Below are 230686 nucleotides of genomic sequence, written 5' to 3' on the forward strand. Positions count from 1 at the left end.
TAATAAACGTAATATAATAAGCCCCCTGGTTCAGCAAGCCCAGCGACAGGGATGTTTGTTAAAATAGCACCAAAACCAATCGGTACTAATAGTAATGGCTCAAACCCTTTGGCTATTGCCAAATAGAGTAAACCGCACCCTACGGCCATCATTATCAGTGCTGGAATCGTAAAATTGGCAATGCCTGTGGCTTGCCATAAATTTAATAACCCGTCCATACCAACTCCTAAGCCAACGCTATCATGGCATCGCCAGTCGAGACCGAGTCACCTTCTGATACCAACACTTCAGAGATGGTCCCACTTGAAGTCGCTCTGACTTCCGTTTCCATTTTCATGGCTTCCATAATCAAGACAACATCACCTTGCTCGACTCGCTCCCCTGGACGCACTTTCAATTTGAAAATATTACCAGCCAATGGTGCATTTAACGTCTCTGAAGAGCTCACCGATGCGGACTGTGGGATCAGCTCACTGTCTTTCACCTTAACTTCTTTTAGCTCTCCGCCGGCCGCAACCACAACGTCATATACTTTGCCATCAACTTGCACACTATATCGCTCTGGACTCGCTTTGCTTGGCGTTGGCTTATTCTGTACTTTTGATTGACTTGACTCTACTAAGGTCGGCTTTGGTTCAAACACATCTGGGTTGTGCCTGTTTTTCAAGAACTTTAGGCCAACTTGAGGGAATAGCGCATAGGTTAATACGTCATCAATTTGTTCCGACGCAAGCTCAATCGCCTCATCTTTCGCTTTATCAAGTAATTCAGTATGTAAACTTGCTAGTTCAGGTTTGATAAGATCTGCAGGTCGGCATTGAATTTCTTCAGCACCATCGAGTACTTTCAACTGCAGTGCTTTATCAACTGGTGCAGGTGTTGAGCCATATTCACCTTTTAATACGCCCGCAGTTTCTTTCGTGATGGTTTTATAACGCTCACCCGTCAACACGTTGAGTACCGCTTGCGTCCCCACTATTTGCGACGTTGGTGTTACCAGAGGTAAATAGCCTAAATCTTTCCTAACGTTAGGAATTTCCTTAAGTACATCATCCAACTTATCTGCTGCACCTTGTTCTTTGAGCTGGTTTTCCATGTTAGTTAACATACCACCAGGTACTTGTGCCAATAGGATCCGACCATCAACGCCTTTTAAACTCCCTTCAAATGCAGCATACTTTTTGCGAATTTCACGAAAGTAACTTGCAATTTCTTCAAGTTCAGCCAAGTTTAACCCTGTATCTCGTGCCGTACCTTCCGTAATAGCTGCAATCGTCTCAGTTGCACTGTGTCCATATGTCATACTCATCGAAGAGATCGCGGTATCTAACATATCAATACCCGCATCAATGGCCTTTTGATAAGTTGCAGTGCTTAACCCCGTGGTCGCATGGCACTGCATGGCAATTGGTACTGATACCGTACTTTTCAAACCAAGTATTAATTGTTCTGCATCATATGGCTTAAGTAACCCAGCCATATCTTTAATACATATTGAGTGACATCCCATAGCTTCGAGCTGTTTTGCTTGCTCTAGCCACATGTCTAAGGTGTGTACCGGACTTACCGTATAAGAGATTGTCCCCTGGGCATGTGCACCCACTTTAATTGCGGCTTTAATAGCCGTTTCTAAGTTACGAACATCATTCATTGCATCAAAAATACGAAAAACATCAACGCCATTTTTATGCGCTCGCTCAACAAATTTTTCAACAACATCATCGGCATAATGCCGATAGCCCAGTAAATTTTGACCTCGCAATAACATCTGTTGTTTTGTATTGGGCATCGCTTCTTTTAATGCACGAATACGCTCCCATGGATCTTCTCCCAAATAACGAATACATGAATCAAAAGTGGCTCCTCCCCACGACTCAACCGACCAATAACCTGCTTTATCTAGTTTTTCGGCGATAGGCAGCATATCTTCTAAGCGCATACGTGTTGCCAGCAAAGATTGATGTGCATCTCGTAAAACGAGCTCTGTTAGCTTTAATTGTGACATGAAAGACCCCTATTATTGTTTTGTTCGGTATTGCGAGATTGCGGCACTTATTGCGGCAATATGAGCACTGGGCACCCCGTTTGATAACTGACGGTGTTTAGTCGGAACGATTGGAACTTCTGTGTCAGACTTGGCCAGTTTAGACAAATTCGTCACGGCCAAAATTAGAATAGATAAAAACACAAAGACTCCAATCATGCCTGTTAGCATCAAGCTGGCAGCCTCTATTAACAATGCGCCTATATCCATAACTCTCCCCTTTAGTCTTTCGACAAATACAACCTGCGTTAATAATCGTTTTTTATAAATATTTATTCACCCATCATACCAAAACCTTCTCACAAGTAAATAACATTGTAAATTGGTAATACCAAATTGTGATTACCAATAAATATCAATGAGTTAAAAGAAAAACAAGTAAACTCTTAGCTCTAAAACAGCATAAACATGAAAAATATTCAAAATAAAAGGGGGGAATATCGAAGTTATAACATCTAAATCACCTTACAACTGTCACTATAAGAGCAAAAATAAATTGGTAATACCAAAAACGCAATTTATTAAAGTGCATGAATAGCAGCTCTATTCTTCTAATAGGCGTATCTAGCAAGGTTGGTGCGTGGTTCTTAGCAATACGGTACAATGTGCTAAGCATTAGGAGCGTATATGTACACAGAAAGATTCGTATTAGATAAGCCGTATTTCCAAGAATGTTTTGATGAATCAATTCAGCTTGGCGATCATAATAAGCCCAAGTATTTTTTACTCGGGTTGCTCATCACTTTGGGACTATTTAGTATTTACGGGCTAGAAAAACACTATGTAGGAAATTTTCTCATTTTACTCGCTGTCGTAGAGTGCTTGGCATTTTACTACCGTCGACCGTGGTGGGTCGCACGTCAAATGTTGAGCCGAGCAAGTGGTAGCACAGTTGAACTGAATATTGACGAGACGCAAATTGAGGCCAAAAACCCGTATAAGCATTATCGGTTAACATGGCAAAGCGTTGACTCTATTATTGAAACAAATAAAGGATTGGTGTTAAAAAGCAATCAGCGAATGCAATACCTATCTAATCACTCTATCAGCGAAGATACACGCGCATTTATTTTATCTCAAGCAAAAAAATAGCCACATATAAGTGGCTATTTTCACAAATTCTTATGTGCTGATCAGATATTGCCAGTCGTTGGATTAGACTTTTCAGCCTGAATACGCATGTAGATTTCTTCACGGTGAACTGAAACATCTTTAGGTGCATTTACACCAATACGCACTTGGTTACCCTTCACACCAAGTACAGTTACAGTAACTTCATCACCAATCATCAGCGTTTCACCTACTCGACGAGTTAGTATTAGCATTCTCTTGCTCCTGTTATTCCAAAAATTAAAAGATTCCGCGTCTTTTTCATTTTAATGAAAAGTTACAGTAAAAGTAAGCAAAAATCGTCCTTACTCAGTACTTTCCGAGAAAAATGTAGCGTGTAACGTCCTTACAGCTAATTCTAGATATTTTTCTTCCACTAATACTGAGACTTTAATCTCAGAACTAGAAACTAATAGTGTTTTTATACCTTCTTGAGTTAAAGCACTAAAAAATTGATTGGTCACTTCGCAATTTGATTTTATGCCCACCCCTACCGCAGAAACCTTAGCAACATTCGCGTTACTTTCAACGCTATGTGCTCGTATGCACCTTAAGTTTGACTGCAATATCTCAATCACCTGTAAGTGATCATTACTCTGCACTGTAAAAGCATAGTCTATTTTTCCACTATGTTGATGAGTTTGCGCGATCATATCTATTTCAATCTGCTGTTCAGCACACAATGCTTTGATCTCACCAAGACAGCTAAAACTTTGCTCGCATCCTAGCACCTTTATTTCCACTTCATTACGCGAAGCGGCAATGCCCGCTATACGACTATGCCCTATCGACTCTTCTTCATACGTAATGAGAGTACCAGTGTCAGGAGAAAAGCTAGATAGTACCCTCAGTGGCACTTTATACCTTCCAGCTGCTTCAACCGATCGAAGATGCAGAACCTTTGCACCTAAACTTGCTAAAGCAAGCATTTCAGCACATGTAATATGCGTTAAACGCTTTGCCTTAGACTCAATACGCGGATCAGTTGTATATACGCCATCAACATCCGTAAAGATCTGACACTCATCAGCTTTTAATACCGCAGCGAGTTCAACCGCAGTCGTATCCGTTCCACCACGACCTAAAGTCGTAATATTACCTTCATAATCTCGACCTTGAAAACCCGTAATAATTGCGATGCGGTTATGTTCAAGCTCTTGCTGTAAACGTGCTGTTTGGATATGTTCGATACGAGCTTTACCAAAGTGGTTGGTAGTTCGGATCCCGACTTGATCAGCCAGTAGACTTATTGCAGAGTGGCCCCGTTTAATAATCGCCATAGCAAGCAACGCAACACTGACCTGCTCCCCTGTGGTCATTAGCACATCGAGTTCACGACTATTCGGGCGCGCATCGAGCTGTGTTGCCATCTCAATTAAACGGTTTGTTTCTCCTGACATGGCTGACAAAACAACAACAACTTGATGGCCTTGCTGAGTGGTTTTAACGACTAAATCGGCGACAGCTTCGATACGCTCTAGCGAACCAACCGAAGTGCCACCAAACTTTTGTACAAATAATGCCACCTGTTACTGCGTTTTCTCAGTAACCCAAGCATTAACACTTGCCAACGCAGCCTCAAGATTTTGCGGCTCTGAGCCTCCTGCCTGAGCCATATCTGGACGACCACCACCTTTTCCGCCAACCTGTGCTGCCATATGATTAACGAGCTCACCCGCTTTCACCTGAGCAATAAGGTCTTTGGTTACGCCAGCAATCAGACTCACTTTGTCGCCATTTGCTACACCCAGTGCGATCACACCTGAGCCCATCTTATTCTTTAAATCATCCACCATACCACGCAGTGCTTTTGACTCGGTACCGGCGACATTGGCAACCAATAGTTTAATTCCGTTAACGTCAACTGCAGAATCAAGTAATGATGCTCCCGCAGCACTTGCTAATTTATCATTAAGCTGGGATACCTGTTTTTCTAGACCTTTGGCTTTTTCTAGTAAGGCACTCACTTTCTCAAGCACATTCAGACTATCACCTTTTACTAACGCTGCTATGTCTGCTAACTGCTGTTCTTGTTGTGCAACATAAGCAATAGCATCTTCACCCGTTACGGCTTCAATACGACGAACACCTGCTGCAATACCTCCTTCAGAGACAATCTTAAACAGGCCTATATCACCTGCACGCTGAACATGTGTTCCGCCACACAGTTCAATAGAATATTCCCCAATAGAGACAACGCGCACTTCGTCATCATACTTTTCGCCGAACAAGGCCATAGCCCCTTTTTCTTTAGCCTCGTCGATGTCCATTAGCTGCGTATCAAGCGTAAAGTTACGACGTATTTCAGCATTAACAGCGTCTTCTAGCTCACGCAACTGCGCCTTAGTTACCCCTTCAAAATGGGAGAAATCAAAACGTAATTTATCAGGCATCACGAGTGAGCCTTTTTGAGCAACATGATCGCCCAATAGCTGACGAAGCGCTTCATGTAGAATGTGCGTACCTGTGTGATTTTTCTTAATTCTATCACGGCGCTCGCTGTCAATTTTCGCATCAGCTTTATCATTAATGCCAATACGGCCCTGTACTTTTCCATGATGGGCAAATGCATTACCCAATTTGCGCGTATCAACGACCGAAAACTCACCGCCAGACACAGTCAGGGTGCCTGAATCACCAACCTGACCACCTGATTCAGCATAGAAAGGCGTTCTATCTAATACGACAATCCCCTCTTGTCCATCTTCAAGTACATTAACCGCGTGTCCTTCGAAAAATAGCTCAATAACTGTGCCCGTATAATGCTCTGCGTCGTAACCTTTAAAATCCGTTGATTTCTCTGATTTAAGTTGTTCGTTATAATCAGCGCCAAACTTACCTGCTTGCTGCGCTTTTTTACGTTGCACATCCATGCACTCTTGAAAGCCATGCTCATCAATCGTCATGAAGCGCTCTCGAGCAACATCAGCAGTTAAATCAGCAGGGAAACCATAAGTATCATAAAGTTTAAATACCAATTCACCAGGGATCACATCTCCTTTAATATCGGCCAAGCTTTCTTCCAATATAGCCAAACCTCTGTCGAGCGTTTTACCAAACTGTTCTTCTTCTATTCGTAATACTTTCTCAATAATTGCTTGTTGTTTTGCCAGTTCAGGATATGCTTCACCCATCTGCTCGACCAATGCAGCCACAAGTTTAAAGAAAAAAGCACCCGAAGCGCCTAACTTATTACCATGGCGCACAGCACGACGGATGATACGGCGCAGTACGTAACCTCGGCCTTCATTAGATGGCATAACCCCGTCAGAGACCAAAAATGCGCATGAACGAATATGGTCAGCAACAACGCGTAAAGATTTATCTTCTAAATCCTTCGCATTCGTCACTGATGCGGCAGCTTTTATTAGACCTTGGAATAAATCAATTTCATAGTTTGAGTGTACACCTTGCAAGATAGCTGCAATACGCTCAAGGCCCATCCCCGTATCAACCGATTGCTTTGGTAATGGCTCCATTGTGCCATCAGCATGACGGTTGTATTGCATGAATACAAGATTCCAGATCTCAATAAAACGATCGCCGTCTTCTTCAGGAGATCCTGGAGGGCCTCCCCAAATATGCTCACCATGATCGTAGAATATTTCTGAACATGGTCCACACGGGCCTGTATCACCCATTGACCAAAAATTATCATTCGTATCAATACGAATGATTTTGTCATCACTCAGTCCTATGTCTTTTGACCAAAACTCATACGCTTCTTCATCCGTATGGTAAACCGTGACAAGTAGCTTTTCTTTGGGCAATTTCACAACATCCGTTAAAAACTGCCATGCAAATGTAATCGCTTCTTGCTTAAAGTAATCACCAAAACTGAAATTACCTAGCATTTCAAAGAAAGTATGATGGCGAGCGGTATAGCCTACATTTTCTAAATCATTATGCTTACCACCAGCACGTACGCAACGTTGAGAGCTTGTTGCGCGAGTGTAAGGGCGAGACTCGGCCCCTAAAAATACATCTTTAAACTGCACCATACCTGCATTGTTAAATAACAAAGTCGCATCATTACCTGGAATGAGCGAGCTTGACGGGACAATTTGGTGCTGTTGTGTGGCAAAGTAGTCTAAAAACGCTTGCCTGATCTGTGCGGTAGTCATGTGCTGCATGTGATTATTCACCCATTGTTGCTGCTTGCATTGCAAAATCTATTTCTTCATAGCTAAAGCCGCGATACATCATGTATCTGACTCGCTTTGCTTTGTCTTTATAATCAAGGTTAGGCGCAGTTACTGCGTACTTTTTTACATAAGCATCTTGCGCTAATTGAAACCAATCGACTTCGAGCGTCTCGATTAGTTGCAGTAATTGCGCGCGGTCAACCCCTTTATTCATCGCCTCAGCCAACACTCTTTTTTGGCCAAAACCTTTATTAATCTGTCTTCTTAAAAAGCTATCGCAATAGCGAGCTTCATCGATATAACCGAGCCGCTCGCACCATACTAATAACTCTTCGATGTAGCTCTCTGGCGCCTCTTTGGCTCTGAGCTTTTTTATCAACTCTTTGTGAGAGTACTCTTGCCTAGCCAGTAACCACAATACATAGTTTTTTAGCTTTTGCTTACTAGTATCATCCATTTAAGCGTCAAACCGGCCCGTATCGTTACCATCTTGTTGCACTGTTTCCGTGCTCTCATCATGCTCACTTTGCACCTTAACAACCGGCATAAAAATCGCTTGGAAAGAAACAAAAAAGCTAATATATGAAATAGGAATAATCACCAATAAAGGGATCATGCTTAGTGGCATTGACGCCAATATTAACAAAGCAATCGCTAAGCCATACACCCCCAGCGGGGCCATGTTTTTATGAAATGCCTTGAGCGATTGTTTAATCGCCGTAAAGATACGTGTTTCACCTTTAAAAAACACCAGAGGTAATGCATACGCAAATGCCATTAGATTAAAGCAATGTGCTATCGCAAACACCATAATATCAGACATTGAAATACTCGCGAGTAATGCATTTATTAACTCATCTGGCTGTTGAGTTGATGACGCTTCTTGCATAATCGCAAATGCATCAGCAAATAAGAAATCCGCTAACAAGGTCAATAAAATAATCGCCCCCATTTGGTATAAACCTAGGCGAAACAAGTGTAATCGTCGCCCTTTTGCGGAAAAAGGCGCTAAGATATCAGCAAGGCTAATGGTTTTACCTTGCTGTTTACTCAACACGGCCATATACATACCAGCAGTCAAAAACGGCGATGCAAAAGCCGCTAATAATTGCAGCAAAGGTGCCACGAGGGGCACAAGCGCCACAATAATGATGAAAATATACATGAAAACAAACGTCATGGGCTGAGTCTTAAAAATGCTCCAACCAGCCTTTAGCCACTGAATACCCATGGCTGCTTTAAATACTCTAAATTCTGATGACATAACGGCTCAAAGCTAATAAAAACACGGAGATTATACCCAAGAGGAACAAAATTGCGAGTTTATCAATCGATTCTGCTTCTCTAAAAAGCAAAAATGCGACAGAAGATGTCGCACTCTTAAATAAACTCGGATGTTACACTATTTTGGTTTTGAAATTTTCTTTATATCCAGCATATGTGAACCATGTTTTACCTTAGTCTCTAAATAACTCCGGTTACCGACATTTCCCGATTTAACATGTGCCTGAGTTGCTACAACCTCGTCGACAGTAATACCGGCATCTCTCAGTGCATTGAGCTTATTTGGATTATTTGTCATTAATTTAACATGCGACAGCCCCATCGCTTTCAACATCAAAACCGCATCTGAGAAATCGCGTAAGTCATCATCAAAACCTAAATGATTATTTGCCTCGTAAGTGTTCATCCCTTGTGATTGCAATACATACGCGTCAATTTTATTATACAGGCCAATTCCTCTGCCTTCTTGGCGTAAATATAGCAGGATCCCACCTTCTTTATGCATGGTCTCTATACATTCATTTAACTGCTCGCCACAGTCACACCGAGACGAATGGAATACGTCTCCGGTCAGACACTCAGAATGCATTCGAATAAGGGGTACTGATTGTTGCGATTCCGCTTCATTAAAAATTAAAGCAACGTGCTCTTGGCCATCTTGCAAACCACTAAAGGACACAATTTCCGCGGGAATATGACTATGCTGTCCCACATTCAGCTGAACTCTCGCTCTTACATCTGCCACGACTTCAGGACCTACTCAGTAAATTAAATGTGATACTATCACGATATTTATATGCAATAATATAGATATGGTGTTCAAATCAGAAAAAACAAGCTCGTTATATGCAAGCCCTATCGTACACGTGCAAAATTTTGCAATTAATCTGTCTAGATGATGGTTGACTGTTGAATTACAAGCAACACCAGCTAATCTTAGATTAAGACGAGATACAGAACCACGCGCATCCTCGGAACGAACAATGAGACTACTGGTTGCCTTACTATCAATCCCTCACTTTATGGCTGACGGCTCAACTTTAAAGTTTGATGGTTTTACCAATATAAGTCTCAGTAGTAGTTCCTCTGAAACAGCGAAAGTCAGGCAACTAATTTCCCAACCTCATGGGGTCTCTAACAGTAACATTGCTTTATATAACTCCTCACTTGGCGTGCAATTTGAATGGCAAGCCTCATCTGCTTGGCAAATCGTTAGCCAGTTAGTTATAAAAGATCAAAAGAAATACGATATCAATACGCTGACACAACTGGCCTTCGTTCGCTATATGCCTAATGCCGACTGGACTATACGCTTCGGGCGCACCGGTCTTGATTTATTCATGATGACTGAATATCGAGATATTGGCTATTCGTTTACACAAGAACATTTACCAACTGAGTTTTATGCCATTATTCCCCACCAAAATATCGATGGTTTAGATTTACGCTATAAAACCCCAACTGAGCTTGGACTAACGAGTATACGGGCATTTATTGGCCGTTCTAAAGCACCTATCGTGAGCGATAATAACTTTTATTGGAACGCCGAATTAAAAGATATTGCTGGCCTAACTGTTGAGATAGAAAATAACAACTTGTTACTTAGAGCAAACTACACACAATCTAAATCTGGAAACGAAAATGCACAACAACAGATGTTAAAAGAGGCGATACAACACATTTCTCCACAAGTTTGGCCTAGCCAACCGCAACTATTGACATCATTAGATATCGTTGGGAAACGTTTCGACTACAGTGCCATTGGCTTTCGGTTCGATGATACTAACTGGATTGCTCAATCTGAATTATCTTATATAAATTCTAATTCGGAAGTACTAAACCACTTAAGAAGTTACTATATTAGTGTCGGAAAGCACATAGGCAACCATACTTTAATGGCTTCCTTCTCTCGCGCAAAATCTAATAATGAAACACCAGAAAAACCAATTATATCAACACCTGATCTGGATTTTATATACAATAATATTGTCCGTCACACCGATTTTTACTTAATTGATCAATACACTGTTTCTATGACTTGGAGGGTTGAATTAAGTGATGTATCAGCGTTAAAACTGCAATGGGATCATACAAATGTTGAGCGTCTCCCCTCTGCATTATATTTGCACAACCAAACAACCACTCCCGATAATCAGTTTAATACCTTAGGCATTAGCCTGAACTGGGTATTCTGATGTTAAAAACAATTTCAGCGCTCACCGTTTGTTTCGCATGTTCGTGTTTGGCTCAGCAAGATCTGGTTGTCATTGTACACAAAGATAACCCCGTGAATAGCTTAACCCACAAAGCGGTTGTTGATATGTTCATGGGGAAATACTTAGCTTTTCCGAATGGAGTGATAGCACTGACCTGTGACTATAAAAAAGAGAGCCAAATTCGTTCTTCTTTTTTAAGTGCCATAACTGGACGCCCTATCAGCCAAATAAATGCATATTGGTCGCGCGTACGTTTTAGTGGCAAAGCGTCACCTCCACAGATATTCGACGATGTCGTGAGTATCCTCGATAAAGTCGCAAATACGTCAAATGCCATCGCCTATGTTCCAGCTCACACCGTGACACATAACGTAAAGGTGGTATATAAAATTGCTCAATAAACATAGTTTAATTACCAGACTGTTAATTATCGTTTCAGGTTCCGCTATGGTATTCGCCTTGATCTATGCCAAGCTGCACTACAGCAACGTATTCGATACTGAAATGCAGCGCTCAAACAACACCATATTACAAATTGGTCAAACAGTGTCAGCCACAGCTTCTATCGCCGCGTATTTAGAAGACAAAGATCTCGCAAATGAAGTGCTAAACGGGCTAGTTAGCAACGATGTTATTCTCGCTGCTCAACTCAATGGTCAGCAAAGTGTGCTTGCTAAAAGCATTCTATATAAAACAGAGTTACCAATTACATTTGTGTTAAGTAATCCCTTTATTATTGGTGAGCAAATTGGTGCCATTTACATAGAACCTAATACAATATTTATTGAACAAAGCGCACAAACACTTGCTTTATCAAGTGTACAAACCTTATTGGTTGTCATCTTACCTATGCTCATCATCTTTGCCATACTTGTGTATGCTCTTATCACCCAACCTCTTAATTATTTGAGCTGTCAGCTTGCCAAAATAAGCCCGGGTAAAGGGCAACGAATTGTCATTCCCACCACACACAGACACAGCGAAATAGGGACTATTTCAGGTGATATAAATAAGTTACTGTCTCGAACCGAAACGCTCTTTCTGCAAGAGCGCAGTTTAAGAAAAGACATTGAACGATTTGAAAAACGCTTTCGGCTTATGTTTGAAAAGTCATCGTCCCCGACGCTACTGGTAAAAGACAAAGGCGACATTTTATTAATTAACGAAGCAGCACAAGATTTACTCGCTGGGCTAGGCATAGATTTAGAAGAGCGCTTTCCTCATGCCTTAGGCAAAGCCTGTAAAACACCGGATATTCTATATACCTTTACCAGCAATAGTATTAACCAAAAACAAGTCATGCAGTCAGAATTTGAATTTAACAACCAGCTCACCTTAGAAACAGTGTGGCTCAATATTATTATCATAAATACCGAAAGTGATAATCAATCGTACTTACAAGTATTTATCAACGATATTACGATGAAAAAAGTCATGATCACGCAATTAAAACAAAAAGCGCAGTTTGATACATTAACTGGATTGAGTAACCGATACGGTGCAGAATTAATTTTACTTGAATGGTTAGACCAACAGCGCCCATTTAGCTTAATGCTACTTGATTTAGATGAATTCAAACCCATCAATGATATTCATGGCCATAATGCAGGTGATTCAATGCTGCAACATGTAGCACAACAACTTCAGCTTAATGTGCGTACTGATGACTTGATCTGTCGTTGGGGTGGCGATGAATTCTTGATTGCATTAGCGAATATCACCGAACAAGAAACCAAAGACCTTGCAACCACACTCTCGAAGGTCATTACCACGCCAATGCAATATTATAAATCGGGACAAGAGCACACCCTTATTGTCAGCGCAAGTCTCGGGATTGCCCGTTACCCAGATCATGCAAACACACTTAAAACGCTGGTCGAGTGTGCCGATATCGCCATGTACACAATTAAAAGAACCAGCAAAAACAGTTTTGCTTTTTATCAGATATGACTTTGTAGAACACTCTAAAACTGCTTCAACAACACGGCATTATATTCCTTTATATCCAATGTAACATTGTATTGCTTGAGCAACGTATCTAAATGCGCTTGCCAAGTCGCTAAATCATCCATCGTGATCAAGTTATCATCCAGCTCCCATAATTGCTTAGATGCGGTATAACTAAACTGAATCGCAAGCATGGCATCAACATTGCCTTGCTCTGCAGCAGTCTTGAGCTTGGTCATTTTGCGTGTAACTTTATTCAGGGCTTGTTTTAAATCCCAAACATAAACCACTTCATACATGTACGAGTGACGCCTTACTTTTAATAACACCATTGCAATCATTAAACTGGTCACAATCACCCCCAGTAAATTCCAATGAAAGTGGCTCCCATCAGGGTCAGGGAATAATGCAATAAGGCACTGCGCAATTCCTAAACTTCCGCCTGTTAACGCCACGACACACGCACCAATAACATAGTTAAGGTGTTTACGATATCTTGCTTTATTTATCGCCTCTAACAGCATCTGCTTATCCTAAAAGTACACTGCTGCGAATTGTACTCGTAATTTCTAAACAAAAAAAATAAAAAATCACCCCTTTTTTGATCCAACTTCGTTATACGAAATAACTCACCTATAAAAGGAATATGCGATGTCTGCATTCACACACTTCCCAACCGCTTCAATCACCAAAGTATTGCTTTCGACAGCCGGAGCATTAGTGGTCACATTTGCTGCTTTTGTATTTATGGATAAGTTGATCAGCCAAGAGCAAATAAGAGTATCAACTACGCCTGAAGTGATCGATTTATCCTTTTTTGTAAACAAGCAAGATAGTGCACCGCAACCGATGCAGAAGTTACCTCCACCACCAACACTAAAACCACAACCTCCGAAAGCTATCGAGCGCACATCTGTTGCAGCTATTGATATCGGTTTGATATTTACCCCAACACTCTCGCTTGGACCAATAAATCACGCACCTCCGATATTGAGCCAACAAGATACGGGGGCAACAGCAATTGTTCGCTCAGAGCCAAAATACCCTATAGCCGCAGCCCGAGATGGCATTGAAGGGTGGGTACAGCTCAACTTCACCATTTCATCTCATGGACAAGTAATCAATGCGACAGTAGTCAACGCAGAACCAAAGCGCATTTTTAATAAGGAAGCATTACGTGCCATAACTCGTTGGAAGTACAGACCTAAAATAGTGAACGGACAAGCCATCGCGCAACCAAATCAAAATGTTGTGCTAGAGTTTAAATTAAATCAGTAACTTTATTGGGTAAATATCAAACGGTATTTACCCAATATCTGTGAGGAAAGCCTATGCTAATAGCCTTAAAATCATGGCTAAAATTAAATACCCGTGCTGATGACCCGCTCTATGAATACAAAAAAACGGGCCAAAGCTACTATATTGAGCAAGCCATTGATACCTATAGCCGTGATATATTCCACTTTATTCGCAGTCAAAGTAATCGTGTGTTAGCCGAGGATATCTGCCAAAAAACTTGGCTAACCGTCGTCGAAAAGCGTCACACATATAACCAACAGAATACGCCTAAAGCGTGGTTATTCTCCATTGCGCGCAATGCGTTAATTGATGAACTACGAAAAACAAAAAGAATCGTACAATTAGATGATACAACGCTGATTGCAGCGCAGTCTGATAATTCACATATAGATACGCTATATCAAGCAATGACACAGTTGCCGTTTTTGCAGCGTGAAGCCTTAATGCTCCAGCTGGAAGGATTTTCATTGCAAGAAATCGCGCATATTACACATCAAAATCACGAAACCATCAAAACCCGTTTGCGATATGCCAAGCAACATTTAAAAGCAACCATGGAGCCTAACGATGGATAACCAAGAGCAATTTGAAAAAGCCCTAAAACAGGCATACAAAAAGTGTAAAGAGCCAGTAAATACGAGCCAACTTAACAAATACAAACAGGCCTGTGCAAAAAATGAAAAGTACGTATCATGGCAACGAATACAGTGGCTTTTGGCCTGCTCTGGAGTGGTATTTTTATGTATTCAACTTTTTATAGCGACCCCCAGCAATAAGCATACAACCATCACTATGAAAAGTGCCACGCAGTATGACAATATAGAAATACATCGCGTACAGCAGGGTGAATATCAACGTGAAATTGTCGTCCAAAAACAGCGGTTAGATTTACAGTTGAAACACAGTCAAATGATACGAAAAGCAACCATTTCCCATGGTGAGGTCGTTGAGCAACACGTAGATAGATGGCTCATCGCAGATTGTCAGAAAAGAACTTTGATAAGCCTTGAGCAAAGCTTATTAGCACAATTAGTTCCTAACTGGAAAACACAACCTTCCTTTGTCGGCCGTTATTTGGCTCTCAATCAAAACAGCGCTGGGCACATTATTGGCTTAAGTGGCATCGAAAGTGGGCGGCAAATCTATAGTTGCCCATAATATATCAGTGCTTGATGTGCCATGATAAATAGAGCATAAAATTAGCGGGCTGTTGATCTTTGCGGTTCTATTTTTGTTCTCTTTGAGCGTGCTTTTATCGCGGCGCTTAATATGTGGCCTAGTGATCTAAGCGAATATTAAGCAACAAAGAGAAAGGGGTGCTCAAAAGAACCGGTAGGCAGCGCTTGATTGGCTTTTCTACTATGTTATCGGCTGACTCACATGGAATAACCATGCTACGCAGCCTCTGCCTTGTATAAAAGCCAATCAAACTACTGCAAAAATGAACCTAAAAGATCCACAGCCCCTAAATAAGTAGAATACTTGCAATGAAAAAGCTGATTAACGCCAGCACCCCGCCCACTAAAGCATATGGCAGCTGGGTTTTTACATGCGTTAATAAATCACATCCTGATGCGAGTGCGGACACTGCACTGGTATCTGATATTGGTGAACAATGATCGCCAAAAATACCACCACTTAAAATGGCGCCAATAACCAGCTCAGGCGGGAGTCCAAGCGTTTGGATCAGTGGCACGCCAATCGGGATCAAAATAGCGAATGTTCCCCATGATGTGCCTGTTGTAAATGACATTACTGCCCCAGTTAAAAACAATACTGGTACGATTGCGTAAAGTGGCAAGTAATCACCGACTAATGATGCGACAAATACACCGGTGCCTAACACCTTTAAACTCGCACCTAAAGTGAGTGATAACAGTACGATACTCACTAACGGTAAAAGCTCTCCAATTCCTTTAAAACCTACATCCACAAGTTGATGATGTGTAAAACGCTTATGTGTTAATAATAATAAATAAGCCACGGCCGACGCTAGTATAGTCGCATAAAGCACGGACTTAGAGCCACTGCCTTTTGCCAACTCACCGCCCCCAGTCCAAAACATAAAACCGACCATACTGATGATCAATGTCAGCAGTGGTACCAACATAAACCTTGCCTTCGTTGCGGTTGGCCCTGCATCAACGTCTACATTTCTCTTACTTAACTGTTGTTCTGCGAATTTCATTGGACCATGTACTTTATCAAACACAATGGTGTAAAGCACAATCAACAGAGCAATAATTGCATAATAGTTAAAAGCAACGCTTCCCCATAATATGCTGACAGCTGATTGCTCTAATTCATAGTTACTTAATAGACCTAGAATATATGCCCCCCACCCATTTAATAAAATCAAAATGCAAACAGGAGCACTGGTGCTATCGATTATGTAAGCCAATCGTGCTCGACTCATTTTAAATTTATCGAACAAGCCTCTAGAAACAATACCAGACGTTAAAACACTCATATTCGATTCAATGAATACTGCCGTTCCAGTGAACATAGTAAGTAAACCAACTTGCCGCTTACTCTTTGCTACACCTTTGTTCATCAAAACACTGACGGTTGCCGCTACGCCACCGGATTCTCTGATATAGGCCAGTAATGCCCCAATCACTAAACTAAAAATAAGGATCCGACTATTACCAGCTGACGTCGCCACAGAAATAACACGCTCAATGCTATTAACCAGCGTCATGAATATACTACTTCCCTCTCCTTGTAAGGCCAATAAAAACTCCGAACTAAGCAACGCCAACACAAGCGCTAAAATTACTTCCTTACGCCAAAACACCACTAATATGGCAATTAATGGTGGTAATATAGAGTACCAAGTCATACAGCTTCCTTACAGGTCGCAACAGCAACAATAGAAAATAATGAATTCGACCGAACAGCTTAATGAGTAAAATGCTAAAAACCAAGCTTTTCAGTTAAACCAAAGTCAATAATGCAACATTAGTACCCATACTGGTACAATGTGTGAAAAAATAGCAATAATCATAACTGGAAACACTATCGCAACGTTCCGATTGCACCTATAATAAGTACAATTACAAGTTAGTTACAGGTGAAGTATCCCGCATGTCGACATTCGTAAAAATAAAAGCTTTGCGGCCAAGTCTCTCAAATAGTGAGGCTAAGCTTGCAGATTTCACGTTAAATTCAAGTGCCAAGATTAGAGCGCTCTCATCTGTGGAACTGGCCAGAGCTGCAGGTGTTAGCCAATCAAGCGTAGTCAAGTTCGCGCAAAAGCTTGGCTATAAAGGCTTTCCAGCATTTAAACTGGCTGTTGTAGATGACCTTAATTTGCAAAGCCAGCACCCTCAGCCCGCAACAGGAATCATCAACAGCAATGACCCACTCGAACTCATAGCCGACAAATTACTATCAAATCAGCATGCCATTTTATCAGAAACGCACAAACTCAATACCCCAAATCAATTTGAGAATGCGATTCAAACCATAAAATCAGCAAAGAAAATTATGATATGTGCAGTTGGTGGCAGCTACACAATGGCACAAGACTTTGCACTCAAGCTGCAAAAGCTCGGTTTACCGGCAATTGCCCAAATAGATGAAATGTCTGCTGCTAGTTACGTCGCAACGATGAGCAAAGATGACTTGTTAATCGCCATTAGTGATTCAGGGCAAAGTAAAGGGGTATTAAAAGTTGCCAAGCAAGCAGCTATCAATGAATGTAATATTATTACCATGTCTCGCTATGGTAGTAACCCACTCAGTGATCTAGCGCATACTAAACTATTCACCGTCATTGATCATGAGCCAGTTAAACACGCATCGATTTTAACACGCACATCACAAAGCTACTTAATTGATGTACTTTTCATTGGTCTGACACAATCAAATTTACATTGGCAAAAACGTGCTGAACGTGCCAATGAATATATGAGCGAGTTACGTCACAGTTAACGTGGGTAAAGTAAATAAGGTTGGCGGCGCTGCATATACTGTTGTAATGATGGCTGCCAACTTTGCTTTATTTTGTCAGCCGACTTACCCGCCTCAATCGCGATTCTGAGTTGGTCTGTCCCTGCGAGTTTATCCATAAAGCCCGCATGTTTAAAAAACACAATCCCGTCACTAGATAGCCTTTTGTACGCATTAATAAACCAGCTTAAGTCCAACCCGTCACTTTCATATTGCCTTAAATCAACCCCGAATACGGATCTCCCATTGAACTTTGGATTCGCAGCCACACCTTTAATTGATCGTGGCGTAAACGAAAACTTTCCAAGTTTTATGGGATCATATCCGTAGACTTGAAAAGGAAAATCAGTCCCTCTACCAACAGATACAGGTGTAGCTTCAAAAAAGCACAAAGAGGGGTAAAGCGCAATTGCTTGACTATTAGGAAGGTTAGGACTTGGCTTTATTGGTAACTCATACTTGGTATTCACACTATAGTTTTCAACGGGGATCACTTGTAACTGCAACTTTTTATCCACCGCCAACCAATTTTCACCAACAATCATTTTTGCCAACTCGCCCACTGTGAGACCATGTAAAATCGGAATTGGGTGTATACCTACGAATGATTTAAATTTGGGATCTAAAACTGGACCATCTACAAACGCAATATTTGGATTAGGTCTGTCTAATACAATAAACTCTTTGCCATATTTTGCTGCAGCTTCCATCATATAGTGCATTGTGCTGATGTAAGTATAAAATCGAACCCCCACATCTTGAATATCAAAAATGATCACATCAATATTTTGGAGCTGTTGTTTTGACGGGCGTTTATGCTTGCCATATAACGATACAATCGGCACTCCCGTTTTTATATCAGTGCCTGATAATACATGTGCCCCAGCATCGTGGTCCCCACGAAAACCGTGTTCAGGTGCAAATATCACACGTACATCAACCCCTTTAGACAATAGACTATCTAGTAAATGTCCGTGTTTTGTGCGTGCAGTTTGATTGACGACCAAGGCCACACGCTGCTGCTTTAATAAAGGTAAATAGTGTTCGTAACGTTCAGCCCCTACTTGCAATGCCCAACAGTTAGCGGTGAATATACATAAACAAACAAGAAAGAAGAAACGCATAGTTATCATGAAGAAATAAATTTGGCTCATGATGGCGGAGAAAGTTAGACGATGCAAGAGCAAGGCGATGCCTTACTAATTTAAATGAAGCTGCTGTGGCAACCTTCAAATGGTGTACTCACTCGCCTTGAGCAAACACCTAAGGAACGTAATTTATAAATTTCAGACACAAAAAAACCGATTGACTATACATAATCATATCGGTTGTTTGTTCCACTTCTAAAAAGAAGTGGCGGACGCGGGAGGATTCGAACCTCCGACCGCCTGGTTCGTAGCCAGGTACTCTATCCAGCTGAGCTACGCGTCCGTTATTCAGTTTTATTTTCATCGATACTGCTTCGATGCGAACTTTTCCCGTAACCATCGTTGCTAAATAAACTATCCAGCTGAGCTACATGTTCGTGTTGGTAATTTTATATCTTACTTTGATATCTCTTTGTTTATCCACTGAGAGAAAAGTGGCGGACGCGGGAGGATTCGAACCTCCGACCGCCTGGTTCGTAGCCAGGTACTCTATCCAGCTGAGCTACGCGTCCGTTATTAAGTTTTATTTTCATCGATACTTCTTCGATGCGAACTTTTATTGTAACCATCATTGCCAAATAAACTATTCAGCTTAGCTACGTGTTCGTATTGGTAATTTTATATCTTACTCAGATACCTCTTTGTTTATCCACTGAGAGAAAAGTGGCGGACGCGGGAGGATTCGAACCTCCGACCGCCTGGTTCGTAGCCAGGTACTCTATCCAGCTGAGCTACGCGTCCGTTATTAAGTTTTATTTTCATCGATACGAACTTTTATCGTAACCATCATTGCCAAATAAACTATTCAGCTTAGCTACGTGTTCGTATTGGTAATTTTATATCTTACTCAGATACCTCTTTGTTTATCCACTTAGAGAAAAGTGGCGGACGCGGGAGGATTCGAACCTCCGACCGCCTGGTTCGTAGCCAGGTACTCTATCCAGCTGAGCTACGCGTCCGTTATTAAGTTTTTATTTATATCGAACTTTATCGATAAGACATACCATTTATAAATAAATGGCGGAGAAGGAGGGATTCGAACCCTCGATAGGGCTACAAACCCTATACTCCCTTAGCAGGGGAGCGCCTTCAGCCACTCGGCCACCTCTCCGTGTCGTGGGGCGTATAATATAGGCTAGAAAAAATATGTCAAACACTTTTCTTGTAAAATCAGGCCGTATGGTGATAGATTAACCAGCTTGGTTGAAATCCTCACTTGAATAGGTCCTAGAATTAATCATGGTCTTGAAAACGACTGAGGGTATGCCTATCAATAAGTGCTTTTTTAGAGTCTTTCAATTCAGCTAAATAAGCATCTTGATATCCTAAACGCTGGAATTCGCAAATACACATCCGACAATATTCCATTCTCAACTCATCATTATCATCTTTTGAAGGTTGATATTTTTGTGGTTCTTTCATTTTTATGATTATCCATTAACCGCGCTCCAGCAGTATAGGAAACAATCAAAGACTTGCCAGTTCTAGATTTAATGGCATATGCAGTACGTATTTCATCTGCATAGACTAGCCAGTTGTTTTATTTGAGTAATTCATCTAATTAGCATTAGACTAAAGTCGCATACTGAGATATATCGCACGCAAATAACAGAAAAGCGCCATGAAGGCGCTTTTCTCAATCGTATCACTCTCAGGTGTACTTAGTCCGTTTGCGGTCTCATATGAGGAAACAAGATCACATCTTTAATCGTTGATGAATCAGTAAATAGCATCACTAAACGGTCAATACCAATACCTTCACCTGCCGTAGGCGGTAATCCATACTCTAATGCACGAATGTAATCTTCGTCATAATGCATAGCTTCATCATCACCCGCATCTTTCTCTTCAACCTGACGTGCAAAGCGTGCAGCTTGATCTTCAGCATCATTTAGCTCAGAAAATCCGTTTGCCAATTCACGTCCACCAACGAAGAATTCAAAACGGTCAGTAATGAATGCGTTGTCGTCATTACGACGCGCAAGTGGAGACACTTCCCACGGGTATGCAGTAATGAAAGTCGGTTGAATAAGTTTATGCTCTGCCACTTCTTCAAATATTTCACATAAGAACTTACCAGGTCCCCATACACAGTTTTCAGGGATTTTAACGTGTACCTGTTTAGCAAATACTTTTAGTGCGTCAAAATGATTTTCAGGGTCTTGGAAAATTTCAGCTTGCTTAGCCGCTTCTTCACTGTGCTCAATGATCGCATCGGCCATTGTTAAACGCACAAACGGCTGACCAAAGTCATACTCAACGCTATCAGTAACTTCACCTTCCGCATTCTTAGTGGTATTCACAATCGTCGTCGTGCCCAACACATCTTGTGCCACAGTACGTAGCATATCTTCAGTTAAATTCATCAAGTCATTGTAATCAGCATACGCTTGATAAAATTCAATCATGGTGAATTCAGGGTTATGGCGTGTTGATAAACCTTCGTTACGGAAGTTACGGTTTATTTCAAATACACGGTCAAAGCCACCCACAACTAAACGCTTTAAGTAAAGTTCAGGCGCAATACGCAAGTACATATCAATGTCGAGTGCATTATGGTGTGTCGCAAACGGACGAGCTGTCGCACCACCAGGAATAACCTGTAACATAGGCGTTTCAACTTCCATAAACTCACGTTCAGCAAGGAAACGACGAATACCTTCAATCACTTTTGAACGAATGCGGAATGTTTCACGCGTATCAGTATTGGTGATCAAATCAACATAGCGCTGACGGTATTTGGCTTCTTGATCTGTTAAACCATGAAACTTCTCGGGTAGCGGACGCAATGATTTAGTCAACAGTTCATATTGAACCATATCAACGTATAAATCGCCTTTGCCTGACTTGTGTACAGGTCCCGTTACACCAATAATATCGCCAATATCAAGCTGACCATATTTTGCTTTTAGATCTTTTTGAACATCTTTAGACGCATACGCTTGAATACGGCCTTTCATGTCTTGCAGCACTAAGAAAGGGCCACGCTTTGCTAAGACACGCCCAGCAATTGACGCCTGCTGGTTTAATTCAACAAGCTCTTCTTTCGATTTATCACCAAACTTAGCTTGTAGATCAGCCGTATAATCTTCACGGCGGAAGCTGTTAGGGTGGCCATTGGCACTGCAATTCTCGCGAATCGCATCCAACTTAGTACGACGCTCAGCAATGAGTTTATTTTCGTCTTGGATTTGATCTGTCATTTTATAGCTCTTAGTTTAGCTTGTTGATTAAAGGCCTGATTTCAGGCTAGCTTCGATAAATCTATCTAGGTCACCATCAAGTACGGCTTGCGTATTTCGATTTTCGACACCAGTACGTAAATCCTTAATTCGAGAGTCATCCAATACATAAGAACGTATTTGACTGCCCCAACCTATGTCTGACTTGGCGTCTTCTTGTGACTGCTTTTCTGCGTTCTGAGCTTGCATTTCAAGCTCAAACAACTTGGCTTTTAATTGCTTCATCGCTTGCGCTTTGTTTTTATGCTGCGAACGCTCATTTTGACACTGTACAACGGTATTTGTTGGTAAGTGCGTAATACGTACTGCTGATTCAGTGGTATTTACGTGCTGACCACCCGCTCCTGACGCTCTGTATACATCAATGCGCAATTCAGCAGGGTTAATATCTATTTCAATATTGTCATCAACTTCCGGATAAACAAACGCTGACGCAAATGAAGTATGGCGACGACCACTTGAGTCAAATGGACTTTTACGAACCAAACGATGTACGCCTGTTTCTGTGCGTAACCAGCCATAGGCATATTCACCACTGAAACGTACCGTGGCGCCTTTAATACCGGCAACATCACCATCGGTGGCTTCTACGAGCTCCACTTTAAAACCTTTTGCTTCACCCCAGCGTAAATACATACGCAGTAGCATATTACACCAGTCTTGTGCTTCAGTACCGCCTGAACCGGATTGCAAATCGAGATATGCATCATTGTCATCGTGTGGGCCCGAGAACATTCTACGAAACTCTAGCTTTTCAAGGCTTGCAACCAAACCTGCGAGCTCCTGCTCTGCTTCATCAAAAGTTTCTTGATCTTCCGCTTCAACGGCCAACTCAACTAACCCTTCCACATCATCAGCACCGGCCACCAAAGTGTCAATGGTTTCAACCACAATTTCTAAAGCCGATTTTTCACGGCCTAGCGCCTGTGCTCTTTCTGGTTCATTCCATACTGCCGAGTCTTCAAGTTCAGCGTTAACTTCTTCTAAACGCTCTTGTTTAAGAGCATAGTCAAAGGTACCCCCGAAGCAGCTCAGTACGTTCGCGAATGTCCTTGATTTGGTTAATCACAGGATTCACTTCAAACATGCACATTACTCCAAAAATTTCACTACAATGATTGGTTATTGCACTCACCCAGCGGTAATCTGCAACAGCCTAATTGTTAAACGCGCCATACTAACAAAATTTGTTCCTGCTATAAATGTCTTTATGCCGTTATTACGCTGATTTCTCGCACGATTAACTGTAATGTAAATTTACCGCGAAACTCATTGATATCTAATTGATACGCAACTTGTGCCAATTGCGCTTGATTATTAGGCCAAGCCCTTACATCAACATTAAATGCAATTGCATCGACTAATTTTCCTGATGAATGCTTCAACACCAATTTAAGGTGTTTTTCTCCAACAATACGTTGTTGAATTAATTCAAATTCTCCACAAAAAACAGGCTCTGGGAAATGCTGCCCCCAAGGGCCTGCTTGTTGTAAAAGCTGTGCGAAATCCATGGTAAAACACTCAGCAGGCAAGGCCCCATCGGTCAACAATACGCTCTGTTTATGCTCTTCAGACAACAATTTACTGACTGTGGCTTCAAAGACAAGTTTAAACTGCGCAAAACTGTCTTCATATATCGTCAAACCTGCAGCCATTGCATGACCACCAAACTTTAAAATTAAACCTGGATGTTGGGTGTTAAGCTGTTCCAATAAATCTCGCATATGTAATCCATCGATTGAACGACACGAGCCTTTTATTTCGCCATTATCACCTTGAGCAAAAATCACAGCGGGACGATGATACTGCTCTTTTAATCGACCTGCCAAAATACCTATTACGCCTTGATGCCAATCATCTTGATACAAACAAACTGCATCAGGAACCCCCTGACTACTTAACACTAAGCGTTCTAGCACCGAGTGTGCTTCTTGTTGCATACCTTGCTCTATTTCACGACGCTCATGGTTTAAACCATCAAGTTCACCCGCGATACGACGGGCTTGATTCATATCTTTTGATAACAAACACGCTATACCCAAACTCATATCATCTAATCGACCTGCAGCATTCAGTCTCGGCGCAAGTGAAAAACCAAAATCGCTTGCACTTAAACGCGCGGCATTACGATTGGCAACTTCAATCAATGCTTGAATGCCAGGCCTGGTTTTACCACTTCGGATCCGTGCAAGCCCCTGATATACCAACGTACGATTATTTGCATCAAGTGCGACCACATCCGCAACGGTCCCTAACGCAACAATGTCCAATAATGCGGCCAAATTAGGTTCAGTATTTGTTGCAAAATAACCCTGCTCTCTCAGCTTATTACGCAGCGCAATTAATAAATAGAAGGCAACTCCCACACCGGCGATTGATTTAGATGGAAATCCACAGTCATGTTGATTTGGGTTCACAATGGCATCTGCATTAGGCAAGTGCGCTCCCTGTAAGTGATGATCCGTTACGATCACGGTGATCCCTGCTTGTTTAACAAGATCAATACCTGCAATACACGAAATACCATTATCAACTGTGATCACTAAATTAGGTTTAAGCGCCACGATTTGCTCTGCTAAAGCAGGACTTAATCCGTACCCTAAACTAAATCTATCTGGTACCAAGTAATCGACATGCGTAAAACCAAACTGGGGAAGCCCTTCCATCAATACTGCGGTGCTTGTTGCGCCATCCGCATCAAAATCCCCCACAACCAACACGGTCGCATTTTTAGCCAACATCTCTACAAGGATATTACTGGCCTTATCCATATCTTTAAATAACTTAAAATCAAGTAACGTTTTTGCACTGTTATCTAATTCGCTTGCGTCTAAAACGCCTCTCGTTGCATAAATTTGTTTGATAACAGGATGTAAGTGGGCGGGTAAATGACTATCTTCTACAAATGGGCGAGTACGGATCTCTGTGTTCATTTAACATCTCAAATTTTTTAGGCAACAAAAAAGGCCTTACGGCCTTTTCTAATTATAGAATGAGTATACCAAATTTAAGATTTTTTGCTGTTCTCTTCTAACGCTTTAGACAGTGCTGCTGCAGGCTGATAGCCTGGGATCAATGAGCCATCTTCTAAAATAATCGCAGGCGTACCTGTGATACCAAAGCTCTGGCCTAGTTCATAATGCTCCGAAACTGGCGCACTACAGTTTTCAACTTTAGCAACTGTTTGTCCTGCTTTAGCATCTGTCAGTGCTTGTGCTGCATCTTTTGCACACCAAACATTGCGTAAGTCTTCATAACCTGACCCACGTAAGCCTCCCCGTGGGAACGCCATATATTTAACCGTAATACCTGCGGCCAAATAATCATCTAGCTCACGGTGTAACTTACGACAATAGCCACATGTAATGTCTGTAAATACCGTTATTTGGTGTTTTTCATTTTCAGCTTTATATACAATCATCGAATCTTGATAATCGGCAACACCTTCTTTGCGTAATCCACTCAACGCCCCTTCCGTCAAGTTCTCACGGTTTTCAAGGTCAATCACCGTGCCCTGAATAAGGTACTTACCATCCGCGCTCGCATATAAAACACCTTTATCGGTGATCACTGTTTTAATACTTGGGATTGGGCTATCTGATATACTTTTAACTGTCACACCTAAACCAGAAAACTGCTCAATAATAGGGTCAGCCAACAATGGGGTTGGTGTTTCTGGTATCGTATTCGCTAAAGTTGAAAAGCTACACGCCAATGCGGCAGCTAAAATTAGTTTTTTCATATTCTGCTCATTAATTATTATGCGGTTACCCACTAAGACCGGAAAACCTCTAAAAAATTCCACTATGCTCTGGGATGATGTTGCTGATGTAACGATTTTAACCGTTCACTGGCAACATGGGTATAAATTTGTGTCGTCGATAAATCACTGTGACCTAGCATCATTTGGACGACACGTAAGTCCGCACCATGATTAAGCAAATGTGTTGCAAAAGCATGACGCAACGTGTGTGGTGATAATGGCGACGTTACATTAGCCAAAATAGCATAGTGTTTAATACGATGCCAAAAGGTTTGTCGAGTCATACCAACTCCTCGCTTTGATGGAAAAACGAAGTCAGTCGCATGTTTTATCATTTGCGGTCGACCCAGCTTCAAAAACTGTTCGATCCAATGCAATGCTTCTTCGCCCATAGGTACCAATCGTTCTTTACCGCCTTTTCCTCGAACCAAGACAACGGCTTGTCGCAAATTCACTTGTTCAATACGTAGCCCTACCAATTCAGTTACTCGTAATCCCGTAGCATATAAGAGCTCCAGCATCGCTTTATCCCTGAGACCCAAAGGTTCATCAACCTCAGGAGCATCAAGCAAAGCTTCCACTTCTAGCTCTGTTAATGTTTTAGGTAGCGATTGTATTATTTTTGGTTGCGCAATACTGAGCAATGGCGTCGCTGTTATTTTTTGTTCTTTGACCCAATATAAAAAAAATCGTTTTAGTGCACTAATTGACCGTGCTGTGCTGCGTGACTTCAGCCCTAGGTCAACTCGATACGCTAAATATGCTTCAATATCGCTACTTTGCACCTCCATCAAAGAAATGTCTCGCTGCGACTTTATCAAAAACTCGGTAAACTTGCCTAAGTCAGATCGGTATGCTGCTAAAGTATTGTCACTCAGCCCCTGTTCTAAAAACAAGGTATCTAAGAATGCCTCTATATAGTCATCATTACTCGATATATTGGTATTGTTGTTGGAAAATTCGCTCACAGGCTTCCTGTATCAATTTTTAACATCATAGGGTAGACTTCGCGCCTATCATAACAGTCAATTAGAAAGTGATAAATACAATGCAAATAGCGTTATTTTATGGTTCAACAACCTGCTATACAGAAATGGCAGCTGAAAAGATTCGTGACATTATTGGTGAAGATACAATTTCATTACATAACATCAAAGATGAGCCATTAATAAATGCAGAGCAATATGACTTTTTAATTTTAGGCATTTCTACATGGGATTTCGGAGAGCTTCAAGAAGATTGGGAGTCTAGCTGGGATGACATTGAAAGTGTAAACCTTGCAGGCAAAACCATTGCGTTATTCGGTATGGGTGATCAACAAGGTTATGGTCAATGGTTTCAAGACGCTTTAGGCATGCTACATGATAAAATACAGCCTCAAGGTGTTAATTTTATTGGTTATTGGCCCAATACAGCTGACTATGAATTCGAAGCATCAAAAGCACTCACTGAAGATGCGAGTCACTTTGTGGGATTGGCACTCGATGAAGACAGTCAGTATGAAAAAAGCGACGAACGAATCGCCAGCTGGATAGAACTGATAATGACCCAATACGGCGATTCACTATAGCTCTCTCACTGAACGGCTTTTCATTCTGTCATACATTCGGGCCATTTTATGTAACGTCTCCCAATGCAGTTAAACCGTAGCGGGATCCGCCCATGATACTTCTCGGATCCAAGTCTTGAGTGCCGGAAAGTCTTCAATAGAATCAATCATCCCCCATGCGGCTAACAAAGGTTGGCCGTACAATTCATTCTTTTCAAAAACCATAATCAGATTCTCACTGGACCCTTTGTAACCACCTGAATGTAATACGACACTGGTTGGCAGACCGATATGTTGAATAGCAGCCACGGACCATGCGATTGCCGCAATTTCCTCACCCTTCATCCAGTTTTTATTACTGCGACTTTTGTATACATCACCACTTAACAAGTGACGCTCAGTCGGCTCACATACGGCAATATGGCCAGCCTCATGTAATATATCACCGGCATAACTCAACTTTTCAACATCAATCAGTAATACACCTTGCTGTAACTTCAAACCGGGTAAAAACGTATCACTTGTTAAACGACTCAGCTGAAAGGGTACCTCAATAGTTTCTAAAAATGTCAAAATCTTGCGTATGGTCTGATCCATCAAATATCCCCTTCACGTTATCAATCAAAATTCGCATTCTATGCTATTTTGAAGCACTTCCTCTTATAAATAAAGTCATTGTAAGATGCTGTAATTTTAGATAAAAACAAGTTATCTAAAATTATTTCTTCTATATTTACTCAGTGTTATTGATGATAAATAGAATAGCCTCGTCATTACATCTTCAAGTAAAAATCCCGACATAATCCAATATACTCCGGTGTATAGGTATTATTGCTATTACGCACACATAGCGCACTCATCAGTGTTGTATCACACGACGTTAATGAAAACTCCATAAGGCGACGACTCACTGGTTTATTTGGTGTCATTTTTACATTGCAGACTCTGTGTAAATATAAGCCCATCACACGGCCACATTCAATAAAAACATCAGCTTCAGAACAAGGTAAAATGACCGTCAAAGTACTCTTTGCATGGCTCACTTGAATATAAGCGCTGAGTAATTCACTGAAACTCAAGCCATCAGTATGTCGCGCTTTATTTCTTTGCTTATCAGGGCTTTTTAGACTGTTATTAAAATATGGAGGGTTGCTAATAACGCAATCAAATGTATGATTTGATTCAAATACTTGAATTGCACATTGATGAACCATAATATCAGGCCATGGACTCTGTGAAATATTATGCCGCGCATCATTAACTGCCTCCGCATCAATTTCAACAGCATCAATGATTAAGTCTTGATTACGCTGTTTACACATCAGCGCCAATAACCCAGTGCCTGTTCCTATGTCTAATAAACGCTGTGCACCTACTAAATTAGCCCATGCCCCCAACAAAATACCATCAGTTGATACCTTCATGGCGCTATTGTTCTGTTGAACCTTAAACTGTTTAAATGCAAAGCTAGTCATTATTCACCTTTTCGAAAATCACCATCACGCGTATAATTGAGACCATTGTCCTTTATTTATGATGTGCTATGCAATTTTCTGAATTTGATCTTGATACCAAAGTGTTGAACGCGATTGACAAAATGGGTTATCAATCCGCTACCAGTATACAACAGCTGGCAATTCCTGAAGCGTTAATCGGGCGTGATATATTAGCCTCCGCCCCAACTGGTACAGGGAAAACCGCTGCATTTTTAATCCCTGCAATTCAGCATTTGCTTGACTTTCCTCGTAAAGACCCTGGTTTTGCACGTGTGTTAATAATGACACCAACACGAGAGCTTGCTTATCAAATACATGAACAATGCCAGTTACTCGCTGCAAACACACACTTGAAGATTGGTGTGGTAACGGGAGGCATTAACTATGGTACACATAAAGAGATCTTTGAAAAGAACAATGACATTTTGATCTCAACACCTGGTCGGTTGATGGAATACCTTGAAACAGAAAACTTCCACGCAGAAAATGTTGAACTGTTGATTCTAGACGAAGCTGACCGCATGCTTGACCTTGGTTTCAAAAAAGAAATGCTCCGTATTTGTGAAGAAGCCAAAAACCGTCGTCAGTGCTTTTTATTCTCTGCAACATTAGAAGGCGATAGCGTTGAATTATTTGCTGAACGTATTTTAAATGATCCGGCTTTACTGGAGGCAGAATCATCTCGCAAAGAAAAAGCCAAAATACACCAATGGGTGCACTTAGCGGATAACTATACCCATAAACTAGAATTACTACTGCATTTATTACAAAGTGAAACTGAAGTACAAAAAGCCATCGTATTTGTAAAGACCCGAGAACGCTTAGAACAACTTGTTGGAGAACTCTATACGCATGGCGTAAAAACCACATGGCTACGCGGTGAAATGCCACAAGATAAGCGTATGACCGCCATGGCCAATTTCCAAAGTGGCCGCACGCGTATTTTGATTGCAACCGATGTTGCAGCCCGTGGTATTGATGTTCCTGACATTACGCATGTTATTAACTTTGATTTGCCACGCACAGCAGATGTTTACGTTCACCGCATTGGTCGTACTGCTAGAGCTGGTAAAAAAGGCACAGCCATCTCATTTGTCGAAGCCCATGACGTAGCCATTTTAGCCAAAATTGAGCGCTATATTGACTTAGGCCTTAAACGAAGAGTGATAAAAGGCTTAGAAGCGCAAAATAAAGAAGCGCGCCCACCGAAGAAGAAGAAAGATCCGCTCAAAATGAAAGCGAAAAAGAAAGCAAAAGCCAAGATCAAGAAAAAGAAATAAATTATGAAAGGCCTCTATGAGGCCTTTTTTATTCTGCAGTAAAAAAACGCGTCACACTAAATGGCGTTAAATCTAATGTAGTGTCTTGTCCTGTTACCAGCTCAGTAATCAACTGACCTGTGATAGCTGAAGTCACAATGCCTGTTCGAAAATGCCCACATGCATTAATGTATCCTGCAATGCCAGGGACATGACCTAATATCGGCAACTCATCTGGCGTACCAGGGCGTAACCCAGCCCAACAGCGCTTTATATTACTTTCTTTTAAGATAGGTAAACATTTTAATGCCCCTTGGGACAGTTCGGTAATTTTATCCAAACTATTTGTCGTATCAAAGCCCTTTTCTTCCGTGGAGGAGCCAATTAAAATTTCACCATTATCTTTTTGCGCAATGTAGCAGTCACTGGTACTGATACAACCATTGAGTACTTTCGGTAAACGTTCAGACAGAACAATTTGCCCTTTCACTGGGTATACTGGCATGTGCAATCCAGTTGCCTGATTAAACAACGTATCAGCCCATGCGCCAGCAGCATTAATGAGCGTGTCGCATAGATACGTTTCTTCATTGGTCGTCACACCAGTGACACGATTTCCCTCGCGTAAAATCGATGTCACTTCATTGTTTAAAACCAGTTCAACACCATTTTGTCTTGCCCCTTCGATGTACGCATCCACTAACCGATAAGGATTAACTTGATGATCACAAATAAAATCTATTGCACCAATCGCATCCGGTGTGACATAAGGCTCTTCGGCTTTTAACTGTGCTGCATCTAACCACCGAACTTGATCTGCAAGATGAGGAATACCGCTGGTAATTTGGTCGGCATAAATACGATCATCTTCGTTATACATGATGAACTTTAGCCCCGTGCGTTCAAACTTAAAATCGACACCATGTCGCTCAAGCATTTCTTGATGAAGTGCCGGATACATGGCGTTTGAAGTCAAGGCGAACTCAAAGAAACAATCTGGCAACTGGTGAGGCCGCATAACAGGGATCTCTTTGCCTTTTGCTTCACTTTGCAACTTAGATAAGGTTTTGAAAAAAATAACGCCACAACCTAACCCAACAGATTCACCAATAGCCCATAATCCACCAGCAGAAGCTCGCGACGCGTTCCCCGGTTTTTTTATATCGATGAGTGCAATCTTCAAATCCGTATCTCGACTTAAAAAATAGGCACACGCGGCACCAATCACACCGCCTCCTGCAATAACAATATCGAATTTTTTCATTCGTGCTCTTCCAAAAAAGTAAATGGGATTGGATCTAATGGGAAACGTGGTTTAATAGTCCCAATATCATCTATACACCCTGCTTGATGTAATCTATCTACCGCATAACTTGAACACGTTTTACCTTGGCAATCTCCCATGCCAATGCGCGTACGCATTTTCAAGCTTGTAATATCTTTAACACCTTGAGCGAGTGCAATATCGACTTGTGCACGTGTTGTTTTTTCACATCGACACACAATCGTTTCCGGTTGGGCAAGTGCCATTAAACCTTTTTGCCGCGCTGAGAATCGATCAAAACCATACCGAAATCGCTTAATTCGATCTAACTTCCTCATCACCTTTCCAGCATGCTGTGCCGCCTGTTTCGCATTGAGCACCCCTCTGCGTTCAGCAATTCGTATGGCTGCGATTTGTCCTTCACAAATCGCGGCATCAGCACCCAATAACCCACTGCTATCACCAGCGATATATACATTTTTTACATTACTATGTTGCCAGCGATCTAGAATCGGAATACTGCCACTGACATTACTATATTCATGCTCAACACCCAATAACATCGCCAATTGACTACGCGCCACAAACCCATAGCCAACCCCAACAGCGTCGACTTCTATGGTTTTAGTATTTTGCAAATCGGCTTGCCACTGAGCATTGTAAGGCGCAACAACCACGCTACTAACTGAATGATCTCCTAGTGCTTTAACAACCCCCCAGCCATAGTGAAAAGGAATATCGTGCTTTTTCAAATACCCCATCATGCTTAAACCAGATAAAGTGAGCTTGGGTTTATTGAGTAAAGCAACGGCTTCTTTGGCCAATTTACCAAATTGACTTGCTTCATAGACACCAGCGACTTCAACCCCTGACTTATGTAATTGACACGCAACTAACGGCAATAGAGGCCCCGTTCCCACCAATGCCATTTTACTCCCTGGTTTTACCAACCCACTTTTGAGTTGTAACTGCACTCCTCCCATCAACATCACCCCCGGTAGCTGCCACCCTTGAAACGGAATACTCCTTTCATGACAGCCCGTGGCTACCACAAGCTCTTCGTAGGCTAAATTTTCTAATCTCTCATCTTTGCTTACCAGTAAGTTTTTCTTACCTTCAGGCCCCAAAACTCGTGTATTCGTCAATAAACTAATATGTTTCACATTATTATCATAACGCCTTTGTAAGGCCGCCATGGCGCGTTTTAAATTATCGTCTAGATGCGGCAATGTTAGTGTGCTACGTAATGGCCCTCGATAAATCACCCCGCCAATTTTTGATGCTTCATCCACGACTGTACTCGCAATACCAAACTTTCCTAGGTGGGCAGCTGTCGCGGTACCAGCGGGGCCACCGCCAACAATTACCACAGGGTGATTATGTGTCATTTTATACCCTCTTCGAAAAATCGATTCACCAGTGTCTCGACTGTCATTTGTGGCTGAACAACCGTCTGACAAGCACGCTTTTTAAATCGTTTGTTCACTTTTACATGACAGCAATGGCATACGCCCATGCCACAATACGCCCCTGAAACACTTTGATGGTCATTCACCATCAACTCCTTATGCTCCGTTGCAAGCAAAACCGATAAAATAGTTTCCCCTTCGCTTACCGCAACCTTTTGATGATTTACGGTTATTTCAAATGACGGTGATGTGATGGGCGTAATGTCCTTTGTTCGCCTTAAACATTTCATAACTTGCCTCTGCTAAATAAATTATTTTGAATAAATTTTAATTTACTCTTCGATGCGCAGATTAATAACAATGAAAACAAAAAACAAACACATTAATTACGTAAAATTAACTTTATTGCGATTTGTTGATCTAGATCTTGATTTACTATTATTTATCACTGTTTACGCGGTATATTAACCAGCTGAAATGATGATATAAAATCCTAAGGACAACATAAAATATGGAAATTTCTAGCCACCAATTAAATTTACTGTGTGGTGCGCTTGCACAGTTACGTTTACAGGCTGATTTAATCTTAGCGCCCAAATACCCTACATTTGCAGGCAAACCATACCCACTTGGTCGCTGTAAAGAAATTCGTGATGAAGTGTATTTGTTGTTAAAAGACCAGAGTAGCTACAACAATCATCCCGTTTTAAACCTCCTCAAAACACAGGAGCAAGCGTATCCAAACATAAAAAAAGTGTGGGGTTCACTGCGTGACGAGTATTTTCAAAATGCCATGATAATTGAGCAATGGTATATAGATGTGGCCAATGATACGGTCGATGCAAATAAGCCAAGAGTCGAAATGGTTCTGTCATCTCATGCTGGATTTGGCCCCATCACCAGCTTTACCCAATTTGCCAATATTGCCCGGCCATACTGGCAAGTAGATTTATATCGAAATGACGTTTGCCCTGCATTGGCTCCTTTTCTGCCTATCGTATGTGTCGGAAAGAATAACGTAAGTTGGCTTGCCGCTGCCAATGACGACATGCTCAATTTAGCAATGCAAAGTGAATTTAAAGCATCTGAAGATATTTTAAATAACCTGCCTCAGCTACCTATGAATATTCGTAACAAATGGCAAGCACTATTGACAAAACACGCTGCAACACAACTACTTACATCAGAAGGTCAAGCTGTGACTTTTTGTCAAAAATATAGGGCGCAGTCATTACATTTAGACCTGTCATTTAGAGACAACATTGTTATTGCATATAGCCAATTACCAAAAGGTGTTTAAGCTACCTCAAGCACCTTTTGCTGCACAGTACTAAACCAATATATAATACCAAGCGCTAATATCATGATAGGAATTGTCCACATATTTAGCGTTTGCCATCCCACGACAGCTTCTAGCCATCCCGCACCTAAAGATGATATTGCCACCATACTAAATACCAAAAATTCATTACTTGCTTGTGCCTTTGCTCGCTCACAAGGGTGATATGTCTCACTGACCATCTGTGTGGCAGAAATAAACATAAAGTTCCATCCTATTCCCAGTAAACACAAGGCAAACAGAAAATGTTCATGGCTCACACCTTGTAAATTAACTATACAACACAGCAAAATAATCAATGCACCCACCGCCATTATTTTGGCTTGACCAAATCGCTCAATTAACTTACCAGTGAAAAATGAAGGTACAAACATCCCCAATACGTGCCACTCGATAACCAATGCAGACTCCGCCAAATCAAACCCGTGGCGATGCATTGCCAACGGCGTAGCCGTCATCAATAAATTCATGATGGTATAACTCAACATGGCAATCACGACCGCAGTAATAAATTGCGGTTGAGCCACTATCTCTTTCAATGATCGTGCGCTTGCGTTACTACTTGTTTTTGCCACCTCATTAAATGTCACGACTTGTAATAAACACAGAGCTAATAAATACAAGCCACTCAATGAGATAAAGACATTAGCATAATTTAGGCTCGGGAAGTTATTTGTCACCCATACGGCTAAATTGGGCCCCAGTATTGCGGCAATAACGCCACTGGCCATTATTGTAGATATTGCCGTTGCGGGATTATCGCTCGCTTCAATTGCTGCAAAACGATATAAAGTTGCAAATCCAATACCTACCCCGATTAACAACGTCGCCGCACAAAATAGTAAAAATGCACTTTGGCTCAATGCGACATAACCCAAAAATGTGCCAATAAGCCCAATGAGATTACCAAAGCTAAATCCCCAGCGACGGCCTATTTTCGCCATCAGCAACGATGCTGGAATCGTCGCGATTAATAACCCGAACATTTGTGTAGCAACAGGCAAAGTTGTTAATGCTGCTGACGGACTCAGAGCTTGCCCCACTAAAGCTGCAATGGTGACTAACAAAATATTACCTGTCGTAATTAACCCTTGGCACATAGCCAATAACAACACATTCTTATTCATTGTATTCTTTACCGTTGTTAAGCAAGTATTTTACCACCCCACACTGGGCGTTGGCTGGCTATTTGGATCATTTGGCGATACACGGCAACGATTTAATGCTTCGAAACACTTATCTAGGCAGCTATTCTGCTGCGCACCCGGTATCGATGTATCATCACGGCAGTAATTCGCACAATTTGCATGTGCTTGCTCACAGCTAACCGTACCATTTGTGACCGATGTGCCAAATTGAGCACTACACCCTATTGCCGTTAATACAATAAATATCACTATGACACTTTGTTTTATCATGCTTGCTCCGCTCTTAGAAATACAGGTTCATTGGCTTTCATTGTCGCTTCTTCACTGAAGTAGTACCCTGCTACATTAAACGCTTTTAGTGCTTCTAAGCTCGTAATATTTTGTTCGATTATGTAGCGTGCCATCATGCCTCGTGCTTTCTTTGCATAAAAGCTAATCACTTTAAATTGGCCGTTTTTGCAATCTTTAAAAATAGGCGTAATAATTTCCGCGTTGAGCACTTTTTTATTGACGGCTTTAAAATATTCATTGGATGCTAAATTGACCAACTGAGACGCTTGCTGCGCTGCCAATGTTGCATTTAAATTTTCAGCAATAGTCGTGCCCCAAAACTCATACAGGTTCTTACCTCGGCTATTCTCTAATTTTGTGCCCATTTCTAAACGATACGGCTGCATTAAATCCAGTGGCCGCAATACTCCATATAAGCCAGACAATATACGGAGAGTGTTTTGCGCATAATTAAGCGCGTCATCACTCAAACTCGTCGCATCTAATCCGGTATAAACATCACCGTTAAATGCCAGTACAGCCTGTTTCGCATTATTTGTAGTAAATGGTTGCGACCATTCACTAAATCGCGCGGCATTTAACCCTGATAGCTTGTCGCTAATTTTCATTAAGCTGCCTATCTGCTGCGGTGACAAGGTTCGACATACTGCCATTAATTCTTCGCTATGATCGAGTAATTGCCCTTGTGTATGGCGTGAAATATGCGCAGGAGTATCGAAATCTAAATTTTTTGCAGGAGATATTACCGTGATCATGGCTAGCCTATTGACTTGAAAATTGTTTAGTGTCAATTTCAACACTATCCCCGCAGGACTTCAAGCTTTGAATAACCCTTGAACCTATAAGGGATAGCCCTAAATTCGTGTAATGACCCGCTAGCTCCTTCTGGTTGCGCTTACCTTGGTCTGTATCTGTTTAGATACGGACAATTGACCTATTAAAGCTAATCACAGTATTGCAACATAGCGGAATTACACTTTTATATTTGCTGCAAATAGGAATGAGGACAGCTAATGACATCAGCACTAGATAGGCTTAAACAGCATTCATCCATTGTTGCCGACACCGGCGACATCGAAGCCATACGCAAGCATCAGCCTGAAGATGCAACGACCAACCCATCGCTATTACTCAAAGCAAGTGAAATGCCTGCATACCAAGCTTATTTACAAAAAGCATGGGACTTTGCTAAAACAAACGAATCTGATGCTCGACAACAATTAGAGCTCGCTTGCGATTACTTCGCAGTATTGATTGGTAAAGAAATAGCCGAGATTGTGCCAGGCTATATATCTACCGAAGTGGATGCTCGCTTGTCTTTTGATACACAAGCCATGATCAATAAAGCCAACACCTTGTTAAAACTGTATGAACAAGAGGGTGTGAGCAAAGATAAAATACTGATCAAGATTGCATCAACGTGGGAAGGTATTAAAGCCGCAGAACAACTTGAAAAAGAAGGTATTAAGTGTAATTTAACGTTATTATTTAGCCAAGCCCAAGCCCGTGCCTGTGCCGATGCAAATGTATTTTTGATTTCACCATTCGTTGGCCGAATCTTAGATTGGCATGTGGCGAATGGTCTTGAGAAGCCTACCGATCCACTTAACGATCCTGGTGTACAATCTGTTTGTAGTATTTATGAGTTCTATAAACGCCATGATTATAAAACCGTGGTTATGGGGGCGAGTTTCCGTAATACTGGCGAAATCATTGCACTTACCGGATGCGACAAGCTCACCATCAGCCCTGGACTACTTGAAGAACTTGGCAACCTAACCGATGCACAAGAATACTTGCTAGAAAGCAATTACCCTGTGGAAGCTAAACCTGCGCCGCTAACTGAAGCCCAATTCCGCTGGTTGCATAACCAAGATGCCATGGCGACTGAAAAACTGGCTGAAGGCATTCGTTCATTCGCAGATGCCCAAGAAACACTTGAGACACGCTTTAAAGCGCTATAAACCACCCAGTTTACCTACCTCAAAAAAACGCTGCCTATGCAGCGTTTTTTTATTCTACCATTTTGACCTTCATCAAACTGTCACTTTATTTTAACCTAGATGACACATAGTTGTTTTATTTTTAGCCGTGTTGTGATATACCAAAGTTGCTTGTAGTGCAGGCATGCACACTGAGCTCGCGTTATTGAGGTTAATAATCAATTAGGAGATATTCATGGATAGCCTAGACGATATGATTGAACTACTAGAAGGTCCTGAAACAAAAAAACGTGCCTCTCAAAAAAGTAAAAAACGAAAGTGGCGTGAAATCGAAGCGCTGAAAGACAAACAGCGTCTTCGCAAAGAACTACAGGAATTAGACTACTTTGCAGACAACCTAGACTTAGACGACTTAGATTTGGTCTAAGTCCATAAAAAAGGCTCCTTAGGAGCCTTTTTTAATACTAAAAACCTAAAAAATCAGCCTATCTAGCTTCTTTATATTTGCCAATCAATCGCTTTTTTACCCATTTTTACCAACAACTGATTCGTTTTAGAAAAGTGGCTACACCCGAAAAAGCCTCGATGTGCAGACAAAGGGGATGGATGAGGCGCATGCAGTACATGATGACGGTCAGTATCAATTTTTTTGCCCTTTTTCTGGGCATGTGCACCCCATAATAAGAAAATTGTACCTTGAGTGTGTTCATCAAGGTATGCGATAACTGCATCTGTGAAACGCTCCCACCCTAGCTTTTTGTGAGAATGCGCAGCACCTTGCTCAACGGTTAATACGGTATTGAGTAACAATACCCCCTGCTCTGCCCAAGGTAATAAGTAACCGTGTTGGGGAATCATAAAGCCATTAATATCTTGCGCGAGTTCTTTATACATATTCGCCAATGAAGGTGGCGGCTTTATACCTGGCAGTACTGAGAAGCATAAGCCATGTGCTTGATCCGGTCCATGGTATGGGTCTTGCCCAAGAATAACGACTTTGACTTGCTCTAGTGCGGTAGCATTTAACGCCTCAAAAACATGCTGCTCCTGCGGGTAAACAATCACACCTTCCGCGCGACGCTGAGCCACATAGTCCAACGTCTCTTGCAAATAAGGTTGCGCCTGTTCATGTGCCAGTAACGCTTGCCAGCAATTCATTAATACCCCCTTCTTTTATAAAGTGTACAACCAAAGCTGATCACCTTATTTCACCTGTGCTTGATAAAAAGCCTTTGATGCCAAAATTTTATCACACATATCTGTCACCCCATCAAGCACACGCGTGCTATAACGGTGTAATAAGTCGGCATTCACCGTTATAAATTGGTCATACTTTACTGCGGGGATCTCCGGCCACTTATGCCAATCCACCATTTTAACCTGCTTCTTGGTTTTTTCATCAGGAACAATGATCACTTGAGGGCTTGCTTTTATCACATTCTCGATACTGATTTGTGGGTAATCAGTGGCATTATTTGCAAATGCATTCTCTACACCGCACACCATCAACAATTGGTGGATCCAAGTGTTTTTATTCACCGTCATCATAGGCTCAGGCCAAAGTTGATAAAACACTTTAAGAGAAGGTGTGTCTGCGTAACGCCCTTTTATCGCATTAAATTGCGCTGTAAAAGCACCTGCCGCCCCCTCTGCCTGTTGAACGTTTCCCGTCAACTGACCAAATAAACGTAGTTCGTCTGCGACCTTATTGATGTCTTTGGCTTCGCTATACACCACTTTAATGCCTAACTTTTCTACTTTCTCTAAATCAATTTTTTTACTGCCTGTTTGCCAAGCGATGACTAAGTCAGGTTTAAGCGCTAATAACTTTTCGAGTTGAATACCATTATAACCACCAATTCGAGGGATCTGGTTTGCTTGCGCAGGAAAGTCTGCGTAATCAACAGTCCCCACGATTAAATCACCCGCGCCTACCGTGAATAAGTTTTCAACAATATGAGGCGCTAAAGCGACGATACGCTTTGCCTCAGCGGCTTGGCTATTAAGGCTGATGAGTAATAACATCAAAAGTAACAAGCTGTAACGTTGCATTAAAAATCAAACCCTTTTTGCGCTTTTATCCCTGCTTCAAAGGCATGCTTTACGTTGCGAACTTCACTGACCGTATCAGCAAGATCTGTTAAACGCCGATGTGCCGCTCTTCCTGTGATTATCACTGACTGCATTTTAGGACGATTTTCAATTGCGGTAATGACCTCATCTAAATCAATATATTCGTAGGTCACCATATAAGTCAATTCGTCAAGTAAAACCAGATCTATACTGTCATCTGCTAACCAAGCTTTCGCTTGAATCCAGGTGTCTTGTGCTGCTTTCGTGTCGGTAACACGGTTTTGCGTTTCCCAAGTAAACCCTGTTTTCATCACCGAAAATGGCACCCCCGCTTTTTCCAGTAAGTTGCGCTCTCCACACTCCCACATACCTTTAATAAATTGTGCTACTGCCGCATTCATACCATGGCCAACACAACGGGCTACCGTACCAAACCCAGAAGTCGACTTGCCTTTACCATTGCCAGTAATCACTTGAAATATACCTTGCTCTGTTTGTGCAGCCGCCACTTTTGCATCAACACTTTCTTTTACTTTCTGCTGACGTTTCTGGTGCTTATCATGCCTTTCTTGTTGCGACTGTTGTGTATTCTCTTGCTTATTTGTACTCATAAAGCCCTCTATTGACCATATGTTATGGCGGTGATTTTTGGTATATCTAAATATTGTTCACATACATCAGCAAGGCGCTCTAGTTGTGCCTCGCGATGCGTATTGAGATCAAACATTGTATTTTGTAATTGGCCATTGCTCGCCCAGCCTAATATTGATTGGGCAGCGCAGGCACTATCGAACAAGCCATGTAAGTAAGTACCCGCCATCAGATTATCATCAGAAATAAAACCATCATGCTCGTAACCATTGGGATGATCTGTAAAAGATAAAAAAGGCTGACACATCGCAGGGCCAGTACTGTACCCACAATGGATTTCATAACCCGAAATACTCACCTTTTCGTCATCTAGATGACATTTTCCGCTGACTTGAGTCAACACTTTATCCGCGGTTAATACCGTTTTGAACTGTGCTAATCCTAACCCCTTAATTTCTGTTACGCTTGATTCTATCCCTAACGGATCACTGATGGACTCACCCAACATTTGCAACCCGCCGCACACCCCGAGCACTTTACCACCATAGCGTAAATGGCGCTTAATCTCCTGTGACCAAGTTTCTGACTGTAAAAAAGCCAAATCACTGATCACGTTCTTGCTACCTGGAAGAATGATCAGATCAACATTACCAATCTGTTGAGTATGACGTATATAGCGCAAATCCACATTGGGGTGTAGACGCAGCGCGTCAAAGTCAGTGTGATTACTAATATGAGGGAATAATAATACAGCAATAGTGAGCTGTTTATCTTCGACGACATTATCCATAGCAACCGCATCTTCGGCATCTAAATTTAATGCATGTAAATACGGCAATACCCCTAACACTGGTTTTCCTGTGCGCGCTTCTAACCAATCAAGGCCAGATTGCAACAAGCTGAGATCTCCGCGAAAGCGATTGATCACAAACCCTTTTACGAGGGCTTGCTCTTGCTCACTGAGTAACATTAGCGTGCCTACCAAATGTGCAAATACGCCCCCTTTATCGATATCTGCGATAATAATAACTGGGCAATGAACCTCAGTAGCAAACCCCATATTTGCAATATCATTTTCTCGTAAATTGATTTCTGCGGGGCTCCCTGCGCCTTCCACCATAATCATATCGAATGAGGTCATTAAGCGAGTATGCGATTGTAAAACAGCCTGCATAGCCACTTTTTTGTAATCATGATATTTCGTGGCTTCCATATTACTAATGGCTTTGCCGTGAATAATCACTTGTGCGCCAGTATCGCTGTTGGGCTTCAGTAAGATTGGATTAAAATCCGTATCAAGCGGAACTTTCGCTGCAACAGCTTGTAGAGCTTGTGCTCGACCGATTTCCCCACCGCATGGCGTCACTGCACTATTTAGTGCCATATTCTGCGGCTTAAAAGGTGCGACTTTACGATGTTTCCTAGCAAAAACACGACATAACCCCGCGACAAGGGTACTTTTACCAGCATCGGATGTGGTGCCTTGCACCATCAAAGTTTTCAATCGTTTTATCTCTATTTAATGCGTAAGGCACAGCCGGCCATAATAAATTCAACTCTATCCGCTAACTGTGCAATATCTTGGTGTAACCACCCAGACTGATCGACAAATACACGACTCAGCTCACCTAAGGGAACAATGCCATGTCCTACCTCGTTGCTCACTAAAATAATGCGCGCTTGGCTTTTCTCCAGCGCAGTTAAAAGCGCGGATTTTTGTTGCAAAAAAGCGTCTACCCCCTGTTCGCATAAACCATACGTTAACCAAAGTGTTAAGCAATCTACTAAAATACAGGTGTTCTTATCTGCATCCGTTATAACTTCAGGTAATGACCATGGTTCTTCAACCACTGACCAATCCTCAGACCTTGAAACGCGGTGGTGTTTAACCCGTTGCGCCATTTCTTCATCTTTTACTTGTGCCGTGGCAACATACACTAACTGGGATACCAAATTACTATGCAGCCATTGCTCTGCTTGGCGCTCGGCCAAACGGCTCTTTCCTGAACGAGCTCCGCCTAACATCAATACTATTTTTTCATTCATAACCATACCTGAACGCAAAAACCGTAAATAACCAATTCAGCGATTTGCTGTGCTGCACCGAGACAATCTCCGGTATAGCCTCTTAATTGACTTTTAAACCAGGTAATACACAGAAAACGAGTAAGCCATAACACACAGATCAACAACACGCACTCGATAAAAGAAAACAACTGAGTTAACCACATCAACAATAAAAGGCTACCAGCGCTACAATATAAAACCTTTAGGCTTTGCCGAGATAAAGCTTTTGCAACCGGTTTAACCTTACTTTGTGCATCTTCTTGTACATAAGCTAACCTGCCAATAATACTGGTCGCCATTGCTCTGCTTAACGTATGAGCACAAATCAGTGCTGCGCTAACCCATAGCCAATGATCGGCCAACAACATAAGTAGTTCATATTTAGCTAATAACAGTAACACCAGCGATGTTGCACCGTAGGTACCTAAGCGACTATCTTTCATAATGGTCAGTTTTTGTGAGACAGACCAACCACCACCAAAACCATCCCATACATCCGCAAAGCCATCCTCATGGAACGCCCCTGTTAATATTAACCCGCTCGCAAGCACGATGATAATCGCCATTGAATCAGGAAATAAAAACTGTAACCCACAATACAATAACGCCAATGCCGCACCAATAGCGCCACCCACAATGGCAAAATAGCGACTCGCTTCGTTCAACGCATTATCAGCAATCGGCATCTCAATGCTTACCGGTATTCGCGTTAAAAAACTCACCGCTAATAACAATCCTTGCCTATTCACCTTGTACAACCTGAGTAACTTGCGCGTCTTCAAAACTGGCCATGTCATTATATAAAGCCAGAGCACTTTGCATAATGGGTAAAGTGAGGGCTGCGCCGCTACCTTCACCTAAACGCAGGCCTAAATTGAGTAACGGTTTTACATTTAAATACTCCAGCATTTTTGCATGAGCTTGCTCACCTGAGCAATGTGCAAAAATCATATATTGCTGAGCATTAGGTGATAGCGCAATCACAATCATGGCCGCAGCAGTGGCAATAAACCCATCGACCACAATGACGGCTTGCAACCGTGCTGCCTGCTGCATAGCGCCCACCATTTGACAGATTTCAAAGCCACCTAAACAACGTAAAATGTTACGCGCATTGGTGAGCTTCGATTCATGAAGCACCAGCGCCTGTGCCACTAGCTGTTGCTTTTTAATAACAACTTCGCCGCTCACTCCAGTTCCTTTTCCTACCGTTTCTTCTGGAGACAACCCCGAAAGCGCGGAAAAAATAGCAGCCGCTGAGCTAGTATTGCCAATCCCCATCTCTCCAAATGCATATACATTTGCACCTTTTTGACTTTGTAATGTCAGTATTCGCGCGCCAAGGTTAAGACCTTGCTCAAGCTGTGCTTCACTCATAGCTTCATATTCATGAAATGCTTGAGTTATATTGCCCAATCGTTGAGAAATCACCCCTAAATCAGCTTCTGGTACATTCAAAATACCACAATCTACAACACTCAATTGCCAACCAAACTGGCGGCACAAAACGTTAATCGCCGCGCCACCAGCTGCAAAATTAGCCATCATTTGCCCCGTCACCTCACTCGGTGCTATAGATACGCCTTGTGAGGCAATACCATGATCCCCTGCAAATACGATTAACTGGGGTGCTATAACAACCCATTTTTTTGATAAAAACTCAGTATCTGATGTGTGTTGAGAAAAAATACTCACCAACTGAAAAGCAACACACTCTAACTGCCCTAATGCGCCGAGTGGTTTGGTTTTTAAATCAATCTTTTGTTTTATTTGTGCTGAAAATTTATTATCTAATGGCTTTACCATATGTTTATTCTCATTATGTATTTCACAACCCAACTAGGCTGACCGCTTTCGAAACATCAGCAGACCTAAGAAAAAGACACTGCCAATTGCTGAAGTGATCACGCCAATCGGTAACTCTTGATTTTCTAATGCGACCCGTGCAATAACGTCAACCCAAATCATTAACAACCCACCACTCAACGCTGTTGCGAACAGCCCTAAAGTGGTCGCTTGAGACACAAAAAAACGTACAATATGTGGGATCATCAATCCTACAAACCCGACGCCACCACACATTGCGACTAACACAGCCGTTAACAACGAACTCAACAACAACATACCTAAACGTAGCTTTTCAACGCTCACACCTAGAGTCGTGGCACTTTCATCACCCAGTAAAAGGGCGTTGATTGAACGACGTAACAGCAGCATCACCAACATGCAAGCACAAACCACAAAAGAGGGTAACCATAGCCACTGCCAATCTGCTCTGCTAAAACTGCCTAAGTTCCAAAATAAAATAGCGCTGATCGCCTGAGGATCGCTCCAATACAATAATAAACTTGTAAACGCACTGAACAGGAAGGACAACGCAACCCCAGCCAATAACATCGCCTCTACTTGAGCGGAGCCTCGCCCTTTTGCAATCAACAACAAGAGCGTCATGGCCAACAAGCTACCGGCAAACGCTGCCCCAGAAAGCGCAAGACCAGCTTGAATGCCTGTCAGTGCGAACAGTAATACAACCCCAAAAGATGCGCCAGATGAAATACCAAAAAGATAAGGATCAGCCAAAGGGTTACGAGTCACCGTCTGTAAAATGAGTCCAGCCAACGCTAAGCCACTACCTGCAATAAATGCGAGAATAACGCGTGGCAGACGTAGCTCAAACACAATTTTTTGTGAGAAGTCATTTGCTTGATATTGCCACAGTGCATTAAAGACATGCTCCCCCGTAATATCAATTGCTCCCAACTTCAACGCCATAAAAAAACTGAATACACAACCAAAGAACAGTACACATATTGTAACGATACGCTTCATAATGCATATCCGTAATGATACCGAATATGTGGGACTTGCTCGATGCCTTCATAAGGGCATGACACAGAACTTACCGATGCACATACGCCATAAACATCCGCCAACAATTGTGCATTGAACACGTCGAGTGGTTTTCCATGTGCAACTAAAGCACCTTCCTTTAAAACGAGTATTTCATCGCACAATGCACCAGCAAGATTTAAGTCATGAAAAGAAGCGAGTACTGTGATGTTGAGTGATTTAGCAAGCTCCATTATTTGAATTTGATACTTCACATCAAGGTGGCTCGTTGGCTCATCCATAATCAAAAACACAGGCTGCTGTACTATCGCTCGTGCAATTAATACCCGTTGCTTTTCACCACCGGAAAGATAAGAAAATGGCTGGCGAGTTTTATCACTGAGACCTACTTTATCGATAGCACTGGCTACAGCCAATTTATCTTGTAAACTCACAGCACTAAATAATGACTTGTGAGGTAATACCCCCATTGCCACTACATCAAAAACACTCAAATTAAAATGGTCTGGGATCTCTTGTAACACCACTGCGACTTGCCTTGCATAGTCTTGTCTTGAGTAATGGCATAAAGACTTACCTAAAAAGACAATTTCCCCCATCGTTGGGGTGGTATATCGATATAGGCTTCGTAACAACGAAGATTTTCCAGCTCCATTAGGGCCAATTAAGCCAACAAACTTGCCTGTATCAATCGAGAAGTTAATATCACTGAGTATCTGATGATCATCAATTTTCAGCGCAAGATCACGTACTTCAATAACTTTCGTTTGGGACTTTTTAGCGTCTTCCACAGTGCCCCTTTAGCATCAGTTAAGCTTTAACAAGCGATTGAATAAATCAGCAGTGTACGCATTATATCAAGGTGAGCAATATAAAGGACAACCCATCATATCATTTGAAATATGGGTATTATGAAGCATATTGAACAACTCAGAGTACGCCCGCTCATGAGAAAGTTGTTGGTCTTGGTATCTGACTTTCGTACTCACAGTACTTTACAGTTGCGGGGACAGTTGAACATTTGCAGTTCATTCCCAAGAAATACCAACAAACAACCGTATTATGCTGTCTAGACGTCTAAAATACAACTTTAGGCCAAGCGACACCTTGTTCATCATAGTACACCTGCACTTTTATTACGCTAGCATACCCAACATCAAAAATACTAAGCTGTTTCACGCTATTACTAGGAAACTGCAGAATCATAGCCAACAACTGTTTAATAACACCTGCGTGGGTTATTACCAAGCTACACTCATCGTTTGGGATCGCTAGCTGTGATTGCCACCAAGTTTGAACTCGTAAATGAAAATTCGTCATAGACTCTGCATCTTGTGGCGTATGTGACCAAGGATCAGCCCAAAAATCACCGATGCTCGGTTTATCAGTATTGCACCATAACCACTCAAAAGGCTTGCCATCCCACAGGCCAAAGTCCATTTCTTGCAAATCATCAACTATCTCAACAGATAATTGCCTTTGTTCGCTGATTTTTGTCGCAAACTTACTGCATCTAACTAGTGGGGAACTGAAGATTTGCGTTACTGCGGTAATACCTTTCGTTACATCTTCTAGTTGCTGCCAACCTAGAGGACTGAGATTTATATCAGAACGGCCACATAATATACCTTGCTCGACGATTTCACCATGACGCAAAAAATACCATGTGCTCTGCATAACCCCCCTCCCAAAATTCAGATACAAAAATGCGAGCCTATAGCTCGCATTAAAATTAGCAACAACTTGCTACTAACGTCATTTTATTACCATATTATAAAATTTGGTTTTCTTTCCAAATTTGCTCTTTAGCTAAGCGCTTTTTGCGTCGATCACATGGATCATCGCAGTCACATGCTTTATCAATACCAACAGAACCAAGGCCACCACAACTACTTGCCATAGATTTCTTCTGAACAATCACACCGATTGCCATTGCCGTAACAATTAAAATCAGTAAACCAAATGTAAGTAAAAACAGCGACATTGCACAGGCCTCTTAAAATGCAAAAAAACAACTCAACTATTGAGCTGACGACGGTATAAAACACCCCTCATTATAACGCGGTTATTCCTTACTCACAAATAAGGTTTAAACTGTTCACTGGCATAAGTAACTAATCCTGTATCACTTTTGCTTATCAAATATACAGCCAAGTTATGTTTTTCTGCGTAAGCCTTAGCTCGTTCTGTTCCCATTACAGTGAGTGCGGTTGCCAATCCATCAGCGGTCATTGCTGAAGGATGCAGCACGGTTACAGATACCAATTCATGTTTCACTGGCATCCCTGTCGCTGGATCAATTAAATGTGTAAATGTCTCACCATCCATTTCATAAAAAATCCGATAATCTCCAGAGGTTGCAAGACCATTATTCCCAGGTTCAATAATTTTATGAATTTGTCGCTGTCCCATCGGCGCATCTGGTTGCTCAATGGCAATACGCCAAGGCTGGTTATCCGCTTTAGTGCCTGAAATTCTCAGCTCCCCACCAATTTCCACCATATAATTGCTCAAGCCTTGCTGCTCTAATAACATCGCGACTTTATCAATACCATACCCTTTTGCCGTTGCCGAAAACGACAACTCTAAACCATGTAATGTTTTGGTAAGGCCTTGCTCATTAAGCACGAGTTTTTCAACACCAATACGTGTACGCATCTCATCGAGTTGTTCCTGACTTGGTTTTTTTGTAGGTCGCTTATCAGGACCAAACCCCCATAAGTCAATGAGCGGTCCCATGGTGATATCGAGTGTTTTTGTGGATTGACCTAACCGAATAGATTCAGCTACAACCGCTCTAAAATCATCACTGATCGCCATAAATTTATTGGCTTCCAAGCCATTAAACTGATTAATTTCAGAGTTTTCAACCCAAGGAGACATCGATGCATTTACAGCAATGAGCGTGTCGTCTACTTGCTGCTGTAAAGCCCCTGCTTCAATTTCTTTTCCACTAGTAAACACTTTTATATTATACGTTGTACCCATAGTATTCCCGTGCAACGTAAGCGGTTCGACTGAGCGACTTGCTGAATTATCACAACCAACTAAAAATAATCCCAACGATAATACAAATATCCCACTTATACTTTTCATTAAATTACAGCTCCCTAATAAACAAAAAGCCCTCAAGTGCATGACTTGAGGGCTAACATATATTTCAACATATGCTTATAGAATTAAGTGTGCTAATTAGCCACCGAAGTCATCTAGTAAGATATTTTCTTCTTCTACACCTAAATCTTTCAACAGGTTGATAACTGCTGCGTTCATCATTGGAGGACCACACATATAGTACTCACAATCTTCAGGCGCTTCATGGTCACGTAAATAGTTTTCAAACAATACATTATGAATGAAACCTGTGTAACCTTCCCAGTTATCTTCTGGTTGTGGATCAGATAGTGCGGTGTGCCATACGAAGTTTTCATTATCAGCTGCTAAGCCATCAAAATCTTCTACATAGAACATTTCACGTTTAGAACGTGCACCATACCAGAAAGACATCTTACGCTTAGAGTTAAGACGTTTAAGTTGGTCAAAAATGTGTGAACGCATTGGCGCCATACCAGCACCACCACCAACAAATACCATTTCAGCATCCGTGTCTTTTGCAAAAAACTCACCGAATGGACCTGAAATAGTTACCTTATCGCCCGCTTTTAATGACCAAATGTAAGATGACATCTTACCACAAGGCAGTGTTAGGTTGTTTGGCGGCGGAGAAGCAATACGTACATTGAGCATGATGATACCCTCTTCTTCAGGGTAGTTAGCCATTGAGTATGCACGAATTGTTTCATCATCAACCTTAGACTCAAGGTTAAAGAAGCCAAAACGTTCCCAATCGCCACGATACTCATCAGGTACATCAAAGTCAGCATATTTAACATGGTGAGCTGGGGCTTCAATTTGGATATAACCTCCAGCACGAAACGGTACAGACTCGCCATCAGGGATACCTAATTTAAGCTCCTTGATGAAAGTTGCTTTATTATCATTAGAGATAACTTCACAATCCCATTTCTTAACACCAAAAATGGACTCTTCCAACTCAATATCCATGTCTGTCTTCACATTCACTTGACATGCTAAACGACACCCTTCTCGCGCTTCACCTTTTGAAATATGGTCAAGTTCGGTAGGCAGGATATCGCCACCGCCATTATGAATATGTACGCGACACTGGCCACATGAACCACCGCCACCACATGCAGATGATACGAAAATACCCGCGTCTGAAAGCGCGCCAAGTAGTTTAGTACCAGCTGATGTTTTGATGCCCTTTTCAGGATCACCATTAATATTAATTAATATATCACCGCTCGCTACTAGCTTAGATTTAGCCGCAATTATGACTAAAACAAGTAGTACAACGATAGCAATGAACATTCCTACGCCTAAATATACCTCAAGCATGATTTTTCCTCGCTACCTTACAGTGAAATACCAGAGAATGACATGAAGCCAAGACCCATCAAACCTACAGTAATAAAGGTAATACCTAAACCACGTAGACCATCTGGTACATCTGAATACTTCATTTTCTCACGAATACCAGCAAGCAATACGATTGCTAACGCCCAACCTACACCTGAACCAATACCAAACACCACTGATTCAGTGAAATTTAAGTTACGTTCAACCATAAAGGCTACCGCACCGAAAATTGCACAGTTTACAGTGATCAAAGGTAAGAATATGCCCAGAGCATTGTAAAGCGCAGGGAAAAACTTATCCAAAGCCATTTCTAGGATCTGTACAAGTGCTGCAATTACGCCGATGAACGTCAAAAACTTCAAGAAGCTTAAATCTGCTTCAGGAAAACCAAGCCATTCTAATGCACCTGGTGCTAATACTGCGCTATATACTAATTGGTTTACTGGAACAGCAACACCCAATACAAATACAACAGCAACACCTAAACCAAGTGAAGTGGTTACTTTCTTAGATACTGCTAAGAATGTACACATACCTAAGAAGAAAGATAATGCTAAGTTTTCAATGAAAACCGCTTTAACGAATAAACTAATATAATGTTCCATCTCTCTCCCCTTACGCCTTTGCTTCTACTTGGTCTTTCTTATAAGTACGCAGTACCCAAATGAAGAAACCAATAATGAAGAAAGAACTTGGCGGCAGGATCAGTAGACCCATAGGCTGGTACCAACCACCCTCAGAAACCAAAGGTAAAATCTCAGCACCAAACAATGTACCTGAACCACCTAACTCACGGATAAAGCCAACGGTAAGTAACACGACTGAATACCCTAAACCATTACCAATACCATCCAAAAATGACATAAGTGGTGGAGACTTCATTGCATATGCTTCTGCACGACCCATTACAATACAGTTTGTAATAATTAGGCCAACGAATACAGACAACTCTTTCGCTGTTGCATAAACAAACGCTTGTAATGTTTGATCAACAACGATAACCAAAGAAGCAATGATGGTCATTTGCACAATAATACGTACGCTTGAAGGAATATGGTTACGAATTATTGAGATAAACAGACTTGAGAATGCTGTCACTAGCGTCAAAGCTATTGACATTATTAACGCATTTTTAAGGCTTGAAGTTACAGCTAACGCAGAACAAATACCCAACACTTGCAGTGCAATTGGGTTGTTAGCGAATACTGGTCCCAACAAGACGTCTTTCATTTCTTTTGTATTAGCCATTAGTTCAATGCTCCATTACGTACATTCGCAAGGAATGGGCCAAAACCTTTGTTGCTTGTCCAAAAATCGACTGTGTTACCTACACCTACCGAAGTCAGTGTGGCACCAGATAAACCATCAACTTTATGCTTGTCAGTGCCGGCTGTACCTTTCACTAACGTAATTGGTAAAGACTTACCAACCCAAGTTGCAGTCCATTTTGGATTTTCAATTTCACCACCAAGACCCGGCGTTTCATTGTGCTTATAAAACTTGATAGCTTTAACTGTTTCAGTATCTTTATCTAATGCGATAAAACCATACATAATACCCCACAAGCCATAGCCTTGAATGGGTAAAATAATAGTTGATACTTGGCCACTTGCATCTTTAGATAAGTAAACAGGTGAATGATCAGTCATACGTTGAATGCCGGCTTTATCGTCTGCTTTGTCTAATTTAAAGCTGCGCTTTGCATCAAACTTTGTGCTTTCAAAGTCAAACGTTGTATGGTCTTGCTCAACGAACTCACCCGTTTCCATATTGATAACACGTGCTTCGATGTTTTGACCAAACATTTCTTCAACATTGGTTACATCATTAAAACCAGCAGCGGCAAGAATATTACGCTGTACATCTTGCGCTTTGTTTGCTTTTTGTAATGGACGTAATTGTACTGAAGCTACCGATACAACAACCGCACATACCAAACATAAACCAACAACAACGCCTAACGTTTTACCTATAGATTCATTGTTACTAGACACGTGCTAATCTCCTCTTAACGTTTGACTGCACAACAAAGTGGTCAAATAGTGGCGCAAATAAATTAGCGAAAAGAATTGCTAACATCATGCCTTCTGGGTAAGCAGGGTTAACCACACGGACTAACACAACCATCACACCAATCAATGCACCGTATGCGAATTTACCTTTATTTGTGAAAGACGCAGAAACTGGGTCAGTCGCCATAAAGAACATACCGAATGCAAAACCACCTAATACTAAGTGCCAGTACCAAGGCATAGCAAATGCAGGATTTGTTGTTGAGCCAATTAAGTTAAGTAACAACGACATGATAACCATACCTAGGAAAACACCTAGAACAATACGCCATGACGCAATACGCACATAAATTAAGAATAAACCACCTAGCATCAGAGCCAGTGTCGATGTTTCACCCATAGAACCTTGGATGAAGCCATAAAATGCATCCCACCAAAGAACCATATTGTTGAAATCAACAGCACCTTGTGCTACCTGGCCTAAGTAAGTTGCACCCGAGAATGAATCTACGGCTGTCCATACTGTGTCACCCGAAATATCAGCAGGGTAAGCAAAGAATAAAAATGCACGGCCAGCTAAAGCAGGGTTTAAGAAGTTACGACCTGTACCACCAAACACTTCTTTAGCAACAACAACACCGAAAGTAATACCTAACGCGGCTTGCCATAACGGAATGGTTGAAGGAAGAATAAGTGAAAATAATACTGATGTAACAAAGAAGCCTTCGTTTACTTCATGCTTACGAATAGAAGCAAACAAAACTTCCCAAAAACCACCCACTAAAAAGACGGTTCCGTAGATAGGTAAGTAGAAACATGCTCCGTAGAACATCTTCGCACCCCAACCTGCTTGTGCAGTTAACTCACCGCCTAGCGCTTGGAAAATTGCGACTTGCCATGTGTTGGCTATTTCAAAACCGTTACCAAGCGCTAATGCTGCTTGATGACCGATGTTAAACATACCAAAAAACATAGCTGGGAAAGTAGCCATCCACACTAAAATCATGATGCGTTTTAGGTCGATGTTATCACGCACATGCGTGCCGCCTTTGTTAACATAACCAGGCGTATAGAAAACAGTTGCTATCGCTTCATACAAAGCGTACCACTTTTCGTGTTTACCACCCGCTTCAAAGTGAGGTTCAATGTCTTCTAAAAATTTCTTTAAGGCCATTTTAACCTTCCTTCTCGATAGTATTCAGGCAATCACGAAGGATTGAACCGTACTCATACTTGCCAGGACACACAAAAGTACACAATGCTAAATCTTCTTCATCTAGCTCTAGCGCACCTAAGGTAATCGCACCATCTAAGTCACCTGAAATAAGGTCACGTAGCAAAGGTGTTGGTAAGATATCGAGTGGCATAACACGTTCATAGTTACCGATTGGCACCATGGCACGTTTAGAACCACCCGTAGACGTTGTCATTTTAAATAAACGACTCGGTGCAAAGTGAGAAATAAACATTCGAGTTACAGAAAACTTATTACTACCAGGGGCAATCCAACCAAATAGTTCTTTTTCGCGACCTTCAAGTAAAACAGATACTTGAACATGGTAGCGGCCTAAGAAAGCATGAGGTCCGGCTGCTGTTTTACCAGCTAACACAGAGCCAGAAATGACTCGGTTATCACCGTCTTCAAGCTCACCGGCAACTAGATCAGTTAGCGATGCTCCTAATTGAGTTTTCACTAAACGCGGGTTTTTCACACGAGGGCCAGCAAGGGCAACAACACGATCTGCATTTATCTCGCCAGTTAAAAATAACTGACCAAAGGCAATAACGTCTTGATAGCCTAAATGCCATACCTGCTTGCTTGCAGAAACCGCGTCTAGATGATGAATATGAGTACCAACTAGTCCCGCAGGATGTAAACCACCAAACTCGTGCACTTCTACTTGAGAAAGCGACGAACTAGGTACTTGACTACCAGCTTGCTTACAAACGAATACTTTACCATCTGTTAAGCGAGATACCACCGCAAGACCCGCTTCAAATGCTTCCACATTTTCAGCGATGACCACAGCAGGATCAGCAGCTAACGGATTAGTATCCATTGCAGTTACAAACACAGAGCTAGGGTTAGCCTCTAATGCCGCAACTTTGCTAAAAGGACGAACACGAAGCGCTGGCCATTGACCAGACTCAACAAGCACCTCTTTGACTTTATCACGCTCAAGGTTGCTTAATTCAGCAGCCGAAAACTTGTCAAAAGTGATTTGCTCATTGCCTTGCACTTCAATCACGACGGATTGCAGTACACGCTTAGCACCACGGTTGATTTCTTTAACTACACCAGCAGCTGGTGCAGTAAACTTGACGCCAGGATTCTTTTTATCTACAAAAAGAACTTGGCCTTTTTTGACTTGGTCATCCACACGAACATGCATGGTTGGACGCATACCAATAAACTCTTCACCTAGCACAGCTACTCGTTTGACGGCAGAGCCATCATGAATAACTTGCTGAGGTGCGCCCTCTATGGGTAAGTCCAGACCTTTTTTTATGTTGATCATACGCACTTGCATTACATTAACGGAAAGAAATTGAAAAATCTTTAATTACCACGGCGCTTGTTGCCTCATATTCGTCAGGTATAAAAGAGCCACCTGTCCAAGTACTGAAACAAGCATCGTAGTCGTGTTCTCACATATTGCCGAGATTTTAACATTAATCCTACGGACTATGCGAGGAGAAATATTAAATTAATACGTCTTTACAATGGTTTTTATGTAGTTATGGGTCTTGTGATTATCTCAACATAGACCAAAGTCGAATTGATGAAAAATATAGAAGGGTTTTGTGCAAAAATAAAGCTAGATATTATTAAAAGTGTAGAATAAGTGAACTAGGCCTATAAAAAATAGCGCCTAGCCCTCATTAATCATGCCATTACAATAGGTGATTAATCGCTACGATTGAGTCAACTTCTTGATCATAATCAAGCGTTTCTATGCCAAAACCAAACAAACGCAGAAACTCATTATGATAACCAACATAGTCAGTTAATTCGTCAATTGTCTCTGTGGTAACTGAATCCCAAATGCCTTGGATCCGAGCTTGAACATCATCTTCCAGTTCTTTGTAATTTTGAAATAAGTGACCGCCGTCATCAAAACGTGGAGTTTCACCATACAAACTTTCACGGAATAAACCATTAATTTGCTCAATAGTACCTTCATAAGTACCATCCGCTTTCATCACTTTGAATAATGCAGAAATATAAAGCGGCATAATTGGAATAGCAGAACTGGCTTGTGTCACAACAGCATTTAAAGACGAAACATAAGCTTCACCGTTTATCGAAGCCGTAGACGCTTTTATCGCTGCAGTTGCTCTGTCTAAATCTTCCTTCGCTTTGCCAATCGTTGCATGACCGTATATCGGCCACGTCAGCTCCTTACCAATATATGTATAAGCGGTTGTTTTAAAGTTCTCGGCGAGTACATCTGCCTCTTTAAGCGCATCGACCCATAGTTCCCAATCTTCACCACCCATTACCTTTACGGTATTCGCGATTTCTTCCTCGTTTGCCGCTTCAACAGTAATATCACCAATTGCACGTTGAGAGGTATTGAGGTTCTTCGTCGTAATATCTTTGCCGATTGGCTTTAATGTTGAAGAGAACACCTCCCCAGTTTTTGGATCTGTACGACGTGGTGATGCCAAACTATAAATAACAAGGTCGACTTTACCCATTTCAGCTTTTATTGCTGCAATCGTTTTTTGCTTAATTTCGTCAGAGAACGCGTCGCCATTAATGTTTTTTGACCATAAACCTGCATCATCCGCGGCCTGCTGAAAAGCAGCGGTATTATACCACCCAGCTGAAGCTGTTTTCCTCTCAGTACCTTCTTTCTCAAAGAAAATCCCCAAAGTTTTTGCACCAGCACCAAAAGCTGCTGTAATTCGGGACGCCAACCCATACCCTGTTGAAGCACCAATAACTAATACATTTTTAGGGCCATTTGCAATGGGACCTTGGGCTTTTACATAATCAATTTGCTCTTGAACATGAGCAGCACAACCAGCTGAATGTGCATTGGTACAAATAAAACCACGAATTTTCGGCTTAACGACCATGATAAATCCTATTTATTTTTCAAAAACTGCCATAGTTTAATGGCTGATCAGACAAATACAGGTCTGATCAGCTAGTTATCAAACTTCGAACCACCTAAACAACTTGGTGAATCAGGTGTTTGTCCATTCTTTTCGCTATACTCATCAGGAGTGTAAGCATGAATTGATAACGCATGAATATGATTAGCAAGTTCATCTTTTAGCACTTCATTGATAAGGCGGTGACGAGGCAACAAACGCTTGCCTAAAAACGTCTCACTGACAATCACCACCTTGAAGTGAGATTCCTCACCTCGGCTGTGCATATGACTTTCATTCACGACGTTTAGGTGCTTACAAACAATTGCGTCGGCTAATTTGCTATGGATCTGCTGCTGCATGGACATGCTAAGCCCTTCATTTAAGTTGCGATTAGAGGCTACTATACGCTTTTGCTTGCTATTGACCAACTGTGCGAAAGGTTAAATTTATACGCCCGCTATTCACTTTCATTTGTTTTGGTAGAGCATGTTGGTAATGACTTTGGCTCTGTCCATGCATTAATAAGCAGCTACCATTGTCTAGCATCAGATTTTGTGTTTGTTTAGAATGCGCATTTCGAATTGTAAATTTTCGGGATGCGCCAAGTGAAATAGACACAATAAACGGTTGACACCCGAGTTCTTTTTCATCATCACTGTGCCACCCCATACTGTCATGACCATTTCTATACCAATTAACTAACAAGGCATTAAAGCTATATCCGTAATGCACCTGCAACCGTCGACGCATCGCCTTTAAAGGTTCTGGCCAGTTTTCAACAACTAAAGGCTGATTAGAGTAGCTGTAATTAACCTGCTTATCAGCAATAAAGCACTGCAAACGCGGGATTTTATGATGCTTGCCAAAAATGTTGACTTCAGGTTGTTGCCAATTCAAAATCTCAGTCAAATACGTATAGAGGGACATTGCTTTGGAGTGACTCATTACTTGCTCAATATAGTCAAATCCATTCGGTAACAGCTGTTCAGGGTTTTGCAATGTCATGATACCATCTCTTTATTCTCTTTGACTGCTACTATTTATTGATATGACCACAGAAGCTTTTTTGGGTACTCACCCTCTGACATTACACCGTTTTCCTTTAGATCAAAAAAATCGCAGTCTACAAGCTTGGGATGCCGCTGATGAATACTTAATAGAGTATACCTTCGCCAATTATGAAACACCAAAGCATGCACTTATTTTCAACGATAGTTTCGGCGGATTGGCTGCAGCATTAATAGCACAGCATCCAACCATAAAAGTGACAACGGTGTCAGACTCTTTTGTAAGTCATCAAGCCTGCCAGTATAATTTAGCTGAAAATACGCTATCAAAGACGCACCTCACCCTGCAAAATAGTTTGGCGCCATTACCTTTGGATTGTGACTTAATTCTAATGAAAGTCCCTAAAAATGCGGGCTTTTTGCAACATCAGCTCGCACAGTTAAGTCATTTACCAGCCAATATCCCAGTCATTCTTGCTGGAAAAGTAAAAGAAATACACAGCTCAACATTAAAAAGCGTTGCACACTTTTTATCAGCACCCACAACCAGTTTGGCAGTAAAAAAGTCACGGCTCATCTTTACACACACCACTTGCAAACCGGTCGATGATAAATTTCCTACAGATTGGCCATTAGAAAAAACCGACTTCACAATTTCTAATCACGCCAATGTGTTCTCTCGTGACTCGCTCGATATCGGAGCTCGATTTTTTGCTAACTATTTACCTCAAGGTAAAAAACCAATTAAAGTCATCGACCTTGGCTGTGGAAATGGCGTGATTGGCTTACTTACTCTAGCAAAAATGCCCAATGCCAAACTCATTTTTGTTGATGAATCTGCGATGGCAGTAGCAAGTGCAAAACAAAATATTCAGCACAATTTACCTGAACAGATAGATAATTGTGAATTTCACCAAAATGACTGCCTAACCAACTTCACCCCAGGTTCAGTTGACTTGGTGTTATGTAACCCCCCATTTCATCAAGCTCAGGCGATCACTGATCACATTGCTTGGCAAATGTTTATACAAGCAAAGCATACGCTAAAGCAAGGTGGTGAATTGCGTATTATCGGTAACCGACATTTGGATTATCAAGACAAGCTACATCGTCTATTTGGCAATTGTAAAATTATCGGCAATAACAAAAAATTTACCGTACTGAGTGCCACAAAAAGAGGTTAATTCATGCTAAAAACTTACTTTATATCCATTGGTGTTTTTATACTATCGGGATGTACAGCACAGCCTAAGTCTGTCATTTTGAATCCAACTTACTCAGCTCAGGCAGTCAGCCATTTCAATACGCACATAAACGCACGAGTCTCTGATCATCGAACAACCAATTTTGTTATTAAGGTGCTCAATCAAGAGCCAGCTGTTTATTTACCTGATGCCAGTTTACCAATAAAAATAGAACGTATTTTTTTTGATGCTTTACGCAGTAATGGTGCAACGCTTGACACCACAGAAAACAAAAAAATAACTCTACAAATCAATACCTTTTATAGTAAGGTTACTGAAAGCATTACCCAACATGAAAGTAACGCAACCGCTGATTTTCAGATCTTTGCATCACACAATGAACGTACTTTTGAAAAACGTTACACCGGCACATCACAATTGAAAGGGCCTTTAAAACACGAACAAGCAAAAGTGGAAGGCCAATTGAATAACTTGACGCAGAAAATAATCACTCGCATTGTATCTGATCAAGAACTTATCAATTTTTTACAAGGACAATAATATGAATCGAGTAATCATTGCTTGCGCCATTTTTATTTTTTCAAACCTATCTTTTGCTGCAAATAAGGAAGGCCGCTTTGTACAAAAAGACAACTTATTCCCTCGAGTTGAAATCACAACCAGCTTAGGGGTAATCACTCTTGAGTTAGATAGATCTAGAGCACCGATTACCGTGAATAACTTTCTCACTTACGTTGTTAATGGTGACTATAAAGGTTCTGTATTTCATCGTGTTGAACGTGATGAGGCCAATGAACAAGACTTTGTCATTCAAGGTGGTGGCTATGACAAAGAGTACGATGGCATGTTTGAACGCCCTCCTATATTCAATGAAAGTGGCAACGGCATGAAAAACGACATATATAGTGTCGCTATGGCATATCAAGATAGCAAGCCACATTCTGGAACAAGACAATTCTTTTTTAATATGGATAACAATAAACACTTGAATCCGGGACGTGATTGGGGTTTTGCTGTATTTGGTAATGTGATTGAAGGGTACGAAACACTTGATAAAATAATGCAGGTAGAAACAGGGTTCAATGAGAAACTGGGCTATACATTTATTCCAAAGAAACCAGTTATTATATACGACGTGGCAATCTTAAAAGCGATAGAACTCTAATTTAAAAGAAGCATAAAACATGATCCTCAAAGCGAGTTTAAGTGACTACTTAGGTTATTATAAAGATCGACGTTTGATTACTATTTTCATGCTAGGGATCAGCAGTGGCTTCCCTTGGGTTCTGATCGGTTCAGTCATGTCCGCATGGCTAAAAGACGAAGGTTTAAGCCGAAGTATGATCGGTCTATTTGGGATTGTATTTGGTGCGTATACCATTAACTTTCTATGGTCTCCTTTGCTCGATCGTGTCAAGCTCCCCTTTCTAACGACACAATTAGGTCAACGCCGAAGTTGGATTGCCTTATGCCAAGTTATTACCGCACTGGCCACCATCGCAATGTCGTATATTGTTATAAAAGATAACTTGTTCAGTGCCGCCCTATTGTGTTTTTTAATAGCAGCAGCATCTGCTACACATGACATCGCTATAGACGCATATAGAATTGACATATTACCTGAAAATGAGAGTGAAAAAGCCACCGCAGCTGCTGCAATGGCCACCTCTGGTTGGTGGACAGGATATGCTTTACTGGGCGCTATTCCATTTTTCCTTGCTGACTCTCCCTATTTTGATTGGCCAAAAATTTACTTACTGCTTGGCATTATTATGGGCTCATTAGTGTTGGTTACACTGTTTGCAAAAGAACCTAGCTCACAAAGAGATCATGTTCATAAACAGTTGGAATTGGCATATCAAGCAAGACTTGGCAACTCACAAAGTGTATTTAATCGAGTATTCGCTTGGTTTGCGGTGACATTGGTCGAGCCCTTTAGAAGCTTTTTTACCAAAAATGGCGTTAAAACAGCACTCGCTTTATTGTTATTCATATTCTTATTTAAAATAGGTGAGTCATTCTTAGCGAGAATGTCCATCGTCTTTTATAAAGAGATTGGTTTCAGCAATACCCAAATTGGTCAATACTCAAAACTGGGGACGGGTGTCATTACCATTATTTTTGCATTTTTAGGCAGTATTTTTAATCATAAATACGGTATTGTAAAAGGGTTATTCATCAGTGGGATCGCAATGGCAGCATCCAACTTAATGTTCTCATGGATTGCCATAGCAGGCCCCCAAGAACATCTTTATGCGATGGCAGTTGTCATCGATGGTTTTACACAAGCTTGGTCATTAGTCGCAATGGTTGCATTCATTTCTATGCTATGTGACCGTGCATTTAGCGCAACACATTATGCCTTATTAGCATCGCTTGGGAGTTTAGGACGAACGGTGATGTCGAGTTATAGCGGCGTGGTCATTGATGATTGGTTGCATGGTAATTGGGCTATATTCTTTGCTATTACTGCATTAATGGTATTACCGTCGCTATTATTGCTTTATATAATACGTAATAAATTGTTTCAGATCGAAAGCTCTTATCATGCATCAAAAAAATAGGTAAGAATGAGAGAGTTGAGGTGCAGTTCCTTGCACCCTCTTACGCTATGTTAAATGTTAGTCTTCTTCTTTAACTAAGTTCAACCCTTCATAAGGGTCAACTTCTAATGCTTCGCAGTAGCGTAAAAACTCTATCACATCAAGGCGACGTTCTTGGTTTTCAATTTTACCAATAAAAGAATGTGGCGTACCCAGAACTTGAGCTAAGCTACGCATTGTATGGCCTTTTTCGTGACGCTTCGATTTTAACCACTTAGTTAACTTACCGTTTTCTTCAGAAGAAACAGTTTTACCCATCATATTAAACATCTCCTACTCGATGATTTCTTTAATTAATACCAATATGAAATTTGCCCGTCTCACATCAGCGGTGTACTGTATACCATAGGCTTGATACGAAAATCTATCATTTGTTCCTATGTACCAAATTAGGTATAGACTATATTTCTGTTAACACCTAATTAAAATTTAACTTTTTACCGACTTTTTATCCAAGCGTTAACAGGCATTAACTTTAACAAATTTTTTATAAAATGCACCAGAAAATGAAATAATTTATTTTTACCTTTAAAACAAGCACTTACAAAATCAGATTAAAGAATAAATTGATGATCGAGAATTATTTATGATTAGACTACTGTTTTTAATACCTATTTTATTATGTACTGGTTGGTTTTGGTTTTTAAGAAGCAACCATATTCCTCTGAAAAAAGGAAGGCGAGGATTTATCTACATACTAACATTCAGTACTTTTGTATTAGCATTCTTTGCATTAATGATCTACGTGACAAAAAAATAAAAAAGCCACGTATTAACGTGGCTTCTTCTCTAACTTAGAAAAGCTAAACACTAAAACTCGCACCGCAACCGCATGTTGTAGTTGCATTAGGGTTACTCACAAAAAAGCGTGCTCCCTCTAAGCCCTCTGTGTAATCCACTACACCATCAATTAAATATTGAATACTCATGGGATCAACAACCATAACCACACCATTTTTCTCAATTTCTAAATCACCTGGATTGGCTTTTTCATCAAAAGTAAATCCATATTGAAAGCCAGAGCAACCGCCTCCTGTTACATAAACACGCAGTTTTAACTCAGGATTCTCTTCTTCTTCGATTAACTCTTTTACGCGATGTGCCGCAGCATCACTAAATTGAATTGGTAACTGTTCAGACATACTATTCGACCCTTGTACATTTTATAGCTGGATTATCTAATACCCGAGTGTTTTAATCAAGTATAGTCATCGTACCTTAATTGATTAAAATTACACCACATCAATGTAGACTCAAAGGCAATGTCTAGCTTAAGTCTTAAGATGAATATTTATAACAAGCATAATATATAAATTCCCCCTCAAAATTTGGGTTTGCCACTAAGACGAAGTGACATTTTTTTGATAGACTTAAGTCTTTAATATGACATGGAATTAAGATATGTCGCTGGATACATTACGGCGTAGGTTAGCCAAACCCAAAACATCTGTACAACTGTGTTTACTCGGCGTATGTGCTGGTTTAATTGCGGCTATTCTGATCATCTTATTTCGTCTGACCATCATATTCATACAGTCTACTTTCTTAGACTCCCCAGATCACTTCTCGCAACTCCCTGAATTTCAACGCGTTGCACTACCGGTGTTTGCTGCATTACTCATTGCTTTGTTTGCTAATTTGACTGGCTTTAGACATTACCGGCTAGGTATTCCTTTCGTGATACACCGTATTAAACATCACTATGGACAAATGCCAATTTGGAACACAGCAAATCAATTTTTTGGCGGTGCCGTCGCACTTATTAGTGGATTTTCTGTTGGTCGTGAAGGCCCTTCCGTTCATATGGGAGCCACTGGTGCAAGTATTTTAGCTGAACGACTGCATTTACCAATGAATGCATCTCGTACCCTTGCGGGGTGTGGTGTAGCAGCGGGTATTGCCGCATCATTTAATACGCCACTTGCTGCTGTAATTTTTGTCATGGAAGTCGTTTTAAGGGAATACAAAATACATATTTTCGTACCCATTATGCTCGCGGCTGTCACAGGCGCCTTAGCCACTCAGTTCGTATTTGGCGCCAGCTCTGAGTTGGCGCTTATCAACATCACGCCATTGAGCTTTTGGCACTATCCCTATTTAATTATATGTGGTGTAATACTTGGTGCTGTAGCCTTTAGTTTCAATCAAAACCTCATGCTCATAATAAAAACATTTAAACCTCTAAGCATGTTACCAAGGTTACTTTTAGCAGGGTTAATTGCTGGCCTTATTGGTTATATGGTCCCCCAAGCCATGGGCTCTGGGATGAGTGCTATTACCATTGCTGTTGATGCACCTGAGAATATTCAGCTACTCACAACCATACTCATCGCCAAATTACTTGCAACATTATTTGCTATTGGGCTGGGCATACCAGGGGGATTAATCGGCCCTGTCATAGGACTTGGCGTTGTCATGGGGACTTTGATGTCGTTTTTTGCACAATTTATTACTCCAGGCGTCGATGTCAGTGGCACGTATGGCGTTTTAGGCATGGCTGGACTATTAGCTGCCACATTACATGCGCCATTGGCCGCTTTAACCGCGGTGATGGAGTTAACATCAAGCCATGAAATCATTGTACCAGCCATGCTGGTGATTTCCGCCGCCTATGTTACTGCACTACAAGTGTTTGGCAATCGCTCCATCTTTTTACAGCAGCTTGACTTCCAAGGCTTACCGTATCAAGTTTCACCTGCCAGTGAAGCACTACAAAAAGTCGGAATTATGGATGACATGGATGAGCACTTTAAATTACTCTACTCTGATGACAAAGATCAGATAAAAGAAACGCTTGGCGCAGTAAATAGCCAAACCCCTCTCATTGTATTTGATGAAGAAAATGGTTACCGGTTAGCTGAGTACGACCTCAATCTAATGAGCGACCAAAACATGAATATCTCTTACATTCCTCTGCAAGGGTTAAGCAGTCAAGCGACGTTATCAGATGCATTTGATGTCCTAAAAGACAAACGCAGTGGCGCTGTATACATTTATAACCAAAAAGACAATCGACAAATTATGGGGATATTACGATGGGATCATATCCGCCATATTTTAACCACTCGAAACAGCTTACTTTAAATTTGAGGGCACAATGAGCTTACTTTTGACTTATAAGGCACTACACCTTTTTTTCATGATCGCATGGTTTGCAGGTATTTTTTATCTACCGAGATTGTTTGTGTATCACGCTATGACACAAGAGAAGTCATGCAGCGCTATGCTCAAAATAATGGAACGTCGCCTCTTATTTTTTGTGACACCGTTTGCCATACTGACGCTCGTTTTTGGCGTACTCACCATTGTTGAATACGGACGAGAATGGTTTCGTCATAGCATGTGGTTACATTACAAATTGGTCTTTGTGATCTTGCTATACCTTTATCATGGTCTGTGCTTTAAGTTACTCGCAGACTTTAAACATGATAGAAATAAACGTAGCGATCGCTTTTATCGCTATTTTAACGAGTTTCCTGTTCTCATGTTACTTGCGATTGTATTACTCGCAGTACTCAAACCAAGCCTTTAATTATGTTACAATGGCGCGCCAAATAACCATGCGACTGCATGCCCGTTATCATGGTGGTTTGCTGTGCCGCAAGCCCGTTGTCAATCTGTGATTAGGAACCACCCCATGTTAAGTTTCCAAGGTGAAAACATTCTTTCCGTGAATCAATTGGATCGAGAAGCAATTGAACATATTTTTGCTGTCGCAAAACAAATGGAACCTTATGCCAAAAAGCATAAGCGAACGCGTGTTTTAGAGGGCGCTATATTAGCCAACCTATTCTTTGAGCCAAGTACTCGTACCCGAGTGAGCTTTGGTACTGCATTTAACTTACTCGGTGGCATTGTCCGAGAGACAACAGGCATGCAAAGCTCTGCATTGGCAAAGGGTGAGTCTTTATACGACACTGCTCGTGTGATATCTGCTTACGCCGATGCCGTTGCAATGCGTCATCCTGATGCCGGTTCAGTGTCAGAATTTGCAACAGGTTCAGACGTCCCCGTAATTAATGGTGGTGATGGCCCCAATGAGCACCCAACCCAAGCATTATTAGACTTACTAACTATCGATAGAGAGCTTGGACGTTTTGAGCGTGGTATTGATGGGATGCATATTGCGTTAGTGGGGGATTTAAAATACGGTCGTACCGTACATTCCTTATCAAAATTATTATGTCATTATAAAGATATCCGCTTTAGCATGGTTGCACCAGATGGATTGCAAATGCCCGATTACATTTTAGATAGTGTCAGTAATGCAGGTCATAAAATAGAAATCGTGTCAAAAATGGAAGATAACTTAGCTGCTGATATCGTCTATCAAACGCGTATTCAAGAAGAACGCTTTCCTTCTCAAGAAGAAGCAAACAAATACCGCGGTGGCTTTAGGATCAGCCAGGCCATTTATAACGCGCACTGTAAACCTAACTCAGTATTAATGCATCCACTGCCGCGCGATAGCCGCAGTGATGCAAATGAGTTAGACAACGATCTCAATAATAACGACAACCTCGCTATATTCCGTCAAGTACAAAACGGTGTCTTGATCAGAATGGCGTTGTTTGCGTTAACGCTCGGTGTTGAAAACCAAATTACCAAGTATGAAGCCGATGTACCTTGGTTTAGCCGAAAGCGTAATAATTAAATAATAGGAACTAAAAATGACCATTAGCCAAGATTTATTTTCCCGTGCACAAGCTTCTATTCCTGGCGGTGTAAATTCACCTGTGCGTGCATTTAATGGCGTAGGTGGTACGCCTTTATTTATTACCAAAGCCGAAGGCCCTTTTACATTTGATGCTGACGGTAATCGTTACATCGATTATGTTGGTTCATGGGGACCCATGATTTTGGGACACAATCACCCTGAAATTAAACGCTCAGTACTGGAAGCAGTCGAAAACGGTTTAAGCTATGGTGCGCCGACTGAAGCCGAAATACTCATGGCCGAAAAAGTGAAAGCGCTTGTACCATCTATTGAAAAAGTTCGTATGGTAAGTTCTGGTACCGAAGCTACCATGAGTGCGATCCGCCTTGCTAGAGGGTACACACAACGTGATAAAATCTTAAAGTTTGAAGGTTGCTATCATGGCCACGCAGATTCTTTACTTGTTAAGGCTGGATCTGGCGCTTTGACAATGGGAGTACCTAATTCACCGGGTATACCTGAGGACTTTGCTAAACATACCCTCACGGTCTCTTTTAATGATTTAGAAGAAGTGAAAGCCATTTTTTCTGAATATAAAGATGAAATCGCGTGTATCATTGTGGAGCCTGTCGCAGGTAATATGAACTGCATTCCACCACAAGCTGGCTTTTTAGAAGGCTTACGTGAGGTATGTGATACCCACGGTACGGTATTGATTTTTGATGAAGTTATGACCGGATTCCGTGTTGCACTCGGGGGTGCGCAAGCATATTACAACATCCAGCCTGATTTAACTTGCCTAGGAAAAGTGATTGGTGGCGGTATGCCAGTAGGTGCTTTTGGTGGTAAACAGGTAATTATGGATTATATTGCCCCAGTCGGCCCCGTGTATCAAGCCGGTACGTTGTCTGGTAACCCTATCGCGATGGCTGCGGGTCTAAAAGCGCTGGAGCTATTATCTGTAGATGGCTTGCATGACGAGCTAGAAGCGAAAAGTAAAGCGTTATGCGAGGGTTTTCAGCAAGCTGCTGATGCCGCTGGTATTCCACTCACAACAAACTTTGCAGGTGGTATGTATGGCTTTTTCTTTACCGAGGCGGAAACTGTCACGAGCTATCAACAGGCGACACAGTGTGATTTAGAGCGTTTTAAGCAGTTCTTTCATCTAATGCTTGAAGAAGGCGTGTATTTAGCACCTTCAGCATTTGAAGCTGGCTTTGTAAGTACAATGCATTCAGATGAAGATATTAAAAATACCATTTCAGCAGCTGAACGCGTATTTGCAAAACTCTAACTGTGCATGACTTAAAGTCGTAATAAATCACTAAATTAAAGCCCATTAGGGCTTTTTTTATGTCTACTTACTTTATTTTGAACTAATATAAACATTTACACGGTCTACTATTCTCGAATATTTTTAACATTCAAAAGTGAACAATATGCAAGGATTAAGAACGCTCAGCGCGCCTGCAACACAATTTATGGCGCAATTAAAATATAAAACAAAAATTAGCTTAGTTTTCGGTATTTTGCTGGTTCCATTGAGTTTAAGCCTATTCTTTTTGACAAATATATTGTCAGACTCAATTCGGGTCAGTAAAGAACAACAACATGGTTTAAGCATTTACCCCAAATTGCTCTCAAATATAATGCAAGAGCGTACTGAAAATAACCGACGCGTTGCCACTGAGGCTGGGTTTAAAATTGCAGCTCAAGAAAACTCATCGGTTTTAGAGCTCGTATCAATCCAATCAAAATTGGCAATTGATGATAATTTAACTCGCTCGTATATAAATAGAACTTTAGTTGAATCAACGCCTCGATTACTGTCACAAATTAATGCAGTAGCAGAGCAAGCAAACAAAGTCATCAGCGCAGGACGATTCACTCCTGATAGTTTTATTGCACTATCGAATCTCAATAAAGGGCTCCCCACCTTTAATGAACAATTACAAAGTAAATTACAAGTTGCACTGCGAGCGATGCCAAGCACAAGAACAATATTACAACGACATATTGATGCTCTTGAGAAAAGCTTAGATGAATATAAAGCCGCTGTGACAGATAAACTCCTAGAACCAGATGATTTACAATTATCTCAAAATCAGTTTAGGCGCTTTCATCAAACCGTTCTTGATGATGTCAGCTCACTCGTTAACTCAGCAACACCTCAGTTAAAAGAATTACTCACGCACAAGCTCGATCAACAGCGAATGATACGAAACACCGTTGCTGTTGCTGCGCTAGTTAGCTTATTAATGGCTATTTACTTAATGCTTGGTTTTTATTTTGCTGTTTCCGATAGCATTTCTAATTTTTCCCACACAGCAGCTAGAGCAGCCAGTGGTGATTTAAGCGCGAAAGCAACAGCTCATGGTAAAGATGAAATGTCTATCATCGTAGAACAATACAACAAAGTGATTGATGCGTTTGTACATATACTGGAAGATGTAAATACTACCAGCAGTGATTTACATACAGCCACAAACCAGCTAAGCCAAATCAGTCAAGATACCCGTGATGATGTGGACCAACAGCAAAATAAGATCCAAACAATTCACGGAGCACTAAGTGAAATGGCGCACTCTGCTGATTCTGTTGAAACATCGGCACTACATGCAACCGAATTAGCCTCAACCGCAGCCCAACATGTCAAACAAGGGACAACAAATACGACTGAATTGGCGCAACATATGACTGAACTACAACAAGAGTTTGAAGAAAGTCGCGGAGCACTCGATAAGCTAGCACAAGATAGTCAAAACATTAGTAAAGTCAGCGCTGCCATTAGCGAAATAGCTGAGCAAACAAATTTACTGGCATTGAATGCAGCCATTGAAGCAGCACGAGCAGGTGAACAAGGCCGTGGGTTTGCAGTTGTCGCTGATGAGGTACGTACACTTGCCAAGCGAACACAACAACAAACTGAAGAGATCCACAGCATTATTAGCTCCCTACAAAGTGCTTCTAACGACACGCAAAGTAAAATGCGCAACAGTGTTGAAAAAATGGAACTTGGTGTGAGCGCTGCTAACCAAACTAATCAAGTCCTGCAAGCTGCTGAGCAGAGCATGATAGATATAGATAAACAAGGTCATTTAATTTCTGATCTAGTTAAACAACAATCCAACGCGACCCAACAAGCGCTTGCTGATTCTAGTGAAATTAGTAGCTTAGCGGAGCATACACTTACTTCTGCAGAGGCAACACAAGATGGCGCACACAAATTATCGACCATGGCAACTCACTTGCAAAGTGCTATGAGCCAATTTAAAACATAAGCACATTTATTTAGCCCAACAGAGCTAACACTTAGGTCTTGGCTCAAATTCACTCACTCGCACCGGTAACTGAATGACTTTCCCACAACTTGGCGGTGCTTGTTTCCCTGTCTTTTCATTGACAAAAGCCCAACGTATATCACTTGGTCGATTGTCAGCAATGGCCTGTGGGTTAAGCGGTTTTAAATAACGTATATACAATTCAAGTGCACCACTGGCTCCCGTTAAACCCGTTGGTCGGTTATCATCTCGGCCTAACCACGTCACTGTCACTGTATTATGGTCAAATCCAGCAAACCAACTGTCTCGCAAGTCATTGCTTGTACCTGTTTTCCCTGCAAGTTGAATGGAAGGGAAATGCGCGTTGAGGCGTCGAGCCGTGCCATCTTTTGTCACTCTCTTCAGACCATACTTCGTCATATAACTCGCATCATCAGAAAAACGTTTCTCGGCATCTACTTGATGTTCATAAATCACTTTACCTAATGCATTCGTCATCGCCGAGATACTGGTTAACTTGCTATATTCGCCATTACGGGCAAGCGTGCTATATATTTGTGCTACATCAAAGCTTGATAACTCTAGGGCACCCAATAGCAAAGACGGATACCGGCTAACATGACCTTCAAAGCCGAGTTTTGTAAGTGAGTTCGCCACATTATGAACGCCAATATCAAGTCCTAAATTAACAACGGGAATATTGATACTTCGACTAAATGCCCTAAACAGCGGCATACTACCACGAAATTTATGATCGAAATTCTCAGGTGTCCACGTATCCCCGGCTTCATCTGTGACTTGTAATGGCGCATCCTCTAATAAGGTGCCTAAATTGTACTGGGGTTGTTCTAATGCCGTTAAGTAGACAGCAGGCTTCACCAGCGAACCAATATTTCGTTTAGTGTCTAAAACCCGATTAAAGCCACTAAAACGCACGTCTCGACCCGCAGCAAGAGCAGATACACCGCCCTTCTCAACATTAACTGCCACCATAGCCGTTTCAAGTTGCTTTGTTTTAAAACGTCGCTCTAAATAAGGCAAACCTTCACGAATAGCATCTTCCATTGCGGTTTGTTTTTGTAGATCAAAATAAGTAAAGATCCGCACTCCAGCATGAATAATTTCTTGGTTTGGAAGTAACCTTTTGAGCTCTCGATCCACTAACTCTAAATAACCAGGGTAGCTTTTGTGCAAACTATTTTTTAACGATTGAATCTTTATTGGCCTGGCGAGTGCCGCTCGAAATTCATTTGTCGTGATATGGCCTGATTCAACCAGCAAACGCAGCACTAAATCTCTACGTTCTCGAACCCTTTCAGGGTAACGTCTTGGATTATAATATGAAGGTCCTTTCACCATCGCAATCAATAAGGCTATTTGATCAAACTCAAGTTCATCTACTGGTTTAGCAAAGTAAAACTCCGCCGCCAACCCCATACCATGAACGCCTTGGTTATATGCTTGACCTAAATATACTTCATTTAAATACGCCTCTAAAATTTCATCTTTGCTGTAGCGATAATCTAAGATCAGCGCAATAAAAGCCTCATTGATTTTGCGGACTATCGAGCGCTCTCGAGTTAAGTAAAAATTTTTAGCTAACTGCTGCGTTAACGTACTGCCCCCTTGTACCGTCCGGCCAACTTTAATATTGGTATAAAATGCCCGCATAATAGACCACAATGACACACCGTGATGCTCATAAAAGTCTCGGTCTTCGACTACAAGTAATGCTTGCTTCAATATATTTGGGAACTTATCTAAAGGAACAAACTCTCGATCTTGATTACTTTCATTACCAATGCGTGCTATTTGAACAGGCTCTAATCTGGCCGATTTCACTCTACGACCATCTTGACCAACAATACTCGCAAGCTTTTTACCTGCAAAGTTTAAAGTAAATATTTGTGCTTGCTCAGCACCATCATGAAAGTTAAACGTTCGTCGATGTACTTTAATCGTGCGGCCTTGTTGCACATACTGCCCAGTTCGATTGAGTCGATTAACATGCGAATAGTTAAGGCGCTTTAATTCCCATAAAACTTCGTCCTCTGATAAGTATTGGTCGGGATAAAACGTCATTGAACGCGCATAAACCTGCACCGGCAATTGCCATTTGTTCCCCTCGAACTGACGTGTAATCTTGGCATCTAAATAGACGACATAAAACGCAACCATCACAATACACGCCAAACTGCCTTTCCAAAATAGATTCCAGATTGTTTTCAGAATGCGCTGTTTAATACGCTGTAATGTTGAGTGTTTAGAGGGCATTTTTGCCGCTTTTTTTCGAGGCTTTGCTTTTGTCGTTTTTACGTTTCTTTTACTGGGTGATTTAACTGTTTTATCAGTGCTTTTTTTAGAACCCGTGCTTTTTTCTGCCATGCCTACCGTACTAGAGGGAGCGTTAAATAGTGGATAAGCCTAGAGTACCTCAGATTAACCTGACCTGAAAGATACTACGGGCCTATAAAGCCCGTTATCTTGAGATATCGTGATGCAAGTTACTGTGAGCGAACACTCACAAACTCTGGGTAGGCGTCAATACCACAGTCATGCTGATCCATTCCATTGATTTCTTCTTCCTCTCCAACACGAATTCCTATCGTGTTCTTTAGTAAAGCCCATACTAAATACGACACAATAAATACAAACCCTAAAATACTTATTAAGCCAATAAACTGAATTCCAAACGTCGCATCTGAATTAGAAAGAGGAACTAACATAACACCTAACATGCCACATGTACCATGAACTGATATTGCACCAACAGGGTCATCTACTTTTGCTTTATCTAAAAACACAATACTGAATACCACTAATGAACCACCCAATGCGCCTAACAAACAAGCCTGTAAAGGGGTCGGCGATGCTGGTTCGGCGGTAATAACAACCAAACCTGCTAAGGCACCATTTAACACCATCGTTAGGTCCGCTTTTCGCCATAATGCCTTACACACTAGAAGTGCTGCAATCGCGCCAGTTGCAGCAGCTGCATTTGTATTAAGCAAAATTTGGCTGACCGCAATCGCATTACTTTTATCTGCGATGAATAACTGTGAGCCACCATTAAAACCAAACCAACCCATCCATAAAATAAAGGTACCCAATGTTGCTAGTGGCATATTTGAACCCGGTATAGGGTAAATCTCACCGTTTTTACCATATTTACCTTTTCTTGCGCCTAACAATAATACACCCGCTAATGCAGCTGCTGCTCCGGCTCCATGAACAATAGCCGAGCCAGCAAAGTCTACGAACCCTAAGTTAGATAAAAACCCTCCCCCCCAAGTCCAATAGCCTTCAACAGGATAGATAAAGCCTGTCAGCACCACCGTAAATGCAAGAAATGCCCATAGTTTCATACGTTCAGCAACAGCACCCGATACGATAGACATCGCGGTCGCAACAAACACCACCTGAAAAAAGAAGTCGGCCTCTAAAGCATGATCTGCTTCAGCGCTCGCAGCACCAATTAAAGCACCAAAGCTAGGCACTACCCCACCCTCCGTGTTACCGACATACATAATATTGTACCCAACCAATAAAAACATGGTGCATGCTATGGCATATAATGCAATATTCTTGGTCAAGATCTCTGTGGTGTTCTTAGAGCGGACTAAGCCAGCTTCGAGCATGGCAAAGCCAGCAGCCATCCACATCACCAGTACCCCTGAAATTAAAAAGTAAAATGTATTTAGCGAAAATTTAAGTTCTATAATTGCGTTTTCCATAGTTTGGTCCTCAAATAGCTTCTTCGTCTAATTCACCAGTACGGATCCGCACAATCTGATCTAGTTCGTATACAAATATTTTTCCATCACCTATTTTTCCTGTATGAGCAGCCCGTGTAAGTACATCAACAACACGTTGTGTATTTTCGCTGTGTGTTGCAATCTCTAGTTTAATTTTAGGAATAAAATCAACCTGATATTCAGCACCTCGATAGAGCTCAGTATGTCCTCGCTGTCGGCCAAAGCCTTTTACATCAATGACAGTCATCCCTTCTACCCCCAGATCTGCCAGCGCTTCTCGTACTTCATCCAACTTAAATGGTTTTATTATTGCACTTATCATTTTCATTGTTAGTCCCCTTAGGACAGGCTTATCCTGTAGTGACAACAATCCAACCTTTATGCCAATAATTTTTTGTTTTTTATTTCATTAAGTTAACTATCGAGGGAATATGAATTGCATAAAAAATGCACCAATAAGGTGCATTATTAAGATAGCTGGGCTGAACTGGTGCGTACAGATTAACTGTTCACTACAACACAATTACGCTGCTGGGCCTTAGCTTGATACAACGCTTTATCCGCAGCACGCATGATTTGGCTTAATGAGCCATAATTACAAAAAGCCAAACCTATACTGACAGTACAAAATAGGGCTTCATCATTAATGTCAAACTCTGTTTTTGCCAACCTATGACGAAAATCATTCATCGCTTGCTCTGCAACTTGCATATTATTCCCAGGTAAAACAACAGCAAACTCCTCGCCACCAATTCGCGCCACCGTACAATGGTTAAATGCACTTTTTAATAAGTCTGCAACTTGAGTTAAAACTGAATCTCCGCCCTCATGACCATATTTATCATTAATGCTTTTAAATAAGTCTAAATCAAGTAACGCTAAAATATATTGCTCAGGTTTAGATTTAAATAACTTTTCCGCTTGTTGACAAAAGAACCGACGGTTATAAAGCCCTGTTAAATAATCACGGTGTGCATATTCTTTTATCTCAGCAATTAAATTTAGCTGCTCCATTGTTTGCATAATGCGGCAATGAAACTCTTCATTCATAAAAGGTTTTGCTAAGAAATCATTAGCACCAAATTTAATAAATTTAGCCGAGAGACCATGACTGCCCGCACCTGATAAACCGATTATGGCCAATTCATCACGTCCACGACTATTACGAATAGCTTTCACTAATTCAAAACCATCCATCGTTGGCATCGCATAATCCGTAAGCAGTAACTTAATGTCATAGTCTTCTTTAAGCATATGCAAAGCTTGCTCACCATCTTGTGCTTCGAGTACAGTAAACAGTTGCTTTTCCAGCATCTGCCTCATAACTGCCCGGCTGATCATTGAATCATCTGCGACCAGCGCCTTGCATCCTTGATTACGTAACAAGCGCGAAACCAGTTTAACGGCGTAAAGGTATGAGTCTCGGTTATCTTTGATTACATAATCAACCACACCCAGCTCTAGCATTTGTTGGCGACTATATTCGTCAATTTTAGAAGTTAAAACCACGGTAGGTACATTTTGTCTTAATGTCAGTTGAACAACCTCTCCATCCATCGCATCTGGTAATGTGAGATCCACTAACGCCAATGTATATTGATGTTGGTTTAAATATTCTTGGCTTTCTTTTAAAGACCAAGCAAAATCTATCTCAACCTCTAAATATAGGCTGGCCAAATGACGCAGAACTTGCTGCACCACTTTACTGTCTTCAACAATTAACACTCTTTGCATGGGAATGAGGCTCTATTACTACTAAGAGAAACTTAACGGATCAAGAATTTAAGAAAATAAATACTTTAATACGACATAATTAAGTCGTAAATATACGCGATTTTTGTTACAAAAAAAACCACAAATACGTTACAAACTACAATCAATTGAGCATTTTTAACTAGTCTTATTTTATTACTTACAACAATCTCATTGAGCACACCATTAAACTCAAATCCTTTGCAATAATGGCCCAAACCTTATTTAATAGATCAATTGTGAAAAGTAGGACTGATATGAAACTCATTAAAGCATTGGTGCTTATCGTCACCTTTATTAGCACAGTGGCATCAGCCACTGAAAATAGCAGAGCTATTGATGTTGATAGCCATATTATTACTAAACATAAAGCGACTATTAATAATCAAAAAATAAATTATACGGTTAATACTGGCACCCAGCCAGTGTGGAATACGCAAGGTCATCCCATTGCAACATTACATTATACCTACTATAAAAAAGACAAAGTAAAAGATGACAGTAAACGCCCGCTATTAATTTCATTCAACGGCGGGCCGGGCTCTGCATCTGTTTGGATGCACATAGCTTATACAGGGCCAAGAGTTCTAAAAATAGATAATGAAGGGTACCCAGTGCAGCCATATGGCTTACAAGACAACCCTTTTTCAGTGCTGGATGTTGCAGATATTGTGTTCGTAAATCCAGTCAACACCGGATACTCTCGCGTACTACCCAATAAAGATGGCACAATGCCCAGCAAAGCGGACCAGAAAAAATGGTTTTTTGGGGTCAATGCTGACATTAAATACCTCAGTGAATGGTTGAACACCTTTGTCACTCGTCATAATCGTTTTCGCTCACCTAAATTTCTCATTGGTGAAAGCTATGGCACAACCCGTGTTTCTGGGTTAGCTCATGCATTACAAAATCAACAATGGATGTATATTAATGGAGTCGTTTTAGTATCACCAACTGACATTGGCATCAAACGCGAAGGTCCCATGAAAGCCGCTAACCGCCTGCCGTATTTTGCCGCAGCCGCGTGGTATCACAAAGCATTGGAGCCCAGCTTACAAAATAAAGATTTATTAGAAGTATTAGCTGAGGTAGAGACTTATACTATTGATCAATATTTACCAGCTTTGGCCAAAGGCGCTTTTATTAGTACCAAAGAGAAAGCAAGCACCATTGTACAAGTAGCCAAATACAGTGGCCTATCTGAAAAGTTCGTAGCACAAAATAACCTAGACATCCCCACTGACGCTTTTTGGAAAGAGTTATTAAGAAGCAAAGGATTTACCTTAGGCCGATTAGATTCGCGCTATTTAGGTATTGATAAACGAGATGCTGGCGACAGTCCAGACTATTGGCCAGAGCTGACATCGTGGTTGCATTCATTTACACCAGCCATTAATTATTACTTAAGAGAAGAGCTCAATTATAAAACTGATGTTAAATATAATATGTTTGGAGATGTCTCCCCTTGGGATCGCAGTAATAATGAAACAGGTGAACAACTTAGATTGGCTATGGCTCAAAACCCTTACTTGAATGTGATGATTCAAGCTGGCTATTATGATGGCGCTACTAATTATTTTGATGCTAAATACACTCTTTGGCAGCTAGACCCCAGTGGAAAAATGCGGGATAGATTAAGTTTTAAAGGGTATCGTTCAGGGCATATGATGTACTTACGCCGTGCCGACCTTAAAAAATCAAATCAAGAATTGCGCGAGTTTATTCAATCTTCATTACCTAATCCTGATGAAGCTGCAAAATATTGATATATAAAAGTGTGAAGATGTTAGCTAATGCATTTTCACACTGGCTCCGATAAATAACGAACTGAAAGTTGGCCCTCCCTCCTGCGCTTTGATAATATTGCTTTTTTATAACATCTTTAGGGGCGTAAAGATGCAAGGTACCTTGAGTAAGTTAAAAGCACAACTCACTGATCCTATTCAGTATCAATTACCTGTTGGTGATGCACTAATAGATCTTAACCCGTTTATCGGCAAGCATATTACATTAACCCACACAGGCAATATATTTTGTAGCAACTGCGGTAAAAAAACCAAAAAGAGCTATTCTCAGGGGCATTGCTTTGTATGTATGAAAAAGCTCGCAAGTTGTGACATGTGTATCATGAAGCCTGAAACTTGTCATTATGATCAGGGAACCTGCCGAGAGCCTGAGTGGGGCGAAAACAATTGTTTTACTCCTCACTATGTATATTTGGCCAACACATCAGGTTTAAAAGTGGGTATTACTCGACACACCCAGATCCCTACCCGTTGGATAGATCAAGGCGCAACACAAGCTCTCCCTATTTTTAAAGTACAAACCCGATTACAGTCAGGACTGGTAGAAGTTGCACTTGCAGAGTTCATTGCGGACAAAACAAATTGGCGCAACATGCTCAAAGGCATTAGTGTTGATGCCGATCTCAAAGCTGCAGCGGAACAGTTAATTCCACAAATCCAGAAAAAACTCAGTGAACTTGCCGAGTTGTTTGGTGCAACCGCCATTGAATTGCTCGACGAAGAGGTCGTAGACCTCTCATTTCCTGTTGACGTATACCCAAAAAAAGTGAGCTCATTCAACTTTGACAAAAACCCCGAGGTCAGTGGGACATTACAAGGGATCAAGGGACAGTACTTAATCTTTGACACTGGGGTGATCAATATTCGAAAGTTCACCTCTTATGAAGTCAACTTTGCGCAATTATAAAAATTAATCCAATTAGTCGCAGCCAGAGGCTTACAAAACAAGAAACCTTGTAGTGTATGACAACCCAGTTTTTGTAGAAATTGACGTTGCTCTGGCTTTTCTACTCCTTCTGCAACAACGTGTAAATTCAGTGCTTTCGCCATCGCAATGACCGCACTTACAATTTCACTATTGCCATATTCATCGGGGATTTTTGCAATAAAGCTGGCATCAATTTTTAAGATATCTATTGGTAGCTTGGTCAGATAACTTAACGCCGAATAGCCTGTTCCAAAGTCATCTAAAGCAATTGATACCCCCAAATTTTTCAGTTTTTTTAATTCAGCTTTGGCATCATGTAAGTTACTAATAAAGCTGCTCTCTGTCAGCTCAAGTTCCACATAACGACCATTTAAACTATGCTTATTTAGCGCATGTGCAACTGTCATTGCAAGATCCCCTTGACACAAATGCTGCGCGGAAACATTGATTGCAATACGTCGAATATCTACCCCCTGATATCGCCAAAACGCCATTTGCTCACACGCTCGATTAATCACCCATTTATCCAACTGTATTATAAGGCCCAACTCTTCGGCAAGCGGAATAAACTGCGCTGGTGAGATCATACCCAAGTTAGGATCATGCCAACGAAGTAAACACTCTACACTGCTGATCCTGTTACTTGTTAAGCATTGCAATGGTTGAAAATATAATTCAAATTCATCGTTATCAAGTCCGCTCTGGAACCGGCTAAGCATTGATAAGCGTTCCAACGAACGTGCATTCATTGAGGCCCTATATAATTGAAAAGAATTTCGACCAATTTCTTTTGAGCGGTACATAGCAACATCAGCATGTTTCAGTAGCGCTTCACTGTCCAACCCATCTTCAGGGTAAATTGCAGCGCCGATAGATGCGGTAGCCGTAACACATATTTCCCCCAGTTCAAATGGCACACTCAACTGTTCTAAAATCTTATTTGCAAACTCAACAACACTGTCAATATCACTCACTTCTGTGAGCAAAATAACAAACTCATCTCCCCCTAAACGTGCCAGAGTATCCCCTTCTCTGAGTTTTTTCTTTATGCGTTCACTGACTTGGATCAATAATTGATCCCCAGCACTGTGCCCTAATGAATCATTTACTTCTTTGAAACGATCGAGATCAATAAACATAACCGCTAACGTTTGCTTATCTCGATGTGCCCCGGCTAGGGCCATAGATAAGCGGTCATGAAATAAACGCCTATTTGGTAAGCTCGTTAGTTCATCAAAATACGCCAACCTTGCTATTTTTTCTTCTGCATTTTTACGCTCGGTAATATCACTAAAAATCGCCGCATATAAAACATCTTCGCTATAAGGCTCTTTGATCTCAATGATTGTTAGCCATTCAACATATACATCGCCATTTTTTTTCCGGTTACAGATTTCACCTTGCCAAACTCCTTTATCATGAAGTTGTATCCACATTTTTTCGTAATACTCTGCACCATGTATCCCAGAACTCAACAAACTCGGATTCTGACCTAGTACTTCATAATCCTGATAACCTGTCAGTATGCTAAATGCAGGGTTTACTTGAATGATCTCTCCATCACATCGAGTGATCATGATGCCATCTAATGAGGCATCAATGATGCGGTTCGCTAAGTAGAGGTTCTTTTCTGATTTTTGTAATGCAACATCACGTTGTGCTAAAACCTTCTCAAGCTCACTGCAATAAGCAGTTTCAATTTCCGTTAAAACGTTCTTGAGTGCCAACAATCCAATCACTAACTCTGTTTTCGGATCTTTAACAACCAAGTGCCGAATCGATTTAGCTGTCATTAACCGGTAGGCATCAAACAAGCTGTCTTCCGGTGTCACAGAGTACATTGGGTAACTTGCTAGTTGCCAACAGACCATTCGCCAGTCAGGATTTAACACCATATAGGCGATATCTCGTTGCGTAATAATGCCATATTCAGCTAACGTTTCGTTAAACACTAACACCGCGGTATCACGCTTTTCTTTCATTGCATTGATGGCGACAGATATACAATCATCGCTTTTTAGTACGCTAATTTTTCGTTCAAAATGATCTGCGATCGATCGAAAATGTAAATAGTGATCTAAGCCTTGATTACGCACAATATCAGATAAAGACACCGCACCAATGGCCTGATTATCTTCATCTTTCACCAAAAGATGCCTTATCCCTAATTGGTGAAACTTGATTGTCGCCTCTCCTAAGGTTTTATTGATGCGAATGTCGTGTACAGGCGACGCCATCAATGCCCCTATCGGCGTGAGAGAAAATGTTGGATTCTCAAAATTCAATTTAACACTATCTGATTCCGTCCAAATGCCAACGATGCGCTCATTATCGGTAACAAAAATAGCACTCACTTTATCCACTCTCATTAGTTTTACAGCATCAACCAAAGGTGTGTCTCGCCCACAAGAGAGTAACCTATTAGAAAATATATCTTTAATTTGTAATTGACGGTTACCAGTTTCCATAAGCTCAGTCTCGCTTTTTAGCAATCCGAACCAGTATAATGTTGCTCATCATTCATACTTTGATTAAGAACAAAAAATGACAATAAAATCCTACCCTTTATTATTATGTTTTCCAGTGAGTATTGACTTTATTAATAATGAAGAATGCTTGAAAATATCATTGTATTACATTGATAAACAAACACTTAAAGATGTAATTGTGATATACGAAAATGGCGAATGTTATAATTTATCACAGCAACTAGTTAGCCCAATCAACCTAGATACATTAACCCGACTGGTGCAACAATCACTTATTAACGAAGGTCAGTGCTGCGTTGAAAAAATACTTTTAACTTCACCCTCTCAGGCTTTCCCATTGTTAAAAAGTATTTCGTAATCACTCTATTTTGACTCAACCATTAACCAACGCTTTAATATGCGTGACAGCACTGCGCCCCAATGCTGACAAATCATACCCACCTTCTAGATAAGAGATGATACCAAGTGCATGACTATCATTAACAAATTGCACTACTTGCTCTGTGAACCATTGATAATCCGACTCTATAAACTTCAAACTGCCCATCTCATCTTCTAAATGTGCATCAAAACCCGCGCTAATAAAAATGAGCTGAGGAGAGAATTCAATCAGTTTCGGTAACCATTGTTGAGTGAATAAAGCACGTAAATCATCACCATCACTGGCAATTGGCAGTGGTGAATTTAACACTGTATCTGTATTTTCAATCGCTGTATTTGGATAAAAAGGATATTGAAACAAAGAGCAAAATAATACATTTGGATCTGCTTTAAAAATATCTTGTGTGCCATTGCCGTGATGAACATCTATATCCAGAATCGCAACCCGCTCTACTCCCTGTTGTTTGGCATATGCAGCAGCTATGGCAACATTGTTAAATACACAAAACCCAGCAGATGTGTGCTGGTTAGCATGATGCCCTGGCGGGCGAACACTACAAAAAGCGGCATCCAAATTACCAGCCAACACTTCATCGACAGCTAAGAGGCCTGCGCCAATAGCACGCTCAATGGCTTTAAATGAATCCGGACATAACCAAGTATCACCATCTAACTCACTCAGACCCTGTGTAGGTAATTGCGTCAACACTTTATTTATCAGCGCGCTATCATGCACCAAGCCTATATGTTCAAGCGTTGCCGCAGGTGCTTGTTTTTGTGCAACAGCAATATCTAATCCTGACGCCAACAGTCTATCAGCTATTGCATCTAACCGAGCGGGACATTCTGGATGTTCAGTTATCATCTTATGTTTACGGCAATAAGGGTGACTGATCACAGCTGTACGCATGTTAGCTCCTTTTAAGTAGTTTGATAGCAACTCATATTTTAACATGCAGTGTAGCAAAGCCGCCTGCACCGGACTTTGCGACTTTGGTGTAATCACCCGAGTTTATTTCGCCATTAACTTCAAATCGTGAAAGTCAAAGCTAAAATCCGAAATATCTGGATTCACAAATTCCATTGTGGCATGGCTGACAGCCTGCTCTTTATTCAGTTGAAAATAAATATAGGCATCAGCTTCAAGGCGCTGCTCATCCCACCGAATAACAAACTGATTGCCTGAAACATGTTCTAATTGGCCTTTTAACATTTTGGTATGTGTAAAATCGATACGCAACTTACCGTCCAGTGATTCGACAATAACATCTCCATACCACTGGCTCGTGAGCGTCCCAGTATAATATTGCAGCGGTAATGGCGCCTGCTTTACCGCTGGCGAAACAACCCCAGCCTCCGCGTACAACTTCGTCTTTTCTAACTTATATTCAGTGGCTAATAATGTAACCCAATCTTTATCTGTTCGTCCCAAAGCATCTTCAAATACTTCATGGATTATCGCTGTCAGTGCTGGATATGCTTGTTGATTTGATAACACCACTACACCTAGTTTTTTCTCTGGGATCATCGCCACTTGTGATACCATCCCTAAAATCCCACCACCATGACCTAGTTTTTTATAACCAAAGTAATCTTCGATAGCCCAGCCAAGACCATACCCTCGAAACTGCTGACGATAGGCATCAAACGATGACTGCTTTGGCAACCTCATAATATGAGGATGCCACATTTGCACCTGATGTTCGGCATTATACAATTGCGCTCCTTGTTGTGTTTTACCAGCGGCTAATTGCGTCAACAACCACTTGCTCATATCATCTACATTGGATGCAATTGCACCGGCACCACGAAAGTCTTGCAAATAGTCGACGAAAAAAGGCGTTAGCTTACCATTATCAGGGATATTACCTGTCGCCCAATTCTTATTATCCTTTTCGATACGTGAGAATCCCGCTTTCGATGCTTCCATGCCCAATGTTTTAAAAATGCGCCGCTCAACAAATTCACGCCAACTTACACCTGATACTCGAGCGATCACTTCACCTGCAACAACAAACATTAAATTGTTATATGCATATTCACTACGAAAACTGGAAGCTGGAGGAATATGCTGTAACCCTTGAATAATATCTTGCACTGATTTATCCGTATCAGGCCAAATCATCAAATCGCCAGCACCTAGCCCCAATCCACTACGGTGGCTTAATAAATCTCTGATAGTCATATGTGCTGTTGCATACTCATCGTACAGGCGAAACTCGGGTAAATGTTGAGTCACTTTGTCGTCCCAACTTAATTTTCCGTCATCTATGAGCATAGCAATACTAGCAGCAGTAAATGCTTTAGAGTTGGATGCTATACCGAACAGTGTATACTCATCTACTTTAGCGCCCGAAACGATATCTCTGACACCATAGCCTTTTGACAATACGACCTGATCATTTTCCACGACAGCAATCGCAATACCTGGAATATCAAATTGCGCCATCGCAGCATGGACAGCTTTATCGACATCGGCAACATTCACTGTTACCTGACTTTTCGCCTCTGCAAATTCGCTCTGCACTAACAGAAGAGCGGTTGCGACGAACGTTCTAAAAGGTTTCATTATTTTTTACTTCTTTATTTTTATAAATCGACAGCTCATTCTCTGAACGGCATTTTTGCACATCAACAACAGTACGCTGTTGCTGAATGCACTCTAAATAAGATATCGGAAAGCCATGCTCCAACGCGCCCGCATACACATGCTGAACATACCAATCAAATGGCAACTGATCCGCAATAAACGTATTTGCAATGTAACAATATGCACTCACCTTTTCTCCTGAGATCAGCTCCACCAAGATCTCAGTTCGGTCGTAACGAGTCCCTTCAATATTATCAAGCAACAATTGTTCCTGCGCGTTCAAGGCATAGAGCACACCAAAAACTACGTTATGCTCAGAATGGGTTCGGTGAATATTGCATTTTGCGGAACCATCTGTACTTAACATTGAAAAATTAAGTTCAAAACCATACAACTGTGCGACACCCACTTTTTTGGCCTGCGGCAAGCGCGCAAGCAGTCGTTTACTCGACATATTTGAGCCAAACGCAAAATTATAATAAGTCGCTATTTCCATTATTGCGTACTCATTAAATAACGACTCTAATCGCCAGTGCAATTAAAATCACGCCTATTCCTCTATCAAACCAATGACCCGCTTTGTGAAAAAATGCCCGTACAGTATCTTTAGTGAGCATGACCGATAAGAAAGAAAACCACAGCCATGTGGCTATGGCCATATAGCCACCATATATCGCCTGCACATAACTGGGTGTATCTGCGGAAATAACTAACGTAAACAAAGATAAGAAAAATAAGGTTGCTTTAGGATTTAATGCATTCACTAAAAAACCGCGGCGTAATGCCATAAAGTTAGATTCAATATGCGTAGGATGCTGAGGTTGTGCAACAGAGTTAGTATTGGCTTGCGCCTGCAATGCTTGCAGCCCCATATACGCTAAATACGCACCCGCGACATATTTTAAAACGTTAAAGGCAGTCTCTGACTGAGCTAATAAAATAGCAACACCAAATAGACAGTAAGTAACATGTACAAGAATTCCCAATGCGACCCCAGCACTAGTCCATAAAGCATTTGCGCGCCCTTGCTGGACGCTTTGTTTTAACACAAGTGCAAAATCAGGACCTGGGCTTGCTACCGCAAAAAAATGCGCTATCGCTATCAGCAAAAACTCATCAAGATAGGCGAGCATGACGCTGCTCCTCAAGGGCCAACAATATTGGGTTTGGCGTGTCATTAATATACAATTTCAACTGCTTTTGTGCTTTTTTGTAAACGCTGCGTAAGTGAGGCTTCAAATGCTTTTTACCATCAACTTGAGGTTTGAAATGACAAATTAACGCGTGCATAAAAACGGTTTGTGGTTCAGTCAACGCTGCCTGGCGGTTCGCATATGGATTATAACATGACCCACATCCGCCCTTAAACTGATACACCGTATTACTCATCATGACACCAAACCCCAAAAAACAAGCCAACGCATCGCTTGCTGCGGCAATTTGCTCCTCACCTCCTGGGGGTAACACGCCTCGATGGTAAATCATCACCGTGGCGAGCGAACCAGCAAAGCTCGCAACTAAATCTTGTGGCTGATTGATCTGATTAGGGTTATAAGACAATTGCATATTCAGTGCAGGGGGGTTAACTAATTTCGCTTTTTCACCCCGTATTTCATCAATAAAGCTAAACATAGGCATACTTTGTTGCGGCATATGTTGTTGCGGGTTAACCACACTAATTGGCCATGCTTGCATGCCCGCATAATGGCTTACTCGATTGAATACAGTACTGGCCATCTGTTCGACACTCGTTACTTGGTCTGGAAAAAATGCGCCTGTGGGCTCAATGATCTGGGTTTCAGTCATAAAATATTGGCCGTCAAACTGCTCACATGCCCATACAAAAGTGTCAATTAGCCACTCAACTTCTGAGTCGCTTAATAATGGTTGTGATTTAAAAAGTGTCAACATAACTTACTTTGCCTTATTTGCCCATTCCCATGCCTGTGTGCCGTACAATGGTACAGTAGACAGAGCATGGTGGTGACTACCACTGGTCTCTTTTGTTGAATACGATAAATAAATTAAACTACGTGTCGGTGCGTCAAAAATACGTCTCACTTTGAGTGACTTAAACAAAATGCTTTTCGAAGTTTTAAATACAATTTCACCACTTTTCGACAAATCAATCTCCTGTAACTGCGTAGCAGTTATTGGGCCTGTTTGGCGGCAAGCAATAGACATATCAGAGGGGTCTGAAAAATCAAGATCTGCTTCAACATGGCTAATATGACAAGTCACGCCGCTGACCAACGGGTCTTGCTGAGCTGACACAACAACATCTTTAGTGGTGAATAATCCTAGACTTACTTTCGCTGCATCATCTGAGCATGCAGATAAAGTACTAATGCACAGTAATAACCCAACCAGTTTATAATTAAACATTTGGCTTTGCTCCTTAACTTCCTTAATATAATTGGCATTTACGCATAAACTACACAATAAGTCACCATGCCACACCTGATCATTGAACATTCTCATAACTTGCCCATTTGTGACAATGACCTATTAGAAAGTCTACATAATGCTGCTGCGTCAACGCTATTATTTGACCCGAGCATGATAAAGTCACGCTTGATTCAGTTTCAGCAATACAAACTTGGTAATGAAAAGTGCGGTTTTGTTCATGTGCAAGCGCATATCATGACTGGTCGAACTATCGAGCAAAAACAGCACCTCAGCGACACTTTATTTCAACAACTGCAAATACAGCTGACCGACAAATGGCAATTAAGTGTTCACATTTACGATTTAATACCACAAATATATCGAAAAAACTGAACTGAGTCGGTAGCTATCGTATAATAGAGTATTAGTTACATTTTCGAATGAGTTTATATGAAATTTCCATGTCGAATTGACAAGTTTGTCAGTCATCTAACCGAGCTTCCACGGACTAAAGTCAAAGCTGGTATCAAAAAAAATAAAGTCACCGTTAACGGCGAAATAATTACTAAGTTTGACTATTCCATCACTCAAGATGATGTCATTACTTGGCAAGGAGAGCAAATAAAGTACTTAGGAAAACGCTACTTTATGCTCAATAAACCCGCAGGTTATGTGTGTGCAAACAGTGACGAATTACATGCAACTGTGTTCGATTTATTACATGAAACAAACTTAAAAGATTTTCATGTTGCGGGTCGTCTCGATCTTGATACAACGGGACTTGTGTTACTAACAAATGACGGAGAATGGTCGCATCAGATTACGTCCCCAAAAAAACAAAAGTATAAAACCTACCTTGTTGAAACTAAAGAAGTAATAACCGAAGATTCATTACAACAGCTACGCCATGGCGTACAACTTCATAATGAAAAAATGCCAACATCACCAGCGTTGGTTGAACAACTTGCAAGTTATAGCTTACGCCTCTCTATTTATGAAGGTAAGTATCATCAAGTGAAAAGAATGTTAGCAGCTGTTGGCAATAAAGTTGTTGAATTACATAGAGAAAATATTGCAGGCATCGAGCTTGATTCAACACTCGAAGCGGGTGAGTACCGATTACTTTCAGAGCATGAAGTCAACATAATCAATGCAAGGTAACCGTATTTTTATGGGATTATGAGTAAATATCATCTCATTTTCCCCAAAAATGCGTTATATCTTACTTACATGATAACGATAAACATGATAGTTGTTAAAGCTAAGCATGTTTAAAGGGGTTTTTTGTGTTTTCATCATTTACTTTAAGAATTAAAATAATACTTTTCGCAGCGGCTTTTTTTCTCTCACTGTTATTGGTCGCAATTTTAGGCTTACAATCATTACGTCACGCAAGTGAAGCCGATAATATTGCCCGCATCAATCAACTAATGAAAAGCACCGTTAATATTGTTGAGCAATTTGAGCAATACGTTAAGCGCAACGAGTTATCAGAACCTCTCGCAAAAAAGCTCGCTATCGAAATGCTACGTAATAACAAATATCATGATTCAGAATATGTATATGTTGTTGACGAAAAACTGAATTTTATCGCAACGCCACATGATCCCCAATTACACGGCACAAGCTTTAATGACTTTAAAGACGCCAAAGGGCAAAGTATTGGAAAAATGGTTGAACGCCTTGTTGGCAGAAAAACCAATCAAATAATTACCTATCACTGGGATTCTGTACGCAATAATGAAACTGTTGACCTTACCTCTGTAGTACAAAAAACAACCGAGTTTGGCTGGTATATCGGTACCGGTATCAGTTATAAAGAAGTCGATGAAAGGTACTGGAATACCGCGCAATGGTTACTCACACTCTCACTCATCATTGCGGTAGTTTTGACATTTGCGTTAAGTAAATTCGGAATTGGCTTATCAAATAAGCTAGGCGGTGAACTAAATGATGTACTCACGATCGTCAATCAAGTCTCTAGGGGTAACCTTACATCACCTATCAATACGTTATCAGCGCATCGAGACAGTATGATTTCCGCGATGGATTATATGCAAAAAGGCTTACAAGGTGTCGTTGGGGGGATTGTTACTGTCAGTGATTCACTTAAAGTACAGAGCTTTGATGGTGAGAAACGCTCAGATGAACTAGAGCAGCTAACACAGAGCTTAAGCGAAGAAACACAAATGGTTGCATCTGCAATTACTGAGCTTACGGCATCGGCCCACACGGTAGTGGAACATGCTGAACAGGCTGCTCATTCTGTTCAAGAAGCTGAAAGTCAGGGACAAAATGCAGATAGATTGACATCAAATGCAGCCGAGGCAATTGAAGTGCTTGAGCAACAAATTGACAATGCCGGCAATAACATCCAATTACTAGATGAAGAAGTGAACAATATCGCCAATGTACTGAGTGTTATTCAGAGTATTGCTGAACAAACCAACTTACTTGCATTGAATGCTGCGATTGAAGCGGCCCGTGCTGGAGAACAAGGGCGAGGGTTTGCAGTCGTGGCAGATGAAGTGAGGCAACTTGCTCAAAGAACGCAAACGAGTACAGAAGAAATTCATACTATGATTGGTAAACTTCAAACAGCGACGCAAGATGCTAAGTCTTCAGTATCATTGAGTATTACCACTAGTGAGAAAACCGTAACTATGTCTAAAGAAGCCAGCGAAGAGTTACGTCGTGTTGCCAGCTCATTAGGTGCAATATCACAAATGAGTCATCAAATTGCCCATGCAGCTAAAGAGCAACTTGATGCAGGGGAGGACACTGCAAGACGGATCGTGACTATTTCTGATACCGCCTCGCAAACAGCAAACGTTTCTCAGCAAGCTCACCATGCAACAGATAGCATCAAAGAGCTAACGGCTAAATTAGAACAAGAAATGGATAAATTCAGTTATTAAACCGGCGCCCCCTAACCAACTACCGACAGAATAAAAGCACTGCTAACATTGTAGTGCTTTAGCTTATTAGAATAATTAAAAAAAAATCAAATGATTAAATACATATTTATTAATGCTCCTCAAAAAGATAGGCATTTCTAAAAAAGTTTAATTAATTCATTTTTATTTTTGTTTATTTAGTGTTAAATTCTTATAAGCTTGAAGGTCGTTGTTACACATTATTCATTTTAAAAATATCAATACTACCAGTAATTCTGATTGATTTAAGTATTTTGGGATTTTATGTAACTTAAAACCACCTTTTCGCGCTAAACTTTTTTAGAAGGAATACCGAAGATGAAAACACTATCAACAGATCTATGTAAAAAAGTCTGCGGCGCAAATATATGGGCTCCGGAGAAACCAATCGTAGCGCACAAACCAGTGAAATGTAACCTCGGTCAAAAACGTGGCTAAATACGATGAAATCTGAGAAAAGCTTGTACCGACTACTATTGATTTATGCAGTATCAATAGTTACTTTGTTTATCGTAAAGGACGACCCTGCTATTTTCACCTATTCACTGTTTGCACTGGGTGTATTGGCCTTATTTCTAGCTCTTAGAATTGGTGATGTTAACATTGCCACAATTATTGTTTTAGTCGCACTATCGCCATTGGCTGAACTCATTATTTTTGGCTTTGGACTAGTTGATTTAAGGTCATCGGATGGTGATCGCTTAATACAAAACAGCATTATTTTTGGTACCCACTTTGTGATTGATGTCATTGTCCTAGTACCTATGACTTATCGCGTTGAAATATCTAAAAAACTATTTCCAATAGCAAAAATTAAATACAACATTGCTGATAGCTTGTTACCGTGGGTACAACTTATTGGTATATTCGTCAGCGTTTTTGCATTAGTGGAAAATTATTTACGAAATGCAAAAGACTATGATATTGCTTTCTTCTTTTATTCTTTTTCGATATCCGGTTACATCGTGTATTCTTTCTCTGCTATTTTAATAACCATCTTGTTAGCAATGGCTTACAAAGACTATTATGGCTTTAAGACACCAACCCTACTATCAAGGTCGTCTAAGCGATTGTGATAAATAAAGGGCCTAACAGGCCCGTTATTTAAACTTTGCTATCGCTATTTAATTTCAACCCTTTGTGAACGCATGACGATTTCATCATTCAACTCAATACCAATTCCGGGTTCTTCTGATACTTTGAACATCCCTTTCTCAGGTTGTGGGTCTTGAATACACAGCTCTCTATTCCACTTTTTAATCGCATAGGTATGGTGCTCGTGAATTAAAAAGTTTGGAATCGCTGTTTCTAAATGTAGCGATGCAGCGGTCGCAACAGGCCCACCGCATACATGTGCTTGTACGCGAACATCAAAAATATCAGCATAATCACATACTTTTTTCGTTTCAGTAAAGCCACCACACAAGCCAACATCAGGCTGTAATACGTCAATACTTTGATCTTCAAAGTACGGCCGAACTCCCCAGCGATTATATAGACGTTCGCCACCAGCAATTGGCACAGCAACTTTATCAGCCACTTTTGCATGTAAAGAGTGGTTAAGATAATTAACTGGCTCTTCGTAGAACATACAATCAAATTCTTGTGCAATTTCCCCAATTTGAATCGCAGAGGTTGCACCTGGTAAACTATGACACTCAAATATTATGTCAACTTCATCACCAACAGCCTCACGTATTGCTTGCATACGCGCCCGATACAATTTCATCTCAGGACGTGAAATAAGCTTAGTACGGTCATAATACGTGTTACCCGCCTTGTCATACATAATTGGATCAACTTTAACCGCGTCATACCCTTGTGCGACTGCTTTTAAAGCAGCTTCAGCATACTCTTGAGGTTGCACAAGCGCCTTGAATTCATCATCCCAATCAAACTGTAGTTGTGATGCATAGGTACGTAGCTCTGGGTTTACCTTACCGCCCAATAGTTGGTATACAGGTAATTTCAATGCCTTACCTTTAATGTCCCATAGGGCGATATCAATTGCGCTCATCGCTGCATAAACGACAGGCCCTCCACCTAATCCCCAAAAACTCTCTCGAAGCATACGCGACCAGAGTAATTCAGTTTGAAATGGGTCATGACCGATCAGAAAAGCTTCAGCCATCTCTTTAATCATACTAGCGGCAGCACTATGCCCTAAATCATACGCGAGCCCTGCCTCCCCTACTCCTGAGATACCTTCGTCTGTATGAATACGAATAAAGACAGGGGTCCAAGCAGGTCGTTCTGGACAATAAATATCAAATACTTCGACGCGATTAACTTTCATGTAAACTCCTATTTAGCAAAGCCTGAGTCAAGACGATATGCCTTTCTTAACATAGCAGGCCAGGCTAATTGCCCTCCAGTACTGCCGCTATGTACTACGCTTGCTTGTTTATAAATATTGTCAATAATGGGCTGTGGTACTTGTACTGATTGCTGTCCAGTCGCTTGGATAGCCACTTGGATTTCACACGCTCGCTGTAAATCATAAAAACGCATAAACGCGTCTCCAACAGTGGGGCCAACCGTTAAACCACCATGATTGACGAGTAACATGTGGTTTGTTAACCCTAAATCATCTTGTAAGCGTTGCCTTTCATCATCATTCACTGCTAACCCTTCATAGCCATGATAAGACAATGAGGGAAGAGAAAACATTGAGTGCTGACTTAAGGGCAACAGTCCTTCTTCACAGCTTGCAACAGCTATCGTTTCTTTAGTATGCAAATGAATCACGCAATGTGCATCTTCACGAACTTCATGTATCGCACTGTGAATGGTAAATCCAGCGGGGTTTATTTCAAATGGCGAGTCATCAATAATATTACCCGATAAATCAACTTTCACTAGGTTAGACGCAGTGACCTCATCAAAGCTTAAACCAAAGGCATTAACAAGATAGTGATCTGTACCGGGTAATCTTGCTGACATATGCGTGTAGATTAGGTCTCCCCACCGCATGTGCTCAACCAGTCGATAACATGCAGCTAAGTCAATTCTCAACCGCCACTCTTGTTCAGTTACCTTACCTTTAAGATCAAGTTTTGGTAGCTCAAACATGTACGTTCCTTTTCGTTTAATAATACACCCATATATATAGATGTTTAGAAGTCTAAATGACTAGCGCCTTTTGTTCAATTAAAAATAAAAACCACCGACGTGCGGTGGTTTTTATTTTTTACTAATTAAGTGCTACTTAACTTTTGATAAATACTCTGCAATCGCGTCAATTTCTGCATCAGACACATTGGCTACCATGGCTTTCATAGCCATTGACATCCCGTTATTACGTTTGCCCGACTTGATGTCTTTCATTTGCGCAACTAAGTAGTCTTTATTTTGACCATTCAACTTTGGATACATCCCCATAATAGGTGCTTTCCCTTCTGCACCGTGACATGTTTGGCACATTTTCGCTGTATACAAAGCTGCACCGTCAGCTGCATTTACTCCCGCTGACCCCATTGTCAATATCGCGATACCAGCCCCTATAATCACTTGCTTCATCTTACTCATAACTTTACTCTTTTTATTAATAAACGGATAAATCTTTTATAGTGTAGACCAATAACTTTCACTACACATACGCACACATCAAGTTAAAAGGTCATCACAGCAGCATTCAATTACAGCCTTTTGTGTCTATCAAGAAAGGTTAAGGCCTAACAGCTCAGCATTAAAATATGTCGCTTTGAAACATAGATAAAGGGACTTAAAGCATTACCAGACTAAATCATCTGGAATTTCATAATCTGCATATGGGTCGTTTTCATCTGGCCCTTGACTATCATCTTCAACATGAAACACGATGTATTTCTCATCAACCTCTGCAACTTTTCTAGCAGGTTCATCTTGTAAAACAAAAAACTGCCCTTCTAAAACACAAATAGCCAAACGCCCTTTTGATAAAGCATTTTTAGTTGGCTCATCAACATCGAGTTCTTTTACTTTCTTGTTGTAAGTGAAGTTAAATGTGAGTTCACCACGGATTTTATCTTGATTATGATGCTCTAAGATTTGTTTTACCCGTGCAACTTGCTCACGCTCTTTAATTTCAGCTTTTCTCGCCTCATTTTGCTCTTCAGCTTTTTGCTGTTGTTCTAATTTTGTTTGCGCGATGTGTTTTTGTAAATCACTCGGGTCGCTGGTTGCCCCTTTCTTCTTTTTCTTTTGCGCTTTGCGCTTTTCAGACTTAGCCACTTTCGCTTTATGCTCTGATGTTAAACCTGCTTTCAAAAGCTGATCTTGTAATGACCCCATAATCCTATGCTCCATGAAAATATAATGCGCTATATTTTAACCTAGTTGATTTTTTTCACCAGACGCAAAATATAATTTTCTGCGGCTTATTTGCAATATTGGGCACAGCCAATAATTTAACAAGTTCAATGCCTGACACTATGATTTAGCGCAACTAATTGGTTACTATTTAATTTAAAGTTATCATAGCCACTCAATGCTTTTAGAGAGCACTTCCCCACCGACTTAATTGTTAGGTTTATGTATGCCCATATTATTGCTACTTTGCTGCTCAATCTTTACATTTTTTGTACTATACGCTCCCCAACCATTACTCATGGTGTTTGCCACACAGTTTGGGGTGAGTATTGCCAGCAGTGGCAGTTTAATGTCTATTACTATGCTCCCTTTGGCAATTGCCCCTATCTTTTATGGGCTATTATTTGTCCATCACAATGCTTTATACATACTGAAATATGCAATGTTGATGCTGGCAGCCACATGCATCATATTCGTTTACGTCCCAAATTTTAAGTTACTGCTACTGACACGATTTCTTCAGGGCCTAATTTTACCTGCTATTTTAACAGCACTGACAAGCTATATTGGTCAGCAGTATCAAGGTAAAGCGCTGCATAAAAATATGACTCGTTATATTGCCAGTACGATTATAGGAGGGTATTTCGGTCGGATGCTCGCAGCAAACTTTGCTAGTTTTTACAGTTGGGAAAGTTTTTATTATGTTATTGCCGCTGCTTTAACCATGCTCGCGATAACAATCAATGTACATCTTTTTGAAAAACACCCCCCCCCCTATTTCATCTCCTAAAGAGTACTTAAAACCACTCAAAGAACCGACTCTATTGAGGTTGTACTTAGCTGTCTTTTGTATGTTTTTCTGTTTCTCTGCATTACTAAATTACCTCCCATTTATACTTTCAACACAGTTCAATATTATAGATAGTCGGCTTATTGGTTGGATTTATAGCGGCTATTTTGTAGGTGCTATATTGTCACTTACTACTCCATTACTAAAACGCCACCTGTACAATAACTGGCTATTTCTAACTGTTATTTTTTCAGTATATAGTTGCTCAATTATCGTATTAGACACGACTAGCCTCAGCATTTTTGTCAGCGCTTTTACACTTTTCTGCGCGTGTATGTTTATGATCCATGCCACAGCGGCGCCATTAGCAAATGTATTGAGTACAGCGCCCGTTTCGGTAACCAACGGTGCGTATGTGTCGTTTTATTATACAGGAGGAGCGCTTGGTTCTTATTTCCCTGGGTTAGTCATAGAACATTTGGGGTATCACGCCTTTATAATCAATTTATTTGTTTTGTGCCTATGTGGTCTTCTTTTGATTCATAAAAACTATAAACAAGGAATATCAACCACTTTGGGGTAATGGCCTGTATGACGCCAAAATGTATACAAATCATATTGCTGTATCACCCATGTTTTATCATTTTCTAACGGGTGACATTGCCATTCTAATTCATTCAATAAACCACTGTCTAACCACAATTCTACTGAATTGTTAGTATCATTTACCAACGACAGAGCCGAGACACAACCCGGTTTAACACCTAGATATTTGTCTAACCTTTCTGGTGATGCTAACCCTAAGCGAGATAACTTCTGTTGGCTAGATAACGCTTTAAGATTGACTTTCAATTGTGCTCGAGTCAAACAGAGAATATGTTGCTTACCTCGATTATCACGTAAAAATAAGTTTTTTATCTGCACTCCTGAACGCTTAAGCCCTAACCTCTGTGCGTCAGTACAAGTAGGTAGCGGTTCATGCTCATAACTTTTGAATTCAATACTCAGTGTACTCAATAAGGCTTTTAACTTGACCTGTTCTTTATTCATGAACACGCACCACGTAATTGTACACTTCTATTTCGCCAAAATACCTGATGCACTTCGTACCCTTTCTGGCAATATTGCTGCATTTCAAGTTCAGCTTCTAGCAACGTCACGGCTTCTTCTTCAAGCGCTAACTTTAATGCTGGTGAGTCCTCTACTCGCTCATGCTCTGCGAAACGTTTTAACTCTCTACGCGTCATTGGTTTTTGGCTATTCACTTTCATCATGGGAGTTGCGGCAACAGTGACTATGAAAGCAAAGAGTTCATCACCTTGTTTAGATTTCTTAGTATGCAAAACTTGTTTTTCGATACTGTAACTTTCTTTTGGTGCACTACTACAACCCAACATTAATACAATGCAACTGAAAATAACAAAAAGATTTTTGGTCAAAATTATCTACTCCATTAACTGCTTATGGCAGTCTAACAAAGCTCAGGTAAAAAATATCAATTTTTTAATATTGAAATCGCTTGACTATTATAGAGAAACGCTATAAATTTCGCTTCGTCTTTTGACGGAATGTGGGGCTATAGCTCAGCTGGGAGAGCGCCTGCCTTGCACGCAGGAGGTCAGCAGTTCGATCCTGCTTAGCTCCACCACTTTCCGTTTAAATTTCACTATCAGCTAACTCCTTTTAGCTGCTATTCAGAATTACTCTCTTATTTGCCCTGTTCCTGTAACTAAAAACTTTTCAGTTGTTAATGATTCTAAACCCATTGGCCCGTACGCATGCAATTTTGTTGTGGCAATGCCAATTTCAGCACCTAGTCCAAGCTCTGCCCCATCGGAAAAACGAGATGACGCATTAACCATCACAACCGACGCATCGACACTTCTTTGGAACAATACTGCCGCGGTATTATCTTCAGTACAAATTACTTCTGTGTGATTGCTGCCAAACTGTGCTATATGTGCAATTGCACCAGCAAAGTCTGGGACAATACGAATGGCAACTTCTAAACTTAAATACTCTTGTCCAAATTCATCATCATTAATCACTACCGCCTGTTTAAAGTACTTTGCTGCTGACGCACCAGCATTCACTTTCACCTTTTTTTTCTCAAAAGCACTGGCAAGCATTGGCATAAACTGAGTGGCGATGGCTTCATGAACAATAATCGCTTCTAATGCGTTACATACACCTGTTCTTTGCGTCTTACCATTTATAGCCAAGCTCAATGCTATTTCTAAATCAGCAGCTTTATCAATGTATAAGTGACACACCCCTTTGAAGTGTTGAATAACAGGTACTGTACTATTTTCCGTCACAAAATTTATCAACCCCTCTCCACCTCTTGGGATGATCAAGTCTATCAGTCCTTTTTGTTGCATAAGCTCCATAAGCAAAGCTCGGTCTGGATCTGGGACAATCGAAATAAGGGCAGCAGGTAGTGCGTGTCGTACTAACACATTATGCATTACCGACGCAATTGCTTGAGAGCTGCTTAAAGCCTCTCTACCACCACGTAAAATAACGCCATTTCCAGATTTAAAGCACAGCGCACCCGCGTCAGCTGTCACATTAGGCCGAGCTTCATAAATCATACATATTACACCCAGCGGAACGCGCATTTTATTAATTTGAATACCATTTGGTCTGGTGCCAAATTCTCTTAAGCGCCCAACCGGATCTTCTAATTCGGCGATCGTTTCTATACCTTGCGCCATGCTTTCTATCCGCTCAGGAGTCAGGGTCAGTCTATCTATCATGGCATTCGGTAATTGATTATCTCTTGCTCGTGATAAATCAGCTTCATTAGCAAGTAAAATAGCAGCTTGCTCCTGTCGTAGACTTACTGCCATATCTAACAAGACTGTGTTCTTTTTCTCTGTACTTAATAATGCCAATTGCTTTGCTGCCGACGCAGCCCCTGCTGATAACTCCGTAATTAAGCTCATGATTATACTTTCTCTAATTTTGAATACGCTACATCCGATACTTATCAATTAACTGTAGCGGTTTATTATTTGTAATGAAGACCTTATGCACAAAAATAACGCCCAAATTAATAATGGCTTTGCACCAAAATTACGGACTATCTCCCCTAAAGCATAGGCCTGGCGACCAAATGACCTATAGTTATAACTTGGTTAACGGCTAAAATCACGAGAAACTATATCAAACTGATAAAAACTCATCTTAAAATCAGCTGTCCCTCTACGGCTTAGTCGCTATTTATAGTTAAACCTTCGTTTCTTTATCTTGCATCTGAGTTGAATATACATTCAACACCATTTTCATTTGAATTTTCATTACTAAGTGTGAGTAAAAGGTCTATTGTTAAAGGGAGGAATCTATTCAAAAAAACAATATCAAATTGTTTCCTATTCACTTAACTATGCTATAACCGCTAGTAAGTTTGATGATTAATTTTGCTGAAGTTAAAGTCAGCTGGAGAAGATATGTCAGCTATTTATATTGCTGGAATCGCATTATGTTCTGTTTTTGCGCAGTGGCTTGCATGGGTATTTAAAGTCCCAGCCATACTTTTTCTGTTACTTGTCGGCTTATTACTTGGTCCAATTTCTGGCCAACTGAGCCCCGACGACTTGCTTGGCGATTTACTGTTTCCAATTGTCTCTTTATCCGTTGCCGTTATTCTCTTCGAAGGCGCATTAACTTTACATTTTAGAGAGCTAAAAGGCATAGGGAAAATAGTGCGGAACCTTTGCTCTATCGGCATGCTTGCTACGTTTATAATAATCGCACTCAGTGGTTACTTTATACTAAATTTAGACTGGCGTGTAGCAGGTGTGTTAGGTGCAGTACTCGTAGTGACCGGGCCCACGGTTATAGCGCCAATGCTCAATGCAATGCGCCCAACTCAAGATATTGACCGAGTCCTTCGTTGGGAAGGCATTGTGATCGACCCTATTGGCGCGCTATTTGCCGTATTAGTATTTGAAGCGGTTAGCTTTGTGGGTAAAGGAGAAGTGTTAAGTCATACATTGATTGCACTATTTACCACATTAGGCGTTGGTTTAAGCGTTGGAATAGTGAGCGGCTGGCTAACAAGTTTACTTATTAGGCGGGAGTGGCTGCCTTATGAGTTACACAAATTTGGGATCTTGGCCCTCGTACTTTTTAGCTTCTCGCTATCAAATTTTCTTAGCCATGAATCTGGATTACTCGCAGTCACCGTATTTGGGATCTGGCTTGCTAATCAAGATGACTTAGAAATCGACTCTGTATTAGAATTTAAAGAAGATCTATCGATGATCTTAATCTCTAGTTTATTTATTTTGCTTGCCGCACGACTTCAGATCAGCGACCTTATGCTGTTAGATATCAATATTTTTATATTTTTAGCCATTGTGCTATTTATCGCACGTCCAATCTGTATTGCAATTTCAACATTTAATAGTGACTTACCATTCAAATCTCGCCTGCTGCTTTCGTGGATTGCCCCCAGAGGCATTGTTGCTGCTGCGGTCGGATCTGTTTTTGCCCTAAGCATGCACGAATCCGGTATCGCTGATGCGAATAAAATCGTACCATTGATCTTTACGGTGATTATTGTCACGGTTGTTTTACAAAGCCTCACCGCGACCCCTTTGGCTAAATTACTTGGCGTGCGACAGCCTAGCCCTAATACTTTACTCATCATTGGGGCTAATCACGTTGCAAGAGCCATAGCATGTGGTCTTAAGGATCAAAACATTGAAGTGCACCTATCAGACCCTGCTTGGGAAAACTGTAAAATGGCAAGAATGGATGGACTACCGTGTTATTACGGCAACCCACAGTCAGAACATGCTGAAAGATACTTACCTCTCACTAAACTAAAATCTGTAATCGCACTTTCACCTAACAGACACCACAATGCGCTAGGAGTGCAATACTTTTCACATCTATTAAATGAGCAAAGCGTATTTTCATTGCGCTCATCAACTAACCACGCTAAAGCAAATAAAGACAGTGCGACTTTTTTATCTCGGCAAATATTATTTGGTGAACAAGGAAATTATGCGCGACTAAGTAGCCTCATTGCGAAAGGAGGTAAAGTAAGTGCCACCCGATTGTCTGAAGAGTTCACTTGGGATCAATACCTCGAGGTTAATAAAGAAGCAATCCCTCTATTTATAATTTCAGAGCGAAATAAAGAAGATGATCCTCTGATGATCAGACCTTTTATTATGGATATGAAAAAAGCCCCCGAAGAAGGAGAGAAGATTGTGGCGATGCAACCTCCAAAAATGACCATATTAAAAGAGCCAAGCATCAATAAGGAGACGAATGAACAAGCCAGTATCGAAAGCTAAAATATGACAGAAGACATCTCATAATAGTTAGATGTTTCTGAGCTTAATCACATTGGTAATCGAGCTCGGCGTACGACACTCTGTGGCATTTTCTGTGCAAGCTGACTCAACGCCCGCTCAATTTTCTTGTGCTGGGCTTTATCTGCTACAGCAGAATGAAACAACCAACGGTAAGCATCTTCATAGTCTCTTGGGCTACCATGCCCTTGATTAAATAGCCCGACTAAACGCAATTGCGCTTTTAAATTACCCTGTGCAGCGGCTTCTCGTAAATAGGTAATCGCCATTGCCTTGTCTGCTTGAACTAACTGACCCACATCATAGTACCGACCCAGTTGCTCTAACGCAGATGCTAAACCTTGCTCAGCTGCGCTACGCATGTAATATAAGCCAAGCTCCACGTCTCTATCAACACACACTGCATATGCCAGCATATCGCCATACAAGAACTGATATGAAGGCAACGCCATTGTCTCAGCCCTTGCTTCGATATCTTGCACTAATTGGCATTCATCGCTTTTTACCCGCTGTAAATGCTGATTGTTCTTTATGAGTTCGATTAACTCGGCTTGTGTATATAAGGGCACCGCTTCAATCGGTTCTTGCGCGGCATACACTTGCCAACAGAGTAAAAAGCTCAGACTACACCACTTTTTCAACATAAGTACCTTGACGTCAATAACCACATACTCAAATATTTATACAAAGACTATACCAACAATCAAATTTTAGGTATAAAAAAAGCTGCAAAAGCAGCTTTTTTTTATTTGGTGAAGCTTATTCGCCAAATGGGTTGCGTAAAACCATGGTTTCTACGCGATCTGGGCCAGTTGAAATAATATCAATTGGCACACCAGTAATTTCTTCTAAACGCTTAACATAGTTAACAGCGGCTTCTGGAAGCTGTTCAACTGACGTTGCACCGAATGTATTCTCAGTCCAACCTGGCATTTCTTCATAAACTGGCGTTACTTTGTCATAACCTTCAGCAGCCAATGGTGTGATATTTGTTACCGTACCATCTTCTAGCTGATAACCAGTACAAATCTTAATTGTTTCTAAGCCATCTAATACATCAAGCTTGGTTAAACAAAAACCGGTAATGCTATTGATTTGAATTGCACGACGCATCGCAACAGCATCAAACCAACCAGTGCGACGTAAACGACCCGTCGTTGCACCAAATTCATGACCTTTATCACCTAAATGCTTGCCTACAGGGTCTTGCTTATCTAAACCATCATATAGTTCAGTTGGGAAAGGACCAGAACCGACACGCGTGGTATATGCTTTTACAATACCAAGTACGTAATTTAAGTTTAACGGACCAAAACCAGCGCCTGTAGCAACGCCACCAGCGGTGGTATTTGAAGACGTTACATATGGGTACGTACCATGATCGATATCTAGTAATGTACCTTGTGCACCCTCGAATAAGATGTGTTCGCCCGCAGCACGCTTTTGATCAAGTAATTCTGTTACATCAACAACCATTGCTTTTAGGATTTCAGCAACAGCCATTGCATCATCATATGTCTTTTGGAAGTCTACTGCGTCAACTTTATAGTAATTAACAAGGGCAAAGTTATGGTACTCAAGAACTTCTTTCAATTTCGAAGCGAATAGCTCTGGGTTGAATAAGTCACCAACACGTAATCCACGACGGGCAACTTTATCTTCGTATGCTGGACCGATACCACGACCAGTTGTACCAATGGCTTTCTCACCACGCGCTAATTCACGTGCTTGGTCTAAAGCTACATGGTAAGGCAAAATAAGAGGGCAAGCTTCACTGATCAACAAACGCTCACGTACTGGTACGCCACGCTCTTCTAGCATGCCAATTTCTCTCATTAACGCATCTGGCGCTAAAACTACACCGTTACCGATAACGCACTGTACATTGTCACGTAACACACCTGACGGGATCAGGTGTAAAACGGTTTTTTCACCGTTTATGACCAATGTATGGCCTGCATTGTGGCCACCTTGATAGCGTACAACAAGAGAAGCCTTATCTGTAAGTAAGTCAACAACCTTACCTTTACCTTCGTCACCCCATTGGGTGCCTAATACAACGACGTTTTTACCCATTGCAAAATCACTTAGAAAAAATTAGGCGCAGATTTTACCAGAAAACCATGGTCAAGATCACCTTGTTTAGATTATTTTTTCTTCTTTCAATTTTATATATGCAAAACTCATTGAATTAAAAACAAAAAAAGCTCTGAAAAAATCAGAGCTTTTTATTCAGGTCAGTTTGTACTACTGCACATTTGGCCCTTTTAAGTAATTAAAGAAATCACTTTTTGGTGATAACACCATCACATCATTTTTATTTCTAAAGGTATTTTTATACGCCTCTAAAGAACGGACAAAACCAAAAAATTCAGGATCTTTGTTGTACGCATCCGCATAAATTTTAGCGGCTGTGGCATCACCTTCACCACGTACACCTCGTGCATTTCGCTCTGCGTCAGCCAGCATAACCGTCACTCGGCGATCAACCTCAGCACGAATCGTCTCCGCTTTCTCTTGACCTTCAGAGCGGTGCTCTTTTGCCACCGCAGTACGCTCTGCGCGCATACGTTGATAAATAGAGTTGCTCACTTCATTAGGTAAGTTAATTTGCTTAACGCGTACATCTAACACTTCGATACCCAGCTCTTGCGCACTTTCAGACGCTTGCACCAATGCTTCAGCCATTAGCTCACTTCGCTCACCTGAAACAATTTCACGAATTGTACGAGAACCAAAATTGGTTCTTAAGCCATTATTTACTTTTTGCTTAAGGAGGGTTTCTGCATACTGCTTATCCCCTCTAGCACGCAAGTAAAATGAGCTAAAGTCATTAACACGCCACTTAACGAACGAGTCAACGATCAAATCTTTTTTCTCACTGGTTACAAACCGATCTGGCGCACCATCAAGTGTCTGTATACGCGCATCTAAACGACGAACTTGGCTAAAGAATGGGACTTTCAAATGTAACCCTGGCCCATAAACTACCGCTGTATCATCACTGTCTTTTTGTACTTTACTAAACAACAAAACAATGGCTCGCTGTCCCTCAGTCACCACAAATACAGATGAAAAAGACATGATCACCGCTAATAGTAATAGCACAACACTAAAGTTCTTCATTGCGATTACCTCCCATTGTTGAATCTGTCTTGTGTATAGCGATCATTACTGCTATTCACGGTGCTGTTACGAGATTGACCCAAGGTCTTGCGAAGTTGATTAATATCATTCTGACTTGGTAAGGTCATTGGATTAGTGCCCGTTGATTGATTCATAATTTTATCTAGTGGTAAATACATCATGTTGTTACCCCCATCAACGTCAACCAACACCTTAGTGCTATTTCCTAAAACTTCTTCCATTGCATCAATATACAAACGCTGGCGTGTTACGTCTTTCGCTGCAATATATTCAGGTAACAGCTTTTCAAAGCGAGCAACCTCACCCTGAGCTTCTAGAGTAATACGTTCTCTATAACCTTCAGCTTCTTGCGTCATACGTGTAACACGACCACGTGCACTTGGTTCGATCTCACGTGCGTACGCCTCCGCTTCGCGAATAAAACGTTCTTCATCTTCTTGTGCTGCGATTGCATCATCAAAAGCATCTTTCACTTCTGATGGTGGACGCGAGTCTTTAAAGTTCACATCTGTGACTAAGATACCCAAGTTATAGGGCTCAATGATTTTGTTTAGCTCATCCCAGGTGCGTTGACGAACCAATTCACGACCCGTTGTTAATACTTGATCCATCCGTGAATGACCAACAACATAACGAAGCGCACTGTCTAATGATTGCTGTAAACTGTGGTCCGCGTCCGTTACACTAAATTTATATAATGTTGGATCCATCACTCGATATTGCACTTCAAACTCAACGCTCACAACATTTTCATCTTCTGTAAGCATAAAGCCGGATGCTGATAATGAACGTACCGCTTCAATATTAATCGGTATAACACGTTCAATAAATGTCATTTTCCAACGTAAACCAGGTTCAGCAATACGATCAAATTTGCCAAATTGTAACACTATGCCACGTTCAGCTTCTTTAACGGTGTACATTCCACTCAACGCCCAAACAAGCGCTGCAATAAATAAAACAAAAATAATCCCTGCACCACCAATGCCACCATTGCCGCCGCCACCGGATTTGCCACCGAATAGACCACCAAATTTATTGCTGAACTTACGGAATACTTCATCTAGGTCAGGTGGGCCCTGATCTCGTCCACCACGGTTTTTCCATGGGTCGTTATCATTGCCATTATTACCCGGTTCATTCCAGGCCATAGCTATACTCCATTGTAATTAAAATGAATTAAGATAAATCTAACAAATATAGAACGCATCTCATACAAAAATGCGTGCAAAACTGTAATTTAATGTGAAAATTTTATTTTATGATAAAATTTTCTATCTCTGAGCCTTGCTCTTTCTTGAGCTTTTCCCAGTCGACATGGGGTACTCTCACATCGATTAACCAATTTCCATGCTCATCGAAGCTCTCTTTTTGTACCGCACTGAGATTAAACAGTGCGCCACGTAGACGCCCAAAACTCGCTGGAATACATAAACTTTCTGAGAAGATCTTCTTTGCAAGTAATTCTGAAATTGCTTGCGAAAGTAGCTCAACACCAGCACCGCTGTGTGCTGATAACCATACCCGAATCGGCATGCCTTCATCATTTCGATCGATTCGAGGCCTTACATCATCCAACAAATCTATCTTGTTATATATTAATAACTGCGGGATTTCATCTGCTTCAATCTCTGTTAAAACAGATTGTACCTCTTCTATATTCTCTTTTCTTCTACTATCCGCCGCATCAATCACATGAATTTGTAAATCAGCTTCTCTCGTCTCAGTTAGTGTTGCCTTAAACGCTGCAACTAAGTCATGTGGTAAATGTCGAATAAAGCCAACGGTATCAGCTAATATCACCGACCCTATGTCGTCTATATGTAGCTTTCTGAGTGTCGGATCAAGTGTTGCAAACAATTGATCCGCCGCGTAAACATCAGCATCAGTGATATGATTAAACAAAGTCGATTTACCTGCATTGGTATAGCCTACCAAAGAGACTGTCGGCACTTCATTTCTCGTACGCGCTCTGCGCCCCTGCTCTCGAACAGTCGCAACTTTATCTAAGCGTTTACGGATACTTTTAATCCGTTCGCGTAATAATCTACGGTCCGTTTCCAGCTGAGTTTCTCCTGGCCCTCGTAAACCAATACCACCTTTTTGGCGCTCTAAGTGAGTCCACCCTCGAATTAATCGCGTTGATACATGACGTAGTTGAGCTAACTCAACTTGCAATTTACCTTCGTGCGTTCTGGCACGCTGGGCGAAAATATCTAAAATCAGCGTCGTTCTATCTAACACTCGACACTGGCAGATACGTTCTAAATTTCGTTCTTGCGAAGGGCTGAGTTGGTGATTAAATATGATGACGTCTGCATTGTGGATTTTGACAGTTTCAGCTATTTCTTCTGCTTTACCCGTACCGACGAATAGTTTGGCATGTGGTGATTGACGGCTGCCTTGCACAACCGTCAAACTACTAACACCAGCAGAAGATACCAACATTTCCAATTCATGAAGATCTTCACGATCTCCTTCATTAGGAAATTCGATATGTACTAAAACTGCCTGTTCGCCGGCTTCATAACGGTCAAACAAGCATTACGCTCCTAGTTTTTATTGATAGCTACCTTCATCGCCTTGCTCAGCAATTTCATTGCCTTGCGCACTTTGAAAATTAACCGCGCGCGCTGGCACAACGGTAGAAATAGCGTGCTTATAAACCATTTGGTTTACTGTATTTTCAAGCAAAATTACAAACTGGTCAAACGATTGAATTTTACCCTGTAATTTAATGCCGTTAACTAAAAAAATTGAAACAGGAATGCGCTCACGACGTAAGACATTCAAAAATGGGTCTTGTAACGATTGGCCTTTTGCCATTTTCTTTTCCTTCGTTCTAGGTGTTATTATAATTTCGCTGTCATCAAATCGGAACAGATTGATTTAACAACTACTATTAGCTTAGCGAAGTTAGTACGCGTTGCAAGTTTTCTTGATCATCAGTCTCTAACCAATTCACATTTGGCCAACTTCTTAACCAAGTTAGTTGGCGCTTCGCAAGTTGTCTGGTTGCCGCAATCCCTTTGAATACCATTTCGTCATGATCGCAGTTTCCCGCTAAATGCTCCCACATCTGTCGATAGCCAACACAGCGTATCGATGGTAAATCTGGGTGTAAGTCTCCACGCTGATATAAGGTCAAAACTTCATTTTTAAACCCCTGATCTAACATTATATTAAATCTTTTTTCTATTCGCTCGTGCAATACTTTACGATCATGTGGTGCAATCGCAAATTGGTGAAATTGATACGGCAATGTAGGCTGTTTTTGCTTCTGTAAAACGGTCATCGTTTGCCCAGTTAACCTATACACTTCTAATGCACGATTAATACGCTGAGAATCATTTTCACTGATTTTTGCTGCTGCATCAGGATCAATATTGGTTAATTCTTGATGTAAAGCAGCCCATCCATGCGTTTTTGCTTGCGCTTCTAGCTGTCTACGTACTGCGGTATCAGCCTCTGGCAATGGTGATAAGCCTTCAATTAATCCCTTAAAATACATCATAGTACCACCAACTAAGATAGGTACTTTTCCTTGCTTATGCAACATATCGATTTTTTCAATCGCATCACGACGAAAATCGGCCACAGAATAACTTTCGAGTGGATCTAACATATCAATCAGGTGATGTGGCGCAAGAGATAATTCGTCAGCGTTAGGTTTAGCGGTGCCAATATTCATACCCTTATAAACCAAAGCTGAATCAACACTTATCACTTGTGTATCTAAATGTTGGCATAGTGCTATGGCCAACGCCGTTTTTCCAGCGGCGGTCGGGCCCATTAGTGTTACAACCGGTAAATTACTCACTCTCAGACCTTTGCTGTAATAACGTCAAAAATATACTGGGATCTATTTTAACTGTTTTTTCCTGAATACGCGCCAAACATTCGGTATTTTTTTCTACTGCGGGTTGAATCTTTGCAAAATGCTCCGATTCAAAATAGCGTGTGGGAGTATGGCTATTGAGCCATTCAAGCCACTGCTCTAATGACTCAGAGCCTGCTGTACAGCCAATCAATAGCTCCGTCATAAATGTTGCGACATCAATACTGTATAAGCTCATTGGCATTTTTTTTATCATTGCATATTGCTCAAACAATGAAATTTCAAACCCCAATAAGGTTAACCATGAACTTTGGTTATGCAACTTTGCAAGGTCCGCTTTTTCCAAGTTAACTCTAACGGGTAATAACAACGCTTTCCCCAACAATGCAGCATCCTGCTCAATGACTTTTTGCCAGTAAATCGTCAAAGCATGTTCAAAGTGCGAAATACAGATATCGCTACCTTGCTTAATTAACACCGCACCATTGGGCATACTCAACCAAGAAATTGACTTAACGGAACTTACCGTTGGCTCCGCTACCTCAACGACATTATCAAAATAGCTGGCCTGTTGATGAGATAACCCCTGATAAAGCTGATTTGCATTATATTTCCGAGCGTTATGCTGTGGTTGCGTAGAATGAGCGACATAACCCGCCTCATCACTTTTTCCGCTTGCTCCTCGTTCACGACCAGAACGACAACTACCTTCTGAGCCCTTTTGGCGCATACTCATGTCTGTAGAATTGTGATTCCCCACTAGATCAGCGTAATCGCCATTTGTTTCATTAACGCTTTGTAGTGAACTACGATATGCTTGGTGCTGTTCATCCTCTTGATGCTGCGTTTGCATAGCGTAAGATTCATCAGCCAATCCAACCTGTTCGCCTTCCAAAGATCCAACTTGGTCAGCGGGCAATACAACTTGCTTAATCGCTTGCACAATAAAGTCATGCACTAATCTCGCCTGATGAAAACGTACTTCATGTTTGGCCGGATGTACGTTGACATCCACCTGTCGTGGATCAATATCAACATAAATAACAAACCCCGGCAAAGCCAGCTCACCAACCACCTCTTCAAAAGCTTGTCGAATAGCATGCAGTATCAGTTTGTCGCGCATCATACGCCCATTTACATAGCTGTATTGCGTGGTATTACTACTGCCGACAGGCATAACCCAACCATGAAGTTTTAAGCCATCTGAACCTGACTCAATAAATGATGCACACTGTTCAAACTCTTTCCCTGCAACTTGCGCCACCCGTTTAACACCTTGTGCGATCTCTCTAGCACGGTATTGCCGCACAACCTTTTGGTTATGGGTCAACGTCAATGAAATATCAAATCGACTCAGAGCTATCCGCTTGAGTAACTCATCAATGTGGCTAAACTCTGTTTTTTCTGTTCGTAAAAATTTACGACGAGCTGGCGTATTAAAGAAAAGGTCTTTCACTTCAATGGTCGTCCCTGCGGGGTGAGCCGTGGGTTGGATTTTAACCGCCATATCTCGGCCTTCAGCAAATGCTTGCCACGCCGTTTCTTGTTCCTGTGGTTTAGAGCTTAATGTCAGCCGTGAAACCGAACTAATCGATGCAAGCGCTTCTCCGCGAAAACCCAGCGATGATATACACTCTAAGTCATCAAGGCTTTTTAGCTTACTGGTTGCGTGTCGCGATAACGCTAATGTTAGCTCATCCTTATAGATCCCTTGACCATTATCTCGAATTCGAATGAGCTTATGACCACCTCGTTCAATATCAATATGAATTTTGGTCGCGCCAGCATCTATACTATTTTCAACCAGCTCTTTAACCACTGACGCTGGACGCTCAACAACCTCACCGGCGGCTATTTGGTTCGCTAAACGGGCTGGAAGGATTTCTATACTCATACTCTACGCTTTTGGGATAGTCAGAATTTGGCCAATGTATAAGGTATTTTTCTTCAAACGGTTGTGTTTTTTCAAGGCCGTCACGGTGGTGCCATAACGACTCGCCAACACACTCAAAGATTCTCCTCTTTTCACTTTATGCTTAACCGGTGTATTATTTTTTAAACTTGCAAATAAGGAATTATCTGGCGGGTTTCGTTTGTAGTAATTACGAATAGAAACAAATATAGCGCTAGCAAGCTTTTGTTGATGCTCTGCCGTATTCAACTTCCGCTCTTCTCGCGGATTAGAAATAAAACCAGTCTCGACCAAAATAGAAGGTATATCTGGTGATTTTAGTACACCAAAGTTAGCAGCTTGTGGCTTCTTTTTATGTAATTTAGAAACGCTTCTTAACTCTTTTACAACTTCATCAGCCACTTGAAATGCTGTTTTCATAGAATGATCCATCGACATATCTAACAAAGCTTTTGCCAAATATTTCTCATTAGCAGTGTCTTTAATTAGCCCAGCAGCACCTCCCAATAATTGGGAATGCTTTTCTTTATCTTCTAACCACTTACCAATTTCAGAATTCGCGCGTCGTAATGACAAAACCCATACAGAAGTACCGTTAGGGCCAGGACTCGAAAATGCGTCTGCATGTACCGAGACAAAGAAGTCAGCGCGTTTTTCTCTTGCTCGTGCCGTTCGGGTATTTAACTTTAAATAGTAATCCCCGGTACGAATTAAACGCGCTTTCATTCCTGGCTCTTTATCAACTAATCGGGCAATCCTTTTGGCAATTTGTAATGTTACATTTTTTTCATACGTGCCCGAGGGCCCTATCGAACCAGGATCTTCCCCACCATGTCCTGCATCAATCGCAATGACAATATCTCTGTCAGCAACGCGGGTACGTTTCTTTGCGTTGATTTTATCAGCACTGCGTGAAGTTGTATTTGTTGAATATAAATCGACAACTAATCTATTTTTATAAGGTCCTGTCGGTGCCAACGCAAAAATCACAGGCTTAACCGCACCACTTAGTTCAAACACCACTCGCGTACTGTTCTTTTTCTTTGGCTTACTGTAGCGTAATTTACTAATTAGTTTATGTTTTTTTGGTACAGCCGGTAAATACTTTGCCTGCTGCGTACTTTGCAAATCAACGACTAAGCGCAACGGGTTTTTCAGCATAAAATAACTAAAGTCAGGCTTAGACGACATGTCGAAAACCACTCGGGTACTATCTGGAGAGGGCCATACACGAACGCCTTCCATTTTATTTTTAGCTAACACTACCGCACTGTTGATAAAACACAGTAATAAAGCACATAGCACTACAATATGATGTACAAAGCGTCTCATTTTATTCCAAATTACTGATAATATTTTTACCGCGCTCACTCTGTGCTGTAATTGTCACGCAGCGCTGTTGATCTTGATATTTCATCTCTATATTTAAATCTGGGGTTGGAATAAAGCCGACCCCTTTTTCAGGCCATTCAATAATACAAATTGCACTTTCAGCAAAATAATCTCGAATCCCCATATATTCCAACTCTTCTGGATCACCCAGTCGATATAGATCAAAATGATATACTGAGACATCTTTGAGCTCATAGGGTTCAACCAACGTATATGTTGGGCTTTTCACTTTACCTGTGTGACCTAAGCCCTGAACGATACCTCGACTTAATGTGGTTTTCCCTGCACCTAAGTCACCATGGAGGAACAATACAGCCCCTTTATTTATTACTTGAGACAAGCATTGTCCCATTTTAACCGTTGCCGCTTCATCAACTAAATGCAGGCAAAAAACATCATTCATGTTCACCCCAGTAAACGTCTAATATGCTCAAATAAATCACTGGCAAGTAGTCCTTTTTCACCATCGGTTGCCGCTTTTTCTGCCGCTAATCCATGAATATACACAGCCAAACTCGTTGCGGCAAATTTCTCCATACCTTGTGCAAGTAAGCCCGCAATTATACCAGATAACACATCCCCCATCCCAGCACTGGCCATTGCTGAACTTCCCGAACGGTTAATATTCATACGGTCACAGTGATAAACTATGCTGCCTGGACCTTTGAGTACAACCGTACTGTGATATGCATGCGCTAAAAATGACGTTGTCATGAATCTATCCGACAATTCTATGTCTGAATCATTTCCTATCAGTCGCTTGGCTTCACCAATATGCGGTGTGATCACGCTATCGCTAAAACGCTGCTGGGTATTTGCTAATAAGTTAAGTCCATCTGCATCGCATACGATCGTCCGCTCAAATTCGAAACACCTCTTAAACAGCGTTTGCGCCCATGCATCTTGTCCTAAACCAGGGCCTATCACCAACACATCAGCTTTGATAAATAAATTATCAATTGCTTCTTGCTCGCTGTTCAATGATCTCACTCCATGAACCATAAGTTCGTAACGTCCTTGTTGTACCAATGCGACATTATCAGCGTGTGTTAATACACTCACTAAACCTGCGCCCGCTCTTAAACATGCCTCACTGGCCAATCGAATCGCGCCACCCATCCCTTTATTCCCACCAATGAGTAAAACATGACCGCATTGGTTTTTATAACAATCTGGGTCCCGATTTAGCCTCTGCGCCATAAAGGTTTGCTGAGCACTGTAATGAACGGCAGCTTTTACACGTGCTGAAAAAATTTCTGCAATGCCAAGGGGTGCAAATAGCAGTTTTCCACAAAAATGTTTTGCTCTCCCTGTCAACATACCTTGTTTTAACGCGATGAAAGTCATCGTAATTGTGGCTTCAAAAGCACCCTCAGCGACCACTCCAGAAGACGCATCAATGCCACTAGGCACATCAATACTTAAACGCATTGCCGAGCTACAATTGCAATAATCAAATATCGTCTTGATTGATGCACTCAATTCACCAGAATACCCCGTGCCAAAAACACCATCAACTATCACATCATAGCTGCCTCTTTCAGCAAAGTTTGCTATAAAAGGCACTTTAGCGGATACAGCTTTCTCATAAGCACTCTGTGCATCTCCAGTTAATAACTGCGGAGAAAACAGACTCATCACCGAAACGACTCTGCCCGTCATATGAAGTAAACGCGCCAGTAAATAGGCATCTCCGGCATTATTTCCTTTACCCGCAAGAATAAGAATGCGTTCAGCATTCAGCAGCTCATGATCAAATAAGGAAAATACCGCATCTGCGGCTCGCTCCATCAGGTGCGATAAGCTAATGCCTATCTCGCTGGCAGCCTGACCTTCATTGTCCTTTACTTGCTGGGCCGTATACGCAAACTGTGGTAAATTACCATGGTATTTAGCTTCCAAGATCGATTTCCTGTGACTATCACTCATATTGACTATATTGAACTCGCAAAAAAAATTAAGCAATGGGGCGTAGAGCTTGGCTTCGCTGAAGTTGGTATCACTGACATTGATCTCAGCCAACATGAAGCGCAGTTGCAGCGTTGGTTAGACAATGGGTACCACGGAGAAATGGCGTATATGGCCGCACACGGTATGAAACGAGCACGCCCTGCGGAACTTGTGCCAGGTACCCAACGCGTCATCTCAGTCAAAATGAATTATCTACCTCCTGATGCCAGTTTTGCCAAGGCGCTCAATAATAAACAAACAGCTTACATCAGCCGCTATGCGCTCGGTCGCGATTATCATAAAGTAATGCGCAACAGGTTAAAAAAACTAGGCCAAAAAATTGAACGTGAAGTTGAACAACTGGGATACCGGCCTTTTGTCGACTCTGCACCAGTCCTTGAACGCCAACTTGCTGAAAAAGCGGGGCTTGGCTGGCGCGGAAAAAATAGTTTACTGATCAATAAAAAAGCTGGGTCATGGTTTTTCTTAGGTGAGCTGTTTGTCAGTATCCCATTACCCATTGATAATCCCAATGAATCTGAAGGCTGTGGAAAATGTAATGCCTGCATCACTTTATGCCCAACAGGCGCAATCGTTGAACCTTATGTGGTTGACGCTCGAAAATGTATTTCTTACCTTACAATTGAGCTACAAGGCGCAATCCCAGAACAGTATAGGGCACTATTAGGTAATCGAATTTATGGCTGTGATGACTGCCAATTAGTTTGTCCGTGGAACCGCTTTGGCCAACTCACTGATGAACAAGACTTTCACCCTCGTCAAAATATCAAAGACCAAGATCTAATAACCTTATTCTCTTGGGACGAAGCAACATTCTTAAAAAATACTGAAGGCAGCCCGATCAGACGTATTGGGCATGAACGCTGGCTCCGTAATATTGCAGTAGGGTTGGGTAATGCAGACTACAACCCCGCTATCATTCAGCTACTAACTGAGCGGCATCAGCACTCATCGCCGCTCGTACAAGAACATATTGAGTGGGCTATTTCCCAGCAGAATGAAAAACAAATTAATACCGAGCGAAAACAAGCACGCCTGATAAGGATTATTGAAAAAGGCCTGCCTCGAGACGCATAACGCTAAGACTTATCAGTTAATAATGATAAGTCCCCTTCAATCTCTTTAAAAGCGCTTTGCACCATGTCAATCGCCTCCTCACGCGCCACTGAATTTTGAATTGCCTCATCTACATTACTAAAAATGAAAATTTCTTGGTCCTCATCTAAACCCATTGTCGGGATCTTAGATTCAAAACGCTCTTGTAGTGATCTAAACACAGACTCATTTTGTCGCCGGTTTGTGTTAAGCATACCCATAAGACTTTTAAATTTACCATTGATCATTGTGAGGGCATTATCTAAATTGTCTTTTTGTGTGTTAAGTTCTTTGCGCGTCATAATTGCAAGTAGCTGCTGCTCTGTCACACTGACCAAAAAACAAATATGGTCACGAATACGACCATGCTTATTTTCATCGCTAGGCATATTTAGAATCAAAACACTCACCAAATCGTAGTTTACCAGTATACGACTGGTGAATTCATGAAGGCGTCCTTTTGACTTTAATATATCAAATAACTCCACCACAATTGGTGAACATAAGCCACTGGTGGCAAAGTGGTGACGTTGTGTATCAACTCGCACCTCAGCATTGCAGTTCAAGCCAAAACTAGATAAGCACTTTATCATCGCATTAATTAATGTGGAAACATCATCAACCTGTGAAATTTGTTCGATATAATTAACGATTTGCCCCATTTCACTACTGGTAGCCATTGCATCAAATGCGGTTGATGTCGCATCTTCTACTTGCTGTTCCAATATGTCTTTATCTAATAACATTTGACTTAAGTTCATCAGCTTACTTTTGAGCTCGCCTTGGCCAAATGGCTTAACGATATAATCTTCAGCACCAACAGCATACCCTTCCATACGCTCTTCGACAGAACCTCTTGCAGAAACAAACATAACCACAATATGGTGAGTCTCCGGATTCGCTTTGATCGCCCGACAAACATCATATCCATTCATTTGGGGCATGCTCACATCGAGCAATATTACCTGAGGGTCAAATGTTTCAATGATCTCTAAACACTCAGGTCCGCTACTGGCTGTCAGCAAATCAAAATTCAGGTCTTCTAGAATTTCTTCCAGTATTTCTAAATTAAACGGTTCATCATCGACGGCTAAAATACGCTGAAGGGCCATATGTCTATTCCTTTTGTATGTTTGTCACTAACTTTAGTTATAGTCGTGATTTTCGTGATTGCTAACTACTTCAACTGTTTAATGTTGGCTTAATGGCAATTCAATAAACACAGTTGCACCGCCACATGCGTTGTTATTGACATAAATACAGCCTTTATGAAGCAACACAAACTCTTTGCATATCGCCAGGCCTAAACCTGTACCACCAGCACCACTATTCGTTTTACTACTTTGCACAAACTTAGAAAAAACCTGCTCTAATTCATCGTCAGGAATTCCCATTCCTTGATCACTAATTGCAACGTTTACCTTATTGTCTGAAAGCGTAACATCAACAACCACTTGACTGTTCTCAGGGCTAAATTTCAACGCATTTCCTAGCACATTACGGACTATTTGATTTATTTGCTCTTGATCGCAATACAATAAAATAGGTGCTTCAGGCACATTTAATTCGACCTGTATTTTCTTTGCTAAGGCGCTCCCTGCAACATCATCAATGCCTGTTTTCAAAATGCCTGTGAAATTATGATTACTGGGATTAAATGGAAAGCGCCCAGCATCTAAACGAGATAAATCCAATAAATTGTTCAACAAAAGCAGCAGTCGCTCACCGCTGGTCTCTATCCTCGACAAGTATTTCTGTAGCTTTTCAAGTGGTGCCTCTCCAGAATTTAACTTGTCTAAACCAAATCGAGCGAAACTCAAAATTGAATGCATAGGCGTGCGTAATTCATGAGACATATTCGCTAAAAATTCGGATTTACTTAAGTTCGCAGCTTCGGCGGCCTCTTTTGCACTTTGCAGTTGTGCTGTGCGTGCCTGGACTTCAGCTTCTAAAACTTCTTTAGCTTCTTCAAGCACTTGTTGTTTTTTCTTTAAATGCGCAACATTTTTAAAAATAACAGCAAAGGCAATCTCTCCATGATGGTCAATTTCATTAAACGTGCCCATCAAGGGGATATCCCCCGATGTTTGCGGCAAAACTAACTCGCAATTAAAATGTCGCTGGATGCCAACTTCCTTAATTGCTACTTTTAATGTGTCAGTACAGTCTGTTGCAAACAGATCATAGATAGAACGCGCTTGTATCTCGCTTTGTGACAATTTAAGTAACCGCATCGAAGCATCATTTGCTTCAATAATGGCGCCATTTCGTTTAAATAATACAATGGGATCCGGTGTATGTTTATAAATCACCCGCAATAAGCTGTCGCGCTCAATTAATGCATCAACGGTTTCTTGCAATCGTTCAACAAGCTCTTGATTATGCCGCCGTAGCAACTCAGTTTGCCAAAGCTTATGCAATGATTGTAATAATTCACTTTCATCAAAGGGCTTAGTTAAGACATCTTCAGCCCCTTGACGAATTGCTTCCATCATATCAACTTGGCTTGCTCGGGATGTAAACAGTAGGCATCGACAATTTGGGTTCAGTGTTTTCAATTGTACAAATATCTCAACACCCGTTCCCACTTGAAGATTGAAGTCACTGATCAATAAATCAATATGTTGTTTTTCTGCGACAGTAACAGCTTCTTCTAAAGAGCATGCTGTAAATACCACCAGTTGCGCCCCTCTTAAGCTAGTCGCTAACTCATCTAAGCGGTCATCTGCGTGATCCACCAGCAGCACAGTTGGCAAGACTAAACGCTGATTGGCCCCCACTTCTAAGACCCGCTCTAGCAAATGTGTGATTTCCTTATTTGCAAAGAACGGATAAATCACAATACCATTAGGCAAAGCTTTATTAAACTGACTAAAAACCTCTAAATGTTCAGTGTTATCAGGCTTTGGGGCTAAAAGAATTAACTTACAGTGTTCTTTTAAGGGTAATAAAACCGTTAAATAGTCACTGGGGATCCCATGAGCAATCGCGATGACATCATAACTAGAGAATTGAACACCTTCATCGAGCATATTGTAATGAATATGTTCTACTTCCCCACCTAACAGCTCAAAGAGTACTTTTAAGCGCATCGCAAGCACGCTGTTACTGTCTATAATTAGTACTTTATTCGACATAGTCTATTTCTATTTCCGTGTTCTAACACACAAAAGTGTAGTCGAATTTTAATACTTGCGATTTAAGGTAAAGATAATTGTTTACCAAATATAGCTAAGCTATAGCGTTTTTGGTCCATTTTAGCTATATCGGGTAATTCTCCCCAACGGCTATAACCTTGTCGCTCGAACAATTTTATACTGGGCTCATTATGAGAAAAAATAAACCCAAGTAATGTATCTACTGCAATATTCCTTGCATGCTGTTCAGCAAATTGCAGTAATGTTGTACCAAGTCCATTGCCTTGAGTGTGCGCGGTAATATAAATACTCAGTTCACACGTTCCAATATAAGCAGGTCGACCATAGAATGATTTAAAGCTTAGCCAAGCTAGCACCTCTCCCGCCTCTTCATACACAAAAAGTGGACGTTCAACATTATGGCTAAAAAACCAGGTTTTACGCGCTTCAACCGTCGTAGGCTCGGTCTCAGCAGTGACCATTCGACTGGCTATTGTCTCATTATAAATTGACACAATAGCGGGTAAATCTATCTCGCGAGCAACTCGTATATTCATAGTGTAATAAAATTGATCAATTTAAGGTCTATTGACGTATCATAAGCAAGTTCAACTAACAAAGGAAAGCCAATGCTTAACAAACTACTGCAACTGAGCCTACTTGCATCCAGCCTCTTAATGAGCACCTATACGCTGTCTTCTACTTGCGATGACTTTACTAACGTTGAATTAAGAAAATTGCGTTCTAAAGAAACCCTCAATTTATGCCAGTTTAAAGACAAACCATTGCTTATCGTAAATACAGCCAGCAATTGTGGTTTTACGGGCCAATTTGAGGATTTAGAAAAGCTCCATAAAAAGTATAAAGACCAAGGTTTGGTTGTGCTTGGCTTTCCTTCGGACGATTTTTTTCAAGAAGAAGACGATGAACAAGATACTGCAAAAGTCTGCTTTGTAAACTACGGCGTGACGTTCAATATGTTTGCAACATCTGATGTACGAGGGGATAGTGCTAACCCTATTTTTAAACATCTTGGAAACCAAACAAGTTCACCAAAGTGGAACTTCTACAAGTACCTTGTCTCCGCCGATAGAAAATCAATTACTCGCTTTAACAGTCGCACTAAGCCTTTATCAGACGAAATGGTGAGTGTAGTTGAAAAAGCATTACAATGATATCGTGAGTTTTTAATACATCTGTATTAGAATAAATTCTGAATAAAAACTAATCACAAGCGAAATATGGAGAAGTTATGACAGTTGCAAGCGCAAGGCACATCTTAGTAGATAGTGAAGCGGAATGTTTAGACCTAAAGTCACGAATCGCTGCCGGTGAAGACTTTGCTGAACTAGCAAAACAATACTCTAGTTGCCCGTCGGGACAAGATGGTGGGGCTCTTGGTGAATTTGGCCCTGGCATGATGGTACCTGAATTTGATACTGTGGTATTCTCGGCACCACTGAACGATGTGCAAGGTCCGGTACAGACTCAATTTGGTTACCACTTGCTAGAAGTAACCAGTCGCACTGAATAAAGCTGTTGCACATTAGAGTAAGCCGCTAAATGCGGCTTTTTTTGTGAATATTTTAAAGGAACATTATTATGCAACTTTTTGGCTCAGACTCATCTCCCTATGCCCGACGTATTCGACTTTTTATTGCCTTACATAAGCTCGATATTGAATATATCCATCTCGATATTTTTTCTGTACAAGGTAGAGCTAAACTTATCGAACATAACCCAGCTAGAAAAATCCCATTTTTAGTGAATGGTGATATCCAGGTGAGCGATTCTAACGTCATTTTTCGTTATTTAACGACACAATATGCGCTGCCCACGCTTACCTGGTGGCAAGAGAATCAATTGACTAATATCAATGCATGTAATGATTCTCTCGTGGAAATTCTTATTTCTCAGCGCTCTGGGCTTGATACCAACAGTAATATACTGTTCTTTAACTTACAGCGAGAGCGTATTCGCGAAGTATTAACTGACTTAAATGAACAATGTGTTAAAAATGAATTTTTAGACTGCCAGTACTTGCAGATCAGTTTATACTGCCTGCTAGACTGGATAATATTTAGAGATCTAACCGATCTAAATCCTTTTGCCGCCCTATTACACTTTCATAAGAATCAAAATGAGCGTGTTGGCGTACAAGAAAGCGATCCTCGCACATAAATAAACATATTTAATAAGGTATACACCATGAGCGACATTGAAATTGAATCAGAACTTGTCACCTTCGTTGAAAAAGTTCGCCTCGGCGCTCAAGTATGGGCACTTGGGGCTGACGATGGTGGTGTGGTTGTGTGTGAATCAAACCAATTTGAAACAACTGATGTGTTATTGGTTTGGGATAGCGCAGAGAAAGCACAAAACCAATGTAAAGATGAATGGCAAGGTTATACTCCAACCCCTATCGCACTTGATGAATTTCTAGATGAGTGGGTAGAAGACTTAAATGAAGACCAAGCACTACTAGGCCTAAATTGGAACGATGAGAATGTGTGTCTTGAGATTGAGCCTACCGGCTTAGCGCGTGCACTCACTGACTAGCGCAATAAGTGTTCCGTCAATAGCACGCACATAAGCTTGTGTGTGCTCATTCTTATTGCAAGGTGGCATTAAAGGCTCCGCGCCCGCATTCACTGCTTTATCATAACTCTCACTCACATTTTTACATCGCATGGCTAATTCAAACCCCAATGCAGGCTGCTTTGGCTGAGCTCGAATATAACTTTGCTTAAATTGCGCTTGCGCAAAAGGATGACTTGCAAACCCGAGCTTAACTTCTCCGGTATTCAATTCACCATAATCAGCCGACTCAGTTAACTCCGTCGCATTTAAGCCAAACGCCTGATAATAGAAATCAAGTACCTCTTCCACATTATCCACATAAATAACTGTTTTTAAATACTGCATGTTACTCGCTCAAAAAATGTAAACGCTTAAGAATTGCCACCACTTTAACTAAAGCATACATTTTGAGCTGGGTAAAATACAATCATATCAAGCGTAAAGATATTCACATGGTGACAGAAGCGTAAATAAAAACGCAGAAAGCAGTCTTGCTTAGATAAATTAACGTATTTTCATCGGTATAGATTAAAGGGCTGGATTCAGCTATCGAGACTTGAAACACCGATTTCAACATTGCAATGGGGATGATACGAAAAAGACAAAATACAATGGCGCTCTCGGAAGGGATCGAACCTTCAACTTAGCCTCCGGAGGGCCACGTGATATCCATTTCACCACGAGAGCAACACAGTATTCTTTGATCGCGTTTATAATAATGCTATCGATAGCTAAATACTAGCATTTGTGAGCTACATGCTTAATTTTTAATCTAAAAATCAAAAAAACACTATACATTGCACAAAAAACACGATATTTAACTATGCTTAGTTATACCTTCGTCGATGTAACATGCCTTTTATGTTCATCGAGCAATGTGCAATAGAGTCGTAACTCGATAACAACAACCGCATTGTGCTTAAAAAATATCAAGAGGATTATTATTATGACCCCGATGACCACTGAACAAGTTGCTGAATTTCTAGGCGTAAAAGTTGAGCGTGTAAAAAGACTTGCTAGAGAGAATTTACTTGTCGCAAAAGATAACGATGCTGATGGTCAGCCTATCTTTGATAAAACAGATGTTGAAAAATACAAAGAACTGGCGCAAAGGTTAGGCGGGATCTAATCTAGTAGACTCATTAGTTTATTCTCTAAGGGGCTTGCATGAGTGTGAGCTCCCTTGTTTTGATACCAATTGATGCTTAGTAGTAAATACGCAATTTGGTAAGCTTTTAATTTCGTACCCGCATAGTCAGGCATATGGATATTACGCAACATGTAGTATTGTTGTAGCAATGCCGCACACTCAATCTCACCTAAATCAAAACTACAACTCAATGCCGCTAAGTCAAAATAAAGGTCATTGTATTGTGCATATTCAAAATCAATTATCTTCGCGCCGGTGTCTGCATTAATTAAGTTGTCATATACCAAATCATTGTGACAAAATGCCAAATCTTCTGGAAGCAAATTAATGACCGATACAGCCCTATCACATTGCTCCTTTGCATACATAAGCTGACACATATCTAGTTGCATAACTTGTTGCACTATATCCAGTTTCTCGTGATCCAAAAAGCCTTGGTACTCATGAAGTTTAACTAAACTCCTCACTATTCTTTCATCTAGATTTACAAATGGTTTTTTTTGAGTAAAGAATTCAAATATCGCAGTATGCGCCTCTGTGCTATAAGCTATCACAGCTTGCGTAATTCCTTGTGCAGCTAGCGCATGTTGTGCGTCTAACAAGGGCTGTGATAAGCCACCTCTATAACACTTCATCAGCAATGCCCCTCGGTCAGAAGTGAGCAAAAAGTTATCATTGTTGAAGCCTTTATGCAGGCGAACAATGTTATCAATTATTATACCAGGTAATAACGCCTCCAGTTGGGCTCTGAGATACTTATCAGTCATATTCTAATTGATGTAGTGACTTCCCTTCACGTTGCTCATGCTCGTCATACCAGCGCTTATAACCCCAGCAAACCATTATGGTATAAAACACAAATAACACTAACGTTGGGTAATAACCTTTCGCAAAATAAAGGTAAATCGACGCTGCATCGATCACAATCCAATAAAGGAAATTCTCAAGCACCTTTTTAGCCACCAAATATGTTGTCACAACGGCGAAACACGTTGTAAAGCTATCTAAATATGCGAGCTCTGCATGGGTATACGTGTCTGTTAAATACCCTAGTAATATTGCTACACTTGCCGTTACAATAATAATTTTCACGTGCCGCTGAAGCGACCAAGACACAATTGGCACCACTGATTGTTCTGCGGTTTTCTGCCACATTCGCCAACCGACTACAGCCATGATCATATAATAAAAGTTCAGTGCAGACTCCATCAATAATGCGCCATTCCAATACATTACTGTATAGATAAACGTACTAATAAACGCGGCAGGCCAACACCAGCTACTCTCTTTGATGGCTAATTGCAAATAAGCCAAAGACAAAAAGACCGCAATATATTCCCAGTACGACATCGCAACAAAACCTGAAAATGCTTTACTTATAAATTCAATCATTGGCTGACAAATCACCCGAAATAAATTTACATACAAAGACTATTTTTCCGTATTCTATATATGAACGTTTCATTTCTCGTTGCAGGACTTGCATCACGTCATCGTAATCTCCGAAGACCTGCGTTGACATATTATTTGTTATCACCTTTAGTCCTGAATGTTGATTCAAGCGCTCAATAAAGTCTTTAATAAAAGGAATGTAATCGTTGTGAAGCGGGTACTTACTGATCTCAACTGACAATTTCATTGGTATTCTCTCTGGGGGCATAAACAAAGTTATTGTAGCTGCCGTAACCTTCTTTAGCGACCACTACTGTGGGTGGTTTAAATTAACACCCGTCATAAATTGCGACTTTGGCGTGTAGTTTATCCAATCTTGTTGATATAAAATTTTACCGTCAGATCCAAATTGTAATTTGATCAAAAATCGCCATGGCCCCAATTCATTGCCTTGGTAACGAAAACGATTAAAATACCCACTCAAAATCACGTGCTTTGAATGCACATCTATAAGTTTGTCAGTTACCACCAAAACGGCTTTATTATCAAGTACTGCTACTTTATTTGCTGTCCAATCAAAGAAATTTGCTATTGCTTTTCTATTGGATGCAGTATGACCATACACCATATCCTCAAATATGGCATCCGTTGCATAAAAATCGATAAAGCGTACAAAATCAGTACGCTCTCCGTACACTTGAATATAATCCTCAACAATGACGGAAAGCGCCGAGGTGTTTGGTCGTGACGCACAAGCACTCAATAAACACATCATGACAAGACCGAAATATGCTCTGAAATGATATGTCATTGGTATTTTCACCCTACACTGTTTAAATGTTCACGATACCTAATGGTTTCGCCGTTTTCCACGCTCCTCGAGTAAAATCAGGTACATCCACTGCATTACTTCGATCGGCTACCGATTTTGCTGATAATGGCGATATCACTGACCATGCAGCACCGTCATAAACATCCTGATCTAGTGGCTCGCCATTACGCAAACAGTAAATCATGCGCCAAAACATCAGGAAATCCATACCGCCATGACCCCCATTACGCTGTGCTTCCTCACCCATTTTCAGCCACAAAGGATGATCATATTGCTCATACCATGGTCCCATCTCGTGATCCCATTCATGATAACTCTTAGTGCCATTTTTTTCCAAAGCAATGCGATTAGGAAAACCAGCAAACACCCCATTCGTTCCCTGAATCAAATTATGGCGGGAATAAGGTCGCGGTGTTGTTGTATCATGTTGCACCATAATGCTGCGCCCTTTAACTGTCTTGATCATCGTTGTATTCATATCTCCCGCAATATAATCCAACTGATTGCGCCGATGATCAGCAGAAAATTCACGTTGTGCATATGCGCGGCGCCCCAATGCTGGTGAGCTCATTGAAGTTAGATAATCAAAACGATCACCACGGTTAATATTCATATACTGTGACACAGGACCTAACCCATGCGTTGGGTACAAATTCCCATCTCGTTTCGCATGCCATGCCGTACGCCATGATCCTGTTTTATGATCAATCTCTTTCATTTGCCAGCGCAACTCGTGAATATAGGCCGCTTCTGCATGCAAAAGTTCGCCAAATAGGCCTTGCCTAACCATATTCAAAACCATGAGTTCATCGCGACCGTAGTTGACATTTTCCATCATCATACAGTTTTTCTGCGTTCTCTCAGCTGTGTCGACTATTTGCCACATCTCTTCGACAGTCAATGCCAGAGGAACTTCAACAAATGCGTGTTTTCCGCTATTCATAGTATCTATGGCCATCGGTGCATGCCATGCCCAAGGTGTAGAAATGATCACTATATCTATATCATCACGTGCTAGCATCTGCTGATAGGCGTGCTCAGTTCCTGTGTATAACGACGGCTTTTCCAACCCTTTCTCCTCTAAATAATAAGAAGAACGTTCCAAAACCGCATCATGTGTGTCACAGATCGCAACAATTTTTGTGCCTTCAATATGGCTCATACGCTTCACATGGCCATAACCCCGCTGCCCAACACCAATAAAGCCAACTCGAACAATTGGCATTTTTGGTACAACGAGCCCCATCACTGACTGACCATGTGCTGGTGGTAATTCTGGTAAGGTATGATTTTTTTGCGCACACCCAGCCACCACACTTGCAGCGGCGGTTGCGCTCGCTGCTTTTAAAAAATCACGGCGGTTAAATTTTTTCATTATTATTATCCTTTGATATTACCACTACATTTGACCATATATTACGGGTAAGCTGATGCGACCAGCAAATCAGGTAAACATTAAAAAAAGCGCCGAAGCGCTTTTTTTAATTTTGAGTAATTATACTCTGTAATGTCAACTCTTTCGCGACCACATCTTGATAAAGCGTAAACTGATTTTGAGCCCGCTCTAAATTATGGTTTTCATGCTTCGTTGCAAAATAATTGTCGCCGTCTAGATAATCGGTTAAAAAACGAAGGCCTATCATAAATGGCATCACTTTAGCACCTAATAAAAAACTGTGTTTTTCCTGTTCAGTTATCAAGCTAGACAAAGGTGTTACATAACCCTTTACAATCGCTTCAAAAATATCTTCTCTTACCTTAACACGATTTAAATTTGTCGAATCTTCAGCTTCTGGAGAGCAAAAGGTGCGCACCATATCACCAAAATCAAACAACCAGTAACCTGGCATACAAGTATCTAAATCAATAACCGCTTTACCTGAATCATTTTGATTACAAAACAGCATATTGTTAATTTTAGTATCGTTATGACAAGGTCGCAGCGGAATGGCGCCAGAAAGTGCTTTTAGTTCATCGGCGAGGTCAAATTGGCTTTGGCAAAATACTATATCAGCTAAGCAGCTATGCGCTCGATTATGCTTGTCTTGTGCAAGCACTTCTTCAAACATCTCGATACGCTTTGCTAAATTATGAAAATCAGGGATCACATGATGCAGTTCACTCGCATTAAAGTCCTCTAAAGCTTGCGCAAATTGACCAAATGCATTCGCTGCTGTTTGTGCTTTAGAAGCACTATTGACCACATCTTCGCTATAACTGCCGCCAATAAACTCTAACGCACGCCATACATCACCATTATGTACAACCAAATAACCTTCATCGATAGTTGGTAAATGTTTAATTATATTTAATTGGTACTCACCCTTCTCAGATTTAATCGATAAGTGCTGTTCTATTGCTCGAGCATTTTCAACAAGCTGCTCTGGTTTTGGAAAAACCTCGGTATTGAGCTTTTGCACGACTATCGCTCGCCGACCATCTTTTAATAACATTGTGGTATTGATATGACCGTTGCCAATCGGATTCATGACAGCTAGCTCACTGTTTAAACCAAACTGTTGCGATAAATATTGCGCTATCGCAGTATTATTCATGCGTACCTCATTAATTAACTGCGTTTCTGAAGCGGCTGAGATCCCCTCATCCTTGACGTAATTCATTTAATTTTCCTGCCACTGTGTCTAATTCTTCTTTAAATGTAATGCCATACCAATGATCCATGGCTGAATAAACCGTTACGTGAGCTTGATTCGAGGATATACAGGCTTGAATACAATCTGGCAGATAATACTCTTTTTTGACAACGTTGTCATGAATATCTAAAAACCGTGAAAACCCGTCCGCCAAATGCATCATGAGTATAGGTGTGATCCCCCAAAATGTCATGGAGGCAAGTGTACTTTTGCTAATCTCGGTAACCTGACCCGCACACTCACCAATAAGCTTACTACCTTGTTTACTGATGTTAAGACATTCAACCACGGATGAAAGTGAGCCTCGATCCAGCTTACATAAACCACGATTAACTCCGCCCTGATTCGACAGCGTGAGTCCAATCGGATATCCCACCATAGCCATATGCTGCTCATCACCACATGTGCTAGCAAAATGCGCGACTAATTGATGGTATGCTTGTGGCCCATAATAATCATCCGCAGTTATTACAATGGCAGGCTTGGTAATATAGGCTCTGGCTGCTAACAAAGCATGGCCGGTGCCCCAAGGCTTTTTTCGTTTATCGACTAATTCCAAGTACTGAGTAGGTACATCGGTAATGCACTGTTCCACTAAATGGATTGTTAATGATTGCGGCAAGCGCGGGACAATATGCGCCTGTACAATAGGTTTAATTGCAGCATTGATCACTAATACAATTTCAGAGATCCCAGCATTATGCGCATCGATAATGCTGAGTTCCATGATAGATCGCCCTAAACCAGGAATTTCTGCAATCTGCTTGTTACCACCAAAACGACTGCCTAAACCACCTGCAAGTACAACGAGTAGCGGTAAGTGCCCTTTTTTTCTTGTATTCCCAACAACCATATGTGACCACAAAATATAAACAGGCGAACAAGTTTACAGCGCTTTTAAAATAATAGAAAGTCATTGCAAAATTTGCGTTAATCAAACTTTTGGCTAAGATATTTAACTTCTAAGTATTCATCTAGTCCTTGTTTTGCACCTTCACGCCCTAATCCAGACTGCTTTATACCACCAAACGGTGTGGCTGAATTAGAGATCATCCCTTCATTAATACCTATCATGCCATACTCAAGCCTTCGTGACACTCGGTGGATCTGCGCAACATCTTGTGAGTAAAAATAGGCCGCGAGCCCCTCCTCTACATTGTTCGCCAATGCCACACTTTGCTGTTCATCTACGAATGACATCACAGTTACAACGGGTCCAAAAATTTCCTGTCGCGCAATATCCATTTCTGGCAATACATCAGTCAAAATAATAGGTGACATAAATAAGCCGCCTAGTTCATCTCCTTTATAATGTAATTTCGCTCCTTGGCCAAGAGCTGCCTCAACCAGTGCCATGACTTTATTTTTCGCTTTTAAAGTAATTAAAGGGCCTAAATCTGTAGCTGGGTCCATCCCCTCACCTACCCGTAGCCTCTTAGTCGCCTCAGTTAACTCCTCTATAAAGGGCACCATACAACTTTGTTCAACTAACACCCGATTGGCTGCCACACATGCCTGTCCGTTATTGCGAAACTTCGCAGTCATTAAGCCAGACACAGCACTTTTAATATTTGCTGTTTTATATACAATAAAAGGCGCATTACCACCTAACTCCATGGATGTCCGTTTTACCGTTGCAGCAGATTGTGCCAATAAAATTCGCCCGACTGTGGTTGAGCCAGTAAAGGTTAACTTACGAACCGCTGTGTGCTGGCAGTATTTAGCGATAAGCGCTGCAGGTTCTTGCGTTAATAAAACCTGCAAAGCACCAGCTTCCATACCGGCCTGATTTGCGAGCTTAGCTAACGCTATCGCACTCAATGGCGTTTCTTCCGAAGGCTTTAATATAAAACTACACCCTGCAGCATACGCTGGCGCGACTTTACGGGTGATCATTGCTAACGGAAAGTTCCAAGGTGTTACGCCCAGTACCACGCCCACCGCTTCCTTTATCGTCATCAATTGGTGCTTACCATCCTGTGCTGGGATAACTTCACCGTAACTGCGCGTTGCTTCTTGTGCAAACCAATCCACAAAACTCGCCGCATAACGTACTTCACCTATGGCTTCATGCAAAGGTTTGCCTTGCTCAGATACCATTAACTCAGCCAAAGCTTGTTCATGAGACAAAATTAAAGCATGCCATTTCTTCAAAACCTCAGCGCGCCGTATAGCTGACGTACAGCGTAATTGCCTCAGTGCTTTCTGTGCACCGTGCAAAGCTAATTGACTGCCTTTCTCATCCACTGACGAGACCACTTTCACGACATTTTGATTCGCCGGATTTAATACGGTAAATGTATTAGTCGTTTGATAAGATGTACCATTGATAAAAGAATGTTCATGTTCAAGAAGCAATTGCATCTGGGTATTCCTTCAATCTACCTATGACCGTCAATATGCCATAGTTATAGTGCTGCAAACAAAAAACCGCAGCACATGGCTACGGTTTTCATCACAATAAATGACAGAGACTAGGGGCTGTTGATCTTTGTTGTTCTATTTTTGTTCTCTTTGAGCGTGCTTTTATCACGGCGCTTAATATGTGGCCTAGTAATCTAAGCGAATATTAAGCAACAAAGAGAAAGGGATGCTCAAAAGAACGGTAGGCAGCGCTTGATTGGCTTTTCTACTATGTTATCGGCTGACTCACATGGAATAACCATGCTACGCAGCCTCTGCCTTGTATAAAATCCAATCAAACTGCTGCAAAAATGAACCTGAAAGATCAACAGCCCCTAACTATTAATGATCTTCATTTACGATGTTCAAATTATACTTGGGAATTTCAACCACCAGATCTTCATCCGTGATAATAGCCTGACACCCTAAGCGAGATTCGGGCTCTAATCCCCATGCTTTATCCAGCATGTCATCTTCTAATTCGTCACTTTCATCTAATGAGTCAAACCCTTCACGTACCACAATGTGGCAAGTGGTACATGCACACGATTTCTCACATGCATGGGGAATGCTAATGCCATTTTTCAATGCCACGTTTAATACTGTTTCCCCTTTAGGTGCTTCAATAGCCGCGCCTTCAGGACATAATTCTTCATGGGGTAAAAAGATGATTTGTGGCATATTACACCTCGTCTACAGACTGCCCTTGCAGTGCTTGTTTAATTGATACATCCATACGACGTGATGCAAATTCGCTACTTGCGGCATCAACATGTTCAATGGCACTCTTAATTTGATCCGGTGACGTTGCTTGCTCACGCATGCTTGTCAACTTCGTCATCGCTTCACGTAAATCAGCAAGTTCTTGCTCATTTAATAAATTATTGTCTGTTAGCAAAGAGGCTTCCAAAGCTTCAAGTACTCTGAGCGCCTCTACTTGCTGCTCTTTTAGCATACGCGCTTGCATATCTTCTTTGGCGTTACTCATTGAGTCTTTAAGCATTTGAGCAACTTGATCATCAGATAAACCAAACGAAGGTTTAACTTGGATGTCAGCTTGGACACCAGTTGATTTTTCTGTGGCAGATACACTCAATAACCCATCCGCATCCACCTTAAACGTCACACGAATATGGGCAGCACCCGCAGCCATTGGCGGTATGCCTTTTAAGCTAAATTTGGCCAGAGAACGACAATCGTCAACCAGCTCTCGTTCACCTTGGAGTACATGCAACGACATCGCCGTTTGACCATCTTTGAAGGTGGTGAACTCTTGCGCTCTCGCGACTGGAATTGTGGTATTGCGCGGAATGATTTTCTCAACTAAGCCACCCATCGTTTCAAGACCAAGCGACAAGGGTAATACATCCAATAGCAACATATCTGAGTCAGGCTTGTTACCGACTAAAATATCAGCTTGAATAGCCGCGCCTAATGCAACCACCCTATCTGGATCGATAGAGGTCAATGGCTGTTTTGCAAAGAAGCTTTCCACGTTTTCACGAATAACCGGCATCCGTGTCGAGCCACCCACCATAACAACCTGCAGTACTTCTTCGTTAGTCACACCGGCATCTTTAACAGCACGGCGACAAGCACGTAGAGTTTTCTTCACCAAAGGCATCACAAGGTCAGCAAAATCACCTTGTGTCACCGACACTGTATGCGTTTGCTGCCTAATGTCTAATTTAACGTTAACCGTTTTATAGCCACTCAGCGCTTCTTTACATGCTTTGGCTTTGTTCATAAATAAGCGTAATTCGTGCGCGTCTAAATCATCAATACCCACTTTTGATTTAAACAATGACACCAGCATAGAGTCAAAATCATCGCCACCTAAACTAGAATCACCGCCCGTTGCCAAGACTTCAAAGACGCCTTGGTTTAAGCGCAAAATAGAAATATCAAACGTTCCGCCGCCTAAATCATAAACCGCAATAACGCCTTCTTGGCCTGAATCTAAGCCATAAGCTACTGCAGCTGCCGTAGGTTCATTTAGTAGCCTTAACACATTGAGCCCAGCAAGTTCAGCTGCATCTTTGGTACTTTGACGTTGTGCATCATCAAAATAGGCAGGCACCGTGATCACTGCGCCCAGAATATCTTGACCAGCAAAACTTTCAACTGCACGTTGATTCAATGTTTTGAGTATTTCCGCTGATGCTTGAACTGGATTAACTGCACCGGCGACAGTATTAATCGCAACGTTACCGCTTTGCTCAATAAACTCATAAGGCAACTGACCATAACTTTGCTCGATTTCTGCTAACGTTTTACCTAAAAAACGCTTCACTGAAATTAAGGTATTAGTTGGGTCTTCAACAGATGCCTGCTGAGCTTGCTGACCAACAACGATCTGCTGCTGGTGATACCTAACCACAGAAGGTAACATAGCTGCACCAGATACATCAGTCAGCGTTTTAGCTTCACCGCTTTGTACCGTAGCAACTAATGAGTTAGTAGTCCCTAAATCTATACCAATCGCGAGTTTATGTTCATGTGGTGCCGCGCTCTGCCCCGGCTCAGCAATTTGCAATAAGGCCATTATGCTCTTCACTTTGCAGCTCACCTTCGAAAAGGTCAGCCTGTAAAATTAATCAAATAAACTGTCTTCAATACGTGCGAGTTCGTCACGTAATTTAAATACAAACTTAAGTTTACGAATGTTGTCAGCAGCTTCCTGTAATGCACTTTCATTAGCATCATCGGCTAATTGCGTAAATAGCTGCGCACTATATTGTTTATCTAATGCGTCAATTTCAGCTTCGAAGTCTTCAATGGCTTGTTCAACATCACTGCTATCAGGTAACTCTGAGAGCGTTTCACGTAATTCCATTTGTTGCATTAAAAAGAGCGGGTCTTGCAATGTTTGTTGTTCCGCTCGAATATCAACGCCACGCTCGCTAAGCATATATTCAGCACGCTTCAGAGGGTGTTTTAACACAGCCAATGCATCGTTAATTTCAGCTGTTTTTTGCACTGCAAGTAGCTTTTCACGTTCGCTCTTTCCGGCAAATTTGTCAGGATGTATAACACGCTGTAAATCTAAATACTGTTTATTAATTTTAACTAAATCAACATCGTAGGCTACTGGAATACCGAACAACTCAAAGTAACGCATATCACTTATTCACTTATAAAAGGCTTTGCTAAAATACAATAAAGCCCCACCAAAGCAGGGCCCTATACCCAAAAGTATTTTTAGGTATGTTACATCCGTAAAACGAATAAGTTAAACAGTAAAGCTTTCTCCACAACCACACTCATCTTTCTGGTTTGGGTTAATAAATTTAAACCCTTCGTTCAAACCTTCTTTTGTGTAGTCTAGTTCTGTACCATCAATATACACTAAGCTCTTAGCATCAATGATGACTTTCACATCTTGGTGTTCAAAAACTTCATCACCTTCACTTAACTCATCAACAAATTCGAGTACATAAGCAAGACCTGAACAGCCCGTGGTTTTTATGCCAACACGCAAACCTAGCCCTTTGCCGCGATTGTCTAAAAAGGTTCTAACTCGATCTGCTGCCGCGTCTGTTAATGTCACTGCCATAACTATTTACTCTTACTTTGCTTGTTTACTTTTGTAATCAGCAATTGCTGCTTGAATTGCATCTTCTGCTAGGATTGAACAGTGTATTTTCACTGGTGGTAATTCTAATTCTGCGGTGATATCGGTATTTTTAATTTCAGCAGCTTCATCTAGCGATTTGCCTTTAACCCATTCAGTCACCAATGATGAAGACGCAATGGCGCTACCACAGCCATACGTTTTGAACTTAGCATCTTCAATAATACCGCCATCAGATACTTTGATTTGCAATTTCATTACGTCACCACATGCTGGTGCACCAACCATACCAGTTGCAACATTTGGATCATTTTTGTCTAAAGAACCTACGTTACGTGGGTTCTCTACGTGGTCAATTACTTTATCACTATACGCCATAATACTTTCCTCACTATATGCTCATAGCACTAAGCTACAAACAAAAATTGCTTAATGCTTAATGGTGTGCCCATTCAACGCTGTCTAGGTCTATGCCCTCTTGATGCATTTCCCAAAGCGGTGACATTTCACGTAAGCGGCCAATCGACTCTTTCATTAGCTTGACGGTATAGTCGATTTCTTCTTCTGTTGTGAAGCGGCCAATACTGAAACGAATTGAACTATGTGCAAGTTCATCGTTACGACCTAATGCTCGTAATACATATGAAGGCTCAAGGCTCGCTGAAGTACAGGCTGATCCTGATGATACCGCAATATCTTTCACGGCCATTAACAAAGACTCACCTTCAACAAAGTTAAAACTGATGTTTACGATACCTGGTACCGACTGTTCAATACAGCCATTGAAGTAAACTTCATCCATGCCATCTTCACCCATCACACCATCAATCAAACGCTGACGAAGCGCACTGATGTGTGCGTGATCTTTTTCGAAATCTTGTTTTGCAATACGAAATGCTGTGCCCATTCCAACTAACTGGTGTGTTGCCAAAGTACCAGAGCGCATACCGCGTTCATGACCACCACCATGCATTTGCGCTTCAAGACGAGCACGTGGTTTACGGCGAACATACAGTGCACCAACACCTTTAGGCCCGTATGCTTTGTGACCAGAGAAAGACATAAAATCAACTTTCAACTCTTTCAGGTCAATTTTAACTTTGCCTGCACTTTGTGCACCATCAACATGGAACATAATCTTGCGTTCACGGCACATATCACCAATAGTAGCAATGTCTTGAATAACACCTAGCTCGTTATTTACATGCATTACGCTCACTAAAATAGTGTCTTCACGCATTGTCGCTTCTAACTTTTTAAGGTCAAGCAAGCCATTTTCTTCAACTTCCATATAGGTTACTTCAAACCCTTGTCGCTCAAGCTCGCGACATGTATCAATAACCGCTTTATGCTCGGTTTTTACCGTGATGACATGCTTACCTTTTTTCTGATAAAAGTTAGCCGCACCTTTAATTGCAAGGTTGTTTGACTCTGTAGCGCCAGAAGTGAATACAATTTCACGCGGATCTGCGTTAATTAAATCAGCGATATCATTACGCGCTTGGTCAACAAGTTCTTCTGCCTGCCACCCAAAACGGTGCGAGCGAGATGCTGGGTTGCCAAAATTCCCTTCCATTGTCAGGCATTGCATCATTTCATCGGCAACACGCTGATCAACCGGAGTGGTTGCTGCATAATCTAAATAAATCGGTAACTTCATTTGTTTCTCCGCTTGACGCCAACCTTAAAGTTGACAGCTCACTTGAATATTGTCTAATTGCTTCATCGCACTATTGACGCTGTTATCCTGACGTAATGCAACAGATTGCACCTCAGAATTCGCGACTAATTCGGCAAGGGAAATGTTTTTTAAAAAATCTTCGATACGCTGGCTTAAATCAGACCACAGTGTGTGCGTTAAACATCGCATCCCACTTTGGCAACCGCCCCCTTCTCCGTGACAACGTGTCGCGTCGACTGATTCATCGACCGCATTTATCACATCCCCTACAGAGATTGCTTGCGCATCACGACCAAGTAAATAGCCGCCGCCCGGACCTCGTACTGAGCTCACTAACCCATGTTTACGTAATCGAGCAAATAATTGTTCTAGGTAAGATAAAGATATTTCCTGACGACCAGAAATATCAGCAAGAGGGACTGGACCAGCTTTAGTATGCAACGCAACGTCTAACATTGCTGTTACCGCATATCTGCCTTTCGATGTTAATTTCATAAAGCCCCCGAGCTTGATTACCAAAGCGCAAATTTTAATTACCTGACTAAGATAGTCAAGTATTACTCACTTGTAATACCAGTCTAATCACAGATATTGCCCAAATACCCGACTAAACTACTCAAGTATTATCACATTGTAATTACCCGAGTAATTTAGTCAAGTATTATCTTGAGCAAATCGTGTTCGACTGAACAGCCTACTCACAATGATTATTTTTGTGTCGATTTATTTATCGAGGTTAAAATACCACGCAAAATATTAAGCTCTTGATCTTCAGGACGTGCACGATTAAACAAACGCTTCAATTTAGTCATAACCATACCTGGGTGCTGCTTTACAATAAAATTAGTTTCATTGAGCGTACTTTCTAAATGCTCATAAAATAGTTCCATTTGCTTTGCGCTCGGATAAACTACGTCGTCCTCTTCAACTACCGCATCTTGTGTGGCAAGAAATGCCATACGTGTTTCATATGTTAACGTTTGCACTGCCATAGCTAAGTTTAAAGAGCTGTACTCTGGGTTTGCTGGAATACACACATGGAAGTTACATAGCTGTAGCTCTTCATTTGTTAAGCCACTATTCTCTCGACCAAAAACCAAGGCTACAGGGCCTGTATTTGACTCTTGAACTAATTTCTCAGCGCATTCACGAGGGTTAACCATTGGCCATGACAGTGTCCGCGAACGTGCACTGGTACCAATCGTTAATGCACAACCATCAATGGCTTCTGATAACGTACTGACGGTTTTCGCAGCACCAAGCACATCAGTTGCCCCCGCAGCTAAAGCACTCGCATGACTATCAACTTCACAGGCCGGGTCTACCAAATAGAGTTTGGATAATCCCATTGTTTTCATCGCCCGTGCGACTGAGCCAATATTGCCTGAGTGAGATGTATTTACTAATACAATGCGAATGTCTTCTAATGCCATGTTAATAAGCCCTGAGAAAAATAATGCGGGAGTTTATCACAGCTTGTGAACAGCTCCATAGTAAAACCCGCAGTAAAAAAATTAGTTCCACAAGATCATGGGCGTACAAAAAACCATCAATTTAATTTCACAATTATTGTTTACTTTGTATCAAAAGTCGCTAAAATACGCCGGCTTGAAATAATACTGTTCTTTTACAACCCAAAGGTAATGCTATGCATCCAATGTTAAACATTGCGGTACGCGCTGCGCGTAATGCAGGTAAAGTGATCTTACGTGCATGTGAAGATTTATCAAAAGTCGAAGCCCAACAAAAAGGCAGCAATGACTTTGTAACTAACATAGACAAAGACGCTGAAGCGATCATCCGCGATACGATTTTAAAAGCCTTCCCTGATCACTCTTTAGTGGGTGAAGAATTAGGTGTAATTACAGGCTCTGATGCAGATTACCAATGGGTTATCGATCCACTTGATGGCACAACTAACTTCATCAAGGGTATTCCTCACTTTGCAGTCTCAATTGCATTAAAAGTAAAAGGTCGCGTAGACCAAGCTGTTATCTACGATCCTATTCGTAGTGAATTATTCACAGCATCACGTGGACAAGGCGCTCAATTAAACAATACCCGCATCCGCGTTACTAAAAGTAACGAAATTGCAGGTTCTGTATTAGCCACTGGCTTCCCATTCAGGCAAAAGCATCACCTAGACGCATACACAGAAGCGTTCAAAACATTGTTTATTCATACAGCTGACATTCGTCGTGCAGGTTCACCTGCATTAGATATGGCTTATGTTGCAGCAGGTCGTGTTGACGGTTTCTTTGAACTAGGCTTAAAGCCGTGGAACACCGCAGCAGGTGAACTACTCGTTAAAGAAGCGGGAGGTATGGTAATGGACTTCGCTGGTGGTGCAGGTTATAACCAAAGTGGTAACGTTATTTGTGGCTCACCTAAGCTTTGCCAACTAGTGGTTAAAGAAATTCGTCCAGTACTGACAGAATCATTACTGTGCTAATGAAATAAATATTCAAAAAAGGAGGCAATTGCCTCCTTTTTTATTGTCTTTAATATGCCACGTTTAATTATTTTCAAAGTACGGGTTTCTCAACGTTATTACTCGTGCATCTTGCATTGGTAATGCGTTAAATTTAGCGGCAAAATACTGCTCAAATAGCATGTCAAATTCACCATTTTGTTGCATCAACGCCAATCCTTTTTTCAAGGCGTTAGCAACCTCAGGTTTCTTTTTACTTACAAAAAAATAAAATGCACTCGGGTAGTACAAATATAAATTGGGCAATATAACGAGGTCATCATTCTGTCGCTCAGCAAGCTCAGATCCGACTTCAATAAAAGAGCGTGGAAAATAATCAACTTTACCACGCGCTACCATAGCAAACATAGCTTGGTATTTAGACATAGGCCGTACTGGTAAATCATTAAATGCCAGTATTTTCGTATCAGGCCAGTCATGCCCTTGAACAGCGGTCAATTTTGCTAACTGAGCCTTTGTTTGTATTTTTTCAAAGCGTGACAAATGCGCACGGTTCACCAATAGCGCTCGTTTACCAATAAAACCTTTAAATAACGGGACCTGTATAGCAATCGCCAGTTGCTCTCTTTCAGGACTGGTCATACTCCAATGTAAATCCACCTCTCCTCTGCTTAAAGCAAGTAAAGTTCGCTGTTGATGTGGGTGAACTTGAATATGCTCTACTTTCGCGTCAAATTGCGCTGCAATTAATGCTCTATCAAGTAACTCATACAAATATAAATCGCGGTCATAAAGCACGCGCTGCTCTTTCGCTACATATAAAGTCGACACCGCATAAGATGTATTAGCCCAACTACACAATAGGCAAAGCCATATGAATCTCCCCATATGCTCGCTCCAAAATTGTTTTCATTTAAGCTACACGTTAGGTCACATTTACTCAAGGCTTATCGACTGCATTGAATAAAAAATCGAATTTACCTACTAAAGTATATATCAACTGTCATCATGCATTCTAAGGACGACACAGCTATTTAAACGGAACACTCGTGTACTGTCGTTTTTATTCTCACTATCGGGGCCGCTGGTTTACGACGATTGCAAACAAACAAATAACTATTGCGGTAGCGTTTCGCTTCTTTTTTGGCATCCGTCGCCAATGCAGCTACCTGATGACTGTTATTACAACTTTCTAAATCAGGTCTGACTAACCCGATTGACAGTGTTAATAAAGGCACAAACTGCTTTTGACCTTCCCTATTTGTCGCCCAATACCCCCCCGCTTCAACATGCTCAGATGTAAAAAATGCTTTCGACTGCAACTCAAACTGATTAATTATCTGATGACATAAGCGCTCAGCATCATCACCATCAAATACCACCATAAAGTCGTCTCCCCCTATATGCCCCACAAAACAGCTGCTTTGATCGCACACTTGAACCGTCACATCGGCCAATAACTTGATCACACTATCACCGCTTGCATAACCATATAAATCATTGAATTGCTTAAAATGATTTAAATCCACATAGGCCAATGAAAAGGTATTTTGTCTGCGTAAACGTTGTTCAATTGCTTCATTAATGGCTACGTTGCCTGGTAGCATAGTCAGAGGGTTTGCATGTTGAGCATGACGTATTTTTTCTTCGGTTATGTGCTTTAAAATATCTCGCAGCGGTGCAAGTCCTAGGTACTTAAGATCTCTCGTAACAATAATATGGCGTCGAATATCAAATTCTTGTTCTGTGATCTGCTGACTTACGACATCAAGCTTGGCGTTTTCATCGACAACAAGGGGCTGTTTATCCATCAGTTCAACAACCGACTTTTTAGCATACAATGCGTGACCATAAGGCGCAGCAAAAACTTCTGTCAGCTGATCCCGATGCAACAACCCAACAGGCTGTTGTTTCGCATTGATAACTGCTAGGCTCATCAGTGATTTATTCTGTTCAAACCGTTTATGGGCATCTTTACAGCGCGTACTTTGCCCTATTGCATCTTCAATTTGCGCTAAACACCCAACCGACATCGACATTTCGTTGTGATTACTTTGAGAACGTAAGTTCAATTGAGTGACTTGACTGGCTTCTAGTGCACGTGGGGGTTGGCGAGCGGGTTTTGCCAACAGAAAACCTTGTGCATGCACTATGCCCAGTTTTTCGAGTAGAGTGAGCTCTTCTAACCGCTCAATACCCTCTGCAATCACTGATGTTTTAGTGACTTTTGCCAGCTCAATAATTGATTTTAAAAACTCTTTTTTAACAATACTTTGATCACAATAATCGATAAAGTATCTATCAACTTTAACAAAATCTGGACGTAATTCTGACCACTGCTTTAATCCCGAGTAACCCGCCCCTAAATCATCAATGGCAATACTAAAGCCTAATTGACGATAATGCTCGATGGTTTTGAGTAGCAAAAATCCATCGTCTACTTTGTCTTGCTCTGTTACTTCAATGACGACTCGATTTGCAGACAAGCCATATTTTTCAACTAAGTGTAACGTTTCACCTTTGGGGTGACTTGGATCTAATAACGTATTAGGGCTAACATTGATAAACAGCTTGCCTGGTAAATCCTGCTCAACAAACCGTGCGATAGCCTTTTCACGACACAACAGTTCTAATTCCGACAGCTTTCCTTGTTCACTGGCTATACAGAATAGACGCTCTGGAAACTCTAAACTCGTTCCAGAAATCCCACGACTCAAAGCTTCAAAGCCAAGAATATTCTGCTTAGAAATATCATATATTGGCTGAAATAAAGTACGCACAGCGCCCTGCTGCAATATATCTTCTAACGCTTGTAAATCAAGCAACGTTCTATTTGGCGCATTGTCCACTGAATTCAGACCAAGTTATTGAGTGATAATCGAACAAGCTACCAAGGTTGTATGACGTTTTTATTGCAACGCGCCAGTATGTCCCTATAAAGCGATATATGGCTCTGTTGTACACATAAAAAAACCAGTGACAAAGCACTGGTTTTTTATCATCAAATAATATGTTAGTAATTATTCAGCATCATCATAATCAATATCATCAGAAGATGTTTTAAAACCTTCCTTTACGAGCACTTCTAAATAAAATGACGGCTGTTCTAAACGTGCTGCTTCATCGATACACTTATTAATTTCATGTACTTTGATAACATCTGCTTGCGACTCAGTGTGACCAAATCGACAATCGAAGTCCCAATAATCAACCCCTGCTGGCAATGTCTTATTGCGCTCTCGACGAAGGTATTTCTTCACTTCATATTTGATTGCGTCAACTAAACGCGCAGGTTTCAACTTAGGGTGTGTCAAAGCAAAAGTTTTTTTCATGATGATCTCAATGTCAGGACAGTTGTTTTTACAGTCTGCCGAGTGATGGAAGTTAGTCTAACTATTTTACTGTAATTTATTGATGGTAGCGAATACTAAAAAGATATTTATATCGACAGACTTCGGTATTTCCCCCGCAAACTTAATGGACGCAGTGATATACGCTAGTATGGCACTACGGCATCTGTAAAAAATGACATTCAGCTCCGTCTGGTGTGTGACAAAATATAGACCAATAGATTGCAGTTCACGCTAAATTACGTACACTCATTCTGTATAACATAAACAATACAAGCGAATAAATATGCCAGGATTACCCGCTGCGAGAATCACGGATATGCATGTTTGCCCTATGGTCACCGGTATAGTGCCTCACGTTGGAGGCCCGATTTCTGGACCAAGTGTACCAAATGTATTAATTGGTAGCATGCCTGCTGCTGTAGTCGGTGACTTAGCGGTCTGTGTTGGACCTCCCGATAGTATCGTAAAAGGCAGTGTCACCGTTCTGATCAGTGGCCGACCAGCTGTAAGAATGGGCGACATGACAAGCCATGGAGGCAATATCATATTAGGGATGCCTAACGTACTGATTGGCTGATTTTTGTGCGTAGCAATGGCTGTTAAAACAGCCATTTCTTCTATTTACAACCCCAAAGTCAGATTTTGATACTCTTTCAATGGAAAACCCTTCATTGAACCGTGCCTATCAAGCCACTCGACCAAAATTTTCATCCATTGGTAACCTAACTTGAAGTTCCAGATAGGGTTAAATAACGGAACATATTGCATTTGCACCAACTGAGCACGTAGCGTCCTCACATCTTGCTCACTTTCCATGATCCAAATGCGCCCATCAGGAAAATACACAACCGCTTCATAATCAATTTCATCTACCATAGGCCGACCAGCCTCGTCGCTGTGATGCACCACCCAACCACCACTGCCGGCTTTCATACATCCAGCATTTACCCGTACTGCAATTTCTTCCAATAGCAAGGACAAATTGCCCGTGTGTGCACCTTCCTGGCGGCCGTATTCATCATAAGTACGAATAAATCTATCACTGCCATCTACATCGCGTTGTAAGAAGTTATCTTTTTTACCGTTGGTTGCAGCCCTTACAACTTGCTGCTCTTCTTCAGAGAAAAAGCGCTCTTTAGGGAAAACCCCCCATAAGTCATAATCTCCAGTCTGAACACCTTTAAAATTAGAAGGCGCTTTAGCACCATATCCCAAAGGGTTTGTTAGCCCACACAACTGAGTGTAAGTTTGCCCTGACTCGAGCGTAATAACCTGCTTTCTGGCACCCGTGCACGCTTGAGCTAAGGCGTTATCTGGTGCATAACATACCGCCCAATCCCCGTTCCCTGGGCTATACGCTTTTGAGCCTTGTTGTAATGTGGCGACCTTAATCAAAACAAATTTATGATGCTGCCCGTCTTTTGCCGCAGCCGTAATGTTATACATATCATCACTGACTTTCTCTTCTTTGTAGTGTTTTTTCGCTCGGATCATCAATGCTGGCAACCCACTGCGACGCACTTCAGATATATACAATGGAATCGCCATCGCACCATACTTATTTATCGCCTCTGCAACTTTATTTTCTTGCCACCCAATTGCGCTGCCTCCTGTGCCTTTCTTCCCAAGTGCAGGATCGGCTAGTACAAAACCTGACATCGGACCCCAATCACATGATTTCGCTTTTACATGATAGCCCTTGGTCGCATAACCTTCATTAATCAACTGTGTGGCATAGATCCCCACTGCACGGGTTGAAACAACACAGTTTGTTTCTTCTGCAACCTTTGCAAACACTGCAGAGTGTGCCTCAGGTACACCCGCCAATAACTCTGCATTTTCACTGCCACTCTTCACAGGTTCTCCTTAATAATATGTCGAAATTGTTGTCATAAAAATCAGTGTTGTCAGCACTGGCCAAAACCATATACCAGCAATTTTTTTGTAAAGTTTGGCATTACCGCGTGTCGCTTGCGCTTTATAGTATTTGTGCGCGATAAACATGAAGATTGACGCTAAGAAATACAGCAGAAAATAGAATATTTCAAAGTACACCACTTCATCTATTTGTAAGTGCTCACGGATGCTGTAATGCGCTAGCAATATGGTAAATACAACCGCGGTAATATTGTTCCTCAAGTCGCCATATGGGGTATATGCCATACTCACAATACATGCGTACAATAAGCACACCATCACCATGACTGGTAATAGCGTCGTAACAAATGGGCCTAAGAATTCGCGTTCAATGTTAATACTGTAATTAAGTTCAGGGCTAATATCTTGATTGACAAAGCTATCCATTCCAAAGTTCGTATTGTAGTTTTGAAACGTATACTTAAAGTAACTTTGCTTGAGGCGCCATTCTTCCATCACAATATCTTTAGCCATGGCAGGATTATCTCTTTTTCCTAACTTTTCATAAGCTTCTAAGTCTGGTACCAATACAATACTGCTGCCCAAATCCGCTCCTTTAAGCCTCAATACGATATTTTTATGGTCAAATGGGTATTTAGAGTAATCAAATTGCTGACGCGTAATCACTGAAAAGTACCAACCAACAACCAAACCACCATCATTTAACTCTTTTCGGTATTGCTCTGTTATCGTTGATTCTATTGCTTCATTGAAGTTCACGCTGGCCGGGATCACATCGCGTTGCTTCGCCGTCAATTTTTGCCATACTAACCCCGTCAAGTGAACATTATTGGCATTTACAAACTCAATAGATTCGACATAAATACCTGTCGCCACATAGTTAGGCTCAGCAATGCGCATTTGCAACATGCGATTACGATAACTGGTCTCAAGTGCTTCTCGTTGTGCGGTTGATGTAATCACCACCGTACTGTCTTCTTCTATCGAGTTAAAACTCCGTGCAAATTCCAGCACAGTCACGGTGCTAAAAACCAATATGAGTGACACTGAAATATTATTCTGCGTCCAATTAATTTTACGCTGGCGAGTCAATAGAAAGATAGCAAACATCAATGCCGCGGCATAACAACTGACCGCAACAATATTCATTTGCCGCCTAGCATCTTTATCCATTTCGAACATATCCGCCGACATACGTGTGATCAAAACCCAATCAGTATGGGGGATCTTGGTACACGCGGCGTAATGTTCATCATTATCCATGGTTTCGCCATTAAAAAATAAATACGTCAAATCTTCGGCAAAACAACCTTGTACTTTTTTTAAAAATTTAAACTCTGAATGTTCAGATAAACTCGCAGCATTTTCCCCTTCACGTACAAACGAAAATACCGGATGAGAAATCAAATTTTGCTGAGTCGAAAAAATAGTGCCGTAGCCACCTAAGCCAAACTTTAACTTCTTTAATGACGTTGTTAAATAATCTAAAGACACGTCGGAGGGCACCACCCCAATGGGTGCATCACCATTGCGCTGCGCCTCGACAGATGCAAAGAAAGGAACTGAGTAAGTACTCATTAACACGCTATTCTGCGACTCGTAATAAGGCTCCGTCCAAATAGGACCTTCTTTTAATGGACGATGGTACCAACTAAACTCAATGTCAGGTTTATCATAATCCACCAAATTAAATTGACGGTCGACGCCCGTTAAGCGCTCAAAATAAGGGCTAAAATAGCGAGTGTAGCGTTCAAACTTATAGGGGTGAAACGTAACATTGAGAGAGAATAAATCCAAATTGTCATTGAACTCTTGCTCGACCATTTGTGGCACCAGCTGCTTATCTTCCAAAGCTGTTATACTTTGTGCGAAATTATCTACTGCGCTCATAGTCGCAGCTAACTTATCCCCCACTTGTTGGGCTGCGGAAAAAGTCTGTTGCTGCACTTGTGCCCGGATCTCATTCTGAAACCGACTATGTTTTTGATAAATAATAAAAGTACAGTACAGCGCGCTCAGCACACTAAATATAAGGCAAACAGCTAAAACTGGCGTTGCTAACTGATTACCAATACTTTTCGCCGCTTTGATACTTTCTTGAGGGCTAATCGTCATTGTTCGTTTTTACTTTCATTTAATTTAACACACTCAAAGGTCATCAACGTTTTTCGAAAACTAACTATAGTAATCCCTATAAAAAAACACCATGACCTTAATATTACATCGCATTTATACATGCTTAATGCTTTTGTCCTGCAATCACAGTATAACTGCTGTTCAATTTTTCAAGTTCCATGGCCAATGTTTGTAAAGCATTGCGCTCAGACTGAGCCGCGGCATTGAGTCGAGTCATTGCCGGCCTCCTCGGGCTGGTTCGGTGAGTTGCATCCAACTGCATTAGCCATGCTTGCACTGGGTACAGTACATCACGCTGTAGAATTTCTAACCTTTGCGAAATTTGCTTTAAACACCCATCGATTGCCTGGCAGTTTTTAGGCCTTATCATACCTTGTGCTCGCTGCGTGAAGAATTTGAAATAAATACCAACACCTGCATCTATTGATTTTGTTATCTCATGACGGCGGCCAAATTTAACCCATGTAAGCTTTTTCCACTGAGCAACTGAAACCGGCTGATTTTCCAAGGCATTCAATGATTCTCGTAATGACTTATTGCCAATCAGAGTGCGATTGATCATTTTAAAATCGACCCCCTGCAATGCCATTTCTAATTTTTTAATTTGCGCCAAGTAATCAAATTGCGCTGTATTTTGCTGCGCCAAAGTCTTTTTATTAAATAACTCTATTTGATCTAGCGTACTCATACCACGCTTCATAACCGTTGTGGTTTTCCCAAGCTTCTTACGGTTAAACAATTCAACTTGATCAAGTACACTGGTGCCAGACTTAACCTCTGTCTCAACCTGCTCTAGCTCTTTTTTATTAAACCGAGTAATTTGATCTAGGACCCCAATACCCTGTTTTTCAATCGTTTTGGTTTTTCTTAACCCACTATTGTTATGAAGCTCAATTTCATCCAATAACCCTTTACCCCGTTTAACTTCCGTATCCACTTTTTTTAACGAAGACTTATCAAATTGTCGAATGTCATCCAGTAATGAATTGGGCTTACTCAACTCAACTTTGCTTAAGGTTGATTTATCAAAGTTTTGCACTGTGAGCAAAAATGGCGCGGGTCCAACTTCATCCGATTTAGTCTTCAGTCCTTTTAAACGAATTTTTCGAGACTCTATATACTCTTGAGCCCGCTTTTTCAATGACTCAAACTCAGAGACGTGTTCAGAACAATAATCTAACCACACGGCCATATCATCATTGTCACGAACGGTGGCAAATAAAGTGGAATCAGTCGCGTTAACAATGAGATATGCTGCAATGAGTGGGTCCTTTAATAGCTCATCGGATACATAAGGGTTATATTTATTTATTTTTGATAAATGCCGATTGAGCTTGCGCGTAAAATAATACTCTTTTGCTAACACGGCTATTTTCTGAATATAAAATGCAGTTAACGTTAAAACCTTGCTTACATTACCAGGCACCATGATCCCTGACATAACTGAAAAACTATTTTCCAATGCTTTCACTAATTGTACAGCTGCGTCTCTCATTGCTAGCAAGAACTGATTATTTGCGAACGTCATCAATGCCGTTCTAAGCTGATACGTTTTACTAGCAAGCGTCATGGTTTTACTGTCTTTGTATCTTTGATAGCACCCTTTTGCCGCTAACTTCACTGCATCTGTGTATTCTTTTACTGACTTGCCAGCCGACACAATCGAGTTAATACCGGGTACTAAAGCAATACAAATTTCCGCAACCAAACTAATCAATAAACTGCGAATACTCGCCCAACAATCACTCAAAAATCTCACAAAGTCTTCAGCAATACCTTTTAAAAATTCAAAGATAGTTTGAGCAATGTCTTTGATCCATTCATACCCTAGCTTTACCTTTGTTGCCATCACATTACCCGTTCTCATTTGCGCAGCAATAGAGTTGGCTATTTGATTAACTTCCGATGACTCACTTTGTTGCTCTTCATTATAATTAGCACGTGTTTGCCGGTCATTTTCTGTTTTTTCACGTCGTGATTCTGTAATATCTTTTTTGGCCTGTTTGACCATTTCCTTTAAATCATCTTTGTAAAGAAATTTGGCTTTACTGCCATATAATATACGTACGCAGTCACGCTTTGCTTCTTTCGCCAATAGTAAAGAAAAATCATCAACTTGCTGATCTTCTTCGACAGGGAATAAAAAGTTATGTAATCGTTCTACTGGAAAGTTCTTATCTGATTGATTTCGTTGGCTTGAGCGCCAGCCATCTAAATTTAAATACTTCTCTTCTTTACTGATTTGCCATAAAAAGTAAGCACTTTTAAGCTCTTTAAAAAACTCAGGTGTCGGCGTACTCGAATAGGCTGCCACTTTCGAATCTACTTTTCTAAGTAATTTTCCACGGGCCGCTAACCGTATATTCGTATCAGACTTCCATGTATTTAAAATGTGTGTCGTTGCAAATGGCATAAGTACCTCTAAAAAAATTACGCTCTATCAATCATAGACAATAAAATGGCAGCGTTAATAGCATGACCTACCATATTATCTGGAGGCATAACAACTGGCAGCTCTGGTGCCACAATTGAGCCAGTACCAGACCAAAATACCGCATAGCCAAGCCAGCCTATATCAACATCTAACCCTATTCGCTCTGCTAATTGCTGCGATCTTATACGCAAAGTTTCATTTGGAGATTGTAGCCAACTTTCGACACACGTGAGTAATTTCTCATGATCGCGCGTTAATTCCCCCTTTTGTTTGAGTACCCGTACGCCCCAACGAATTGCCACCATCACGGGTAAACCATGTGCAATCAACTGAATTGCATCTCTCTCTAGATCTTTTTCACACAATACGGCAACAGCATGCTCTGGGGACCAATCCGGATCTAATACCCCGAGTGCTTCTTTAGATGCTTGATACTTTGATAAAATCTGAGCGATAGAACGTTGCTTTAACTCATTGACTATATGTACGTCGATAATCTCCAAAATCACCCCACCTTTAATTAATCTTAACCAATGCACCTGTGATTTCAGTCATTGCTGCACCACTCAATTTGGCCATTGCCGTTGAAGTTACTTGCGCTCCAGCGGTACCTTCAAGTTTTGCGATTGCGGTTGACTTAACATTCGCGCCCGCCGTACCTTCCAAGTTAGCTTGTGCCGTAGCTTTGATATCAATATTTGCATTTGCACTCATTTTGGTCGATGCGCTACTTGAAGTCGTTAAGTTCAAGGCTGATATTTTAGTATCTTGGCTCGACTTAAGCTCAATGTTACTTCCTTCGATTTTAATACCTGAGCTGCCAATGGTTATTTTATTACTGCCCACTTTAAGCTCAATTTGTGAGTCCCCTTCCAAGGAAATTTTATCCGCCTTTAACCCATAGTTTTTTGTCACTGTCACTGTTTGTGATTCTTCTATCGTAGTAGTTTGTGACTTTTTCACTGTTAGTGCATCTTCGGCATTAATTAACGTCGTAGCATTATTTGTCACCGTTAGATCAAAATCTTTCCCTGAGCTAATAGAGAGCTTTTCCTCACCTTTTTTATCATCGAAGCAAATTTCATGGCCCGTATCTTCTGCTAACCCTGTTTTAATACAGGATTGCGTTGCATCTTTTTGTGGGTAAGGTGGTTGCGTGCCGCCGTTATACACGCTCCCTACTACAATGGGCTGATCTATATCGCCATTGATAAAATCAACTAAGACTTCGTCACCTATCCGAGGGATAAACTGCATACCCGCTTTAGCGCCTGCTGTTTGCTGCATCACTCTGAGATAACAACTTGTCGATTTGCTATCACTCACATCCCACATAAAGTGCACTTTAATACGGCCATCTTTATCCTGATTAATTTCCCCTTTACTGTCAAAGGAACCTGCATCAGTTACCACCAACGCACTGGTTATTCCGCGTACGACAGGTTTAATAGGGAATTCAGGAGTCAGCGCCAACTTACTGTTTCTACATATAACATGGCATACATAGCTGGTATCAACCTGTGTTTGAGTGACATCAATATGGTGCTCCACTGCCAAAGTATTATATTGCCCTTGCTGCTTAGTATTTATATGATTCTCAACCGACAGCGTGTTCCCAACCATCACGACATTGGCATCTGTGATTATTTTTATATTACTGGCTTGTGCTTCTTGGGCATTATTAAGTAAAGTGGCTAAAGCACTCACATCGGTAAAATCTCCGGCGTCACTATTGAGCGCGTAGTGTTCAAAGCTTTTATTCGTTACCGTGGTAATACCACTATTGGATTGCTGAGCCTCCGCACTTTCTGATTTTGCTTTGTCATAGTTATAACCAGATAACGACAGTGATTTTTTCGCTAAACGCTGCTGAGGTTCAAAACTTTGTATTAATAAGTTTTTAGCTGATTTAACTAATGCATGATCAAATTTTGCCAATTTATTGTCATCTAAAGGCGAAGACGCCAGTTGCACCTCTAAGGTGTGCTTTGCATCGCTTTGCGAAAAGAAAAAAATCACCCCTGCTTCCGCCATCAATCGCGTCACGAATTCGAGATCTGTTTCATCATATTGAGTGCAATATTCTTTTTTCCCCGTCGGCATCGAGCCAAATTTATATAAACCTTTGAAGCCTGCATTGTCGAAAATATCAGACAAAATATCTTTAAGAGATTGCGCTTGATAAATACGGTAGGTACGACTAAATCTTAATAACCATAGCCATGACTCTAGTTTGAGATTAAATGCACGAATATTCTCAGCATTTGCTTCTTGCTCCTCAACCTCAACAACATATGCGTGGTAATCTAGGAGTTTATTTGGCCTTCCAGCAACATCTTGATACCAACTCACCGACATTGTTTCGCCCAAAGCACTCGAGACATCATCACCATCACTTACCAAATCGATATCAATTGATACGCCTTTGCATAAGGTGTCAGATACGTTGCAACGGTTGAGTCGATATTCTTTACCTTGTGCAGTCGTCGCAATCAAGTAGCTGGTTTCACCCGCAATATAGGTTTCCATAAGTGTGCTCCAGCGTCTTATTTCAGTGGCTGCGAAAAATGCAGCGGCACCGTCAATTGTGAATAAAATAGTGGATTAAGTAAGCTTTGTATGCTGTCGACATCACGGATAGTGACGGTGGCCCCAGCTTCTTTTTGATATGCAAACATCAACGTGTCTTTATTTGATGCGACTTGATTTTCACTCACTAAACGTAATAACCCCCAAACACCGCGATACTCTTTTATTTGCGGCTGGTTATTTAAATCAAGCAAAGTTACCTGAATACGCTCTGTTGAAAAATCTTTTGGCCACATGCTAGAAGTTGCAACCAATGGACCATGGGTATATAGCATGTTTGTATCGCCAGAATTAAACGTAAACGAATTCAACTTTGGAGAAAGTGAGAGTGGTTGTAAAGTCACTTTCGCTTGCAATTGTTCACCTTGACCATATAGCTGGCGCTGCATCCGTTTAAATAATTTAAAAAAGGTCACAACGTTATCATTCAGCGAAATCACTGCCTTACGGTTAAAAATAGCCATCTGATATTGTTCATCCACAGCCAAAAAACGCGATAAAACCTCAGACTCAAACTTACTGACACTGCTGTCAGATGCAAAAAACAGTGCTAATGCATTTAAGCTTAAATCTTCCCCATTTGCTGCAAAAGGATAGTATGGGGCTATCGAGTCATCATAAGGTTGTAACACCGAGTTTTGCCAGCGGCTTTGCAAATACGTTTGCACTTTCGTTCTAACATGCTGGGTTGTTTGCGCCACAGTTAAGTCAGCTAAACCTTGCATCAAACGCTCTGAATAAGGCTTTAACCACAGCCCAGAAAATGCATCGAAGTTGCTGTTTTGTTGAATTTGATTAAAGTATGTTAGCCCAGGAATGACATCATCATCCGCTTGACTCATCCATTTTTTCAACGCAATCAATTGCTGTAAAAACACTTGGTATTCATCTCGCATGGTCGCTTGTTCGCCAATTAAAAGCTGGTATTGAGAAAATGACTGCTGAATTTTTTCGCTTATCTCATTATGCTCTCGCGACTGTGCAATTTCTAATTGCTTCTGCTTGTCTAGTTTTGCGCTTGCTATCTGTGCTAACTTGCCCGCTTTCGCCACCTTCACAGCCACTCTTGCAGGTGCTTGCTGTGTCACATCAACGACTGAGTTTTCCTTAGGCACGTCCACTTTTGGGATCAGTAAATAATTTCGTAACGTGCTATATAGCAGCATTAAAGGTGACTTTTCGTTTGCAGTTAATGCCGTCATCACATCTTCCAATGTGAGTGACTTTCTCAATTCAATACGTTGATAATACTGCCGCCAAAAGCGCGTGTAATCATTAATATAACTATACTTCAAATAATTCCCGATGCGTGTCAGCTCCCTTTCACTCGGTGGCACTTGAAATAATCCATGATTTTTTTCTACTAACTGCTGCATAAACACGGATTCAGGCACAAATGACAATTTCTGCATAGCCTCCGGCGTATATAACGCAGGTACCAAAAAGCTCGATTGCTCACCCTGAATCTCAAATAAAATGGTATTTTTTAACTCATCTCCTAACAGGGCCTTACGTATATCGATAAGCCGAGTAAACTCAGGAAGTTGTTTAACATACTTGTACATCAATTGATTGGTATCTTGCAGTGCCAATTGGCTATCCACAATCGCCAATAACTCATCATTCGTATCGACACCTTGATAACCTAAGTCATAAAAATCATTGAGTAACGCTATAAAGTCACCTGTTTGTACTTCATCCATTACGCCACTTTCTAGCAGTGACATAGCAACGTAATTCAGTACAATTTGTTTATTTTCTCGTTTCGAAAAAGATAAATAAACATCTTTTACATTAATCACTTTGAGGTAATCTTCAAGTTCAAGATAAACAAATAACTCCTCTTCCAAGTATTTTTTCAAACTCGGTTCAATCGCTAATAACAGCTGACTTTTATACAAGGCTTGATAATGTTCGGCACGCTCTATCGAAGTAAAAATACCTAAGACATACCACGGTTGGGAGCTTTGTGCCTGATTGAATTTTACATACGCCGTTCTCAACAAAGTGAGAGGCTCAATAATGCTAGAGGGCTCATCTATATTAAATGCGGATTTATCAAGATTATCTTTATAATCACGATGTACTTGTCTAAATTCACTGTGCAGTACCTCGTTATATAAATAAGCTTGCCAGCCAACCCAGCTGGCCAAAATTAGTATGGCTGTGCCCAAAAAAATCATCGCAGCTTGTTTAATACCATGTTTCCACATTTGCCAATGATTTGCGGGCGCTCCATGAGATGAAGGCAATACGTAGGCTGCAAATGTTTTTGTTAATTGCGCCTTAGGCTTTAAATTTGACTCTTGCACGACTGGCAGTAATATCTGATTAATCTCAATAAGCGCATGAGCCGTCGCCAAATTGACACGTTGAGTCGCAGTCTCTGATTCAACCAAATGAAAACTTTCAAGCTGAAACGGCACCGCTAAACCATTAAAGTCTAATAACTCGTCAACAAAGCCTGAGACAGCTAATTTTAAGTATTGGAGTTGCATAGGTCCAAGCAGCTGCTTGCGTTTAAAGTCTTCATCTAATTGCAGTGAAACTTGGTGCACATTACTGGTAAATAACCGTTTAAACAGCTCATCGTACGCCTGTGATAATTCGCCGCTTAGGTTTTGGTTATTACCCTTTAAGAAAAATGATAACTCACTTAAATCACGTTGTTCATGTAAAGATTCGGCAATACCATCTAACTTATTCACACCACACAAAAACAAGTGTAAAGGAATTTTATACCCGGTTAATAAATAAAGTGACTCTAACTGTGCTTTCACATCTGCGATATGTGCCTGCTTTGCTTTTTGAGCACGCTGAATTAAGCTAAATGCGTCATTCAGTAAGAGCATGCCATTCAGTGGCTGCTTCGCCCGTATATGCGTCAACCAAGATAAAAAATGTGCGCGCTCCGCTTTATGGCTCGATTTAACATGCCAAATTAATGCCCCCTGCACATGATAAACCGCAATATTCGACGGCATGTTAGCGAGCGTTACACGATTAAACTGCGCGAATGTATCTGTAATGCTCTCCTCTGATGCTGCAAGGTACCATGCGGTATCATAAATATTAGGACTGAGTTTTATTTTCTTTTCGATACGCCTATATAGCTGTGAATATTGTTTGAATCGACTACTACGTGTATATCGTCTCCCCACAAACGCACGTAAAGCAGGAAAAAAATAACTTGTTATACCTAACAATATAATAAGTGTACTCACCCAATACATCATACTGCCATAGTTAAACCAACCATTGAGCCCCGCTAGCACAATACCAATAACAACTAACACACCTGCGAGAACTATTCGTAACATGACTCGACTCATTGATATTTCTTAATATAAGGAATGATTTTGCAAAACTCAGTAAAGTAATCACTTACTGTTTTTGCCTGTGCGAAACCGCGTGTAATAACACCGACAAGTTGGCGTTCCTGCTGCTCAATGATCTGTAAAGGATACTGTGAGTTTGCGCATGTTTTTTGTAAATTCTCTGCACGCTGGCGATTCTTAAACGCCCCAATCTGCACTAAATATCTAACTGCTTGTGCAGCGGATGCTGTGTCTATGGACGCTTCATTGAATTCCGCTGTTGCAAGCTCAAGAGAGTCACTTTTAAGTGCTTTTGATGGCCCAAGAGCTGAAGTGGTGACTTCGTTATTTACTGTTGCCACAGCGCCTATTGCTGATTGCTCATATTTCGCCTGTTCAAAAAACTGGGTATTCTCCATAAACATCTTCGGTGGCTGTAACTTTTTCAGATGTTGATAAGTATCATCAGCCATTACTTGATACTCTAAATTTTGCTGTTGGTACATTTCACCTAAATAATGATTGTAACTAAATAAACTTGTTAACAATATCAGCAGCATGGTTAGCCAAAAATAAAGTGGCTTAACCCCTTTAAACAAACCAAACCGCCTACGAAACACCCTGACTTTACGCGGTTGTTCGTCAGCATAAATCTTAAACGCACCGAGTTCAGATAATGCGTAATTTATCTCTGCGATAATTTGTTTTAACTGAGCACCATGGTGGTTGTGATACTTCCCTTTAAACCCCAGTTGTAAAATAACGTAACACACTTTCAGAAGTGCTAAATGCTTTTTAGGAAAGCCCATCAATTGCTTAATAAGATTAAAGAATGTCTCGCCGCTATTGCGAACTCCAAACAACTGGCTTACCAACGTTTTATTTTGCCATTGCGTGGTATCGAGTGTACTTTCATAACTGACACGTTCATCAAAGTAGGCCGCCCAAATAAAGCACAGCTTATCAAGTAATGCAGGCGAAACCTCCAACTCGTGTCCACGTTGTTTTATATTTTTTAACTCTAGTACTAAGTGCGCTCGATAATTATCAAGTGACACGGGATCATCAAGTGACTTGATCGCATCAATCATTGGCATCAAAGGTAGGCTCAAGCGCATTAGCTCTTCACCTTGCCACGAAAATTCGCTCAACAAGTCTTTAAGTGCGGTATTTCTCTCATCAACGAGAGAGAATTGATTGACGGTATAACTGGCTGTATTCATATTAATTGATCATAAATAGTTTAACGTCATCAACATGAATGCGCGCATCAATATGTAACGCTAACATTTCTTTATTTTCGATAATTTGCAGCCATAGTGCATCTTCCACATCAACCTCAAAATACGTGGCATCTGCTTGTTCTTTCAACTCTGCCGGTGGGAAGGGTAACGCTTTAACCATGACGCCCTGAGTTGCATTTTTTATACAGTTAACAATGCTCTTATTCCCTGCCAGCTTAAATCCTGTTTTAAACACCTCTTTAGAGATATACCCTTGCGATGCAATCACCGCAATAACAATACGCTGAGATTGCAATACATCGGCCTGTTTCACTTTTGCCAGTAACATTCTACGACTATCAAATAACGATTTATCCCAAAAGTACTCAACCACGTTCTGTTGCTGAGTAATAGACAGTTTGTCTTTTATGCACGACAACACACCGTGAAACTGTTTGAAAAGGTTTTCAAATGTTAAAGGCGTCCAAGGTAAGCGCTGCTCATACTCCACACTCAATAGTGCCGCCTCAAATTGCTTTAACTCGAAGAAGAAACGTCCTAATTTATAATGCTGAGTCTTTTGAGTCGCTTCGAGCCAAGGCAGCCAATGATAAATAGTGCTGAGTAATTGCTGCTCCTTAAATAAAGCAGCATTGCTTTGCGTTTCTACAGCCGTATTTAAGCGCAGTAACAATTGGTTTGCTTTGGCGTTCGCCAACGTTTCTAATTCTTTAACCCGTTCAAGTAAAATATCAGCAGCACCAATACTCAAACCATCAGGAATAAATGAGCGATCAATAATCACCGCACCATTACCATCTACTTCCAGTACTTTGCCAACCGCTAACTTTACAAAGCCATCCAAGTTATCTTGTTCCAGCTTTAACGTTGCGTTAAGCGAAGCCGTTTCAACTTCAATTTCTTCTTGTTCATTAGAAGTGAAATCATAGATTTTTGTGAAAGCTGTTTTATAACGTGAGGTGGTCGAATTATTTTCAAAGCTGTTATTGCCACCTAATAGCGCAGGGACCACAAGGTATACCATTTGATCAACACTCCCTGGTGGGATACTCATTGCGATTTCTTTGGCTATTTTGAAATATTGACCATCAGGTAATATACCTTCACATGCACGTATGGAAAACTGCCCAAGCTGTAACAGTGATTCATTAATACTGAGTTGTGTTAATCCACAATGGGGTGCAAACTCACTGGTTGTGAGTGCACTATAGCGTTGTGTGATCCCTTCAAGGTGGGCTTCCATTTGTTGAAAATGCTGAGGGTATAAAAATGCCCCTTCACGCCATACAATCTTGTTGCTCAAATTAAGCTCCCCAACTAAATAAGTTGTCTAACAGGCTTTTCTCTGGGATTTCATTAAACTTGACACCCGTACCATTGATCCCAAGCCAGACTACCGTTTCTTCAGATACATCTTCAGGTAATTCAATCACTGCCTTAGTTGCCCCAGCTTGATACTGGGTAAACTCAACCAGCACAGCCAAATATCTAACCCCAGGTAATAACTTCACCGTAATATCTTCACTGGTGTTTGGCATCACGGGATACAAACGCTTCTTCTCAATCAATTGTTCAGACAACACTTGTGTGTCGCCATTAAACAACGTAATAAAATTACTTTGTAAAAAGCGTTCTTTCTTGGCGAGTTGGTAAATACGTACCGCAACTGGATTTGCCGTATTATTCGCCCAATTAAGTTGTTCATTGGTTTCTAAGCGCAACTTAATCGGCAATGAATACCGTTGCAGTGCGTCGCCACTTGAACAACTTACAAGTAACAAGCATGAGAGTATTAATATTATTTTTGCATGCATTCAATTAATAACGCTTTAAACTGACGTTTAAAATGCCCTTCTTTGATTTTTCTTTGATAATAACTTTTATAAGCATTCCAATGTTTTGAACTCAACATTGAAGGCGGCCCAACCATTTCGTCAATTAATTGTGGGTCAAACTCTTTCACAAACTCATCAACCACATCATCCATCATCATGAGCAATTGTTTTTGCTGTTGCCATGGGTTTTGCGTTACGGCAATAAGTTGATCTAACTTCTGTTCAATAACACGCTGACTACTGTCTTTGCTTACTGGCAAGTCTATGCTTTCTGAGCGTGGCAGTTCCGAGAAATCGTCGTTGACACTTTTATCACGTGTGAAAGCTTGGTCTAATTCATTTTCTAAATCGGCAAAAATATTGCTCGCATCAAACTCAATGTCATCAACGCTTTCAAATAAATGTGCTTGTGCATCATTTTGCGTGACTTCACCTTGGTCATGCGTTATTTCATTGTCATTCGAAAATAGCAATGTATATCCATTGAATGTAATCACATCACCATCAGATAATAGCGCCGATGAATTAGCAAGCTGAGCACGGCCGTTCATTTTCACCCCTTCAATTAAAGCGATGAGTTTGTACTGCGCTGAGTCCTTGTCCACTAAGACCTTAATCAACTGCTCACTCTCATCCTCACTGGCATCGATAGCCGGCAAAATAAGATCGCATTCAATTGAGCTGCCCAATACCACTCCTTGCTCAGATATCGTTGCCATACGTGACAGAAGACGGATATCGTCAGGGCACTCTGTTACTTGTAAAATCGCCGTATTCATTTACTGACTTCCACTATTAGGCACAATACAATTCGATACTGCGGTATTAAATGCATCTAAAAAAGTTGGCCTGTCATTTAAAAATGCCTTTGAAAAAAGCACCCCCAGATCAATTGTTCCATGTTCTGTGCGTGAAAAAACCGTATCTTGCAAACGTAATTTTGCTATTTCATGTTCAAACTCATGCTCATCTAACAAAATAGCATCGACCTCATGACTTAATAGTAACTGCACTAACGCACGTGCATTACGAGGCTTCATTCTCACATTATAACTTTTGCGTTTCAAATCAAGCCATTCATCAGAACCAAATTCCGCTGCAACTTTATATCGCTGATATAATGGATTCGTGGTCTCAATATCAATTTTGTTACCCGCGAAGTACCAGTAAAGATGCTTTGCTGCAACAGCAACTGATACCTGACCGAACTCACTACGGGCTTCACTTTGCGCTACCGCAAAAATACCATCCAGATTACCGGTTCTCAAACGCAATTCAACATCAACCCAATCACTAAATTCGGCTCTATATGGTGTTTCCAATCGGTTAAACGCACATTTAATTTGTCGGATCACAGTCCCTTTTACGCTGCCATTCTCAATGTAATGATATGGATAAGCATCATGCGTTGCCAAACGCAGTAGATCTTTCGCCACTGCGCGCTCGCTCATAGCTGCCATGCCTACAATCAATGCTAATTGTACTATGTATTTCAGCATGAACACGTTAACTTATCGATAAATCAAAACCGCTGGTATCAGCGTGGCCACAAATATCGACCGTCGAAATAACTTCACCTTGGCTTATTTTTTCAATACAACGCTCAGCCAACAAAGGCATTAAATGACGATTAATAATTTGTTCAATCGCTCTACCACCTATCGTAGGTTCATTCCCTTTAGTGACAACATAATCCACAAACTGTTGATCATACTGAAGTGTCGCCTCATATGTTTCCTTAAGCTTATTCGCAACCCGCTGTAACGATATTTCAGTGATCTGCGCTAATTCTTGTTCATTAAGTGGGTAATAAGGAATGATATTGCAACGTCCTAAAAATGCAGGTTTAAAGAATTCTTGTAATGCTGGTCGAACATTATCAACCAATGAAATCATATCAGGGCGATCTGCTTGGTCATTGCAGTAATCAACAATCGCACTATCTGCGGCATTTGACGTCATGATGATCAGGGTATTACGAAAATCAATGTTGCGCCCTTCACTGTCTTGAATACAGCCTTTATCAAAAATTTGATAAAAAATATCATGTACGCTTGGGTGCGCTTTTTCCATTTCATCAAGCAACAAAACGCAGTATGGGTTGCGACGAATGGCTTCCGTTAGCACACCGCCTTTTCCATAACCAACATAACCCGCAGGTGAACCTAATAGCATAGATACTTTATGGGCTTCTTTAAATTCCGTCATATTAATGATGGTCATGTCCTGCTCACCACCAAATAGCTGATCGGCCAATGTCAAAGCCGTTTCTGATTTACCAACCCCGCTTGGTCCGCACATCAAAAAGACGCCAACTGGTTTGCGTTTATCAGTTAACCCTGCTCGTGACACCCGAATACTCTTTGCCAGTTCATTCATGGCATGTGATTGGCCTATGATCCGCTGATGCAAGGAATCTTCTAATGATAGTAACTTGGCGACTTCATCTTTTAGCAAATTACCAACTGGGATCCCGGTCCAGGCCCCTATTACTTCGGCAATCGTTTGTTCATCAACAATCGCATGGATCATCGGATCTTCACCTTGCAAAGACTTTAACTGCGCCAGTAGCTCCGCAAAATCTCCCTGCGTCTCACCCTTTTGAATTTCAGCTAATTGCTTCGCAAGTACTTTCTCTTTGTCCCATTGCGTTGTTAAATCCACTAACTGTTGCTCAAGCCCTATTTTAGATTCTTCTTTTTCAACAATCGCTTGTTGCTGATTCGAGAGCATATCATCTTCTTTGTTCAACGAAACAATCTCATTTTCTAAATAACGAATGCGCTGTTCAACAGATTCAATTTGTGCCGGCTTAGCACTTTGCGTCAATGCAATACGCGCACAAGATGTGTCTAAAATACTAATGGCTTTGTCTGGTAACTTTCGACTGGGTAAATAACGGATAGATAAATTGACCGCTGCTTCTAGGGCCGCTTCTGTAATAAATACATTATGGTGTGATTTTAAAGACTCGGCGACACCACGCAGCATTTGTAATGCATCTTCTTCATTAGGTTCATCTATTTTCACGACTTGAAAACGACGGGTTAATGCGGGATCTTTTTCAAAATACTTTTTGTATTCTTCCCACGTTGTGGCCGCTAAAGTTCGAAATTCACCTCGAGCAAGGGCAGGCTTTAATAAATTTGCTGCATCATTCTGTCCTTCAGCACCACCCGCTCCAATAAGTGTATGCGCTTCATCAATAAACACGACAATAGGCACTTCAGAGGTTTTCACTTCGTTGATCACATCCTTAAGTCGATTTTCAAATTCTCCTTTAACACTTGCCCCAGCCTGTAATAAACCAAGATCAAGGGTATGAATTTGTACACCCGCCAGTACCGCTGGCACTTCATTATTCGCTATTTTCTGTGCAAGTCCCTCCACAACAGCTGTCTTACCAACGCCTGGCTCCCCCACAAAAATCGGATTATTTTGACGTTTTCGACATAAAATATCGATGGCTTGACGCACTTCCTCTGAGCGGCCAGAAATAATATCCAATTCACCATTTTTCGCCGCATCGGTCAAGTTAACCGTAAATTTATCTAACGCGCCAGTGACCACCGCAGCTGGAGCACTGCCAGCGCTTTTGCCCTTCGTCGTCACGGCCAATGTCTTTATATGTTCTTTTAAACTTTCCAGTGACACATTTTTCAACGCTTTGAAGTCTTTATTATTAAATGCCAACGGGTCTGGCTGTAAAATACTTAATAATAAGTGTAAGCCCGCAACGCTGTTATGAGAAAACTCTACAGATGCAACTAACCATGCTGATTTAACGGCTTCAATTAATTCTGGGCTAATTGTTGGTTGCCCTGAATGTACTTTCTCTAATTTATTAATTTTCTGTTCTAGCTCTTGTAAAAACCCAGCAATATCGACCTTTTGTGATTCTAGAAACTGTTGTAATTTAGGGTCTCGCCCTTGTAAAAGCGACATCAACCAATGCTCAACTTCAATCGCGCCAACTTGCGACTTCATTGCATCTGCAGCCGCATATTCAAGCGCATTTTTTAAATTGCCATCTAAATATGAAATTAACTTTGAAATAGATACTTGTGACATACGATTCCCTCTACTCTAACGAGCCCTTACAATTCGTTTAAAAATACCACCACGTGTTGCCAAATTAGAATTTACGCCCAACACAATGGCTTGTGATTGCTGTTTAGTCAGATATAAGCTTTCGACTTGTGAACCGGTATATTCCGCTTCTACATCAACAGCAACCTCATGATTAACATAGTAATTACATAGCGTTTTTATCGCGCGCAACCTGCCCATTAGTTCACTGTCTTGACGCTCTAATTTGGCAAAACAGATTGCTGATTCAAATTTCACACTCACTATAATTTTTCGACCTAACTGCGGGAACTTCCGCCCTAATACCGCACCTTGGCCTAACTGACACCGCCCAACTCGACTACGGGCTTGGTCGGGGATCTGTTTTTCTTCCAATGCAGTTAATGACACCGATACATCATTTGGAAAATAATGCTTAAGTAACAACACCAAATTATTTAAACAGTAATGTTCACTACGTACCACCAATGTAGCCGGCAACATAGCCAACTCATCATACTGTGCCGTAAGTGAATAAAAATAAGACCTTTTTAAGGTTAATGCTTCATAGGCAGTTTGTGCTTTTTCAGCCCGCAATACCACTGAAGAATATGACTTTAACTGCAGTGATTGATGCACAAAGGTATTGTCAAAAATAGCAAGAAAACGCAAATACGCCCGATTTAATCTAAGGTAGGCTTCTTTCAACCAATCTAAAATGAAATTCGGCAAGCCACCATTTGGGCCGAATAAGGTCGCCTCATGCGCGCTAACAACATAGTGGCGATCCGCTAATTCATCATATTTAATATGTCTATCTGTATAATGATCAGAAAATAGCTCTTGTTTAAAACTGACTTTCTTGGCGCCAAAAAGCCTCGCCAGCCGCGTAAAATGCAAAGCTGAACTCACCTTAGTGAATACTCGCTTACTTAGCTGCATGTTCGCACTCCGAGCTGCGCATCAAACACTTTCGTTGGCCAATTAAAGCTGGTGTATTCAACATGCAATTGGCAACAACGATCAAATGGCGTCTGCGCCATGAAAAAGTCATTCAATAATTCGCTAAATAATGAAAAGTCGGCTGTCAATTCAGAGTTATCCAGTTTAATCGTTAAACTTAGCCCCGGCACAAATATCATCCTGCCTTGCACCTGAAACGGCGCGTTAATCTTATCAGCCTGCACATGATAAATGGCATTGAGCTCTTGGTGAGTCGCATTTGAATTAACAAATAAGCGCAAGAAACCTTTCAATGTTTCTTTCGCATCATCCGCTTCCAATAACTGCGACAAATTAAATGATAACAGCCGCAACATATTCCAATAGTTACGTTCATCTGTCACCGTACCAATGGGCTGAATGGTCACCCCACCTACATTAAACTCCCCAGCTAAAGCTTCTTCTGTATTAACAACAATACGATTACCCACATGAACTTTACTGGCAAGCTCTGCATCGAAACAGGTAATTTCCGCATACGCAGTAAATCCATTTGGGTAAGCTTTGGTCGCATTATTAATGGGTAGCACTAAATGTTGTACTTCATCAATAGCATCTATCGACTGGGTTGCACCAACGGCAGCCAGTTTGGTTATTTTTGACCAATATAACTGCTCTTGAAAATCAACCGTTTGTGTCCCTATCACCGGTTGGATTTCATTTTGCCCACTGGAAGACACCTGATAAACGCGATCGATAGAGTAGATATGAATATTACTTTGGCTTGCATCTGCAAAAATGGGATACGACAGCTCTTGATAATTCACCCGAACCGGCTCTGATGTTTGATGAAACAAATTACTGAACAGTGTTTTGTTTATTTTTACAGACAAGTTTTTTTCATCAAGTAAGGCCGCTCCGAGCTCATTCAAATACAAATCCAAAAACACGGTTTGTCCTGATGATACTGCGATTTCTTTGTCATTACGTAAAATAAAAAAGTGCCGTTTATCTGGAATCGCAAAATACTCTTTTAATTTAAAATAAACAGGGATCTCATTGCTCTTAATCGGGGAAATAAGGGAGTCTTCATCAGATAAAAGTGACTTAAAGTTCCCCGCACCGACATCATGCGCTTGTTCACCTTGCTCAACGCACAGTGCCACTTTGATAACTGCTTGATTAATAATATCAGCGACATTTCGGCCAATAGACTCATTACTAAAATGCAATTGAATCGGCTGCATCAGCGCCTGGCTGACATCAACTTCATCGCTAACAGGTTCAAGTGCTACACGCAGACAATATAGCGCATGTTTAGTATCAAGCTGTGCGGGCATCGCATGCTCAAATGGCGTTTGCTCAAGTGCAAAGCCGCTCACTAGTAATGGACTAAACGTAATAGGCAAAGAGTTAGACAATTTAATATTAACGCTTTCTTGCCCCGCTTTAAGCACATCAAGTTCAACTTCAACATGTTTGTCTAATAAAACAGGCTTATTAAAGTCATCTGCACTGGGCTGAAACTGTGCTTTAACGACTGTCGGCAATGTTTTAAATAAGTTTGGAGACACTATGTCACTAAACTCTTCAATATGCTTAGTCCGCAAAGAATCTATTTCCATCGCATTCTTTGCGGCAACCCACGCAAAGCTGTCTATTAGCCGAGTTACATTTGGGTCTTCCCGCCCTTTATCGTTGAGATTAATATGCTCTGCTTCACGACGAAAGCGTGTACGAAAGCCTTCCAAACCATTGCGTATGCTGGCAAGTTCATCTTCAAAATGTTTCAACATACGATTAATCATATTGGCTTTCGTTCTCTATCAGTACGGTCATTTGACTTAAATTAATGTCTGTATCGAATTGCAATATCTCTTCTTTACCATTGACAGTGAGCATCGCCGAGATCTCAAATTTCATGGTATTCGATAATAAATCTTGTTGTTCATTCTCAATATAAATCGCTTTAACCCCATGTAAACGAGGTTCAAACTGACTAATTTTGTTTTTTATTCTTATCGCTATTTGCTCACCAGAGTTAAGTCGACTAAACAAGGCTATGTCTTCCAATCCAAAACAAATATTCGATTCACTCGTCAAGTTATCTTTGTCGTCAGGTAAAAACGCAGCTTCCGTTTTTAAAATAAGCCCAATATTATGATGAATTGATTGCACCAACTCATCGGTTGTATTGTTCGATGTTGAATCTTTGTCCATGTAAAACGCACTGAAAAAGCTCATTTTTCTACCGCCGTAGATAGACTCACCATGCTTGCCACTCGGTCATATTGATATTGTGGAACTAAATCAATATGGCAGGTGTATCGAGTGGTATCGCTGCTTTCTTCAGTCACGCGTACTTTGGCTGACTTCAATGGCATACCCGCCAGTGTCATTTCGTCTGAAACGACCGAATTGGAACAATACTGCTCTAACCAATGACTCAACCTGTTTTCACAATCATGGGGCTCTAAAGCTGAGCCTATCATTTCTCGAAGCTGTACTTTTAAATAATGTGCAATACGGCTGATCATCAATGTAGTTTGAATTAGAAAACGATTTTCTCCCTGCATTTCAGTTTTAACGGAGCTATTCGATTGGAAAAAGTATTTGCCGTTTAGCGGGTTATAAAAAATGGGGATCAACCCTTGCTGAGATAAATACGCGGCTGTCGACGCTGAAATTCGCGTTTTAAATTGAGTGTCAAATTGCGCTTTATCTGCATAGCAATTAATTGCACTACCACCTGACGCATCTAGTTTGCGAGATTTTAAAAAACCAAACCAACGAACACGATTAAACTCTATTAGCACATTCTTTAAAAATGTTGTTGCGGCATTGCCCCATACAAAGTCTCCCGCAATGTCTTCATCAAAGATGAAACCACAAGGGTGAAAACGATATGCCTTTCTAATCGCTGATTTATTAAAAGTCAGTCCTAAAAAATGGCTATTACTACTTTCTCGCAGTCGGTGCCAACTCGCAAAATCATTATCTGCCAGCACTCGGTTTAACTTTGGCACATCACACAAAAACATCTCACCTGATGCACCTAAAAAACTGTCATCCGCATCCAAAATAATGGGACATAAACTCTTCTCACCCAACTCAGCTAATAGCTCAAGGGTATACAATTCATCAAATTCATCGGCGTAATCAAGCTCTAGACTGACATTATGATCAATCACCAGCAAGCCATACGGCTCCCCACCCATTGTATTAAATTCTTGATTAGCAACTATATTATAAAGTCGTGTATGTCTAAGTGATGTCGCAATATTTAAGTCATGTGAAATCTCTCGCCAAGAGATATTCATGATTTTGACTTTAATTAATTTGTAGTTGACGGGTAAACTGACTAACTCATATACATTACGCCAGCGCGCTTCAAGATCGACAAATTTTTGCTCGGCCATGACGAGTGACAATTGCTCACTAATCACGCGATCAATCTCGCTAATAAGGTGCTTTACCTGCGCTAAAGGCGGTATATTTGGCTGACTTAGTTCAGTGTGCAACTTCACGTAATAAATCCTTGCAACGTATTTCAGTCATTGAATTTTCTGTATGAACAAAACGAGGTACCTAGGTACCCCGTTTTTGCAGCGTTTCAATCGTTGAATTGACGCTGATATAACTCACCTTTAGCCTGGTAAACTGGCTACCATACGCACAGAAGTGGTTAACTCTTCCATTTGTAACCAAGGTCTTAAGTGTGCAATTGCTGAATAAGCGCCTGGACGACCCGGCTGCTCAATCACAGAGATCTGTGCTTCAGCAAGTGGCGTTTTAGCTCGCTCATCATTACCCATTGCGCCAGAGTTAGTGTATGTTGCAATCCACTCACTCATTTGCTTCTGGATATCTGCAGACTCCATATTTGAGCCTATATTGTCACGACCCATCACTTTTAAGTAATGCGCTATACGACTGCTGGCCATGATGTATGGTAAACGTGCTGAGATAGCAGCATTTGCCGTCGCATCTGGATCAGTATACTCTTTCGGCTTTTGTGTTGTTTGGCCACCGAGGAATACCGCATAATCAGAATTTTTGTAATGAACCAATGGTAAGAAACCAAGATCACTTAACTCTTTTTCACGCTCATCCGTTAAGTTTACTTCCGTCGGACATTGCTGAGTAATATCACCAGAATCAGTGAAGTACGTTAAGTTTGGCAACGCTTCAACTTTACCACCGTTTTCCATACCTCGAATGGCTGTACACCAACCGAATGCTTCAAACGCGTTGTTCATATTCAAAGCCATGTCGAATGCGGCATTAGACCAAACTAGCTCATCATTACTTGCTGGCTTTGGATTTCCAGCATTGTCTGTGGCTAGCTCTTCAAAATTAAATGACTTAATTTTTTTGCCTTTGCCACCATACGGTAAGCGCGCCATAGTACGAGGCAAGGTTAATGCAACATAACGTGCATCATCGCTTTCTCTGAATGAGTTCCATGATGCGTAGCTTGGTGAATCAAATGCAGGCGCAATCGGTTTACCTTCACTGAACGTTGAGAAACTATTTAACTCAAACATTTCAGGCGCGGCAGCTGCAATAAATGGTGCATGACTCGCAGCAGCCACTTCACCCATATAACGCAGTAGGGCCACATCTTCATCGCTTTGCGAAAACTCGTAATCACCTAAAATTAACCCGTATGGTTCACCACCGGCGGTACCATACTCATGCTGGTACATAGAGTTAAAAATTGGGCTACGGTCAACCGCAGGCGCGTCTTCAAATTGCTCTAGTAACTCATCTTTTGAGATATTAAGCAGTTTTACTTTTTGGGCTGTACCAAGCGCACTATTGCGGATCAGCTTCTGTAATCCCAACCAAGAACCTTCAAGCTCTTGGAAAGTATCTTGTTGCATGATTTGAGATAACTGCTCAGACATTTTCGCATCAATTGCGGCAACCGCATTTGCAATCGTGTCTGTTAGGTTTTTATCCCACGTGACGGTGCCCGACATAGCTTCTTCGGTTAATGACGTCAAAAGCTCTTTTGTTCTATCTGGTGCAGTTTGGCTTGTGGCATTAATTGCTTGGTCTAAAAACGACAGGCTTTCACCTTCGCCACCAGCACCTTGCTGTAACTCTTCAGACATTACTCTTCTCCTTTAACGCCAAGCTCATCAGATAATGCATTGATTGAGTCCGAGCTTTGCAAGATATCTTTAAGTAGCTTTTCAAAGTCACGCGAACGATCAGCTTTACTGAGTAGTTCATTTAATTGATTGCGTGTTTCAAGCAATTTTTTAAGTGGCTCGATACGCTGTACAAGTGCATCTGGTTCAAAATCTTTCATTGATTCAAACTCAAGATTCACTTCAAATTGGCTGTCATCGCTTTCAATAACATTATCTACCTTAAGCGATACGCTTGGCTTGATGCGCCCTAGTACTTCATCAAAGTTATCTTGATCAACTTGAACAAACTCACGATCTTCAACTTCTTTTGGATCTTCTTTGTCACCAGAGAAATTACCCAAAACCGCTGAGACAAAAGGAAGTTCTTTTTTCTCGGTAGCGCCATTAGTTTCAACATCGTAAGTAATACTTACGCGGTTTTTACTAACGCGCTTGTGCTGTGAATTAAGTGCCATGTGCTATACCTTACTTAAGATCTGCCGCAGACGTTAACTGGTTAGTTGTTGCATCATATTTAACGGATGCTGCTTTTTCTAACTTACCACCTTCATCTTCAACGAAGAAGATTTGTTCAATTTTAGTATAAGTTAAAGAAAATGACTCTGAAGGTTGGCCACCGTCACTACCAGAAATACTGAAGTTTGCCATACGGGCTTCTTCTAACGAAATAACATAGTAAGGAATAATCCCTTTACCATCACGTGATGGTTTCGTCATAACTAACTCAATGGTCTTACCATCAGCGCCTGGCTGAAATAAATAAGTTAGTAAGTAAGGCGTTGCACCATCATATGTTTTAGAGATACTGATCTCACCAAGTGCTACCATACCGCTATCTTGGTTATTTGCATTACCGATATCTACTGACACACCACGCATAGCGCCCCAAGACAGGCTATCTACTGCAAACCAACCTTTTTTACTATTCAAGTCAACAACCGTTGCAGCACCTTTAATAGTGTCATTACCGTCGATTCTCATGAAGATTGATGCCATCTCTCTTTCTCCTTTGCTATTTTAATTATCCTACTCTGAGGTAGGCATTAATATGTATTAACTACCATAACGGCCCAGAGCTGGAAGAACTGGCCTTTGGCTGTTGCTCTGAAACCTGCTCAACTTTTTCTGGCTCAGCAGGTGTACTAATTTCTTCTGTTACAATTGGCTCTACCGGTTTACTTTTCGGCACAGGTGCCACCACAACTTGCTCATTGAGCAACTCTCCCAAGTCATTTTCAACACCGGTTAACTTGCTAATTTCAGCAAGCACTGGTGAGTCTTTGGTGATAAGCTCCCCCATCAACTCCGAGAATGACATGTTGCCCCAACGAATTGCTCGAGCTAACAGGTATGGAATTGGACTATGTGGTTCGGTTTGTTTAAAAAACACCGCAATTTGATTTAAATCAGCTAACGCATCTTCTCGAGTATAAGTGCTTTTATCACTTTGTGCTTGAGGAAGAACGACCGAACGCTCAGTCTGTGTGCTTTCTTTAATCACATCAGGTTTTATCATATCGTTGCTGTCACTCGTCTGAACGGGTTCAACTATTGCCGGTGCAACTTCTTCCTTTTTATCCACATCTGGAAAAAAGTACTGATACATCATCTTGATTTGTTTTAAATTGTCTTTTACAAACCGAAAACCCAGTAATGCCAAGCCATTTTTATTGCGGTAACCATTAATAAATAAGTCAATTTCACCAATTTTACTATCAATCGATGTGATGATTGCAAACTGTGCCATCAATTGGGCTTTATGAGATTGAATTACGCCTGCAAATTCTGCTTTTTGTTTTTCTAATTTGCCGGCTTTATGATCAGATAAGTAATCACTGAATGTATAATTCTCAATTAATGGAAAGTTCATTAACGGCGCATTTAATAGCCCCGTATTTGGACCATCTCCCGTTAATTGTTCTAATGGTCGAGTCTGATTTTCGCACTGCTTCTGTCTTGCTTGCGCCTCATCTAGGCCTGCGACTTTTTTGTCTGGCAATCGTGGATGAATCGCTTCTTTTAAGGTGTTAAGCGCATACAGAAAGTCACTTAACCCTTCATCTAATAAGGATAGATCGGCCTTTTTATAAGGTAAAGCAGCAAGCCACCAAACGAATACTTCGATATCTCGAGCGTCATTTTTTAACGTCTCACCACATACTTGCTGTAGCTGATACCACGCTTGTGCGTTTTGCCGTTGTAGGTCTTGATCTTGTGCAGAAGTCGGCGTTTCTAATAATTTACGTAAGCTGGACTGGGCAACATTCAGTAGGTTTCTTAGCTCTCTAAATTTCGCGCGCTGTTCTTTTAAGTAAATACCAACGTCTAATTCACTGTCTTGAGTAAATAGCAACATAAATGGCTAGATACTACTCCCTTGTAATTGCGATAAATTATAGAAACAGTTTGGAGCATATTAAGATAAAGTCAAGATAAGAATACACAGCCCCCAACACCTCACACCACTTAACCAAAAATCTTATAATTAATTCCTCAACCGTGACTAAAAAACACCTTAACCTTTGATAAATAACAAATTAAAATTTACACCACATCTCCATTTTTAATTCACTTTTTAGGAGTATTGAGCGCTTAATTGGGTTTATATAATGATACTACAATGTAATTAATATATTACAAAAAAGAATAAATTCCTCAGCAAAAGTAATAGATTTGCACTGTATTTATTCCATAAGAATACAGCGATGTACACAATGACATAATGAATATTTTAAGTTAAACACTCAAAACGGTCTCCAATTAGAGCCCAAGGCGACATCATGTAAACATGTAAAAAAGCAGGTGATATAACCTATTTTAATCAAGCGCCGATAGGTCCCTGTTCTTTCCCTGAATGTTTTAAAGGTAAACCACGGAAGCCTAATTAAAATAACTAGCACAGCTCTAGAAATTAGATAAGCTCATAACATGAACTTATCTAATTAAATCAAAGTACAATAATTTTACTTTTAAAATAACCCTTTTGTTTTAACTACCAACCTGTGTGGTTCACTTTCTCAATTGAGTCACTTGCTCGAATCCGATTCCCCAGTTATCAGTACTCACTTCTTCAATCACGACAAACGTGGTAGCGGGATCTTTATTTAACACATCGACCATTAGCTGTGTGCACCCTTTAATAATGGTTTTTTTCTGGTCATTACTAACGTGTTCATCTGTTATTTTCACATTGATATACGGCATATTTTTGTTCCTTGTACATGAGTTTATGTATTTCTTTGGAGTCATTGCCCCTTAAGGTCCGTATACATTTTGCTGACTACTTGCCATTTCCCGTCTTCTTTAAGTAATCCTAAGAAATCAATATAATCAAATTCAAATATCGGGCAATGAACCTTAGCCATTGCTTGGTCTTTCACAACATCTACAGCCAATATTTGAAATGCATAGGATTGATTGATGTGAGCTGGTACTGGTCGTTTATCAACATCGTTTAACCACTGTACCAAGGAGCGCCTTACTCCTGGTGCTTTTAGCCACACATCAGGATGAAATATCACTTTAAGCTTTTCAGCATCACCTTGATACAACCCTTCAAAATAGCATTGCAGTACATGTTCCACCGCAGCAAAGTCCTTATTCTGATCATCAGCAACTTGCATCACTTCCTCTCCATCAGTACGAAACTAGTTTTTTAACGTGGCCGCTTCCGCTTCATCGGCAAGTATAAAGCTCGGCATCGCTTGTACCCGTGATAGCATTGTTGCGGTTTTTTCTCCTATGGTAATTTCAATAGGAAAGTAATCTCCCCATCGTGCGTATACCGCGAGCATAATATCGGCAGCTGAGGGATGCTCGCCGCCTAAAAAATCCTGCTCCGCTAAACGATGCTCTACAATCTGCCATAACTGGCTAATACACTTCGCAGCACGATTTAATGTTTGCTGCTTTACTTTTTCATCATCGATATTCTGCGCCAAAAAAAATAATCGACCATATGCTGGATGCATCGTCGCGTTGGCAAACATGATATCTTGAATAGCCAGCTGCTTATTTCCCTGTGGAAACAACATATTCTTATGTTTGCTTAATATGTGTAACATGATCGCTGCCCCTTCAGTTAACGAGCGATCCCCATCTATTAAGACTGGTACCGTCGCAACCGGATTAACATCGGTGAAATTGTCGAGCTGACTTACTTCGATAAGCTTTACAGCTTGGCCTAGTTCACGTAATACAACATGAGTCGCAACAGAACATGCACCTTGTGCGTAATAAAGGGTATACATTACTTCTCCTTAAAAATAACACTGCTTAATTTGTTAATATCACCGCCAGTTAATCTTTCCTGACGACCCATCCTGCACCACACACTCATGCCACCGGACATCAACATATTAGCCATTCAATTTGTTTCCATATATAACAACAATGTGCATATACTGTTCTCAAATAAAGAACAGTTAGCACATATCAAAACACATAAACCACGGCAAAGAAGTGGGTATTATGAAGCACATAAAAAATAGGGAGGATGTACCATGGATAAACTACGCGCCATGCAGCTATTCGTTAAGCTCGCAGATTTAGGCAGCTTTACGCGTGTTGCTGAGCAAGTAAACGCATCAAAATCCATGATTAGTAAAGAAATTTCGAGATTAGAATCTGAGCTAGGTACGCGCCTGCTTCATCGCTCAACCCGAAATGTACAGCTAACTCACGCAGGAGAAGGGTATTTGCAACGTGCGCGTGAGATCTTAGCTAAAGTCGATGATGCCGATAATTTTGTCACTGATCTTCAACAAAATATCCGTGGCAAACTCAAAATTAATGCCCCGATGGCATTGGGCCTTACTGACTTATCGATGCTATTTGCTGACTTTATGCACGCTCACCCTGATATCGAACTAGACATTCATTTAGGAGATGAAAATATCGACTTAGTTGAACAAGGTTTTGATTTAGGCTTTAGAGCATCCAGTACACCCATTGATGTAAACTATGTCGGCAAAGCACTTACTCAATTTACCTACAAAGTCTGTGCTGCCCCTCATTATTTAGCCCAACACGCTGCAATCTCAACCCCTCAAGACTTAAAAGATCACAATTGTTTTGTTTATAGCTACTTCCAGCACAAAAATATTTGGCCCATAGAGGATGGAATTGCTGTTAAAGGACGATTACGCGTAAACAACACGCAATTTATGATGGCCTCAATTCAAAAAGGGTTGGGCATCGGTTTTATTCCTGACTTTGTTTGCCAAAGCGCCATAGATAAAGGTGACGTAGTGGAAATATTAACTGACGCAACTAAGCCCAAATTAACCTTATACGCACTCTACCCAGCTCGGCATTTCGTACCCGCTAAACTCATCACCTGTATTAATTATTTAGAGCAGTGGTTTGAAAACAAAAATTAGCATAAAAAGGTCGTTAAATACGACCTTCCCTAAAAATACAGTAACCGTATTATAGTGAGTATGAACACTAAGTCGCCACTGCACTCGTTCAATCTACCAAGTGCACTAGCCACATTGCATGGCTAATGCTTGGGCTATATCTGATTGCCCCAATATGCGGCCATGGTGTGAAGAAACATAGTGCTTAACCGGCAAGCCTAATTTGCTTATTTTACTAACAAGTGTTTTTAAGCGTGAGTAAGTATCTAAGCTTGGCCAATTATTAGGGGAATGAAACGCGGTATTGTAACTGCTGCCAAACATATCTTCACTAAACAGTATTTGCTGCGCTGGTAAATACATCACTAAATTGTGATCTGCATGACTATTTGGCACATCAAGCAACCTTACTTTTCCCCCGGCCAATATCGTCTGGTTTTCTACCTTCACAATACGATCAGAGGGTAAATCAGGGAAGTGTTTTTTAATCCCGTCAATCGACGTTGGGTGTGCCAACAAATCCGCACCTTGAGCCACGATATCTTTTAAACTCGACATATGGTCAGTATGGTGATGGGTCACCAAGTGTTGTTTTACGGGTTTCTTATTCCCAGTAGTTGCTCTGAACAACGCAAGACTTTGTTGCCACGCGAGTGAGTTATTCGCCTCACCCCAAGCACCTGCGGAGATAAGATACTCGCCAACATCTGTAAATAATGTATAACCCCAACCTTTACCGACAAAATACACCCCGCTGGCGAGCTCTCTTATGGTCATCTGAGATACATCATAAAATGTATCAGTCGATGCAGGCGAATAAGCTTTTGGCAAAGCAAACATACGTGCCTGAGGTGGGTCAAAATCCAGCCCCCTTGAGTCCGTATAGTAAACAACCTGATTTGCTGTGCTCACAAACATGTTTTTTGCCCAAACGATGCCGCCTTTACGCTGATGTTCAAAGAAGTCATAGCTACGTAACTGCTGGCCATGTTTTTTTAATAACCGACTCACATACCCCGTTTGCTGATCAATGAACACTGTATATGCCGCTTGCTTACTGTCATTCACTTCTAACACATGCTGTGGGCGGCCTTGAATATAGGCTTTATCCACTAAACGCGCATACATTCTTTGGCGTACTAATTGCCTCACTATCAGCGGATCTAACAGTCGACTAAAGCCTAAATCCGCATTGCTAAAATTCACTCTATGACGCTCAGTATAGTTTTTTAAACAATGATCGGCTGTATACCCTTTTCCTTGTATAAATAGTCGATGAGTGCGCGTTTTATTCTCAGCATCATGATTGCCAATTAACCGAGTCGTGTGCTGATCCAATACCTTTTGTTCATTCTTAAAATCTATATAAACGTCAATCTGCTGGTTGCTCAAATGCTGGGTCATTGCGCCTTGTGACGAATACCCACTTTGCATTTGAAAAAAGTGCTTTATGTTATCTCGATAGGTTATGTGTTTTAAATTCAATAACTTCTCTCCCCCATACGCAGAAACTGCTTTATCAATAATCTTGCGCTCAACTTCCCCCGCCATTGTCCCGACTGAACACAACAAAATTAGCATTGCCATCGCACACCACGCCATCGTCTTTCTATACACGCTATTCCCTTTCATTCATACCACCTCAGATTGAATTATTATGATTTGAGCCAATTAAATGCTATTTTCCTAGGTACACACAATAAAATGTACCTGATGAAATCATTAGGAATTACTGATGCTAAATATATGTATATTATTCAATGAATTATTGAAATTAATTACTCGACAGAATGCTCAATAATCCATTATATTCTTACTATTCAAGGTCGTTAAATGTAGCCATTATGTCTGAGGTAAGCACTTTTCATATTGCAGGATTTGAAATAAACCTGACGCGTTCAACAATCGTAAATCATCAGTGCCAAACACATATTGAACCCAAAGTACTCAAAGTGTTGTTACTATTGGCACAAAGACAAAACGAAGTGGTCACCCATCAAGAGATCATGGCGCACGTTTGGGCTGGCACTGAAGTCGTGCCTAATGCGTTACAGCGCTGTATTGCAATATTGCGCAAAGAGCTTGGAGACAATGCCAAAGAACAAAAGATTATCGCGACTCATCCGAAAATAGGTTATCGACTCATCGCGGATGTAACGTGGCACGCGCCTAATAAACCTGCGGCTCAAAACAATGAAAGCGCACAGGTTACTTCATTGAAGAAACCTGTGCTTTATCCCTTGTTTAGCCTCGTGCTTATCTTGGTTGTCACACTATTAACGATGAGTTATTGGCCAAAAGAAACGGCGTCAGCATTTCAAACCGTCTCAGTATTAACACACACAGACGCTCACGAAAGCCATGCCATATTTAATCCCGATGCCAATTACCTGATATTTAACCGATATGCCGGTGCATGTAAAAGCCACTTATGGGCCAAACACCATACCACTGGGGAAGAAACGCAGCTTACCAAACATGCCGGTTATTATGGCGCAACCAGTTTCACACCTGATGGTCGAGAGCTGGTATTTTCAGCCAAAACTGACTGTAATAATACCCCATCAAAAACAGAGACCAATAATGCGAACAACGCATGCTGGAGCATTGCCACTCTTGATTTTGCGCAGGCTCTATCTGCACCTGTTGCGCCACAGCAGCGCTTTTTGTGTCAAGCAAATAACCTTAAAAAACCGCTGGCACTGTCAAATCATAACTATGTTTTTTTACACTCACACGCGGGCAAATATAGCCTGATGCGATATAATGACTTGAACAAATCTATACAGGTTATGTATGAGCATAAACAAGATGTGATATATCATTTTGACTATGACACACGACATCAGCGTTATGCGATTATCAGCCGTAGTCCACAGCTGAATACCTACCTAACCTTGCTCGATAAAAACGCCAAACTACTGAGTAAAAATCCCATAAAACTCCCCAACAACGTCAGTAAATATACAAACGTATTGGCAAATTTTGACGCACAAGGAAACGCCTTACTCACCATCCTAAATGGGCACTTATACACCTTAGAAATAAACGGACACTTAACTGCACAAAAAACGCCTCTTAGTAACTTTGTTTCTGTAGAGCAACACCCTAATGGCCACTCACTGATAGCCGTCGTGGGTAATAAAGACATAGACATCGCACAACTAAACAGCAGCACCACAAACACTCAACGGTATGAATCTCAGTTAAATAGCCAATCATTACCTTTTACTAGCTTGGCACGCACGTCAGCGCAAGAACGCAATGCCACATATCAACCTCATGGCGACAACATCGCGTTTATTTCAGATAGAAATGGTCATGATCAACTTTGGCTTTGGCAAAATAGCCAGGTCACTCAAGTCAGTTCTCATACTGCTCGGCACCGTATTCACAATTACAGCTGGTCACCCGAAGGGAAGCGTATGGCTTGGGTGTCTAACGATCAACTCATGATCTCTGACTTAAAAGGCAATATATCGACAGTAAACACTGACAAACTGTTATATTCTGCGTTAACTTGGTACACCGACAATCACATTCTGGTGTTATTACATGACCCAGTGCAAAACGGGCTTTATGACCTTAATCTCTCCACAAACACCCTAACGGCACTCAATATTCACCACGTAGAAAATGCGTGGGTCAATCAAGAACAGTTAATTTATAGCACCTTAAACGGGCGAGTTTTCTCACGTGTATTCAATGAAATCAATGCACCCAGCCAACATTTAACAGCACTGAATGGCAAAGCCATGTTTCTACACAATCAACAGCTTTATAGTGTGAACCCAACAACGAAAACCCTCAATCAATACAATCTCACTGGACAACGCTTAAAAACCGTCATGCAGCTCAAAGATACTGCATGGAAAGTCACAGATCTTAAAGACAATAAACTGTTATTGAGCCAATTTATCGCCATTAACCAGGAAGTTGTTTTGTTGGAGTAAACACCTTTGTATATTTCAGACAGCAGCACAAAGAATGATTCATATCATTTAAGAAGTAAAAATTACACGCTATCTAATGTCATGAAGCATACAAGTTCTAAAATAAAACGAGATACACTAACCATAACAGTCCTGTAATCCCGTAGGTAAATTTATCCGTTCACGCTACTCTCCTGTATAGAGCCCTGTTGTAGGTGTTAAAATTCCTGAATTAGGGCAAGCGTCTGAGCCTAAATTTAAGTGAGACCTTTCTGCCGAGGTGGATGGCATAGGTTTTAACCTGATATCATCATTTGAAGCGTTTTCTAAGCTTGCTATACACTCTTTAGGTAACATGTTTATATCGATTCTAATATACAGTGTGAAACAGCGGGCTTTCTGTCTTCTGGATAATTAGCAAGGGTGAACCCTAAATAAATATTTGAGTCTGAGCTAGCCGTATGAATAGCGATAACCTCAGGGTAATCATTCGTAGCCGAACTACCTTCACACTCATTCAAATGTGTATAATTCACAGAACCAAAAAGCATGGTGGACTTCACACACTTCTATGCGGCAGCATATAAGCAATCTGCCGCAATTTGTCTCTATTAAACGATATGTTTGTCTTTGTTTAATTCCAATTGTCTTTGTTTAATTCCAATTGTCTTTGTTTAATTCCAATTGTCTTTGTTTATGTTCTTGAGAACTAACACTAACACACTTGCCCAGCGGCAAAACCACAGCTCCATGCGTATTGGAAGTTGTAGCCACCCAACCAACCGGTGACATCGGTCACTTCGCCAATAAAGTATAAGTCTTTGGCTTTTTTAGCTTCGAAGGTTTTTGACGATAACTCATCGGTGTCAACGCCGCCTAAGGTTACTTCTGCGGTGCGGTAGCCCTCAGTGCCATTGGGTTTGATTGTCCAGTTATGAATATAATTGGCCACTGCCTCAATTTCAGTATGACTTAATTGATTAAGCGCTTTGTCTGGAATGGCTTGTTCGGTAATTAAAATTTCAATAAAACGCTTTGGCAATAGGGTGCTTAAGGTGTTTTTAAGCGACTTACTCCCCTGCTCTGCGCGCCATTGGTGTATGGTGTCTGACAAGTTAAGGTCTGGCAATAAGTTAATCGTGACCGCTTGCCCAGCTCGCCAAAATGATGAGATCTGTAAAATCGCGGGGCCTGATAAGCCTCGATGGGTAAATAAGATATTCTCTTTAAATACCGTACCATCTTCACTGCTCACATCACACGCAATACTTACGCCTGACAGCCCTTCAAATCGCGCTTTATCATGATCATGCAACGTAAATGGCACCAATGCGGCCATCGTTGGTAACACATTTAACCCAAACTGCTCAGCAATTTTATATCCTATAGGTGTTGCACCAAGCTTCGGCATGGTTAACCCACCCGCTGCGACGACGAGCGAATCACACTTGAAGTGTTGCTCTGAGGTTATCACCACATAGCCACCTTCTGGCTGTACCTTTACACTTAATACTTCACTGCGTAAAAAATGTTCTACCCCAGCCCATTCGCATTCCGTCATTAAAATATCAACAATGTCTTGTGCACTGTTGTCACAAAATAACTGGCCTAGGGTTTTATGGTGATAGGCCAAGCCATGACGGTCAACCAATTCAATAAAGTCATGCTGTGTATACCGGCTTAAACACGATTTCACAAAGTGAGGGTTGCCACATAAATATTGACTTGGCGACGCCCCTTCATTGGTAAAATTGCAACGCCCACCGCCACTTATCAATATTTTACGCCCTGGTTTTTTACCCATATCAACCACGGCGACTTTTCTACCACGGTAACCTGCCTGCGCGGCGCACATTAGTCCAGCAGCCCCAGCACCTATCACAACAACATCAAATTGCAGCACACTTTTACTCGTCAAAATAAATTTATGCACGCATTGTAACAAAACTGAACTCTGAGCAAAAATACTTGCTTAAACTCCAGTCAAAAAAGCATATTCTCACTAAAATGTGAATTTTATTCACTTTGTTTACATTCGTTTACAGACCTGTATCAGCAAATTTACGGAATAATTAATTTCAATAAAATGCAATAAAAACATAATACTAGGGTGTTTTTTGAGCGTTTTAGATGGCCGCTTATAACAAAAACAATAGTGCACATAACAAAACAACACTTTAAAAAAAATAACTTTAATTTTACCTTCATTAACCTTCTTGCAAATAAGAAGCATAAACAAAAACAAGTTAGGGGAAATTTATGACAACAAGAAATCTAAAATTAGGTGCACTTTCAATCGCTATGACAGCGGCTTTTACTGCTCAAACAGCTTTAGCAACAGAGATAAATAACAATATTAACTTTGCGCAAACAGCAGTAAAAATGCAAGATCAAGCGACTCTAGGCACACAGTTCATCATTAAGTATAAAGAAAACAACAGCCAAATGATGACAATGTCTATGGAAGATATGTCTGACGCGAATGTTCAACAACGCGCAGAAAGCTTTGTACAGTCGTTCAAAAGTACAAAATCAGCAGTAGCTACTCAGTATGTTAGACCAATGGCATTGGCCAATCACCATGTTATGCGTGTTAACAAAAAGCTTACAGCCATTGAAGCAAATGCGTTAATGCAAGAAATCGCAGCATCAGGCAATGTTGAATACATTGAAATTGACCAAATGCTAAAACCATTCGCAACGCCGAACGATCCACGTTATTCAGATCAGTGGCACTATTTTGAAGCAAATGGTGGTTTGAACTTGCCAACAGCATGGGATAGTGCAACCGGTGAAGGTGTAACTGTTGCTGTACTTGATACAGGTTACCGCCCGCATGCAGACTTAAATGCAAACATTTTACCTGGTTATGACATGATCTCTAACTTGCTCGTCGCAAATGATGGCGGTCTACGTGACAACGATGCACGCGATCCAGGTGATGCGACAACTCGCGGTGAGTGTGGTACTGACGCACAAGGTCAACCATCTCCAAAAGCTGACCGCAACTCTAGCTGGCACGGTACACACGTAGCGGGTACTGTTGCAGCAGTGACAAATAACGGCGAAGGTGTTGCCGGTGTTGCTTATGACGCTAATGTTGTTCCAGTCCGTGTACTTGGTAAATGTGGTGGTTTAACGTCTGATATTGCGGATGGCATCATTTGGGCATCTGGTGGCTCAGTTGCGGGTGTACCAGCGAATGCCAATGCGGCAGATGTTATCAACATGAGTTTAGGTGGCGGTGGCGCATGTAGCGCAACAACACAAAACGCCATCAACCAAGCGCGTAATAACGGTACTGTGGTTGTTATTGCAGCAGGTAACGACAACGACAATGCAAATAACTACAATCCTGGTAACTGTAATGGCGTTGTAAACGTTGCATCTGTAGGTCGTAACGGTGGTCGTGCTTATTACTCAAACTTTGGTACATCTATTGATGTAGCCGCACCAGGTGGCGCACAAAGTTTTGCTAACGATTCAGAAGGCGTTTTATCAACACATAACTCAGGCAGCACAGGCCCAGTATCAGACAGCTACCATTACTCTCAAGGTACTTCAATGGCTGCGCCGCATGTTGCTGGTGTAGCGGCTCTCATCAAGCAAGTAAAACCAAACGCAACGCCTGATGAAATTGAAACAATTTTAAGAAACACGACACGTAGCTTCCCTGCAACATGTAACAACTGTGGTACTGGTATTGTAGATGCCGCAGCTGCTGTTGCTGAAGCTGCTGGTAATGGTAATAACGATAATGTACTAACTGACGGTGTTGCAAAAACAGGCCTCGGCGCTGCGAAAGACAACCAAACTTTTTATACCCTTGAAGTACCAGCTGGCGCAACTAAAGTAAGCTTCACAACATCTGGTGGTTCTGGTGATGTTGATTTATATGTAAAAGCGGGCAGTAACCCAACAAAAACTAACAACGCGTGTAAATCTGAGCAGTCATCTACTAGTGAAGTATGTGAAATCGCTAACCCTGCAGCAGGTACATATCATGTATTGTTAAGTGCCTACTCTGCATACTCTGGTGTGAGCTTAAAAGGTGATGTAACGTCAGGCGGAACTACACAGCCAGGTGGCGGTACTGAAACGAACCTAGGTGCAGCGAAAAACCAATGGTTACATTATACGCTTGACGTACCAGCAGGTATGAGCAGCTTTAAAGTAACAACATCTGGTGGTACTGGTGACGCTGATTTATATGTTAAAGCAGGCGCTCGTCCTACAGGTAGCAGCTACGATTGTCGTTCATGGAACAATGGTAACAGCGAAACATGTACTTTCAGTTCTCCAGCAGCTGGCACTTATCACATCAGCATCAATGCTTACTCTACTTTCTCAGGTGTAACACTGAATGCAGAGTATAAGTGATTTAAACTAGAGACTCCGGTTTTCTAACACATTAAGTAATAATTCCCATTCCCTGGGGCAGGCCGACGCAGTAATGCTTCGGCCTTTTTCTTTAGCCACATTACGGATGTGAGAATGAATTATGCTAGCCCTAAACTCGCTCTAATACGCTGCATCTGCTCTTGTAACTGAGCTTGAATATCGCTCACCTGTTGGCCAGAGCCATTCACTTGTTTTTTCATTTGTAACATAGCAACACTGAAGTTTTCTAATAAGCCATTTTGTTGTTGTGCTAACTCCATTGCGTGATCAGCCACTTGATTGGCACTTTGAGCACTCACAGCAACCCCTTCAGAGTTACGTTTTAACTCCTGAGCATGGGAAGTTTGCAACTGTGCATCTTCTGCCAATGCTGAGATTTGCGTCGACACCTTTTCAGAGTTGTCTCCCAAATCGCTAAGCTGTTTATTAATATCCGACAGTGAATCTTGCGTTTGCTGTGCTAACTTTCTCACTTCATCAGCCACCACAGCAAAGCCACGGCCATGCTCTCCAGCTCGAGCTGATTCAATGGCAGCATTGAGTGCTAACAAGTTTGTTTGTTCAGCTATGGTGCGGATCATTTCAATCACTTTACCCACATCTGACACCCCGTTCAGTAACTCGGTTAAACTGGCTAAGCCTTGCTCAACACGGTCTTGAGTATCAGAGCTGGCACTTAACATTGCTTCAGCAAATTGCACACTCTGGGTCATTGCCTTATGCGTGTCACTCGCGTTATCAGACACTTGCGTGTTAATTTCATCCGCTTCAATACCTAATTTTTTTATTGTCTCTAGCATGGCTTCGGTTTGCTCAACCTGATCATAGGTAGTGTCTGATTGTGTACTAATCTGTGCAAGGTTATTGCTCATTTGCTGCATAAAGTCATTAATAACTTCCAGCATATGCGAACGCGCTTGTGCTTCATCACGCTGTCTGTCAATCAATTGATTGAAATACATGGCGATTTCACCAAGTTCAGTATTGTTATTTTTACTGTGAATGTTCTTTAATTCGTTACTTTCAATTAAGTCTGCAAATGCATCTCGCAAGTGACGTAATGGTGCGAGGACTTGTTTAAACTGCATTACATAAACACCCACAGCCAGCAGCACCAATAAACCAATGGCAATGCCAAATATCAACAGTACTTGCCCTTTGAGTTGCTCTTGTTCATCTTTTAATTGTTGCTCTGCGCTAAGCATAATGTCAGCAACCCGTTTAATATCATCACGCAGTGCTTCAATGCCTTGTTGGCGTTGTTTCACATGACTCAGGGTACTTTGTAAATCGCGGTCATAGCGTTTTGGCCAACTGACTAACTCCGCTTTTATCTCTTCGGCTAAATCTTCGGCCTCTGCGCCAAAAAACAACTCATCCTCATCCACTTCCGACATCACACCTAAATTATCAAGTCCTTCTAACCTGCGTGCAGTAGCATTCAAACTGGCTATGGTTTTTTGTAAACTCGCTTCTGTGCTTTTATCAAACCGAGCTGCTAACTGATACGTGTAAATCCCTAAATTACTCACCTGCGCATAGTAATCTGACGCCAATTGATAGTATTGCGTACTGAGATCATTGGCATCGGCTTTTAAAGTATAACTAATTAAGGAAGAAGCCGAACCCGACATTTGCCTTAGCGCATTATCTAACAATGCCATTTCATTACCCGACAATTTACCTAACGCTCGATACTTGCCATTTATATCAGTGTCTAATAGGTTTAACTGCTGTGTCATCAGTTCACTTAAGCTATTGGGTAACGCCGTTAAACTGCCTGACTTTATCGTGGTAATAATTTCAGAAGAGCGACCTAGATATTGGCTATCACCCGCTTTTAGGTAATCTTCAATGCTGCCTTCTAAGTCAATTAAGATGGTATTTTTCAATTGGGTATATGCAGTATTTTGGGCATCTAAGGTACTCAAAATATGCGATGCCCAAAACAGTACGCCCGCTAAAAATACACTCGCTAAAGCCAATAGTATTGCTAATAATCGAGTAAATGAAGATACACGCATGGTCACACCCTAATAATGAAAAGCGCGGGTAGACTATTAACCTTTTATGACAGTTTAATGTAACTTGCTTGTTTTATGAGCTTGCGTGAATAAAAGCATACTTTTGGCGTACCTTTTTTCGATGTTTTTTTGGTACAAGCTATTTCATAGCCGACTTTACATAAACATCAAAACGATTTTTCTTGGTGGTGATCTGCATGCTTGGCTTTTTATCGTTCAAAAAAGGCGCATAGTCCGGACGCTTTACAACCACGCGCTTACTTGCCAGCTCATAAGCAAAGTCTAGTAATCCATCGGCATCATGATCGTCTCCAACCAATGTTTGAAACACTCGCATTTCTTTTTTAACTAACGCAGATTTTTCTCGATGGGGAAACATCGGGTCCAAATAAACCACATCAGGTTGGCATGCTGTTGAGGCTAACAAGTCATGACTCGAACCAAAAGCCATAGCCATATTACTTTGCATCCAACTGCCAATATCATTATCTTGATAAGCTCGCTGTAAACCATCGTATAGTAAAGCAGCAACCACAGGGTGACGCTCATGTAACGTTACTTGGCAGCCCAAGGAAGCCAACACGAAAGCATCTCGACCTAACCCTGCTGTGGCGTCTAATACATGTGGGGTAGCTCCTTTGTTTAACCCAACCGCTTTAGCAATCGCTTGACCTTTTCCGCCACCGAACTTTCTTCGATGCGCACTGGCACCCGTTACAAAGTCAACATATATTGCACCCAACTTGGGCTCATCATTTTTAAAAAGCTGTAAACCGAGCTGATCATAAATCAGTTTAAATTCTTTGCCCTGCTGATGACTTTCCATCCATGCTGGCAATGCAAACTGTTGTTCGATTTGTTGTAAATACGGACGATTCTCTGGAAAAGGGGTGTGAATAACCAACTGCAAGCTCCTAAGTTCATAGCATACACAGTATATCTAATCGGTAATCTACACGACATAGAAAACTCACTTTAAATTGTAGCGCACTACCTAAAAACTCCTTTCATTACCTGACATTGACTAAAACAGTTCAATGTCAGTTTGCGCAGCAACCTCTTCCTCGCCCCAGGGTTTGGCTATTTTATTTAAACTTTCAATAAGCTGATGCCGCACTTCTGTAATTTCAGACAATTTAAACTTAATAATAGATAACTCATCATCAACAAATGAAAAGTGCTGATGTAGCTTTTCTAATTCGCTCACTTGTTCAATCGTTAAGGCTTGAGCGTCTAACGCTTGAGCCTGCTTTACTAGCTCACCAAGCTCCGCTACTTTATTTGAGTGATGTCCTCCGATTCCACCTAGCTGATCAGATAGCTCTTCAAAGACCCTACCGATTTGATCCACTTTACTCAATGCATCTTCACTGACTTCCATATCTTTAATTTTGGCGTTTGTCGCCTCTAAAATATGCGGGAGTAAATCTTTATAGCGACCATACATAGCATTATCATCAACAGGCATATTTTTGATTAGCAACGACACCTTTGGGTAATTGATGATAGTACGACGGCCAAAATCAACAAACCGACTGCCATCACGGTGCTTACTTAATAACTCTTGCTCAATGGGCTGTAATGCCCCATTGCCTGACAAAAAGACTTCACTATTGTGATACCAAAACGCCACCGCGACATCTAACTGAAGCGGCACAAAAAATTCAAAAAAGTATTCTGATAAAGTCGTCAAATCATGGGCATGATACGACTGACCTACATAGCGCATAATTCGGCCCATATCGCCAGAATCGGTCATGGCTATCTCGGCGGTCATTTCTGCCCGGCGTATATCCTGAGTTAACTTACGCGACTGCTGACGATACGCATCAAGCACTTTAATGCGTGCAATTAATTCATCTCGGTTGAATGGCTTAACAATATAATCAGAGGCGCCAGAGTTATAACCGCGCATGCGCTCAGCCACATCGGCTTTTGATGACAAGAACATCACTGGAATATCAGCCAGTTTTTTAGACTTTTTGATTTTTTCACAGACTTCAAAGCCCGACATACCCGGCATTTCTACATCTAGTAAAATGATATCAGGATGGTATTTCAATGCCAGCCGTAAACCTTCATCACCATTTTTAGCATGTATTAACTTACAAAAGTGCGATATCGCCTCTTCTATAATATGGTGTACTAACTTGTCATCATCTATGGCCAACACCAATTTGGTCATTGTGCTTTCCCTATCAAATCATATCTTTAAAAAGCATAGACCGAGTTGGTAAATTTGCGAGCTAGTTTCAGATAAAATAAAAGCACCCGTAGGTGCTTTTATTTTATAACGCATGTTAAATTGGCGCTCGGTTATGCGCCAACAACCTCTATTCCACAATGACGTAGCAATGCATCTACTTGCGGTGCTCTGCCACGAAAACGGGTAAACAATGTCATCGGTGACTCCGAACCACCTTTCTCTAATATATTTTCCATAAAGGCCTGACCGGTTTGTTTGTTAAATATGCCGTCTTCTTCAAATTTAGAAAATGCATCCGCTGATAGCACTTCTGCCCACTTGTAAGAGTAGTAACCCGCACTGTAACCACCGGCGAAAATATGACTAAAGCCATGCTGGAAACGATTAAATTCAGGCGCTTTAACCACGGCTACCTTAGCCCTTACGGTATTGAGCACTTGCTGAATTTGGCATGATTCATCACGTTGGTAATCAGCATGAATATGAAAATCAAATAAACTAAACTCAATTTGACGCAACATTTGCATCGCAGACTGATAATTTTTAGCCGCCAATAACTTATCTAGTAGTACTTTAGGCAAAGCATCGTTGGTTTCATAATGCCCCGAAATAAAGCTCAGCGCTTCTTCATCGTAGCACCAGTTCTCTAAGAATTGGCTGGGCAATTCCACTGCATCCCATGCAACGCCATTAATGCCTGCCACAGGCGCAGCATCAACTTTGGTCAACATATGATGAATACCATGACCAAACTCATGAAATAAAGTGGTGACTTCATTGTGTGTAAACAACGCAGGCTTGTCGCCCACCGCTTTGTTAAAATTGCACACTAAATATGCAACAGGCGTTTGCAGTTCGCCATTGGCCCGCACTTTTCGACCCATGCAATCATCCATCCATGCACCACCACGCTTGTGCTCACGAGCATACAAATCCAAATAAAAATGACCACGCAACTGGCCTGATTGGTCATGTATCGCAAAAAAGCGCACATCTGAGTGGTACGTATCAAAGTCAGTAATTTCAGTGACTTTAATACCAAATAAGCGATTTACCGTTTCAAATAACCCTCCTAAAACCCTGTTAGCAGGAAAATATGGGCGTAATTGCTCATCAGAAATTGCATATTTCTCTTGCTTCAGTTTTTCGCCATAGTAACCATAATCCCACGCTTGCAATTCGCTGACACCATGAGATTGTTTAGCAAACGCAAGCAATTCGGTTAATTCACCTTTGGCCTGAGATTGTGATTTTCCGGCTAAGTCATTTAAAAATTCAAATACTTGCTCTGGCGTGTCTGCCATTTTTGTCGCTAATGATTTATCTGCATAGCTGTCAAAACCAAGCAATTGTGCTATTTCATGACGTAATGCTAAGGTTTCAGCCATAATCTCAGAGTTATCAAATTCATTGGCATTTGGCCCTTGATCTGATGCGCGCGTTGAAAATGCGCGATAGGCTTCTTCGCGTAACTCACGGTTATCGGCATAGGTCATCACCGGTAAATAGGAAGGAAAATCTAAGGTAAATACCCAGCCTTCTAACTCTTTACTCTGCGCTGTGTGCGCAGCCAGTGCCAAAGCTGACTCAGGTAAACCTGATAATAGGGCTTCGTCTGTAATGTGTTTCTGCCATGCTTGTGTCGCATCCATCACGTTATTACCAAACTTAGCCCCAAGCTCTGATAAACGTGCGCTAATTTCGCCATAACGTGCTTGCTGCGCTTCATTCAAGGCTATACCCGATAGTGCAAAGTCGCGTAACTGATTATCTATCGTCGTTTGTTGTGCAATGGTTAAAGTGGCAAAATCAGCAGAGTCTTTCACAGCTTTGTACGCATTATAGAGCCCTTGATGTTGGCCACAATACGTTGAATACTCTGATATCAATGGTAAACACTCGTCATACGCTTGGCGCAATGCATCGGAGTTAACCACTGAATGCATGTGAGAAACCGGTGACCACATACGTGATAATTTATCATCCGCTTCTTCCATTGGAATGACCAAGTTATCCCAATTGAAGTCTGAATTTTTCAATACATCATCTATCGTTTGACGACAGTGAGCAATCGCTTCTTTTAGGGCTGGTACTACATGTTCTGGTTGGATCTGCGAAAATGGAGGTAGGCCTTCTAGCCCAATTAATGGATTGCTCATGTCATCTCTCTATTATTTTTTCGTATAGATGTTGAAATTGGGGCAAACATCGCTATTTCAAGAAGTAATAATGAATTGTAGCGCGCGCCCACAGCCCCTCTACACATATCAATCACAACAAGGTGCAATTCAGTCATTGTGTTTAAATCACTGCCATTACATAGAAAGGTCAGATATTTGCGCAATTTGGTATTACACTGTTATTTTTTCATCAGCTTGATGGTCTTACTACTTTAAGCGTAGAACATATTATTTAATTTTAAGGGTAAATTATGGCTCAACATTTTGATTATATTGCTATTGGCGGAGGAAGTGGTGGTATCGCTTCTGCTAACCGTGCTGCAATGCGTGGCGCAAAAGTAGCCATCATTGAAGCCAAACATATGGGTGGAACCTGCGTCAATGTTGGCTGTGTGCCTAAAAAAGTAATGTGGCATGGTGCACAAGTGGCTGAAGCCATCAAGCTCTATGCACCAGATTATGGCTTTGATGTAGAACTGAAAAATTTCGACTGGGCGAAATTAGTTGAAAGTCGCCAAGCCTATATTGGCCGTATTCACCAAGGGTACAATGGTTACTTGGCAAAAAATGGCGTGACCGTGATCAATGGTTTTGCCAAATTTATCGATAATAAAACGGTAGAAGTGGATGGCGAGCAATATACCGCTGATCATATTTGTATTGCTGTAGGTGGTCGCCCTTCAGTACCAAATATCCCTGGTGCCGAACACGGCATTGATTCTAATGGTTTCTTTGAACTCAACACACAGCCGCGCAGTGTCGCGGTGATTGGCGCAGGTTATATTGCCGTTGAGCTTGCCGGTGTACTGCACAGTTTAGGAACCGACACCCATTTATTTGTACGTAAGCATGCGCCGCTACGTAGTTTTGATCCACTCATTGTTGAGACACTGACCGAAGTGATGGAGAAAGAAGGTCCAACACTCCACACCAATTCAACACCTAAAGAAATTACCAAAGAAGCAGATGGCTCAGTCACTTTACATTTAGAAAATGGTGAAAGTCACAATGTTGAGCAGCTTATTTGGGCCATCGGCCGAGAGCCTGTTACTGATTTGATTAATCTACAAGCAACCGATGTTGACACCAACCAACGTGGTTTTATCAAAGTCGATGAGTATCAAAACACATCTGTTTCTGGCATTTATGCCTTAGGCGACATTATGGAAGGGGGGATTGAACTCACCCCAGTTGCAGTTAAAGCAGGTCGTATGCTGGCCGAGCGTTTGTTTAACCCTGAACTTCCAGACGCTAAAATGGATTACAGCCTAGTTCCTACTGTGGTATTCAGCCATCCGCCTATTGGCACTATTGGCTTAACTGAACCAGATGCAATTGCCCAATATGGTGAAGATCAAGTCACCGTATATAGCTCCTCTTTTGCTGCTATGTACACAGCTGTGACAGCCCACCGCCAGCCATGCAAAATGAAATTAGTCTGTGTCGGCCCTGAACAAACAGTGGTTGGCTTACACGGTATTGGTTTTGCGGTAGACGAAATGATCCAAGGTTTCGCGGTAGCCATGAAGATGGGCGCAACGAAGGCTGATTTCGACGCGGTTGTTGCTATACACCCAACGGGTAGCGAAGAATTTGTTACTATGACGGGTTAATGTAGAAAAAGCATCCTACACATGTAAGTAATTCTAGAAACGGAACTCCCCTCATTAAAGAGCTTATTTTTTAATGAGGGGAGTTTGTATTGCGTACGTTTCCATTTCATCTTCAATTGGTGTTCCACATATACACCTTAAACCTTCATTAAATAAACCTATTGAGTTAGATGGTTTCCCAACCTTCTATAATGCAAACCATCAATACCTACTTCCAGTAAACCTATGATTCAACGACCTCATTAACCTCAGGTTTGGATAAGGGTTTTGGAATAGAAAATGTTTTGTAAACAAACTTACGTACAACTCAATGATGATATTTTGTTCAGTATCAAGGCGCTTTTATGCAGTAATAGCGGGCTATTACAAATAAAAGCAACGCCGAGAGTGAGAAAAATAGCTTTATTGGGCAAATTCGCTTACCCAGAGCTGAGGTTTGTTAATTGGACTATCAGTACTAAACCTAATATTCGCCATTCAAAGTGACAACTATCGTCCGCTTTCCGCCTTGATTACGATGTTCGCAAAGATAAATTCCTTGCCAAGTTCCTAAATTGAGACTTCCATTTGATACAGGTATGGACTGACTTGTTCCGATGATAGTAGACTTTATATGTGCTGGCATATCATCGCTTCCTTCATAAGTATGCTGATAATATTGTGCGTTCTCTGGGACTATTACATTAAAATGCGATTCTAAATCAGTACGAACAGTCGGGTCTGCATTTTCATTTATCGTCAGCGATGCTGATGTGTGTCTTATGAATAGGTGCAGTATTCCTACGTTAATTTTTCGCAGTTCTGGGATTTTCTGGATTAGCTCATCTGTAATTAAGTGGAAGCCGCGTGACTTCGATTGTAGGGTGATTTCTTTTTGAATCCACATGATAAAAACCTGCCTAAATGTAATGGCTTAAGTTAGCCATATTTATGACTTATTAATACTATGTTATTACAACCAGTTGTGCATTTGCCTAGCTGAACACAGAGATTATGTATCAAGTCGTCAGAGCATTACGACGTTGCAAGGTGACATAGACTAATACTGTAAAACCTGTCGTAACAAGGGGCTCATAGCTTATTCAATATATTCGTAACTGACTCTTGGTGTGATATTGCATAGCAGTTCATAAGGGATAGTATCGGCACATGCTGCAACTTCTTCAACTGGTAGGGCCCTTCCCCACATCTCAACTTCATCACCCACTTGGATCATGCCATCATTACCGCCAATATCGACCGTTATCATATCCATTGAAACACTGCCTACTATGCCGTATCGTTCGCCCTTTATTACAACGGGTGTGCCGTGCTTCGCATGCCTTGGATAGCCATCACCATACCCCATAGCCACAATTGCAAGCTGGGTATTTTTCTCGCTTTGCCAACGACCACCATAACCGACGTATTCTCCAGATAAGATACTCCGAATTGCAATGACTTTAGTAGTGAGGCGCATCACCGCCTTCAAGCCATGATCTTTACCAATGCAGTGCAACATCGGAGATACGCCATAAATCATTAATCCGGGCCTTATCCAGTCACAGTGACTATCATGCCAACCTAATATTCCCGCCGAATTTGCCAAACACAAGGGTTCATTATAATTTAGCGTCAGCTGCTTAAACTCACGGATCTGTTGCGCAGTACGATCATTTTTAACATCATCAGCACATGGGAAGTGGGTCATCAAATAAACAGCTGGTTTGGCATTTTCAGTTTTTTTCAAACGCTGATAAAATGCGTTGAGTTGCGCAGGTGCTATCCCTAAACGGTGCATTCCTGTGTCTACTTTTAGCCACGTTGCAATTGGGGAGTCTAACTGCGCTTGCTCTAGCATACCTAGCTGGTTCTCATCATGGATGATAGTTTGAAAGTTATTAGCCAGTAAAATGGATACATCACTTTGGTTGAAAAACCCTTCTAGCAACACGATGGGTTTGGTAACCCCGCCAGCGCGCAATGCCAATGCCTCATCAATTCTCGCTACAGCAAACGCGTCCGCCTCATGTAGGTGCTGTGCAATAGTCACTAAGCCATGACCATAAGCATTGGCTTTCAGTACCGCCATAACTTTACTATTTGGCGCCAGTGCTTTGGTTCTCTTTAAATTATATGATAACGCAGATAAATCTATTTCAGCAGTCGCTAATCTCATTACATCTCACTCAATAGCGTCGGGCCTACTTAATACTCATCATCAACAGCAGGACCTGTGTAGTTATCGAACCGAGAGTATTGCCCTTGGAATGTTAACCTAACCTTACCAATAGGCCCATTACGCTGCTTACCAATAATGATTTCAGCCACCCCTTTATCCATACTGTCCTCGTTATAAACTTCATCGCGATAAATGAACATGATTAAATCCGCATCCTGCTCTATGGACCCTGATTCACGTAAATCTGAGTTAATCGGTCGTTTATCTGCCCGTTGCTCTAGTGTACGGTTCAGCTGTGATAACGCCACCACCGGACATTGTAGCTCTTTGGCTAACGCCTTTAAGGAGCGAGAGATTTCAGCAATTTCTAGAGTACGGTTATCTGATAGAGAAGGCACTCGCATCAACTGCAAATAGTCAACCATAATCATACTAATACCACCGTGGTCACGGGCGATACGTCGTGCTCGAGAACGTACGTCTGTCGGTGTCAAACCTGACGCATCATCCACATACATTTTGCCTTTCTCCATAAGTAACCCCATGGTAGACGATAATCTTGCCCAATCATCATCATCAAGCTGACCTGTACGTACTTTCGTTTGATTAATTCGTCCTAACGAAGCCAGCATCCTCATCATGATCTGTTCTGAGGGCATCTCGAGTGAATAAATCAACACAGGTTTATCTTGTGTCATTGCTGCATGTTCAGCCAAGTTCATGGCAAATGTCGTTTTACCCATAGATGGACGAGCTGCAACTATAATTAAATCTGATGGCTGCAGGCCGGTTGTCATTTTATCTAAATCGGTATAGCCGGAACTCACCCCTGTAATACCATCTTGCGGAGATTGGTAAAGCTCTTCAATTTTATCAACGGTTTTTTCAAGTATATTATGTAGGCTTTGTGGACCTTCACTGCTTTTTGTTCTCTGCTCGGCTATTTTAAATACTTTGCTTTCAGCCAGATCTAATAGTTCGTGACTATCTCGTCCTTCCGGATTAAAGCCCGCCTCAGCAATTTCATTTGCAACACCAATCATCTCTCTAACTACCGCACGCTCACGAACAATATTGGCATACGCATCGATATTTGCAGCGCTGGGGGTATTTTTTGCAATCTCAGCCAAGTAAGCAAACCCGCCAACCATAGCAAGCTGATTATTTTTCTCTAAATTCTCAGAAATCGTAATTAAGTCAATGGGCTCACTTAATTCAACCAGCTTTTCCATCGCTTCAAAAATCAGCTTGTGTGTGCGTGTATAAAAGTCTTGTGCCACCACATGTTCAGCAACTCTATCAAATGCTTGATTGTCGAGCATTAATCCCCCAAGCACAGACTGCTCAGCTTCAATAGAGTGAGGAGGAACTTTTAACGAATCGACTTGGAGATCTGGTTTGGCCATAGCACTACATCTTTTACAAATAAGAGGGCTATTTTATCTCTTAGCGTGATAACTGCAAAGGAATAATCACCAGATGTGATTAAGATTTAAGTGATGTGCCGCTATCCATCGCATAGCGGCACCATTGATCAGTTTTTCTTAAGTTCAATTCGCCCGCTAACAGTATCAACTTCTACGTCAGCACGACCACCATTAATTGAAAACTCGAGTTCTCTAGAGGGGCCATATTTGGCTCTCTTAACTTTGTCAGAACTTAATCCATTGACGATATGCCCACCTGAATGCGCATCTATGTCGAAACGTGCAGAAACATCTTGTGGGAAAAACAACCGAACATCTCCACTCACAGTGTCCATATTAATGCTGGCATTATCGCCCATTTTTGCAACGCGAATATCTATTTCTCCATTGACGGTATTCAAACGTAATTCATTCAACTCTTTGATATTTAAATCAACTTCCCCATTCACATTTTCTAAGCGAATCTCTGTCGCGCTAGTGGTACTTTCGATGTCACCATTAACCGCATTAAAGCGTAGTTTGCCTTGCGAGTTTCTATCTTCAATTTCTCCGTTAACTGTTTCGTAGCGAATATTTCCAGATAGCTCTGTCGCATCGACATCTCCATTAACGGTTTCCAAAGAAACTTTGCCAGTTAATTTATCCGCTTTGACACTGCCGTTAACAGTCTTTATTTGTGCACCTGCGATCAAATTGGATGCAGACACATCAACATTCACGCCTTCAAAGCTCAACTCACTGTTTTTTGGCATATAAATCTTTAAGTTAGAACCTTGTCCACTCCCATGGTTCCAACCTCGGTTCAGTTTTGGCATTTTGACAATAAACTCAGTGACCGTACCCTGTGTTTCAAGTGAAAACCCAAGTGCTTTATCATCAAGTGTGCCCGTTACTTTAAATACATCTTGGTCCCATGCATTAATTGTCACGTCACCTCGTTGATTTTCAATCAGTACCTTGCCGCCATTGGGTATATTAATTTGCTCATTAATTTTATCTCCAGCAAATACCGATAACGGCAACATTGCTAAACTTACTAATGTATATTTCATATTCTTCTCCTAAATTTGTTGCCAACGCGGTGTATGCACCTTGTTTATTAAATCTAATTGCTGCTGATATACTTGAGCCAACATTTTTAATAATGCGGCATTTTGCGGGTCATTCTCCAAGGCTTGTTTAATCGCCAATTCCGCATTTTCTAACTCTTGTAACTGCGTTTGCCAACCGGTTACCAATGCTGGTTGTTGTTCATATTGAACAAGCAAAGTTTGCTTTTGCTGATCAAAGAAGTGCGTCATTGATGCCATTGCATCATGTTTTGGTTGGACCATAACAGCCTGCCAAGTAACCAATGCCGCAATAAAACACGCCGCTACGCCAGATACTTTTAGCCAGATATTATGAGGTTTTTGATCTGTAACAGGTTTACCAATTGCATGCTCTATGCCTGGCCATAAATCTTTTTCAGGCTGAATCTCACTTGGTTGTGCGAGGGAGCGTTCAACAAAATGATCAAATTCTGGTTTACTCATTCTCATACCACTCCTGTAGCAATTTTCTCGCCCGATGATATTGTGATTTACTAGAGCCTATCGCCATTCCTAACATGGTTGAAATCTCTTCATGTCGATATCCTTCAACTGCATGTAAAACAAATACCAGCCTTGCTCGCTCTGGCAGCCTTAGCACTAACTTATCAAGCCCATTGAGCCCCTTACACAATGCGATACTAGTTTCATCCATACCTGATTTTTCAATACTCACTACTTTTTGTAGCCAGTGTTTGTGTTTTCTCAAATAGCTAATAGCAATGTTGCTGGTTACACTGTGCAACCAAGTTGTAAATTTTGACTGACCTTTAAATTGCGATATTTTATACCAAAGCTGCACAAATACTTCTTGCGTTACATCTTCGGCGTAATGTCGATCGGCTAATAACCGCAGACACAATGCATATACTCGTCGGTTGTGTTGGGCATACAGCTGAGCAAATGCAGCTTGATCACCTTGCTGCACTCGGCCTATTAACTCCTCGCAGGCACTTTCATCCGATGTTTTCGCAAATGCCTGATGGGCATCAATTAACATTCTCGTGTTCCTTTTTTATATTAAGCCTAGCTTGATATAAACCAATATAACTTTCAAGTTATAAAGTAAGACGCCAAATGGATTAGAAAAGGTTTAAATGAAATGAATTTTTTTGAGAAAAACTGCATAAATAGAAATATAAAACGGTTAAAGCCTTCTAACTTTAAGGTTTTAGCTACTGATTTGGTAATGCTGCCGGATGTCGATAAAACCAACCTTTAAACTCGAGTTTTCCTTCTCCTCCTGTTTGACCTGCACCAATTTTAACGTGCTTTAATGCTTCATCAAAATGCACGCCACTGCCTCCTGATGAATTGATCACTGCACCTCGTACCGAGCCATACAACTGACCACTACCAGATAACTTAATCGAAGTAAGAGGTGCATAAATAGACGCATACAAATCTGAGGCACCATTGACGATAATTCCATCAGCTCCGACAAATGAAGAGTACATACTAAACACCATATGCCCTGTCTTCGCCACCCCTTCTTGTTCCGTAATAACCTTTGCACTGGCGCCAAATTTTGCCTTACCCGTAACAAATACCGTTAAGGTTGTATCTTTAGTAATAGTGATACTGGTATTCCCCGATAATGTAAAATCACCATCGACTAACCAAATTACATCACCTCCATTATTGCCCGCGTCGACAACAATTTTACCATTACTTCCAAGGCTAAAGTTTTTCATTTCAAAAACATATTCATTATCTACATCAGAATAACCATGACTTTGTTTCGTTACGTCAAAAATGTAAATATCATGTACTTTTGAACTCCAAAACCCTTTATCAGTTGCACTTTTAGTAAAATATCCACGCTGTGGTGTAAATGTATACTCTTCCTGTGGTCCCACTGAAAAATCTAAATACGTACTGGTATCACCCATTACATTGGGCATATTTAAAGGTAGGGCAAGCGGATCGCATTCTTTATCTGGATTGTCAGGGTCATAATCTGGTGACGTTGGGTCGTATACTTTAACCGGTTCGACAACGGTTTCTTGAGTTGGGTCAAATTGATAAATTTCATCGGAGTAATGGACACCATTTTGCTCAAAAGCGCTGCCCGTTTGAAAGGTGCCTGTGCCGCCATAGCGAATATCAAGTTCTGTCGGCGTTATCGAATTTAGAATATCACTTCCCCAGTTCATAGTAACATCACCATGTGCTCGAACATATCCAGATATACTGCCACCTCGATGCGTCACAAAGCCACGGGAAAGTACATTCCCCTCAACTCGTAGACCCCCACCAGATGAGATATCAACGCCAGTATTAGACTGCACATTCCCTATAACAGGTGAAGAACCTTTTAAATATACAATCCCTGAGGCTTTAACATCTCCTTTAATGGGAGAGTGACCATTAATAACAACATCAGAATCCCCTATAACCGTATTAACGTCACCATTATTTGTTTTTGTCTGCTCATAAGTGCCTTGTGATGAATCATAACTATCTACCGATCCACTACCAGATAGATTAACGCCTTTACACCCAGTCACTGCATTAGCAAATGGAGATTCATTTTCTGCGGGGATATAATCAAACTGTGCAACTAAATAACTGTTTGCGTCTTCATGATAGCGAAAGCCATGACTGCTAATTTCAACGATGCTGTCTTCAGGGTTAGTAATGAGTGCATTATATTGTGCATCACCCCCTTTGAGCCCACCGACTCCAGTTTGGGTGCCAAACTGAGTTAACAAATCTTCCATTGTCAGACTCGAGTCTTTTTTTATAGCCTCTTTAATCGCTGTCGCACTATCGAAAACGCCTTTCTCTGCAAGTAGCCGTGCATTTAAATCTTTTTGAAAGTTACCTGTGAGGCGCTCTTGAACAATCGCTTCTTGTAAAGCGCCAAACACCACCACACTCGCCATAGTACTCAATAACATCACTTTGATGAGTGTGAATCCGTGCTGCTTATGATTTATGAAGCTCACTAAAAATCCGCCATTATCATGCGCGTCACCGCGATATCAATATCAATGCCATTGGCAAACTGTGTTGGTACATTATCTGGTGTTACAGTCACTTTGATTAATAACCCGCTATCTGAGCTCGTAAAATTGAGTGCTTGTACACCTCGTAACAAGTTAACCGGTACTGAAGCAGGGTTGCCAGTTAACGTTACCGAGCACACAAGATAACCCTCATTCAAGGTATATAGCTCAGTATACGCGCTAGCTGGAATAGTGCCTTGGCATGAGAGGATTTGCGCATCTTGATCTATGTGCAGCTCGGAACCATTATTTTCAATGCGAGGGAGAATATTTGTTTGCTTTATGCTTCTCGTAAACACTTGACTGGTATAACGGACGACCTCCTGTGCATGCGAAAGCTCTTGGGTCACTACGATGGTACTCTTAATAGCAGAGTATGACATACTTACCCCGGCTAATAAAAACATACCCGCAGCCATCGCGACCATTAATTCAAGTAAGGTATAGCCATGTACTTTCATCACAAAGGAGTACACCCTGGATCAAGGGTGATATAACTTGCATTGAGTGTGATCTGATCTTGTATATTATTATTTTCTTTAAACTCATTGTCAGTACGTTTATCTTGCCAACTTACTGTAACTTGCATTTCATTGGCATATGTATCAGGCAAAGTGATTGAGTAATGATAGGTCAATGAAGGATCTGGGCCCAACCAAGTTTGTAAATTTTCATCGCTTAATAGCAAAGTGCCTAGCTGTAATCGACATGCCCTAACCCATAAACGTTCAATGGCATTTTGCCCTTGCACTAAAGACATGGTGTAATCAAAACTATTATTTGCAAATTGCAGAGATTTAAGCTGTGTTGCAGCCAGTCCCAACAAAGCAAGCCCAGCAACAAGCATGGACACCATAACTTCTAAAAGTGAAAAACCATTTTTTCTCATGCGCAATTATTAACAGCCTTACCAACCCAGCTTTGTCCACTTTGCAAAATACACAAACGAAAATCAGCCGTTGAGTCATCTTTGTCTGATACTAAGATATTACTCGCCAAATTAAGTTCCCCTGTAGAGCGCACAATACGATCGACTAAATCGATTTCGATGGTTGCATGCAGTGGATCAAAGCGCTTTAATGTGACCGCTTTTCCATCTCGTGTCGCCTGTACCAACCAGCTATTATCACTTCTAGATAAAGTAATTGTTTCGACGCTCTTAACCGCTTCACTTCGCGCAAACTTATAGACTGCACTTAGTTGATTAACACTGTTAATCAACCTATCTTGTTTTACTTGCTTCGTGAAAGATGGCACAGCCAACACCGATAAAATTGCAATGATCCCAAGAGCAATAATGAGTTCAATCAATGTGAACCCATTGTTTTCTCTCTTGTTACCAGCAGTCATCTGATACTGCACCTTTCACCCCTTGATGATTAAGTGTCAAAGTGCCACACCTATCTGTAATTTGCGGTCCTCCCGCAATTGCGACTGCAGAAAGAGTAAATGCGCGGCTACGAAAATTCCCTCCATCTTGCGGTTTATCCTGGTTAAGGTATTTAAAGTTGTAACCTTGCGTCGTCAAAGTAATGTTAAATTGTGATGAATCAGGGTACCCACCGTTTCTAGAGTATATACGCTCTAATAATGCAGCCACTTGCAACATCTTTTGTTGCGCTTCTGAGCGCCGACTTTCTTGCACATATTCAAAATAAGATGGCATGGCTAAACTACCAAGCACAGCCACTATCAATACTGAGATAAGTAACTCAGTTAAGGTAAACCCTTTTGATAAACGTAATTGCACAAAAACTCCAAAAACAAATGATAACGCTGTCATAAAACCAATTACAGGGACAGATAGTATAGACTGAGTTACAAATAGTTAATACTTATTTATTAACCAAATTATCACATACAGCGACTATTTAAAAATCAGTTCTTGTTCAAATAGACATCAACATCGTGAACAAAAAATACGACTTTATGAACTTGGGTGGTTGGTTATGTACATCCTGTGTATTAATCTTATTGTTGTTATATCAACCGATTTTTACACTGAAAATATGAATTGTTTTTATTTTTCAGAGGGGAAGTCATTAAAAAGCCGTACACAGGCGTGCACGGCTTTGCTTAATAAATATTAAGCTTCAGCAATAACGATTACTTTAATAGTAGCGGTTACGTCTGAGTGTACTGCGATTGCAACGTCAAATTCGCCAGTCTCACGGATAGTACCAAGAGGTAGACGAACTTCTGATTTAGCAACTTCAACACCAACAGCCGAAATCGCTTCAGCGATGTCGCGAGTACCGATAGAACCGAATAGCTTACCTTCATCACCAGCTTTAGATACTAAAGTAACTTCTGCTAATGCTTCTAGTTTGTCAGCGCGTGCTTGAGCAGCCACTAACCCTTCAGCGATTTTCGCTTCTAATTCAGCACGACGTGCTTCGAAAGTTTCGATATTTGCTTTAGTCGCAGGAACTGCTCTACCTTTCGGGAATAAGAAGTTACGTGCGAAGCCAGATTTAACTGCAACCTGGTCACCTAGGCCACCTAGGTTAGCGATCTTGTCTAGTAGAATAACTTGCATGTCTCTACACCTTTTAAAAACTGTTAATCAGCTGCTTACTTATGTAAGTCAGTGTATGGAAGAAGGGCTAAGTAGCGAGCACGCTTGATAGCAGTTGCTAGCTGGCGCTGGTATTTAGCGCTTGTACCTGTAATACGGCTAGGTACGATTTTGCCACTTTCTGTTACATAGTTTCTAAGAGTAGCTAGATCTTTATAATCGATTTGTTGTACGCCTTCCGCTTTAAAACGGCAGAACTTACGACGTCTGAAATAACGTGCCATGAGTAATTCCTCAATTAATTCTTTCAATATGTTGTGCATGTAATACAAGTTGACTCAAACCGTTTCGGCTTTCGTGTCGGTTTAAAAAACCGCGTACCTGTATTGCTTGCCCAACGTATAAATGCTGAGTTTGATCCTGGAATGTTTCCCCACTTGCAACCACTTGAAGTCGAACATAACTATTACGGTTAAGCTCTGCTTCAACTTGCATTGATTTATGTTCAAGAACAAAAATGCAATGTGGAATACCAGCAGGACTTTGACTAAATTTGGGTGTTTTACAAATCATGCCCGAAAGCACATATTGATTTGTATACAGGTCAGCCTGTTGTTGCACCGCAAACCCTCAGTCAATATCCAGAGTCAATAACGATTAAGCAGTAGCTGCTTCTTTTTTCTCTTCTCTTACAAGAGGAGATGCTTCAGTTACAGCAGTTTTAGTACGCATAACTAAGTTACGAAGTACTGCATCGTTGTAGCGGAAAGAAGTTTCAAGCTCGCTGATTACTTCAGTTGTTGCTTCAACGTTCATAAGAACATAGTGTGCTTTATGAAGCTTTTCGATTGGGTATGCCAATTGACGACGGCCCCAGTCTTCAAGACGGTGAATAGTGCCACCAGCTTCAGTGATAGAACCAGTATAACGCTCGATCATACCAGGTACTTGCTCACTTTGATCTGGGTGAACCATGAATACGATTTCGTAATGACGCATGGATATTCCTTACGGTTAATATAGCCTTGTCCCGTTTCGGCCAGTCGGGGTAAGGCAAGGAACTAAATATGATAGCCGAAATGAGCGCGTATTTTACGCGTAGTTTGAAAAATACGCAACAGGATTTTTTAGGAAATTAACAATTTATAGAAAGAGAAAAAAATACAAGGAAGTTTGGAGCGGCACACGAGGCTCGAACTCGTGACCTCGACCTTGGCAAGGTCGCGCTCTACCAACTGAGCTAGTGCCGCATTGCAGATCTGAAAAAGTCAGATAAAACTTGAAATTGGAGCGGCACACGAGGCTCGAACTCGTGACCTCGACCTTGGCAAGGTCGCGCTCTACCAACTGAGCTAGTGCCGCATCACAATGAGTAAATTTTAATTTGGAGCGGCACACGAGGCTCGAACTCGTGACCTCGACCTTGGCAAGGTCGCGCTCTACCAACTGAGCTAGTGCCGCACTAAAACTTACAACTTAAGATTGGTAAGAAAAACCCCACTAGGCTTCTCGTCTTAAGCGGGGCAGGATTCTACAAGATAAAAAAAGCTTTGCAAGCGTTTTTTTACAGATTAAAGAATTTTTGCTGATACACCTTCAATTCCATAATAGAATCTTTGATGTCATCCAAAGCAAGGTGTGAACTTTTTTTGGTCACATCTTTCAACAATTCAGGCTTCCAACGTCTTGCTAATTCTTTTACCGTACTCACATCCAAATTACGGTAATGGAAATAAGCCTCTAGTTCTGGCATATATTTATTTAAAAAACGACGATCTTGGCCTATGGAGTTCCCACACATAGGTGACTTCGCTGGTGGCACCCATGCTTTCAAAAAGTCTAATGTTTGTTTAATAGCATCTTCTTCAGAAAACTGACTCGCTTTACAACGCGCAGTTAACCCTGAACGGCCGTGCTGATTAGTACACCACTCATCCATACCATCAAGAAGTTCATCACTTTGATGAATGGCGATTACTGGCCCTTCGGCCAATATATTTAAATCACCATCAGTGATTACTGTGGCTATTTCTAGTATTTTATCTGTTTTTGGTTCTAACCCCGTCATTTCGAGATCAAGCCAAATCAAATTTGATTCATTCAAAGACATAAACTACCTTAGCGGTACTTTCCTTTAGATCCAGTGCAATAACATATATCATATTAGCTTCATCAGTTGACCTAAAGCTTTTTTTTAAAAAGCGGGGCATTTAATTGAGTTATAGACCAATTACATGCGGCTCACAAAACAAACAGTACATTAATAGGCAAATTTAAACAAATTTCCTTTTATTGAACGAAAGATCAAAGTGAACATGGCAAAACAAAAGAAACTCAGTAAAGGCCAATCCAGACGGATCAGTGCCAACCATCAAAAACGTTTGCACAAAGCTAAACAGCAAAAAGCAGACATAACAGAGACCGCATGGCAGGCCGACAACCTAGGCCCGACTGAAAATGCAGTGGTACTTAGCCGTTTTGGTCAACATGCCGATATTGAAACTATTAACGGGGAAGTATTGCGTTGTAATATTCGCCGTACAGTCTCGAACTTAGTGTGCGGCGACGAAGTGATATTCCGCCGCGCAAAAGTCAGTGAAGGTGATTTAGCTGGCGTAATTGAAGCAACAGAAGAACGCCGTAGCCAGCTCACTCGCCCCGACTTTTACGATGGGATCAAAGTTGTCGCAGCAAACATCGACCAAATACTCATGGTCTCTGCAGTCCTGCCTGAGTTTACACCACAAATTATCGATCGATACCTTGTCGCGTGTGAAGATATGGGTATTGAACCCATTTTAGTACTCAATAAAATTGATTTGCTTGATGAGGAAGGGTTGAAACTCATCGAAGATGTACTCAATATTTACCGAGATCTAGGGTACAAAGTTTTACTCGTCAGTAATAAGTCGAAACAAGGTATTGAAGAACTAAAGCAGCAGCTCGTTGATAAAAACAGCATTTTTGTTGGCCAATCCGGTGTTGGTAAGTCGACTTTAGTAAATACTGTTCTACCTAACGCTGATATTCTAACTAAACAGGTTTCTGAAAACAGTGGACTCGGCCAACATACAACTACCGTCTCTCGCTTACATCACCTTCCATCTGGCGGCAACCTGATTGACTCACCAGGAATTCGAGAGTTTGGCTTATGGCACCTTGACGTTGAACGCGTAACCTTTTGTTTTAAAGAGTTTAGAGAGTTTATCGGCGGATGCCGCTTTAGAGATTGTAAACATTTAAACGATCCAGGCTGTTTGTTAATTGAAGCCGTTACAGCAGGACAGATCAGTCAATTACGTTTTGATAGCTACCACCGCATACTTGAATCTATGGCCGATGGCCGCGCCGGAGCAAGGGCTCCCCGCGTATAATCACGCAGTGAAAGTATGTTAGAATCAGCAAAAATTTTGTAGGAATCGTAAAGTGAACTTGGATAAATTTAAAATTGCCATGCAATACGCCATGCCTAAGCATGCGATATCACGCCTTGTAGGCAAACTTGCAGCAGCACAAGCAGGTGCATTGACCACACAATTAATAAAGCTTTTTATTAAGCAATACAAAATTAATATGAGTGAAGCTTTGTATGAAAATCCGGCACATTATAAAACCTTCAATGAGTTTTTTACTCGACCTTTAAAACCTGGGATCCGCCCACTAGCAGAAGATGAACATATCATTGCACACCCAGTTGACGGTGCCATTAGCCAGTTAGGTGACGTGGTTGACGGACAAATTATCCAAGCAAAAGGGCATGATTATAGTCTGCAAACCTTGCTGGGCGGGAAAGAAGACGATGTCTCGCCTTTCTTAGGGGGGAAATTTGCTTGTATTTACCTAGCACCGAAAGATTACCACAGAATTCACATGCCAGTTGATGGCACCTTAAAACGTATGATCTACGTACCTGGTGACTTGTTTTCGGTTAACCCACTCACCGCACAAAATGTGCCAAATTTATTTGCGCGAAATGAACGCGTTGTGGCTATTTTTGACACAGCTATGGGCCCATTAGCGATGGTGCTAGTTGGTGCTACGATAGTGGCCAGCATCGAAACAATTTGGGCAGGAACTGTCACGCCACCAGCTGGTAAAGACGTATTTAGCTGGGATTACCCTGACAACGGCACAAATGCGGTTCGTTTGAAAAAAGGTGAAGAAATGGGTCGCTTTAAATTAGGTTCAACGGTTATTTTAGCTTGGGGTGCAAATGAAGCTGACTTCTTAGAAGGTGAGTTACCTGAAACAACCACTCGTATGGGCACGCCATTTGCGCAAAAAGTGTAAATTCAGCGCGAAATTCGGCCTCAGCGAAAAGCCTGCATAACGCAGGCTTTTTTGTACTCTAACCTCAGGTTTGGATAAGGGTTTTGGAATAGAAAATGTTTTGAAAACAAACTTACTTACAATCCAATGATGATATTTTGTTCAATATCAAGGCGCTTTTATGCAGTAATAGCGGGCTATTACAAATGAAAGCAACGCCGAGAGTGATAAAAATAGCTTTATTGGGCAAATTCGCTTATCCAGAGCTGAGGTTACTTTAGTATTATCACTGATTATATATGCCTACAATGATGGCACTCAGGATCCGTATGCAGCTTAAACTCTCGTACAGAGAGGCTCATCCCATCCACTTGACGCATACTGCTACCTGAAACATGTCCCAACAACACATTCACGGCAGAAAGCGCTTGCATCGACCCTATCATACCCAGCAATGGCCCTAATACACCAAAATTATCACAATTAAGCGCTGCTTCCTCATCACTTTGCGGAAATATACACGCGTAGCACGGCGATGGTTGCCTAAAATCAAAACACATGACTTGCCCATGCGTCCCAATTGCCGCCCCAGAGATTAATACGCTTTTTTGTGTTTGGCAAAAGTGATTCAACAAATAACGTGTTTGATAATTGTCACTGCAATCAAGCACAATATCTGCTGAACTTAAATGCTGCATGATATTATGCCTATCAATGCGTACATGAACGGGCTGCAAATCAATTTGGTTATTCAAACTGGCTAACACTTTACTCGCCGCTTTTGTTTTTTCCTGCCCTAAGTGATTTATCTTGTATAAAATTTGCCGCTGTAGATTAGACAAATCCACTTCGTCGTTATCAATAAAGGTTAATTTACCAATACCCGCTGCGGCCAAATACAGTAGGGCAGGACTCCCTAGCCCACCACAGCCGACAACACAGACATGTGCATTTTTTAATTTTAACTGCCCTTGCATCCCTACTTCACTGAGCAGTAAATGTCGGCTATAACGGATCTGCTCTTTCTCTGTTAATACCAGTGGTTCATCGTTCAAAGAAGAGCGTGCGCCTTTGCTAGGTTCAACCATTGATCATAACTTGTAATTGCGAGATAGCCGTTTCATAGTCATCTGCTTCAGTAATGGCTCGTACCACAGCGACACTACCCACTCCAGTCTCTGCAACTTGTGTAGCACGCGTTAAATCTATCCCACCAATCGCAACCGTTGGATATGTATCACGCATCAGTGGCACAAAGTGCTGTAACTTTTCTAAGCCTTGAATTTGGCCCGTCATATCTTTAGTCGTTGTCGGGTAAATAGCGCCAAACGCTAAATAGCTTGGCCTATAGTTATGCGCACGAACCATTTCATAAAAGCCGTGCGTTGATACACCTAAACACAACCCAGCGCCCTGAATGGCAGCTAAATTGGCTTTGTCTAAGTCCTCTTGACCTAAATGCACACCATATGCGCCGTGCTGAATAGCTAACTGCCAATGATCATTAATAAAGACACGCCCTTGATATTTTTTGCCTAAGGTAATCGCCGTTTCAATATCCTGTTCTAAGGTCGGCGACTGAGCGTCTTTAACGCGTAACTGTACTGTTGGTACACCCGCAGCCAAACACTTTTCGACCCAATCCACCGTATCAACAACAGCATATAAGCCTAGCTCCCCTCCCGTACTGGCAAACCCCGCTGAAAAGTTAAATTCAGAGGGTGTTTCCAACTCAAGTTCATCACCTAGCCAGCTACCAGCTTCTATTACTTGCGGAAAATACTGTAATTCTTCTGGAAAAGACGTATGAGCCACAGGCCCTATTCCTTCACCATAGCGCCTACCAAAATGCAGCCCCTTGTTGATATAGGCTTTGCCCAAAATAAACGCGTCTTTAAGTGGGTAGCCTTTGGCCAAGCAGGCTGCAATAGCAGACGCGAGACTGCATCCAGTACCATGGGTATGCGGTGTAACAACCGCTTCATTCCCCAACCAATACTCCTCTTGCTCATCTGACAAAGCAAAATCGACACAGTACCCTTTAGGGAAGTCCCAATGTCCGCCTTTAATCACAACAGACTTAGCACCGAATGCTTGGAGTTTCTGGGCGGCTTCTTTCACAGCACTAGGACCAATTAAATATACCCCAGTGAGCAGCTGTGTTTCATGGGTGTTCGGTGTGATCACGTCAACTAAAGGCAGCAGGTGGGTTTTCAGGGCATCCACCGTATCTTCTTCTGTTAATAAATCCCCACTGGTTGCTATTGCAACTGGGTCATACACAATTACCGGAGGCTCTGCCCATGTTCGTTTATAGTGACTCAAATGTTCAGCAACCAACTGGATTTGCTGCACGTTTGCCAACATGCCAATTTTAATCACTTTGGCTGGCATATCGTGAATAAGCGCTTGGAGCTGAGATTCAATGACATCTGTTGACATGGCATTGAGCGCTTCAACCCCTAAACTATTTTGTGCCGTCAACGCCGTTATCACAGTACAAGCATGCACATTAAAACTTTGCATTGCCTTAATATCTGCTTGAATACCAGCGCCTCCGCCAGAATCAGACCCAGCTATACTCCATACAACATCCGCCATTAAGGCTCCTTAAAATTGTTCTCATTCGTTTCTATCATGGTTCTTCACGTCATCATTATTGATGCCAAAAAGGCATACCCATGGTTGGCGTTGAAGGGGCTGCAACCTCTTTTTCCGGCATCGCTTGTGCCAGGTAAGCAGCACGCCCTGCACTGACCGCGTGAGAAAAAGCGCTCGCCATAGAAACAGGGCAACCAGCCCCCGCAATCGCAGAATTCAATAACACCGCATCGTACCCCATTTCTAACGCTTGGCAAGCGTGAGAGGGCAAACCAAGGCCTGCATCGACTATCAATGTCATATCAGGTAAGCGCTCTCGAATGGTTTTTAGGTTATAAGGATTCAGTAACCCTTTACCTGTGCCGATGGGTGCCCCCCAAGGCATCAGCACCTCACAGCCTAATGCCGCTAAACGTTGACACAAGACCAAATCATCGGTGCAATAAGGTAATACTTTAAACCCATCGTTTAATAATATTTCAGTAGCCTCTAACAAGGCAATTGGATCTGGCTGCAGATTATATTCATCCCCAATCAGTTCTAATTTTATCCAATCGGTTACAAACACTTCTCGACACATTTTTGCCAGCGTTACCACTTCTTTTACACTGTGACAACCCGCGGTATTGGGCAGTACTTTCAATCCTGTGTCTTTAATTAACTGCCAAAAATCCTCACCAGCAGCCACTGAATTTTGTCGACGCAATGACACAGTTACAATTTGCGAACCAGCCGCTACAATTGATTCTTGCATAATTTTGGGTGATGGATACAGCGCAGAGCCTATCAGCAAACGATTAGAGAATGTCTCTCCATAAATAGTTAACGGGGTGTTCTCACGCATAATCTATCCGCCTTGAATAGGGGACAGTAAATCAATGCTATCCCCTGCTTTAAGCACCATTTCAGCACAGTGGCTACGTGGCACAAATTCGCCATTGACCGCCACGGCAAAAGGTTCTTTCGCCCCTTTAGCCAAAATGAATTCACGTAAATTTGGCGTGTTCAACTGTGTCGTTTCGCCATTAAAAACTACTTTCATAACAACCCTTTACTAAGTGCTTCAGACACCAAAGCCGGTGCAAGTAAATAACCGTGACGATACAACCCGTTAATACGTATCACATTCCCACAATGTTCAACACGCGGCCTATTATCACTAAACGCAGGCCTTAAACCAGCATTAATAGCCATCACTCGCGCTTCACAAAAGCCACTGTGTACGGTATAGGCGGCTGACAGCAACTCTAGCGTTGAACGTACAGAAATAGGGCCATTGTCTTGCGATTCAATCTCAGTTGCCCCTATCACAAACTCATTATTTGGCTTAGGCGCAATATAAATTGGATAGCGGGGATGCATTAATCTCACAGGTCGATTGAGTTCAACCTCTGGTGCATGCACTCGTGCAACCTCCCCTCTTACACCGCGTAAATCTGCCGACTCATTTTGTGCACCAAGTCCTCGACAATCAATGATCCTATCAAAATACTGGCCATCGACAGTCATAAACTCGGTTGTAGCCGTCCTGAGCGTGATGTGACGATTAAACTGAAATTGCACGCCTTTCTTTTGCAAATAGGAAAAACTAGCCCGATAAAATGCCAAGTTATCTAGTTGCCCTTCACATGGTAAATACAATCCTTGATGAAACCGCCCTGCCAATTCAGGCTCAAGTTCATTAATATATGCGCTGTTTAATACTTGTGCTTCCTGACCTTTTAAGGGTTTTAAACGCTGGGAAAAGCTATTTAGATCGCCTTTATCTTGCGCATGAGCAACGATTAATGTGCCCATTTGCTGAAAAAATACAGGTTCAGGTAACTTCGCTAACAAACTTGGCCACATTGCCATTGATTTAAGACCTAGCTCTGCCAAATCAGTTTCACAAATGACTGACTCAGCCAATGGCGCCAACATCGCAGCAGCTAATGCACCAGCACTACTACTGGCATGTTCATCGCTGGCTTCGTAGACACTAACATGACACTTTTCATGTAACATTAGCGCAGCCACACGCCCTACCAGCCCAAACCCTAAAATCGCAACTTTTGGTTTGCCCATCATAACGCCCTATTCACACGTGACAGTGGTGTACCCAAGACAAGTTACATCACGTATTTCACACTATATAACTTGCCATTAGATAAAAGTGAGGAAAACGCCCTCAGATCAAGCGTATTGTATTAGACAGCTTTGTGATAAATTTCAGAACCCGTGCTTTTAAATTCATCTGACTTTGCTTTCATTTCAGCTTCCACATCGACCATTTTGATTTCAATGGCATCACCTACATTATTCGGATCAATACCACGGGCTTCTAAATCTTTTGCGTAATCACGTACTTCTTGAGTGATTTTCATTGAGCAAAACTTAGGCCCACACATAGAACAGAAGTGTGCCACTTTTCCGGACTCTTGCGGCAAAGTTTCATCATGGTATTGGCGAGCTCGGTCAGGGTCTAATCCTAGGTTAAACTGATCGTGCCAGCGGAATTCAAAGCGCGCTTTTGACAGTGCATTATCACGTACCTGTGCGCCGGGGTGACCTTTGGCCAAATCAGCAGCATGTGCTGCAATTTTATAAGTGATCAAGCCTTCTTTTACGTCTTCTTTGTTCGGTAAGCCAAGGTGCTCTTTTGGCGTCACATAACACAACATCGCACAGCCATACCATGCGATTTGTGCGGCACCAATTCCTGAAGTGAAGTGGTCATAGCCAGGGGCAATATCAGTCGTCAATGGACCTAAGGTATAAAAAGGGGCTTCATGACAATGCTCTAACTGCTCCTTCATATTCTCTTCTATCATGTGCATTGGCACATGACCAGGCCCTTCAATGAACACCTGTACGTCATGTTTCCAAGCCAACTTAGTGAGCTCACCCAACGTACGTAGTTCAGAAAACTGTGCTTCATCATTAGCATCAGCAATAGAACCTGGACGCAAGCCATCACCTAAAGAGAAACACACATCGTACTGCTGCATAATTTCACAAATATCTTCAAAGTGCGTGTATAAGAAGTTTTCTTTATGGTGCGCTAAACACCACTTCGCCATGATTGAGCCACCACGCGATACAATTCCAGTCACACGCTTTGCCGTCATTGGCACATAACGTAACAATACACCCGCATGAATAGTGAAGTAATCTACGCCTTGCTCAGCTTGCTCTATTAAGGTATCGCGGAAAATTTCCCACGTCAGATCTTCAGCAACGCCATTCACTTTTTCCAACGCTTGGTAAATAGGTACAGTACCAATTGGTACTGGTGAGTTGCGTACAACCCATTCCCGAGTTTCATGAATGTAACGTCCAGTCGATAGATCCATAACGGTATCTGCCCCCCAGCGGGTAGACCAAACTAATTTCTCTACCTCTTCTTCAATTGATGAAGTCACCGAAGAATTACCTATATTCGCATTAACTTTTACTAAAAAGTTACGGCCAACAATCATGGGTTCTGACTCAGGGTGGTTGATGTTGTTAGGTAAAATAGCACGGCCGCGGGCAATTTCATCACGGACAAACTCTGGAGTAATAAATTCCGGAATAGAGGCACCAAAAGAGTTACCCTTATGCTGCTCAGCCAAAATCTCTTTTCGTAGTTTCGCACGGCCCATGTTTTCGCGTATTGCTACGTATTCCATTTCAGGTGTTACAATACCTTGGCGTGCATAATACATCTGCGTGACATTCTTACCCGGCTTTGCGCAACGGATTTTTGGTAAATGCTCAAAACGAAGGTGATCAAGTCCTTCATCAGCCATACGCTGTTGAGAAAACTGAGAAGTAACAGAGTCTAACCACTGTGTATCCTCACGCGCATCAATCCAAGCTTGCCTAAATTTAGGAAGACCTTCACGAACATTCAATTCAAAGTCAGGGTCGGTATACGGGCCCGATGTATCATAAACACGAATAGGTTCATTTTTCTCATAGATGGGATCTTCTTCTGTCCCTCCTACAAAGCTGTCTGATTGAATGATTTCACGCATACCAACACGTACACCAGCTGCGCTGCCATCAACATATACTTTATGAGAACTAGGGAAAGGTTGTCCGGTTAAGTTATAAATATACTCAGATGCTGCTGCTCGAGTTTCACGACGGGACGGTTTGCTACTATTATTTGACATGACTTGCCTCATTATTATTTAAGGTGTCTTGTCAGAACTCCAATAAAGGAGCGAGATGAGGTGGCCCTCAGAAGATCTAAATTATGTCACTTCAATAGTGTCATAATTTATGGCAGCCTACAAACTTTATGCTTGCAATACAGGCAGCTTGTTCCCTACGCAGGTGTTAGCCTGATCAGGTTCACGGATCCCGCACGAATGCGATCTCAGCCCAATGGGCACTCCGACAAGTAACGAATTAGAGACGAGTCTACTTAAGAACGGATTAACCTGCAACGATAGATTTAAATTTTAAGCGTGGCTGACCATTTAATATTAAATCTCCATTTTCTATTTTCGTCGGTACACCAATTTCCAGCATGTTCAGCAGCATTTGTTCCGTTTCATTAATTGACCCTTCGCAAAACTTTCTAGTCATCCCTATATTACTTACAAACAATTGCTCACTTTCTATGCGACCAGCACCAAAGAATCGATTACACCCAGTAAAGCCGTTCACTTGCATTGCTTCTATAAACTGTAATGAAATAGCCGAGTCTAGGATCACTTCCTTACCTATATGAGTAAGTTGCCATTGTGTATATTTTAGTTGCTCATTGCTTACCTTCCCTGTTGACGAACAACCAACTAAAAAAGCGCCCAACGCGCATAAAAACATGCTGATTTTCATGGTAAACCAAATAAAACTGAATTAAAGCTAGTATACACTGTTATTCATATTCAATTGTGAAAACCATACTTTTTATGGACAAAAAAAACAAAAATCAACTGAAAACACATTCAATTTCCTTCTCTAGGTACGGCTTTCCTCGAGCATTCACTGATGTCCATGTAATCACCGCATCTAACATCACTTTGGCATCTGCCTTTCTCACTAGCCGCTGGATAAATTGCGATTTAAGTTTGCTTACTCTGACAGCCTCGACTTCGACAAAAAAAGCATCTCCAGGCCTCAATGAACTTTTATAATCGACTTCAGATCGGATCACTACCAAGTTAATTTTCCGTTTTGCTAACTCGACAAAGTCCAGCCCTTTAAACAATAAAAATTCATGCCTTGCATGCTCTAAATAGTTAAAATATACACTGTTGTTTACTATCCCTTGTAAGTCACATTCATAATCTCTTACTTTAAAATCTACTGAAAAAGGCACAAACACTTCCTGAAAACAAAAATTGAATGTTTTTATACCATATTTCTAGATGATAATGATTCTAAGTTGTCCTGCTTTTGCTAAAATGTTGCCAACTCAAATGGAACCATTCAAAAATATGATAAAGCTAAAACTCTCATGCCTTGCTGCTGCACTTTTACCCTTAATTTCACCTTCTGTTATCGCTGATGACAAGAACATTGAACAAATTGAAGTCATAGGAGATTTTCATAAAGAAAGTTTACTCACACTCAGTGCCAGTGCATCTGTATTTGACCAACAAGCGTATACAACCAGAGGCGCTTCATACTTAGATGAAATTTTAAACAGTGCTGCAAATGTTAATTTCACCGCTGGAGCATCTCGTGGCCGCTTTATCCAAATACGTGGCATCGGCTTACGTTCACAATTTGTTGACCCAATCCACCCAAGTGTAGGCATGCAAATTGATGGTATTAATTATTCAGGCTTAGGCGGTAGCGCGTTATTGTTTGATGTTGAACAAGTGGCGATTTACCGCGGACCACAAGGGACTCGATTTGGTGCTGATGCTATGGCTGGCATGATCGATATGCAGTCAACTGCACCCACATCAAGTAATGCACTTAATTTAAAGCTTGGTATAAGTAATTATAGTGGTAAAGAAGCTGGTATCGCTGCGGGCACAGGCATTACCGAAGATACATCAGCCCGAGTGAGCTTTTTTAAAAAACGTTCTGATGGATACGTAGACGGGCTCTATCTAAACAAACCAACTAATCAACAAGATGAACAAGTAGCACGATTAAAGCTACACACCGTGTGGAGCAATACACTAGAAACACACATTACTGCACATAACATAGATATTGATAATGGCTACGATGGTTTTACCTTAGACAACAGTCGCAATAGTGTTGCCGATGAACCTGGAAAAGATAACCAAAAAAGTAATGCCATCGCACTTAGTGCTAAATATAGCGGCAGCGAACTGTTTAATTTAGACATGACCACCACGCATTTAAACGCTGATACACTGTATAGCTATGACGAAGATTGGGTATGTAATGACTCGAAACAACCAGTATTATGCGCACCAGGACTTCATCCATATAGCTATAAATCAAAAGACAGTTACGCTCGCGATCATCAACGCGGTACATTAGAATTCAGATTATCGGGTAAAGACAGTGATTGGGTAACTGGGTTGTTCGCACAGCGTCGTGACGTAGAGCTTACACGCGAGTACACCTATAATGACCCTGACTTCAATTCTAATAATAGTGTCAGCCAAATCGCGTTATACGGACAAAAAATAACACGCTTAGCAGAAAACCTTGATCTCATCACTGGTGTACGTGCTGAGCGATACAGCACGGACTACTTTGATAACAATCAGATCATAGATAAAACTGACGACACCATGTGGGGCACAAAACTCGCATTAGAGTATCAGGTTGTACCTCGCACAATGATTTACACCAGCCTATCTCGCAGTTACAAAATAGGCGGTATCAATGGCGAAGCTCTCGCTAAAGCGAATGACGAAGGCCTAAGTGTACCAACCGAAAATCATACGTTTGCACCTGAATATCTGTGGAATGCCGAGTTTGGCGTAAAAGGACAATCACAAGATCAACGTCACACGCTAAGTTTAAGTGCATTCTACATGCACCGAGAAGATATGCAGCTAAAAGTCTTCCAGGTACAAGATCAGCAGTTTGCGGGCTATATAGCTAACGCTAGTAAGGGCCGTAACTACGGCTTAGAATTAGAAGGCAACTTTCAATATACTGACCGATTAAGTTTTACCTATAGTGCCGGCTATCTTGATACAAAAATTGAAGACTTCATTACTCAAAGCGGCATAAACCAAGATGGTCGAGAGCAAGCACAAGCACCAAGGTATCAATATGCTATACGGGCCAACTACTTCCTAAGTGATAACTTAGAAGCACAAATTGGCATTGAAGGAAAAGATGATTATTACTACTCAAATAGCCATAACGCACAATCGGACAACCAAAACCTAATCAATGCAAGTATTAGTTACTATGGCGAAAACTGGACACTGACAGCATGGGGGCGTAATTTAGCAAACCGTGATGTGCCTGTGAGAGGGTTTAGGTTTGGTAATAATGCATTAAAAGATTATGACACTGAAACCTTTGTGCAGTATGGAGAACCACGAGTTGCCGGACTAACATTGAGCTATCAATTATAAATTAGACAGCTCATCTAACAAAAAAGCGCTCAATCATCGAGCGCTTTTTTGTATTACCCAGTAACCGTATTTACTCGACGTCAGGTAAATTACGCCCATAAAACACTTCTTGAATTTCACGATTCAAACGCGTGCGGATCTCTTCTTCCTCATCGCTACTCAAATCATCTGTCGTAATACCGAATAAGTACGTATTAAGGTCCGTTTCTTTTAGCATCATTTTTGTGTGAAATAAGTTCTCTTGATACACATTCACATCTAACATTTGATAGGCTTCTTTTGTATCTTCGCTCATGTAATTTTGAATCGAATGAATCGCATGATCAATGTAATGCTTTACCCCACTAATATCTCTCGTGAAGCCTCGTACACGGTAATCAATCGTAACCACATCAGACTCTAGCGAATGAATTAAGAAGTTAAGTGCTTTTAGTGGCGAAATTACACCACAGGTTGACACTTCAATATCCGCTCTAAAAGTACATATGCCGTCATTCGGGTGCGCTTCAGGATAAGTATGCACACAGATGTGGCTTTTATCTAAATGCGCCACCACAGATTCAGGCAATGGTCCAGGCGTTTCATTACTATCAAAAGTCTGCTGTTCAACAGGTTCTTCTGATACTAATATCGTCACACTTGCCCCTTGAGGATCGTAATCTTGACGCGCAATGTTCAATACATTAGCGCCAATAATATCCACTACGTCTTTCAAAATATCCGTTAGTCGATCAGCACTGTACTGCTCATCAATATATTCTAGATACTCTTTACGCTGTTGCTCTGTTTTAGCATAGCAAATATCGTAAATACTGAAGCTTAAACTCTTAGTTAAGTTGTTAAAGCCATGGAGTTTAATTTTATCAAAGGGCTTGTTCACGATAGACAACCTTTAAACTGTAAATCTGCGATGCAGAACGAAAAGTTCGCGGATTTTATACGAAAATTAGACTATGAAAAAGGGTTATTTTACACCACCAGCTACGACTTCATGACTATGCGTAATTTTTACTGATTTATCAAGCATTAACGCCACAGAACAATACTTTTCAGCTGACAATTGAACGGCTCTTGCTAAGTGCTTTTCTGACACATCAGTACCAGTCACAACAAAGTGTAGATTCATTTTGGTGAATACTCTAGGTGCTGACTCTGCGCGTTCGCTGGTAAGTTTTACTTCAACGTTTTCAATTTGTTGTTTTGCTTTTTTTAAAATACTCACCACATCAACAGAAGAGCAGCAACCAGCAGACATCAGTACCATTTCCATCGGGCTTGGTGCTGTGCCATCTGCACCGGTATCAAATACTACTGCATGTCCTGACTCTGAACGACCAATAAACGTGTCGCCTTCTACCCATTTTACATTTGCTTGCATGCTACTACCTCTCTATAAACTATAACACCGCCTTAAGGCGGTGTTATAAAAATCATTGACTGCCTTTATCGCAGTGTCTACTTAGCTTAAACTGCTGAATCAAATAAGTTCTTAACCAAGCCAGCAAATTCTTCAATAAATGCGTTTTGCTCTACCGTGACATGTTGATCTGTCACACTTGAAAGCACTTCTTGTAAGTCATATACAATGCCATCGACCTCACGCACAATCAAGCTACGTTGTTCTGTTGTGAGCTCTGTATGTTGTTCGCAAATGCGAATGACATTTTCAGCTATCACATCTTCGATTAACTCCATCACTTTTGGCGCACCAGGCTTTATCTCACCTGGCTTTTCAAACAAGGTTAAATTTTGCGTTAAATACATGACTAACTCGTCATATCCTTGCTTATCTAACACCATACTTTGCCCACCTGATTGTATCAAAGATATCTCCTATTGATTTAAGCAGAAAGTAAACCCTATTGCTACTTTTGTAGCCTCGACAAATAGAAAAAAGCAGCCAGAGCTGCTTTTTATCATTCTAAAGACTTGGATAATACGGGAGTTTATCCCGAGAACCAAGCTTACCAGTACCTTTAATCGATATTTAGACCTGGACTTAATGCGCCTGGTAGTGTCACTTTTTCAAGCTCCACTGAAGCGACTGGATACGCGCAGTAATCAGCGGCATAATAAGCACTTGCTCTATGATTACCCGATGCCCCAATCCCACCGAAAGGCGCAGCACTCGACGCGCCAGTAATTGGGCGGTTCCAATTCACAATACCAGCTCGAATACGGCGTAAGAAATAGTCATAATCGGCTTCGCTATCGCTCAATAGACCTGCTGATAAACCAAAGCTTGTATCGTTCGCTTTTTCAATTGCCGCATCGAAATCATCAAAACGGAACACTTTCAATAATGGACCAAAATGCTCATCATCAGGGAAATTAGCAACGTTTGAACACTCTAAAATACCCGGTGTTACAAAACCAGTTCCATCCGTATGCGTCAACTCAATCAAAGCCTCAGCACCCAAATCAAGGAGCTGTTGTTGTGCAGCAACCATACCCGCAGCAGCTTGTGAAGAGATCATTGATCCCATGAACGGCTGTTCGGCATCATCAAAGTGACCCACTTTAATCGCTTTCGTTGCGCGAATAAGGTGTGCCAGAATTTCATCGCCTTGAGCACCTGTTGGTAAAAATAGCTTTCGCGCACAAGTACAGCGTTGGCCACTAGAGATAAATGCAGATTGAATAATGTCATGTACCACTGCTTTTGTATCAGTGGCACCTTTAACGATCAGTGGGTTATTCCCACCCATTTCCAACGCCAAAATCTTACCCGGCTGACCTGCGTACTGCTCATGTAAAATATGACCTGTACGTGAAGAGCCAGTAAAGAACAAACCATCAATCCCTTTATGAGACGCTAACGCTTTGCCGGTTTCAACTTCACCTTGTACTAGGTTAATCACACCTGCTGGCAAGCCTGCTTCTAGCCAATACTTTAATGTTAGCTCTGCAACCTGTGGCGTTAATTCTGATGGTTTGAAGATAACCGTATTACCAGCCAACAGAGCTGGCACTATATGACCATTTGGTAAGTGACCTGGGAAGTTATAAGGACCAAATACAGCCACGACCCCATGTGCTTTATGACGAATCACCGCACGCCCTACCGGCATTGCATTTTCAACTGTCCCCGTTCTTTCTTGATACGCTTTTTCAGAAATTGCTATTTTCCCCACCATAGCACCCGCTTCAGTGCGCGTCTCCCAAAGTGGTTTACCGGTTTCTTTTGCAATCGCAATGGCAAGCTCTTCACTATTGGCCTTTAGCACTTCAGCAAAACGTTTAACGATTGCTAAACGCTCAGAGAACTCCAAATCACTCCAGCTAAAGAATGCCTGACGAGCAGCGTTAACGGCTGAGTCTACTTGTTCAGCAGATGCCGCATTTGCACGCCAAATCACGTCATTATTCGCTGGATTAACTGAATTAAATTCAGTACCTTGGCCTATAGCCCATTCGCCATTTATCAATTGAGCAGGATGTGTTGTCATAATTAGTCCCTACAGATTAGAGTGTTGAGATGCTGACCGAGTCACCATCCACGATATTTAGTGCCGTCGCAATTTCACTGCCAATGATAACTTCATTGCTGTTGCTATCAAAATGAAGATCTGCAACTGTCGCGCGATACCCAACAAGTTTATCATTTGCAATCATCACAGGGAAACCGCCGCTGTTATCACCAATTTTCACTGTTTTACTCTGTGCCCCGCGAACTGTACGAATATTGTCTACCTTCGCTTCTACAGTGGGTCCCGCGTCGAAAATATCGACATAGCCATTAAAAGTAAAACCTTCACTTTTCAACAACTCTATGGCAGGACGTGTATTATCGTGTACTTTTCCAATCACGTCTTGCGCTGCTTCTGTGAGCAAATTGACATAAATCGGGTACTTCGGCATTAACTCAGCAATAAAGACCTTTTGGCCAATACCTGTTAGGTAATCTGCCGTAGGAAAATCCATTGAGAAGAAATGCTCTTCTAGCCACTGCCAAAATGGACTCTGACCTGTGTCGTCTGATACCCCACGCATTTCTGCAATAACGGTATCTGCAAAACGTTGCTGGTGTTGTTTAATAAACATAAAGCGTGATTTCGACAGTAATTTACCATTCAAGCCTTTGCGATAACCATCTTTGAGAAACAAAGTACACAGTTCAGTTGCACCTGTGTAGTCATTACATAGCGTAAGAATATCCACTGCTTTATAAACATCGAGTGTACGCGAAGAGTGTATCACTTTGCTCAAGTGATAATGATAAAATGCATCATCAAGACCAACAGCAGCTTCAATTGCGCTAGTCCCTACAACTTCACCCGTTTCACTGTCTTCAAGTACAAACAAATACCCTTCGTCAAACGGAACATCTGTTTCTTTTTTGAAAGACGCTTCTGAGCGTGCAATCTTGTTTTGTAAAAGCTCTTCGTTAATCGGTAACGAAGTAAAACCATGCCCAGATTCATGAGCAATGTTTAAAAGCGCTGGATAGTCGCTTTTTTGGATTGGGCGAAGGATCATCATGAGCCCGCTTACTCCTCAAATAAAAACACGTGATGGTAGATTAGGGCCAAGAAAACTCGGCCCTAATAAGAATTTAAACGTTGTTAGCCACAACATTGGCTACCGCTTTTTCAAAGCGCGCCATACCTTCGCGAATATCCGCTTCAGGAATAACAAGTGATGGTGTGAAACGTACCACATCAGCACCGGCAACTAACGACATTACACCTTCTTGCGTTGCAGCGACTAAAAACTCTTTAGCACGACCTTTGTATTGCTCAGCAACAACACCACCTAACAATAGACCTTTACCACGGATTTCACTGAATACGCTATATTTATCATTAATTGCAGTGAGTAACTCACGGAACAACGCTTCCTTAACCTTAACTCCGGTAAGTACCTCGTCAGTATTTACCGTGTCAAACGCAGCTTCTGCAACAGCACATGCTAGTGGGTTACCACCGTATGTTGAACCATGCGTACCAATCTTAAGGTGCTTTGCGATATCAGCTGTCGTGATCATTGCACCAATTGGAAAGCCACCGCCCAGTGCTTTAGCCGTTGTTAAAATATCAGGCGTAACATTTAACCCTTGATATGCGTACAAATCACCTGTACGGCCAACACCTGTTTGAACTTCATCGAAAATTAATAACGCATTGTGCTTAGTACATAACTCACGTACGCCTTTCACAAAGTCAGCTTCAGGAGAAACAATACCACCTTCACCCTGCAATGGCTCCATCATAACTGCACAAGTGTTATCTGAAATAAGTGCTTCAAACGCAGCCAAATCATTGTAGTCACAATGAGCAATATCGCCTGGCTTCGGACCAAAACCATCTGAATATGCCGCTTGACCACCCACCGTAACAGTGAAGAATGTACGACCATGGAAGCCTTTATTAAATGAGATAATTTGTGATTTTTGCTCGCCATAGTTATCTAGCGCGAAACGGCGCGCTAACTTTAATGCCGCTTCATTTGCTTCTGCACCAGAGTTGGCAAAATATACTTTGTCTGCAAATGTGGCATCAACTAACTTTTTCGCTAAACGTAGTGACGGTTCATTTGTCATTACATTCGATAAGTGCCAAATCTTTTCGCCTTGTTCTTTAAGCGCACTAACCAAAGCGGGATGACAATGGCCTAAACAATTCACCGCAATACCGCCTGCGAAATCAATAAACTCTCGTCCATCTTGATCCCACACTCGAGAGCCTTCACCCTTCACTGGAATAATAGCTGAAGGTGCGTAGTTCGGTACCATTACTTGATCGAATAGTTCGCGATTAATAGTCATTTATTTTCCTCATTTGGTTGAGTACAGCACGTTATGATGTGGAATAAAAAGCAAGAACCTTTATAGACTCAGTGCACAAAAATTACCACATGGTGCAAAATTCATTCGGTTATTATTCCAGAAAAATAAGCAAAAGTCTCATATAAGACTTACTCACAGCCCTTACTAATCAAGGGATCGGGGTAAATTTTCATAGTGAGTGAATAACTATCTACAAGAAAGTAAGGAGATCCTATAAGCTATCAAGTCGCCATTCAAAATGAGTAAAAGCTCAACTTGAATGAATAGTCGTAAAAAAATTTATCTAATTTCTACTAAATTGTCAGCTGAAGGCTTTGGAACGCGCATTTTGCCAGTTTTTTTTGTTCGTCTTGCGACAATCCTAAATGCATAAACCACACCTCCGCTTCGTCTGGCTCGATCAGTTGACTGTCCTTTAATGATAAGTATTGCGAGTAACCATGTGCTTTCCTGACCACTTCAGTCAATGGCAAAGGGTCTGTGACATGTTGAGTGTCCGTCGGCAAATAGCCCGCGCTAAACTCTTCCATTACGGCATTAAAAGGCAAATACCGAAACGCCATTTTCTCTACCAAAGTACGAGACAAAGTTGCAGAACGCTCTAACAATAAATGTCTTAGAAAAAGTGGGTCTGGCCCTAATTCTAACAATGCCGTGTGAAGATCTTTATGGCTCTTATCTCGGGCTATTTGAACTTTGTTTTGCCATACCTTTTCAAATGTATGTAAATACAAACGGGTCAACGCTATTTTTCCCACATCAACTAACATTCCAAGCGTAAAAGCATGCTGCTCTTTAACACCATATAATGGTGCCAACTCTTTAGCAGCAATCGCTGTCGACATACTCATATCCCTTAGTTTACGCTTTAGTAAGGAAAAAGGCTCTGTGGAATGTGGCATCCAATGTCGCATAGCAAATGTGGGGATCACCATTTGCAAATTTTCGAGCCCTAAATACCGCAAAGCCAAGGCCGGAGTATCCACCTTAATAGATGTCCCTTTTGTATTTTGTTTTCGATATTGCGGTAAGTTCACTAAAGAGACAAGATCACGACCCAACCAAGGTAAATCATTCACTAAGGGCTCTAAGCGACCAATTGATGCAGACTTAACCGCCAACAAGTCCAATATAGTGGGCACTGAGTCTTGAATACCTATTACTTCGTGATAAATGTTATCCAGATCTTCTAATTGAGTTTCTATTGAGGACTCTATTATTTGATGTAAGTGAATACTCGCTTTCGCAATATATTTATGGTGACTGGTACTTGTTTGCTGTCGTTTGGCGGCTGCAGCTATTTCAACTTCCAGCATCGTACGTTGCGCAATTTTCTCACCATAGTTTATTTCAAGCGTATGAATGTACCCAATTTGTTGCTGAGCAAAATTGTGACTTATGAGTAAATCGTGAGCTCGTTCCGCCAAAGCTTGAGCTATCCTAATCTGCTTGGTGTTTTCAGCCATATCTAAATATTTTCGCCCTTTAGCATGATACAGTTATAGGTTAGAAGCGTCGGAGAAAGTTATCAAGTAATGCTAGACCTTGCTCGGTTAAAACCGCTTCAGGGTGAAATTGCACGCCTTCTAAGGCTAACTCATTGTGGCATAGCCCCATAATTTCATCTATTTGCTGGTGCTCATCGACAGTCCAAGCGGTAATATTCAATGCATCGGGAATTGAGTGCTTGTCAACAACTAAAGAATGGTACCTACATACGCTAAAACGCTCTGGCAGTCCTAAAAATGACCCGCCATTATTGTGTCGAATAACGCTTGTTTTACCGTGCATAACCTGCCGCGCTCGAATTACTTTCGCCCCCAGCGCTTGTGCAATACTTTGATGGCCTAAGCATATCCCTAAAATAGGATAAATTCCTTGTAGCTGTTCAACTATTGATAATGAAATACCGGCTTCGTTAGGCGAACAGGGTCCAGGAGAAAGTACAATATGCTCTGGGTTTAATGCTCGGATCTGTGCAAGTGTTAGCTCATCATTTCTTTTAACCAGTACTTCTTGATTTAATCGCTGAAAATACTGTACTAAGTTGTAAGTAAATGAATCATAATTATCAATCATCAACAGCATTCAATCATCACTCTTTCATTTAAAATAATTTTTAACATACTCACTGATAGCAAAACGAAAAAGAAAACATGACTCATGATTAGTCCCTATCAAAGGTTTTCAATACCTTGTAAATAACAGACTACCTTTTTGTTAGTATCGTAATTCTAACTAACACCAGTTCTCTGTATATTTATAAAACGTAACCATTGGAAAGTACTACTATTCACCCATCTGAAATAACAGGCGTTTAAAGATCCAGTATTTTAAAGCATTATTCTTGTGGATGTAACAACTTTTTATAAGCCTCTATCGGTCTTCCATGCACATTCAAATACAGAGTACCTTTAATTTACAAGTTAAGGTGATACGTAAAAAGGCTTATAGCCCGTGCTCTGTAGCCCAGTACCAAGTAAAGAAACAGTTAAAATATACAATGAAATGTATATAAAATATCAATTTGGCCCAATTTTTGCTAAAACCATTTATTTCTAACAATCTATTTGATAAAGTGCGCGCGTCCTCATCCTGTAGGACATCCTGTTGATGATGTATCTCTCGTAAGAGGATACACCGTATTGATAGCTTCTCCCCAGATTGCTATAACGGCTCACTGCTTTAGTGGGCCGTGTTTTTCTTCCGAGCCTTTTTAATTACAACAAGCATAATGAGTACTTATTTTGTGGCGTTTCATACTCTCTCCACCTTCACATGATATTATGACCCTTTATTGCTTAAAAATAAGGCTTCATCGTGCTAAAACCTCTTATATTCGCTATAGCTTTCATGTCTACCAACGTATTCGCGGCATGGCAATTAGATAATCAAAATAGTGATTTAAGCTTTACATCTATAAAGAAAACACACATTGCTGAAAATCACCATTTTAAAAAACTACATGGACAAATTGATGCGCAAGGACAATTACAGCTTGAGATTGACTTGAGCAGTGTGGAGTCTATGATCCCCATTCGTAATCAACGTATGCAATCAATGTTGTTTAACGTTACCAATTTTCCAAGCGGAAAAATCTCAGCAAACGTATCAGATCAACTTTCAAGCTTAAAAAACGGTACTCAAATAATAAAAGGTGTAAATGCTTCTCTAGAGCTGCATGGCCATAAGCAAAACATAAGAATGGATTTAGTCGTTAACAAGCACAATACTCAGCTACATATTGCCCCATTACGCGCCATTTTAATCAACTCAACCTCCTATGGTTTAACGTCTGGTATTGAAGCTTTAAGAAAAATAGCGGGTCTTGATACTATTGCGACCACGGTACCAGTTACATTCAGCCTTACATTCAATGAAAAGCCTTAATGAACTGATTGCGGTGTTAGTAACACCGCATGCCCCAACCCAACTATGGCGAACTGCCCCTTGTGGGTTAATTGATATGTCAATCGATAACCAAGGGCGCTGGTTCCATCAAGGCAGTGAAATTACTCGCCTAGAAATGATGAAGCTCTTTGCATCGGTATTAAATTACAGTCAAGGTATATATACACTCATTACCCCATCAGAAAAGTGTCAAATACAGGTCGCTGACGTACCTTTTTTAATCAAAACTTGGACCACTTATCAGCTAGGAACGCAATCGGTTATAGTATGTGAGGATAATCTCGGAAGACAATGGCCCATTTGTGAGCAGTTTCCATTAATCACAAAGTTATACTGTGGGCAAGTAGTCCCTTATCTCTGTCTGCCTAACGGACTGACCGCTCGCATACAGCGCTCTGTTTATTATCAATGGGCTGATATAGCTGAGCAAGATAGCAAAGGGGCTTATCTCAACTCAGCCAATAATCGCTATTATTTATGCTAATAACGATCTACTCTTGCGGCTCGGCTGTTTCTTCTTTTACAAACGGCCCCAAATACCAATCATCTAGTTTCCACCCTAACTCATTCAAACCTATCCCCTTCAAAGAAGAAAACGCATGAACAGTAATATCTGCATTCAATTCAGATAAAGTCCTACGTACTTGGAGCACTTCAGCTTTACGTTTACCTTGTTTCAATTTATCTGCTTTAGTCAGCAAGGCCAAAATTGGAATTTTACTATCAACTGCCCAATTGATCAGATCCATGTCTAAATCTTTCAATGGGTGACGAATGTCCATTAGCACGACCAAGCCTTTCAAGCTCTTACGTTTTTGTAAATACTCACCTAATGAACGTTGCCATTTTTTCTTCATTTCAATAGGCACTTTAGCAAACCCATATCCTGGTAAATCAATGAGGCGCTTTTGTGCATCAAGTTCAAAAGTATTTATTAACTGCGTGCGACCGGGCGTTTTACTTGTTCGCGCAAGTTTCTGGTCAGTTAATGCATTTAATGCACTGGATTTACCTGCATTCGAGCGGCCTGCAAACGCCACTTCGATCCCTTCGTCGGTGGGTAATTTAGAAATATCAGGGGCGCTGGTAATAAAACTAGCAGTGTTATACTTAATACGGGATTTGAGCACAAGCTCTCCTACAAAAAAACTAATAGCAATGACCGCTATAGTTTATATCAGATACTCGCCGTGCAAAAGCAAACAATGACGATTGAATCTAGATAAAAAGGTGAATTTTGCACATTACAAACTTAATCTAAGTCAAAACCTCATAATTTATAGGTCTAATATGAGCAGAAAACGTGCCAGAGAATTCAATATCGTGTAGAATGTAAAAATTGCAATGTAAAGATAGAGTTTGTTCACTCAAGCAGCACGAAAAGTACCTTTTTCGCGTCGCCTGGGTTTTAGATTACAGGGTCGGAAACAGAGAATTTACCATGAAAAAAATAGCATTAACTTTAACAGTGTTGCTTGGTACGTTGTCAGCAAGCAACGCAACAGCATTTGATGGCGACGCCGAAGCGGGTAAAGCAAAGTCTGCAACGTGTGCAGCGTGTCACGGCCCAGATGGCAATGCGCCTGTTAATATTTATCCAAAAATTGCCGGGCAGCATGCCGATTATATCTACAAGCAATTGAAGGAATTTAAGCTTGGTATGACATCAGGTGGTAGTGAAGGTCGTATGGAGCCGGTCATGAGTGGTATGGCTATGCCATTATCAGATCAGGATATGAAAGACTTAGCAGCTTACTTCTCAACTTTAAATATGAATGCAGGAACTACGCCTGAAGATGTTGTAACCATTGGGCAAAAATTATACCGCGCCGGTGACGCTGAACGAGGCATTCCGTCATGTGCCGCGTGTCATGGCCCTCGAGGTAATGGAACATCATTAGCAAAGTTCCCTAAAATTTCATTCCAACATCCAGAATATATCAAAGCTCAACTTGAGAAATTCCGTGATGGTAGTCGTAACAATGACATGAATGGCATGATGGGTGATATTGCGAAAAAGCTAACTGACACAGACATTGAAGTATTATCCAAATATTTAAGTGGCTTACATTAGTAGGTAACGACTAAAGTTGTATAGCAAATTATAAAGTACTGATAAAAAATTATCATACGTAAAAAAGAGGTAGCATCACGCTGCCTTTTTTTATATTCACTGATTGCGATATATCTCAAACCCACTGTAAGACATTGACCATATCACTTTGTGCGCTTTAACTTATTTTAATCTATAAAAAAACATTAAATATATGTAATAAAAGAACTTTAAATTTATTCACTCAACACTCCGTAAGAATTTTGTTATTAATTAGTTGTAACTAATTCAATAAAGCGTAGATTAATTGCTGTCGCCAAGGCAAAACAATAAAAGGGACAAGTCGATAGGGAAGCGTAGGTGACATGTTTGATATCGAATGGATATCATCATAAAGGAAATAACAATAAAGAGTCAGAGAAGACCGATAATAATAAATGCATGGAAGTTTAATAATAAAAACAATATGGAAAGAAGCACGGAAGTAAAAATAAAAACAAAATGGATGACAACATAATAAAAATAACAAAGACTTAAAAAGTCGAAGGGAGAAGTGTCCGAATTGTGACGCTCAGATTAGCAGACGGTAGAGAGTGATCTCTACCGTCTTTTTATTTATGCATTGTTTTATTGCTGTTATAATACCCGCCCTAATTTATTTCCTAAGAGTTTCTCGTGCAATCAGTCTCTCATTGCAACCTGTGTGGTTCTGTCGATATTAGCTTCTATCATAGCGATAAGCGCCGTGATTATTGGCAATGCCGACAGTGCGATTTAGTATTTGTTGACAAACACCAACATCTCACTCCCACGCAAGAAAAGGCAATTTATGACAGTCATGAAAACTCACTTGAAGACTTAGGCTATAAACAATTTTTATCGCGAGTGAGTGACCCTCTGCTTCTTAGGCTGAGAGTGCCTAGCAGTGGTCTGGACTTTGGCTGTGGCCCTGGCCCTCTGCTCGCTAAAGTATTGTCAGATGCTGGACATAGCATGGCTATATATGACCTATACTATGCAAACGATATTACGGTACTTCGTGATAAATACGACTTTATTACATGTACAGAGGTTATTGAGCACCTTGCTCATCCCCAAACTGTACTAACGCAATTATTCAGCTTATTAAAGCCTGAGGCACCCCTTGTTATAATGACTAAACTGGTTATTAATGCTGAACGTTTCACTAACTGGCATTATAAAAATGATCAAACACATATTTCATTTTTTAGCCGTAAAACATTTGAATATATCGCTTTGCAGTTTAACTGCAAACTCGAATTTATTGGCAATGACGTCATTATCCTTACCAAACCAATAACGCAACACGCGTTGAGTGAAGAACTATCATGACTAGAGAGAAAAAAAATCGAAAAGTAGCGCCTAGTAACGGCACACCACGATTAAGCAAAGATAAACTACGTGAGCTGCGTGCAATTAAAGAGCAGCGCACCAAAAAGCACAAAGGTGCTAAGCCTGGTTCGCGTAATGCCCAAGATGCAAAAATAGACACTCCCGTATCTGGCAACCAACAGAACAAAGATAAGCGCGTTGGAAGTAAAAAGCCGATTGCGTTGATCTCTGAACAAACAGTTCCAGTCGTAGAACCTAAACTGCAGCGTCATTTGTCGCCTCAAGTAGAGCTAAAGAAAGTAAAAGCAACCTTAACCCCAGAACAAGAGCTAAGCCAATTAGAAGATGACGAACGTTTAATGGCTTTATTAGACCGACATGAACGTGGTGAGCTGCTTACTGGTAAAGATGCAAAATATTTTAATCGTGCAATTGCTCGCCATCAAGAGCTATGCGAAATCTTGGGCATTGACGACGAATTCGAAGAGCAAGATGTCATAGCTGATGATCCTATGTCATCGTTTGTCAGTAATGATTTAGCTGATGAGTGGCTAGCTGATGATGAGGACAAGTAATGTCAATAACTTGGGTACTTCTAATCGCCCTTGGAGTAATTATTGTTGCGAGTTTATCATTTTACGCCGGTAAACTGCTTTGGCAATTGAAAGTCCAAAAAGCAAAAATTGCTTCAAAGCAAATAGAGCAACAAGCCAAGCTACAAAAAGCTCGAGAAAAACGTAACGCAAATCTCGCGGATAGCATTAACCTTATTGCCCGTGCAATGAAAGAGAAACAATGTGAGTATTCCGAAGGCTGTTTGAGGATTTGGGTACTCATCTCTCAGTATAGTTTCGACAAAGAGATTGTATTATCGGATATATATCCGGGAATATATCAAATGTATGAAGAAGTTAAGGATATGCCCACACACGAGAGTCGAAAAAAATACTCTAAAAAAGACATCTTCAAAATGGATAAACAAAGATGGCGCGCAGAAGAGCGTTTAGAAAGTGCCATTATCATAGATTGTGAAAAGCTTGCGACGGAATTCCAAGCGTTACCAAATAGTGAGAATGTTGTTTTCCAATAAGCGAAACAGGATATAGCCTTATAAAAAACCCGATAAGTAACTTAGTTACTATCGGGTTTTTTTATAACGTGCTTGATTTAATGTGCTTGTTCCCAGTTTTCACCATAATCGGCTTCAACAATAAGTGGAACGTCTAACGATACCGCCTCAGACATCAAGGAGCAGATCACGGCACTAAACTCATCAACCTTATCTGTGGCAACTTCAAACACCAGTTCATCGTGTACTTGCATTAATAATTGAACATCATCTGTTGATTGTGTTTGTAGCCAATTATATACATCTAGCATTGCTTTTTTAATGATGTCTGCTGCAGTACCTTGCATGGGTGCATTTATCGCAGCACGCTCCGCCGCTTTTCGACGTGCTCCATTGCGCGCATTAATATCAGGCAAGTGTAAGCGGCGGCCAAATAGGGTTTCTACATACCCTTTATCTGCGGCTTCCTCACGTGTACGCTCCATATATTCAAGCACACCAGGGAATCGTTCAAAATACTTATCCATATAATGCTGTGCTTCATGGCGTGGAATATCAAGCTGGCGAGCCAAGCCAAATGCACTCATTCCATAAATTAAACCGAAATTCACTGCTTTAGCTTTACGGCGCATATCAGCTGTGACGTCTTCCAACTCAACTGAAAACACTTCTGATGCTGTGGCACTGTGCACATCTTTTCCTTGCTCAAAAGCGCTCAATAAGCCCTTGTCTTGTGACAAGTGAGCCATAATTCGTAATTCAATTTGGCTGTAATCGGCTGCTAAAATAACCTTATTAGAGTCGGTAATAAATGCTTGCCTAATACGACGACCAGACTCGGTTCTAATAGGAATATTCTGCAAATTTGGATCACTTGAGCTGAGACGCCCCGTTGCAGTTACCGCTTGGTGATAAGAAGTATGAACACGGCCAGTATCCGGGTTCACCAATTTAGGCAATTTATCTGTATAAGTTGACTTTAACTTCGCTAGCCCTCTATGTTCAATAATTAACTTTGGCAGCGGGTAATCATGTGCTAATTCTTGTAATACTTCTTCAGCCGTCGAAGGCGCCCCTTTGGGAGTTTTCTTAATTATTGGTAACCCTTGCTTTTCAAAGAGAATTGCTTGCAGTTGCTTAGGAGAACTTAAATTGAACTCTTCACCTGCGAGTTCAAAAGCCGATTTTTCAATATCGGTTAATCGCTCTGCAATTTCAACACTCTGGCGTGCCAGCATATCACTATTAATACTAACACCTGTGCGCTCAACCTCTGATAGTACCTTCAGCAAAGGTAACTCAATGTCATTAAACACAGATAGCAACGATGCGTGTTCTTCCAATAATGGCCATAAATGTAAGTGTAAGCGTAAAGTAATATCAGCATCTTCCGCAGCATAAGGTGCCGCTTTTTCCAACTCAATTTGGTTAAACGTGAGTTGTGATTTGCCTTTGCCCGCAATCTCTTCAAAACTAATATTTTTGTGGCCTAGATACTTTAATGCCAGAGAATCCATATCATGGCGCGTGCCAACACTATTAAGTACATAAGACTCAAGCATAGTATCAAATGCAATCCCATTTAATGCTAAGCCGGCACGTGCTAGCACGCTTTTATCGTATTTGAGATTCTGACCCACTTTTTTGATTGAGTGATCAGCAAGAACTTTCCCCATTTTTTCAAACACGAGAGATTTGTCTAACTGCTCTGGAGCCCCCATATAATCATGCGCAATAGGCAAGTAAGCAGCTTCACCAGGTTCTACCGCAAAACTCATCCCAACTAAATCAGCTTGCATGTAATCTAAACTGGTTGTTTCTGTATCAAAAGCAATTAAATCAGCATTTTCTAACTTTTTTAACCACGTATCTAACTGCGCTTGGGTCAAAATAGTTTCATAGTTTGCTTCTACAGTCGGTACTGTCGGTTCTGATACTGCTTGATTTACTTTTGCCGCTTCATTGCCATCTAATAAATCAGCAAGCCAGCGTTTAAACTCACACTCCGCAAAGAGCTCAATAAGCCTATCTTTATTTGTTTCAGTAACAGCAAACGTATCTAAGTCTTGCTCGACTTCAACGTCTAATTTGATTGTAGCCAACTCATAAGACAACTCTAGTTGAGATTTGTGCTCTTCCAATTTTTTCGCCATTGTCTTCGAACCGCGAAAACCTAAGCCGGCAATCTTGTCTAAATTAGCGTATAAGTTGTCAATGGCCCCTAAGCCCTGCAACATGGCTAATGCCGTTTTTTCTCCAACACCAGGGACCCCAGGAATATTGTCTACTTTATCTCCCATGAGCGCCAAATAATCGATAATGAGTTCAGGTGCAACACCAAACTTATCAACCACACCTTGAGGATCTAAGATAGTATCCGTCATGGTATTAATTAACGTGACATGTTTATCAACAAGTTGAGCCATATCTTTATCGCCAGTGCTAATTAGCACGGCACGCTCTTGCTCTGATGCGATCTTCGCAAATGTACCAATAACATCGTCAGCTTCAACACCACTAATACAAACGAGCGGCAAACCCATTGCCTTAATAATCTCGTGAATAGGCTCTATTTGTGTGCGTAAGTCATCGGGCATTGGTGGACGATTCGCTTTATATTCGCTGTACATTTCATTTCTAAATGTCGGCCCTTTCGCATCGAATACCACCACCATATGGCTTGGTTTGTATTGTTTCAATAAGCTCTTAAGCATATTGATAACACCGTAAATAGCACCTGTGGCCTCTCCTTTTGAGTTTGTTAAATGTGGAGGCGAATGATACGCACGGAAAAGATAAGAAGAACCATCAACCAAGATCAAAGGATTTTCTGGGATCTGAGACATAATAAGGGGGATCCTAAATGAGCTTCAATAAAAACATCGTAAGCATGCCATACGACTAACCATAAGACGAGGAGTATTACACAGGTAAATGTACTCTAATTAGGGGAACAATCTGTGGATAAGTTTGTAGATAAACACAAACAATCGCAGCGGGCATAAAGATAAATGTCCTCAGAATAATTTAAATACCTGATATTAATAATAAAATCTATGTTCTTTTTTTATTTATTAAAATTGAGAAATGTGGAAAAACATTTTTACACTGCAAAAATATTAGAACACTCCGTTCAAAAATCAAGCTACTATTTTCGAGCGGGAGGGTATACTACCATAAACGATCTAAGATCACAGAAGATCCTTTATAATATTTTTGCTAGTCGCTACACTACTCCAAGTATATAGCCTTTAATACCTGACTAAACGAGAACATTTCATGAAAAAAATTGCGATCATCTTAAGTGGTTGTGGCGTCTTCGATGGTGCTGAAATCCACGAAACTGTACTAACAATGCTACATATAGAACAACTAGGTGCCGAGTATGAATGTTTTGCACCTAATTTAAACCAGCACCACGTCATCAATCACCTCAATGGGGAAACACAACAGGACTCACGTAACATCCTAATTGAAGCAGCGCGCATAGCACGTGGTAATATTCATGATCTCGCGACATTAAATGCCTCACACTTTGACGCGCTCGTAGTACCTGGAGGTTTTGGTGTTGCTAAAAATCTCAGTGACTTTGCTTTCTCGGGCGCGAACTCTACAATATTAGATATTTTTAAAGCAGCCTGCCAAGAGTTTAGTCAACAAAATAAGCCCATTGCCTATTTATGTATTGCCCCAGCACTAATTGGTCATATTCATCCACAAGGGACGCTCACAACCATTGGTAACGACCCTGACACTGCACTCGCAACAGAGCAACTTGGAGCCAAGCACGTTGACTGTGCAGCCAACGATATTGTTATTGACCTACAACAAAAAGTCATATGCACACCCGCTTACATGTTGGCTAATTCAATCTCCGAAGCCTCAGAAGGGATTGCAAAAGCCATAACGCAACTTATTGATATGGCATAACGCATTGCGTAAATTCAATAGCATGAATCACCTGCTTCTTTGCGACAACGCAAGAAAATAACCTTTTTGTGATGATATAAGTAAGTTTACGTTTTATAAATGAGTAGGTGACGTTATAATTGCTAAAAATTCCGTCATCTATCGTGATTGATCACGTCACAACCGAAGTGGGCAAGACAAATGAAAAAACTTTCAGCGGCTCTTTTATTGCTATCTACAGCGGCAATAGCGCAACCTTACGACAATGCTTTGACTGAAGAGGCAATTAAAAAACGTTTAGCACCTGTAGGCTCTGTTTATTTAGCTGGTGCGGCGCCTGCTGAAGTAATCCCTAGCGGCCCTCGCTCTGGTGAGCAAGTATATCAAGCATCATGTTTTGCTTGTCATGGCACGGGTGCACTAGGTGCGCCTAAAACGCCAGACGACTGGACTACCCGTTTAGCCAAAGGTCGTGAGGTATTAATTGATCATGCAATTAATGGCTTTAATGCTATGCCACCACGCGGGACTTGCATGGATTGCTCTGATGATGAAATTACAGCAGCGATCGACTTTATGACAGCAAAGTAACGCCCATTTGCCGAAGAACGTCAGATCTTCGGCAAAACTCTGAATAAGCGACCCCCTTTCGTATTTATCATAAAGATTGGCTTGACCCCTGTTGATAAAAATGAAAATATACGATTAATAATTGTTCAAATAATAATAATTTTGGGTTAAATCATTGGAAGATCCCGCAGCTCTACTGCGCAAGACCATTCGAAGAAATAAAAAACTCGAGGTCCTGTTAAAAAAACACAAACAAAACAACCACTTACAACATGCTCTTATTTTGTTATCTGAGCAAGCAAGTACGGTTGCAGAGCTGACATTGTTGTACCCCGCAATTCATGACATTTTAGTCCAACACCTTCCCTGTAAAAGTTTTTATGTTGTTTTACAAAATCAGTTTTCCCAAGAGCTTGAATTATCTTATTTCATAGATGAAAAAGATGGCATCGCAGTGCCTCTCCATCACGCACATCATTTTTCTGATGGGATCACAGGCCATGTTTTCCGTACAGGAAAAACCCTCTACCTGACGCAGTCTCAAATGACAGAGCAAGCTCGTGATGGGGTATTCAGAGCACTAGGCAGTCCAGCAGAACATTGGGTTGGTGTGCCAATTTATCGTGACAAGACGATTATCGGCGTCATGGTCTCGCAAAGTTATCAAAAAGACCAGCACTACACCGAACAACAAATTGAACTACTTGAAGTTATGTCTCTTTATTTAGCAACCGCTATTGAGCGAGTGAAAAAGCGAGAGCTATTAGAGTCCGAAGTAAAAATTCGTACGCGTGCTTTAATGCAAAGTAATGACGCATTAAATAAAGAAATCGAGCAAAGAAAACGCGCTTTAGAACGCCAACAGATCCTCTTTAAAATATCTGAGCTTGCAACACAGTTTAATGATATAGACGACGTATATCAGCAAGTTCATGACATTATTCGTTCTATTACCTTTGCTGATAACTTATTCATCGCCCTTTATGACAAAAATACCGGATGGTTAAGCTTCCCATATTGTGTTGACGAAGTATCACATTACAAACCTCGACCATTTGCAAAAGGCTACAGTGAACTGGTAATAAGTACCGAGCAAAGCCAACTAATTGATATTGAAAGAGCCAAAACCTTAATTGATAGTAGTATTGTGGTTAGAACTCGTCATTATCACCAGCAAAGACTCGCTACCAGTTGGATGGGAGCCCCATTAAAAACAGCACATGGCGTGATTGGTTTAATTGCTTGTCAGGCATATGATCATAAGTATGAATTTAACCACGATGATATTGAACTTATTTCATTTGTTTCCAATCAAATTGCATCCGTACTACAAACTCATTTGGCTAATCAAGCGCTCAAAGCAAGTCACTTGCAATTAGAGCACCGTGTTGCAGAAAAAACCAAAGCCTTACAGCAAAGTAATTTACATTTACAAATGCAAATTGATGAGCGAAAAAAAATAGAGCAACAGCTATACCACGACGCGCACCACGATGCATTAACCAGCTTACCCAATCGCAGTTTATTCTTAACACAACTAGAAAAAACCTTGCAAAAGTTCCAGCGTCACCCTGAGCATAATTTCGCTGTATTATTTATCGATCTTGATAAATTTAAATTGATCAATGACGAACTTGGTCACCAAGCCGGTGATCAGTTTTTGATTTGGGTCGCACAAGCATTTTTAGAGTGCATTCGAGAACACGACTTATTGGCAAGGCTAGCGGGTGATGAATTTGTTATTTTATTAGATCACTTAAGTGATCGCCAGCAAGCGGAAGACGTTGCAAAGCGTATCATTAAAGTTATGCAACAACCTTTCTGTATGAAAGGTGTATGTATGCAAAGTGGGGCAAGCATTGGTATCACATACAGTAATAAACATTACCAAAATACTGACGAAATTATTCGCGATGCTGACGCCGCTATGTACTATGCTAAAAATGCAGGTCGTGGTCGGTATGAGTTTTATCATCCATTATTAACCGCTGCGACTGGCAACCATAAAACGGCAGAGTATCACCATTTGAGTGCATTACCGAGCCATTTTAGAGGGACTGATATAATTGACTTAAGTCTCTCAAACAATGATATTTCTATGCTTGAAGCTTTTGGTGAACACCCTGTATTAGGCAGTACCAGTTTTGATATATTGAAAAAGTTTGCAGCGGAAAAAGCAGAGCATGTGGATATTGAACTATTGCTGCTTACTCAAGCATTAGAGCTTGCTCGTGATACCAAGCAAGATGTACTTTTTGCGTGCTCTACTATTTTATTGGATCAACAAGTCTTTGCTCAGCTATGCCAACGACTGGCACAACATACCCATTCTTTATGCCTCATATTTGATGAAACTGAAATTCGTTATGCCTCCAATCAGCAACAAGACAACCTCTGCGAGTTAACTCATTTAGGTTACATCATCGGGATCAATGATTTTGCCAAAGATCGGTGTGATCTCACTTTATTGAGCCAAATCAATTTCACCTATGTTTTACTTAGCTCGACGTTTAGTAAAAGGGTTCTCCAGCAAACCAGTTATGAAGCACAATTAAAGGGGATCCTTGCTGTGACACAATTGCAGAATATGCAGGTGATTGCAAAAGGACCCGCCATACTAAACTTCAGAAGTTTACTTGAAAGTCATGGTTTAACTCGCTTTTTTGGTAAGCAACATCATATTGAAAAAGCTGCTATTGATGTGCGGCAAACACCACCAATACCGACTGAGCCAGAGACACTAACGTTTTAGCATCGCACGTAAATTAGCAACCCTAGCTTGACCTTGTTCCATCCGCTCATTTTGCGAAGCCACGGTTTTTTTCTTACCTTCATAGTGTAAATCATCTTGTGGCAGCTCGAGTACGAAGCGACTTAATTCCGGCGTTGAAACATCCCCAAATTGCCGACGATTCTTTGCATAAGTGAGCGTTAATGTTTCTTGCGCACGCGTGATCCCCACGTAGGCCAAACGTCTTTCTTCTTCAACATTTTCTTCATCGATACTGGTCTGATGCGGTAGAAACCCTTCTTCCATACCCACCATAAACACATGGGGGTATTCGAGACCCTTTGATGCGTGTAAAGTTAATAACTGCACAGCATCACTGTCATCTTCTTCTTCATTACGTTCCAACATATCTCGTAATGTCAATTTGCTCACAACTTCAGGTAAGGTCATAGGTGGATTATCAGCATCCCCTGTCAGCATGTCAGTGATCCATTTATAGAGTTCAGAGACATTTTTCATACGCATCTCGGCGGCTTTGGCACTCGGTGAAGATTCATACAAATAGGCTTCATAGTTGATCTCACGTACCATGTCTTTTACCGCCTCTAAGGTATCACCACGGACAGCCCTATCTGACAATTCCACAACCCAACGCGCAAACCCCATTAATGCATTGTATCCGCGTCCCGCCAAGCGATGAGTAAGCTCTTGCTCAAAACACGCTGCGAAGAGTCCAATATGGCGTTCATTCGCTAGACTGCCTAATTTCTCTAATGTCACCGGCCCTATTTCTCTGCGTGGTGTATTGACCACACGTAAAAATGCATTATCGTCATCCTGATTAACCAATAACCTAAGGTACGCCATAATATCTTTTATCTCACTTCGTGAGAAAAATGACATACCACCACTTATTTTATAAGGGATCCTGTTACTCATCAGTGATTTTTCAAACACTCGCGCTTGATGATTTCCACGATACAATATTGCATAGTCACGATAACTTGTTCGCTTCATAAACTTATGAGAAATAATTTCAGCAACAACCCTTTCTGCTTCATGCTCCTCATCTCTGGTCGCAATCACGCGAATGGGTTCTCCCGTATCAAGTTCGCTAAATAATTTTTTATCAAACTCATGCGGGTTATTCGCAATCAAAATATTTGCTGCTTTTAGAACACGTTTCAC

The 230686-nt window shown here is 41.2% G+C and carries 221 protein-coding genes, 10 tRNA genes and 2 riboswitches (2 of these 233 only partly in view); of the genes, 56 read left to right on the plus strand and 175 right to left on the minus strand.

Annotated elements, in window-relative coordinates; all coding sequences use genetic code 11:
* The 3 genes in view from J8L98_RS05290 to J8L98_RS05300 are tightly spaced (at most 12 nt apart) and all read right to left on the minus strand, a layout consistent with a single transcriptional unit that may run on beyond the window.
* Positions 1-218 carry the beginning of a sodium ion-translocating decarboxylase subunit beta gene (locus J8L98_RS05290; RefSeq protein ID WP_210995625.1) on the minus strand. The gene continues 913 nt to the left of window position 1, outside the view, so the window shows 218 of its 1131 coding nt (coding positions 1-218); the start codon lies at positions 216-218; its stop codon lies beyond the left edge, outside the window.
* Between the two features lie 8 nt (positions 219-226).
* Positions 227-2005: a sodium-extruding oxaloacetate decarboxylase subunit alpha gene (oadA, locus tag J8L98_RS05295; protein WP_210995626.1), complete on the minus strand. Its 1779-nt coding sequence runs from the start codon at positions 2003-2005 to the stop codon at positions 227-229.
* Between the two features lie 12 nt (positions 2006-2017).
* Positions 2018-2254: an OadG family transporter subunit gene (locus J8L98_RS05300; RefSeq protein ID WP_192508714.1), complete on the minus strand. Its 237-nt coding sequence runs from the start codon at positions 2252-2254 to the stop codon at positions 2018-2020.
* 417 nt (positions 2255-2671) lie between these two features.
* Here J8L98_RS05300 and J8L98_RS05305 point away from each other — a divergent pair, with 417 nt between their 5' ends.
* A complete protein-coding gene (locus J8L98_RS05305) occupies positions 2672-3136 on the plus strand; it encodes a YcxB family protein (protein WP_210995627.1) in 465 nt (154 codons plus the stop codon).
* 41 nt (positions 3137-3177) lie between these two features.
* Here J8L98_RS05305 and csrA read toward each other — a convergent pair whose 3' ends face one another.
* The 6 genes from csrA to ribA form a co-directional block, all read right to left on the minus strand.
* Positions 3178-3369: a carbon storage regulator CsrA gene (csrA, locus tag J8L98_RS05310; protein WP_010362895.1), complete on the minus strand. Its 192-nt coding sequence runs from the start codon at positions 3367-3369 to the stop codon at positions 3178-3180.
* Between the two features lie 90 nt (positions 3370-3459).
* The gene (locus J8L98_RS05315) at positions 3460-4680 is read right to left on the minus strand and encodes an aspartate kinase (RefSeq protein ID WP_210995628.1); all 1221 of its coding nucleotides are present in this window, start codon (positions 4678-4680) and stop codon (positions 3460-3462) included.
* A 3-nt stretch (positions 4681-4683) separates the two neighbouring features.
* Entirely contained in the window at positions 4684-7287 is a 2604-nt protein-coding gene (alaS, locus tag J8L98_RS05320; RefSeq protein WP_210995629.1) for an alanine--tRNA ligase, read from the minus strand.
* Positions 7288-7291: 4 nt separating this feature from the next.
* The gene (locus J8L98_RS05325; protein WP_192508718.1) at positions 7292-7756 is read right to left on the minus strand and encodes a regulatory protein RecX; all 465 of its coding nucleotides are present in this window, start codon (positions 7754-7756) and stop codon (positions 7292-7294) included.
* Positions 7757-8563, minus strand: a complete 807-nt coding sequence (locus J8L98_RS05330; RefSeq protein ID WP_210995630.1) for a BPSS1780 family membrane protein — start codon at positions 8561-8563, stop codon at positions 7757-7759.
* A gap of 138 nt (positions 8564-8701) precedes the next feature.
* The gene (gene ribA / locus J8L98_RS05335; protein ID WP_210995631.1) at positions 8702-9328 is read right to left on the minus strand and encodes a GTP cyclohydrolase II; all 627 of its coding nucleotides are present in this window, start codon (positions 9326-9328) and stop codon (positions 8702-8704) included.
* 238 nt (positions 9329-9566) lie between these two features.
* Between ribA and J8L98_RS05340 the strand changes: the two genes are divergently transcribed.
* From J8L98_RS05340 to J8L98_RS05350, 3 genes are read left to right on the plus strand one after another with little or no spacing between them, the layout of a single operon-like run.
* Complete coding sequence (locus tag J8L98_RS05340; protein WP_210995632.1) at positions 9567-10778, plus strand: hypothetical protein; 1212 nt, start codon at positions 9567-9569, stop codon at positions 10776-10778.
* Positions 10778-11200, plus strand: coding sequence for a hypothetical protein (locus J8L98_RS05345; protein ID WP_192508722.1), 423 nt, complete (start codon positions 10778-10780; stop codon positions 11198-11200). The genes J8L98_RS05340 and J8L98_RS05345 overlap by 1 nt, the downstream gene beginning before the upstream one ends.
* Positions 11190-12749, plus strand: coding sequence for a diguanylate cyclase (locus tag J8L98_RS05350; RefSeq protein WP_210995633.1), 1560 nt, complete (start codon positions 11190-11192; stop codon positions 12747-12749). Before J8L98_RS05345 ends, J8L98_RS05350 begins: the two co-directional genes overlap by 11 nt.
* Positions 12750-12763: 14 nt before the next feature.
* On the opposite strand, the gene J8L98_RS05355 is transcribed toward J8L98_RS05350, so the two are convergent.
* The gene (locus J8L98_RS05355) at positions 12764-13270 is read right to left on the minus strand and encodes a DUF3087 domain-containing protein (RefSeq protein WP_210995634.1); all 507 of its coding nucleotides are present in this window, start codon (positions 13268-13270) and stop codon (positions 12764-12766) included.
* 127 nt (positions 13271-13397) lie between these two features.
* Here J8L98_RS05355 and J8L98_RS05360 point away from each other — a divergent pair, with 127 nt between their 5' ends.
* From J8L98_RS05360 to J8L98_RS05370, 3 genes are read left to right on the plus strand one after another with little or no spacing between them, the layout of a single operon-like run.
* Positions 13398-14024 carry an energy transducer TonB gene (locus tag J8L98_RS05360; RefSeq protein ID WP_210995635.1) on the plus strand — a complete coding sequence of 209 codons (627 nt, stop codon included), beginning with the start codon at positions 13398-13400 and terminating at the stop codon, positions 14022-14024.
* Positions 14025-14077: 53 nt separating this feature from the next.
* Entirely contained in the window at positions 14078-14620 is a 543-nt protein-coding gene (locus tag J8L98_RS05365; RefSeq protein WP_210995636.1) for an RNA polymerase sigma factor, read from the plus strand.
* Positions 14613-15203, plus strand: a complete 591-nt coding sequence (locus J8L98_RS05370; protein ID WP_210995637.1) for a hypothetical protein — start codon at positions 14613-14615, stop codon at positions 15201-15203. The genes J8L98_RS05365 and J8L98_RS05370 overlap by 8 nt, the downstream gene beginning before the upstream one ends.
* A 307-nt stretch (positions 15204-15510) precedes the next feature.
* On the opposite strand, the gene J8L98_RS05375 is transcribed toward J8L98_RS05370, so the two are convergent.
* Entirely contained in the window at positions 15511-16887 is a 1377-nt protein-coding gene (locus tag J8L98_RS05375; protein ID WP_210995638.1) for a Na+/H+ antiporter NhaC family protein, read from the minus strand.
* 245 nt (positions 16888-17132) lie between these two features.
* Between J8L98_RS05375 and J8L98_RS05380 the strand changes: the two genes are divergently transcribed.
* Entirely contained in the window at positions 17133-17981 is an 849-nt protein-coding gene (locus J8L98_RS05380; protein WP_192508729.1) for a MurR/RpiR family transcriptional regulator, read from the plus strand.
* Here J8L98_RS05380 and J8L98_RS05385 read toward each other — a convergent pair.
* The 12 genes from J8L98_RS05385 to xerD form a co-directional block, all read right to left on the minus strand.
* Positions 17978-19123: a DUF1343 domain-containing protein gene (locus J8L98_RS05385; RefSeq protein WP_247682448.1), complete on the minus strand. Its 1146-nt coding sequence runs from the start codon at positions 19121-19123 to the stop codon at positions 17978-17980. The two genes, J8L98_RS05380 and J8L98_RS05385, sit on opposite strands and share 4 nt — an antisense overlap.
* Before the next feature lie 230 nt (positions 19124-19353).
* Positions 19354-19430, minus strand: a tRNA-Arg gene (locus tag J8L98_RS05390).
* A 152-nt stretch (positions 19431-19582) separates the two neighbouring features.
* Positions 19583-19659, minus strand: a tRNA-Arg gene (locus J8L98_RS05395).
* A gap of 152 nt (positions 19660-19811) precedes the next feature.
* Positions 19812-19888: transfer RNA gene (locus tag J8L98_RS05400), tRNA-Arg, on the minus strand.
* Between the two features lie 141 nt (positions 19889-20029).
* A tRNA-Arg gene (locus J8L98_RS05405) sits at positions 20030-20106 on the minus strand.
* A 59-nt stretch (positions 20107-20165) separates the two neighbouring features.
* Positions 20166-20258 (minus strand) — tRNA-Ser (locus J8L98_RS05410).
* Positions 20259-20380: 122 nt separating this feature from the next.
* Positions 20381-20569, minus strand: coding sequence for a hypothetical protein (locus tag J8L98_RS05415; RefSeq protein WP_192508730.1), 189 nt, complete (start codon positions 20567-20569; stop codon positions 20381-20383).
* A gap of 239 nt (positions 20570-20808) precedes the next feature.
* Positions 20809-22350, minus strand: coding sequence for a lysine--tRNA ligase (gene lysS / locus J8L98_RS05420; protein WP_210995639.1), 1542 nt, complete (start codon positions 22348-22350; stop codon positions 20809-20811).
* A 27-nt stretch (positions 22351-22377) separates the two neighbouring features.
* Positions 22378-23476 (minus strand): peptide chain release factor 2 gene (prfB, locus tag J8L98_RS05425; protein WP_192508732.1). Its coding sequence is split into 2 segments (ribosomal slippage): positions 22378-23400 and positions 23402-23476, totalling 1098 coding nucleotides; the frame shifts between segments, so codons are not numbered across the junction.
* A gap of 121 nt (positions 23477-23597) precedes the next feature.
* On the minus strand, positions 23598-25322 hold the full coding sequence (gene recJ, locus J8L98_RS05430) for a single-stranded-DNA-specific exonuclease RecJ (RefSeq protein WP_210995640.1): 1725 nt from the start codon (positions 25320-25322) through the stop codon (positions 23598-23600).
* Between the two features lie 74 nt (positions 25323-25396).
* Positions 25397-26131: a bifunctional protein-disulfide isomerase/oxidoreductase DsbC gene (dsbC, locus tag J8L98_RS05435; protein ID WP_192508734.1), complete on the minus strand. Its 735-nt coding sequence runs from the start codon at positions 26129-26131 to the stop codon at positions 25397-25399.
* Between the two features lie 62 nt (positions 26132-26193).
* Positions 26194-27120, minus strand: a complete 927-nt coding sequence (gene xerD, locus J8L98_RS05440) for a site-specific tyrosine recombinase XerD (RefSeq protein WP_210995641.1) — start codon at positions 27118-27120, stop codon at positions 26194-26196.
* A gap of 80 nt (positions 27121-27200) precedes the next feature.
* On the opposite strand from xerD, the gene fldB reads away from it, so the two are divergent.
* Positions 27201-27722, plus strand: a complete 522-nt coding sequence (gene fldB, locus J8L98_RS05445) for a flavodoxin FldB (RefSeq protein WP_210995642.1) — start codon at positions 27201-27203, stop codon at positions 27720-27722.
* Positions 27723-27791: 69 nt separating this feature from the next.
* Here fldB and J8L98_RS05450 read toward each other — a convergent pair whose 3' ends face one another.
* Together J8L98_RS05450 and J8L98_RS05455 are read right to left on the minus strand one after the other, a co-directional pair.
* Positions 27792-28298: a hypothetical protein gene (locus J8L98_RS05450; RefSeq protein ID WP_210995643.1), complete on the minus strand. Its 507-nt coding sequence runs from the start codon at positions 28296-28298 to the stop codon at positions 27792-27794.
* A gap of 176 nt (positions 28299-28474) precedes the next feature.
* Positions 28475-29176: a methyltransferase gene (locus tag J8L98_RS05455; protein WP_210995644.1), complete on the minus strand. Its 702-nt coding sequence runs from the start codon at positions 29174-29176 to the stop codon at positions 28475-28477.
* Positions 29177-29244: 68 nt separating this feature from the next.
* Here J8L98_RS05455 and srmB point away from each other — a divergent pair, with 68 nt between their 5' ends.
* Positions 29245-30477, plus strand: a complete 1233-nt coding sequence (srmB, locus tag J8L98_RS05460; protein WP_192508739.1) for an ATP-dependent RNA helicase SrmB — start codon at positions 29245-29247, stop codon at positions 30475-30477.
* A 28-nt stretch (positions 30478-30505) separates the two neighbouring features.
* On the opposite strand, the gene J8L98_RS05465 is transcribed toward srmB, so the two are convergent.
* Genes J8L98_RS05465 through J8L98_RS05475 form a run of 3 tightly spaced genes read right to left on the minus strand, consistent with a single transcriptional unit; the run spans position 30506 to position 33419 of the window.
* On the minus strand, positions 30506-31720 hold the full coding sequence (locus tag J8L98_RS05465) for an FAD-dependent oxidoreductase (RefSeq protein WP_210995645.1): 1215 nt from the start codon (positions 31718-31720) through the stop codon (positions 30506-30508).
* Positions 31717-33108: an FAD/NAD(P)-binding oxidoreductase gene (locus tag J8L98_RS05470; RefSeq protein WP_210995646.1), complete on the minus strand. Its 1392-nt coding sequence runs from the start codon at positions 33106-33108 to the stop codon at positions 31717-31719. The genes J8L98_RS05465 and J8L98_RS05470 overlap by 4 nt, the downstream gene beginning before the upstream one ends.
* The gene (locus tag J8L98_RS05475; protein ID WP_210995647.1) at positions 33105-33419 is read right to left on the minus strand and encodes a 2Fe-2S iron-sulfur cluster-binding protein; all 315 of its coding nucleotides are present in this window, start codon (positions 33417-33419) and stop codon (positions 33105-33107) included. The genes J8L98_RS05470 and J8L98_RS05475 overlap by 4 nt, the downstream gene beginning before the upstream one ends.
* Positions 33420-33640: 221 nt before the next feature.
* Between J8L98_RS05475 and J8L98_RS05480 the strand changes: the two genes are divergently transcribed.
* Complete coding sequence (locus J8L98_RS05480; protein ID WP_210995648.1) at positions 33641-34429, plus strand: hypothetical protein; 789 nt, start codon at positions 33641-33643, stop codon at positions 34427-34429.
* Here J8L98_RS05480 and J8L98_RS05485 read toward each other — a convergent pair.
* The 3 genes from J8L98_RS05485 to yaaA are packed head-to-tail and all read right to left on the minus strand — an operon-like array spanning position 34426 to position 36662.
* Positions 34426-35595: an MFS transporter gene (locus J8L98_RS05485; protein ID WP_210995649.1), complete on the minus strand. Its 1170-nt coding sequence runs from the start codon at positions 35593-35595 to the stop codon at positions 34426-34428. The two genes, J8L98_RS05480 and J8L98_RS05485, sit on opposite strands and share 4 nt — an antisense overlap.
* A gap of 30 nt (positions 35596-35625) precedes the next feature.
* Positions 35626-35886 carry a hypothetical protein gene (locus J8L98_RS05490; protein WP_210995650.1) on the minus strand — a complete coding sequence of 87 codons (261 nt, stop codon included), beginning with the start codon at positions 35884-35886 and terminating at the stop codon, positions 35626-35628.
* Positions 35883-36662: a peroxide stress protein YaaA gene (gene yaaA / locus J8L98_RS05495; RefSeq protein WP_210995651.1), complete on the minus strand. Its 780-nt coding sequence runs from the start codon at positions 36660-36662 to the stop codon at positions 35883-35885. Before yaaA ends, J8L98_RS05490 begins: the two co-directional genes overlap by 4 nt.
* Before the next feature lie 258 nt (positions 36663-36920).
* Between yaaA and tal the strand changes: the two genes are divergently transcribed.
* Both tal and J8L98_RS05505 read left to right on the plus strand, forming a co-directional pair.
* Positions 36921-37871: a transaldolase gene (gene tal, locus J8L98_RS05500; RefSeq protein WP_210995652.1), complete on the plus strand. Its 951-nt coding sequence runs from the start codon at positions 36921-36923 to the stop codon at positions 37869-37871.
* A gap of 214 nt (positions 37872-38085) precedes the next feature.
* Positions 38086-38277 carry a DUF3545 family protein gene (locus tag J8L98_RS05505; RefSeq protein ID WP_210995653.1) on the plus strand — a complete coding sequence of 64 codons (192 nt, stop codon included), beginning with the start codon at positions 38086-38088 and terminating at the stop codon, positions 38275-38277.
* A gap of 71 nt (positions 38278-38348) precedes the next feature.
* Here J8L98_RS05505 and ung read toward each other — a convergent pair whose 3' ends face one another.
* The 21 genes from ung to J8L98_RS05610 all read right to left on the minus strand — a co-directional run bounded on the left by ung (position 38349) and on the right by J8L98_RS05610 (position 56995).
* Positions 38349-39008, minus strand: coding sequence for a uracil-DNA glycosylase (gene ung, locus J8L98_RS05510; RefSeq protein WP_210995654.1), 660 nt, complete (start codon positions 39006-39008; stop codon positions 38349-38351).
* Between the two features lie 45 nt (positions 39009-39053).
* Positions 39054-39902 (minus strand): cobalamin-binding protein, encoded by an 849-nt coding sequence (locus tag J8L98_RS05515; protein ID WP_210995655.1) that lies wholly within the window; start codon positions 39900-39902, stop codon positions 39054-39056.
* Positions 39902-40534, minus strand: coding sequence for a cob(I)yrinic acid a,c-diamide adenosyltransferase (gene cobO, locus J8L98_RS05520; protein ID WP_210995656.1), 633 nt, complete (start codon positions 40532-40534; stop codon positions 39902-39904). Before cobO ends, J8L98_RS05515 begins: the two co-directional genes overlap by 1 nt.
* Before the next feature lie 8 nt (positions 40535-40542).
* Positions 40543-42018 carry a cobyric acid synthase gene (locus J8L98_RS05525; RefSeq protein ID WP_210995657.1) on the minus strand — a complete coding sequence of 492 codons (1476 nt, stop codon included), beginning with the start codon at positions 42016-42018 and terminating at the stop codon, positions 40543-40545.
* A gap of 11 nt (positions 42019-42029) precedes the next feature.
* Positions 42030-42560: a bifunctional adenosylcobinamide kinase/adenosylcobinamide-phosphate guanylyltransferase gene (gene cobU / locus J8L98_RS05530; RefSeq protein WP_210995658.1), complete on the minus strand. Its 531-nt coding sequence runs from the start codon at positions 42558-42560 to the stop codon at positions 42030-42032.
* Positions 42557-43378: an adenosylcobinamide-GDP ribazoletransferase gene (locus J8L98_RS05535; protein WP_210995659.1), complete on the minus strand. Its 822-nt coding sequence runs from the start codon at positions 43376-43378 to the stop codon at positions 42557-42559. Before J8L98_RS05535 ends, cobU begins: the two co-directional genes overlap by 4 nt.
* Positions 43323-44387, minus strand: coding sequence for a nicotinate-nucleotide--dimethylbenzimidazole phosphoribosyltransferase (gene cobT / locus J8L98_RS05540; protein ID WP_210995660.1), 1065 nt, complete (start codon positions 44385-44387; stop codon positions 43323-43325). Before cobT ends, J8L98_RS05535 begins: the two co-directional genes overlap by 56 nt.
* A 33-nt stretch (positions 44388-44420) precedes the next feature.
* Positions 44421-45410: an iron ABC transporter permease gene (locus J8L98_RS05545; protein WP_210995661.1), complete on the minus strand. Its 990-nt coding sequence runs from the start codon at positions 45408-45410 to the stop codon at positions 44421-44423.
* Positions 45407-46222: an ABC transporter ATP-binding protein gene (locus J8L98_RS05550; protein WP_210995662.1), complete on the minus strand. Its 816-nt coding sequence runs from the start codon at positions 46220-46222 to the stop codon at positions 45407-45409. Before J8L98_RS05550 ends, J8L98_RS05545 begins: the two co-directional genes overlap by 4 nt.
* 148 nt (positions 46223-46370) lie before the next feature.
* Positions 46371-46503, minus strand: a riboswitch (cobalamin riboswitch).
* Between the two features lie 5 nt (positions 46504-46508).
* Positions 46509-47108 (minus strand): histidine phosphatase family protein, encoded by a 600-nt coding sequence (locus J8L98_RS05555; protein WP_210995663.1) that lies wholly within the window; start codon positions 47106-47108, stop codon positions 46509-46511.
* Positions 47109-47202: 94 nt separating this feature from the next.
* A complete protein-coding gene (gene nqrM, locus J8L98_RS05560; RefSeq protein ID WP_192508759.1) occupies positions 47203-47415 on the minus strand; it encodes a (Na+)-NQR maturation NqrM in 213 nt (70 codons plus the stop codon).
* A gap of 92 nt (positions 47416-47507) precedes the next feature.
* Positions 47508-48527: an FAD:protein FMN transferase gene (locus J8L98_RS05565; protein WP_210995664.1), complete on the minus strand. Its 1020-nt coding sequence runs from the start codon at positions 48525-48527 to the stop codon at positions 47508-47510.
* 96 nt (positions 48528-48623) lie between these two features.
* The gene (gene nqrF / locus J8L98_RS05570; RefSeq protein WP_210995665.1) at positions 48624-49850 is read right to left on the minus strand and encodes an NADH:ubiquinone reductase (Na(+)-transporting) subunit F; all 1227 of its coding nucleotides are present in this window, start codon (positions 49848-49850) and stop codon (positions 48624-48626) included.
* 17 nt (positions 49851-49867) lie between these two features.
* The gene (gene nqrE / locus J8L98_RS05575; RefSeq protein WP_192508762.1) at positions 49868-50476 is read right to left on the minus strand and encodes an NADH:ubiquinone reductase (Na(+)-transporting) subunit E; all 609 of its coding nucleotides are present in this window, start codon (positions 50474-50476) and stop codon (positions 49868-49870) included.
* 10 nt (positions 50477-50486) lie between these two features.
* A complete protein-coding gene (locus tag J8L98_RS05580) occupies positions 50487-51119 on the minus strand; it encodes an NADH:ubiquinone reductase (Na(+)-transporting) subunit D (RefSeq protein WP_210995666.1) in 633 nt (210 codons plus the stop codon).
* Positions 51119-51865 carry a Na(+)-translocating NADH-quinone reductase subunit C gene (locus J8L98_RS05585; RefSeq protein ID WP_210995667.1) on the minus strand — a complete coding sequence of 249 codons (747 nt, stop codon included), beginning with the start codon at positions 51863-51865 and terminating at the stop codon, positions 51119-51121. Before J8L98_RS05585 ends, J8L98_RS05580 begins: the two co-directional genes overlap by 1 nt.
* On the minus strand, positions 51858-53057 hold the full coding sequence (locus J8L98_RS05590) for an NADH:ubiquinone reductase (Na(+)-transporting) subunit B (RefSeq protein WP_192508765.1): 1200 nt from the start codon (positions 53055-53057) through the stop codon (positions 51858-51860). Before J8L98_RS05590 ends, J8L98_RS05585 begins: the two co-directional genes overlap by 8 nt.
* 1 nt (position 53058) lies before the next feature.
* Positions 53059-54402 (minus strand): Na(+)-translocating NADH-quinone reductase subunit A, encoded by a 1344-nt coding sequence (locus tag J8L98_RS05595; protein WP_210995668.1) that lies wholly within the window; start codon positions 54400-54402, stop codon positions 53059-53061.
* A gap of 376 nt (positions 54403-54778) precedes the next feature.
* Positions 54779-55969 (minus strand): enoyl-ACP reductase FabV, encoded by a 1191-nt coding sequence (fabV, locus tag J8L98_RS05600; RefSeq protein WP_210995669.1) that lies wholly within the window; start codon positions 55967-55969, stop codon positions 54779-54781.
* A 71-nt stretch (positions 55970-56040) separates the two neighbouring features.
* The gene (locus J8L98_RS05605; RefSeq protein WP_192508768.1) at positions 56041-56355 is read right to left on the minus strand and encodes a BolA family protein; all 315 of its coding nucleotides are present in this window, start codon (positions 56353-56355) and stop codon (positions 56041-56043) included.
* Between the two features lie 52 nt (positions 56356-56407).
* A complete protein-coding gene (locus tag J8L98_RS05610; protein WP_210995670.1) occupies positions 56408-56995 on the minus strand; it encodes an alpha-ketoglutarate-dependent dioxygenase AlkB in 588 nt (195 codons plus the stop codon).
* Positions 56996-57038: 43 nt separating this feature from the next.
* Here J8L98_RS05610 and J8L98_RS05615 point away from each other — a divergent pair, with 43 nt between their 5' ends.
* The 4 genes from J8L98_RS05615 to J8L98_RS05630 are packed head-to-tail and all read left to right on the plus strand — an operon-like array spanning position 57039 to position 60766.
* Positions 57039-58181: a methyltransferase gene (locus J8L98_RS05615; protein WP_192508770.1), complete on the plus strand. Its 1143-nt coding sequence runs from the start codon at positions 57039-57041 to the stop codon at positions 58179-58181.
* A 3-nt stretch (positions 58182-58184) separates the two neighbouring features.
* Complete coding sequence (locus J8L98_RS05620; RefSeq protein WP_210995671.1) at positions 58185-58742, plus strand: YajG family lipoprotein; 558 nt, start codon at positions 58185-58187, stop codon at positions 58740-58742.
* 1 nt (position 58743) lies between these two features.
* The gene (locus J8L98_RS05625; RefSeq protein WP_192508772.1) at positions 58744-59367 is read left to right on the plus strand and encodes a peptidylprolyl isomerase; all 624 of its coding nucleotides are present in this window, start codon (positions 58744-58746) and stop codon (positions 59365-59367) included.
* A gap of 19 nt (positions 59368-59386) precedes the next feature.
* Positions 59387-60766, plus strand: coding sequence for an MFS transporter (locus J8L98_RS05630; RefSeq protein WP_210995672.1), 1380 nt, complete (start codon positions 59387-59389; stop codon positions 60764-60766).
* Positions 60767-60823: 57 nt separating this feature from the next.
* On the opposite strand, the gene J8L98_RS05635 is transcribed toward J8L98_RS05630, so the two are convergent.
* Both J8L98_RS05635 and erpA read right to left on the minus strand, forming a co-directional pair.
* Entirely contained in the window at positions 60824-61066 is a 243-nt protein-coding gene (locus J8L98_RS05635; RefSeq protein WP_192508774.1) for a helix-turn-helix transcriptional regulator, read from the minus strand.
* 542 nt (positions 61067-61608) lie between these two features.
* Positions 61609-61947, minus strand: a complete 339-nt coding sequence (erpA, locus tag J8L98_RS05640; RefSeq protein WP_010362831.1) for an iron-sulfur cluster insertion protein ErpA — start codon at positions 61945-61947, stop codon at positions 61609-61611.
* A 259-nt stretch (positions 61948-62206) separates the two neighbouring features.
* Here erpA and J8L98_RS05645 point away from each other — a divergent pair, with 259 nt between their 5' ends.
* The 5 genes from J8L98_RS05645 (at position 62207) to J8L98_RS05665 (ending at position 68743) form a co-directional block, all read left to right on the plus strand.
* On the plus strand, positions 62207-63889 hold the full coding sequence (locus J8L98_RS05645; RefSeq protein WP_192508775.1) for a chloride channel protein: 1683 nt from the start codon (positions 62207-62209) through the stop codon (positions 63887-63889).
* 13 nt (positions 63890-63902) lie between these two features.
* Positions 63903-64337, plus strand: a complete 435-nt coding sequence (locus J8L98_RS05650; RefSeq protein WP_210995673.1) for a CopD family protein — start codon at positions 63903-63905, stop codon at positions 64335-64337.
* Positions 64338-64442: 105 nt separating this feature from the next.
* Positions 64443-65459 (plus strand): aspartate carbamoyltransferase, encoded by a 1017-nt coding sequence (locus tag J8L98_RS05655; protein WP_210995674.1) that lies wholly within the window; start codon positions 64443-64445, stop codon positions 65457-65459.
* Positions 65460-65475: 16 nt separating this feature from the next.
* Complete coding sequence (gene hemL / locus J8L98_RS05660) at positions 65476-66756, plus strand: glutamate-1-semialdehyde 2,1-aminomutase (protein WP_210995675.1); 1281 nt, start codon at positions 65476-65478, stop codon at positions 66754-66756.
* 145 nt (positions 66757-66901) lie between these two features.
* A complete protein-coding gene (locus J8L98_RS05665) occupies positions 66902-68743 on the plus strand; it encodes a methyl-accepting chemotaxis protein (protein ID WP_210995676.1) in 1842 nt (613 codons plus the stop codon).
* A 24-nt stretch (positions 68744-68767) separates the two neighbouring features.
* On the opposite strand, the gene mrcB is transcribed toward J8L98_RS05665, so the two are convergent.
* The 4 genes from mrcB to J8L98_RS05685 all read right to left on the minus strand — a co-directional run bounded on the left by mrcB (position 68768) and on the right by J8L98_RS05685 (position 74232).
* A complete protein-coding gene (gene mrcB, locus J8L98_RS05670; RefSeq protein ID WP_210995677.1) occupies positions 68768-71128 on the minus strand; it encodes a penicillin-binding protein 1B in 2361 nt (786 codons plus the stop codon).
* 119 nt (positions 71129-71247) lie between these two features.
* A complete protein-coding gene (locus J8L98_RS05675) occupies positions 71248-72477 on the minus strand; it encodes an ammonium transporter (protein WP_210995678.1) in 1230 nt (409 codons plus the stop codon).
* 10 nt (positions 72478-72487) lie between these two features.
* Positions 72488-72826, minus strand: coding sequence for a P-II family nitrogen regulator (locus tag J8L98_RS05680; protein ID WP_192508782.1), 339 nt, complete (start codon positions 72824-72826; stop codon positions 72488-72490).
* A 173-nt stretch (positions 72827-72999) separates the two neighbouring features.
* Positions 73000-74232, minus strand: coding sequence for a diguanylate cyclase (locus J8L98_RS05685; RefSeq protein WP_210995679.1), 1233 nt, complete (start codon positions 74230-74232; stop codon positions 73000-73002).
* Positions 74233-74507: 275 nt separating this feature from the next.
* Here J8L98_RS05685 and J8L98_RS05690 point away from each other — a divergent pair, with 275 nt between their 5' ends.
* Together J8L98_RS05690 and J8L98_RS05695 are read left to right on the plus strand one after the other, a co-directional pair.
* Positions 74508-76016: a carboxypeptidase gene (locus J8L98_RS05690; protein WP_210995680.1), complete on the plus strand. Its 1509-nt coding sequence runs from the start codon at positions 74508-74510 to the stop codon at positions 76014-76016.
* Between the two features lie 130 nt (positions 76017-76146).
* Positions 76147-76962: a DUF2797 domain-containing protein gene (locus J8L98_RS05695; RefSeq protein ID WP_192508785.1), complete on the plus strand. Its 816-nt coding sequence runs from the start codon at positions 76147-76149 to the stop codon at positions 76960-76962.
* Here J8L98_RS05695 and J8L98_RS05700 read toward each other — a convergent pair.
* Positions 76935-79451: an EAL domain-containing protein gene (locus J8L98_RS05700; protein ID WP_210995681.1), complete on the minus strand. Its 2517-nt coding sequence runs from the start codon at positions 79449-79451 to the stop codon at positions 76935-76937. The genes J8L98_RS05695 and J8L98_RS05700 overlap by 28 nt on opposite strands.
* A 76-nt stretch (positions 79452-79527) precedes the next feature.
* On the opposite strand from J8L98_RS05700, the gene J8L98_RS05705 reads away from it, so the two are divergent.
* Positions 79528-79830 (plus strand): hypothetical protein, encoded by a 303-nt coding sequence (locus tag J8L98_RS05705; protein WP_210995682.1) that lies wholly within the window; start codon positions 79528-79530, stop codon positions 79828-79830.
* Between the two features lie 15 nt (positions 79831-79845).
* Here the strand turns inward: J8L98_RS05705 and J8L98_RS05710 are convergent, their stop codons facing one another.
* The 6 genes from J8L98_RS05710 to J8L98_RS05735 form a co-directional block, all read right to left on the minus strand.
* Positions 79846-80763, minus strand: coding sequence for a histone deacetylase family protein (locus J8L98_RS05710; protein WP_210995683.1), 918 nt, complete (start codon positions 80761-80763; stop codon positions 79846-79848).
* 102 nt (positions 80764-80865) lie between these two features.
* Positions 80866-82422 carry a serine hydrolase gene (locus J8L98_RS05715; protein ID WP_210995684.1) on the minus strand — a complete coding sequence of 519 codons (1557 nt, stop codon included), beginning with the start codon at positions 82420-82422 and terminating at the stop codon, positions 80866-80868.
* Positions 82409-82939 carry a gamma-glutamylcyclotransferase family protein gene (locus J8L98_RS05720; protein WP_210995685.1) on the minus strand — a complete coding sequence of 177 codons (531 nt, stop codon included), beginning with the start codon at positions 82937-82939 and terminating at the stop codon, positions 82409-82411. The genes J8L98_RS05715 and J8L98_RS05720 overlap by 14 nt, the downstream gene beginning before the upstream one ends.
* A 13-nt stretch (positions 82940-82952) precedes the next feature.
* Positions 82953-83576, minus strand: coding sequence for a LysE family transporter (locus J8L98_RS05725; protein WP_210995686.1), 624 nt, complete (start codon positions 83574-83576; stop codon positions 82953-82955).
* Entirely contained in the window at positions 83560-84354 is a 795-nt protein-coding gene (locus tag J8L98_RS05730; RefSeq protein WP_192508792.1) for a hypothetical protein, read from the minus strand. The genes J8L98_RS05725 and J8L98_RS05730 overlap by 17 nt, the downstream gene beginning before the upstream one ends.
* A 3-nt stretch (positions 84355-84357) precedes the next feature.
* Positions 84358-84828 carry a CreA family protein gene (locus tag J8L98_RS05735; protein WP_210995687.1) on the minus strand — a complete coding sequence of 157 codons (471 nt, stop codon included), beginning with the start codon at positions 84826-84828 and terminating at the stop codon, positions 84358-84360.
* Between the two features lie 66 nt (positions 84829-84894).
* Here J8L98_RS05735 and J8L98_RS05740 point away from each other — a divergent pair, with 66 nt between their 5' ends.
* The 4 genes from J8L98_RS05740 to J8L98_RS05755 all read left to right on the plus strand — a co-directional run bounded on the left by J8L98_RS05740 (position 84895) and on the right by J8L98_RS05755 (position 88843).
* A complete protein-coding gene (locus tag J8L98_RS05740; protein WP_192508794.1) occupies positions 84895-85224 on the plus strand; it encodes a 5-carboxymethyl-2-hydroxymuconate Delta-isomerase in 330 nt (109 codons plus the stop codon).
* A gap of 57 nt (positions 85225-85281) precedes the next feature.
* Complete coding sequence (locus tag J8L98_RS05745; RefSeq protein WP_210995688.1) at positions 85282-85992, plus strand: pseudouridine synthase; 711 nt, start codon at positions 85282-85284, stop codon at positions 85990-85992.
* A gap of 125 nt (positions 85993-86117) precedes the next feature.
* Positions 86118-87749, plus strand: coding sequence for a methyl-accepting chemotaxis protein (locus J8L98_RS05750; protein WP_210995689.1), 1632 nt, complete (start codon positions 86118-86120; stop codon positions 87747-87749).
* A 461-nt stretch (positions 87750-88210) separates the two neighbouring features.
* On the plus strand, positions 88211-88843 hold the full coding sequence (locus J8L98_RS05755) for a hypothetical protein (RefSeq protein ID WP_192508797.1): 633 nt from the start codon (positions 88211-88213) through the stop codon (positions 88841-88843).
* 44 nt (positions 88844-88887) lie between these two features.
* Here J8L98_RS05755 and J8L98_RS05760 read toward each other — a convergent pair whose 3' ends face one another.
* The 4 genes from J8L98_RS05760 to J8L98_RS05775 all read right to left on the minus strand — a co-directional run bounded on the left by J8L98_RS05760 (position 88888) and on the right by J8L98_RS05775 (position 92039).
* Complete coding sequence (locus tag J8L98_RS05760) at positions 88888-90063, minus strand: mandelate racemase/muconate lactonizing enzyme family protein (protein ID WP_210995690.1); 1176 nt, start codon at positions 90061-90063, stop codon at positions 88888-88890.
* Between the two features lie 8 nt (positions 90064-90071).
* Entirely contained in the window at positions 90072-90839 is a 768-nt protein-coding gene (locus J8L98_RS05765; protein ID WP_210995691.1) for a class II aldolase/adducin family protein, read from the minus strand.
* Between the two features lie 132 nt (positions 90840-90971).
* On the minus strand, positions 90972-91295 hold the full coding sequence (locus J8L98_RS05770) for a c-type cytochrome (RefSeq protein WP_192508800.1): 324 nt from the start codon (positions 91293-91295) through the stop codon (positions 90972-90974).
* Between the two features lie 204 nt (positions 91296-91499).
* A complete protein-coding gene (locus tag J8L98_RS05775; protein WP_192508801.1) occupies positions 91500-92039 on the minus strand; it encodes a DUF2058 domain-containing protein in 540 nt (179 codons plus the stop codon).
* Positions 92040-92283: 244 nt separating this feature from the next.
* Here J8L98_RS05775 and J8L98_RS25155 point away from each other — a divergent pair, with 244 nt between their 5' ends.
* Entirely contained in the window at positions 92284-92847 is a 564-nt protein-coding gene (locus J8L98_RS25155; protein WP_348771891.1) for an MFS transporter, read from the plus strand.
* Positions 92848-93396: 549 nt separating this feature from the next.
* Here J8L98_RS25155 and J8L98_RS05785 read toward each other — a convergent pair.
* Together J8L98_RS05785 and J8L98_RS05790 are read right to left on the minus strand one after the other, a co-directional pair.
* Positions 93397-93897, minus strand: coding sequence for a prolyl-tRNA synthetase associated domain-containing protein (locus tag J8L98_RS05785; RefSeq protein WP_210995692.1), 501 nt, complete (start codon positions 93895-93897; stop codon positions 93397-93399).
* Positions 93894-94286 carry a hypothetical protein gene (locus J8L98_RS05790; protein ID WP_247682449.1) on the minus strand — a complete coding sequence of 131 codons (393 nt, stop codon included), beginning with the start codon at positions 94284-94286 and terminating at the stop codon, positions 93894-93896. The genes J8L98_RS05785 and J8L98_RS05790 overlap by 4 nt, the downstream gene beginning before the upstream one ends.
* Positions 94287-94419: 133 nt before the next feature.
* On the opposite strand from J8L98_RS05790, the gene J8L98_RS05795 reads away from it, so the two are divergent.
* Positions 94420-94495 (plus strand) — tRNA-Ala (locus tag J8L98_RS05795).
* 52 nt (positions 94496-94547) lie between these two features.
* Here J8L98_RS05795 and J8L98_RS05800 read toward each other — a convergent pair.
* Positions 94548-95795, minus strand: a complete 1248-nt coding sequence (locus J8L98_RS05800; RefSeq protein ID WP_210995693.1) for a glutamate-5-semialdehyde dehydrogenase — start codon at positions 95793-95795, stop codon at positions 94548-94550.
* 504 nt (positions 95796-96299) lie between these two features.
* Between J8L98_RS05800 and J8L98_RS05805 the strand changes: the two genes are divergently transcribed.
* Entirely contained in the window at positions 96300-98159 is a 1860-nt protein-coding gene (locus J8L98_RS05805) for a sodium:proton antiporter (RefSeq protein WP_210995694.1), read from the plus strand.
* Positions 98160-98206: 47 nt separating this feature from the next.
* Here J8L98_RS05805 and J8L98_RS05810 read toward each other — a convergent pair whose 3' ends face one another.
* The 11 genes from J8L98_RS05810 to J8L98_RS05860 all read right to left on the minus strand — a co-directional run bounded on the left by J8L98_RS05810 (position 98207) and on the right by J8L98_RS05860 (position 110368).
* Positions 98207-98821, minus strand: coding sequence for a tetratricopeptide repeat protein (locus J8L98_RS05810; RefSeq protein ID WP_210995695.1), 615 nt, complete (start codon positions 98819-98821; stop codon positions 98207-98209).
* 115 nt (positions 98822-98936) lie between these two features.
* The gene (locus tag J8L98_RS05815) at positions 98937-100253 is read right to left on the minus strand and encodes an adenylosuccinate synthase (RefSeq protein ID WP_210995696.1); all 1317 of its coding nucleotides are present in this window, start codon (positions 100251-100253) and stop codon (positions 98937-98939) included.
* 171 nt (positions 100254-100424) lie between these two features.
* A complete protein-coding gene (gene hflC / locus J8L98_RS05820) occupies positions 100425-101303 on the minus strand; it encodes a protease modulator HflC (protein ID WP_192508808.1) in 879 nt (292 codons plus the stop codon).
* Between the two features lie 5 nt (positions 101304-101308).
* Entirely contained in the window at positions 101309-102475 is a 1167-nt protein-coding gene (gene hflK, locus J8L98_RS05825; RefSeq protein WP_192508809.1) for an FtsH protease activity modulator HflK, read from the minus strand.
* 103 nt (positions 102476-102578) lie between these two features.
* The gene (gene hflX, locus J8L98_RS05830; RefSeq protein WP_192508810.1) at positions 102579-103865 is read right to left on the minus strand and encodes a ribosome rescue GTPase HflX; all 1287 of its coding nucleotides are present in this window, start codon (positions 103863-103865) and stop codon (positions 102579-102581) included.
* An 18-nt stretch (positions 103866-103883) separates the two neighbouring features.
* The gene (hfq, locus tag J8L98_RS05835) at positions 103884-104150 is read right to left on the minus strand and encodes an RNA chaperone Hfq (RefSeq protein ID WP_192508811.1); all 267 of its coding nucleotides are present in this window, start codon (positions 104148-104150) and stop codon (positions 103884-103886) included.
* A 76-nt stretch (positions 104151-104226) separates the two neighbouring features.
* Positions 104227-105144: a tRNA (adenosine(37)-N6)-dimethylallyltransferase MiaA gene (miaA, locus tag J8L98_RS05840; protein ID WP_210995697.1), complete on the minus strand. Its 918-nt coding sequence runs from the start codon at positions 105142-105144 to the stop codon at positions 104227-104229.
* Positions 105137-107056, minus strand: a complete 1920-nt coding sequence (gene mutL / locus J8L98_RS05845) for a DNA mismatch repair endonuclease MutL (RefSeq protein ID WP_210995698.1) — start codon at positions 107054-107056, stop codon at positions 105137-105139. The genes miaA and mutL overlap by 8 nt, the downstream gene beginning before the upstream one ends.
* A gap of 3 nt (positions 107057-107059) precedes the next feature.
* Complete coding sequence (locus J8L98_RS05850) at positions 107060-108406, minus strand: N-acetylmuramoyl-L-alanine amidase (RefSeq protein WP_210995699.1); 1347 nt, start codon at positions 108404-108406, stop codon at positions 107060-107062.
* Position 108407: 1 nt separating this feature from the next.
* A complete protein-coding gene (gene tsaE / locus J8L98_RS05855) occupies positions 108408-108869 on the minus strand; it encodes a tRNA (adenosine(37)-N6)-threonylcarbamoyltransferase complex ATPase subunit type 1 TsaE (protein ID WP_210995700.1) in 462 nt (153 codons plus the stop codon).
* Between the two features lie 2 nt (positions 108870-108871).
* Complete coding sequence (locus tag J8L98_RS05860; protein ID WP_210995701.1) at positions 108872-110368, minus strand: NAD(P)H-hydrate dehydratase; 1497 nt, start codon at positions 110366-110368, stop codon at positions 108872-108874.
* Between J8L98_RS05860 and queG the strand changes: the two genes are divergently transcribed.
* Positions 110351-111514 carry a tRNA epoxyqueuosine(34) reductase QueG gene (queG, locus tag J8L98_RS05865; protein ID WP_210995702.1) on the plus strand — a complete coding sequence of 388 codons (1164 nt, stop codon included), beginning with the start codon at positions 110351-110353 and terminating at the stop codon, positions 111512-111514. The genes J8L98_RS05860 and queG overlap by 18 nt on opposite strands.
* Before the next feature lie 2 nt (positions 111515-111516).
* Here the strand turns inward: queG and J8L98_RS05870 are convergent, their stop codons facing one another.
* The 3 genes from J8L98_RS05870 to J8L98_RS05880 form a co-directional block, all read right to left on the minus strand.
* The gene (locus J8L98_RS05870; protein ID WP_210995703.1) at positions 111517-112644 is read right to left on the minus strand and encodes a response regulator; all 1128 of its coding nucleotides are present in this window, start codon (positions 112642-112644) and stop codon (positions 111517-111519) included.
* A 78-nt stretch (positions 112645-112722) separates the two neighbouring features.
* Entirely contained in the window at positions 112723-114669 is a 1947-nt protein-coding gene (locus tag J8L98_RS05875) for an ATP-binding protein (protein ID WP_210995704.1), read from the minus strand.
* A gap of 62 nt (positions 114670-114731) precedes the next feature.
* A complete protein-coding gene (locus tag J8L98_RS05880; RefSeq protein ID WP_210995705.1) occupies positions 114732-115226 on the minus strand; it encodes a GNAT family N-acetyltransferase in 495 nt (164 codons plus the stop codon).
* Between the two features lie 72 nt (positions 115227-115298).
* On the opposite strand from J8L98_RS05880, the gene J8L98_RS05885 reads away from it, so the two are divergent.
* The 4 genes from J8L98_RS05885 (at position 115299) to J8L98_RS05900 (ending at position 117228) form a co-directional block, all read left to right on the plus strand.
* Entirely contained in the window at positions 115299-115844 is a 546-nt protein-coding gene (locus J8L98_RS05885; protein WP_210995706.1) for a glutathione peroxidase, read from the plus strand.
* A gap of 77 nt (positions 115845-115921) precedes the next feature.
* Positions 115922-116203: a peptidylprolyl isomerase gene (locus J8L98_RS05890; protein WP_010362781.1), complete on the plus strand. Its 282-nt coding sequence runs from the start codon at positions 115922-115924 to the stop codon at positions 116201-116203.
* A 68-nt stretch (positions 116204-116271) separates the two neighbouring features.
* The gene (locus J8L98_RS05895) at positions 116272-116850 is read left to right on the plus strand and encodes a glutathione S-transferase family protein (protein WP_210995707.1); all 579 of its coding nucleotides are present in this window, start codon (positions 116272-116274) and stop codon (positions 116848-116850) included.
* Positions 116851-116877: 27 nt separating this feature from the next.
* Positions 116878-117228, plus strand: coding sequence for a DUF2750 domain-containing protein (locus J8L98_RS05900; RefSeq protein ID WP_210995708.1), 351 nt, complete (start codon positions 116878-116880; stop codon positions 117226-117228).
* Here the strand turns inward: J8L98_RS05900 and J8L98_RS05905 are convergent.
* Positions 117205-117594 carry a VOC family protein gene (locus J8L98_RS05905; RefSeq protein ID WP_192508824.1) on the minus strand — a complete coding sequence of 130 codons (390 nt, stop codon included), beginning with the start codon at positions 117592-117594 and terminating at the stop codon, positions 117205-117207. The genes J8L98_RS05900 and J8L98_RS05905 overlap by 24 nt on opposite strands.
* Before the next feature lie 267 nt (positions 117595-117861).
* Positions 117862-117936, minus strand: a tRNA-Arg gene (locus J8L98_RS05910).
* 259 nt (positions 117937-118195) lie between these two features.
* On the opposite strand from J8L98_RS05910, the gene J8L98_RS05915 reads away from it, so the two are divergent.
* Positions 118196-118378 carry a helix-turn-helix domain-containing protein gene (locus J8L98_RS05915; RefSeq protein ID WP_192508825.1) on the plus strand — a complete coding sequence of 61 codons (183 nt, stop codon included), beginning with the start codon at positions 118196-118198 and terminating at the stop codon, positions 118376-118378.
* On the opposite strand, the gene J8L98_RS05920 is transcribed toward J8L98_RS05915, so the two are convergent.
* The 16 genes from J8L98_RS05920 to trmJ all read right to left on the minus strand — a co-directional run bounded on the left by J8L98_RS05920 (position 118375) and on the right by trmJ (position 132368).
* On the minus strand, positions 118375-119166 hold the full coding sequence (locus tag J8L98_RS05920; protein ID WP_210995709.1) for a phosphotransferase: 792 nt from the start codon (positions 119164-119166) through the stop codon (positions 118375-118377). The two genes, J8L98_RS05915 and J8L98_RS05920, sit on opposite strands and share 4 nt — an antisense overlap.
* Entirely contained in the window at positions 119159-119788 is a 630-nt protein-coding gene (gene pnuC, locus J8L98_RS05925) for a nicotinamide riboside transporter PnuC (protein ID WP_192508971.1), read from the minus strand. The genes J8L98_RS05920 and pnuC overlap by 8 nt, the downstream gene beginning before the upstream one ends.
* Entirely contained in the window at positions 119784-120038 is a 255-nt protein-coding gene (locus tag J8L98_RS05930; protein WP_192508827.1) for a YkoF family thiamine/hydroxymethylpyrimidine-binding protein, read from the minus strand. Before J8L98_RS05930 ends, pnuC begins: the two co-directional genes overlap by 5 nt.
* Positions 120039-120101: 63 nt before the next feature.
* Positions 120102-120602 carry a nuclear transport factor 2 family protein gene (locus J8L98_RS05935; protein ID WP_210995710.1) on the minus strand — a complete coding sequence of 167 codons (501 nt, stop codon included), beginning with the start codon at positions 120600-120602 and terminating at the stop codon, positions 120102-120104.
* A gap of 22 nt (positions 120603-120624) precedes the next feature.
* Entirely contained in the window at positions 120625-121998 is a 1374-nt protein-coding gene (locus tag J8L98_RS05940; protein WP_210995711.1) for a Gfo/Idh/MocA family oxidoreductase, read from the minus strand.
* A gap of 106 nt (positions 121999-122104) precedes the next feature.
* Positions 122105-123178: an aminoglycoside phosphotransferase family protein gene (locus J8L98_RS05945; RefSeq protein WP_210995801.1), complete on the minus strand. Its 1074-nt coding sequence runs from the start codon at positions 123176-123178 to the stop codon at positions 122105-122107.
* 46 nt (positions 123179-123224) lie between these two features.
* A complete protein-coding gene (locus J8L98_RS05950) occupies positions 123225-124130 on the minus strand; it encodes an NTP transferase domain-containing protein (protein WP_210995712.1) in 906 nt (301 codons plus the stop codon).
* Positions 124131-124207: 77 nt separating this feature from the next.
* Positions 124208-125641, minus strand: coding sequence for an NAD-dependent succinate-semialdehyde dehydrogenase (locus J8L98_RS05955; protein WP_210995713.1), 1434 nt, complete (start codon positions 125639-125641; stop codon positions 124208-124210).
* 381 nt (positions 125642-126022) lie between these two features.
* A complete protein-coding gene (gene fdx, locus J8L98_RS05960; RefSeq protein WP_010362769.1) occupies positions 126023-126361 on the minus strand; it encodes an ISC system 2Fe-2S type ferredoxin in 339 nt (112 codons plus the stop codon).
* A 1-nt stretch (position 126362) separates the two neighbouring features.
* Complete coding sequence (gene hscA / locus J8L98_RS05965) at positions 126363-128225, minus strand: Fe-S protein assembly chaperone HscA (protein ID WP_210995714.1); 1863 nt, start codon at positions 128223-128225, stop codon at positions 126363-126365.
* A 48-nt stretch (positions 128226-128273) separates the two neighbouring features.
* On the minus strand, positions 128274-128801 hold the full coding sequence (gene hscB / locus J8L98_RS05970) for a co-chaperone HscB (RefSeq protein WP_210995715.1): 528 nt from the start codon (positions 128799-128801) through the stop codon (positions 128274-128276).
* Between the two features lie 111 nt (positions 128802-128912).
* On the minus strand, positions 128913-129236 hold the full coding sequence (gene iscA / locus J8L98_RS05975; protein WP_010362766.1) for an iron-sulfur cluster assembly protein IscA: 324 nt from the start codon (positions 129234-129236) through the stop codon (positions 128913-128915).
* A 12-nt stretch (positions 129237-129248) separates the two neighbouring features.
* The gene (gene iscU, locus J8L98_RS05980; protein ID WP_010362765.1) at positions 129249-129632 is read right to left on the minus strand and encodes a Fe-S cluster assembly scaffold IscU; all 384 of its coding nucleotides are present in this window, start codon (positions 129630-129632) and stop codon (positions 129249-129251) included.
* A gap of 58 nt (positions 129633-129690) precedes the next feature.
* A complete protein-coding gene (locus J8L98_RS05985; protein WP_210995716.1) occupies positions 129691-130914 on the minus strand; it encodes an IscS subfamily cysteine desulfurase in 1224 nt (407 codons plus the stop codon).
* A gap of 24 nt (positions 130915-130938) precedes the next feature.
* A complete protein-coding gene (iscR, locus tag J8L98_RS05990; RefSeq protein WP_010362763.1) occupies positions 130939-131430 on the minus strand; it encodes a Fe-S cluster assembly transcriptional regulator IscR in 492 nt (163 codons plus the stop codon).
* 212 nt (positions 131431-131642) lie between these two features.
* Positions 131643-132368 carry a tRNA (cytosine(32)/uridine(32)-2'-O)-methyltransferase TrmJ gene (gene trmJ / locus J8L98_RS05995; protein ID WP_210995717.1) on the minus strand — a complete coding sequence of 242 codons (726 nt, stop codon included), beginning with the start codon at positions 132366-132368 and terminating at the stop codon, positions 131643-131645.
* A gap of 215 nt (positions 132369-132583) precedes the next feature.
* Here trmJ and suhB point away from each other — a divergent pair, with 215 nt between their 5' ends.
* Complete coding sequence (suhB, locus tag J8L98_RS06000; protein ID WP_210995718.1) at positions 132584-133387, plus strand: inositol-1-monophosphatase; 804 nt, start codon at positions 132584-132586, stop codon at positions 133385-133387.
* 63 nt (positions 133388-133450) lie between these two features.
* Here suhB and J8L98_RS06005 read toward each other — a convergent pair whose 3' ends face one another.
* From J8L98_RS06005 to J8L98_RS06015, 3 genes are all read right to left on the minus strand, one after another.
* Positions 133451-134254: a transporter substrate-binding domain-containing protein gene (locus J8L98_RS06005; RefSeq protein ID WP_210995719.1), complete on the minus strand. Its 804-nt coding sequence runs from the start codon at positions 134252-134254 to the stop codon at positions 133451-133453.
* A 146-nt stretch (positions 134255-134400) separates the two neighbouring features.
* Positions 134401-136215: a bifunctional diguanylate cyclase/phosphodiesterase gene (locus tag J8L98_RS06010; RefSeq protein ID WP_210995720.1), complete on the minus strand. Its 1815-nt coding sequence runs from the start codon at positions 136213-136215 to the stop codon at positions 134401-134403.
* A gap of 171 nt (positions 136216-136386) precedes the next feature.
* The gene (locus J8L98_RS06015; protein WP_192508839.1) at positions 136387-136698 is read right to left on the minus strand and encodes a DUF6172 family protein; all 312 of its coding nucleotides are present in this window, start codon (positions 136696-136698) and stop codon (positions 136387-136389) included.
* Positions 136699-137002: 304 nt separating this feature from the next.
* On the opposite strand from J8L98_RS06015, the gene J8L98_RS06020 reads away from it, so the two are divergent.
* Positions 137003-137296 carry a PAAR domain-containing protein gene (locus J8L98_RS06020; protein ID WP_192508840.1) on the plus strand — a complete coding sequence of 98 codons (294 nt, stop codon included), beginning with the start codon at positions 137003-137005 and terminating at the stop codon, positions 137294-137296.
* A 44-nt stretch (positions 137297-137340) separates the two neighbouring features.
* Here the strand turns inward: J8L98_RS06020 and J8L98_RS06025 are convergent, their stop codons facing one another.
* The 23 genes from J8L98_RS06025 to J8L98_RS06135 all read right to left on the minus strand — a co-directional run bounded on the left by J8L98_RS06025 (position 137341) and on the right by J8L98_RS06135 (position 166574).
* Positions 137341-138576: an anthrax toxin-like adenylyl cyclase domain-containing protein gene (locus J8L98_RS06025; protein ID WP_210995721.1), complete on the minus strand. Its 1236-nt coding sequence runs from the start codon at positions 138574-138576 to the stop codon at positions 137341-137343.
* Positions 138577-138585: 9 nt separating this feature from the next.
* Entirely contained in the window at positions 138586-140712 is a 2127-nt protein-coding gene (locus J8L98_RS06030) for a cache domain-containing protein (protein ID WP_210995722.1), read from the minus strand.
* Between the two features lie 124 nt (positions 140713-140836).
* The gene (locus tag J8L98_RS06035) at positions 140837-143146 is read right to left on the minus strand and encodes a hypothetical protein (protein ID WP_210995723.1); all 2310 of its coding nucleotides are present in this window, start codon (positions 143144-143146) and stop codon (positions 140837-140839) included.
* A 17-nt stretch (positions 143147-143163) separates the two neighbouring features.
* The gene (locus J8L98_RS06040; protein ID WP_210995724.1) at positions 143164-143670 is read right to left on the minus strand and encodes a hypothetical protein; all 507 of its coding nucleotides are present in this window, start codon (positions 143668-143670) and stop codon (positions 143164-143166) included.
* A 13-nt stretch (positions 143671-143683) separates the two neighbouring features.
* Positions 143684-145696: a type VI secretion system tip protein TssI/VgrG gene (gene tssI, locus J8L98_RS06045; protein WP_210995725.1), complete on the minus strand. Its 2013-nt coding sequence runs from the start codon at positions 145694-145696 to the stop codon at positions 143684-143686.
* Positions 145697-145713: 17 nt separating this feature from the next.
* Positions 145714-149076, minus strand: a complete 3363-nt coding sequence (locus J8L98_RS06050; RefSeq protein WP_210995726.1) for a type VI secretion protein IcmF/TssM N-terminal domain-containing protein — start codon at positions 149074-149076, stop codon at positions 145714-145716.
* Between the two features lie 8 nt (positions 149077-149084).
* Positions 149085-150296, minus strand: a complete 1212-nt coding sequence (locus tag J8L98_RS06055; protein ID WP_210995727.1) for a DotU family type IV/VI secretion system protein — start codon at positions 150294-150296, stop codon at positions 149085-149087.
* Between the two features lies 1 nt (position 150297).
* Positions 150298-151620, minus strand: coding sequence for a type VI secretion system baseplate subunit TssK (tssK, locus tag J8L98_RS06060; protein ID WP_210995728.1), 1323 nt, complete (start codon positions 151618-151620; stop codon positions 150298-150300).
* Between the two features lies 1 nt (position 151621).
* Positions 151622-152131, minus strand: coding sequence for a type VI secretion system lipoprotein TssJ (gene tssJ, locus J8L98_RS06065; protein WP_192508849.1), 510 nt, complete (start codon positions 152129-152131; stop codon positions 151622-151624).
* Positions 152116-152931 carry a hypothetical protein gene (locus J8L98_RS06070; protein WP_210995729.1) on the minus strand — a complete coding sequence of 272 codons (816 nt, stop codon included), beginning with the start codon at positions 152929-152931 and terminating at the stop codon, positions 152116-152118. Before J8L98_RS06070 ends, tssJ begins: the two co-directional genes overlap by 16 nt.
* Positions 152932-153603 carry a transporter substrate-binding domain-containing protein gene (locus J8L98_RS06075; RefSeq protein WP_247682450.1) on the minus strand — a complete coding sequence of 224 codons (672 nt, stop codon included), beginning with the start codon at positions 153601-153603 and terminating at the stop codon, positions 152932-152934.
* Between the two features lie 55 nt (positions 153604-153658).
* Positions 153659-156223, minus strand: coding sequence for a type VI secretion system ATPase TssH (gene tssH / locus J8L98_RS06080; protein WP_210995730.1), 2565 nt, complete (start codon positions 156221-156223; stop codon positions 153659-153661).
* A 15-nt stretch (positions 156224-156238) separates the two neighbouring features.
* A complete protein-coding gene (locus tag J8L98_RS06085) occupies positions 156239-157162 on the minus strand; it encodes a type VI secretion system baseplate subunit TssG (RefSeq protein ID WP_210995731.1) in 924 nt (307 codons plus the stop codon).
* Complete coding sequence (locus J8L98_RS06090) at positions 157153-158958, minus strand: type VI secretion system baseplate subunit TssF (protein WP_247682451.1); 1806 nt, start codon at positions 158956-158958, stop codon at positions 157153-157155. The genes J8L98_RS06085 and J8L98_RS06090 overlap by 10 nt, the downstream gene beginning before the upstream one ends.
* 4 nt (positions 158959-158962) lie before the next feature.
* Positions 158963-159406: a type VI secretion system baseplate subunit TssE gene (gene tssE / locus J8L98_RS06095; RefSeq protein WP_192508855.1), complete on the minus strand. Its 444-nt coding sequence runs from the start codon at positions 159404-159406 to the stop codon at positions 158963-158965.
* Positions 159403-160689 (minus strand): type VI secretion system contractile sheath large subunit, encoded by a 1287-nt coding sequence (locus J8L98_RS06100; RefSeq protein WP_210995733.1) that lies wholly within the window; start codon positions 160687-160689, stop codon positions 159403-159405. Before J8L98_RS06100 ends, tssE begins: the two co-directional genes overlap by 4 nt.
* A gap of 120 nt (positions 160690-160809) precedes the next feature.
* Complete coding sequence (gene tssC / locus J8L98_RS06105; protein ID WP_192508857.1) at positions 160810-162282, minus strand: type VI secretion system contractile sheath large subunit; 1473 nt, start codon at positions 162280-162282, stop codon at positions 160810-160812.
* Complete coding sequence (gene tssB, locus J8L98_RS06110) at positions 162282-162779, minus strand: type VI secretion system contractile sheath small subunit (RefSeq protein WP_192508858.1); 498 nt, start codon at positions 162777-162779, stop codon at positions 162282-162284. The genes tssC and tssB overlap by 1 nt, the downstream gene beginning before the upstream one ends.
* Before the next feature lie 10 nt (positions 162780-162789).
* Positions 162790-163320 carry a type VI secretion system tube protein Hcp gene (locus J8L98_RS06115; protein WP_010362738.1) on the minus strand — a complete coding sequence of 177 codons (531 nt, stop codon included), beginning with the start codon at positions 163318-163320 and terminating at the stop codon, positions 162790-162792.
* A 61-nt stretch (positions 163321-163381) separates the two neighbouring features.
* Positions 163382-164680, minus strand: coding sequence for a type VI secretion system ImpA family N-terminal domain-containing protein (locus J8L98_RS06120; RefSeq protein WP_210995734.1), 1299 nt, complete (start codon positions 164678-164680; stop codon positions 163382-163384).
* A gap of 653 nt (positions 164681-165333) precedes the next feature.
* Positions 165334-165528, minus strand: a complete 195-nt coding sequence (locus tag J8L98_RS06125) for a 4-oxalocrotonate tautomerase family protein (protein ID WP_210995735.1) — start codon at positions 165526-165528, stop codon at positions 165334-165336.
* Between the two features lie 41 nt (positions 165529-165569).
* Positions 165570-165947: a nuclear transport factor 2 family protein gene (locus J8L98_RS06130; RefSeq protein ID WP_192508973.1), complete on the minus strand. Its 378-nt coding sequence runs from the start codon at positions 165945-165947 to the stop codon at positions 165570-165572.
* 24 nt (positions 165948-165971) lie between these two features.
* Positions 165972-166574, minus strand: a complete 603-nt coding sequence (locus J8L98_RS06135) for a glutathione S-transferase family protein (protein ID WP_210995736.1) — start codon at positions 166572-166574, stop codon at positions 165972-165974.
* Positions 166575-166826: 252 nt separating this feature from the next.
* On the opposite strand from J8L98_RS06135, the gene J8L98_RS06140 reads away from it, so the two are divergent.
* Entirely contained in the window at positions 166827-167705 is an 879-nt protein-coding gene (locus J8L98_RS06140; RefSeq protein ID WP_210995737.1) for a LysR family transcriptional regulator, read from the plus strand.
* A gap of 105 nt (positions 167706-167810) precedes the next feature.
* Here J8L98_RS06140 and J8L98_RS06145 read toward each other — a convergent pair whose 3' ends face one another.
* Entirely contained in the window at positions 167811-169316 is a 1506-nt protein-coding gene (locus tag J8L98_RS06145) for an MBL fold metallo-hydrolase (protein WP_210995738.1), read from the minus strand.
* A gap of 212 nt (positions 169317-169528) precedes the next feature.
* Between J8L98_RS06145 and J8L98_RS06150 the strand changes: the two genes are divergently transcribed.
* Positions 169529-171637, plus strand: coding sequence for a winged helix-turn-helix domain-containing protein (locus J8L98_RS06150; protein ID WP_210995739.1), 2109 nt, complete (start codon positions 169529-169531; stop codon positions 171635-171637).
* A gap of 338 nt (positions 171638-171975) precedes the next feature.
* Here J8L98_RS06150 and J8L98_RS06155 read toward each other — a convergent pair whose 3' ends face one another.
* Positions 171976-172167 carry a hypothetical protein gene (locus J8L98_RS06155; protein ID WP_210995740.1) on the minus strand — a complete coding sequence of 64 codons (192 nt, stop codon included), beginning with the start codon at positions 172165-172167 and terminating at the stop codon, positions 171976-171978.
* A gap of 164 nt (positions 172168-172331) precedes the next feature.
* The gene (locus tag J8L98_RS06160) at positions 172332-173519 is read right to left on the minus strand and encodes an NAD(P)/FAD-dependent oxidoreductase (protein WP_210995802.1); all 1188 of its coding nucleotides are present in this window, start codon (positions 173517-173519) and stop codon (positions 172332-172334) included.
* Positions 173520-173875: 356 nt separating this feature from the next.
* Here J8L98_RS06160 and J8L98_RS06165 point away from each other — a divergent pair, with 356 nt between their 5' ends.
* Positions 173876-175996, plus strand: coding sequence for a S8 family peptidase (locus tag J8L98_RS06165; RefSeq protein WP_210995741.1), 2121 nt, complete (start codon positions 173876-173878; stop codon positions 175994-175996).
* Between the two features lie 119 nt (positions 175997-176115).
* On the opposite strand, the gene J8L98_RS06170 is transcribed toward J8L98_RS06165, so the two are convergent.
* The 4 genes from J8L98_RS06170 to prlC form a co-directional block, all read right to left on the minus strand.
* Entirely contained in the window at positions 176116-178041 is a 1926-nt protein-coding gene (locus J8L98_RS06170; protein ID WP_210995742.1) for a methyl-accepting chemotaxis protein, read from the minus strand.
* A 139-nt stretch (positions 178042-178180) separates the two neighbouring features.
* Positions 178181-178945 carry a class I SAM-dependent methyltransferase gene (locus J8L98_RS06175; RefSeq protein WP_210995743.1) on the minus strand — a complete coding sequence of 255 codons (765 nt, stop codon included), beginning with the start codon at positions 178943-178945 and terminating at the stop codon, positions 178181-178183.
* A 120-nt stretch (positions 178946-179065) separates the two neighbouring features.
* Positions 179066-180226 (minus strand): response regulator, encoded by a 1161-nt coding sequence (locus J8L98_RS06180; protein WP_192508883.1) that lies wholly within the window; start codon positions 180224-180226, stop codon positions 179066-179068.
* Positions 180227-180357: 131 nt separating this feature from the next.
* The gene (gene prlC / locus J8L98_RS06185) at positions 180358-182406 is read right to left on the minus strand and encodes an oligopeptidase A (RefSeq protein WP_210995744.1); all 2049 of its coding nucleotides are present in this window, start codon (positions 182404-182406) and stop codon (positions 180358-180360) included.
* A 272-nt stretch (positions 182407-182678) separates the two neighbouring features.
* Between prlC and gorA the strand changes: the two genes are divergently transcribed.
* Positions 182679-184040 carry a glutathione-disulfide reductase gene (gorA, locus tag J8L98_RS06190; RefSeq protein WP_210995745.1) on the plus strand — a complete coding sequence of 454 codons (1362 nt, stop codon included), beginning with the start codon at positions 182679-182681 and terminating at the stop codon, positions 184038-184040.
* 463 nt (positions 184041-184503) lie between these two features.
* Here gorA and J8L98_RS06195 read toward each other — a convergent pair whose 3' ends face one another.
* From J8L98_RS06195 to orn, 19 genes are all read right to left on the minus strand, one after another.
* Positions 184504-184926, minus strand: a complete 423-nt coding sequence (locus J8L98_RS06195) for a secondary thiamine-phosphate synthase enzyme YjbQ (protein ID WP_192508886.1) — start codon at positions 184924-184926, stop codon at positions 184504-184506.
* A gap of 192 nt (positions 184927-185118) precedes the next feature.
* Positions 185119-186198, minus strand: a complete 1080-nt coding sequence (alr, locus tag J8L98_RS06200) for an alanine racemase (RefSeq protein ID WP_210995746.1) — start codon at positions 186196-186198, stop codon at positions 185119-185121.
* A 29-nt stretch (positions 186199-186227) separates the two neighbouring features.
* Positions 186228-187607, minus strand: a complete 1380-nt coding sequence (gene dnaB / locus J8L98_RS06205; RefSeq protein WP_010365611.1) for a replicative DNA helicase — start codon at positions 187605-187607, stop codon at positions 186228-186230.
* Positions 187608-187735: 128 nt separating this feature from the next.
* A complete protein-coding gene (locus J8L98_RS06210; protein ID WP_210995747.1) occupies positions 187736-188680 on the minus strand; it encodes a DUF4097 family beta strand repeat-containing protein in 945 nt (314 codons plus the stop codon).
* Positions 188681-188689: 9 nt separating this feature from the next.
* On the minus strand, positions 188690-189163 hold the full coding sequence (locus J8L98_RS06215) for a hypothetical protein (protein ID WP_210995748.1): 474 nt from the start codon (positions 189161-189163) through the stop codon (positions 188690-188692).
* Positions 189156-189719, minus strand: coding sequence for an RNA polymerase sigma factor (locus J8L98_RS06220; RefSeq protein ID WP_210995749.1), 564 nt, complete (start codon positions 189717-189719; stop codon positions 189156-189158). The genes J8L98_RS06215 and J8L98_RS06220 overlap by 8 nt, the downstream gene beginning before the upstream one ends.
* Before the next feature lie 175 nt (positions 189720-189894).
* Positions 189895-191670, minus strand: coding sequence for a polymer-forming cytoskeletal protein (locus tag J8L98_RS06225; protein WP_348771892.1), 1776 nt, complete (start codon positions 191668-191670; stop codon positions 189895-189897).
* A complete protein-coding gene (locus tag J8L98_RS06230; RefSeq protein ID WP_210995804.1) occupies positions 191670-192191 on the minus strand; it encodes a prepilin-type N-terminal cleavage/methylation domain-containing protein in 522 nt (173 codons plus the stop codon). The genes J8L98_RS06225 and J8L98_RS06230 overlap by 1 nt, the downstream gene beginning before the upstream one ends.
* Positions 192191-192619 (minus strand): prepilin-type N-terminal cleavage/methylation domain-containing protein, encoded by a 429-nt coding sequence (locus J8L98_RS06235; RefSeq protein WP_247670930.1) that lies wholly within the window; start codon positions 192617-192619, stop codon positions 192191-192193. Before J8L98_RS06235 ends, J8L98_RS06230 begins: the two co-directional genes overlap by 1 nt.
* Complete coding sequence (locus J8L98_RS06240) at positions 192616-193080, minus strand: GspH/FimT family pseudopilin (protein ID WP_210995750.1); 465 nt, start codon at positions 193078-193080, stop codon at positions 192616-192618. The genes J8L98_RS06235 and J8L98_RS06240 overlap by 4 nt, the downstream gene beginning before the upstream one ends.
* Positions 193067-193480: a type IV pilin protein gene (locus J8L98_RS06245; protein WP_312037099.1), complete on the minus strand. Its 414-nt coding sequence runs from the start codon at positions 193478-193480 to the stop codon at positions 193067-193069. The genes J8L98_RS06240 and J8L98_RS06245 overlap by 14 nt, the downstream gene beginning before the upstream one ends.
* 336 nt (positions 193481-193816) lie before the next feature.
* Positions 193817-194269: a 50S ribosomal protein L9 gene (rplI, locus tag J8L98_RS06250; protein ID WP_192508894.1), complete on the minus strand. Its 453-nt coding sequence runs from the start codon at positions 194267-194269 to the stop codon at positions 193817-193819.
* Positions 194270-194304: 35 nt separating this feature from the next.
* Positions 194305-194532 carry a 30S ribosomal protein S18 gene (rpsR, locus tag J8L98_RS06255; protein ID WP_002962753.1) on the minus strand — a complete coding sequence of 76 codons (228 nt, stop codon included), beginning with the start codon at positions 194530-194532 and terminating at the stop codon, positions 194305-194307.
* A gap of 10 nt (positions 194533-194542) precedes the next feature.
* On the minus strand, positions 194543-194869 hold the full coding sequence (gene priB, locus J8L98_RS06260; RefSeq protein WP_192508895.1) for a primosomal replication protein N: 327 nt from the start codon (positions 194867-194869) through the stop codon (positions 194543-194545).
* Between the two features lie 36 nt (positions 194870-194905).
* Positions 194906-195247 (minus strand): 30S ribosomal protein S6, encoded by a 342-nt coding sequence (gene rpsF / locus J8L98_RS06265; RefSeq protein ID WP_138591187.1) that lies wholly within the window; start codon positions 195245-195247, stop codon positions 194906-194908.
* Between the two features lie 175 nt (positions 195248-195422).
* Positions 195423-195498, minus strand: a tRNA-Gly gene (locus J8L98_RS06270).
* 36 nt (positions 195499-195534) lie between these two features.
* Positions 195535-195610, minus strand: a tRNA-Gly gene (locus J8L98_RS06275).
* 23 nt (positions 195611-195633) lie between these two features.
* Positions 195634-195709, minus strand: a tRNA-Gly gene (locus J8L98_RS06280).
* Positions 195710-195812: 103 nt separating this feature from the next.
* Positions 195813-196358, minus strand: coding sequence for an oligoribonuclease (gene orn, locus J8L98_RS06285; protein ID WP_192508896.1), 546 nt, complete (start codon positions 196356-196358; stop codon positions 195813-195815).
* Positions 196359-196563: 205 nt separating this feature from the next.
* Between orn and rsgA the strand changes: the two genes are divergently transcribed.
* Both rsgA and asd read left to right on the plus strand, forming a co-directional pair.
* Positions 196564-197622: a small ribosomal subunit biogenesis GTPase RsgA gene (gene rsgA, locus J8L98_RS06290; RefSeq protein WP_210995752.1), complete on the plus strand. Its 1059-nt coding sequence runs from the start codon at positions 196564-196566 to the stop codon at positions 197620-197622.
* Positions 197623-197674: 52 nt separating this feature from the next.
* On the plus strand, positions 197675-198538 hold the full coding sequence (gene asd / locus J8L98_RS06295) for an archaetidylserine decarboxylase (RefSeq protein WP_210995753.1): 864 nt from the start codon (positions 197675-197677) through the stop codon (positions 198536-198538).
* A 272-nt stretch (positions 198539-198810) separates the two neighbouring features.
* Here asd and J8L98_RS06300 read toward each other — a convergent pair whose 3' ends face one another.
* The 8 genes from J8L98_RS06300 to J8L98_RS06335 all read right to left on the minus strand — a co-directional run bounded on the left by J8L98_RS06300 (position 198811) and on the right by J8L98_RS06335 (position 206411).
* Positions 198811-199605: a HesA/MoeB/ThiF family protein gene (locus J8L98_RS06300; protein WP_210995754.1), complete on the minus strand. Its 795-nt coding sequence runs from the start codon at positions 199603-199605 to the stop codon at positions 198811-198813.
* Positions 199598-201118 (minus strand): thiamine phosphate synthase, encoded by a 1521-nt coding sequence (gene thiE, locus J8L98_RS06305; RefSeq protein ID WP_210995755.1) that lies wholly within the window; start codon positions 201116-201118, stop codon positions 199598-199600. The genes J8L98_RS06300 and thiE overlap by 8 nt, the downstream gene beginning before the upstream one ends.
* A gap of 55 nt (positions 201119-201173) precedes the next feature.
* Positions 201174-201962 (minus strand): thiazole synthase, encoded by a 789-nt coding sequence (locus tag J8L98_RS06310; protein ID WP_210995756.1) that lies wholly within the window; start codon positions 201960-201962, stop codon positions 201174-201176.
* A 3-nt stretch (positions 201963-201965) separates the two neighbouring features.
* Positions 201966-202160 (minus strand): sulfur carrier protein ThiS, encoded by a 195-nt coding sequence (gene thiS, locus J8L98_RS06315; protein ID WP_210995757.1) that lies wholly within the window; start codon positions 202158-202160, stop codon positions 201966-201968.
* Positions 202157-203185, minus strand: coding sequence for an FAD-dependent oxidoreductase (locus J8L98_RS06320; RefSeq protein WP_210995758.1), 1029 nt, complete (start codon positions 203183-203185; stop codon positions 202157-202159). Before J8L98_RS06320 ends, thiS begins: the two co-directional genes overlap by 4 nt.
* A 119-nt stretch (positions 203186-203304) precedes the next feature.
* Positions 203305-205257, minus strand: a complete 1953-nt coding sequence (thiC, locus tag J8L98_RS06325) for a phosphomethylpyrimidine synthase ThiC (protein ID WP_247682452.1) — start codon at positions 205255-205257, stop codon at positions 203305-203307.
* A 135-nt stretch (positions 205258-205392) separates the two neighbouring features.
* Positions 205393-205493, minus strand: a riboswitch (TPP riboswitch).
* A 29-nt stretch (positions 205494-205522) separates the two neighbouring features.
* On the minus strand, positions 205523-205927 hold the full coding sequence (locus J8L98_RS06330) for an META domain-containing protein (protein WP_210995759.1): 405 nt from the start codon (positions 205925-205927) through the stop codon (positions 205523-205525).
* A 94-nt stretch (positions 205928-206021) separates the two neighbouring features.
* The gene (locus J8L98_RS06335; protein WP_210995760.1) at positions 206022-206411 is read right to left on the minus strand and encodes an acyl-CoA thioesterase; all 390 of its coding nucleotides are present in this window, start codon (positions 206409-206411) and stop codon (positions 206022-206024) included.
* A gap of 100 nt (positions 206412-206511) precedes the next feature.
* Here J8L98_RS06335 and J8L98_RS06340 point away from each other — a divergent pair, with 100 nt between their 5' ends.
* A complete protein-coding gene (locus J8L98_RS06340; RefSeq protein WP_210995761.1) occupies positions 206512-208614 on the plus strand; it encodes a TonB-dependent receptor in 2103 nt (700 codons plus the stop codon).
* A 70-nt stretch (positions 208615-208684) separates the two neighbouring features.
* On the opposite strand, the gene speD is transcribed toward J8L98_RS06340, so the two are convergent.
* The 8 genes from speD to J8L98_RS06380 all read right to left on the minus strand — a co-directional run bounded on the left by speD (position 208685) and on the right by J8L98_RS06380 (position 216490).
* Positions 208685-209494, minus strand: a complete 810-nt coding sequence (speD, locus tag J8L98_RS06345; protein WP_192508907.1) for an adenosylmethionine decarboxylase — start codon at positions 209492-209494, stop codon at positions 208685-208687.
* An 84-nt stretch (positions 209495-209578) separates the two neighbouring features.
* Entirely contained in the window at positions 209579-209992 is a 414-nt protein-coding gene (locus J8L98_RS06350; protein ID WP_210995762.1) for an OsmC family protein, read from the minus strand.
* 86 nt (positions 209993-210078) lie between these two features.
* Positions 210079-210414, minus strand: coding sequence for a DUF3802 family protein (locus J8L98_RS06355; RefSeq protein ID WP_192508979.1), 336 nt, complete (start codon positions 210412-210414; stop codon positions 210079-210081).
* A 176-nt stretch (positions 210415-210590) separates the two neighbouring features.
* Positions 210591-212063 (minus strand): succinylglutamate-semialdehyde dehydrogenase, encoded by a 1473-nt coding sequence (gene astD, locus J8L98_RS06360; protein WP_210995763.1) that lies wholly within the window; start codon positions 212061-212063, stop codon positions 210591-210593.
* A 16-nt stretch (positions 212064-212079) separates the two neighbouring features.
* A complete protein-coding gene (astA, locus tag J8L98_RS06365; RefSeq protein WP_192508910.1) occupies positions 212080-213096 on the minus strand; it encodes an arginine N-succinyltransferase in 1017 nt (338 codons plus the stop codon).
* Between the two features lie 73 nt (positions 213097-213169).
* Entirely contained in the window at positions 213170-214381 is a 1212-nt protein-coding gene (locus tag J8L98_RS06370) for an aspartate aminotransferase family protein (protein ID WP_210995764.1), read from the minus strand.
* A gap of 314 nt (positions 214382-214695) precedes the next feature.
* On the minus strand, positions 214696-215868 hold the full coding sequence (locus J8L98_RS06375; protein ID WP_210995765.1) for an HDOD domain-containing protein: 1173 nt from the start codon (positions 215866-215868) through the stop codon (positions 214696-214698).
* 40 nt (positions 215869-215908) lie between these two features.
* Positions 215909-216490 (minus strand): aminodeoxychorismate/anthranilate synthase component II, encoded by a 582-nt coding sequence (locus tag J8L98_RS06380; protein WP_210995766.1) that lies wholly within the window; start codon positions 216488-216490, stop codon positions 215909-215911.
* A gap of 765 nt (positions 216491-217255) precedes the next feature.
* Here J8L98_RS06380 and J8L98_RS06385 point away from each other — a divergent pair.
* A complete protein-coding gene (locus tag J8L98_RS06385) occupies positions 217256-217792 on the plus strand; it encodes a YceI family protein (RefSeq protein ID WP_247682453.1) in 537 nt (178 codons plus the stop codon).
* Positions 217779-218297, plus strand: a complete 519-nt coding sequence (locus J8L98_RS06390; RefSeq protein WP_192508915.1) for a DUF1285 domain-containing protein — start codon at positions 217779-217781, stop codon at positions 218295-218297. The genes J8L98_RS06385 and J8L98_RS06390 overlap by 14 nt, the downstream gene beginning before the upstream one ends.
* 7 nt (positions 218298-218304) lie before the next feature.
* On the opposite strand, the gene yihA is transcribed toward J8L98_RS06390, so the two are convergent.
* Positions 218305-218943 (minus strand): ribosome biogenesis GTP-binding protein YihA/YsxC, encoded by a 639-nt coding sequence (gene yihA / locus J8L98_RS06395; RefSeq protein WP_192508916.1) that lies wholly within the window; start codon positions 218941-218943, stop codon positions 218305-218307.
* Positions 218944-219254: 311 nt separating this feature from the next.
* Here yihA and J8L98_RS06400 point away from each other — a divergent pair, with 311 nt between their 5' ends.
* The 4 genes from J8L98_RS06400 to J8L98_RS06415 all read left to right on the plus strand — a co-directional run bounded on the left by J8L98_RS06400 (position 219255) and on the right by J8L98_RS06415 (position 222309).
* Entirely contained in the window at positions 219255-219887 is a 633-nt protein-coding gene (locus J8L98_RS06400; RefSeq protein WP_210995768.1) for a c-type cytochrome, read from the plus strand.
* A 654-nt stretch (positions 219888-220541) separates the two neighbouring features.
* Entirely contained in the window at positions 220542-221219 is a 678-nt protein-coding gene (locus J8L98_RS06405) for a class I SAM-dependent methyltransferase (RefSeq protein ID WP_210995769.1), read from the plus strand.
* A complete protein-coding gene (gene yihI / locus J8L98_RS06410) occupies positions 221216-221794 on the plus strand; it encodes a Der GTPase-activating protein YihI (RefSeq protein WP_192508919.1) in 579 nt (192 codons plus the stop codon). The genes J8L98_RS06405 and yihI overlap by 4 nt, the downstream gene beginning before the upstream one ends.
* Positions 221794-222309 (plus strand): DUF2489 domain-containing protein, encoded by a 516-nt coding sequence (locus J8L98_RS06415; protein WP_192508920.1) that lies wholly within the window; start codon positions 221794-221796, stop codon positions 222307-222309. Before yihI ends, J8L98_RS06415 begins: the two co-directional genes overlap by 1 nt.
* Positions 222310-222386: 77 nt before the next feature.
* Here the strand turns inward: J8L98_RS06415 and polA are convergent, their stop codons facing one another.
* On the minus strand, positions 222387-225134 hold the full coding sequence (polA, locus tag J8L98_RS06420; protein WP_210995770.1) for a DNA polymerase I: 2748 nt from the start codon (positions 225132-225134) through the stop codon (positions 222387-222389).
* Positions 225135-225567: 433 nt separating this feature from the next.
* Between polA and elbB the strand changes: the two genes are divergently transcribed.
* From elbB to J8L98_RS06435, 3 genes are all read left to right on the plus strand, one after another.
* On the plus strand, positions 225568-226218 hold the full coding sequence (elbB, locus tag J8L98_RS06425) for an isoprenoid biosynthesis glyoxalase ElbB (RefSeq protein WP_210995771.1): 651 nt from the start codon (positions 225568-225570) through the stop codon (positions 226216-226218).
* Positions 226219-226398: 180 nt separating this feature from the next.
* The gene (locus tag J8L98_RS06430) at positions 226399-226788 is read left to right on the plus strand and encodes a cytochrome c5 family protein (protein WP_210995772.1); all 390 of its coding nucleotides are present in this window, start codon (positions 226399-226401) and stop codon (positions 226786-226788) included.
* Positions 226789-226942: 154 nt separating this feature from the next.
* Positions 226943-229519, plus strand: coding sequence for a diguanylate cyclase (locus J8L98_RS06435; RefSeq protein ID WP_210995773.1), 2577 nt, complete (start codon positions 226943-226945; stop codon positions 229517-229519).
* Here the strand turns inward: J8L98_RS06435 and rep are convergent.
* On the minus strand, positions 229508-230686 hold the 3' portion of the coding sequence (gene rep / locus J8L98_RS06440) for a DNA helicase Rep (protein WP_210995774.1). 837 nt of this gene lie beyond the right edge of the window; 1179 of the gene's 2016 nt are visible here — the last part of the coding sequence; the start codon falls outside the window, past its right edge — the gene reads right to left on this strand; the stop codon is at positions 229508-229510. The genes J8L98_RS06435 and rep overlap by 12 nt on opposite strands.

Source organism: Pseudoalteromonas sp. MMG013, assembly GCF_018100885.1.
Taxonomy (GTDB): Bacteria; Pseudomonadota; Gammaproteobacteria; order Enterobacterales; family Alteromonadaceae; genus Pseudoalteromonas; species Pseudoalteromonas aurantia.

Bases quoted from the DNA above. Each gene is read 5' to 3' on its own strand.
- J8L98_RS06390 (WP_192508915.1), top strand. From the start codon at position 217,779: ATGAAAAGCCTTAATGAACTGATTGCGGTGTTAGTAACACCGCATGCC.
- thiE (WP_210995755.1), bottom strand. From the start codon at position 201,118: ATGGCGGATGTTGTATGGAGTATAGCTGGGTCTGATTCTGGCGGAGGC.
- J8L98_RS06145 (WP_210995738.1), bottom strand. From the start codon at position 169,316: ATGAAAGGGAATAGCGTGTATAGAAAGACGATGGCGTGGTGTGCGATG.
- J8L98_RS05815 (WP_210995696.1), bottom strand. From the start codon at position 100,253: ATGGGTAAAAACGTCGTTGTATTAGGCACCCAATGGGGTGACGAAGGT.
- fdx (WP_010362769.1), bottom strand. From the start codon at position 126,361: ATGCCACAAATCATCTTTTTACCCCATGAAGAATTATGTCCTGAAGGC.
- tsaE (WP_210995700.1), bottom strand. From the start codon at position 108,869: ATGAATGATGTTTTTTGCCTGCATTTAGTTGATGAAGCGGCAACGGTT.
- J8L98_RS05590 (WP_192508765.1), bottom strand. From the start codon at position 53,057: ATGGCCTTAAAGAAATTTTTAGAAGACATTGAACCTCACTTTGAAGCG.
- dsbC (WP_192508734.1), bottom strand. From the start codon at position 26,131: ATGAAAAAACTAATTTTAGCTGCCGCATTGGCGTGTAGCTTTTCAACT.
- J8L98_RS06180 (WP_192508883.1), bottom strand. From the start codon at position 180,226: ATGACCAAATTGGTGTTGGCCATAGATGATGACAAGTTAGTACACCAT.
- J8L98_RS05930 (WP_192508827.1), bottom strand. From the start codon at position 120,038: ATGAAATTGTCAGTTGAGATCAGTAAGTACCCGCTTCACAACGATTAC.
- J8L98_RS05470 (WP_210995646.1), bottom strand. From the start codon at position 33,108: ATGACACATAATCACCCTGTGGTAATTGTTGGCGGTGGCCCCGCTGGT.
- elbB (WP_210995771.1), top strand. From the start codon at position 225,568: ATGAAAAAAATTGCGATCATCTTAAGTGGTTGTGGCGTCTTCGATGGT.
- J8L98_RS05810 (WP_210995695.1), bottom strand. From the start codon at position 98,821: ATGTTGAAAAAGTGGTGTAGTCTGAGCTTTTTACTCTGTTGGCAAGTG.
- J8L98_RS05655 (WP_210995674.1), top strand. From the start codon at position 64,443: ATGTTAAGTTTCCAAGGTGAAAACATTCTTTCCGTGAATCAATTGGAT.
- J8L98_RS05450 (WP_210995643.1), bottom strand. From the start codon at position 28,298: ATGGATCAGACCATACGCAAGATTTTGACATTTTTAGAAACTATTGAG.
- J8L98_RS06150 (WP_210995739.1), top strand. From the start codon at position 169,529: ATGTCTGAGGTAAGCACTTTTCATATTGCAGGATTTGAAATAAACCTG.
- J8L98_RS05870 (WP_210995703.1), bottom strand. From the start codon at position 112,644: ATGGCCCTTCAGCGTATTTTAGCCGTCGATGATGAACCGTTTAATTTA.
- yaaA (WP_210995651.1), bottom strand. From the start codon at position 36,662: ATGATCACGGTAATATCTCCTGCAAAAAATTTAGATTTCGATACTCCT.
- J8L98_RS05700 (WP_210995681.1), bottom strand. From the start codon at position 79,451: ATGGAAACTGGTAACCGTCAATTACAAATTAAAGATATATTTTCTAAT.
- J8L98_RS06240 (WP_210995750.1), bottom strand. From the start codon at position 193,080: ATGACTGCTGGTAACAAGAGAGAAAACAATGGGTTCACATTGATTGAA.
- J8L98_RS05360 (WP_210995635.1), top strand. From the start codon at position 13,398: ATGTCTGCATTCACACACTTCCCAACCGCTTCAATCACCAAAGTATTG.
- J8L98_RS05740 (WP_192508794.1), top strand. From the start codon at position 84,895: ATGCCACACCTGATCATTGAACATTCTCATAACTTGCCCATTTGTGAC.
- J8L98_RS05675 (WP_210995678.1), bottom strand. From the start codon at position 72,477: ATGGAAAACGCAATTATAGAACTTAAATTTTCGCTAAATACATTTTAC.
- ung (WP_210995654.1), bottom strand. From the start codon at position 39,008: ATGAATTGCTGGCAAGCGTTACTGGCACATGAACAGGCGCAACCTTAT.
- J8L98_RS05900 (WP_210995708.1), top strand. From the start codon at position 116,878: ATGAGCGACATTGAAATTGAATCAGAACTTGTCACCTTCGTTGAAAAA.
- trmJ (WP_210995717.1), bottom strand. From the start codon at position 132,368: ATGGCATTAGAAGACATTCGCATTGTATTAGTAAATACATCTCACTCA.
- nqrM (WP_192508759.1), bottom strand. From the start codon at position 47,415: ATGTCGCTGTTTTTACTTACATTTGGTTTACTGATTTTAATTGTTACG.
- J8L98_RS05565 (WP_210995664.1), bottom strand. From the start codon at position 48,527: ATGAAAAGTATAAGTGGGATATTTGTATTATCGTTGGGATTATTTTTA.
- hflC (WP_192508808.1), bottom strand. From the start codon at position 101,303: ATGAAGAACTTTAGTGTTGTGCTATTACTATTAGCGGTGATCATGTCT.
- J8L98_RS05705 (WP_210995682.1), top strand. From the start codon at position 79,528: ATGACAATAAAATCCTACCCTTTATTATTATGTTTTCCAGTGAGTATT.
- alaS (WP_210995629.1), bottom strand. From the start codon at position 7,287: ATGCAGCACATGACTACCGCACAGATCAGGCAAGCGTTTTTAGACTAC.
- tssJ (WP_192508849.1), bottom strand. From the start codon at position 152,131: ATGCATGCAAAAATAATATTAATACTCTCATGCTTGTTACTTGTAAGT.
- J8L98_RS05690 (WP_210995680.1), top strand. From the start codon at position 74,508: ATGAAACTCATTAAAGCATTGGTGCTTATCGTCACCTTTATTAGCACA.
- J8L98_RS06310 (WP_210995756.1), bottom strand. From the start codon at position 201,962: ATGCGTGAGAACACCCCGTTAACTATTTATGGAGAGACATTCTCTAAT.
- J8L98_RS06355 (WP_192508979.1), bottom strand. From the start codon at position 210,414: ATGGTGTTAGATAAGCAAGGATATGACGAGTTAGTCATGTATTTAACG.
- J8L98_RS05935 (WP_210995710.1), bottom strand. From the start codon at position 120,602: ATGACATATCATTTCAGAGCATATTTCGGTCTTGTCATGATGTGTTTA.
- cobO (WP_210995656.1), bottom strand. From the start codon at position 40,534: ATGAGTACAAATAAGCAAGAGAATACACAACAGTCGCAACAAGAAAGG.
- rplI (WP_192508894.1), bottom strand. From the start codon at position 194,269: ATGCAAGTTATTCTACTAGACAAGATCGCTAACCTAGGTGGCCTAGGT.
- J8L98_RS05325 (WP_192508718.1), bottom strand. From the start codon at position 7,756: ATGGATGATACTAGTAAGCAAAAGCTAAAAAACTATGTATTGTGGTTA.
- J8L98_RS05625 (WP_192508772.1), top strand. From the start codon at position 58,744: ATGAATCGAGTAATCATTGCTTGCGCCATTTTTATTTTTTCAAACCTA.
- erpA (WP_010362831.1), bottom strand. From the start codon at position 61,947: ATGTCTGAACAGTTACCAATTCAATTTAGTGATGCTGCGGCACATCGC.
- J8L98_RS05785 (WP_210995692.1), bottom strand. From the start codon at position 93,897: ATGAATAAAGAACAGGTCAAGTTAAAAGCCTTATTGAGTACACTGAGT.
- J8L98_RS05875 (WP_210995704.1), bottom strand. From the start codon at position 114,669: ATGTCGAATAAAGTACTAATTATAGACAGTAACAGCGTGCTTGCGATG.
- J8L98_RS05905 (WP_192508824.1), bottom strand. From the start codon at position 117,594: ATGCAGTATTTAAAAACAGTTATTTATGTGGATAATGTGGAAGAGGTA.
- fabV (WP_210995669.1), bottom strand. From the start codon at position 55,969: ATGGTCGTTAAGCCGAAAATTCGTGGTTTTATTTGTACCAATGCACAT.
- J8L98_RS05595 (WP_210995668.1), bottom strand. From the start codon at position 54,402: ATGATCAACATAAAAAAAGGTCTGGACTTACCCATAGAGGGCGCACCT.
- J8L98_RS06210 (WP_210995747.1), bottom strand. From the start codon at position 188,680: ATGAAATATACATTAGTAAGTTTAGCAATGTTGCCGTTATCGGTATTT.
- J8L98_RS05630 (WP_210995672.1), top strand. From the start codon at position 59,387: ATGATCCTCAAAGCGAGTTTAAGTGACTACTTAGGTTATTATAAAGAT.
- J8L98_RS06375 (WP_210995765.1), bottom strand. From the start codon at position 215,868: ATGGCTGAAAACACCAAGCAGATTAGGATAGCTCAAGCTTTGGCGGAA.
- J8L98_RS05985 (WP_210995716.1), bottom strand. From the start codon at position 130,914: ATGAAGTTACCGATTTATTTAGATTATGCAGCAACCACTCCGGTTGAT.
- J8L98_RS05765 (WP_210995691.1), bottom strand. From the start codon at position 90,839: ATGTTTGAGCTACCAAAACTTGATCTTAAAGGTAAGGTAACTGAACAA.
- thiC (WP_247682452.1), bottom strand. From the start codon at position 205,257: ATGTCAAATAATAGTAGCAAACCGTCCCGTCGTGAAACTCGAGCAGCA.
- tssH (WP_210995730.1), bottom strand. From the start codon at position 156,223: ATGTCACAAGTATCTATTTCAAAGTTAATTTCATATTTAGATGGCAAT.
- J8L98_RS05515 (WP_210995655.1), bottom strand. From the start codon at position 39,902: ATGCAACGTTACAGCTTGTTACTTTTGATGTTATTACTCATCAGCCTT.
- J8L98_RS05645 (WP_192508775.1), top strand. From the start codon at position 62,207: ATGTCGCTGGATACATTACGGCGTAGGTTAGCCAAACCCAAAACATCT.
- J8L98_RS05465 (WP_210995645.1), bottom strand. From the start codon at position 31,720: ATGAAAAAATTCGATATTGTTATTGCAGGAGGCGGTGTGATTGGTGCC.
- J8L98_RS06350 (WP_210995762.1), bottom strand. From the start codon at position 209,992: ATGCAAGCAAATGTAAAATGGGTAGAAGGCGACACGTTTATTGGTCGT.
- J8L98_RS06220 (WP_210995749.1), bottom strand. From the start codon at position 189,719: ATGTTAATTGATGCCCATCAGGCATTTGCGAAAACATCGGATGAAAGT.
- dnaB (WP_010365611.1), bottom strand. From the start codon at position 187,607: ATGGCCAAACCAGATCTCCAAGTCGATTCGTTAAAAGTTCCTCCTCAC.
- J8L98_RS06400 (WP_210995768.1), top strand. From the start codon at position 219,255: ATGAAAAAAATAGCATTAACTTTAACAGTGTTGCTTGGTACGTTGTCA.
- J8L98_RS06230 (WP_210995804.1), bottom strand. From the start codon at position 192,191: ATGAAAGTACATGGCTATACCTTACTTGAATTAATGGTCGCGATGGCT.
- J8L98_RS05955 (WP_210995713.1), bottom strand. From the start codon at position 125,641: ATGCAATTGCTTCTTGAACATGAACATTCTTTTATCAATGGTACATCT.
- J8L98_RS05490 (WP_210995650.1), bottom strand. From the start codon at position 35,886: ATGATAAAACAAAGTGTCATAGTGATATTTATTGTATTAACGGCAATA.
- gorA (WP_210995745.1), top strand. From the start codon at position 182,679: ATGGCTCAACATTTTGATTATATTGCTATTGGCGGAGGAAGTGGTGGT.
- J8L98_RS05720 (WP_210995685.1), bottom strand. From the start codon at position 82,939: ATGGAAATAGCGACTTATTATAATTTTGCGTTTGGCTCAAATATGTCG.
- J8L98_RS06090 (WP_247682451.1), bottom strand. From the start codon at position 158,958: ATGTTGAAACATTTTGAAGATGAACTTGCCAGCATACGCAATGGTTTG.
- srmB (WP_192508739.1), top strand. From the start codon at position 29,245: ATGCAATTTTCTGAATTTGATCTTGATACCAAAGTGTTGAACGCGATT.
- J8L98_RS05415 (WP_192508730.1), bottom strand. From the start codon at position 20,569: ATGAAAGAACCACAAAAATATCAACCTTCAAAAGATGATAATGATGAG.
- suhB (WP_210995718.1), top strand. From the start codon at position 132,584: ATGCATCCAATGTTAAACATTGCGGTACGCGCTGCGCGTAATGCAGGT.
- alr (WP_210995746.1), bottom strand. From the start codon at position 186,198: ATGAGATTAGCGACTGCTGAAATAGATTTATCTGCGTTATCATATAAT.
- J8L98_RS05735 (WP_210995687.1), bottom strand. From the start codon at position 84,828: ATGTTTAATTATAAACTGGTTGGGTTATTACTGTGCATTAGTACTTTA.
- J8L98_RS05340 (WP_210995632.1), top strand. From the start codon at position 9,567: ATGAGACTACTGGTTGCCTTACTATCAATCCCTCACTTTATGGCTGAC.
- J8L98_RS06030 (WP_210995722.1), bottom strand. From the start codon at position 140,712: ATGACGATTAGCCCTCAAGAAAGTATCAAAGCGGCGAAAAGTATTGGT.
- J8L98_RS06055 (WP_210995727.1), bottom strand. From the start codon at position 150,296: ATGAATACAGCCAGTTATACCGTCAATCAATTCTCTCTCGTTGATGAG.
- rpsF (WP_138591187.1), bottom strand. From the start codon at position 195,247: ATGCGTCATTACGAAATCGTATTCATGGTTCACCCAGATCAAAGTGAG.
- J8L98_RS05365 (WP_210995636.1), top strand. From the start codon at position 14,078: ATGCTAATAGCCTTAAAATCATGGCTAAAATTAAATACCCGTGCTGAT.
- J8L98_RS06115 (WP_010362738.1), bottom strand. From the start codon at position 163,320: ATGGCATCAATCTTCATGAGAATCGACGGTAATGACACTATTAAAGGT.
- rsgA (WP_210995752.1), top strand. From the start codon at position 196,564: ATGGCAAAACAAAAGAAACTCAGTAAAGGCCAATCCAGACGGATCAGT.
- J8L98_RS05665 (WP_210995676.1), top strand. From the start codon at position 66,902: ATGCAAGGATTAAGAACGCTCAGCGCGCCTGCAACACAATTTATGGCG.
- J8L98_RS05330 (WP_210995630.1), bottom strand. From the start codon at position 8,563: ATGTCATCAGAATTTAGAGTATTTAAAGCAGCCATGGGTATTCAGTGG.
- J8L98_RS06215 (WP_210995748.1), bottom strand. From the start codon at position 189,163: ATGAGTAAACCAGAATTTGATCATTTTGTTGAACGCTCCCTCGCACAA.
- J8L98_RS05850 (WP_210995699.1), bottom strand. From the start codon at position 108,406: ATGAGACGCTTTGTACATCATATTGTAGTGCTATGTGCTTTATTACTG.
- polA (WP_210995770.1), bottom strand. From the start codon at position 225,134: ATGTCTCAGATCCCAGAAAATCCTTTGATCTTGGTTGATGGTTCTTCT.
- J8L98_RS05535 (WP_210995659.1), bottom strand. From the start codon at position 43,378: ATGACATGGCCAGTTTTGAAGACGCGCAAGTTACTCAGGTTGTACAAG.
- hscB (WP_210995715.1), bottom strand. From the start codon at position 128,801: ATGCGTTACTTTGAGTTGTTCGGTATTCCAGTAGCCTACGATGTTGAT.
- iscA (WP_010362766.1), bottom strand. From the start codon at position 129,236: ATGGCAGTGACATTAACAGACGCGGCAGCAGATCGAGTTAGAACCTTT.
- J8L98_RS05545 (WP_210995661.1), bottom strand. From the start codon at position 45,410: ATGAAGCGTATCGTTACAATATGTGTACTGTTCTTTGGTTGTGTATTC.
- J8L98_RS05345 (WP_192508722.1), top strand. From the start codon at position 10,778: ATGTTAAAAACAATTTCAGCGCTCACCGTTTGTTTCGCATGTTCGTGT.
- J8L98_RS05725 (WP_210995686.1), bottom strand. From the start codon at position 83,576: ATGCTCGCCTATCTTGATGAGTTTTTGCTGATAGCGATAGCGCATTTT.
- J8L98_RS05505 (WP_210995653.1), top strand. From the start codon at position 38,086: ATGGATAGCCTAGACGATATGATTGAACTACTAGAAGGTCCTGAAACA.
- J8L98_RS05730 (WP_192508792.1), bottom strand. From the start codon at position 84,354: ATGTTGACACTTTTTAAATCACAACCATTATTAAGCGACTCAGAAGTT.
- J8L98_RS06380 (WP_210995766.1), bottom strand. From the start codon at position 216,490: ATGCTGTTGATGATTGATAATTATGATTCATTTACTTACAACTTAGTA.
- cobU (WP_210995658.1), bottom strand. From the start codon at position 42,560: ATGAATGAAAAAATAGTATTGATGTTAGGCGGAGCTCGTTCAGGAAAG.
- J8L98_RS05940 (WP_210995711.1), bottom strand. From the start codon at position 121,998: ATGAAAAAATTTAACCGCCGTGATTTTTTAAAAGCAGCGAGCGCAACC.
- J8L98_RS05805 (WP_210995694.1), top strand. From the start codon at position 96,300: ATGTCAGCTATTTATATTGCTGGAATCGCATTATGTTCTGTTTTTGCG.
- J8L98_RS06075 (WP_247682450.1), bottom strand. From the start codon at position 153,603: ATGAGCGAGCGCGCAGTGGCGAAAGATCTACTGCGTTTGGCAACGCAT.
- J8L98_RS05920 (WP_210995709.1), bottom strand. From the start codon at position 119,166: ATGACTGATAAGTATCTCAGAGCCCAACTGGAGGCGTTATTACCTGGT.
- tssI (WP_210995725.1), bottom strand. From the start codon at position 145,696: ATGGAAACCTATATTGCGGGTGAAACCAGCTACTTGATTGCGACGACT.
- orn (WP_192508896.1), bottom strand. From the start codon at position 196,358: ATGTCTTTGAATGAATCAAATTTGATTTGGCTTGATCTCGAAATGACG.
- J8L98_RS05890 (WP_010362781.1), top strand. From the start codon at position 115,922: ATGACAGTTGCAAGCGCAAGGCACATCTTAGTAGATAGTGAAGCGGAA.
- J8L98_RS06015 (WP_192508839.1), bottom strand. From the start codon at position 136,698: ATGAAAAAAACTTTTGCTTTGACACACCCTAAGTTGAAACCTGCGCGT.
- J8L98_RS06385 (WP_247682453.1), top strand. From the start codon at position 217,256: ATGTCTACCAACGTATTCGCGGCATGGCAATTAGATAATCAAAATAGT.
- J8L98_RS05475 (WP_210995647.1), bottom strand. From the start codon at position 33,419: ATGAAATGTTTAAGGCGAACAAAGGACATTACGCCCATCACATCACCG.
- J8L98_RS05880 (WP_210995705.1), bottom strand. From the start codon at position 115,226: ATGAATATACGAGTTGCTCGCGAGATAGATTTACCCGCTATTGTGTCA.
- J8L98_RS06035 (WP_210995723.1), bottom strand. From the start codon at position 143,146: ATGCCATTTGCAACGACACACATTTTAAATACATGGAAGTCTGATACG.
- J8L98_RS06155 (WP_210995740.1), bottom strand. From the start codon at position 172,167: ATGCTTTTTGGTTCTGTGAATTATACACATTTGAATGAGTGTGAAGGT.
- mrcB (WP_210995677.1), bottom strand. From the start codon at position 71,128: ATGGCAGAAAAAAGCACGGGTTCTAAAAAAAGCACTGATAAAACAGTT.
- J8L98_RS05385 (WP_247682448.1), bottom strand. From the start codon at position 19,123: ATGCGTTTCTTCTTTCTTGTTTGTTTATGTATATTCACCGCTAACTGT.
- J8L98_RS05555 (WP_210995663.1), bottom strand. From the start codon at position 47,108: ATGCAGAGCACATGGTATTTTTTGCGTCATGGTGAAATCGTCGAGCAA.
- mutL (WP_210995698.1), bottom strand. From the start codon at position 107,056: ATGAGTATAGAAATCCTTCCAGCCCGTTTAGCGAACCAAATAGCCGCC.
- J8L98_RS06125 (WP_210995735.1), bottom strand. From the start codon at position 165,528: ATGCCGTATATCAATGTGAAAATAACAGATGAACACGTTAGTAATGAC.
- hflK (WP_192508809.1), bottom strand. From the start codon at position 102,475: ATGGCCTGGAATGAACCGGGTAATAATGGCAATGATAACGACCCATGG.
- J8L98_RS05895 (WP_210995707.1), top strand. From the start codon at position 116,272: ATGCAACTTTTTGGCTCAGACTCATCTCCCTATGCCCGACGTATTCGA.
- tssE (WP_192508855.1), bottom strand. From the start codon at position 159,406: ATGAGCTTTTTCAGTGCGTTTTACATGGACAAAGATTCAACATCGAAC.
- queG (WP_210995702.1), top strand. From the start codon at position 110,351: ATGGTATTTAGCTTCCAAGATCGATTTCCTGTGACTATCACTCATATT.
- J8L98_RS06085 (WP_210995731.1), bottom strand. From the start codon at position 157,162: ATGCAGCTAAGTAAGCGAGTATTCACTAAGGTGAGTTCAGCTTTGCAT.
- rpsR (WP_002962753.1), bottom strand. From the start codon at position 194,532: ATGGCACGTTATTTCAGACGTCGTAAGTTCTGCCGTTTTAAAGCGGAA.
- J8L98_RS06195 (WP_192508886.1), bottom strand. From the start codon at position 184,926: ATGTGGATTCAAAAAGAAATCACCCTACAATCGAAGTCACGCGGCTTC.
- J8L98_RS05745 (WP_210995688.1), top strand. From the start codon at position 85,282: ATGAAATTTCCATGTCGAATTGACAAGTTTGTCAGTCATCTAACCGAG.
- J8L98_RS05605 (WP_192508768.1), bottom strand. From the start codon at position 56,355: ATGTCCATGCAGCAGCAGATCCATAGCAAATTAGCCGACGCAATTGTT.
- astA (WP_192508910.1), bottom strand. From the start codon at position 213,096: ATGATGATCCTTCGCCCAATCCAAAAAAGCGACTATCCAGCGCTTTTA.
- J8L98_RS05680 (WP_192508782.1), bottom strand. From the start codon at position 72,826: ATGAAAATGATAAGTGCAATAATAAAACCATTTAAGTTGGATGAAGTA.
- J8L98_RS06135 (WP_210995736.1), bottom strand. From the start codon at position 166,574: ATGTATACCCTTTATTACGCACAAGGTGCATGTTCTGTTGCGACTCAT.
- J8L98_RS25155 (WP_348771891.1), top strand. From the start codon at position 92,284: ATGCCCATATTATTGCTACTTTGCTGCTCAATCTTTACATTTTTTGTA.
- cobT (WP_210995660.1), bottom strand. From the start codon at position 44,387: ATGGTAAAGCCATTAGATAATAAATTTTCAGCACAAATAAAACAAAAG.
- J8L98_RS05800 (WP_210995693.1), bottom strand. From the start codon at position 95,795: ATGAGCTTAATTACGGAGTTATCAGCAGGGGCTGCGTCGGCAGCAAAG.
- J8L98_RS05620 (WP_210995671.1), top strand. From the start codon at position 58,185: ATGCTAAAAACTTACTTTATATCCATTGGTGTTTTTATACTATCGGGA.
- J8L98_RS05375 (WP_210995638.1), bottom strand. From the start codon at position 16,887: ATGACTTGGTACTCTATATTACCACCATTAATTGCCATATTAGTGGTG.
- J8L98_RS05945 (WP_210995801.1), bottom strand. From the start codon at position 123,178: ATGAATAATACTGCGATAGCGCAATATTTATCGCAACAGTTTGGTTTA.
- J8L98_RS06370 (WP_210995764.1), bottom strand. From the start codon at position 214,381: ATGACTATTAATCGCGAACTATTCGATCAAGTAATGGTACCGAACTAC.
- J8L98_RS05370 (WP_210995637.1), top strand. From the start codon at position 14,613: ATGGATAACCAAGAGCAATTTGAAAAAGCCCTAAAACAGGCATACAAA.
- J8L98_RS06300 (WP_210995754.1), bottom strand. From the start codon at position 199,605: ATGGTTGAACCTAGCAAAGGCGCACGCTCTTCTTTGAACGATGAACCA.
- tssB (WP_192508858.1), bottom strand. From the start codon at position 162,779: ATGGCACTTAATTCACAGCACAAGCGCGTTAGTAAAAACCGCGTAAGT.
- J8L98_RS06020 (WP_192508840.1), top strand. From the start codon at position 137,003: ATGCCAGGATTACCCGCTGCGAGAATCACGGATATGCATGTTTGCCCT.
- J8L98_RS06050 (WP_210995726.1), bottom strand. From the start codon at position 149,076: ATGTTACGAATAGTTCTCGCAGGTGTGTTAGTTGTTATTGGTATTGTG.
- J8L98_RS06320 (WP_210995758.1), bottom strand. From the start codon at position 203,185: ATGATGGGCAAACCAAAAGTTGCGATTTTAGGGTTTGGGCTGGTAGGG.
- hfq (WP_192508811.1), bottom strand. From the start codon at position 104,150: ATGGCAAAAGGCCAATCGTTACAAGACCCATTTTTGAATGTCTTACGT.
- J8L98_RS06130 (WP_192508973.1), bottom strand. From the start codon at position 165,947: ATGCAAGTTGCTGATGATCAGAATAAGGACTTTGCTGCGGTGGAACAT.
- J8L98_RS05480 (WP_210995648.1), top strand. From the start codon at position 33,641: ATGGAAATTTCTAGCCACCAATTAAATTTACTGTGTGGTGCGCTTGCA.
- J8L98_RS05380 (WP_192508729.1), top strand. From the start codon at position 17,133: ATGTCGACATTCGTAAAAATAAAAGCTTTGCGGCCAAGTCTCTCAAAT.
- J8L98_RS05305 (WP_210995627.1), top strand. From the start codon at position 2,672: ATGTACACAGAAAGATTCGTATTAGATAAGCCGTATTTCCAAGAATGT.
- J8L98_RS06140 (WP_210995737.1), top strand. From the start codon at position 166,827: ATGGATAAACTACGCGCCATGCAGCTATTCGTTAAGCTCGCAGATTTA.
- nqrF (WP_210995665.1), bottom strand. From the start codon at position 49,850: ATGCTTGAGGTATATTTAGGCGTAGGAATGTTCATTGCTATCGTTGTA.
- J8L98_RS05695 (WP_192508785.1), top strand. From the start codon at position 76,147: ATGCAAGGTACCTTGAGTAAGTTAAAAGCACAACTCACTGATCCTATT.
- J8L98_RS05455 (WP_210995644.1), bottom strand. From the start codon at position 29,176: ATGACTAGCTTTGCATTTAAACAGTTTAAGGTTCAACAGAACAATAGC.
- J8L98_RS05915 (WP_192508825.1), top strand. From the start codon at position 118,196: ATGACCCCGATGACCACTGAACAAGTTGCTGAATTTCTAGGCGTAAAA.
- J8L98_RS06415 (WP_192508920.1), top strand. From the start codon at position 221,794: ATGTCAATAACTTGGGTACTTCTAATCGCCCTTGGAGTAATTATTGTT.
- lysS (WP_210995639.1), bottom strand. From the start codon at position 22,350: ATGACAGATCAAATCCAAGACGAAAATAAACTCATTGCTGAGCGTCGT.
- J8L98_RS05485 (WP_210995649.1), bottom strand. From the start codon at position 35,595: ATGAATAAGAATGTGTTGTTATTGGCTATGTGCCAAGGGTTAATTACG.
- J8L98_RS06340 (WP_210995761.1), top strand. From the start codon at position 206,512: ATGGAACCATTCAAAAATATGATAAAGCTAAAACTCTCATGCCTTGCT.
- astD (WP_210995763.1), bottom strand. From the start codon at position 212,063: ATGACAACACATCCTGCTCAATTGATAAATGGCGAATGGGCTATAGGC.
- J8L98_RS06120 (WP_210995734.1), bottom strand. From the start codon at position 164,680: ATGTTGCTATTTACTCAAGACAGTGAATTAGACGTTGGTATTTACTTA.
- hscA (WP_210995714.1), bottom strand. From the start codon at position 128,225: ATGGCCTTATTGCAAATTGCTGAGCCGGGGCAGAGCGCGGCACCACAT.
- J8L98_RS05950 (WP_210995712.1), bottom strand. From the start codon at position 124,130: ATGGTTGTTGGGAATACAAGAAAAAAAGGGCACTTACCGCTACTCGTT.
- recJ (WP_210995640.1), bottom strand. From the start codon at position 25,322: ATGAACACAGAGATCCGTACTCGCCCATTTGTAGAAGATAGTCATTTA.
- yihI (WP_192508919.1), top strand. From the start codon at position 221,216: ATGACTAGAGAGAAAAAAAATCGAAAAGTAGCGCCTAGTAACGGCACA.
- J8L98_RS06005 (WP_210995719.1), bottom strand. From the start codon at position 134,254: ATGGGGAGATTCATATGGCTTTGCCTATTGTGTAGTTGGGCTAATACA.
- oadA (WP_210995626.1), bottom strand. From the start codon at position 2,005: ATGTCACAATTAAAGCTAACAGAGCTCGTTTTACGAGATGCACATCAA.
- nqrE (WP_192508762.1), bottom strand. From the start codon at position 50,476: ATGGAACATTATATTAGTTTATTCGTTAAAGCGGTTTTCATTGAAAAC.
- iscR (WP_010362763.1), bottom strand. From the start codon at position 131,430: ATGAAATTAACATCGAAAGGCAGATATGCGGTAACAGCAATGTTAGAC.
- J8L98_RS05650 (WP_210995673.1), top strand. From the start codon at position 63,903: ATGAGCTTACTTTTGACTTATAAGGCACTACACCTTTTTTTCATGATC.
- J8L98_RS05885 (WP_210995706.1), top strand. From the start codon at position 115,299: ATGCTTAACAAACTACTGCAACTGAGCCTACTTGCATCCAGCCTCTTA.
- J8L98_RS05615 (WP_192508770.1), top strand. From the start codon at position 57,039: ATGACCACAGAAGCTTTTTTGGGTACTCACCCTCTGACATTACACCGT.
- J8L98_RS05685 (WP_210995679.1), bottom strand. From the start codon at position 74,232: ATGCAAAGAGTGTTAATTGTTGAAGACAGTAAAGTGGTGCAGCAAGTT.
- prlC (WP_210995744.1), bottom strand. From the start codon at position 182,406: ATGAGCAATCCATTAATTGGGCTAGAAGGCCTACCTCCATTTTCGCAG.
- J8L98_RS06170 (WP_210995742.1), bottom strand. From the start codon at position 178,041: ATGCGTGTATCTTCATTTACTCGATTATTAGCAATACTATTGGCTTTA.
- tssC (WP_192508857.1), bottom strand. From the start codon at position 162,282: ATGTCTGAAGAGTTACAGCAAGGTGCTGGTGGCGAAGGTGAAAGCCTG.
- J8L98_RS05610 (WP_210995670.1), bottom strand. From the start codon at position 56,995: ATGACATTGCAAAACCCTGAACAGCTGTTACCGAATGGATTTGACTAT.
- J8L98_RS05710 (WP_210995683.1), bottom strand. From the start codon at position 80,763: ATGCGTACAGCTGTGATCAGTCACCCTTATTGCCGTAAACATAAGATG.
- J8L98_RS05770 (WP_192508800.1), bottom strand. From the start codon at position 91,295: ATGAGTAAGATGAAGCAAGTGATTATAGGGGCTGGTATCGCGATATTG.
- J8L98_RS05755 (WP_192508797.1), top strand. From the start codon at position 88,211: ATGAAATCTGAGAAAAGCTTGTACCGACTACTATTGATTTATGCAGTA.
- J8L98_RS05715 (WP_210995684.1), bottom strand. From the start codon at position 82,422: ATGAAACCTTTTAGAACGTTCGTCGCAACCGCTCTTCTGTTAGTGCAG.
- J8L98_RS05635 (WP_192508774.1), bottom strand. From the start codon at position 61,066: ATGATGGGTAAAACTGTTTCTTCTGAAGAAAACGGTAAGTTAACTAAG.
- thiS (WP_210995757.1), bottom strand. From the start codon at position 202,160: ATGAAAGTAGTTTTTAATGGCGAAACGACACAGTTGAACACGCCAAAT.
- J8L98_RS06430 (WP_210995772.1), top strand. From the start codon at position 226,399: ATGAAAAAACTTTCAGCGGCTCTTTTATTGCTATCTACAGCGGCAATA.
- csrA (WP_010362895.1), bottom strand. From the start codon at position 3,369: ATGCTAATACTAACTCGTCGAGTAGGTGAAACGCTGATGATTGGTGAT.
- fldB (WP_210995642.1), top strand. From the start codon at position 27,201: ATGCAAATAGCGTTATTTTATGGTTCAACAACCTGCTATACAGAAATG.
- J8L98_RS06235 (WP_247670930.1), bottom strand. From the start codon at position 192,619: ATGAGAAAAAATGGTTTTTCACTTTTAGAAGTTATGGTGTCCATGCTT.
- J8L98_RS05355 (WP_210995634.1), bottom strand. From the start codon at position 13,270: ATGCTGTTAGAGGCGATAAATAAAGCAAGATATCGTAAACACCTTAAC.
- J8L98_RS05300 (WP_192508714.1), bottom strand. From the start codon at position 2,254: ATGGATATAGGCGCATTGTTAATAGAGGCTGCCAGCTTGATGCTAACA.
- J8L98_RS05580 (WP_210995666.1), bottom strand. From the start codon at position 51,119: ATGGCTAATACAAAAGAAATGAAAGACGTCTTGTTGGGACCAGTATTC.
- J8L98_RS06330 (WP_210995759.1), bottom strand. From the start codon at position 205,927: ATGAAAATCAGCATGTTTTTATGCGCGTTGGGCGCTTTTTTAGTTGGT.
- J8L98_RS06165 (WP_210995741.1), top strand. From the start codon at position 173,876: ATGACAACAAGAAATCTAAAATTAGGTGCACTTTCAATCGCTATGACA.
- tal (WP_210995652.1), top strand. From the start codon at position 36,921: ATGACATCAGCACTAGATAGGCTTAAACAGCATTCATCCATTGTTGCC.
- J8L98_RS05760 (WP_210995690.1), bottom strand. From the start codon at position 90,063: ATGAAAGTTAATCGCGTCGAAGTATTTGATATTTATTGTCCAGAACGA.
- J8L98_RS05775 (WP_192508801.1), bottom strand. From the start codon at position 92,039: ATGGGGTCATTACAAGATCAGCTTTTGAAAGCAGGTTTAACATCAGAG.
- hemL (WP_210995675.1), top strand. From the start codon at position 65,476: ATGACCATTAGCCAAGATTTATTTTCCCGTGCACAAGCTTCTATTCCT.
- J8L98_RS06070 (WP_210995729.1), bottom strand. From the start codon at position 152,931: ATGAATACGGCGATTTTACAAGTAACAGAGTGCCCTGACGATATCCGT.
- iscU (WP_010362765.1), bottom strand. From the start codon at position 129,632: ATGGCGTATAGTGATAAAGTAATTGACCACGTAGAGAACCCACGTAAC.